This is a genomic window from Janthinobacterium sp. DSP2-3-3, assembly GCF_049897325.1.
Taxonomy (GTDB): domain Bacteria; phylum Pseudomonadota; class Gammaproteobacteria; order Burkholderiales; family Burkholderiaceae_D; genus Janthinobacterium.
Genome location: NZ_JAFCWA010000006.1, coordinates 1 through 221,806 on the forward strand (window position 1 = coordinate 1; position 221,806 = coordinate 221,806).

General features: G+C 62.0%; 208 protein-coding genes, 1 other RNA gene and 1 pseudogene (1 of these 210 cut by a window edge). 113 read left to right on the forward strand and 97 right to left on the reverse strand.

Annotated features, from left to right (window positions below; genetic code table 11):
- Positions 1-322: 322 nt before the first annotated feature.
- From ACP7DE_RS13395 to ACP7DE_RS13415, 5 genes are all read right to left on the reverse strand, one after another.
- The gene (locus tag ACP7DE_RS13395) at positions 323-955 is read right to left on the reverse strand and encodes a LysE family translocator (RefSeq protein ID WP_426072563.1); all 633 of its coding nucleotides are present in this window, start codon (positions 953-955) and stop codon (positions 323-325) included.
- Positions 956-1,128: 173 nt separating this feature from the next.
- Positions 1,129-1,551: a type II toxin-antitoxin system HicB family antitoxin gene (locus ACP7DE_RS13400; protein WP_426072564.1), complete on the reverse strand. Its 423-nt coding sequence runs from the start codon at positions 1,549-1,551 to the stop codon at positions 1,129-1,131.
- A 52-nt stretch (positions 1,552-1,603) separates the two neighbouring features.
- Entirely contained in the window at positions 1,604-1,786 is a 183-nt protein-coding gene (locus tag ACP7DE_RS13405; RefSeq protein WP_426072565.1) for a type II toxin-antitoxin system HicA family toxin, read from the reverse strand.
- 139 nt (positions 1,787-1,925) lie between these two features.
- Entirely contained in the window at positions 1,926-3,506 is a 1,581-nt protein-coding gene (locus tag ACP7DE_RS13410; protein WP_426072566.1) for an isocitrate lyase, read from the reverse strand.
- A 329-nt stretch (positions 3,507-3,835) separates the two neighbouring features.
- A complete protein-coding gene (locus ACP7DE_RS13415) occupies positions 3,836-5,140 on the reverse strand; it encodes an MFS transporter (protein WP_426072567.1) in 1,305 nt (434 codons plus the stop codon).
- A gap of 164 nt (positions 5,141-5,304) precedes the next feature.
- On the opposite strand from ACP7DE_RS13415, the gene ACP7DE_RS13420 reads away from it, so the two are divergent.
- Positions 5,305-6,021 (forward strand): SDR family oxidoreductase, encoded by a 717-nt coding sequence (locus ACP7DE_RS13420; protein WP_426072568.1) that lies wholly within the window; start codon positions 5,305-5,307, stop codon positions 6,019-6,021.
- Positions 6,022-6,035: 14 nt separating this feature from the next.
- Here ACP7DE_RS13420 and ACP7DE_RS13425 read toward each other — a convergent pair whose 3' ends face one another.
- From ACP7DE_RS13425 to ACP7DE_RS13435, 3 genes are all read right to left on the reverse strand, one after another.
- Complete coding sequence (locus ACP7DE_RS13425) at positions 6,036-6,182, reverse strand: hypothetical protein (RefSeq protein WP_426072569.1); 147 nt, start codon at positions 6,180-6,182, stop codon at positions 6,036-6,038.
- Positions 6,183-6,245: 63 nt separating this feature from the next.
- The gene (locus tag ACP7DE_RS13430) at positions 6,246-6,386 is read right to left on the reverse strand and encodes a hypothetical protein (RefSeq protein ID WP_426072570.1); all 141 of its coding nucleotides are present in this window, start codon (positions 6,384-6,386) and stop codon (positions 6,246-6,248) included.
- A gap of 23 nt (positions 6,387-6,409) precedes the next feature.
- On the reverse strand, positions 6,410-6,931 hold the full coding sequence (locus ACP7DE_RS13435) for a DUF1993 domain-containing protein (RefSeq protein WP_426072571.1): 522 nt from the start codon (positions 6,929-6,931) through the stop codon (positions 6,410-6,412).
- Between the two features lie 273 nt (positions 6,932-7,204).
- Between ACP7DE_RS13435 and ACP7DE_RS13440 the strand changes: the two genes are divergently transcribed.
- From ACP7DE_RS13440 to ACP7DE_RS13495, 12 genes are all read left to right on the forward strand, one after another.
- Positions 7,205-7,672, forward strand: coding sequence for a hypothetical protein (locus ACP7DE_RS13440; protein ID WP_426072572.1), 468 nt, complete (start codon positions 7,205-7,207; stop codon positions 7,670-7,672).
- 35 nt (positions 7,673-7,707) lie between these two features.
- Positions 7,708-8,664, forward strand: coding sequence for a bifunctional helix-turn-helix transcriptional regulator/GNAT family N-acetyltransferase (locus ACP7DE_RS13445; RefSeq protein WP_426072573.1), 957 nt, complete (start codon positions 7,708-7,710; stop codon positions 8,662-8,664).
- Positions 8,665-8,773: 109 nt separating this feature from the next.
- On the forward strand, positions 8,774-9,412 hold the full coding sequence (locus tag ACP7DE_RS13450) for a TetR/AcrR family transcriptional regulator (protein ID WP_426072574.1): 639 nt from the start codon (positions 8,774-8,776) through the stop codon (positions 9,410-9,412).
- A 126-nt stretch (positions 9,413-9,538) separates the two neighbouring features.
- Positions 9,539-10,348 carry an alpha/beta fold hydrolase gene (locus ACP7DE_RS13455; RefSeq protein ID WP_426072575.1) on the forward strand — a complete coding sequence of 270 codons (810 nt, stop codon included), beginning with the start codon at positions 9,539-9,541 and terminating at the stop codon, positions 10,346-10,348.
- A gap of 148 nt (positions 10,349-10,496) precedes the next feature.
- Positions 10,497-12,701 (forward strand): TonB-dependent receptor, encoded by a 2,205-nt coding sequence (locus tag ACP7DE_RS13460; protein ID WP_426072576.1) that lies wholly within the window; start codon positions 10,497-10,499, stop codon positions 12,699-12,701.
- Positions 12,702-12,785: 84 nt separating this feature from the next.
- Positions 12,786-13,781: an extracellular catalytic domain type 1 short-chain-length polyhydroxyalkanoate depolymerase gene (locus tag ACP7DE_RS13465; protein WP_426072577.1), complete on the forward strand. Its 996-nt coding sequence runs from the start codon at positions 12,786-12,788 to the stop codon at positions 13,779-13,781.
- Positions 13,782-13,995: 214 nt separating this feature from the next.
- The gene (locus ACP7DE_RS13470; protein WP_426072578.1) at positions 13,996-16,791 is read left to right on the forward strand and encodes a type VI secretion system Vgr family protein; all 2,796 of its coding nucleotides are present in this window, start codon (positions 13,996-13,998) and stop codon (positions 16,789-16,791) included.
- An 18-nt stretch (positions 16,792-16,809) separates the two neighbouring features.
- Positions 16,810-19,086, forward strand: a complete 2,277-nt coding sequence (locus tag ACP7DE_RS13475) for a T6SS effector phospholipase Tle3 domain-containing protein (RefSeq protein WP_426072579.1) — start codon at positions 16,810-16,812, stop codon at positions 19,084-19,086.
- 85 nt (positions 19,087-19,171) lie between these two features.
- Positions 19,172-20,803 (forward strand): type VI lipase adapter Tla3 domain-containing protein, encoded by a 1,632-nt coding sequence (locus ACP7DE_RS13480; RefSeq protein WP_426072580.1) that lies wholly within the window; start codon positions 19,172-19,174, stop codon positions 20,801-20,803.
- A gap of 13 nt (positions 20,804-20,816) precedes the next feature.
- Complete coding sequence (locus tag ACP7DE_RS13485; RefSeq protein ID WP_426072581.1) at positions 20,817-21,083, forward strand: PAAR domain-containing protein; 267 nt, start codon at positions 20,817-20,819, stop codon at positions 21,081-21,083.
- Between the two features lie 97 nt (positions 21,084-21,180).
- Positions 21,181-21,840 carry a hypothetical protein gene (locus ACP7DE_RS13490; RefSeq protein ID WP_426072582.1) on the forward strand — a complete coding sequence of 220 codons (660 nt, stop codon included), beginning with the start codon at positions 21,181-21,183 and terminating at the stop codon, positions 21,838-21,840.
- Between the two features lie 44 nt (positions 21,841-21,884).
- Positions 21,885-22,319 (forward strand): DUF695 domain-containing protein, encoded by a 435-nt coding sequence (locus tag ACP7DE_RS13495; RefSeq protein WP_426072583.1) that lies wholly within the window; start codon positions 21,885-21,887, stop codon positions 22,317-22,319.
- Here the strand turns inward: ACP7DE_RS13495 and bla are convergent, their stop codons facing one another.
- Entirely contained in the window at positions 22,320-23,213 is an 894-nt protein-coding gene (gene bla / locus ACP7DE_RS13500) for a class A beta-lactamase (protein ID WP_426072584.1), read from the reverse strand.
- Entirely contained in the window at positions 23,206-25,899 is a 2,694-nt protein-coding gene (locus ACP7DE_RS13505) for a hybrid sensor histidine kinase/response regulator (RefSeq protein ID WP_426072585.1), read from the reverse strand. The genes bla and ACP7DE_RS13505 overlap by 8 nt, the downstream gene beginning before the upstream one ends.
- A gap of 528 nt (positions 25,900-26,427) precedes the next feature.
- Between ACP7DE_RS13505 and ACP7DE_RS13510 the strand changes: the two genes are divergently transcribed.
- Positions 26,428-28,674, forward strand: coding sequence for a TonB-dependent receptor (locus ACP7DE_RS13510; RefSeq protein ID WP_426072586.1), 2,247 nt, complete (start codon positions 26,428-26,430; stop codon positions 28,672-28,674).
- Between the two features lie 76 nt (positions 28,675-28,750).
- Here the strand turns inward: ACP7DE_RS13510 and gluQRS are convergent, their stop codons facing one another.
- The 8 genes from gluQRS to ACP7DE_RS13550 form a co-directional block, all read right to left on the reverse strand.
- The gene (gluQRS, locus tag ACP7DE_RS13515) at positions 28,751-29,677 is read right to left on the reverse strand and encodes a tRNA glutamyl-Q(34) synthetase GluQRS (protein ID WP_426072587.1); all 927 of its coding nucleotides are present in this window, start codon (positions 29,675-29,677) and stop codon (positions 28,751-28,753) included.
- Positions 29,678-29,782: 105 nt separating this feature from the next.
- Positions 29,783-30,187 (reverse strand): hypothetical protein, encoded by a 405-nt coding sequence (locus ACP7DE_RS13520; protein WP_426072588.1) that lies wholly within the window; start codon positions 30,185-30,187, stop codon positions 29,783-29,785.
- A gap of 6 nt (positions 30,188-30,193) precedes the next feature.
- A complete protein-coding gene (locus ACP7DE_RS13525; protein ID WP_426072589.1) occupies positions 30,194-35,188 on the reverse strand; it encodes an RHS repeat-associated core domain-containing protein in 4,995 nt (1,664 codons plus the stop codon).
- Complete coding sequence (locus ACP7DE_RS13530) at positions 35,185-36,513, reverse strand: DUF2169 family type VI secretion system accessory protein (RefSeq protein ID WP_426072590.1); 1,329 nt, start codon at positions 36,511-36,513, stop codon at positions 35,185-35,187. Before ACP7DE_RS13530 ends, ACP7DE_RS13525 begins: the two co-directional genes overlap by 4 nt.
- A 2-nt stretch (positions 36,514-36,515) precedes the next feature.
- The gene (locus tag ACP7DE_RS13535; protein WP_426072591.1) at positions 36,516-38,672 is read right to left on the reverse strand and encodes a type VI secretion system Vgr family protein; all 2,157 of its coding nucleotides are present in this window, start codon (positions 38,670-38,672) and stop codon (positions 36,516-36,518) included.
- Positions 38,673-38,749: 77 nt separating this feature from the next.
- Positions 38,750-39,796, reverse strand: a complete 1,047-nt coding sequence (gene tssG / locus ACP7DE_RS13540; protein ID WP_426072592.1) for a type VI secretion system baseplate subunit TssG — start codon at positions 39,794-39,796, stop codon at positions 38,750-38,752.
- Entirely contained in the window at positions 39,760-41,655 is a 1,896-nt protein-coding gene (tssF, locus tag ACP7DE_RS13545) for a type VI secretion system baseplate subunit TssF (RefSeq protein ID WP_426072593.1), read from the reverse strand. The genes tssG and tssF overlap by 37 nt, the downstream gene beginning before the upstream one ends.
- Positions 41,656-41,733: 78 nt before the next feature.
- Positions 41,734-42,546, reverse strand: coding sequence for an outer envelope protein (locus ACP7DE_RS13550; protein WP_426072853.1), 813 nt, complete (start codon positions 42,544-42,546; stop codon positions 41,734-41,736).
- A gap of 454 nt (positions 42,547-43,000) precedes the next feature.
- On the opposite strand from ACP7DE_RS13550, the gene ACP7DE_RS13555 reads away from it, so the two are divergent.
- From ACP7DE_RS13555 to ACP7DE_RS13580, 6 genes are all read left to right on the forward strand, one after another.
- Positions 43,001-44,515: an ABC transporter ATP-binding protein gene (locus tag ACP7DE_RS13555; RefSeq protein WP_426072594.1), complete on the forward strand. Its 1,515-nt coding sequence runs from the start codon at positions 43,001-43,003 to the stop codon at positions 44,513-44,515.
- Complete coding sequence (locus ACP7DE_RS13560) at positions 44,508-45,590, forward strand: ABC transporter permease (RefSeq protein WP_426072595.1); 1,083 nt, start codon at positions 44,508-44,510, stop codon at positions 45,588-45,590. Before ACP7DE_RS13555 ends, ACP7DE_RS13560 begins: the two co-directional genes overlap by 8 nt.
- Positions 45,583-46,512, forward strand: a complete 930-nt coding sequence (locus ACP7DE_RS13565) for an ABC transporter permease (RefSeq protein ID WP_426072596.1) — start codon at positions 45,583-45,585, stop codon at positions 46,510-46,512. The genes ACP7DE_RS13560 and ACP7DE_RS13565 overlap by 8 nt, the downstream gene beginning before the upstream one ends.
- Before the next feature lie 21 nt (positions 46,513-46,533).
- On the forward strand, positions 46,534-47,619 hold the full coding sequence (locus ACP7DE_RS13570) for a BMP family ABC transporter substrate-binding protein (protein ID WP_426072597.1): 1,086 nt from the start codon (positions 46,534-46,536) through the stop codon (positions 47,617-47,619).
- A gap of 121 nt (positions 47,620-47,740) precedes the next feature.
- Positions 47,741-48,577, forward strand: a complete 837-nt coding sequence (locus tag ACP7DE_RS13575; protein WP_426072598.1) for an HDOD domain-containing protein — start codon at positions 47,741-47,743, stop codon at positions 48,575-48,577.
- 136 nt (positions 48,578-48,713) lie between these two features.
- Positions 48,714-50,366, forward strand: a complete 1,653-nt coding sequence (locus ACP7DE_RS13580; RefSeq protein ID WP_426072599.1) for a M28 family peptidase — start codon at positions 48,714-48,716, stop codon at positions 50,364-50,366.
- Positions 50,367-50,417: 51 nt separating this feature from the next.
- Here the strand turns inward: ACP7DE_RS13580 and ACP7DE_RS13585 are convergent, their stop codons facing one another.
- The 3 genes from ACP7DE_RS13585 to ACP7DE_RS13595 form a co-directional block, all read right to left on the reverse strand.
- Positions 50,418-51,632: an MFS transporter gene (locus tag ACP7DE_RS13585; protein ID WP_426072600.1), complete on the reverse strand. Its 1,215-nt coding sequence runs from the start codon at positions 51,630-51,632 to the stop codon at positions 50,418-50,420.
- Positions 51,633-51,818: 186 nt separating this feature from the next.
- Positions 51,819-52,817 (reverse strand): LLM class flavin-dependent oxidoreductase, encoded by a 999-nt coding sequence (locus ACP7DE_RS13590; RefSeq protein WP_426072601.1) that lies wholly within the window; start codon positions 52,815-52,817, stop codon positions 51,819-51,821.
- Positions 52,818-53,014: 197 nt separating this feature from the next.
- Positions 53,015-53,311, reverse strand: a complete 297-nt coding sequence (locus ACP7DE_RS13595; RefSeq protein WP_426072602.1) for a hypothetical protein — start codon at positions 53,309-53,311, stop codon at positions 53,015-53,017.
- A 343-nt stretch (positions 53,312-53,654) separates the two neighbouring features.
- Here ACP7DE_RS13595 and ACP7DE_RS13600 point away from each other — a divergent pair, with 343 nt between their 5' ends.
- The 3 genes from ACP7DE_RS13600 (at position 53,655) to ACP7DE_RS13610 (ending at position 55,584) form a co-directional block, all read left to right on the forward strand.
- On the forward strand, positions 53,655-53,804 hold the full coding sequence (locus tag ACP7DE_RS13600) for a hypothetical protein (protein ID WP_426072603.1): 150 nt from the start codon (positions 53,655-53,657) through the stop codon (positions 53,802-53,804).
- Between the two features lie 194 nt (positions 53,805-53,998).
- The gene (locus ACP7DE_RS13605) at positions 53,999-55,126 is read left to right on the forward strand and encodes a M24 family metallopeptidase (RefSeq protein ID WP_426072604.1); all 1,128 of its coding nucleotides are present in this window, start codon (positions 53,999-54,001) and stop codon (positions 55,124-55,126) included.
- A gap of 179 nt (positions 55,127-55,305) precedes the next feature.
- On the forward strand, positions 55,306-55,584 hold the full coding sequence (locus ACP7DE_RS13610) for a hypothetical protein (protein WP_426072605.1): 279 nt from the start codon (positions 55,306-55,308) through the stop codon (positions 55,582-55,584).
- Positions 55,585-55,602: 18 nt separating this feature from the next.
- On the opposite strand, the gene ACP7DE_RS13615 is transcribed toward ACP7DE_RS13610, so the two are convergent.
- The 5 genes from ACP7DE_RS13615 to ACP7DE_RS13635 form a co-directional block, all read right to left on the reverse strand.
- Positions 55,603-56,028 carry a VanZ family protein gene (locus ACP7DE_RS13615; protein WP_426072606.1) on the reverse strand — a complete coding sequence of 142 codons (426 nt, stop codon included), beginning with the start codon at positions 56,026-56,028 and terminating at the stop codon, positions 55,603-55,605.
- 548 nt (positions 56,029-56,576) lie between these two features.
- Positions 56,577-57,341 carry an SDR family NAD(P)-dependent oxidoreductase gene (locus tag ACP7DE_RS13620; protein ID WP_426072607.1) on the reverse strand — a complete coding sequence of 255 codons (765 nt, stop codon included), beginning with the start codon at positions 57,339-57,341 and terminating at the stop codon, positions 56,577-56,579.
- An 86-nt stretch (positions 57,342-57,427) separates the two neighbouring features.
- Positions 57,428-57,949, reverse strand: a complete 522-nt coding sequence (locus ACP7DE_RS13625; RefSeq protein WP_426072608.1) for a TPM domain-containing protein — start codon at positions 57,947-57,949, stop codon at positions 57,428-57,430.
- Entirely contained in the window at positions 57,949-58,767 is an 819-nt protein-coding gene (locus tag ACP7DE_RS13630) for a TPM domain-containing protein (protein ID WP_426072609.1), read from the reverse strand. The genes ACP7DE_RS13625 and ACP7DE_RS13630 overlap by 1 nt, the downstream gene beginning before the upstream one ends.
- 1 nt (position 58,768) lies before the next feature.
- The gene (locus ACP7DE_RS13635) at positions 58,769-59,383 is read right to left on the reverse strand and encodes a LemA family protein (protein ID WP_426072610.1); all 615 of its coding nucleotides are present in this window, start codon (positions 59,381-59,383) and stop codon (positions 58,769-58,771) included.
- A 167-nt stretch (positions 59,384-59,550) separates the two neighbouring features.
- Between ACP7DE_RS13635 and pyrF the strand changes: the two genes are divergently transcribed.
- A complete protein-coding gene (gene pyrF, locus ACP7DE_RS13640; RefSeq protein ID WP_426072611.1) occupies positions 59,551-60,384 on the forward strand; it encodes an orotidine-5'-phosphate decarboxylase in 834 nt (277 codons plus the stop codon).
- Between the two features lie 168 nt (positions 60,385-60,552).
- Here the strand turns inward: pyrF and sbcB are convergent, their stop codons facing one another.
- Positions 60,553-62,001 (reverse strand): exodeoxyribonuclease I, encoded by a 1,449-nt coding sequence (gene sbcB, locus ACP7DE_RS13645; RefSeq protein ID WP_426072612.1) that lies wholly within the window; start codon positions 61,999-62,001, stop codon positions 60,553-60,555.
- A 146-nt stretch (positions 62,002-62,147) separates the two neighbouring features.
- Between sbcB and ACP7DE_RS13650 the strand changes: the two genes are divergently transcribed.
- Positions 62,148-62,792: a DUF5610 domain-containing protein gene (locus ACP7DE_RS13650; RefSeq protein ID WP_426072613.1), complete on the forward strand. Its 645-nt coding sequence runs from the start codon at positions 62,148-62,150 to the stop codon at positions 62,790-62,792.
- Between the two features lies 1 nt (position 62,793).
- On the opposite strand, the gene ACP7DE_RS13655 is transcribed toward ACP7DE_RS13650, so the two are convergent.
- The 5 genes from ACP7DE_RS13655 to ACP7DE_RS13675 form a co-directional block, all read right to left on the reverse strand.
- The gene (locus tag ACP7DE_RS13655) at positions 62,794-63,759 is read right to left on the reverse strand and encodes a GGDEF domain-containing protein (protein ID WP_426072854.1); all 966 of its coding nucleotides are present in this window, start codon (positions 63,757-63,759) and stop codon (positions 62,794-62,796) included.
- A gap of 262 nt (positions 63,760-64,021) precedes the next feature.
- Positions 64,022-64,399 (reverse strand): HPF/RaiA family ribosome-associated protein, encoded by a 378-nt coding sequence (locus tag ACP7DE_RS13660; RefSeq protein WP_426072614.1) that lies wholly within the window; start codon positions 64,397-64,399, stop codon positions 64,022-64,024.
- A gap of 208 nt (positions 64,400-64,607) precedes the next feature.
- Positions 64,608-65,273, reverse strand: a complete 666-nt coding sequence (locus tag ACP7DE_RS13665; protein ID WP_426072615.1) for a DUF1345 domain-containing protein — start codon at positions 65,271-65,273, stop codon at positions 64,608-64,610.
- Between the two features lie 38 nt (positions 65,274-65,311).
- Positions 65,312-66,583, reverse strand: a complete 1,272-nt coding sequence (locus ACP7DE_RS13670; protein ID WP_426072616.1) for an MFS transporter — start codon at positions 66,581-66,583, stop codon at positions 65,312-65,314.
- Between the two features lie 76 nt (positions 66,584-66,659).
- Positions 66,660-67,685 (reverse strand): CDP-6-deoxy-delta-3,4-glucoseen reductase, encoded by a 1,026-nt coding sequence (locus ACP7DE_RS13675; protein ID WP_426072617.1) that lies wholly within the window; start codon positions 67,683-67,685, stop codon positions 66,660-66,662.
- A gap of 12 nt (positions 67,686-67,697) precedes the next feature.
- Between ACP7DE_RS13675 and ACP7DE_RS13680 the strand changes: the two genes are divergently transcribed.
- The 4 genes from ACP7DE_RS13680 (at position 67,698) to ACP7DE_RS13695 (ending at position 69,916) form a co-directional block, all read left to right on the forward strand.
- Complete coding sequence (locus ACP7DE_RS13680; RefSeq protein ID WP_426072618.1) at positions 67,698-68,615, forward strand: SDR family oxidoreductase; 918 nt, start codon at positions 67,698-67,700, stop codon at positions 68,613-68,615.
- A gap of 83 nt (positions 68,616-68,698) precedes the next feature.
- Positions 68,699-68,959: a hypothetical protein gene (locus ACP7DE_RS13685; protein WP_426072619.1), complete on the forward strand. Its 261-nt coding sequence runs from the start codon at positions 68,699-68,701 to the stop codon at positions 68,957-68,959.
- 206 nt (positions 68,960-69,165) lie between these two features.
- Entirely contained in the window at positions 69,166-69,435 is a 270-nt protein-coding gene (locus ACP7DE_RS13690) for a hypothetical protein (RefSeq protein WP_426072620.1), read from the forward strand.
- Between the two features lie 241 nt (positions 69,436-69,676).
- A complete protein-coding gene (locus tag ACP7DE_RS13695) occupies positions 69,677-69,916 on the forward strand; it encodes a hypothetical protein (protein WP_029496207.1) in 240 nt (79 codons plus the stop codon).
- Between the two features lie 87 nt (positions 69,917-70,003).
- Here the strand turns inward: ACP7DE_RS13695 and ACP7DE_RS13700 are convergent, their stop codons facing one another.
- From ACP7DE_RS13700 to ACP7DE_RS13710, 3 genes are all read right to left on the reverse strand, one after another.
- Complete coding sequence (locus ACP7DE_RS13700) at positions 70,004-70,747, reverse strand: glycine-rich domain-containing protein (protein ID WP_426072621.1); 744 nt, start codon at positions 70,745-70,747, stop codon at positions 70,004-70,006.
- A gap of 186 nt (positions 70,748-70,933) precedes the next feature.
- Positions 70,934-72,796: a CHASE domain-containing protein gene (locus ACP7DE_RS13705; RefSeq protein WP_426072622.1), complete on the reverse strand. Its 1,863-nt coding sequence runs from the start codon at positions 72,794-72,796 to the stop codon at positions 70,934-70,936.
- A gap of 218 nt (positions 72,797-73,014) precedes the next feature.
- Positions 73,015-74,781, reverse strand: a complete 1,767-nt coding sequence (locus ACP7DE_RS13710) for a glutamine--tRNA ligase/YqeY domain fusion protein (protein WP_426072623.1) — start codon at positions 74,779-74,781, stop codon at positions 73,015-73,017.
- 162 nt (positions 74,782-74,943) lie between these two features.
- Between ACP7DE_RS13710 and ACP7DE_RS13715 the strand changes: the two genes are divergently transcribed.
- From ACP7DE_RS13715 to ACP7DE_RS13730, 4 genes are all read left to right on the forward strand, one after another.
- Entirely contained in the window at positions 74,944-75,237 is a 294-nt protein-coding gene (locus ACP7DE_RS13715; RefSeq protein ID WP_010395442.1) for a DnaJ domain-containing protein, read from the forward strand.
- A 208-nt stretch (positions 75,238-75,445) separates the two neighbouring features.
- Complete coding sequence (locus tag ACP7DE_RS13720; RefSeq protein WP_426072624.1) at positions 75,446-75,958, forward strand: hypothetical protein; 513 nt, start codon at positions 75,446-75,448, stop codon at positions 75,956-75,958.
- Entirely contained in the window at positions 75,948-76,739 is a 792-nt protein-coding gene (locus ACP7DE_RS13725) for a hypothetical protein (RefSeq protein ID WP_101484148.1), read from the forward strand. The genes ACP7DE_RS13720 and ACP7DE_RS13725 overlap by 11 nt, the downstream gene beginning before the upstream one ends.
- Positions 76,740-76,758: 19 nt before the next feature.
- On the forward strand, positions 76,759-77,631 hold the full coding sequence (locus ACP7DE_RS13730) for a hypothetical protein (RefSeq protein WP_426072625.1): 873 nt from the start codon (positions 76,759-76,761) through the stop codon (positions 77,629-77,631).
- Between the two features lie 31 nt (positions 77,632-77,662).
- Here ACP7DE_RS13730 and ACP7DE_RS13735 read toward each other — a convergent pair whose 3' ends face one another.
- On the reverse strand, positions 77,663-78,565 hold the full coding sequence (locus ACP7DE_RS13735) for a LysR family transcriptional regulator (protein WP_426072626.1): 903 nt from the start codon (positions 78,563-78,565) through the stop codon (positions 77,663-77,665).
- A 104-nt stretch (positions 78,566-78,669) separates the two neighbouring features.
- Between ACP7DE_RS13735 and ACP7DE_RS13740 the strand changes: the two genes are divergently transcribed.
- Positions 78,670-79,950, forward strand: a complete 1,281-nt coding sequence (locus ACP7DE_RS13740) for an MFS transporter (RefSeq protein WP_426072627.1) — start codon at positions 78,670-78,672, stop codon at positions 79,948-79,950.
- Positions 79,951-79,954: 4 nt separating this feature from the next.
- On the opposite strand, the gene ACP7DE_RS13745 is transcribed toward ACP7DE_RS13740, so the two are convergent.
- Positions 79,955-80,602, reverse strand: coding sequence for a hypothetical protein (locus ACP7DE_RS13745; RefSeq protein ID WP_426072628.1), 648 nt, complete (start codon positions 80,600-80,602; stop codon positions 79,955-79,957).
- Positions 80,603-80,769: 167 nt separating this feature from the next.
- Here ACP7DE_RS13745 and ACP7DE_RS13750 point away from each other — a divergent pair, with 167 nt between their 5' ends.
- The gene (locus ACP7DE_RS13750) at positions 80,770-81,096 is read left to right on the forward strand and encodes a hypothetical protein (RefSeq protein WP_426072629.1); all 327 of its coding nucleotides are present in this window, start codon (positions 80,770-80,772) and stop codon (positions 81,094-81,096) included.
- 5 nt (positions 81,097-81,101) lie between these two features.
- Here ACP7DE_RS13750 and ACP7DE_RS13755 read toward each other — a convergent pair whose 3' ends face one another.
- Positions 81,102-81,992 (reverse strand): LytR/AlgR family response regulator transcription factor, encoded by an 891-nt coding sequence (locus ACP7DE_RS13755; protein ID WP_426072630.1) that lies wholly within the window; start codon positions 81,990-81,992, stop codon positions 81,102-81,104.
- A complete protein-coding gene (locus ACP7DE_RS13760; RefSeq protein ID WP_426072631.1) occupies positions 81,989-83,092 on the reverse strand; it encodes a sensor histidine kinase in 1,104 nt (367 codons plus the stop codon). Before ACP7DE_RS13760 ends, ACP7DE_RS13755 begins: the two co-directional genes overlap by 4 nt.
- Before the next feature lie 199 nt (positions 83,093-83,291).
- On the opposite strand from ACP7DE_RS13760, the gene ugpQ reads away from it, so the two are divergent.
- Positions 83,292-84,032, forward strand: coding sequence for a glycerophosphodiester phosphodiesterase (gene ugpQ, locus ACP7DE_RS13765; RefSeq protein WP_426072632.1), 741 nt, complete (start codon positions 83,292-83,294; stop codon positions 84,030-84,032).
- A 47-nt stretch (positions 84,033-84,079) separates the two neighbouring features.
- On the opposite strand, the gene ACP7DE_RS13770 is transcribed toward ugpQ, so the two are convergent.
- The gene (locus tag ACP7DE_RS13770) at positions 84,080-86,131 is read right to left on the reverse strand and encodes a TonB-dependent receptor domain-containing protein (RefSeq protein ID WP_426072633.1); all 2,052 of its coding nucleotides are present in this window, start codon (positions 86,129-86,131) and stop codon (positions 84,080-84,082) included.
- Between the two features lie 160 nt (positions 86,132-86,291).
- Here ACP7DE_RS13770 and ACP7DE_RS13775 point away from each other — a divergent pair, with 160 nt between their 5' ends.
- The 6 genes from ACP7DE_RS13775 (at position 86,292) to ACP7DE_RS13800 (ending at position 93,862) form a co-directional block, all read left to right on the forward strand.
- Complete coding sequence (locus ACP7DE_RS13775) at positions 86,292-86,753, forward strand: Fur family transcriptional regulator (protein ID WP_426072634.1); 462 nt, start codon at positions 86,292-86,294, stop codon at positions 86,751-86,753.
- A 119-nt stretch (positions 86,754-86,872) separates the two neighbouring features.
- Positions 86,873-89,491: an alanine--tRNA ligase gene (alaS, locus tag ACP7DE_RS13780; protein WP_426072635.1), complete on the forward strand. Its 2,619-nt coding sequence runs from the start codon at positions 86,873-86,875 to the stop codon at positions 89,489-89,491.
- A gap of 230 nt (positions 89,492-89,721) precedes the next feature.
- A complete protein-coding gene (locus ACP7DE_RS13785) occupies positions 89,722-89,949 on the forward strand; it encodes a sulfurtransferase TusA family protein (RefSeq protein ID WP_010395510.1) in 228 nt (75 codons plus the stop codon).
- 262 nt (positions 89,950-90,211) lie between these two features.
- Positions 90,212-90,961 (forward strand): electron transfer flavoprotein subunit beta/FixA family protein, encoded by a 750-nt coding sequence (locus ACP7DE_RS13790; RefSeq protein WP_426072636.1) that lies wholly within the window; start codon positions 90,212-90,214, stop codon positions 90,959-90,961.
- 85 nt (positions 90,962-91,046) lie between these two features.
- Positions 91,047-91,979 carry an electron transfer flavoprotein subunit alpha/FixB family protein gene (locus ACP7DE_RS13795; RefSeq protein ID WP_077400542.1) on the forward strand — a complete coding sequence of 311 codons (933 nt, stop codon included), beginning with the start codon at positions 91,047-91,049 and terminating at the stop codon, positions 91,977-91,979.
- 92 nt (positions 91,980-92,071) lie between these two features.
- On the forward strand, positions 92,072-93,862 hold the full coding sequence (locus ACP7DE_RS13800; RefSeq protein ID WP_426072637.1) for an acyl-CoA dehydrogenase: 1,791 nt from the start codon (positions 92,072-92,074) through the stop codon (positions 93,860-93,862).
- A 191-nt stretch (positions 93,863-94,053) separates the two neighbouring features.
- Here ACP7DE_RS13800 and ACP7DE_RS13805 read toward each other — a convergent pair whose 3' ends face one another.
- Together ACP7DE_RS13805 and ACP7DE_RS13810 are read right to left on the reverse strand one after the other, a co-directional pair.
- Positions 94,054-94,680 (reverse strand): glycine zipper 2TM domain-containing protein, encoded by a 627-nt coding sequence (locus ACP7DE_RS13805; RefSeq protein WP_426072638.1) that lies wholly within the window; start codon positions 94,678-94,680, stop codon positions 94,054-94,056.
- A gap of 136 nt (positions 94,681-94,816) precedes the next feature.
- Positions 94,817-95,251, reverse strand: a complete 435-nt coding sequence (locus tag ACP7DE_RS13810) for an NINE protein (RefSeq protein WP_426072639.1) — start codon at positions 95,249-95,251, stop codon at positions 94,817-94,819.
- Between the two features lie 277 nt (positions 95,252-95,528).
- Here ACP7DE_RS13810 and rpsP point away from each other — a divergent pair, with 277 nt between their 5' ends.
- The 9 genes from rpsP to ACP7DE_RS13855 all read left to right on the forward strand — a co-directional run bounded on the left by rpsP (position 95,529) and on the right by ACP7DE_RS13855 (position 102,495).
- The gene (gene rpsP, locus ACP7DE_RS13815) at positions 95,529-95,780 is read left to right on the forward strand and encodes a 30S ribosomal protein S16 (protein ID WP_010395524.1); all 252 of its coding nucleotides are present in this window, start codon (positions 95,529-95,531) and stop codon (positions 95,778-95,780) included.
- A gap of 13 nt (positions 95,781-95,793) precedes the next feature.
- Positions 95,794-96,351 (forward strand): ribosome maturation factor RimM, encoded by a 558-nt coding sequence (gene rimM / locus ACP7DE_RS13820; RefSeq protein ID WP_426072640.1) that lies wholly within the window; start codon positions 95,794-95,796, stop codon positions 96,349-96,351.
- Positions 96,352-96,401: 50 nt separating this feature from the next.
- Positions 96,402-97,148: a tRNA (guanosine(37)-N1)-methyltransferase TrmD gene (gene trmD / locus ACP7DE_RS13825; protein ID WP_426072641.1), complete on the forward strand. Its 747-nt coding sequence runs from the start codon at positions 96,402-96,404 to the stop codon at positions 97,146-97,148.
- Between the two features lie 131 nt (positions 97,149-97,279).
- On the forward strand, positions 97,280-97,663 hold the full coding sequence (gene rplS / locus ACP7DE_RS13830) for a 50S ribosomal protein L19 (protein WP_010395528.1): 384 nt from the start codon (positions 97,280-97,282) through the stop codon (positions 97,661-97,663).
- A gap of 79 nt (positions 97,664-97,742) precedes the next feature.
- Positions 97,743-98,402 carry a CoA pyrophosphatase gene (locus tag ACP7DE_RS13835; RefSeq protein WP_426072642.1) on the forward strand — a complete coding sequence of 220 codons (660 nt, stop codon included), beginning with the start codon at positions 97,743-97,745 and terminating at the stop codon, positions 98,400-98,402.
- Positions 98,403-98,499: 97 nt separating this feature from the next.
- On the forward strand, positions 98,500-99,459 hold the full coding sequence (locus ACP7DE_RS13840) for a CobD/CbiB family protein (RefSeq protein WP_426072643.1): 960 nt from the start codon (positions 98,500-98,502) through the stop codon (positions 99,457-99,459).
- A 225-nt stretch (positions 99,460-99,684) separates the two neighbouring features.
- Complete coding sequence (locus ACP7DE_RS13845) at positions 99,685-100,020, forward strand: DUF3579 domain-containing protein (RefSeq protein WP_029496213.1); 336 nt, start codon at positions 99,685-99,687, stop codon at positions 100,018-100,020.
- Positions 100,021-100,207: 187 nt separating this feature from the next.
- Positions 100,208-101,044: an AraC family transcriptional regulator gene (locus ACP7DE_RS13850; protein ID WP_426072644.1), complete on the forward strand. Its 837-nt coding sequence runs from the start codon at positions 100,208-100,210 to the stop codon at positions 101,042-101,044.
- A complete protein-coding gene (locus tag ACP7DE_RS13855) occupies positions 101,029-102,495 on the forward strand; it encodes a nitrilase-related carbon-nitrogen hydrolase (RefSeq protein ID WP_426072645.1) in 1,467 nt (488 codons plus the stop codon). Before ACP7DE_RS13850 ends, ACP7DE_RS13855 begins: the two co-directional genes overlap by 16 nt.
- A gap of 192 nt (positions 102,496-102,687) precedes the next feature.
- Here the strand turns inward: ACP7DE_RS13855 and ACP7DE_RS13860 are convergent, their stop codons facing one another.
- Complete coding sequence (locus tag ACP7DE_RS13860; RefSeq protein WP_426072646.1) at positions 102,688-103,428, reverse strand: GntR family transcriptional regulator; 741 nt, start codon at positions 103,426-103,428, stop codon at positions 102,688-102,690.
- A gap of 388 nt (positions 103,429-103,816) precedes the next feature.
- Here ACP7DE_RS13860 and ACP7DE_RS13865 point away from each other — a divergent pair, with 388 nt between their 5' ends.
- From ACP7DE_RS13865 to ACP7DE_RS13875, 3 genes are all read left to right on the forward strand, one after another.
- The gene (locus ACP7DE_RS13865) at positions 103,817-106,492 is read left to right on the forward strand and encodes a TonB-dependent receptor (protein WP_426072647.1); all 2,676 of its coding nucleotides are present in this window, start codon (positions 103,817-103,819) and stop codon (positions 106,490-106,492) included.
- Positions 106,493-106,614: 122 nt separating this feature from the next.
- A complete protein-coding gene (locus tag ACP7DE_RS13870) occupies positions 106,615-107,928 on the forward strand; it encodes a glycoside hydrolase family 18 protein (RefSeq protein WP_426072648.1) in 1,314 nt (437 codons plus the stop codon).
- Positions 107,925-109,037, forward strand: coding sequence for an acyltransferase family protein (locus ACP7DE_RS13875; RefSeq protein WP_426072649.1), 1,113 nt, complete (start codon positions 107,925-107,927; stop codon positions 109,035-109,037). The genes ACP7DE_RS13870 and ACP7DE_RS13875 overlap by 4 nt, the downstream gene beginning before the upstream one ends.
- A gap of 11 nt (positions 109,038-109,048) precedes the next feature.
- Here ACP7DE_RS13875 and ACP7DE_RS13880 read toward each other — a convergent pair whose 3' ends face one another.
- The 12 genes from ACP7DE_RS13880 to ACP7DE_RS13935 all read right to left on the reverse strand — a co-directional run bounded on the left by ACP7DE_RS13880 (position 109,049) and on the right by ACP7DE_RS13935 (position 122,220).
- The gene (locus ACP7DE_RS13880) at positions 109,049-110,242 is read right to left on the reverse strand and encodes a hypothetical protein (protein ID WP_426072650.1); all 1,194 of its coding nucleotides are present in this window, start codon (positions 110,240-110,242) and stop codon (positions 109,049-109,051) included.
- An 81-nt stretch (positions 110,243-110,323) separates the two neighbouring features.
- Entirely contained in the window at positions 110,324-111,631 is a 1,308-nt protein-coding gene (locus ACP7DE_RS13885) for a tetratricopeptide repeat protein (RefSeq protein ID WP_426072651.1), read from the reverse strand.
- A gap of 159 nt (positions 111,632-111,790) precedes the next feature.
- Complete coding sequence (locus ACP7DE_RS13890) at positions 111,791-112,924, reverse strand: ABC transporter ATP-binding protein (RefSeq protein WP_426072652.1); 1,134 nt, start codon at positions 112,922-112,924, stop codon at positions 111,791-111,793.
- 14 nt (positions 112,925-112,938) lie between these two features.
- Positions 112,939-114,273 (reverse strand): MFS transporter, encoded by a 1,335-nt coding sequence (locus ACP7DE_RS13895; protein ID WP_426072653.1) that lies wholly within the window; start codon positions 114,271-114,273, stop codon positions 112,939-112,941.
- A gap of 57 nt (positions 114,274-114,330) precedes the next feature.
- Positions 114,331-115,359, reverse strand: coding sequence for a glycoside hydrolase family 3 N-terminal domain-containing protein (locus ACP7DE_RS13900; protein WP_426072654.1), 1,029 nt, complete (start codon positions 115,357-115,359; stop codon positions 114,331-114,333).
- Positions 115,356-116,204: a carbohydrate ABC transporter permease gene (locus tag ACP7DE_RS13905; protein ID WP_426072655.1), complete on the reverse strand. Its 849-nt coding sequence runs from the start codon at positions 116,202-116,204 to the stop codon at positions 115,356-115,358. Before ACP7DE_RS13905 ends, ACP7DE_RS13900 begins: the two co-directional genes overlap by 4 nt.
- Positions 116,205-116,217: 13 nt before the next feature.
- Complete coding sequence (locus ACP7DE_RS13910; protein WP_426072656.1) at positions 116,218-117,087, reverse strand: carbohydrate ABC transporter permease; 870 nt, start codon at positions 117,085-117,087, stop codon at positions 116,218-116,220.
- A gap of 8 nt (positions 117,088-117,095) precedes the next feature.
- On the reverse strand, positions 117,096-118,355 hold the full coding sequence (locus ACP7DE_RS13915; RefSeq protein WP_426072657.1) for an ABC transporter substrate-binding protein: 1,260 nt from the start codon (positions 118,353-118,355) through the stop codon (positions 117,096-117,098).
- A gap of 143 nt (positions 118,356-118,498) precedes the next feature.
- The gene (locus tag ACP7DE_RS13920; protein WP_102296295.1) at positions 118,499-119,512 is read right to left on the reverse strand and encodes an SIS domain-containing protein; all 1,014 of its coding nucleotides are present in this window, start codon (positions 119,510-119,512) and stop codon (positions 118,499-118,501) included.
- Positions 119,502-120,614: an N-acetylglucosamine-6-phosphate deacetylase gene (gene nagA, locus ACP7DE_RS13925; RefSeq protein WP_426072658.1), complete on the reverse strand. Its 1,113-nt coding sequence runs from the start codon at positions 120,612-120,614 to the stop codon at positions 119,502-119,504. The genes ACP7DE_RS13920 and nagA overlap by 11 nt, the downstream gene beginning before the upstream one ends.
- Positions 120,611-121,345, reverse strand: coding sequence for a GntR family transcriptional regulator (locus ACP7DE_RS13930; protein ID WP_426072659.1), 735 nt, complete (start codon positions 121,343-121,345; stop codon positions 120,611-120,613). Before ACP7DE_RS13930 ends, nagA begins: the two co-directional genes overlap by 4 nt.
- A 2-nt stretch (positions 121,346-121,347) precedes the next feature.
- Positions 121,348-122,220: a BadF/BadG/BcrA/BcrD ATPase family protein gene (locus tag ACP7DE_RS13935; RefSeq protein ID WP_426072660.1), complete on the reverse strand. Its 873-nt coding sequence runs from the start codon at positions 122,218-122,220 to the stop codon at positions 121,348-121,350.
- 344 nt (positions 122,221-122,564) lie between these two features.
- Here ACP7DE_RS13935 and ACP7DE_RS13940 point away from each other — a divergent pair, with 344 nt between their 5' ends.
- Complete coding sequence (locus ACP7DE_RS13940; RefSeq protein WP_034759823.1) at positions 122,565-122,852, forward strand: hypothetical protein; 288 nt, start codon at positions 122,565-122,567, stop codon at positions 122,850-122,852.
- Between the two features lie 46 nt (positions 122,853-122,898).
- Here ACP7DE_RS13940 and ACP7DE_RS13945 read toward each other — a convergent pair whose 3' ends face one another.
- Complete coding sequence (locus ACP7DE_RS13945; protein WP_426072661.1) at positions 122,899-123,177, reverse strand: hypothetical protein; 279 nt, start codon at positions 123,175-123,177, stop codon at positions 122,899-122,901.
- Between the two features lie 414 nt (positions 123,178-123,591).
- Between ACP7DE_RS13945 and ACP7DE_RS13950 the strand changes: the two genes are divergently transcribed.
- The 8 genes from ACP7DE_RS13950 to ACP7DE_RS13985 all read left to right on the forward strand — a co-directional run bounded on the left by ACP7DE_RS13950 (position 123,592) and on the right by ACP7DE_RS13985 (position 131,254).
- A complete protein-coding gene (locus ACP7DE_RS13950) occupies positions 123,592-124,116 on the forward strand; it encodes a hypothetical protein (protein ID WP_426072662.1) in 525 nt (174 codons plus the stop codon).
- A gap of 51 nt (positions 124,117-124,167) precedes the next feature.
- On the forward strand, positions 124,168-125,820 hold the full coding sequence (locus ACP7DE_RS13955) for an AAA family ATPase (protein ID WP_426072663.1): 1,653 nt from the start codon (positions 124,168-124,170) through the stop codon (positions 125,818-125,820).
- A gap of 1 nt (position 125,821) precedes the next feature.
- Positions 125,822-126,520: a general secretion pathway protein GspB gene (locus ACP7DE_RS13960; RefSeq protein ID WP_426072664.1), complete on the forward strand. Its 699-nt coding sequence runs from the start codon at positions 125,822-125,824 to the stop codon at positions 126,518-126,520.
- A 100-nt stretch (positions 126,521-126,620) separates the two neighbouring features.
- Positions 126,621-128,096 (forward strand): alkaline phosphatase family protein, encoded by a 1,476-nt coding sequence (locus ACP7DE_RS13965; RefSeq protein WP_426072665.1) that lies wholly within the window; start codon positions 126,621-126,623, stop codon positions 128,094-128,096.
- 143 nt (positions 128,097-128,239) lie between these two features.
- Positions 128,240-128,764 carry a molybdopterin-guanine dinucleotide biosynthesis protein B gene (mobB, locus tag ACP7DE_RS13970; protein WP_426072666.1) on the forward strand — a complete coding sequence of 175 codons (525 nt, stop codon included), beginning with the start codon at positions 128,240-128,242 and terminating at the stop codon, positions 128,762-128,764.
- A gap of 57 nt (positions 128,765-128,821) precedes the next feature.
- Entirely contained in the window at positions 128,822-129,022 is a 201-nt protein-coding gene (locus tag ACP7DE_RS13975) for a putative motility protein (RefSeq protein ID WP_131690122.1), read from the forward strand.
- 256 nt (positions 129,023-129,278) lie between these two features.
- Positions 129,279-129,581 carry a BufA1 family periplasmic bufferin-type metallophore gene (locus tag ACP7DE_RS13980; protein ID WP_131690123.1) on the forward strand — a complete coding sequence of 101 codons (303 nt, stop codon included), beginning with the start codon at positions 129,279-129,281 and terminating at the stop codon, positions 129,579-129,581.
- A 17-nt stretch (positions 129,582-129,598) separates the two neighbouring features.
- Positions 129,599-131,254, forward strand: a complete 1,656-nt coding sequence (locus ACP7DE_RS13985) for a DUF692 family multinuclear iron-containing protein (RefSeq protein ID WP_426072667.1) — start codon at positions 129,599-129,601, stop codon at positions 131,252-131,254.
- Positions 131,255-131,258: 4 nt separating this feature from the next.
- On the opposite strand, the gene ACP7DE_RS13990 is transcribed toward ACP7DE_RS13985, so the two are convergent.
- The 3 genes from ACP7DE_RS13990 to fumC form a co-directional block, all read right to left on the reverse strand.
- Positions 131,259-131,543 (reverse strand): hypothetical protein, encoded by a 285-nt coding sequence (locus ACP7DE_RS13990; protein ID WP_426072668.1) that lies wholly within the window; start codon positions 131,541-131,543, stop codon positions 131,259-131,261.
- A gap of 125 nt (positions 131,544-131,668) precedes the next feature.
- Entirely contained in the window at positions 131,669-131,890 is a 222-nt protein-coding gene (locus ACP7DE_RS13995) for an RNA-binding S4 domain-containing protein (RefSeq protein ID WP_035825476.1), read from the reverse strand.
- A gap of 94 nt (positions 131,891-131,984) precedes the next feature.
- Complete coding sequence (gene fumC, locus ACP7DE_RS14000) at positions 131,985-133,379, reverse strand: class II fumarate hydratase (protein ID WP_426072669.1); 1,395 nt, start codon at positions 133,377-133,379, stop codon at positions 131,985-131,987.
- A 172-nt stretch (positions 133,380-133,551) separates the two neighbouring features.
- Here fumC and ACP7DE_RS14005 point away from each other — a divergent pair, with 172 nt between their 5' ends.
- Positions 133,552-134,706 (forward strand): type IV pilus assembly protein FimV, encoded by a 1,155-nt coding sequence (locus ACP7DE_RS14005; RefSeq protein ID WP_426072670.1) that lies wholly within the window; start codon positions 133,552-133,554, stop codon positions 134,704-134,706.
- A gap of 80 nt (positions 134,707-134,786) precedes the next feature.
- Here ACP7DE_RS14005 and ACP7DE_RS14010 read toward each other — a convergent pair whose 3' ends face one another.
- Together ACP7DE_RS14010 and ACP7DE_RS14015 are read right to left on the reverse strand one after the other, a co-directional pair.
- Complete coding sequence (locus ACP7DE_RS14010; protein WP_426072671.1) at positions 134,787-135,011, reverse strand: hypothetical protein; 225 nt, start codon at positions 135,009-135,011, stop codon at positions 134,787-134,789.
- 114 nt (positions 135,012-135,125) lie between these two features.
- The gene (locus ACP7DE_RS14015) at positions 135,126-135,377 is read right to left on the reverse strand and encodes a flagellar protein FliT (protein WP_426072672.1); all 252 of its coding nucleotides are present in this window, start codon (positions 135,375-135,377) and stop codon (positions 135,126-135,128) included.
- Between the two features lie 288 nt (positions 135,378-135,665).
- Between ACP7DE_RS14015 and ACP7DE_RS14020 the strand changes: the two genes are divergently transcribed.
- From ACP7DE_RS14020 to ACP7DE_RS14030, 3 genes are all read left to right on the forward strand, one after another.
- On the forward strand, positions 135,666-137,756 hold the full coding sequence (locus tag ACP7DE_RS14020; protein ID WP_426072673.1) for a M13 family metallopeptidase: 2,091 nt from the start codon (positions 135,666-135,668) through the stop codon (positions 137,754-137,756).
- Positions 137,757-137,825: 69 nt separating this feature from the next.
- The gene (locus ACP7DE_RS14025; RefSeq protein WP_426072674.1) at positions 137,826-138,470 is read left to right on the forward strand and encodes a class I SAM-dependent methyltransferase; all 645 of its coding nucleotides are present in this window, start codon (positions 137,826-137,828) and stop codon (positions 138,468-138,470) included.
- 182 nt (positions 138,471-138,652) lie between these two features.
- The gene (locus ACP7DE_RS14030; RefSeq protein ID WP_116743435.1) at positions 138,653-138,838 is read left to right on the forward strand and encodes a CsbD family protein; all 186 of its coding nucleotides are present in this window, start codon (positions 138,653-138,655) and stop codon (positions 138,836-138,838) included.
- A gap of 75 nt (positions 138,839-138,913) precedes the next feature.
- On the opposite strand, the gene ACP7DE_RS14035 is transcribed toward ACP7DE_RS14030, so the two are convergent.
- The 3 genes from ACP7DE_RS14035 to ACP7DE_RS14045 all read right to left on the reverse strand — a co-directional run bounded on the left by ACP7DE_RS14035 (position 138,914) and on the right by ACP7DE_RS14045 (position 143,578).
- Positions 138,914-141,121: a S9 family peptidase gene (locus ACP7DE_RS14035; RefSeq protein WP_426072675.1), complete on the reverse strand. Its 2,208-nt coding sequence runs from the start codon at positions 141,119-141,121 to the stop codon at positions 138,914-138,916.
- A gap of 192 nt (positions 141,122-141,313) precedes the next feature.
- A complete protein-coding gene (locus ACP7DE_RS14040) occupies positions 141,314-142,153 on the reverse strand; it encodes a PhzF family phenazine biosynthesis protein (RefSeq protein WP_426072676.1) in 840 nt (279 codons plus the stop codon).
- A gap of 33 nt (positions 142,154-142,186) precedes the next feature.
- Positions 142,187-143,578 (reverse strand): MATE family efflux transporter, encoded by a 1,392-nt coding sequence (locus tag ACP7DE_RS14045; protein ID WP_426072677.1) that lies wholly within the window; start codon positions 143,576-143,578, stop codon positions 142,187-142,189.
- A gap of 712 nt (positions 143,579-144,290) precedes the next feature.
- On the opposite strand from ACP7DE_RS14045, the gene ACP7DE_RS14050 reads away from it, so the two are divergent.
- The 4 genes from ACP7DE_RS14050 (at position 144,291) to ACP7DE_RS14065 (ending at position 147,496) form a co-directional block, all read left to right on the forward strand.
- Entirely contained in the window at positions 144,291-145,277 is a 987-nt protein-coding gene (locus ACP7DE_RS14050) for a beta/gamma crystallin-related protein (protein WP_426072678.1), read from the forward strand.
- Between the two features lie 160 nt (positions 145,278-145,437).
- Positions 145,438-146,130, forward strand: coding sequence for a beta/gamma crystallin-related protein (locus ACP7DE_RS14055; protein WP_426072679.1), 693 nt, complete (start codon positions 145,438-145,440; stop codon positions 146,128-146,130).
- 130 nt (positions 146,131-146,260) lie between these two features.
- Positions 146,261-147,181, forward strand: coding sequence for a DnaJ C-terminal domain-containing protein (locus tag ACP7DE_RS14060; protein WP_426072680.1), 921 nt, complete (start codon positions 146,261-146,263; stop codon positions 147,179-147,181).
- Positions 147,182-147,184: 3 nt separating this feature from the next.
- Positions 147,185-147,496, forward strand: coding sequence for a MerR family transcriptional regulator (locus ACP7DE_RS14065; protein WP_426072681.1), 312 nt, complete (start codon positions 147,185-147,187; stop codon positions 147,494-147,496).
- A gap of 11 nt (positions 147,497-147,507) precedes the next feature.
- Here the strand turns inward: ACP7DE_RS14065 and ACP7DE_RS14070 are convergent, their stop codons facing one another.
- The gene (locus ACP7DE_RS14070) at positions 147,508-147,735 is read right to left on the reverse strand and encodes a hypothetical protein (RefSeq protein ID WP_426072682.1); all 228 of its coding nucleotides are present in this window, start codon (positions 147,733-147,735) and stop codon (positions 147,508-147,510) included.
- Positions 147,736-147,785: 50 nt separating this feature from the next.
- The gene (locus ACP7DE_RS14075; RefSeq protein WP_426072683.1) at positions 147,786-148,700 is read right to left on the reverse strand and encodes a LysR family transcriptional regulator; all 915 of its coding nucleotides are present in this window, start codon (positions 148,698-148,700) and stop codon (positions 147,786-147,788) included.
- A 134-nt stretch (positions 148,701-148,834) separates the two neighbouring features.
- On the opposite strand from ACP7DE_RS14075, the gene ACP7DE_RS14080 reads away from it, so the two are divergent.
- Both ACP7DE_RS14080 and ACP7DE_RS14085 read left to right on the forward strand, forming a co-directional pair.
- On the forward strand, positions 148,835-149,440 hold the full coding sequence (locus ACP7DE_RS14080) for an FMN-dependent NADH-azoreductase (RefSeq protein ID WP_426072684.1): 606 nt from the start codon (positions 148,835-148,837) through the stop codon (positions 149,438-149,440).
- Between the two features lie 101 nt (positions 149,441-149,541).
- Entirely contained in the window at positions 149,542-150,087 is a 546-nt protein-coding gene (locus tag ACP7DE_RS14085; RefSeq protein ID WP_426072685.1) for a hypothetical protein, read from the forward strand.
- A 17-nt stretch (positions 150,088-150,104) separates the two neighbouring features.
- On the opposite strand, the gene ACP7DE_RS14090 is transcribed toward ACP7DE_RS14085, so the two are convergent.
- Positions 150,105-150,404 carry a hypothetical protein gene (locus tag ACP7DE_RS14090; protein ID WP_426072686.1) on the reverse strand — a complete coding sequence of 100 codons (300 nt, stop codon included), beginning with the start codon at positions 150,402-150,404 and terminating at the stop codon, positions 150,105-150,107.
- Positions 150,405-150,540: 136 nt separating this feature from the next.
- On the opposite strand from ACP7DE_RS14090, the gene ACP7DE_RS14095 reads away from it, so the two are divergent.
- Positions 150,541-150,795, forward strand: a complete 255-nt coding sequence (locus tag ACP7DE_RS14095; protein ID WP_426072687.1) for a hypothetical protein — start codon at positions 150,541-150,543, stop codon at positions 150,793-150,795.
- Here the strand turns inward: ACP7DE_RS14095 and ACP7DE_RS14100 are convergent.
- The gene (locus tag ACP7DE_RS14100) at positions 150,777-151,016 is read right to left on the reverse strand and encodes a TIGR02450 family Trp-rich protein (RefSeq protein WP_426072688.1); all 240 of its coding nucleotides are present in this window, start codon (positions 151,014-151,016) and stop codon (positions 150,777-150,779) included. The two genes, ACP7DE_RS14095 and ACP7DE_RS14100, sit on opposite strands and share 19 nt — an antisense overlap.
- Positions 151,017-151,087: 71 nt before the next feature.
- Here ACP7DE_RS14100 and ACP7DE_RS14105 point away from each other — a divergent pair, with 71 nt between their 5' ends.
- Positions 151,088-151,963, forward strand: a complete 876-nt coding sequence (locus ACP7DE_RS14105) for a cysteine hydrolase (protein WP_426072689.1) — start codon at positions 151,088-151,090, stop codon at positions 151,961-151,963.
- Positions 151,964-152,040: 77 nt separating this feature from the next.
- Complete coding sequence (pncB, locus tag ACP7DE_RS14110) at positions 152,041-153,231, forward strand: nicotinate phosphoribosyltransferase (RefSeq protein WP_426072690.1); 1,191 nt, start codon at positions 152,041-152,043, stop codon at positions 153,229-153,231.
- Between the two features lie 142 nt (positions 153,232-153,373).
- Here the strand turns inward: pncB and ACP7DE_RS14115 are convergent, their stop codons facing one another.
- Both ACP7DE_RS14115 and ACP7DE_RS14120 read right to left on the reverse strand, forming a co-directional pair.
- The gene (locus tag ACP7DE_RS14115) at positions 153,374-153,673 is read right to left on the reverse strand and encodes an antibiotic biosynthesis monooxygenase family protein (protein ID WP_426072691.1); all 300 of its coding nucleotides are present in this window, start codon (positions 153,671-153,673) and stop codon (positions 153,374-153,376) included.
- A gap of 110 nt (positions 153,674-153,783) precedes the next feature.
- A complete protein-coding gene (locus ACP7DE_RS14120; protein ID WP_426072692.1) occupies positions 153,784-154,098 on the reverse strand; it encodes a hypothetical protein in 315 nt (104 codons plus the stop codon).
- Positions 154,099-154,293: 195 nt separating this feature from the next.
- Here ACP7DE_RS14120 and ACP7DE_RS14125 point away from each other — a divergent pair, with 195 nt between their 5' ends.
- The 4 genes from ACP7DE_RS14125 to ACP7DE_RS14140 all read left to right on the forward strand — a co-directional run bounded on the left by ACP7DE_RS14125 (position 154,294) and on the right by ACP7DE_RS14140 (position 157,709).
- Positions 154,294-154,875 (forward strand): DJ-1/PfpI family protein, encoded by a 582-nt coding sequence (locus ACP7DE_RS14125; protein ID WP_426072693.1) that lies wholly within the window; start codon positions 154,294-154,296, stop codon positions 154,873-154,875.
- 64 nt (positions 154,876-154,939) lie between these two features.
- Positions 154,940-156,172 (forward strand): GAF domain-containing sensor histidine kinase, encoded by a 1,233-nt coding sequence (locus ACP7DE_RS14130; protein WP_426072694.1) that lies wholly within the window; start codon positions 154,940-154,942, stop codon positions 156,170-156,172.
- Positions 156,173-156,210: 38 nt separating this feature from the next.
- Positions 156,211-156,858: a response regulator gene (locus tag ACP7DE_RS14135; protein WP_426072695.1), complete on the forward strand. Its 648-nt coding sequence runs from the start codon at positions 156,211-156,213 to the stop codon at positions 156,856-156,858.
- Between the two features lie 155 nt (positions 156,859-157,013).
- On the forward strand, positions 157,014-157,709 hold the full coding sequence (locus ACP7DE_RS14140; RefSeq protein ID WP_426072696.1) for a Crp/Fnr family transcriptional regulator: 696 nt from the start codon (positions 157,014-157,016) through the stop codon (positions 157,707-157,709).
- 4 nt (positions 157,710-157,713) lie between these two features.
- Here the strand turns inward: ACP7DE_RS14140 and ACP7DE_RS14145 are convergent, their stop codons facing one another.
- Positions 157,714-158,886 carry an MFS transporter gene (locus ACP7DE_RS14145; protein ID WP_426072855.1) on the reverse strand — a complete coding sequence of 391 codons (1,173 nt, stop codon included), beginning with the start codon at positions 158,884-158,886 and terminating at the stop codon, positions 157,714-157,716.
- Positions 158,887-158,996: 110 nt separating this feature from the next.
- Between ACP7DE_RS14145 and ACP7DE_RS14150 the strand changes: the two genes are divergently transcribed.
- Together ACP7DE_RS14150 and ACP7DE_RS14155 are read left to right on the forward strand one after the other, a co-directional pair.
- On the forward strand, positions 158,997-159,464 hold the full coding sequence (locus ACP7DE_RS14150; protein WP_426072697.1) for a winged helix-turn-helix transcriptional regulator: 468 nt from the start codon (positions 158,997-158,999) through the stop codon (positions 159,462-159,464).
- Entirely contained in the window at positions 159,461-160,690 is a 1,230-nt protein-coding gene (locus tag ACP7DE_RS14155; RefSeq protein WP_426072698.1) for a D-amino acid dehydrogenase, read from the forward strand. Before ACP7DE_RS14150 ends, ACP7DE_RS14155 begins: the two co-directional genes overlap by 4 nt.
- Here ACP7DE_RS14155 and ACP7DE_RS14160 read toward each other — a convergent pair.
- The 3 genes from ACP7DE_RS14160 to ACP7DE_RS14170 form a co-directional block, all read right to left on the reverse strand.
- Positions 160,665-161,768: a hypothetical protein gene (locus ACP7DE_RS14160; protein ID WP_426072699.1), complete on the reverse strand. Its 1,104-nt coding sequence runs from the start codon at positions 161,766-161,768 to the stop codon at positions 160,665-160,667. The genes ACP7DE_RS14155 and ACP7DE_RS14160 overlap by 26 nt on opposite strands.
- Before the next feature lie 69 nt (positions 161,769-161,837).
- A complete protein-coding gene (locus ACP7DE_RS14165) occupies positions 161,838-162,869 on the reverse strand; it encodes a MerR family transcriptional regulator (RefSeq protein ID WP_426072700.1) in 1,032 nt (343 codons plus the stop codon).
- A 69-nt stretch (positions 162,870-162,938) separates the two neighbouring features.
- Positions 162,939-163,853: a LysR family transcriptional regulator gene (locus ACP7DE_RS14170; RefSeq protein WP_426072701.1), complete on the reverse strand. Its 915-nt coding sequence runs from the start codon at positions 163,851-163,853 to the stop codon at positions 162,939-162,941.
- Between the two features lie 97 nt (positions 163,854-163,950).
- Between ACP7DE_RS14170 and ACP7DE_RS14175 the strand changes: the two genes are divergently transcribed.
- Entirely contained in the window at positions 163,951-165,018 is a 1,068-nt protein-coding gene (locus tag ACP7DE_RS14175; RefSeq protein WP_426072702.1) for an SDR family oxidoreductase, read from the forward strand.
- On the opposite strand, the gene ACP7DE_RS14180 is transcribed toward ACP7DE_RS14175, so the two are convergent.
- Complete coding sequence (locus tag ACP7DE_RS14180; RefSeq protein WP_426072703.1) at positions 165,005-166,018, reverse strand: SMP-30/gluconolactonase/LRE family protein; 1,014 nt, start codon at positions 166,016-166,018, stop codon at positions 165,005-165,007. The two genes, ACP7DE_RS14175 and ACP7DE_RS14180, sit on opposite strands and share 14 nt — an antisense overlap.
- Before the next feature lie 76 nt (positions 166,019-166,094).
- A complete protein-coding gene (locus ACP7DE_RS14185; protein WP_426072704.1) occupies positions 166,095-166,868 on the reverse strand; it encodes an Imm32 family immunity protein in 774 nt (257 codons plus the stop codon).
- A gap of 238 nt (positions 166,869-167,106) precedes the next feature.
- Here ACP7DE_RS14185 and ACP7DE_RS14190 point away from each other — a divergent pair, with 238 nt between their 5' ends.
- The 5 genes from ACP7DE_RS14190 to ACP7DE_RS14210 all read left to right on the forward strand — a co-directional run bounded on the left by ACP7DE_RS14190 (position 167,107) and on the right by ACP7DE_RS14210 (position 171,159).
- Complete coding sequence (locus ACP7DE_RS14190) at positions 167,107-167,343, forward strand: hypothetical protein (RefSeq protein WP_101484231.1); 237 nt, start codon at positions 167,107-167,109, stop codon at positions 167,341-167,343.
- A 163-nt stretch (positions 167,344-167,506) separates the two neighbouring features.
- Positions 167,507-168,877 carry a hybrid sensor histidine kinase/response regulator gene (locus ACP7DE_RS14195; protein ID WP_426072705.1) on the forward strand — a complete coding sequence of 457 codons (1,371 nt, stop codon included), beginning with the start codon at positions 167,507-167,509 and terminating at the stop codon, positions 168,875-168,877.
- A gap of 72 nt (positions 168,878-168,949) precedes the next feature.
- On the forward strand, positions 168,950-169,366 hold the full coding sequence (locus ACP7DE_RS14200) for a hypothetical protein (protein ID WP_426072706.1): 417 nt from the start codon (positions 168,950-168,952) through the stop codon (positions 169,364-169,366).
- Positions 169,363-170,808, forward strand: a complete 1,446-nt coding sequence (locus ACP7DE_RS14205) for an RAD55 family ATPase (protein ID WP_426072707.1) — start codon at positions 169,363-169,365, stop codon at positions 170,806-170,808. The genes ACP7DE_RS14200 and ACP7DE_RS14205 overlap by 4 nt, the downstream gene beginning before the upstream one ends.
- A 105-nt stretch (positions 170,809-170,913) precedes the next feature.
- Positions 170,914-171,159: a hypothetical protein gene (locus tag ACP7DE_RS14210; protein WP_426072708.1), complete on the forward strand. Its 246-nt coding sequence runs from the start codon at positions 170,914-170,916 to the stop codon at positions 171,157-171,159.
- 60 nt (positions 171,160-171,219) lie between these two features.
- On the opposite strand, the gene ACP7DE_RS14215 is transcribed toward ACP7DE_RS14210, so the two are convergent.
- Entirely contained in the window at positions 171,220-172,374 is a 1,155-nt protein-coding gene (locus ACP7DE_RS14215; protein WP_426072709.1) for a sensor histidine kinase, read from the reverse strand.
- A gap of 319 nt (positions 172,375-172,693) precedes the next feature.
- Between ACP7DE_RS14215 and ACP7DE_RS14220 the strand changes: the two genes are divergently transcribed.
- A complete protein-coding gene (locus ACP7DE_RS14220) occupies positions 172,694-174,295 on the forward strand; it encodes a sensor domain-containing diguanylate cyclase (protein WP_426072710.1) in 1,602 nt (533 codons plus the stop codon).
- Positions 174,296-174,568: 273 nt separating this feature from the next.
- Here ACP7DE_RS14220 and ACP7DE_RS14225 read toward each other — a convergent pair.
- Positions 174,569-174,957, reverse strand: a pseudogene (locus ACP7DE_RS14225) (IS5/IS1182 family transposase); the annotation flags it as partial.
- Positions 174,958-175,294: 337 nt separating this feature from the next.
- Between ACP7DE_RS14225 and ACP7DE_RS14230 the strand changes: the two are divergent.
- Positions 175,295-175,879, forward strand: coding sequence for an RNA polymerase sigma factor (locus ACP7DE_RS14230; protein ID WP_426072711.1), 585 nt, complete (start codon positions 175,295-175,297; stop codon positions 175,877-175,879).
- 338 nt (positions 175,880-176,217) lie between these two features.
- On the opposite strand, the gene ssrA is transcribed toward ACP7DE_RS14230, so the two are convergent.
- The 4 genes from ssrA to ompA all read right to left on the reverse strand — a co-directional run bounded on the left by ssrA (position 176,218) and on the right by ompA (position 178,967).
- Positions 176,218-176,578: a transfer-messenger RNA gene (gene ssrA, locus ACP7DE_RS14235) on the reverse strand.
- 83 nt (positions 176,579-176,661) lie between these two features.
- The gene (locus ACP7DE_RS14240; RefSeq protein ID WP_426072712.1) at positions 176,662-177,366 is read right to left on the reverse strand and encodes an HAD family hydrolase; all 705 of its coding nucleotides are present in this window, start codon (positions 177,364-177,366) and stop codon (positions 176,662-176,664) included.
- A gap of 68 nt (positions 177,367-177,434) precedes the next feature.
- The gene (ubiG, locus tag ACP7DE_RS14245) at positions 177,435-178,130 is read right to left on the reverse strand and encodes a bifunctional 2-polyprenyl-6-hydroxyphenol methylase/3-demethylubiquinol 3-O-methyltransferase UbiG (RefSeq protein WP_102121618.1); all 696 of its coding nucleotides are present in this window, start codon (positions 178,128-178,130) and stop codon (positions 177,435-177,437) included.
- Positions 178,131-178,256: 126 nt separating this feature from the next.
- The gene (gene ompA, locus ACP7DE_RS14250; protein WP_102121617.1) at positions 178,257-178,967 is read right to left on the reverse strand and encodes an outer membrane protein OmpA; all 711 of its coding nucleotides are present in this window, start codon (positions 178,965-178,967) and stop codon (positions 178,257-178,259) included.
- Between the two features lie 656 nt (positions 178,968-179,623).
- On the opposite strand from ompA, the gene gyrA reads away from it, so the two are divergent.
- From gyrA to ACP7DE_RS14325, 15 genes are all read left to right on the forward strand, one after another.
- Positions 179,624-182,302 carry a DNA gyrase subunit A gene (gene gyrA / locus ACP7DE_RS14255; protein ID WP_426072713.1) on the forward strand — a complete coding sequence of 893 codons (2,679 nt, stop codon included), beginning with the start codon at positions 179,624-179,626 and terminating at the stop codon, positions 182,300-182,302.
- 108 nt (positions 182,303-182,410) lie between these two features.
- Entirely contained in the window at positions 182,411-182,995 is a 585-nt protein-coding gene (locus tag ACP7DE_RS14260) for a DUF2059 domain-containing protein (protein ID WP_426072714.1), read from the forward strand.
- Between the two features lie 24 nt (positions 182,996-183,019).
- A complete protein-coding gene (serC, locus tag ACP7DE_RS14265; RefSeq protein ID WP_426072715.1) occupies positions 183,020-184,126 on the forward strand; it encodes a 3-phosphoserine/phosphohydroxythreonine transaminase in 1,107 nt (368 codons plus the stop codon).
- 82 nt (positions 184,127-184,208) lie between these two features.
- Positions 184,209-185,279 carry a prephenate dehydratase gene (gene pheA / locus ACP7DE_RS14270; RefSeq protein WP_070257597.1) on the forward strand — a complete coding sequence of 357 codons (1,071 nt, stop codon included), beginning with the start codon at positions 184,209-184,211 and terminating at the stop codon, positions 185,277-185,279.
- Between the two features lie 44 nt (positions 185,280-185,323).
- Complete coding sequence (gene hisC / locus ACP7DE_RS14275) at positions 185,324-186,430, forward strand: histidinol-phosphate transaminase (RefSeq protein ID WP_426072716.1); 1,107 nt, start codon at positions 185,324-185,326, stop codon at positions 186,428-186,430.
- 4 nt (positions 186,431-186,434) lie between these two features.
- Entirely contained in the window at positions 186,435-187,343 is a 909-nt protein-coding gene (locus tag ACP7DE_RS14280) for a prephenate dehydrogenase (RefSeq protein WP_426072717.1), read from the forward strand.
- An 18-nt stretch (positions 187,344-187,361) separates the two neighbouring features.
- Complete coding sequence (gene aroA, locus ACP7DE_RS14285; protein WP_426072718.1) at positions 187,362-188,717, forward strand: 3-phosphoshikimate 1-carboxyvinyltransferase; 1,356 nt, start codon at positions 187,362-187,364, stop codon at positions 188,715-188,717.
- Between the two features lie 16 nt (positions 188,718-188,733).
- Positions 188,734-189,402 carry a (d)CMP kinase gene (cmk, locus tag ACP7DE_RS14290; RefSeq protein WP_426072719.1) on the forward strand — a complete coding sequence of 223 codons (669 nt, stop codon included), beginning with the start codon at positions 188,734-188,736 and terminating at the stop codon, positions 189,400-189,402.
- 131 nt (positions 189,403-189,533) lie between these two features.
- A complete protein-coding gene (rpsA, locus tag ACP7DE_RS14295; protein WP_071650172.1) occupies positions 189,534-191,246 on the forward strand; it encodes a 30S ribosomal protein S1 in 1,713 nt (570 codons plus the stop codon).
- Positions 191,247-191,263: 17 nt separating this feature from the next.
- Positions 191,264-191,569, forward strand: coding sequence for an integration host factor subunit beta (locus ACP7DE_RS14300; RefSeq protein ID WP_008446215.1), 306 nt, complete (start codon positions 191,264-191,266; stop codon positions 191,567-191,569).
- 235 nt (positions 191,570-191,804) lie between these two features.
- Positions 191,805-192,107 carry a LapA family protein gene (locus tag ACP7DE_RS14305; RefSeq protein ID WP_426072856.1) on the forward strand — a complete coding sequence of 101 codons (303 nt, stop codon included), beginning with the start codon at positions 191,805-191,807 and terminating at the stop codon, positions 192,105-192,107.
- 46 nt (positions 192,108-192,153) lie between these two features.
- On the forward strand, positions 192,154-193,329 hold the full coding sequence (gene lapB / locus ACP7DE_RS14310) for a lipopolysaccharide assembly protein LapB (protein WP_426072720.1): 1,176 nt from the start codon (positions 192,154-192,156) through the stop codon (positions 193,327-193,329).
- A 139-nt stretch (positions 193,330-193,468) separates the two neighbouring features.
- A complete protein-coding gene (locus ACP7DE_RS14315; protein WP_426072721.1) occupies positions 193,469-194,836 on the forward strand; it encodes a UDP-glucose dehydrogenase family protein in 1,368 nt (455 codons plus the stop codon).
- Positions 194,833-195,786, forward strand: a complete 954-nt coding sequence (gene rfaE1 / locus ACP7DE_RS14320; RefSeq protein ID WP_426072722.1) for a D-glycero-beta-D-manno-heptose-7-phosphate kinase — start codon at positions 194,833-194,835, stop codon at positions 195,784-195,786. The genes ACP7DE_RS14315 and rfaE1 overlap by 4 nt, the downstream gene beginning before the upstream one ends.
- 174 nt (positions 195,787-195,960) lie before the next feature.
- Positions 195,961-196,659 (forward strand): ComEA family DNA-binding protein, encoded by a 699-nt coding sequence (locus tag ACP7DE_RS14325; protein ID WP_426072723.1) that lies wholly within the window; start codon positions 195,961-195,963, stop codon positions 196,657-196,659.
- A gap of 117 nt (positions 196,660-196,776) precedes the next feature.
- Here the strand turns inward: ACP7DE_RS14325 and ACP7DE_RS14330 are convergent, their stop codons facing one another.
- Together ACP7DE_RS14330 and ACP7DE_RS14335 are read right to left on the reverse strand one after the other, a co-directional pair.
- A complete protein-coding gene (locus ACP7DE_RS14330; RefSeq protein ID WP_426072724.1) occupies positions 196,777-198,342 on the reverse strand; it encodes a phospholipase D family protein in 1,566 nt (521 codons plus the stop codon).
- 125 nt (positions 198,343-198,467) lie between these two features.
- Positions 198,468-200,237, reverse strand: a complete 1,770-nt coding sequence (locus tag ACP7DE_RS14335; RefSeq protein WP_426072725.1) for an FAD-dependent oxidoreductase — start codon at positions 200,235-200,237, stop codon at positions 198,468-198,470.
- A gap of 248 nt (positions 200,238-200,485) precedes the next feature.
- On the opposite strand from ACP7DE_RS14335, the gene cysM reads away from it, so the two are divergent.
- Positions 200,486-201,388: a cysteine synthase CysM gene (gene cysM, locus ACP7DE_RS14340; RefSeq protein WP_101484254.1), complete on the forward strand. Its 903-nt coding sequence runs from the start codon at positions 200,486-200,488 to the stop codon at positions 201,386-201,388.
- 122 nt (positions 201,389-201,510) lie between these two features.
- Here cysM and ACP7DE_RS14345 read toward each other — a convergent pair whose 3' ends face one another.
- From ACP7DE_RS14345 to ACP7DE_RS14365, 5 genes are all read right to left on the reverse strand, one after another.
- A complete protein-coding gene (locus ACP7DE_RS14345; protein ID WP_034751784.1) occupies positions 201,511-201,843 on the reverse strand; it encodes a hypothetical protein in 333 nt (110 codons plus the stop codon).
- Between the two features lie 438 nt (positions 201,844-202,281).
- Positions 202,282-203,442 carry a lytic murein transglycosylase B gene (gene mltB / locus ACP7DE_RS14350; protein WP_426072726.1) on the reverse strand — a complete coding sequence of 387 codons (1,161 nt, stop codon included), beginning with the start codon at positions 203,440-203,442 and terminating at the stop codon, positions 202,282-202,284.
- Between the two features lie 8 nt (positions 203,443-203,450).
- A complete protein-coding gene (locus ACP7DE_RS14355) occupies positions 203,451-205,478 on the reverse strand; it encodes a transglutaminase TgpA family protein (protein WP_426072727.1) in 2,028 nt (675 codons plus the stop codon).
- Entirely contained in the window at positions 205,475-206,482 is a 1,008-nt protein-coding gene (locus tag ACP7DE_RS14360; protein ID WP_426072728.1) for a DUF58 domain-containing protein, read from the reverse strand. Before ACP7DE_RS14360 ends, ACP7DE_RS14355 begins: the two co-directional genes overlap by 4 nt.
- A gap of 5 nt (positions 206,483-206,487) precedes the next feature.
- On the reverse strand, positions 206,488-207,396 hold the full coding sequence (locus tag ACP7DE_RS14365; protein WP_426072729.1) for an AAA family ATPase: 909 nt from the start codon (positions 207,394-207,396) through the stop codon (positions 206,488-206,490).
- 244 nt (positions 207,397-207,640) lie between these two features.
- Here ACP7DE_RS14365 and ACP7DE_RS14370 point away from each other — a divergent pair, with 244 nt between their 5' ends.
- Positions 207,641-208,567, forward strand: coding sequence for a histone deacetylase family protein (locus ACP7DE_RS14370; protein WP_426072730.1), 927 nt, complete (start codon positions 207,641-207,643; stop codon positions 208,565-208,567).
- Between the two features lie 14 nt (positions 208,568-208,581).
- Here ACP7DE_RS14370 and ACP7DE_RS14375 read toward each other — a convergent pair whose 3' ends face one another.
- Positions 208,582-208,905 carry a hypothetical protein gene (locus ACP7DE_RS14375; RefSeq protein WP_426072731.1) on the reverse strand — a complete coding sequence of 108 codons (324 nt, stop codon included), beginning with the start codon at positions 208,903-208,905 and terminating at the stop codon, positions 208,582-208,584.
- Between the two features lie 161 nt (positions 208,906-209,066).
- Positions 209,067-209,861 (reverse strand): hypothetical protein, encoded by a 795-nt coding sequence (locus tag ACP7DE_RS14380; RefSeq protein ID WP_426072732.1) that lies wholly within the window; start codon positions 209,859-209,861, stop codon positions 209,067-209,069.
- 200 nt (positions 209,862-210,061) lie between these two features.
- On the opposite strand from ACP7DE_RS14380, the gene ylqF reads away from it, so the two are divergent.
- The gene (ylqF, locus tag ACP7DE_RS14385) at positions 210,062-211,009 is read left to right on the forward strand and encodes a ribosome biogenesis GTPase YlqF (RefSeq protein ID WP_426072733.1); all 948 of its coding nucleotides are present in this window, start codon (positions 210,062-210,064) and stop codon (positions 211,007-211,009) included.
- A 54-nt stretch (positions 211,010-211,063) separates the two neighbouring features.
- Here the strand turns inward: ylqF and ACP7DE_RS14390 are convergent, their stop codons facing one another.
- On the reverse strand, positions 211,064-211,882 hold the full coding sequence (locus ACP7DE_RS14390; protein ID WP_426072734.1) for a DODA-type extradiol aromatic ring-opening family dioxygenase: 819 nt from the start codon (positions 211,880-211,882) through the stop codon (positions 211,064-211,066).
- Positions 211,883-211,993: 111 nt separating this feature from the next.
- On the opposite strand from ACP7DE_RS14390, the gene ACP7DE_RS14395 reads away from it, so the two are divergent.
- The gene (locus ACP7DE_RS14395; protein WP_426072735.1) at positions 211,994-212,884 is read left to right on the forward strand and encodes a LysR family transcriptional regulator; all 891 of its coding nucleotides are present in this window, start codon (positions 211,994-211,996) and stop codon (positions 212,882-212,884) included.
- Here ACP7DE_RS14395 and ACP7DE_RS14400 read toward each other — a convergent pair whose 3' ends face one another.
- Both ACP7DE_RS14400 and ACP7DE_RS14405 read right to left on the reverse strand, forming a co-directional pair.
- On the reverse strand, positions 212,885-213,769 hold the full coding sequence (locus ACP7DE_RS14400) for a hypothetical protein (protein ID WP_426072736.1): 885 nt from the start codon (positions 213,767-213,769) through the stop codon (positions 212,885-212,887).
- Positions 213,766-216,054 carry a M1 family metallopeptidase gene (locus tag ACP7DE_RS14405; protein ID WP_426072737.1) on the reverse strand — a complete coding sequence of 763 codons (2,289 nt, stop codon included), beginning with the start codon at positions 216,052-216,054 and terminating at the stop codon, positions 213,766-213,768. Before ACP7DE_RS14405 ends, ACP7DE_RS14400 begins: the two co-directional genes overlap by 4 nt.
- 234 nt (positions 216,055-216,288) lie before the next feature.
- Between ACP7DE_RS14405 and ACP7DE_RS14410 the strand changes: the two genes are divergently transcribed.
- The 4 genes from ACP7DE_RS14410 (at position 216,289) to ACP7DE_RS14425 (ending at position 219,852) form a co-directional block, all read left to right on the forward strand.
- Entirely contained in the window at positions 216,289-217,824 is a 1,536-nt protein-coding gene (locus ACP7DE_RS14410) for a TonB-dependent receptor domain-containing protein (RefSeq protein ID WP_426072738.1), read from the forward strand.
- A 147-nt stretch (positions 217,825-217,971) separates the two neighbouring features.
- Positions 217,972-218,643 carry a thiol:disulfide interchange protein DsbA/DsbL gene (locus ACP7DE_RS14415; RefSeq protein WP_426072739.1) on the forward strand — a complete coding sequence of 224 codons (672 nt, stop codon included), beginning with the start codon at positions 217,972-217,974 and terminating at the stop codon, positions 218,641-218,643.
- 12 nt (positions 218,644-218,655) lie between these two features.
- Positions 218,656-218,880 carry a hypothetical protein gene (locus tag ACP7DE_RS14420; RefSeq protein ID WP_426072740.1) on the forward strand — a complete coding sequence of 75 codons (225 nt, stop codon included), beginning with the start codon at positions 218,656-218,658 and terminating at the stop codon, positions 218,878-218,880.
- Between the two features lie 225 nt (positions 218,881-219,105).
- Entirely contained in the window at positions 219,106-219,852 is a 747-nt protein-coding gene (locus ACP7DE_RS14425; RefSeq protein ID WP_426072741.1) for an SDR family oxidoreductase, read from the forward strand.
- On the opposite strand, the gene ACP7DE_RS14430 is transcribed toward ACP7DE_RS14425, so the two are convergent.
- The 3 genes in view from ACP7DE_RS14430 to ACP7DE_RS14440 are tightly spaced (at most 48 nt apart) and all read right to left on the reverse strand, a layout consistent with a single transcriptional unit that may run on beyond the window.
- Positions 219,849-220,760: an efflux RND transporter periplasmic adaptor subunit gene (locus tag ACP7DE_RS14430; RefSeq protein ID WP_426072742.1), complete on the reverse strand. Its 912-nt coding sequence runs from the start codon at positions 220,758-220,760 to the stop codon at positions 219,849-219,851. The two genes, ACP7DE_RS14425 and ACP7DE_RS14430, sit on opposite strands and share 4 nt — an antisense overlap.
- A 48-nt stretch (positions 220,761-220,808) precedes the next feature.
- Entirely contained in the window at positions 220,809-221,009 is a 201-nt protein-coding gene (locus ACP7DE_RS14435; protein WP_101484274.1) for a DUF1656 domain-containing protein, read from the reverse strand.
- A protein-coding gene (locus ACP7DE_RS14440; RefSeq protein ID WP_426072743.1) for an FUSC family protein crosses the window boundary here: on the reverse strand, positions 220,999-221,806 show its 3' portion. 1,340 nt of this gene lie beyond the right edge of the window; the window shows 808 of its 2,148 coding nt (coding positions 1,341-2,148); its start codon lies off the right edge, out of view; the stop codon is at positions 220,999-221,001. Before ACP7DE_RS14440 ends, ACP7DE_RS14435 begins: the two co-directional genes overlap by 11 nt.

Here is a 221,806-nt window from a genome sequence, read left to right on the forward strand (position 1 = left end):
GAGCATCCGGTCAACCGGGTTGGCGACTTCCTGCCCTGGAACTGTGCCGCACAGCTCCCCTCAGCCTAAACAACACGCCGCTTCCCAGCGGTGTGATGCCATCATCTAGCAAATCAACATCCGGCTCAAGACGGCGTTGGCTTTACGCTTACCCAAAAATATAGTTGGTGGACTCGGAACGGGATGCCTGGCTAAGTGTTCCGTTTTTGATGTCAGTATGAAAAGCAAACGATTTTCCTATTATTAGCTACTAGAAAAGTATATATCTAGTACTAATTCGCTCTCGTCAAGTGTAGCCGCATCATAAAATCAACTCTTAAAACTACTTCCTCCCCTCAGTAGCCATCTTCACCGCCAACCCCGTCAACACCCCTCCCATCATCCACCGCTGCACCGCCACCCAACCCGGCCGGCTTGCCAGAAACCCCGCAATCGACCCCGCCATCACCGCAATCACCGAATTCACGGCGATGCTGACGATGATCTGCACGCAACCGAGCGCCACCGATTGCACCAAAATACTCCCATGCCCCGGCGTAATAAACTGCGGCAGCAGTGACAAATACATCACAGCAATCTTGGGATTGGCCAGATTGGTAATCAAGCCCATGAGAAACAGTTTGCGCGGTCCATCGACAGGCAGGTCGCGCACGGCGAACGCGGAGCGTCCACCCGGCTTGACGGCTTGCCAGGCCAGATACAACAGATAGGCGGCGCCGCCGAAGCGCAGCGCATCGTAGGCGTAGGGCACGGCAAAGACAAAGGCGGTAATGCCGAAGGCGGCGCACAGCATGTAGAACAGGAAACCCACGGCCACGCCGCCGAGCGAGATGAAGCCGGCGCGGCGGCCCTGGCTGATGGAGCGGGAAATCAGGTAGATCATGTTGGGGCCGGGCGTCAACGCCATGCCCAGGGCCACGAGTCCAAACATCAGCAAGGCTGTCAAATCGGGCATGGTGCCCCTTTCATGAAACTGATGTCATGGGCAGACGCCGCGCCGCGCAGCTGATGTTTTTCCAGTGCGTGCCTGCTAGAGGAATATCAAGATTATCACATCAAATACCGCTGACAGCAGGCCGCAAAGCCCGATGCGCCTGCCAGGCGGGGCCCCGAGTCCGGCACCTCACATCACCGCGCGCCACCGTCCTTGGCTTCGGCCTCGATCAAGCTGAGTGCCGCACGCGACAGTAAGCCGCTGCGCGTCTCGTGTCGCGCCGCCGCATAGCGGTCGATTTTGCTCAACACAAAGCGTGGCAGGCTGATGTTGATGCGTTCGGGCTTGCTATCGAGTTTTTCAAGGTCAAGGTGTACCAATGCCCAGATGCCGCCCACATGCTCAGGATTTGCCTGCAGGGCTTCGATCTTGCTTTGCGTGATATCCACGGGTTCGCCCAACTCCAGCAGTGTCTCGATGTGGCTGGTGATGGCTGCCCGGACGTTGTTGAGCGCGTCTTCCACGCTGTCGCCCCACGAGTGGACGCCTTTGATGTCGGGGACGTTCACACCGTACACACTACCGGCATCTTTAAAAATGACAACGGGGATATCCATTGCTAGTCCCTCACTCACTATTTGTCGAACTCTGCAACATGCTGTAGCTCTCTCACTTCAAGCCAGCAGACCTTAATATGCTGTTCCCTGTGCCGACAGGCAGGTCTTTTTTCGGATGTGGCACCGTCACCAAGCCAGGCTTTTCAGCATGTTTGAAGTGATGGTGGCTGCCTTTGACGCGTACTTCTTCCCATCCATCTTCTTTCAGCATCCAGATCAAATGACTTGAGTTCATGTGCCGCTCCCAAGTGCCGCTTTGTGTAATCATACACAGAATGTGTATAAGTGTGTATTCCGAGGCTGACGTCACGCAAGGTTCAGACGCAAAAAAACCCGCCGAAGCGGGTTTTTCACTCTACAGCCAAACCAAAAACTTAGAACTGGTTCATGGTGTTGTCTTTACCAGCCGCTTTTAACGCCGCTTCGCCGCTGAAGTAATCCTTGTGATCGTCGCCGATGTCCGAGCCGGACATGTTTTGATGTTTCACGCAGGCGATGCCCTGGCGGATTTCCTTGCGCTGCACGCCGGCCACGTAGCCCAGCATGCCTTGGTCGCCGAAGTATTCCTTGGCCAGGTTGTCGGTCGACAAGGCGGCCGTGTGGTAGGTAGGCAGGGTGATCAGGTGATGGAAGATGCCGGCTTCGCGGGCCGAGTCGGCCTGGAAAGTGCGGATTTTCTCGTCGGCCGTGATCGCCAATTCCGTCTGGTCGTATTCCACGCTCATCAGCTGGGTACGTTCGTAGGCGGACACGTCCTTGCCGTCGGCCTTCATGATGTCATACATCTGCTGGCGGAAGTTCAGGGTCCAGTTGAACGATGGGCTATTGTTGTACACCAGCTTGGCGTTCGGGATGACCTTGCGGATTTCGCTGACCATGCCGCCGATTTGCGCGATATGCGGTTTTTCCGTTTCGATCCACAGCAGGTCGGCGCCGTTTTGCAGCGAGGTGATGCAGTCCAGCACGCAACGCTCTTCGCCGGAACCGGCGCGGAACTGAAACAGGTTGCTCGGCAGGCGTTTCGGACGCAGCAGCTTGCCTTCGCGCTTGATGATGACGTCGCCATTGCCCAGCGCGTCGGCCGACACTTCTTCGCAGTCGAGGAAGGCATTGTATTGGTCGCCCAGGTCGCCTGGTTCATTGGTCACGGCGATCTGCTTGGTCAGGCCGGCGCCCAGCGAATCGGTGCGGGCGACGATGATGCCGTCGTCCACGCCCAGTTCCAGGAAAGCGTAGCGGATGGCGCGGATCTTGGCCAGGAAGTCTTCGTGCGGTACCGTGACTTTACCGTCCTGGTGGCCGCATTGTTTCTCGTCGGATACCTGGTTTTCGATCTGGATGCAGCAGGCGCCCGCTTCGATGAATTGTTTTGCCAGCAAATAGGTCGCTTCAGCATTGCCGAAACCGGCGTCGATGTCGGCGATGATGGGCACGACGTGGGTCACATGGCCGTCGATCTTGGCCTGGATCGCTTGTTTCTCAGCACCTTGGGCGGCGTCCAGCTGGCGGAACAGGCCGCCCAGTTCGCGGGCATCAGCCTGGCGCAGGAAAGTGTAGAGTTCCTTGATCAGTGCCGAGACGGCGGTTTTTTCATGCATCGACTGGTCTGGCAGCGGGCCAAACTCGGAGCGCAGGGCAGCGACCATCCAGCCGGACAGGTAGAGGTAGCGGCGGTCGGTGCTGTTGAAGTGCTTCTTGATCGAGATCATCTTCTGTTGACCGATGAAACCATGCCAGCAGCCGAGCGACTGTGTGTACTTGGAGGGGTCCGCATCGTAGGCAGCCATGTCGTTGCGCATGATCTTGGCCGTGTAGCGGGCAATGTCCAGGCCGGTCTTGAATTTGTTCTGGGCGCGCATGCGGGCGGCGGACTCGGGATTGATGGCATTCCATGCGCTACCTTGTTGCTCTTTCAAACCGGCAACAGCCTTGATGTCGTCTTGATATTGGGACATGTGTATCTCCTAAAGAAAAACTAAGTTTGAGAAAATCGTCGAGTGCGCCGCTTTGTCGATGCGAACTGCATGACTAAATAGTAGGCCGATTGGCGCCGATGTTCAAGTCTTATATAAGACATATAACTTAAATTTATTCCTTGTTTTTCAACGACTTAATTTGTATTTTTTGCGATGTGGAATGAATTTTCAAAAAGCGAGAGCATTAATGGCTGAGTTCGCTGTTTGAAATCCCGTAATGTGAAACGCCTTTTCAGATTTTGGTGCAGCGCGACAAATCGGGGTGTAAAAAAGCCACCCGAAGGTGGCTTGTGCCGCAGGCGGCTGATCTACCGTCCCACGGTCTGCCGTTGGTCCTTGATGAACAGCGCCGTCAACATGCCGATCACGCACACGCCGATCACGTAGTAGGCGGGGCCCAGCACGTTGTTCTTCAGCATCAGAGTCACGACCACCGGCGTCAGGCCGCCGAAAATCGCGTATGACAAGTTGTAGGAAAACGAGAGTCCAGAAAAGCGTACCTGAGCTGGAAACGCTTGCACCAGCACGTAAGGCACGGCGCCGACGACGCCGACGCACAGGCCCGTCATGGCGTACAGGGGCAGCAGCAGGTCGGGGCGGCTGCCGATGGTGGTGTAGAAAATATAGGTACTGATGGCCAGCAGCACGGAGCCGACGAAGATCACGCGCTTGCCGCCCAGGCGGTCGGCCAGCATGCCGGCGATGATGCAGCCGAAGGCCAGGCACAGCGTCGCCACGCTATTGGCCACCAGGGTGGTGCGCGGGGCGATGTGGTGGATCTTTTGCAGCAGGGCAGGCGTCATCAAAATGACGACGACGATGCCGGCCGACAACATCCATGTCAGCAGCATCGACACGGCGACAGCGCCGCGGTGGCTGCGCAATACGGCTTTCAATGGCATTTCCGTGGACAGGGCCTTGCGCTGCTGCATTTCCGCGAAGACGGGGGTTTCATGCAGCCAGCGGCGCAAATACATGGCGCCGAAGCCGAAGATGCCGCCCAGCAAGAACGGATAGCGCCAGGCGCCGCCCGTTACTTCTTCCGGTGTGTAGACGGTGTTCAAGCCCGTCGCCACGAGCGAACCGAGCAGGATGCCCACCGTCAGGCCGGCCGTCAGCGTGCCACAGGCAAAGCCCGTGAAACGGCTGGGCACGTGTTCCGAGACAAACACCCAGGCGCCCGGTACTTCGCCGCCCACGGCCGCGCCCTGGAAGATGCGCATCAGCAGCAACAGCAGCGGGGCGGCCAGGCCGATGGTGGCGTACGTCGGCAGCAGGCCGATCAGCAGTGTCGGCACGGCCATCATCAGGATGGACAGGGTGAACATGCGCTTGCGGCCCAGCAAGTCGCCGAAGTGGGCCATGACGATGCCGCCAAGCGGGCGCACCACGTAGCCGGCGGCGAAGATGCCGAAGGTTTGCAGCAAACGCAGCCATTCCGGCATTTCCGGCGGAAAGAACAGCTGGCCGATGGCATTGGCGAAGAAGACGAAGATGATGAAATCGTAGAATTCCAGCGCGCCACCCAGGGCGGCCAGCGACAGGGTTTTATAGTCTTGTTGGGTGAGGGGACGGCTTGCGGCGTCGATTGCGGCGGTGTTGGAAGTAGGCATGTGTCTCGTTCTTGTGTGTTATCGGAGATTGCCAGACCTAGCATACGCATTTCCGCCGCGTGAGTAAACGCGTGGGGATGGGCAGTCGCCTCAGCTGTGCTTAATACAAGTGCTTAATACAACGCCGCTATCATCAGCGTGGACTTCATTGGAAAGGACACAGTATGCATATCATGAACGTGGGCACCAGCCGGGGCCTGGGGCGCGCGCTGGTGGATGGCTTGCTCGCTGACGGGCACACCGTCATCGGCGTATCGCGCCAGCCAGCTGCCGACTTGCCCGCAGGGCAGGGCACGCAGCTGCAATGGATCGCGGCGGACCTGGCTGTGCCGACCGATGCCGTCGAACGCATTGCGCGCCAGGCACCTGCCGCGCTGGACGCGGTCATCTACAACCTGGGCGTATGGGAAGAAAAGGCCTTCAGCGACGACTACGCTTTTCTCGGCGATACGGACGACGCCATCGTCGACATGGTCAATACCAACATCACGGCGACCATTTTGCTGCTCAAGCGCCTGGTACCCCGCTTGCTGGCCAGCAGCAAGCCGCAGCTGATACTCACTGGGTCGACGTCCGGCCTGCGCCAGAGCGGCCGCCCAGAAGTGAGGTTCAGCGCCTCGAAATTCGCCCTGAACGGCATCGCCGACGCCTTGCGTGAAGGTTTCCGTGCGCAGGGACTGGCCGTGACGGCGCTGCAACTGGGTTACCTGAATACCTACGATGGCTTGTCGGTGCCGCTGGCGGACGCCGCCGCGCGGGGCGAGGGCGAGCTGATCCCCGTGCATGATGTCGTTGCCGTCGTGCGTATGCTGCTGAGCTTATCGAATGCCTCGTTCGTGCGCGAACTGGTGCTGCCGGCGCTGCGCGACGAGCGTTTCTAGCTTATTTCCAAGCTTTACGCGTCTTTGCCGTAGACCTCGGACCAGCCGAGACGCTCTTCCAGCCAGTCATCCACTTCGGAGGAGTCCATTTGCAGCAGCAGGGCGCCCAGCCGCAGCTTGCCATTGGCAAGGGCAAGCACGGCGAGCACGGCTTCCAGCATGACGGGGTCGAGTTGACCCTGCAGGTCGCGCGCGGCGATGGCGGGTAGTTGCGCCCAGGCTGCCTAGTGGTGCGGCTCTTCCCACAGCTCATGCCACACGTCTTCGCCCGCCTGCATGGCCTTGAGCGCCTCGGCCACGTCGTAAGGCATGCGGTAGCCGCCTTCCAGGGTGGGCCAGATGGGATCGTCGAGTGATAGCAGCATTGCTTTCCTTCCTTCATCTATACTTATGGTTGACGCGCATACGCAAACATATGCTGCACGTACTCGGCCTTGCCTAGCGGCACGCCGTTATGGCGCAGGATGTTGTAGGCCGTCACCAGGTGAAAATAGAATTGCGGCGTGGCCCAGTTGAGCGCGTATTCCTGGCCCGTCATGTCGAAGCTCAGGCCGTCGGCCAGGGTGATCGATACTTGCCGCTCTGCGCCAGCGTCGATCACTGCGCGGTCCGCCGAGGCGAGCATCGCCAGGGTGTCCTCGATCAACGCCTTGGCTTGCCGCATGTTGGCGGGCGTGGCGAGTTGGGGTAGCGCCTGCTGCGTCAGCCGGCACGCGGCTTCCTGCGCCTGGGTGCAGGTGAATTCCACCTGCCGCGCCAGGGTGTGCATGTCGGGCGCCAGCCGTGCGTCGAGCAGATTTTGTACCTCAAACTCTAGTGCCTGGGCGCGTTCCTCGCCTTTAGTCAACAGCGTTGTCAGGGAGCGCAGCATCTGTGCAAAGCAGGCGATGGTGATGGCGTAGACCGACATGGACTTCCTCATGTAGTTGGGGATGAGTTGGGAGCGGAAAGGCGTGCGGCTCTTGCGCAAACGGCGCGAAGCTTGGCATGCGGCCTTGCGCTCAGGCGCCCACATTGAATAGTTCGGCCTTCCAGAGTTCAAGGGCGGTCGGCATGCACACATAGAGGGGCAAGAGCGATGCCAGCATTATGCCCGGGCCAGCCATGTTTCAGCGTGCCGATTGAACATGCTACAGTCCGCCTTTGCCGCCAGCCTGGCGCAGCTTGCCTGGACCAATGACCGATGCCCACCTGGACTTCCCCGCCACAACTCGTCGCCCTTGCCGCCTTCTATGCGCAGGCGCAAGCCCAGCCGGATGCCTTCAGCGACGCGGCCTTCCTCGATGCCGTCAAGACTGCCCACTGGCCCACCAACTGCTGGAATTATGTGGATGCATCGTTCGCCATCATTGCGCCCGCCTGCCTGCTGCGTCCGCATTTGACCGCAGAGCTGATCGCCTTGCCCATCGCCGCCATGATCGCGGGCGGCCTGGAAGATGCGGGGCAAGTCATCGCGATTGGCCTGGACTGCGCCACGCGCAGCGCGCTGTACGTTGAGCCCAGCGAGGAGGGCAAGCGCTGGCTGACGCAGGTGTGGCCGACTCTGGGCACGATGGCCGAGGCGGTATTCCAGGCCGGGTGGCAAGCGGCGATGCTGGAGGATGAAGACGAACTAAGCCTGCGGTTGATCTGGAAGGCCAGTTTGAGTTAGGATATACGTAACTACTTACATATATCTCCCTAATCATGTCCTCCAACCTGCAAACCTACGGCTCACTGATGCTGGCCAGTCGCCTGCGCCGTCTTTCCGATCAACTGTATGCCGGCGTCGATACCAGTTATGTGGCGGCGGGCGTCGAGCTGACGTCGCGTTGTTTCCCCTTGTTATTGCTGCTGCGCGACAACGGCCCCACGGCGATCACGGCCCTGGCCGCGCAGATCGGGCAGACGCACCCGGTGGTGGTGCAACTGGGGCGCAAGCTGCTCGATGCTGGCGTGGTGGCGGAAATGCCGGACGCCAAGGATGAGCGGCGCCGCCTGCTGGCGCTGACCGACGCCGGGCAAGCCTTGCTGCGCAACATGGCGCCCCTGTGGGACGATGTGCGCGCGGCCGTCGACGCCGTGTTCGAGCAAGGCACACCGCAGCTGATGGCCAGCGTGGACCGGGCGGAAGCGCGCTTGCAGGCGCAAGGCTTTGGCGAGACGATCGCCGCCTGCCGGCGCCAGCGCGAACGGGCCGCCGTGGAAATCATCGACTACGACGCCCACTATGCGGCCGATTTCAAGCGCCTGAATATCGCCTGGCTGGAGCGCTATTTCTATGTCGAGGCGCTCGACGACATGGTGCTGTCCGATCCGCAACGCTCGATCCTCGACGCTGGCGGGCAGATTTTCCTCGCGCGCCTCGATGGAGAAATCGTTGGCACTTGCGCGCTGATCCGTGCCGGCAACGCCAGCATCGAGCTGTCGAAGATGGCTGTCACACCAGAATGCCAGGGTATGGGCATCGCGCGGCGGCTGATCGAACGGGCCTTCCATGCCTTCGAGGCCAGCGGCGCACAACTGCTGTTCCTGGAGTCGAACAGCAAGCTGGCGCCCGCCATCCGCCTGTACGAAAGCAGCGGTTTTACGCACGTGGCGCGTCCAGCCGGCGATGCCCATTACCAGCGTGCCGACGTCTACATGGAGTGGCAGGGCAGGTAGCGCACGTTGGGCTTGCCATGCGGCGCTCCCTATCGGCCGTCTCCCGCGTTACAATACGCGCACCCAATAACGGAACCTAGGTTCCACTATCGAGAGACGCCGACGCCGCATGCCTTCCTTCCCGATGCCCTTCCCGCAGATGATCGTTCCACCGGAGCCCACCCAGGCGCGCAGCAAACAAGCGTTCGAGCGCTTGCTGCTGGTGGGCGAACAGTTGCTGGCGGAAAACCGTTTTGATGAAATCGGCGTGGCCGACCTGGCCAGGCTGGCGGAAACATCGGTCGGCACCTTTTACCGCTTGCTGGGCGACAAGGACACGTTGAGCCGCTTGCTGCTGCAGCGCTTTTTTTCCGACATGGTGGAAAAGGTCGAGACCCTGACGGAACTGCGCCAGTGGGAAACGCGCAGCCTGGAAGACTTCATCCGCGCCATGGTGGCCATGTTCGTGGCCGTGAATGGCGGGCGCAGCGGCGTCTTGCGGGCCTTGATCACGCGCGCGTCGCAGGATGCGCAATTTCGTGACAGGGTGCACCAGATCAATCATTTGATCTCGCAACGCACGGTTGCCGTGCTGGCCAGCAAGTCGGCCAGCATCCGCCACCCGAACCCCACGCAGGCGATGATGGTGGTGCCGCCCGTGCTGCTGGGCATCTTGAACCAGCACACCCTGACGGGTTCGCTGTCCTTTTTATCGGGCGCGGCACTGGAAGATGAACTGGTGCGTGTTGCTTTAAATTACCTGACTTGAGATAACCTAAGATATTTAGCGATTTAACTTGAAATCGGAATTCGGATTCCGTATTATGTTTTCCAACAGCAGGAAAACAGATTCCTGCACCTGAACACAAAGCATGTTCAACAGCAAGGAGACAGAATGCGGCGTCACACGACATCCGATGTTCCATTGCATTACCTCGACCTCGGCAAGGCGCAGGGCGAGCCCGCGCAGTCAGAGCCCGTTTTCTTGTTGCATGGCCTCGGGTCCTGCGGCGAAGACTGGCGCCCGCAAATCGATGCCCTCGGCATTAGTTATCGCCTGATCGTGCCCGATATGCGCGGCCATGGCGCCAGTCCCGCGCCGGGTGGCGACTGGCAGATCGGCGACTTTGCCAACGACCTCTTCAACTTGATGGACCAGCTCGACGTGCCGCGCGCGCACATCGTCGGCTTTTCCCTGGGCGGCATGGTGGGCCTGGAAATGGCTAACCGCGCGCCCGGCCGCGTGGCCAGTTTGTGCCTGATCAATTCCCAGCCGTTTCAGGGCAGCAAGCCGGCATCTTTGCTGTTTGCCTACTGGCTGCGCCGTACGGTGATTGCCACCCTGGGCTTGAAGCCCATGGGCAAGATCATCGGCAAGAAACTGTTTCCCGATCCATCCCAGCAAGCGCTGGTCGAGCGCTTCGCCACGCAGATGGCAGGCATGGACAAGCGCGCTTACCTGGCCGCGCTGGACGCCATTTTTCACTGGGATATCGACATGCATTTCCAGGCTCTGGCCATGCCTGTCTTCATCATGGCGGCCGACCAGGATTACACGCCCGTCGCCAGCAAGCGGGCCTTTGCCGCACAGTTTCAGCAGTGCAAGATCGAGATTATTGCGAACTCGCGCCACGCCACGCCCCTGGACCAGGCGCAGCGTGTGAATACCTTGTTGCAGTCCTTCTTCGCCACACATTCAAAATAAACAGGCCACTTGCCGCACGGGCAGGGGGCCGGGAAACAGTCATCGCAGGGCAGGTGCTCGCTACACGCGCGCCGGTACCGCTACGTCTTGCGAGTCTGGAATCCGGCCGTCTTCCCTGGTGGCAAGCAAGCCTGACATTGGAGACGCTATGAAACTTGCTTTGAAATTAATGCCCGCCGCCCTCGCCGTTGCCGGTGCCTTTGCCACCCAGGCCCAGGCGCAGGAAGCCACTCCCGCTGCTGCCAGCACGGCCCAGGAAGCCAGCGATGCGAAAGAACGCATGGAAACCGTCACCGTTTCCGCCCGCCGCCGCGAAGAGCGGCTGCAGGACGTGCCGCTGGCCGTCACGGCGTTTTCCGCCAAGGCCCTGGAACGGGCGAATATCCAGAACCTGGCCGACTTGCAGGAGCGTGTGCCGAACCTGACCGTGTACGCTTCGCGCGGCACGAACACCACCCTGACGGCTTTCATCCGCGGCGTGGGCCAGGCCGACCCCGTCTGGGGCGTGGACCCGGGCGTGGGCATTTATTTTGACGACGTCTACATGGCTCGTCCGCAAGGCGCCCTGCTCGACGTGTTCGACGTGCAGCGCATCGAAGTGCTGCGCGGCCCGCAAGGCACCCTGTACGGCAAGAACACCATTGGCGGCGCCATCAAGTACATTTCGCGCCCATTGGCGAAGGAAAACGGCGCTTCGGCGGAAGTGGGTATCGGTAATTACAACCAGCGCAACTTCAAGGCCGCCTTCAATCTGGCCAACGAGAACGGCACCTGGCGCGCGCGCCTGGCGGCTGCCAAGCTGGACCGCGACGGCTTCGGCCGCAACACCTTCAATGGCGAACAGGTCAGCGACCAGGACAGCACGGCCGCGCGCCTTTCCATCGGTTACTTTCCGCAGGACATCCCTTTGACTGTCGTGCTGAGCCTGGACGCTACGGACGATAAATCGGGCGTGCGCGGCTTCCAGCGCATGGGCGTGAGCGCCTTCGACCCGCTCAAGCGGCCGGCCAGCAAGAATGCGTATGACATCCAGAGCGGCATGCCGGGCAACAACTTCACGCACAACCGTGGCGGCTCGCTGGTGGCCAACTACACGCTGTCGAATGAGTGGTCCGTTAAAGTGATCGGCGCCAAGCGGCGCAGCACGTCCGAGCAAACCATCGACTTCGACGGCTTGCCGCAGCCCATCGCCGACGTATTCGGCGACTCGCGCGACGAGCAGAAAAGCCTGGAATTGCAAGCGTCATACAGCGGCGACTACGGCGCCGGCGTGATCGGCCTGTACCGCTTCGAAGGCACGGCCGGCGGCGGCATCTACAACAACTTCCTGGGACGCCAGTTCACGGCCGCCGTCAGCACGGTAGAGACGGACAGCACGGCGCTGTACACGGACTGGACCTGGCCGCTGGGCAAGGTGTGGAGCATCAATGCGGGCTTGCGCCACACGCGCGAGGAAAAGCGCGCCATCGTGCTCAACCGCGCCTTTGCCGACGTGGGCTTTACGCGGCCCATCCAGACGGCGGCCGACTTCGACAAGTCCCTGTCGGTCAGCAATACCTCGCCGAAACTGTCCGTGCGCTATGAAGCGTCGAAGACGACGAATTTCTACAGCAACCTGTCGCGCGGTTTCAAATCGGGCGGTTACAACGTGCGCGCCAACAACCTGGTGGTGCCCGATTCCGCGCGGCCCTACAAGGATGAAAAACTCGACGCGCTGGAAGTGGGCATGAAGTACGCGGCGCCGGACGATACGTTCGATGCCAACGTGGCCCTGTTCTACAACCGCTACAAGGATATCCAGCTGTCCGTCTTCACCAGCTATGTGCAGCCGGGCGGCGTGCCGGGCTTTTATGGCGACTTCACGAATGCGGGCAAGGCGACCGTCAAAGGCGCCGAGTTCGAATTCTCGTGGCGGCCCAACCGCCAATGGGAAGTCAACGGTTTCCTCGCCTTGCTGAATGCCAGCTATGACGAGTTCATGAGCGGCGGCAAGAACATTGCGGATACGCAAAAGTTCAGCAACACGCCGCGTCGGCAAGTGGGCTTGAACCTGACGCGCACGGACCGCGATGTGTTCGGCGGGGCCTTGCGCAGCATGGTCGGCTATGGCTACCGCAGCAAGGTGTATCCGACCACGGACTTGAGCGAGACCCTGGCGCAAGGCGGCTACAGCATCTGGACGGCGGGTGTCGTCTGGGAAGCGCCAAAGAACTGGACCTTCAGTCTGCATGGCAGCAACCTGGGCAATAAACGCTACCGCACGGATGGCTACAACATTCCCGCCGTGTTCATCCTCGACGGTTTCTACGGTCCACCGCGCCAAATCATCGCCAAGGCAGGCTATAAATTTTAAGAGGTTGTAGAAGTGCCGGCTTGATGTGTATCAAGCCGGTTTGTTGTCGCTGTTTTCGTCGTTAATAATAATCAGGAGACTGGCATGGCACATCTGAATCAGCAACTGCGTCACTTGTTATCTGCAATCATCGCCGCCTGCGGCTTGCTGGCCGCGCTGCCGGCCTCTGCTGGGCAGTGGGACTTCGGCCTGTATGCGAGCCTGTGGGGGGCACGTGAATACCAGGTCTGGCTACCGAGCAATTACAATCCGAACACGCCGCTGCCCGTGGTGTTGATGCTGCACGGCTGTGGTTCCGAGCCCAACAGCATGGCCGCCGTCAGCCGCTACAACCAGCTGGCTGATAGCGAAAACTTTATCGTCGTCTATCCGCGCCAGAACGCCACGGCCAATCCCATGCGCTGCTGGAATTTCATGCTGCCGCTGAACCAGGAGCGTGGCACGGGCGAGCCGGCCGTGCTAATGGGCATCTTGAACAAGGTCAAGAACAAGTATGCGGTGCAAGACAGCCGCGTGTATGTCACGGGCATTTCGGCGGGCGGCGCCATGGCCTCCATCATGGCTGCCTGCTACTCCGATGTGTTCGCCGCCGTGATGGTGCACTCGGGCGGCATGTACAAGGGGGCCATCGGCATGCTCACGGCCGCCGACTCCCTCTTCAACGGCAGTTCCTTCGACCCGAAAATACGCGGCAAGGATGCCTGGCGCTGCTCCGGTTCGCCGCGCCGGCTAATGCCGACGATGGTGTTCCACGGCACCTCCGACATCGTCGTCAACCCCCTCAACGGCGAGCAAACCATCGAGCAATTCTTGCAGACCAGCGATGTCGGCGACGATGGCCTCGACAATGACAGCGTGCGCTACCGTGCCGACAGCATCGTGCGCCAGACGGTGCCGTACGGCCGCAGTTACTCCATCGATACGTATCTGCACAACGGCGCCGTCATCGCACAAAAGTACACGGTGGAAGGCATGAATCACGCGTGGAGCGGCGGTCCGCCAGGCTGGCCATTCAGCGATGAGCTGGGACCGGACGCCACTGTAATCAGCTGGAATTTCTTCAAGAATGTCCAGCGCTAATGCTGTGAGGAAATGTGCAGCTTGTACAATGGGGCGCAGCGATAGCGCCACGTCGTGCTGGTCAAGCCCCGCTCTGCTGGCCAAGCGGCAAAGGCTGACGGAAGTTATGGGAACCTTGGCGCGTTCTTACTAAATATCAAGTATTTCCCTGCCATCCCATGGCATTGTCGGTTCTCCAGCTTGATTCGATGCAGGCGCGAATGAGGAGAACGCCATGGACGGTGATGAGTTGATATCGGGTACCCAACGTCCCTTGCGCCTGCGCCTGGGTATCTCGCCCAAGGTGCCCACCGGTGTGCTGATACCGCAGCGCATCGTCGGCAGCGAGACCATCTGTGGCGGCATCGCCTACCGCGTGCTGTGCGTCTCGACGCATGCCGGTCTGCCGCTGAGCAGTTTGATTGCCTTGCCCGCCGCGCTCGATATCGTCACCGACCAGGGCCAGTTGCGCAGCATCTGCGGCCTAGTCACGCAAGCGAGTGCTGGCGACAGCGACGGCGCGCTGACCAGCTACCAACTGGTGCTGACGGACGCGTTCACCATCATGGAAAAACGCTGCAATACGCGCGTCTTCCGACGCCTGACGGATATCGAGATCGTCAAGACCCTGCTCGACGAATGGATACGCAGCAATACCGTGCTGGCGCATGCCTTCCAGTATGCGTTTGCCGATTTCTTCGAGGCGCAGACCTATCCGCAGCGCGAATTTGTCATGCAGCACAATGAATCCGATGCGGCCTTCGTGCGCCGCTTGCTCAAGCGCAACGGCGTCGCCTGGTTTTTTCGTGCTGAGGGCAATCCGGATGCACATGCCGAGCCGGCGCATACCCTGGTGTTATTCAACCACGCCGATGGCTTGCGAAAGAACATGGCGGACACCGTGCGCTATCACGCGGACCGGGCAACCGAAGAGCGCGACACCCTGACCTTGTGGAGCGAAGTGCGCAAGCTGCAGGCGGGCAAGGTAACGCGACATAGCTGGAATGAGGAACACCCGCGTGCGCGGCCACTCATGACAGCCGACGCCATGGGGCAGGGCCAGCAGGGCACGCATGGCAACGCGATTGCCGCCACCCTTGATGATTACCGCGTGCTGCCGCCGCGCGCGGGCGCGGATCATGAAGCGTTGTGCCAGCTGGGCATGCTGGCCATGCAACAGCACGATTACGAGAACCATTGCTTTCATGCCGAAGGCAGCGTACGCGACCTGTGCCCGGGTGAATACTTTACTCTGGCCGAGCATCCCGATATCGATGCCTTGCCAGCGGCCGAGCGAGATTTTGTCGTCACGTCGCTGCAGGTAGCGGCGCAAAATAATTTACCCAGGGAGCTTGCCGCTCGGGTGGCGCGCCTGTTTGCGCGCAATCGTTGGCTGGCCGATGACGCATCGCTGCCGCCGCGCGAGCTGGCGGCGGCGGTGGATGCCGGCGCCTTGCGCATGCGTATCGAACTGACTGCCGTGCGGCGCGGCGTGGCTATCGTGCCGGCCTACGACACGCGCATCGACCTGCCGCCGGTTACCATGCAAAGCGCCGTGGTGGTGGGGCCAGCCAATGAAGAAGTCCACTGCGATGCGATGGGCCGTGTCAAGGTGCGCTTTCCCGCCACGCGCACGCTGGACCACCAACATGCAGGCGGCACGGGTGCCTCCGACACCGATGCCGATTCGGCCTGGGTGCGCGTCGCGTCGAGCTGGGCTGGAAGCGGACCTGGCAGCATGCAGCAATGCGGCTACCTGGGCTTGCCCCGTGTAGGCAGCGAAGTCTTGCTGGCCTTTCTCGGTGGTGATCCGGACCGGCCCATTGTCGTCGGCCAGCTGTACAACCACAGCGCGTTGCCAATCGCCTTGAGCAAGGCCGGTGACCTGCCTGGCAACCGTTATTTGTCCGGCATCAAGAGCCGCGAAATCAAGGGCAAGCGCACCAATCAACTGCGCTTTGACGATGTGCATGGGCAAATCAATGCCCAGCTTTCCAGCGATCATGGTTCCAGCCAGCTCAACCTGGGCTGGCTGACGCAGGATCGGCGCAATGGTCAGGGCGACGCGCGCGGCGAGGGTGCCGAGCTGCGCACCGACGAGCAACTGGCGATGCGGGCGGGCAAGGGCATGCTGATCTCGGCCTGGAAGCGCCTGAATGGCGATGGCGGCCACATGGCGCGCACCGAATATCTAGGCCTGATGGAAAACTGTTTGGAATTGTTTCGCTCTCTTGGCAGCTATGCGGCCACGCATCAGGCGCTGGTGCAGGAGGATCAGGCGCAGCAGGAATTGCAGCACGGTTTGAAAGGCTGGGAAGGCGGCAGCAATACGCAGCCCCGTGCCGAACTGGGCGGTGCAGCGGCGATTGCCGTCACGGCACCGGCCGGCATCAGCTTTGCCAGTTCGAAGGCCATCATCAGCTATGCCGTCAGCAATATCGATACGGTGGCGCAGCAGCATCTGCAAGCGGTGGCGGGCCAGCGCTACAGCGTCAACGCAGGCAAGGGCATCTCGTTGTTTGCCCATGCGGATGGCATCCGCGCCATCGCGCACCATGGCAAGTTCTTGCTGCAAAGCCAGCATGACGACATGGAACTGAATGCCGGGAAAAACCTGAAGTTGACGGCCAGCGAGGGCAAGCTGACGGGGATGGCCGATGAAATCGTGTTGATTTCCAAGTATGGCGCTTTCATCCGCATCGCCGATGGCATCACCTTTGGCAGCAAGTCGCCACTGAACTTCAATGCGCCCAATTTTGTGTTTAATGATCCGCAAAGCATGGACGTGCAATTACCAAACTTTGCCGACGGCAAGGCCGATCAGCAATTCATCTTTCAGTACGAGGGCGACGACAGTCCCGTCGATGGCGTGCCGCCAGCACCGCAACTGGCGCCGCAAGCGCACTTTGCCGTGAAATTGGGCGATGGTTCGTTGGCAGATGGCCGCAGTGACGGGGGCGGCAAGACGGAGGTGCTGGAGCGCCCAGCGATGCACCTGGCCGCCATCGAAGTGTTCAACAACAAGGATTGATGACGCCAGGAGAGTGCGATGGGCAGCTATCCAAAAGTGCCGTACGTGGTGGGTGACGACGTGGCGATCCTGCATTGCGAACGCACCGTCTGCAAGAAGGTAAAAATACGCCGCAACCTGCCGGGCAATATCATCGTCATTCACGGCGTCAACGATGTGGGCGTCAGCTACAAGGCGATGGAGCATGGCTTGTGCGCTGGCTTGGAGGCCAGGCTGGGCCGCTCATTTACGCCGGCAACTTACCGCATGCCCGTGGCGGCCGACAAGGACAAGCTGGAAGACGATCCCGACGCCGTCTTCTTCAAGCGCACCATAGCCAAGGACACCAATAGCCCCGTGATTCCGTTTTATTGGGGCTACCGTGAAGTGGGAGTGAAATGCCGCACCGTCAACGGCCAGTTCGTCGATCGCTACGGTAACCGCCTCGACAAGGACCTATCCAAGGAAGGCGGGCCGTTCGGCAACGCCACCAGCAGCTTGCCCGACATCTGGCGTCCGGGCATGTATGCGCCTGCGGATCCCCTGGGCGATGCCTTGCGCCCGCTGAGGACGGCGCCTGGACGCATGTATATGGTGCTGGCAGCCCAGCGCCTGGCAGCACTGATTTCCATGATTCGCGATTACGATGCGGATGATACCGTCAGCATCGTTGCGCACAGCCAGGGCTGCCTGTTGTCGTTGCTGGCGCAAGCCATGCTGATGGAGAAAGGGTTGGCGCCGGCCGATAATTTGATACTCACGCATCCGCCGTACAGCCTGGTGGACAGCCTGCCTCTGTTGATGCGAGGTGCCGCCTGGTTCGATGGCGGCGAGGATGCGGCGATGAAGCCCTATTATCATTTGCTCAGTGGTGCGCAGACCATGGGTGCGCGCCTGAAGACTTTGGCGAATATCGTGGCCGGTGTGACAAAAGGCAGTGGTCAGGCCTGCCAGCCGTCGTTTGCCGACTTGAAAAAGGATGAGCATCGCGGCATGGTCGGTAGCCGCTGGCAGAGCGCCGAAGACCGCGACAACCGCCGCAAGGTTTATCTGTATTTTTGCCCTGAAGACATGACGGTGGCGCTGGATAATATTCAGGGCATAGGCTGGGATGGCGTGCCCGATCATGCATTGGGAAGTGAATTGGTGGAAGAAGAGGAGACCTCCAGTCTTGATGGGTACAGTATTTCCTCCGGACATACCAAGATGGTGGAACGCAAGCAGGTACGCGGCGCGTTGGCGGAACTGGGCGGCAGATTCTATCAACGGGTATTCAGCGACAAGACCCGCCTTGATCCGGCCACGGGCAAGACTACGGTGTCGTTGGTAGGCAAGCCGCCACCTTTTGACTTTCCGTTGCGCCTGCCGACGGAAACCGAGCAGTCGCATGTGGAGGTTTCTCTGCGAAAACACCGTGCACAACATCAAGCGGTGGCCTGGCCTGTCAATACCAGGTTGAGCAAGATAGCGCAGCGCAATGGCATACGCACCATCACGGGCGAAGTATTGAAACAGCCTGTAGCCGCCGACCTGAGCGGCATATCGCAAATCGATCCGGCGAATATCCCGGCAACGTCCATGATGAGAAATCGTCCTGTTGCCGATCAGGGACCTGCGGAAGAAGTCGATCCCTGCGATGCATCAGTGGCACTTACCAGCGGAAGCGGCCTGCATACAACCGCAGAGGATCGCCCGGATCCGGCCGGCTATCGCCGTTTCCCAGAGCGCGATGAAGCCATACGTGGGGCCGAATTGGCCTTGATGACGACTGCTTATAATAAGGAAAAGAAACTCGATGGCAAAGGGCCGCTCGATCAACGCAAGGTCATTGCCGCCACCCGCTACACGGAAGGAAATGTCTTGGCAACCATCCAGGAAAGCCCGAATGAGGCACGCTTGCGCTGGCAGCGGGAAGTCAGTGCCAAGTCCTTCCACAGTTCGATTATCGGAAGCGCCAAAAATCACAGCCAGGTAACTGCGTACGACGTGGCGATTGGCAGCGGCAAGGCCAGTTCTGATCCGCAGTTCTATGCGTATTTATGTGCGGTGGCAGATTGGCGGGTGAAGATATCGTACGAAAGCGGAAAACGACGACCAGGAATCCTTTTATGGTCGGAGGTCCTCGAGAATTTTCGTATGTATTTTGATACGGAAAATAGTTGGAGGAAAAATGTCATCAAAGGGAACATATCTTATTACAACTCAGGTGTCTTACCCGCTGATCTACCGTTGCTGACAGGAACTTTGTGGAAAATCGTCATATCAGAAACCAAAAGTGGCAAAAGGACTTCTGATGTCAAGAAGTCGAAGACTTGAATGACTTTAGATTTCTATAGTTTTCTGGTCGCTCTGCGATTAACTGAGGAGCGATACCTTTCAATAGTTAGAGCAGGAGGTCATCATGACCGTCGTTCGTTGGATTGGTATTCCATTGCTAATACTGTTTCTTGTCCTATTTTTTAGGTGGATCAGTGTATCGGCACAAGCAAGTGAAAGAGAGTCAGCATCGAAAAAGATATCTGCGCAGGTTCAGAAGGAGAGTGTAAATGGTATGACATCACGGGATGAATATGTCTTGGAAGTGATAGGCCTTGGTGTGACCTTTGATAGGTATCGGCAAGCTAGGCTATGGGATGTCTTACAAAAAGGAAGTGCTTTTACTTCTATTCGAGAACAGGACAAGAGCAAGTACGCGTGGAGCGCTTTGGATAAAAATGGGGTGAGCGGAGGGCGTGCATACGATGCGATGGAGAACGGAATCAACTTTACGCCGCTGTACTGGGGAGTGCCGTCATTTTATGCGGGGCCACCAATTCGTGATTCTAAGCAACAGCCTGAAACTGGAGTGCCGATGGCTGGATTGATTGCCGGCGCGGGAACTTCCGGGATGGCATGGCATTTGTTTTCGATAGCGCCTTGGAGTCTGGCTGAACATCCTGACAAATTGCTGCTCAACATCTTTGAGTTTTTTGATATTCATCCTGACGTGCCGTATGTGGTTCTGATGTCCGATGATAGTGCGGGGACGAGAGATGGTATTCGTGCGAAAGGGGATTCAAAGATGTTGCAGGATGGATATTACATCCCCGATATGCCCGATACCACCGTGGCATTTGTGTTGGCACGGCGCGAACGTGTTGATTTTTTGCGGCCAGCGATATGGGACGATCTCGGAAATAAGTTCGTGCAAGAGCAATTCAGAGCGATGTATTATCAATTGATGGAATCTCTGGCGAAACCAGACAAGGAGCTAGGAGCGGATTTTCCTCCCATACCTCGTCAACCCACCGTCGCCGAATGGCTCGCCGCCGCTGCCGCTTTCGCTCAGCGGTCCGATATCCGCGGCGTGGGCTTGCATACCTTCGACAAGCTCAATCCCTGGGAAAATCGTCCCCCGCGCGACTGGAAACCGACGCCGTGGTTTCCCATTCCGTGGAACCGGGAACAGATGGAAACCTTCGACCGCCTACCCTCGTTCGGTTTCGTGCACCGGCCCGTGTTCGTCAAGTTCGCGGATGAAGAGGGCAAGCCCGTCACGCGGCGCGACCAGCGCCAGAGGTTATTCAATGCAGGCTGGCAGCAGGCGCTGCAGACTTTGCCTGGTACGGAGCGTGGCAAGGGGCCAGCGCGCATCGTGGCCGGCACGGGAAATCAGCCGGAGCAGTTGCTGATGCTTGAAGGCATGCTGCACGACTACGCAGCGCAGGGCGGGCCGGAAATCGACAGCGGCAAGAGCGCGCAGTTCATTAATACCGATCATCGCCTGGGTAATACGGGTGCGGCGACCTGGTTCATGCAGATGGCCATCGGCGTGATGGGCAGCTATCGTGATGGCGGCGCCAGTGCGGCGATTAACTTGCGGGACGGTAATGAGGCCAGCATCATCTTCATTACGCCGCCATCGGACGCCAAACGCCAGCAGCAGGACGCCAGTGGCGATATTTTCCGCAGCCGCGTCACGCCGGCTGTCGATCCGGCCAACTACGCGGCGCCATCGGTGGAAGCCATCCTGGAAAGCTCGGCGGGCAAGTAGAACGGGAGGCAGCATGCGCAAAGTCATCCGTTTGGGCGACGCCACGTCGCACGGCGGCAAGGTGCTCAGTTGTGCTGCCACGCATTTTACGGTCAACGGCATTGCTGTCGCCTGCGTGGGGGACTTGTGCAGCTGCCCTATCAAGGGGCATCAGGGCTGCAAGATCGCCAGCGGCTCCTCCCGGCATACCCTCAACGGCATCGCCATCGCCTTCGAAGGCGACACCACCACCTGCGGCGCCAAGCTGCTGGCAGGTGGTGTCAACGTGCGCACGTCCTGACGCCCGCTGCTCCCTGTATTTCGTGGTAACTATATAATCTGCGCTTGGGCGATACCCGCCCCTGAACTCCGATTGAAGGAATGCCATGCCAGGATCCATGCCAAGATATATTGTGCGCCCCTTGGCGCTGTGTGTAGTGTCGGCCGTGTGCCTCTCTGCCAGTGCCGCCGAGGCGGTGGTGGATGCGCAGCAGCGCGCGTCCTTGCTGGAATTTTATGCGCAGCAGTATCCGGACGAGCCCGCTGCACGCACCGTGTTCGAGAGCGTGCCGGTGGTAGGTGGCCGCGGCAGCGAAGTGGTGGGCAGCGTGGAAACGCCGCCATATCGCGGCCATGGCGCGCTGTGCCGTACGCAGCGTACCAAGTTCGTGTTGCACGGCGAGGGCAAGCAGGCGCGCTGGCAGGAGGCGGGCATGGAGTATTTCGCCTGGCTCGACCTTGGCACCTGCCGCGCGGTGGCCGAACCCGTGCGCATGCTGCAGCGCATTCCCGATGTGGAACTGGAAGGCGTGTTGCTGTACCAGAAGCCGCTGCTGGAGCGGGCACGATTATTAATGGCCGGCAATACGGCCTGTGCCCCATTGCGGGCGCTGAAGTTTACGCTGGCGGCCGTCGACGTGGGCTCCGCTGCGCCGCGTGCCGAGGAGCGTTATGCGCTGGTGTTCAAGAGCGACCGCGACAGCTACGCCCGCGTCTGGCTGCGCAAGAGCGGTGCCCAGTATGAAGCCTGGAATGTGACTTGCCCGCCAGTGCTGTAGACTGCTCGCCCTTTGCTCGATTCTTCTTTTTGACTGTTGCAACCATGAACCAACATTCCACTTCCGCCCGCAGTTGGGGCACTATCGTCACGCACAGCGACGAGATGGCTATCATCTACCGCTATGTCGACGCCTTCCATGACGACTGGGACCTGTCGTCGCAGCCTGACCGCATCATCATTGCCTGGCTTTATGAGGACGAAACGGGCATGCCCGCGCCGAACGAGCGCGAGCATATGGAAGAGCTGGAAGCGGCGCTGGAACCGGTCGTGGAAGCGGATGGTTTCGCCACCCTGGCGCTGGTTTCGACGGGCGAAAACTTGCGCGAATGGATTTATTACACGCAGTCGGGCGAAGAGTTTTTCAATCGCCTCAACACGGCGTTGGCGTCGCGCCCGAAATTCCCGATCGATATCCGCAGCGCGGCCGACCCCGCCTGGTCCACGTATGCGGGCTTCATGGCTGCCCTGCCGAAGTAATTACGCCAGCGCGGCCGTCACGATGCGCGTGGCGGCCGTGATGATGTCCTGATTCGTGTCCGCTTTTTTCTGTTCGCGCGTGTAGTACACGGCGATCAGCAGCGGCGCGCCGCTGGCCGGGTAGGCAACGCCGATATCGTTGACGCTGCCGTAGGCGCCCGAGCCCGTCTTGTCGGCCACCTGCCAGCCGGCCGGCATGCCGGCGCGGATGCGTTTGTCGCCCGTGGTGTTGCCGCGCATCCAGGCGTCCAGTTGCTGGCGCTGCGGCGCTGGCATGCTATTTCCCAATAACAATTGTTGCAAACTGTGTGCCATCGATGCAGGGCTGGCTGTGTCGCGCACTTCGCCTGGGATGGCGCTATTGAGTTCCGTTTCCCAGCGTTCCAGTTGGAACACCGTGTTGCCGATGCTGCGTGCAAACGCCGTCACGGCTTGCGGCCCGCCTAATACTGTCATCAAAAAATTGGCCGCGCTATTGTCGCTGTACTGCAAGGTGGCGGCGCACAGGTCCGCCACGCTCATGCCGTCGGCCAGATGCTTTTCCGTTATTGGCGAATACGTGACCAGGTCTTTTTTCTCGTAACGCACGTGCTGATCCAGCAAGCCCTGCTGGCTGACGCTGCGCGCCAGCACGGCGGCCGCCAGCATGGCCTTGAAGGTGCTGCACAGGGGAAAGCGTTCGTCGGCGCGGTAGGCGACGCGCAGGTCGCTGCCCTGGCGCCAGGCGGCAACGCCGAGGCGTCCGCCTGCGGCCTGTTCCAGCGCGGCCAGTTGCGTCTGGGCGGCGGCGATGCGGGGGGCGGGCGCGGCAAACAGCAGCGGTGTCGGGCACAGCAGGGCGGCGGCGCCGGCCAGCAAGAGGTGGCGGCGGACGTGGTTTGTGGAGTCAGTCATGGTCTGCAGGTGTTTTTGGCGTGGAAAGGGTGGCCAGCAATTCGCCGATGGCGAGCAGGCTGGCCGGTTTGGTCAGATGGTGGTCGAAGCCGGCCGCGCTCGATTGGCTGCGGTCGTTTTCGGCACCCCAGCCCGTCAATGCGACGAGCACGACGTTGGCGCCGGCCGGTATCCGGCGCAGCGCGCGTGCCACGTCGTAGCCGCTCATGCCGGGCAAGCCGATGTCGAGGAAGATAACGTTTGGCAAAAATTGCGGCGCCACGGCCAGGGCTTGCTCGCCGTCGTGGGCCACTTGCGTGGCATGGCCCATCATGTCGAGCACTGCGGCGAGGGTATTGGCCGCATCGGCGTTGTCGTCGACCACCAGCACGCGGAAGCGTGGGCCGCTGGCGGCGCAGGCCGGCGAGGCCAGTGCGGCGGGAACGGCCACTACGGCAGGTACGGCTGGCTCCGCCGCCAGCAGGGGCAGGCGCACACTGAAGGTGCTGCCCAGGCCGGCACCGGGACTGGCCGCCGTGGCGCTGCCGCCATGCAACTCGGCCAGGCGCCGCACCAGCGACAGGCCGATGCCCAAGCCGCCCTGAGCCCTGCCCATGTTTTGCCCCACCTGCGTAAACATGTCAAACACGGTCGTGATCGATTCTGCGGGAATGCCCACGCCGCTGTCTTGCACTTCGATCACCACCTCGTTGCCGTCGTGCAAGGCGCGCAAGCTGATGTGCCCGCCCGCTGGCGTGTACTTGGCGGCATTGTTGAGCAAGTTGCCCAGCACTTGCGCCAGCCGCGTGGGGTCGGCCTCGAGCCGCAGCGGTTCTTCAGCGAGTTGCACCTGCAACTGGTGGCGGCCCGCTTCGATCAGCGGCATGCTCGTTTCCACGGCGCTGGCGATGATGGTTTTCAAGTCTGCCCGTTCCAGCTTGAGTTCGATCTGGCCTCGCGTGATGCGGGCCACGTCCAGCAAATCATTGACCAGATGCACCATCTGATTGACTTGCCGTTCCATCACGTCGCGCACGCGCGCCACTGTGGCGGGCTTGTCGGCGGCCAGGTGCATGATCTGCAAGCCGTTGCGGATGGGCGCCAGCGGGTTGCGCAGTTCGTGCGCCAGGGTGGCCAGAAATTCCGTCTTGCGCCGGTCCATCTCGGACAGGTTGTCTGCCAGTTGGCGCAATTGCTGCTCCGAGCGCTTGCGCTCGCTGATGTCGCTGAACAGCACCGTCAGCAGGCGGCTGCCGGGACCGCCCAGGCGCGCGGCGAAGACTTCGAACCAGCGCTCCATGGCCACGGCTTCGTTTTCGTAGTGCACGGGCTCGCCGGTTTTGACGACCTGGTCGTACAGGTCGAACCAGTGCTGGTCGTGCTCGGGCACGAAGCTGCGGATGGTCTTGCCGATGGCGTTGTCCAGCCCCGACTGCTTGACGAAGGCGGGGTTGCCTTCCAGGTAGCGGAAATCGATGGGGCGGCCCTGCTCGTCGTACAGCATTTCAATGACGCAAAAGGCCTGATCCATCAGGTCGATCAGGGTGCGGTAGCGTTCCTCGCTGCGGCGCAGCGCATCTTCCACTTGTTTCTGGCGCGTGATGTCGAGCAGCACGCCTGGAAACTGCAAGGGCGTGCCATCGGGGGCGTATTCCGCGCGGCCCCGCGCGATGACCGAGCGGTACTGACCATCGCCGGCACCGATGCGGTAGCTGGCCTCGAAGGGCGCGTGCTCGTGCAGCGCCTGGGTAATCTGCGCGCTGACTTGCTCGCGGTCATCGGGATGGATGATGTCCAGATAGCGCGCCAGCGGTGCTGCCGTGGCCGCACCAGCATTCACGGGGAACAAGCGCGCCATATTGCCGTCGGCCGTGACCCGGTCGGCCGCGATGTCCCAGTTCCAGGTGGCCACTTCGCCGGCCGCCAGGGTCAGGCGCAGGGTTTCCTCGTTCTGCTTGCTGGCCGTCAGGTCGAGCGAAATGCCGGACAGGGCAATCACATTGCCGGCACCATCGCTGGTGCAGGTGCCGCGCATATGCGCCCAGTGCAGCGCGCCATCGGGCCAGCGCACGCGGATGTCGATCTCGAAATCGCTGGCGCCGGCGATGGCCGCATGCACCACCGTCTGCCACTGCTGCAGGTCGCCCTCGAGCATGGCGCCCGTCAACTGTGCGTAATCGATGTGGCTGGCAAGCGGCAGGCCCAGATTGGTCTTGAACGCATCGGAGCAGGCCATGCTGCCGCTGCCCAGGTCGATCTCCCACGTGCCCATGCGACCGCCCTGCATGGCCAGGCGCAGCCGCTGTTCCGTCTGCCGTTGCTGCGTCACGTCGCAATGCGAGCCCAGCCATTCAACGATGCTGCCGTCCGGCCCGCACACGGGCAGCATGCGCACAATCATATTGCGGTAGGTGCCGCTGACGTGGCGCAGCCGGTATTCCGCTTCGAACACAGTCGTCAGATGCGACGGCATGACGTAAGGCAAGTTGCGGTCGTCCGGATGCAGGGCATTGAGCCAGCCGCGGCCCAGCAGTTCGGCTTCGGTCTGGCCCGTGAAGGCGCGCCAGGAAGGCTGGTCGGCATCGAACTGGCCGAAGCTTTTCGTGCTCCAGACGATGTCGCAATGGGCACCCAGCAGTAAATGTGCGGCCTGGGCGGCGGCGATGGAGGACGGTACGGCGTTGCTGGGCTGGCTCGGTTCGGACATGGAGGCGATCGACGATGGTGCAAGGGGATGCAGGGGCCGCCACCGCACTGAAATGGGGCAGCCGTGCAACTCAATTCTGGCGATATTACAACTATTTTTACCCTCAGGGCTGTCTTGCAGGATGCCAGTTCTGCTTTCGGCTGACCAGGAAAAAAAGGTGTGGCCTGCGGCAAATCAACTGGTGAAACTACAAGGCGAGGGCGCTATTGTGGCTGAATAACCACTAGTCTGCCCTTTATGTTGATGAATGAATATTTTACATAACAATATTCTTGCAGCGCATAAGGCGCTTGAATTAAATTGGCGCCTTACTCAAAAGTTGGTGTTCATCAGACATTCCAGAGATGCGGCCGGAACCGCTGTCAGCTTGGAGGACAGCCAGGGCAGAGCCAGTGACGCCAGGAGCGGAGAAACATCCGTTCGCGCTGCTGCACCATGACGGTGCGGAGAACGCCCGCGCCGTACATAAGCCGGAGACAGGTTGGAAGACAGATTTCGCAATTCTTTTTTAAACTTCTGGGAAACAACATGATCAAGATGTCCAAGATGCACAAGCGGTTGTGCGCCAAAAGCGCCGCCATGCTGGCACTGTCCGCCGCCCTGCCTATCGGTTCGGCGTATGCAGATGAAGTCGCTGCTGATACGGCGCCTGCCGCCAGCCAGCTGGAAACCGTGACCGTGACGGCGCAGCGCCGCAAGGAAAATATCCGCGACGTGCCCGTCTCCGTGTCGCTGTTGCGCGACGAGAAGCTCGACGTGCTGGTGTCCGGCGGTCAAGATATCCGCGTGCTGGCCGGCAAAGTGCCGAGCCTGAACGTGGAATCATCGAATGGCCGTACTTTCCCCCGCTTCTACATCCGCGGTTACGGCAATACCGACTTCAACATCTTTGCATCGCAACCTGTTTCCCTGATTTACGACGATGTCGTGCAAGAAAACCCCATCCTCAAGGGCTATCCGATTTTCGACGTGGCTGGCGTGGAAGTGCTGCGTGGCCCGCAAGGCACCTTGTTCGGCCGCAATACGCCTGCCGGCGTGGTCAAGTTCGAATCCGTCAAGCCGAACCTGGACAAGGTTGAAGGCTATTACAACGTTTCCACCGCCACGCACAACACCAGCAATTTCGATGGCGCCGTCAACGTGCCGCTGAGCAAAGAATGGGCGCTGCGCTTCTCGACCCTGCGCCAGCACCGCGACGACTACGTCGACAACACCTTTACGGGCCAGAAAAACGCGCTGGACGGCTACAACGAACACGCCGAACGCGTGCAACTGCTGTACGCACCGAATACGACGTTCAATGCCCTGTTCAATGTGCACCAGCGCAATACAACGGGCAGCGCGCGTATCTTCTACGCCAACCTGATCAAGCAAGGCACGAACGATATCGTCGACGGTTTCGACCCGAACAAGTCATTCACGAATGCACCGAATTTCCAACGCCTGCGCACCAACGGCGCCAGCGCGCGCCTGAGCTGGGACCTGGACGGCGTCAAGCTGTACTCGATCACCGGCTTTGAACAGGTCGGCAATTACGTGTCGCATGGCGACATCGACGGCGGCGCACCGAACGGACTTGGCCCGACCAGCCCCAACTTCATTCCTTTCCAGGTTGAAACGGCTGGCGGCATCACCAGCGTAAAACAATACTCGCAAGAGTTCCGCGCCGAATCGAAGAATGCCGGTCCGCTCAATTGGCAGGCTGGCGTGTACTACTTCAATGAAGATGCCAACGGCTTCACCGACAACTTCGATACCAACACGCATGTGCTGAGCACGCACCTGGCCAGCCGCCAGAAGAACTCGGCATGGGCAACGTTTGGTTCCGTCAACTACGCGGTCAACGATGATTTCATGCTGCGCGCCGGTTTGCGCTACACCAAGGACAAGAAGGATTTCAACACGGTGGAAGCGACCAACATCGTGCAGGTCAACCCGACCAGCGCCGATGTCAGCAAAGCCAAGGTCAACTGGGACCTGAGCGGTACCTACAAGTACAACAAGGATGTGAACTTCTACGGCCGTATCGCCACCGGTTTCCGCGCGCCAAGTATCGCGCCGGCCAGCACCAGCGTGCCTGTCACCGTGGCTGATGCGGAAACCATCACTTCGTTCGAAGCGGGCATCAAGGCTGACCTGTTCAACCGCCGCGCCCGCGTAGCATTCAGTGTGTATGACTACCAGGTGAAAAACCAGCAGTTGACGGTGGTGGGCGGTACGTCGAACATCACGCGCCTGATCAATGCAGCCAAGACGAATGGCCGTGGCGCGGAATTGGAACTGGAAGGTTTTGTCACGCCTAGCCTGAAGATGTCCCTGGGCGGCAGCTACAACTTCACGGAAATCAAGGATCCGAGCCTGTCGATCGCCACCTGCGCCCAAACGCGTTGCACCGTGACCGATCCGCTGACCACTGGCAACCGTGCCATCATCGACGGCAATCCATTGCCGCAAGCGCCGAAGTGGACGATCACCGCCACGGGCCGCTACTCGATCCCGATGGAAAACGGCGAATTCTTCGTCTTTACGGACTGGGCTTATCGCAGCAAGATCAATTTCTTCCTGTATGAGGCAATCGAGTTCACCGGCAAGCCGATGGTCGAAGGCGGCTTGCGCGTGGGTTATACCTGGGATGCCGGCAAGTATGAAGTGGCCGCTTTTGGCCGCAACATCACGGACACCCAACGCATCACGGGCGCCATCGACTTCAACAACCGCACGGGCTTCATCAATGAGCCACGTCAATTTGGTGTGCAATTTAAAGGCAACTTCTAATTGCCTGATACCAGGCGCCGGCCATGTGCTGGCGCCTGCATTGCTACCCGCCCGGCTCGCGCCGTGGCGGGTTTTTTTATGTGTGTTCGGGAAGTTGCGCCAGCCGCTGTCCCCAGGCGGGAATGGCTTGCCGCCAGAAATCTTCCAGGTTGTCGGCGCGTACGTCGAGACCGAGGAAGCGGGCAGCGGGCAGCAGTGCCGACGCCAGCAGTTCGGCGGCATGCGTGCCCGTATCAAAGGCGAGGGCACCCGTTTGCTTTGACAGTTTCTCGCCGCTGGCATTATTGACGACAGGTACGTGCAAAAAGCCGGGATGGGGCAAGCCCAGCACATTCTGCAGATACAGCTGGCGTGGCGTGGAGTCGAGCAAGTCCGCGCCGCGCACCACCTGCGTGATGCCCTGCGCGCCATCGTCTACCACTACGGCCAGCTGGTACGCCCAGTATCCATCGCCGCGTAGCACGATGAAGTCGCCCACTTCGGTGGCCAGATCCTGCCGCTGCGCACCATGCCAGCGGTCGGCAAAGCCATACACGGCTTGTGGCCCCTCTGGCACGCGTAGCCGCAAAGCCCGTGCCGCTTTGCCCGGCGCCAAGCCATGGCGGCAGGTACCCGGATACACGGCGGCTTTATTCTTGTGCGTATCCGCCTGTACCACCGAATCGTGGATTTCCTTGCGCGAACAGCCGCACGCATACACGAGGCCATCATCCTGCAATTGCTTGAGCGCCGCCTCGTACAGCGGCAGCCTGCGGCTCTGCCACGTTGCCTCGCCATCCCACGCCATACCGCAGCGCTGCAGAGTGGCCAGGATCGCCATATCGGCGTCTTCGACATTGCGGTCATAGTCCAGGTCCTCGATGCGCAGCAGCCACGTGCCCTGATGCACCTTCGCATCGAGATAACTGGCCATGGCGGCAACGAGCGAGCCCATGTGCAGGGGACCGGAGGGGGAGGGGGCGAAGCGGCCGATGTAGGGGGCGGTAGGGAAAGAAAGGTTCATTCGTGCTGGCGCAAGCGGCTACACAGGTAGACTGCGTTTGGGGAGTTGGTATGGTTAGAGCCAAGTATCGGGGAGCGAACGTGGTGTGTCAAATCGGGTGGTAGGTTAGTGGATTAGCAAATACTCTGTTTTGTTGAAAATCTCGGCTATCTCTTCTTTGCAATAGTGAGGGTCATTTAATTCGCGCCATTGGACTCCATTTAATTTCTTGTTTTCCTCATGGAATTTATCTCTAAAGCTAACTACAATGCTGCCATTGTTTGGCCAGTTATTGTTGCTTATGCTTTTTAGTACATTTCCGTTTTTAATTTCGCTTATTGCTGCGCTCATTATATTTTTTGGCATATTTTCTAGTTGCTTCACCCATTCACATTTTTTACCTTTTATTTTTTCAATATTTTCTTCATTCTCTTTAAGTATTTCTTCTTCGCTCCATGATATTGGGTATATAAAGTCGTATATAGGATTTTCTTTCGTTCCATTGTTCTTCCAGTATTTTTTGTTTTTCATCTGAACTTATATCTTTCTTCTTACGCCAGGCGTGAGACTGTTTATGTCTGATGGGGAAACGTAATATTGCGTTGCACCACCGCTACCAAATTGCGTATTTGCTTTTGCCATTCCTTTTGCTACGCAAATATCCTTGTTTACACGATAAACTTGTACTTCTTTTCTCATTGATCGTGGATTGTCCATGCTATCCTTCCCTGCGGTTACCTGGGTCAGTTCATGATACTTCTTCACGTCGCCAGCTGATTTCATTAGGGTATGATTTGTGACACCAAAGCCTGGAGCTGCTCCAGGTGATAGGGAGTATAAAATTGTTCCCTTTTTTAATACCATATTAGTATAAGTATCTACAAAAGCATAAGGATTGTTCGGATAGGTTGCTGTTCCTTGAGTTGCCCGTGCTTCAGATGCAGGATCCTTCCCAACGCAAGGGTTGCAAGGTGTATTTTTTGGACATCCAGCAGACAAACCCAATGGATCGATCCATTGGGTTGGCGACTGAACATAGGCATATCCATTCAGCCCGCCCAGTAATCCTATTGGGTCTTGCGTCAGGTACCTTGCAATACTGGCGTCATAGTACCTATAGCGATTGTAAAACAGCCCCGTTTCCCCATCCTCATACTGCCCCTGAAACCGCAACGGCTGTTCAATTTCTCCCTCTACATGCAGCAAACGCCCCCAGGCCTTGTAGCGGCCGCTCCAGACCAGGTTCCCTCGTATATCCGTCAACTCGCGTGGCGTGCCCAGGTGATCACAGTGGTAGTGGGTGATGCGGTCGTGTGCCGCCGCGTCATTGGCTACTGCTTGGGTACGTTGCCATGTTGATACATGATGCGCTTCGGTGTACGCTTGTTCTTGCGCAATCGCCGCTTGCAATTCGGCGTCGTGCCGGATGGCAGGTAAATCCCATTGCGCGATACGCGGCAAGTGGACCGTGCTTGCCCGGCGACAGGCTGGCGAACTGATCCTGGCCAGCGGCACGAAGCTGTCCGGCTCGTACAGATAGGTGACCGTCTCTTCTTGCCCAAGTTCCTGTGCCAGCGTGTCGCCATCCCAGACGAAGAAGGTGGTGCTGCTAGCGCAGTTGGCGGGCTGGTCCTTGGTGATGTCTTGCTGCTTGCTCCAGCGTGCTTCTTCTACCCGCTTGGCGATGCGGCGGCTGAAGGCGTCATAAAAGTAGTGGGCGCGGTGGCGTGACTGGCGTTCTGTCCTGGTGGCGTGGCTGAGGCGGTTTTCGGCGTCGTATTGCAGCGTCAAATCGCTCCAGGTCGATTCCCTGCCTGGTGGATGGAAGCGCTTGCCGGTGGCGTTGCCTTGCTCGTCGTAGTCGTATTCGGTATCGCCGTAGCGTTTCAGTACGTTGCCGGAGGCGGGGGCCGTATCGACCAGATTGCCTGCCGGGTCGAAGGTGTAGTGTTCGGCCAGGCCAGGTTGCACGGCGGCCAGCAGTTGGCCGACGGGGTCATAGGCGTAACTGAGTTTGCCGAGCGGGCCGGCAGCGGTGGCGCCCGTCTGTAAGATGGTGGTCAGGTTGCCTTGCGCATCGTATTCGAAGCGGCGTTCGCGCATGGGGACGGGCGCGTCGGCGCCGCGTGCCAGGGTCAGTTGCGTGAGCCGCGATTGCGGGTCGTACTGGCGCGTGGCGAGCAAGCCGCTGCTGCCCAGTTGCCGCTGCTTTTCGCGGTGCAGCTTGTCGCGTTCCACGTCGACCACGGTCTTGCCTTGCCATAGCACGCCATGCCAGTGGCCGGAGCCGTAGCGCAGGGTATCGATGCGGCGTCCATTCGGCAAGACCGTCTGGATGAGGTTGCCCAGTTCATCATACGCGTGCGTCATGACAAAGCTGGCGTCTGGCGCGCGCGGAGCATTTGGCAATCTTGCCGCTTCTGGCAGCGTTTGCAAAAAGCAGGCGCTGCGCTCTTCGATCAGCTGGCCCAGCGCATCGTGGACAAAGCGCTGTTCGGCTTGCGGTGCGGATACGGCCGTCAAGCGGCCCAGTGCATCGTAGGCGTAGCGCACCACGCCGTCCGCCGTGGTCTTGACGGATAACAAACCGAGCGTGTCGCGCAGCAGCTGCGTGCGCCGGCTGCCGCACTCGGTGGCGGTCAGGTTGCCGGCCTGGTCATAGCTGTATTGCGTACGCTTGCCGTCGAAGCCCGTTTCCGACGCCAGCCAGCCTTCCGCGTGATACGCGAGCTGGTAGCTTTCGCCCTTGGCATTGATCAATTCCGTCAGTTGCAGCGCGGCATCGTAGCGATACTGCAAGGCTTGGCCGATGGCGTCCGTGCGCTCCACGGGCAAGCCCTGGCCGTTATAGCGGTAGCGCGTCTGCTGGCCGGCAGCATCCACGTGCAAGACCAGATTGCCGTCTGCATCGTAGGCGTAGTGTTCCCGTGTTTTGTCTGGTGTGATGAGCCCGGTCAGGCGGCCGAGGCCATCGTACTCGTAGCTGCTGACGTGGCCCATGGCATCGCGCGCAGCCGTCAATCTTCCCTGCTTGTCGTAGCTGTATTCGCTGCTGTGGCCAGAACAATCCGTGTAGCTGGTAAGCATGCCCTGGCGGTTGTACTGGAAATGCTTGCTGCCGCCCCTGGCGTCGATCAGTTCCAGCAGTTGGCCGCGCTGGTCGTAGCGGTAGCGCGTGACATGGCCCAAAGCATCGGTGATGCTGACGGGGCGGCCTGCCGCATCGTATTCACGCAAGGTGGTGTTGCCCAGTGCATCGGTGAAGGCGACGGGCTGGTTCTGGTCATCGTATTCGATGGTGCTGCTGTGTCCCTTGGCATCGGTGCTGCGGGCCAGGTTGCCGGCTGCATCGTAGGCGTAGCGGGTGGCGGCGCCGTTGGCGTCGATATCGGCCAGCAGCATGCCATCGCGGTCCCACTCGCGCCGGCCCAGCGAGGCGGCCTTGCCATCGATGACGCGGCGCACCTCGGTGACCAGCCAGTTGGCGTCGAATGTGTATTCGAGAACGCCGCCGTTTTCGGTGATGCGGCTGGTGTCGTTGTCCACGTAATCGATGCGCGTGTACTCGCTGCCATCCCGGGCGCGCGTGGCGATGGCGCGCGCCTGGTAGCTGTTGGCCACGGTGACGGGATAGCGCAGCGCCAGTTCCTGCTCGCTTAACGGTGATCCGCTCCAGCGGGCACGTAGCGCATCCAGGCTGATCCATTCGAGTTCGTAGGTAAAACCCGTGTAGCTGCTGCACGACGTCAGCAGGTGGTGACGATAGGTGTAGCGGCGCGTGTCGCCGAGCGCATTCGACTGGCTGATCAGGTTGTGACGTGGCGCGAAGGGCGGCTGACCATCGTTCGTCTCGCTGGCATACGCGTAGCGGACGTGGCAGATGCGGCTGCCGTCAGGCAATACCTCATCGATCTTCCCGATGTGGATGGCCTTGTCCTCATCCCCGCGCATGGCTTCGAACACGCTGCCATCGTCGCTGCGCAGGCGCAGCATCACTTCGCCCGGCCTGGCATCCATGCAACGGTCGATGCTGATGCCGCGCCCATCGCGCCCTTCGCTACGCACGAGTGCAAAGCGCTGCGTGGCGACGGGAGCGGACGGAACCAGCATGGCGTTGACGCCGTCGTAGCCGTGCGGCAGCCAGGCGCCTTCAGCGCGCGCGTAGCGGTCGACGCTGCCGTCGCGCCACAACATGGCAAAGGTGTCGGCGCTGTCGCGCGTGAGCGTGAAACCTTCCTTGCGGCTGTCGTGCTGCTGGCCCGGTTCCAGGTAAGGCAGGCGCAGGGCGCGGCCGCTGTCGTCGTGAACCACGATGCCGGCGGCGCATAGCGACAGGCTGGCGGTGTAGGGCGTGGACCAGCGTGCGCCCAGCAAGCCCCAGTCTTCGCATTCGGCGCCGGAGCGGTAGCAGCGCGTCCAGGCGATGGGGATACTGCGCTCGAGCGCGAAATCCGTCTGGTACAGGATTTCCTGGCCCGTACCGAAATGCACGGGCTTGCGGCCCTTGACGGGTTTTTTTGCGGGGCCGCTATCCTTGGGGCAGCAGTCGGACGGCGGTTCCGATTTCGGCTCCTTCTTGCCACGGCTCTTGCCGTCGTCGCCGCCGTTTTTTGGTGGTGGTTTGTCGAGTTTTGGGGGCGGCTTGTCCGGTTTTTTGCCGACCAGCTTGTCCTTGACCTTATTGATGGTCGGCGCCGCTTTTTTGCCGAGAAACTTGCTCAGTATTTTCCCACCTGGGACCTTGCTGAACACCGCAGTTTGCAGTACTGTGCCTGCCGCATTCGTGACGATGTCTGAGGCGGTACTCAGTAAATCAGGTGTCTTGCCTGTCAATAGGTAGTCGGCCGCCTGGTCGAGCACTGTGGCCGATGCTTCCATGGCCGTGCCTGTCGCAACGGTAGCCGTGCCGGCCACAGCGCCCGCTGCCGCCCCGGCTTCCATCGCGGCGGCAACGGGGGCGCCGACTCCCGTTGCCGCGACACCCACTCCGGCGACTCCCAGCACGGCGCTGCCTGTCAGGACGACGCTGCCCGCGTCCACCATGTCTTCGGCGGCGCCATGCATTTTCTTCGATCCATGATCCTTGTAATCTTGAGCCGCTTCCCGTATCGCCGCCTTCACTTCCTTGAGCACGGGCTTGGCCGCCTCCGCGCCCCGCTCATAAATCTTGCCCACGGTATTGCGCGAATTCATCCATACTTCGCGCCCCATCTGCACCAGCTTGGCGCCGTTGGCGCGGTGAATGGGGCTGGCGACCTTGGTGTCGACTTGCTTGCCGACGGTGCCGCTCTTGACGCCGCCCGCCTTGCCGGCCGCGTCGCCCTTGACGGTGGGAATAATGCTGCGCTGATGCAGGATGACGGGCTCGCTGTGCGACTTGACGTTGGGCGAAGCGTTCTGTGCTTCCGAGAACTCGCCGATGATGCTGTAGGGAATAGGGGGCGTGCTGGAGCCGACGGGCGTCTTGCACATGTCGGGGCTGAGGCTGACGCAATAGAAGCGCCCCGACTTGGTGACGGTTTCATTCGTCATGGTTTTTTGCCCTGCTCGACGGCTACGCCTAGCACTTCCTGCGCCTGTTCCAGCAGTTCGATGCGCGCGATTTGCGCCGGCTCCATCAGGTGCAGCAGGCGCGACGCGACCTGGCCCGCATCGGCTGGTACGATGGCGCGCCAGACCAGTTCCACAGTGGCCGCCTCGGGATCGACCAGCACCGTATCGATGGCCAGGCGCCAGACGAGCAACTGGTCGTTTTTGTCCGCCAGCAACAGGCACAGTACTTGTTGGGGCAGGGCGAAGCGCAGCACCGTGTTGCCGCGCGGGTCAATGCGGGCCGAGGGATGGTCGTGGCGGCACAGATTGGTCAAGGTGAATTGTTCCCGTCCCGTCAGGTACGGGCATTGCTGGTCAGGCGGCGTGCTGTTCCAGTAGGCAAAGTCGAAGTCTTCCGGCAGGACGGGGATTTCGTCGGCATCCCATTTATCCTTGACCACGATGCTGCCGGCCAGCGTGCGGCGCGGCAGCCAGCCACGGCCGATAGCGGCCAGTCCCGCCGGCGCGGGCAACTCCTTGCCGCCCGCGCCTTGCCAGAACTGGGCGGCTGTGCATGGCTGCGAAGGATGTGTGATCGATGGATACGTGATCGATGGATACGTGATGCGAGGCGCGGGCACCTCATCGATGTGTTTCGCATCCAGGTACCAGTGCCGTGCAAAGCCCCGTCCCAGCGGGTTGGCCTGGCAGGAATCGTGCGCCGCCGCGTTGTAATCATCGGCCTCAATGCGGCATTGCCCGCCATACGCGTAGGCATAATGCAGCGGTAATTGCAGGAACGCTTCTGGTGCGGATAGCTGCCATGGATTGGGCCGCAGCAAGCCTACCGTGGCAATGCGGGCGCAGCCTTGCGCCAGGCGCGTGAGGACGGTTTTCTTGCGGAAGGCACGCTCGCCGCACACTTGCAAGGTCTTGTCGATCAGGGTCTTCTTTTCTGACCGCACCTTCAGGTTGACGAGAAATTGCGGCATCGCCTGCCCGCGCGGCGCATGCGCCACGCCATTGATGATCACGTCGCAGCGCGGCTTGTACGGCGCGAAGTCGCTCTCCTGCACGGTGCCCGCCTGCGTGTCGTCGCCCAGATGCCGGTCTTCCGTGGCCAGCGGCGATGGTTGTGCCATGGGCAGCAGGCTGGCCAGGCCATCGGCGCCGCACGGCCCCAGGGTGTAGCCCATGCGCGCCACCACCACGTGGAAGGCCTCGCCGAATTGATCGACCATGTCGAACTGGCTTGCCGCGTGCGGCGTGCGGTTGTCGAACAGCAGGTTGGGGATGTTGAAATTGGCGGTACCGGCATCGTTCATCGTCAGCCCGGATTGTTGTCGATGTCGTCGCCATGGATCTGTACCTTGGACCTGCCGCGGATGATGATTTCATCGGCAACCAGTTCGATGCGTCCCGGCGTGATGGTGATGCTGGAAGTGCCCACCTTCATCGTGTGCGAATCGGTGGCCGTGAGCGTACTGTCGGCGCCGACGGTGACGCTTTTCGTCAGGCCGATCTGCTCCGCCTGCGCCAGCACCACCGTGGTATTCATGGCGCCGATGACCGTGGTCTGGTAGGCGGCGCCGATGGTCAACACCTTGGCCAGGCCGATGCTTTCTTCCTTGGCCAGGGTTACCCGTTCCGAGCGGTGGCCGTCGATCTGCACCTGCTCGTTGCCGCCCACATGTTCGCGGCGGTTGTCGCCAATGTCGATGTGTTCGTCATGGTCGACGCGCTCACGACGGTTGTTGTGCACGGTGATGTCTTCATCGTGGCCCACCGTCTCCGTGCGGTCGCGCTTGACGTGCACGGTTTCATCACGGTCGACAGTTTTCCTGCGGTCGTTGCCGACCCAGTGCGACTCGTCATGCTCGACTTCGATGCGCTGGTCTTTTTCCGCGTGCAGCCACAGTTCTTCCGCATCCTTGCGGTCCTCGAAACGCAGGGCGTTGGCGTGCGCACTGGAACCTTTCTTTGAGGAACGGCTCAGCATGCCGCTTTGCGTTTTGTTCGCTGGCAAGTCCCATGGCGGCATGTTGCGCGCGTTGTAGACGCAGCCGATGATGAGGGGCATGGACACGTTGCCGTCGAGGAATTGCACGGCTACCTCCATGCCCACCCTGGGCAGGCTGATGTGGCCGAAGTTCGGACCGGCCCAGTTCGATATCACGCGTATCCACGGCGAACTTTTATCGTCGAAGCTGCCCAGGCGGTCCCAATGGAATTGCACTTTGACTCTTCCGTAACCGTCCGTATGGATTTCTTCGCCGGGCGGCCCGACGACGGTGGCCGTCTGCACGCCGTAGATCTTCGGTTCGCGGCTATGGAAGTTTCGGCCGGGGCGCCAGGGGATGGCGCGGTGGATGCAGGTAAATGTGTTGCTGTAGTGCGAGATGGCGCCATGCCCTTGCTGGTAGTTGTTGCTGGCGTAGTGCTGCACGGACAGGATCATGTATTCGCCAGCGTCCTTGCCCGACGCTGCGCTGTCGAAATGCCCAGCCAGGCTGAACCAGCGCCCCGGCTGCGCCGTGCGGTCATTGCCTTGCGCCTCGAAGAGCTGGCCCTGCGCGTCGCGTTCTTCCATGCGGCGCTGGGCCAGCCGTTCGCCATCGTCGATGTTTTTAAAACCGTAGTTGCCCGTGTTTTCATACACTTCCAGGGACGGCACGGCGCCTTGCCGGTTCAGCGAGTCGCGGCTGGCGCGGGCGCTGCGCGGATTCTTGAAATTGAAGCTGGCCATCGTCATCTGCGCCGGGGCCATGCGCCGCACCGTGCTCCATTGATGCACGCCATCGTCCTCCAGGGAGCCGGCCTGGTGCTGGAAGGGCATGGCGCTCGATACGCCATCGATGGGCTTGCCAATGGTGCTGTCGTCTCCCAGCCACAAGGTGTGGCCATCAAGGCGGTGTTCGTAGCGGTAGTGCCAGCCCAGCTGCTCCCAGTGGCGGTGCAGCAGGTTGTGGTCGCTTTCGTTATGTTGGCAGGTATAGGTGATGGCGGGATCCAGGCCGCCGGCGGCCAGCTTGTAGTCGCGCATCAGGTAGTCATCGAAGACCTTGTCCGTCAGCGCCGCCACCGTCAAGCCGTGGAAGGCGACATTGTTTTGCCGCAAGTGCAGATGCGCCAGCCACGGTTCCAGCACCATTTCATAAAACGCGAAGCCGCCATCCGTGCGCAGGAAGCGGAACTCGAACACATAGCCATTGAAGTAGCGCAAGCTGCCGTCTTCGCGCACCAGTTCGACGGTCACCATCTTGCCCATCACTTTGTCGAGCGCGATGCTGGCATCATCGGACAGCACTTCCACCACATAGGAAAAGTCGCGCGACAGGCTTTCGCTGGCGGCCAGGCTGTTGGCCAGGAACTGGATGTGGGCGGGGCCGTCGCCATGCGGAAAGTGCAGGCGCAGCAGGCGCTGGCCCTGCATGTCGCCCACTAATACCATCCATGCTGCCGTCGTATCCGGGAACTGGCTCATCGCGCATCGCTTCACGGTTGGGATCGTTGGCCGACTGTAGCAATAGCGAACACAAGCGTTTTGCGCGGCCGCAAGGTTCAATTGTTGAGTGAGGGCATCAATTGCATTTCGTAATGCATGTCATCGCGGTGGCGCGGTGTTGCCGCATCGCCCAGGAAACTATCGCAGCCGAGGCTACCTTGCTCGGTGGCCGTCAACGCCGTCCCCCGCACATCGCTGGCGCGCAGCACCAGCACGATCTCGTAGCGCACCAGTGGCTGGCCGAACAGCATCAGCATGTGCCGCAGTGCCTCGCTGGCAGGGGCGCGCGGCAAAAAGCTGGCGTGCTGCTGCGCCGTGAGCGGACCGAGGTGCAGGCGCACGGCCAGGTCGGGGCGGCGGCAGCGCTCGCCGACGGTGGCGCGCTGGCCCAGTTGGGCATTGGCCATGCCCAGCGCCGTTTGTTCGTGCTGCGCCAGCACGTCCATAGCGCCTGTCGCTTCGTCGATGTGGCAGGGCACGCCGAAGTGGTCGCTGAGGATGCGCGCCATGACGATGGATGAGATGTTGCGCTGCTGGAGCAAGCCGCTGTACAGGCCGATCGCCGCCTGGTCCTGGCCCTGGCCCGGCTGGCACGCGGCCAGCGCCAGCAGGCGCGACAGGAAGTCCCCGCCGTGGCCTGCTTGCTCGATGCGGTATTTTTGCCAGGCCTGGTAAAACAGGGCGACGGCGCGGCTGGAAAACAGGTCGAGAAAGGCGCGCGGGCTGGTGTCGCGCTCGCTGTACTGGTGCGCGGCAATGCGCTCCGAATAGTGGCTGGGCAAGCTGCCCTGGCAGCCCAGCAGGCCCATGAACGCAGGCGTGAGGTGGATAGGCTGGCTGTGACCGGACAGCAGCGCTTGCAGCAGGGCATCGGCATCGGCGATGCCGTTTGTCGCCAGCGCCTCGACCTGACTGGCAGGAAAGCGCGGCGAGACGCTATTGTCGAAGCGTATGAGTTTTGCCAGCGCCGTGTGTTCATCGATACCGTGTTCGGCCAGCCACGCCAGCAGCAGGCGCAGCGCCTGGAAGCACTCGAAGCGCTGCGGCGCGTCGAGCAATTGCTGGATTACGCTGGCGTGGCGTCGGCGCTGCGTTCTGGGCATCGTAGGAGTTCCTCGCCGCTGCGCTGGGATAGCAGCGTCAGTTGGCTAAAGCAGTTGAGCTGGCTGTTCAGGGCGAAGTAGCGCTGCAGCACTTGGGCAAAAATATAGATGCTGCTGCCGACGAAGGCTTGCTCGTCGATGCCCAGGCGAATGGCGATGCCGGGCATCAGGGTGGGAAACGGCACGGTCGGCATCCACGCGCGCGTGCTGCCGTGTTCGAGCGTGACGATGCCCTGGATCAGGCGCTGCGTGGTGGGCGAGCGGGGCAGGTCGTACAGGCTGAGCATTTTCTGGAATTCGCTCAGGCCGGCCTGTGTCAGGCTGGCGTAATTGAGCGACAGGTGCGCAATCAGCCGCCAGTGCGCGCCATTGTCTGCCAGGAAACGCATGCTGGGCGTGGGCTTGCGCAGGAAGCGCGCGGGGATGCCGTCGGGCACGTCTTCGGCCAGCAGGTCGCCGCCGGGCAAGCCGTAATGCAATTGCGTGGGCAAGTCGCGGTTGCTGCACAGCAGTTGCGTCGAGACGGTGGCGCAGGCCGCGCTACCCGGTGAAAACTGCGGGTCGATCAGGCTGAGCCGCATTTCATGGCCGGGGCTGATGGCCGCCACAGTTTCGTCGCGGCGCGCCAGCCAATATTGGCCCTGCTCTTGGCCCTGCTCTTGGCCCAGCTCTTGGCCATACTCCTGGCCCTGCTCGGCCTGGTCGCCTTGCAGCGAGGCATACAGCGGCAAGAAGGTGCTCAGGCGCTCGCCGGCCTCGTCCTTGCGCACCAGGGTAACGGCTTCGATACTGTGGATGTCGTAGGCAAACGCATGCGTGGCATCGGCCACCAGGGCGTAGTCGGGCTCGGTATGCGTGAGGCGGATCGGCACGCCGGACTTGGCGAACAGGTTGACGACGGGCGTGCAGCCGAGCAGCAGGTTGCCGGGGCCGGCGCCGGACAAGAGCCGCGCCTCGTGGCTGTCGCTGCGCACACCCTTGAGCGGCAGGTGCAAGGTGAACTGGCGGCACTGTTTGGGCAGCAGGGTCGCCAGCCTGGACCAGGCGATATCGATGAAATGAAACTTTTCCGGAAAGGCGAAATATTCGGTCAGCAGGCGCAGCGCCGGGTGGGAACGGGCGGAAATGGGGATCAGCGCGTCGTCTTCCGTATAGCCGGCTGGCGTCAACAGCGTGCCATCGACTGCCTGCCATGGGCTGTGTTCGTCCAGCGCCACATACGCGCCCGCGCCGCGCAGGAACAGGGCGTCGAGCAGGGCCGCGCGCACGGATGGTTCGCCATCGGCAAACAGGCGCAGGCTGGCAAAACCCGTTTGATCCAGATGGTACTGAGCGCTGCTGCTGGTGAATTGAATGCTGAGCAAGGCGCTGGAGCCAGCGGGCAGGCGCAGGCCGGGCGGCGCGTCGATGAGAGGTGAAAAATGCAGGCGAGAAATGGCCAGCGGCGCCAGGATCACATCATATGCGCTGGTAAATTTGCAGGCCACGCCTTGCACCGGTTGCGAACGCAGCACCGTGCCGCGCGCAACATGCGCCAGCTGGGCCAGCTGGCCGCCACCGGGCGCTTCGTCGGCGGCGATACGCACGATGGAGCATGAGGGAAAGGGCCGCAGATAGTGCGGGTACAGGGTGTCGAGCAGGGAATGGGTGAATTGCGGATAGGCGTCGTCGAGGCGCTTGGCGACGCGTGCCGTGAGCAGGGCGACGGACTGGATCAGGCGCTCGACATGCGGGTCTTCGCACGTTTCGCCGGCGATCAGCAGGCGCCCGGCCGCTTTCGGATAGCGGCTGGAAAACTCGCGCGTGTACTGGCGGAACAAGCCCAGTTCACGCTCGTAATACGGCAATAGTTGTTCCACGGTCGCGCTCTCCGCCAGCAGGAAAGCTTCATGCTGGCATCAGGCGCGAGCGTGGGTGTTGATGCATAACAATGAATTTTAGAAATGGTACTCCGCGCGTATCATCGGCGTCTTCGCCGTCTGGCCCACATTGCCCGTGGTCGCGGGCGAGTTGCCGAACTTGTTCTTCCAGTACTGGTACTCCAGGCCCACGCGGAAGGTGTTCTTGGCGCTGCCCAGGGCCGCGCCCACGTCGACCATCACTTGCATGTCGATATTCGTTTCGACCGCCGTGTCGCGCCCCACTTCATCCTTGCCTTTGGAATCGATGAGGTTAAAGAAGCCTTCGAACGAGAACAGCGGCGACAGGGGGATGGCCCAGGCGCCCGTCAGCATGGCGTGCGTTTTATACGTGTAGCGGCCCGTCACTTGCGAGATGGGCGGGAAGGCACCGCTGGGGGCGTTGCTTTCACGTAGCAACAGCAGGCTGGTGTTGAAGAAGCCGGGCACGTCCCACATCAGGGTGGGGCCGGCCACCAGCATGCGCTTGCGCGAGTTGTAGCCGACGTCATTTTTCGTGTTGACATCGAAACCCAGGGTGACGCCGACGCCGCGCACGGGGCCGAACTTGATGTCGCTGCCGCGCACCTTGCCGATGTCGATGGTGTTGCGGTACACCAGATACGCCTCTTGTGCGCCGGAAGTCTTGCCCAGCGCGCCAGGGTCCTTGCTGTCGGACAGGAGGAAATCGAGGTTGACGAAGTTGCTGCCGTATTTGTAGCCGCTGGCGTGCGTGATGGCAACGATGTTTTTCTTGATGTCGTCCGGATTGAACGGCTCGCGGTAATCATTGCCGGCGCGCCAGCTCAGCGCGGTATCGCTCCATTCGGCAGCCTGGGCGGTTGCGCCCACGCCGAGGGTGGTAGTGAGGCAGAGCAACAGACACGGTATGGTTTTTGGCACTTTCGGCTCCTGATGGCGGTGTTGGAAAACGGGAACTGGAGATGGCAGGGCGCAGGGGGTAGCCTACTAGCGCGCATGAAGCGCTGCGATGGAGCATATTGCGCGCCGTTCAATCCATGATGCGAGCATCGCTGCATCGGACGATATGTATTTTCTGCATACTTACTATCATTTCTTACATATAATCATCGCACCTTCTCGCCCTTGCGGGGCAAGGCGGCTGCTGTAAAGCTGATAATTTTTTTCAAAATTGTATACAGGTGTTGTTTTTTTGCGGAAATAAAAATGCGCGCCGCCACGCCCGCCCCCAAGCGCCGCGGATGCCGATACGATAGAGATATCAATTTGATTTTTCCCACCGGCGTCGATGCCGGCGACCCTGCAGCGAGGCACGAAAAAAACAATGACGGCACGCCTGGAATTACACGACATCAGCAAGCGCTATCCGTCCGTGGTGGCCAATGACGGCCTCCACCTCAGCGTGGCGCCCGGACAGATCCACGCCGTGCTCGGTGAAAACGGTGCCGGCAAATCGACCTTGATGAAAATCATCTATGGCGCCGTGCAACCCGATGGCGGCCGCATCCTGTGGAATGGCCGCGAAGTCGAGATCGCCAACCCGTCGGCCGCGCGCGCGCTGGGCATCGCCATGGTGTTCCAGCACTTTTCCCTGTTCGATACCCTCACCGTGACGGAAAATATCGCCCTCGGTTTGCCCGCCGGCACCAACATGACGGAACTGGCGCAGCGCATCGAGGCGACGGCGCGCCAGTACGGCCTGGACCTGGAGCCGCAGCGCCACGTGCACACCTTGTCGGTGGGCGAATGTCAGCGCGTGGAAATCGTGCGCGCCTTGCTGGCCAAGCCGCAACTATTGATCCTCGATGAACCGACGTCCGTGCTAACGCCGGGTGCCGTGGAAAAACTGTTTGCCACCTTGCGCCAACTGGCGGCCGAAGGCTGCAGCATCCTGTACATCAGCCATAAGCTCGACGAAATCCGCGCCCTGTGCCATACGTGCACGGTGGTGCGCGCCGGCAAGAATGCGGGCGTGTGCGATCCGAGCGAGGAATCGGCGGCCAGCCTGTCGCGCATGATGATAGGCGCCGAGCCGCCCGCCGTCACGCGTGTGGCGCACACGCCCGGTGCGACCATGTTGAGCGTCAAGAATTTGCAGCTGCCGAAGAGCCATCCGTTCGCCACGCAATTGACGGACATCAATTTCGACGTGCGCGCGGGCGAGATCGTCGGCATCGCGGGCGTGTCCGGCAATGGCCAGCAGGAATTGCTGGCGGCCCTGTCTGGCGAGGACATGCGCGCTGCCCCCGCCAGCATCGTCCTGAACGGCACCCAGGCGGGACGCTTGCCACCGGGGCGCCGGCGCGCCCTGGGCTTCGGCTTCGTGCCGGAGGAAAGGCTGGGGCGGGGCGCCGTGCCCGACATGGCGCTGGCCGACAACGTTTTGCTGAGCTTGCAAACACCAGCCACCATCCGCCACGGCTTCGTGCGCCATCACGTCATCGCGCAGCGGGCGGCCGCCATCATCGCGCGCTTCCAGGTGAAGGCGGGCGGACCGCAGGCGCTGGCGCGCAGCCTGTCGGGCGGCAACTTGCAGAAATACATAGTCGGACGCGAAGTCATGCGCGAGCCCACCGTGCTGGTGGTGGCGCAGCCGACCTGGGGCGTGGACGTGGGCGCGGCTGCGCAAATCCGCGCCGAATTACTGGCGCTGCGCGACGCCGGCTGCGCGCTGCTGGTCGTATCGGAGGAACTCGATGAATTGTTCGACATCAGCGACCGCTTGCTGGTGATGGCGAAGGGCAAAATTTCGCCGTCCCTGGACATGGGCGAGGCCAGCGTGGCACTCGTGGGGCAATGGATGAGCGGGCTGTGGCCGCAGGAGGCTGTCCATGGCTAAGTTTGCCTTGCGCCTGGAAGCCCGTGCTTCTCCGTCGCGCCTGATGTCGTGGCTGTCGCCCGTGCTGGCCGTGCTGCTGACCGTGTTGTGCGGCGCGCTGTTGTTTCTTGCGTTGGGACACGATCCGCTGGCGGGACTGGCCGTTTTCTTTGTGGAACCCTTGCGCGATGCGCACGGCTGGTCCGAGCTGGGCATCAAGGTGGCGCCTTTGCTGTTGATCGCCGTGGGCCTGGCCATTTGCTTTCGCGCGAATATTTACAACATCGGCGCGGAAGGGCAACTGACCCTGGGCGCTATCTGCGGCGGCGCGGCCGCCCTGTATCTGGACACGGGCGATGGCGCGGGCGGCACGGCCATCATCGGCGTTTCCCTGCTGGCCGGCATGGCGGGCGGCATGGCCTGGGCGGGATTGGTGGCCTGGCTGCGCGACCGCTACAACGCCAGCGAAATCCTCGTCTCGCTGATGCTGGTGTATATCGCCCAATTGCTGCTCAGCTATCTCGTCTACGGCGTGCTGCGCGACCCGGAAGGCTTCAACTTCCCTCAATCGAAACTGCTGTCCGACGGCTTGCTGTTGCCGATGATTGTGACGGGCACGCGCTTGCATGTGGGCATCATCTTCGCCTTGCTGGCCTCGCTGGGCGGCTGGCTGTACTTATCCAGAAGCATTGCCGGCTTCCGCCTGCGCGTGGGTGGCATGGCGCCGGCCGCCGCCCGTTATGCGGGCTTTTCCTCGCGCAAGACCTTGTGGTCATCGTTGCTGATTTGCGGCGCCCTGTCCGGGCTGGCGGGCGCGTGCGAAGTGCTGGGGCCGATGGGGCAGCTCACGCCCACGGTCTCGCCCGGTTACGGCTTTGCCGCCATCATCGTCGCCTTCGTGGGGCGCTTGCATCCGCTGGGCGTGATTTTTTCCAGTTTCGTCATGGCCCTGTTTTATATTGGCGGCGAACTGGCGCAGTCGCGCCTGGGCTTGCCCAGCGCGATCACGGGGGTGTTCCAGGGCATCTTGCTGTTCGCCTTGCTCGCCTGCGACGTGCTGATCCAATACAAACTGCGCTGGAGGAAACATGGATAACCTGGCCCTGACGATAGCGCCATTGATTGCCGCCAGCATCAACGCGGGCACGCCGCTGATGCTGGCCGCGCTGGGGTTGCTGGTCAATGAAAAGGCGGGCGTGGTCAACCTGGGCGCGGAAGGCATGATGCTGGTGTCGGCCATCACGGGCTTTGCCGTGGCCGTCAACACTGGCAGCCCCACCCTGGGTTTTCTGGCGGGGGCAGGGGCCAGCATGGTCTTGTCCGGCTTCTTTGCCTGGCTGACCGTGTGGCTGGGCACGAACCAGTACGCCACGGGCCTGGCCTTGTCGCTGTTCGGCGCGGGCGCATCCACGTATATCGGCCTGAAGTATGTGGGCAACAGCTTGCACAACGGCAGGTTTGGTATCCCTTTCCTGGAAGACATTCCCGTGCTGGGACCGGCCCTGTTCCGGCAGCATGCTATGGTGTATCTGTCGCTATTGCTGTGCGTGGCCATCGCCTGGTTTTTGTACCGCACGCGGGCGGGACTGGTGCTGCGCGCCGTGGGCGAGTCGCCAGCGTCCGCGCATGCGCTCGGTTACCCTGTGCGCCGCATCCGCCTGGCGGCCGTGCTGTTCGGCGGCGCCTGCTGCGGCCTGGCTGGCGCGTTTCTATCGCTGGTCTACACGCCGTTGTGGGTCGAAGGCATGGTGGCGGGCCGTGGCTGGATCGCGCTGGCGCTGACCACGTTTGCCACCTGGCGCCCCGCGCGCGTGGTGGGCGGCGCCTACCTGTTTGGCGGCATCACGATTCTGACCTTCCACGCGCAGGCGCTGGGCGTGCCCATCGCCTCGCAACTGCTGTCGATGCTGCCGTACGTGGCGGCCATCGTCGTGCTGGTGCTCATTTCCAGCAATGCCAATTACATCAAGCTCAACATGCCCGCTTCGCTGGGGAAAAATTTCAATCCCGGAAATTAATCACTCACCACAAGGAAAACCATGTCCAAGAAATTATTCTGCGCCGCTGTTTGCAATGCCGCGCTGATGCCCGCCATGCCCGTCATGGCCGCCGCCCCCGCCGTTGCCCCATTGAATGTTGGTTTTGTTTACATCAGCCCCATCGGCGACGCGGGCTGGACCACACAGCACGACCAGGCGCGCAAGGAAATGGAAAAGGCGCTGGGCAACAAGATCACCACCAAATATGTGGAAAACGTGCCGGAAAGCGCCGATGCGGAGCGCGTGATCCGCGACCTGGCGCAAACGGGCAGCAAGCTGGTCATCACAACCTCGTTCGGCTACATGAATCCCACCTTGAAAGTGGCGAAGCAATTTCCTAATGTGAAGTTCATCCATTTGACGGGCTACAAGACGGCCGTCAACGTGGCCAATACCAACGCGCGTTTCTACGAAGGCCGCTACCTGGCGGGCGTATTGGCCGGCAAGATGAGCAAGACCCATGTGGCCGGTTATGTGGCGGCCTTCCCCATCCCTGAAGTGTTGCAGGGAGTTAACGCCTTCACGCGCGGCATGCGCAGTGTCGATCCCAAGGCGGAAGTGAAAGTGGTGTGGGTGAATAGCTGGTTCGATCCGGGCAAGGAACGCGACGCGGCCATCACCCTGATCGGCCAGGGTGCCGACGTGGTCACCCACCATACGGATTCGACCGCCGTGGTGCAGGCGGCGGAAGAGAAGGGCAAGTATGCGATCGCCTATCACTCGGACATGAAAAAGTACGGGCCGAAGGCGCAGCTGGCCGCCGTCACCCACCATTGGGGCGAGTACTACACGAAGCAGGCGCAAGCCGTGCTGGACGGTACGTGGAAGTCCAGCAGCACCTGGGGCGGCATCAAGGATGGGATGGTCAAGCTGGAAGGCATCAACGCCGCCGTGCCCGCCGATGTGAAACAGTTTGTATTGGCGCGCGAGAAAGACTTGGTTGCTGGCAAGCTCAATCCTTTCAGCGCACCGATCAAGGATAACGATGGCAAGGTGCGCCTGGAGAAAGGCGTGCTGGACGATGCGGCGCTGACGAAGATGGATTATTTTGTCGAAGGCGTGGCAGGGAAAGTTTCCGGAAAGTAATAGGAGTGGCTGTAAACATGCTGTAATATTGCCGGAAACGGGAGCCGGGCCGGGACGCAGTGCGCATTCCCGGCCCACCCGCACAGCAGAGCCTGAATAAGCCCGTACCGGAGATCGACCCATGGACAGACTGGAAGTATTCAAGATTATCGCGCTGCAAGCGAGCAAGGGCGAGTTGACGTTCCCCGCCAACGTCAAGGCCACCCTGAAGCTGCAGGAAGCGCTGGACGACCCCGATTGCCATATCGAAGCGGCCGCGCGCATGGTCATGGCCGAGCCGCTGCTGTCGGCGCGAGTGGTGGCGCTGGCCAATTCGGCCGCCTACAACCGTTCCGGCAATGAAATCGCCAATGTGCGCGCGGCCGTCTCGCGCCTGGGCTTTGCCACCTTGAAATCGATGGTGGCGTCCGTCATCGTGCGCCAGCTGGGCAGCCAGATCACTGACCCGCAATTGCGCGCCAAGTCCGCCAAGCTGTGGGAGCACACGGCCCACGTGGCTGCGCTGAGCCAGCTCATCGCCAAGAAAGTCACGCATGTGGATGTGGAAACGGCCATGTTTGCCGCCATCGTGCACGAAGTGGGCGGCTTTTATCTGCTGTCGCGCGCCGAGGAATATCCAGGTTTGCTCGACGACAATACGGAAGACTGGATCGAATACGGCGAAAAACTGATCGGCCGCGGTGTGCTGCGCCAACTGCAAGTGCCCGACATGGTCTTGCAAGCCGTGGAAGGCATGTGGCATGGCGGCAGCCCGTTCCCGCCCCGTACCCTGGGCGCGACCCTGGTGCTGGCCAACGATCTGTCCCCCGTCGGCTCGCCCCTGCATCCGCCGGAAAGCGCCGCGCGGCGCCAGGCGGCGGCGAAGATCGACTTCGGCATCGGCGGCAGCACCTTGCACACCATCCTCGAGGAATCGGCCGAAGAGATCGAATCCCTGGCGGCGGCTTTGCTGGTGTAAATTTCTCGGCCATGACATCCCCGCCCTTGTTGCGGGGATTTTTTTCGTCCGCATTTTGATGTGCCTGCCCCATGGCATACAATCGCCGGCCCGGCTATCCGCCGGACCGTTTTCCTCCTCTTACCCAAAGGATCTTATGCAGAAGCTGTTTTCTTCCCTGGCCGCCACTGCCTTCGCTTCCAGCCTGGCGCTGGCGCTTTCCGCGCACGCCGCCGCCCCTGCCGCGCACGGCTTGCCCATCGTGCAGGAAGCCCCGCTGCGCGCCCACCTAGCTTTCCTGTCGAACGATTTGCTGGAAGGCCGGGGCACGGGCCAGCGCGGCGCCGACCTGACGGTGGCCTACCTGGAAACCCAGGCACAGATGGCCGGTTTGCGCCCCGTGCGCGGCAACAGCTACCGCCAGAGCGTGCAAATCGCCGGCGTGAAGTCGCTGCCTGCCGAAAGCAGCCTGCAAGCCGTGGCGGGCGGCAAGGCCGTGCCGCTGGCGTTCGGCCCGGACTGGGTGTGGGCGACGGGCGACTCCGTTGCCGCGCATACCTTTGATGCGCCGCTGGTGTTCGTCGGCTACGGCATCACCGCGCAGGAAGAGGGTTGGAACGATTTCAAGGGCGCTGATGTCAAAGACAAGATCGTCGTCATGATGGTCAACGACCCGCAACCCACTAGTGCCGAGCCGAACCGCTTCGCAGGGAAGGCGCTGACGTATTACGGCCGCTGGACCTACAAATTCGAGGAAGCCAAGCGCCAGGGCGCCGCTGGCGTATTGCTGATCCACACGAAACCGTCGGCATCGTACGACTGGAGCGTGGTGCAGAACAGCTGGAGCGGCAGCGAACGCTTCCAATTGGCGGACCGCACTGCCGGCACGCCGCTGCAGGGCTGGATCGCGGAAGATGCGGCGCGCCGCTTATTTGCGGCCGGCGGCCAGGACCTGGATGCCTTGCGCGCGCAAGCGGAAAGCAAGGGCTTCAAAGCCGTTGCGCTGGACGCCAGGTTGAGCGGTGAAATGAAGTCCGCCGTACGCAAGGTGGAGCAGTTCAATATCGCCGGCATGGTGCCGGGCACCGATCCGGTATTAAAAGATGAAGCCGTCATCTACAGCGGCCACTGGGACCATCTGGGCCAGCAAGGCGAGGGTGACGAAAAAGCGGCAGATACGATTTACAACGGCGCCGTCGACAACGCCTCGGGCACGGCCGGCTTGCTGGCCATGGCGCAGGAAGCCGTCAAGAAACCGGCCAGGCGCACGCAGATATTCCTGTGGGTAGCGGCCGAGGAACAAGGCTTGCTGGGCAGCGCCGCCTACGCGGCCGACCCGCTGTGGCCCCTGGACAAGACGGCGGCCGCGCTGAACCTGGATAGCCTGAACTTTGTCGGCGCCACGCATGACATCGGTGCGCAAGGCAGCGAGCGCACGGAACTGGGCGCCATGGCGGCCACGGTGGCGAAAGCCATGGGCATGCACATTGCGCAAGCGCGTCCCGACCTGGCCGGCGGTTATTTCCGCAGCGACCATTTCAGCTTTGCCAAGGCGGGCGTGCCCGCGTTTTCCATCAATGGCGGACGCGAGTACATCAAGGATGTGGCAGCGTCGAAAGCCAAGGCGGCCGCCTACGGCCCCCGCTACCATCAAGTCACTGATGAGTACGACGCCAGCTGGGATTTGTCCGGCATGACGCAGCAGGCGCAATTCACCCTGAACCTGGGACTAGCCGTGGCGAATGCAGCCAGGATGCCGGCCTGGAAGGCGGGCGATGCGTTTGGCAAGGCGCGTGGGCAGGCAAAGTAAATTATCTCGGCATAAAAAAACCGCTCGATCTTGAGCGGTTTTTTTTGCGTCTCAGCTCGCCCGTTCCAGTCTGCGCTGCGTGTGGCGGTACTTGCTCCACACCAGCAACAGCAACAGCGGCATGGCGCCACCCACCATGCACAGGGCCGGCCAGCCGCCGGCGGCAAAGCTGGCGCTGGCCAGCGCCGAGCCTGCCGAGGCGCCGATGAAGCCGCCCGCGATGAACACGGTGGTCACGCGCGCCCGCGCATGCGGCGCCAGCTTGTAGATGATGGACTGGTGCGTCACTTGCAAGCCCATCACGCCCATGTCCAGCAGCACGATGCCGATCAGCAATAGTACCAGCGAATGGGCGCCAAAGCCGATCAAGGCCCAGCCCGCGATCGAGGCGACGGCCAGCAGCCACGTGGCCTGGCGCGCGTAGCCGCGGTCGGCCATGCGACCCGCCGTGTTGGCGGCAAAGGCGCCGGTGGCGCCCGCCAAGCCAAACAAGCCGATCTGCATTTCCGAATAGTGGTAGGGCGCGCCGCTGAGCAAAAAGGTCAGGCCCGTCCAGAACACGCTGAAGGTGCCCAGGCCCAGGCCCGAGAACAGGGCGCGCTGGCGCAGCAAGGGTTCCTGGCGGATGATGTCGGCCAGCGACGCCATCAGCTTGCCGTACTGTAGTTGGCCACGCGGCGCCTCATTCGGCAGGATGCGGCGCAGCATGACGAGCAGGGCGGCTACGACGATGGCCGCCAGCACGTAGACGGTGCGCCAGCCGCCACTGATTTGCGATACCGTGCCGGACACGGTACGCGCCAGCAGAATGCCCAACAACAAGCCGGTCATGACGGTGCCCACCATGCGGCCCCGGCTGTGATCCGGCGCATACGAAGCCACCATGGCCGTAACCACCATCAATGCGCTGGCCGTGATCCCCATCAAGACGCTGGCGATGGCGAAGACGATAATATTCTGGCTGGTGGCGGCCAGCAGCAGGGCGCCTATCTTGGCGATCAGCATCCACGTCAGCAACTGGCGGCGGTTCAGCACGTCGCTGAGGGGTACTAAAAACACGATGCCCAGCACATAGCCGATCTGTGTGGCCGTGACCAGGTAACCCGCTTGCGGCACGCTCACGCCAAACGAGGCGGCCAGCATGGACGTGAGCGGCTGCACGTAATACAGGCTGGCGACGAGCACGCCGGCCGACAGGGCAAATAGCAGGATGCGGGTGGCGCTCAGCAGGGTGCTGGCATCGACGGAAGATGGTGCAGATTTCATGCGGTACGACTTTCTTGGAATGACGCTTTTGGATCAGCATGATAGCGGGGCTGCGCATTTCTTGCCGGGCGCGGCCGATTTTGCGGCCGTAGCCAGGCAACAACGCCAGGCAAAAAAATCCCGGCGATCGGTGCCGACGGCCGGGAAAAGGGTATATGCGGATATACCGAGGGAGGAAACGTTCAGTTACTCTTGCTGCGCCAGCTCCGCATGCACTTGCGCCGTGATTTCATACGAGCGCAGCCGGTGCTGGTGCTCGAAGATCTGCGAGGTGATCATCAGTTCGTCGGCACCTGTTTCGGCAATAAAGGCGGCCATCTTCGCCTTCACCGTGTCCGGCGCGCCGATGGCCGTGCAGGACAGGACGGCATCGAGCATGGCGCGTTCCTGCGGGCCCAGCTGTTCCAGATAGCCGGGCACGGGCGGCTGCAAGCGCGACGGGTGGCCCGTGCGCAGGTTGACGAAGGCTTGCTGCATCGAGGTGGCGCGCAGGTGCGCCTCTGCATCCGTATCGGCGGCAAACACGTTAAAGCCCAGCATCACATACGGTTTCGCCAATTGCTTCGATGGCTTGAAATGTTCGCGGTAGTAGGCCACGGCTTGCAGCATCATTTGCGGCGCGAAGTGCGAGGCGAAGGCGTACGGCAAGCCCAGGTGAGCGGCCAGCTGGGCGCCGAACAGGCTCGAACCGAGTATCCATACGGGCACTTTCGCGCCCTTGCCGGGCACGGCCAGCACGCGCTGGCGCGGCTCGTCGGACATGTAGTCGATCAGTTCCAGCACGTCCTGCGGGAATTGCTCGGCGTCGGACTGCAAGTCGCGGCGCAGCGCACGCGCCGTCGTCTGGTCGGAGCCGGGCGCGCGGCCCAGGCCCAGGTCGATGCGGCCCGGGTGCAGCGCTTCCAGTGTGCCGAACTGTTCCGCGATGACCAGCGGCGAGTGGTTCGGCAGCATGACGCCGCCCGCGCCCACGCGGATGGTCTTCGTGCCGGCCGCCACATGGGCGATGACGACGGCCGTGGCGGCGCTGGCGATGCCGGGCATGCCGTGGTGTTCGGCCAGCCAGTAGCGGTGGTAGCCCCAGCGTTCGCCGTGCTGAGCCAGGTCGAGCGTATTCTTGAACGACTGGCTGGCGTTGCTGCCCTCGGCGATGGGCGCGAGGTCGAGTATGGAAAATGGAATCATGGTAGCGATATCGGGACGTGGTGGAAAATCACAATGGACGATTTGTCTATCCCCTGACGCTGGCAGGGTCACCCAAGACAGCGTGGCGGAGAAGACAGGCTGCGCACATGATAATGCGAATCGGGAATTTGCGTACTGATCGGTAAAAAACGCCTGTTGATTGGAAATCGCTGCGGGTGATGCTAGAGCGGACCTCTCTACTTTATGCGCCTCGCCGTGTTCAAGACACCCCTCCGGCTGACCCTGATCGGCCCGCTGCTTCCCGTTTTTCCGTTCATGCCGCGCCCGTCAGCCTGCAGGCGCAGGACACGGCTCGCTACGCGCTGGCCACCTATGCCGAACCGCTGATCGCCAGCCAGGCAAAGATGGTCAGTTTCAACACGGTGGCCGACCCGGCCGTGCTGTTTACCGACAATCCCCAGCACACGGGTTTCAAGCGCTACCTGGCGCAAGAGGCGCAGCGCCTGGGTTTCGATTTCCACGATCATGGCCATGTGCCGATCATCGGCATGGGGAAAGGCCGCGAACGCGTGGGCGTGATCACGCACGGCGCCGTGCAGCCCGTGAACCCCGCCAAATGGGGTCGTTCGCCGTTCGAGCTGGACCGCAGCAGTGAGCCTGGAAAACTGCTGGGATGGGGCACGGAAGACGACAAGGGGCCCATCGCCACGGCCCTGTATGCGATGAAAGCCACCAGGTGCCGGCAGCGCTGCAGGTGCAGATCGGCGAGCCGTGGTTGCAGACGGACGCGCCGCAGATTCCCACTTTATTGTTCGTCTTCGAGCACTACACGGGCATGGCGAATCCGCAACCGGTGGCCACCGGCGCGGCGCCAATTTGCGCCTGTTGCCGAATGCCGTCAGCTTCGGCCCGGCCATGCCGCACACGGTGTACACGGGACATGCCGAACACGAGTTCATGACGGAAAAACAGTTGCTGCTGGATCTGCAAATGTCCACGGCTGTCTGGATAGAGCTGGCGAAATAGCCGCTTGCAAAAATAGAAGGAAGTCATAGACTGCAAGCCTGAGACGAATCCGGGCGCTGAACTTTGTATGCGCATGCGGGTCTGACGTTTCCATGTAGGAAGGGAGCAGCTATGCATGAGCAACAGGAGGTCCGGCTGGCGCCAGCCAGGGCAGGCGGGGTGGTACCGCGCTTAAATCCGGACGAGGATTGGCCATGAACTGGCCGCTGGAACGGGAAGTGGCGCACAAGTTGGCGCAGATGCGGGGCTGGCTGGAGCAGGAACGTGCCGGTGCCGTGCGCCTGCGCGGGGTGGACTGGTTTGCGTGGGCCACGGCAGGCGCGTCGAATAGCCATAGCCATACGGCCGAGTGCGGGTGCGCGGAAGTGCTGGTGACGCGTGACGCTGCCTACATCCTGACGGACGAAGCCGAAGCCATGCGCATGCGCGAGGAAGAAGTGCGCGGGCCATGGACGTGGCAAGTGTCGCCCTGGATGCAGCCGCAGCTGTATGAGTTGCGCGAGCATTTCGTGCAGCATGCGGCCGGTGGCGCGCCTGTCTTGTGCGATCGGCCAGGCTTGCACGAACGCAGCCTGCCCGTGGCTCTGCGCGAAGAGCGGCTGGTGCTGCTGGAATCGGAGCAGCAGCGCTATCGCCAGGTAGGGCAGCTGGCTGCCGGCGCGGCCGCGGATGCGCTGCGCCAGGCCCGTCCCGACTGGAGCGAGCAGGAACTGGCTGCTGCGTGCGTGCGCGCGCTGTGGCTGCGGGGCTTGCAGGCCGTGCATGTGCTGGTCAGCGGAGAGGAGCGCCAACAACGGTATCGGCGCGCGCCGCCGGCCCAGGTGGTGCTGGGCACGCAAGCCGTATTGGCCTTGTGCGCGCGGCGTTTCGGCCTGTGCGCCAGCCTGAGCCGTCAACGGCGCTTCAGCCCGGCGCAGCGTCGCGCCGATGGCGCGGCGGTGGCCATGGACGATGCCGATGCCGCCATGCTGGCGCTGGAAGCGGTGGCGCTCGACGCTTGCGAAACGGGCCATGCGCTGAGCATGGTGTATCACGCGCTCGACAGCGCCTACGCGTATGCCGGCCAGCCCGACACGGTGCGCACCAGCCGGCAGGGCGGCATTCATGGCTACCTGGCGCCCGAAGTGGCCGCCGGCGCGCACACGGAAATCATCCTCAAGCGTGGCATGGCGCTGGCCTTCCATCCCAGCCTGCCCGGCAGCACGGTGGAAGACACCTTTCTGCTCGACGGCAGCCAATTGCACAACCTGACGCACGACCCGGCCTGGCCCTCGGCCGTGGTGCAGGGGCGCAGCCGGCCGCTGACCCTGGCGCTGGATTGAGCCTAGCCGTCTGCTAGCGCGAGCCGTCGTACCGCCTGCGGCTTTGTCGGTATGTTCGGCAGCCGTCATTGCTGATTGCGCTAGATCAAGCGGCTAATTACCGTGCTTGGTATAAACGATGCTGGCAATCAGCATTTTGTGCACCCGCACGTTTCCTCACTGTTGAATAGGGAGAAAAAATGTCATCTGGTCCTACCGCAAAACTGATCGATGAGTTGGTGCTGGCCGTAGTCGGCACTGCGCGCGATGCCCGTACGCGCCATGTACTGACCCAGGCCTTGCTTGGCCTGGTGCGGCTGGCGCGCTCGGAACAGTTGCTGGACATGCAGCGCGATGCGGCACGCGCCGTGGGCGCCGGCGGCCGGCGCGAGACGCGTGCCCTGATGCGGCGCCTGGGTGCGCGCAGCCAGGGGCAGTTGCGGCTGGCATTGCAGGATAGCCAAGCGGACCGCGCCTGACTGGTGGTCGGGCCCCGTTCAGGTTTTGGGCAGCGGCGCGTCCTTGCCAAGGGCAGCGGCGACCATTTTCGGCCAGAGGAAATACAGCGGCAGGCAGACCGCCGCTGCGGCCGTGATATCGACCACCCAGTCGCTGACGGCGCCATGGCGGTAAGGCAGGAAACTCTGGATGAATTCGTCCAGCGCGCCCATGGCCGCCACCATCAGCACCGACAGCAGCGCCCGGCGCGCCATGCCGCCGCCCGTGCCGCTGAACAGGATCAGGGCCAGCACGCCATAGCCGAAGGAATGCAGCACGCCACCCGAGGCATATTGGCCCACATCCGCACGCACGCCGGGTATGTCGCCGACCAAGATCACCAGGACATACAACAGCAGTGCGGTACGGTAGCGCAGGCGTTCGTAGCGGTCGGCAAAACACAGTTCGAGCAAGGGTGCAGGCATGATGCGTCAGGAAAGAGGGAAAGGCCGTCACAATATCATGCGCATGGCGGAGCGCCGTGTTTTTGCGCAAGAGCCTGCCGTACAGGCAAAAAAAGGCCCGCGGGGACGCGGGCCAAAAACCCAAATGAAATGGGTCAAGAGTTGAGAGTTGCTCGGTACTTGCCATGTCGCCCGACTTGCCGGCGCGCGCCATGGTCATGAAAGGGGAGTGGTGTGCCATCGCAGCACACCTGTCTGTAGTCAGGCATATCGGTTGCCTGTACAGCAGATGAAGCAAGTATAGGGGGCGAACATGACGGGCTGATGACACGCCGCAACATTTTTTTTGCGGCAGACAAAATGACTGGGAAGATTGTGCATCATGGCAAGAATGGCCATGTTTCAGCAGTGACAGCAAAAAAAAAGCCCGCTGGTAAAAGCGGGCTTAAAACTATTTTCTTGGAGGAGAATAGTGGAGACAGGTGCATTATGCTGCGTCGCACGATATGTGTCTAATGATCTTTTTAAATATGCATTATTCTTTTTTTATATAACTCTCCTGTTTACTCTCATTCCTTCACGGCCACCGTGTAGTTGAGCGCCATGCGTCCGCCATCGACATAGATGGTCTGGCCCGTCATGTAGGTGGCGTCGTCGCTGGCCAGGAAGGCTGCGATACCGGCCACTTCCTCCGGCTCGCCGCAGCGGCCCAGCGGCGTGCGCGACAGGATCGTGTGGCGCGCCTGCGGGCTGGACAATACCGCTTGCTTGGCCAGTTCCGTCAGGATGGTGCCAGGCCCGATGCCGTTCACGCGCACACCATGCGGTGCCAGGTTCAAGGCCATGACCTTGGTCAACTGATTGATGGCGCCTTTCGACACCACATACGGCACCTGGTTCGGAATCGCCAGTTCCGCATTCACGCTGGACATATTGATGATGCAGCCGCTATTGCGCTTGACCATTTCGCGCGCCACGGCTTGGCCGCACAGGAACATCGATTTCAGGTTGATGCGCATGACGCGGTCGAAATCGTCTTCGCAGACATCGAGGAAATCGGCCGCGTGCGTGACGCCCGCATTGTTGACGAGGATATCGATGTGGCCGAACAACGCCAGCGTTTCCTTCAGCATGGCGTCCACGTCCGCCTTCTGGCTGACGTCGGCGCAAAAGAAGCGCGCTTGCGGGCCGAGGGCAGCAGCCGCCTGCGCGCCTTCTTCCTTGATGTCGACCAGCATCACCTGCGCCCCTTCGGCGATCAGGCGGGTGGCACAGGCCAGGCCGATGCCTTGCGTGGCGCCCGTGACGATGGCGGTTTTATTGATCAGCTTCATGTGTTCTCCTCGGCGGTAATGGGGGCCGCGCTGCCCAGGCCACCGGCTTGCGCGGCAATGGGCAGATTTTAATCCCTGGGCAGGAATCAGAGGAGGATGGGTTCGTTCGGCAACTGGTTGCCGCGCGTACCGTCGGCGGGGAAGTGGCTTTGCAACAAGGTATTGAGCTGCTGCAAGGCGTCGAGCGTGCTGTCGTGATAATTGCCATCCTTGAAACCCCTGGTCATGGTGCGACACACGCCTTGCCACTGTTCCGGCGTGACGCGCCGGCCCACGTTGCGGTCGGCGACGATATCGACCTGGTGCTCTGCCAAGTTGATATAGATCAGTACGCCAACGTTATCTTCGGTATCCCATACACCATACTGGGCAAACAGTTCGCGCGCCCGCTCGCGGTTGCTCAAGCCCTGGTAAGCCATGCCGGGTGTCAGGGCCGCCTCGACGATCAGGCGCACTTCCGCCTGGTGCATCGCCTCGCCATCGGCAATGGTCGTCTCGATGGCTTTCAGGGTGCGTTCGGGAAATGCCTGGCGCGCCGTCGCGGGCGTGCCGCGCAAATGCTTCAAGGCGCGTCCGCAGCGTTGCCCAAATGTCAGCTGTTTCGTCATTACCAATCTCCCGAGGCGCCGCCGCCGTCAAAACCACCGCCGCCGCCACCGAAACCACCGCCGCCACCGCCACCGCCAAAACCACCGCCGCCGCCGCGGTTGTTCAGCGCCTGGCTCAAAATGCTGCCCAGCACGACACCCGTGGCGCCGCTGGACCAGTTGCTGCCGCGCTGCAGCCGGGTAGGTCCGCCGCGCGAGCGGAACACGGTCAGCAGGACCAGGAAGCCGAAGAACAGCAGCGGCAGCCAAAAGGTCAGGCCGCCCGCGTCCACCGTGGCCGGCGCCTTTTGCTGGGCGGGAGCGGGGAATTGCTCCTGGTTCAGCAGGGTGGCAATCGCGCCCACGCCAGCGACCAGACCGCCATAGAAATCGTTCTGCTTGAAATGCGGTGCGATCACATCTTGCAGGATGCGTTTCGATTGCGCATCCGTCAGCACGCCCTGCACGCCGCGACCTGCTTCGATGCGCAGGCGGCGCAAGGATGACGGATTGTCTTTCGCCACCATCAGCAGCACGCCGTCATCGACGCCCTTGCGGCCCAGCTTCCAGGCATCCGTCACGCGGATGCTGTACTGCTCGATGGCTTCCGGTTCCGTGCTCTTGACCAGCAGCACGGCGATCTGGCTGCCCGTCTTGGCTTCGTAATCGGCCAGCACGCCTTCCAGCGCCGCTTTTTGCTTGGCGTCGAGCATGCCGGCGTTGTCCGTCACGCGCGCTGCCAGCGGCGGCACGGCTTGCAAACCCTGTGCGCTGGCGGGCAGGCTGGTGCACAGCAGCAGCGCCGTCGCCAGCGCCGCCAGATAAGACCAGGCTTTCATCTTATTTGCCGAAGTTGACAGTTGGCGCGGTCGAGATGGCTTTTTCATTTTCCACCGTGAACGATGGCTTGACCTTGTAGCCGAAGACCATGGCCGTCAGGTTGTTCGGGAAGCTGCGCGCATGCACGTTGTAATCTTGCACTGCAGTAATGTAACGCTGGCGCGCCACGGTGATGCGGTTTTCCGTGCCTTCCAGCTGCGACTGCAAGTCGCGGAAGCTGGTGTCGGCTTTCAGGTCCGGGTATTTCTCGGACACTACCATCAAACGCGACAGGGCGGACGACAGCTGCCCCTGCACTTGCTGGAATTTCTCGAAGGCGGCCGGGTCGTTCAGCACTTCGGGCGTAATCTGGAAACTGGTGGCGGCGGCGCGCGCCTTGGTCACCGCTTCCAGCGTTTCGCGCTCATGCGTGGCATAACCCTTGACGGTGTTGACCAGGTTGGGGATCAGGTCGGCGCGGCGCTGGTACTGGTTGACCACTTCGCCCCAGGCGGCCTTGGTGGCTTCGTCCTTGCTCTGGAAGTCGTTGTAGCCGCAGCCCGTCAGGATGCCGGCCAGGACGGTGACGCTCAGCGCCAGGCGCAGCCATTTGGTGAATTGATTGGTGATTTGCATGATGGGTTCCGTGCAGAATAAGGGAGGTGAAGCAAATATACCTGAAACGGCCCGGGATGTCGGTTTAATAAGCGCTGGCAGCCGTCCCTGGCGACCTTGCCGCGCCGTGGCAACCCTGCGCCGCGTTACAATACGGGGTTTGCAACTGAATATAGAGAAGGTGTGCCGTGAATTTCATCAATAAATTATCCGCCGCATGGACGGCCAATAATTCCCTGCTGTGCGTGGGACTGGACCCCGACCTGGCGAAACTGCCGGCCGAATTGCGCGACTTGCCCGATGGAATCACCACCTTTTGCACGCGCATCATCGATGCCACGGCCGACCTGGCCTGCGCCTTCAAGCCGCAGATCGCGTATTTCGGCGCGCTGGGCGCGGAAAAGCAGCTGGAAGACATCTGCCGCTACGTGCGCGCACACTATCCGCACATCCCCCTGATCCTCGACGCGAAACGGGGCGACATCGGCGCCACGGCCACGCAATATGCGCGCGAAGCGTTCGAGCGCTACGGCGCCGACGCCGTCACCGTGAACCCGTACATGGGCGAGGATTCGCTCGATCCTTACCTGGCGTGGCAAGACCGCGGCGTGATCATCCTGTGCCGCACCTCGAATCCGGGCGGCTCCGACCTGCAATTTCTCGACACGGATGGCGTGCCCCTGTACCAGCGCGTGGCGCGCCTGGTGGCCGAGAAATGGAACAAGAACGGCCAGTGCGCGCTTGTCGTCGGCGCCACTTTCCCTGAAGAACTGGCGCAAGTGCGCGCCATCGTCGGCGACATGCCGCTGCTGGTGCCCGGCATCGGCGCCCAGGGCGGCGACATCGCCGCCACCGTCGGCGCGGGCCAGACAGCCAACGGCATGGGCATGATGATCAGCTCTTCGCGCGCCATCATCTACGCCACGCCGCAAGCGGGCGAAGATTTCGCCGATGCGGCGCGTCGCGTGGCGATCGAGACGCGCGATGCCATCAATCAACACCGCGCGTCTGATGGTGTCTGACATAAGCTACTGCGCGTCGCGATTTGCGGCCGGCGATGCTCACTGTGCTATAGCACAGTTGCGCTTCTCGGCCGCAACTCTCATCCGCTCGCTACGCTTCTGTCAGGCACCGTGATGACTGTTGTTTGTCATCCATGCAAAATGCCGGGCTAGCCCGGCATTTTGCATTTAGTCTCTCTGTGGTGCGACGATCTCCGCGTAATCGTAGAGTTCGCCCAATATCTCTTCCCCCCGCTCATCGACTGATTCCGACAGCACGTCGATTTCCGTAAACAGCATTTCGATGGTGCGGGCGCCGCCGTCGCCGTCGAACAGGCGGGCCGCGCGGTGCTGTTCCCAGCGCAGGTTTTCCGCTTCGCTCAGGGTTTGCGGGAAATTGCGGGCACGGTAGCGGAACAGCAATTCTTGCAAGCGTTCGTCGGCAAACGAGGGGCGCGCCGTGGCCAGCTTGACCGGTGTATCGCGGCGCAAGGATTCGAGCAGGCGGCGGTCGTCGTTGCTGACGAAACCGTTGTACAAATCCTCATCCACATCCAACGCGACATGCGCGCCCGGGCGCTGGAACACTTCGGCCCAGATCGTATCCATGTTCGGCACCGTGGCAGCCAGCTGGGCGTTGAGCTTCGCGGCGTCCAGATCGATGCCCCATTGCGCGGCCATGGCGGGCGACAGGGTTTTCAGATTGCCGACCAGCATGGGCGACTTGTTCAGGTGCACGCTTTTCACGGGCAGGCGGGTCATGCCTTCCGGCATGGCATCCTTGCGCGTGAACAAACGCGTGCGGATGGTGTCGGCGTCCAGCGCGAACAGTTCACGCGGGTCGTACTGGCAATCCCAGACGAGGATTTCATTTTTGTTGCTCGGGTGCGTGGCCAGTGGCCAGACGATGCCCAGGCAGCCCCGTTCGGCAGGGAACATGCCGGACACGTGCAGGAAGGGCTGGCGCTCGCTGGCGGCCAAGTGCATGCCCATTTCGCTGGCGACCCTGTCCTTCTTGTGCAGCGCCAGGCAAAACTCGAACAGTTTCGGCTGCTTTTCCTTGATCAGGCGGGCCAGGGCGATGGTGGCGCGCACGTCAGACAGTGCATCGTGCGCCGCTTCGTGGACCAGGCCATTGGCCTTGCTCAGGTGTTCCAGTTTGAAGCTGGTCTGGCCATCGTCGCGCTTCGGCCATTGAATGCCTTCCGGGCGCAGCGCGTGCATCATGCGCACCACGTCGAGGATATCCCAGCGGCCGCAATGGTTTTTCCATTCGCGCGCATACGGGTCGATCAGGTTGCGCCAGAACAGGAAACGCGTGACTTCATCGTCGAAACGGATGGTGTTGTAGCCCACGCCGATGGTGCCCGGTTCCGAAAAGGCCGCTTCGATGGTGGCAGCGAACTGGTGTTCTGGCACGCCCAGCTGCAGACACTGCTGCGGGGTGATGCCCGTGATCAGGCACGATTGCGGGTCGGGCAGGAAATCATTGGCCGGCTGGCAATACAGCATGATCGGCTCGCCGATCTCGTTGAGTTCGGCATCCGTGCGGATGGCGGCGAACTGGGCCGGGCGGTCGCGGCGCGGCTGGGCGCCAAAGGTTTCGTAGTCGTGCCAAAGGAAAGTCTGGGTAGTCATTGATGGTCGTTGCTTAATTGGTTGTCTGGGCCGCTCAAAGAGTCGCTGCTACAGTTTTCTGAAAACCTGCCGATACTACACGAGAGGATGGTCATCATTGCGTTTCCCGCATGGTGGCATATATTGCCCGTTCAAGGAGGTCTATCGTGTCAATTCCCATCGCCGCAAGCGGCAATTCCACCCCTTCCGTGACTTCCGTCAGTACGGGCGTTGCCGGCAAGGACGATAAAGTCCAGCAAAAGGACGGCGTCAACACTGAAATGAGCGTGAACGACCGCAGCAAGCTGCAATTGAACGCCTCCATCATGCAGGCGTCGCTGAACGTGTCGATCGGATCGGAAAACGAGCCGCTGGCGCTGCTGTACAAGACGGCCATCACGAATATCAATGAAGCGCTGAAGGGCCAGTACGGCGAGGACGCGATCCAGAACGCCGCGTCGCAGGATAATAGTGCCGAAGCGACGGCGAGCCGCATTGTATCGCTGTCGACGGGTTTTTTTGACGCCTACAAGAAACAGAATCCCGGCATGGACGACGATACGGCGCTGACCAAGTTCATGGACACCATCAGCGGCGGCATGGAAAAAGGCTTCAAGGAAGCGCGCGATATCCTGGAAGGCTTGAAAGTGTTGCAAGGCGATATCGCCGGCAATATCGACAAGACCTATACATTGGTGCAGAAGGGCTATGCGGATTTCATCGCCGCGCACAGCAGCAAGAAGGATGAGGCCGCCAAGCCGGATGCCGGCAAGCCGGCCGACAGCAAGCCGGCCGACAGCAAGGCTGCCTGAGTTACAGCGCGACTCTGTTGCGGCCCGATGCTTTTGCCCGGTAAAGGGCCGCATCGGCCGCCGCGATCAGCGCTTCGTCGTCCTGTTCGGCCGCCAGGCTGGCCACGCCGAAGGAACCCGTGATGTGCGGCAGCGCGCTGCGCATGTCGGCGAAAATGACGGCTTGCTGCATGCGCTCGCACAAGCGCTCGGCGACCCGCAGAGCCACGTTTTCGCTGGTGTCGGGCAAGATCACCATCATTTCCTCGCCACCATAGCGCACGGCAAAATCCGTGGGCCGCAGGGCCGCGCCCAGCACTTGCGCGGCGATGCGCAGTGCCTGGTCGCCCGCCTGGTGGCCGTGGGTGTCGTTGAAACGCTTGAAATGGTCGAGGTCTATCATCACCAGCGATAGCGGTGAGTTGCTGGCGTGGGCGGTGACGATCATGTTCGGCAGTAAATCGGTCAGCCAGGCGCGGTTATACAAGCCCGTCAGGCTGTCGACCATCGATAGCTGGCGGTAGAACTCGCCCAGTTTCTGGCGCCGGCGCAGCAGGGCATTGGCGGCGCGGATGCGGAAGGACAGCAAGCGCAGCAGGTTGCGTGCCAGGCCGTTCGATTGCTCGATCAATTCCCAGACGACGGCCGCGTCGATCACCAGCAAGTCAGTTTCTTCCAGGGCGGAAATGGCGGCCAGGTTGCTCGCTTCATCGAGCACCGATTGTTCGCCCACGCTCTCGCCGGGCAAGACCTTGCTGACAGTGCCGTCATCCATGCCCGTGTGGGTGTCGGCCGCCACGGCCAGCGAGCCGCGCAGGACGATGTACAGGCTGGTGCCCTGACTGTCGGCAATGGCTTCGCCTGCTTCGAGGCGCATCACGGGACAGGGCGCCAGCATGGCGGCCGTCTGGCTGTCCGCAGCATCGCTAAATAGCTGTAAATCGCCGATGTTGCAGCCTGAAGCACCGAAGTTGCCGATCTGTTCCACAATCATACTTTCATAAAGCCGGCGCGCGCGAGCAGAGGGCCGGTAGCTTCATGATAGCGTAATGCAGCCTTGGCTGTAACGGCAAAAGCTTGCTTGATGTCACTTACTGTGGGAAATACGACAATTATTTCATTCTCGCGTACATGCGCTGGAATGCTGATGCTTTTGGCATTGTGGTTGCCGCGCGCGAAAGGCGGGCCGGATGTGCAAAGGCAGCCTTGAACGGCTGCCTTGGTCTCTGAAGAATGCTGCGGTAGGGGAGTTACTCGGCGGTTTCTTCCGCTTCGGCCGTATCGATCACGGCATTCTTACCGGTGGCGTGGCGCTTGCTGTCTTGCAGACGGCCCAGGGCACTATCGATGGCGCGTTTCAGTTTGTCGGTAGCGCCGGCAACGGATTGATGCACGGTAGCGTTCTGTTCGGTTACGGCAATTGCTTGATAGCCAGCAACGCGTGCTTCCATGACGCAGCGAATATCGTCGGCGCCGCCTTTCGGGCCATTCGTGTCGCTGATGTGGACTTCGATGCGGGTCAGGTTGTCGCGGAAGCGGTTCAGTGCGCTTTCAAGTACGGATTGCACATGTTCGTTCAGTCCAGCGGTGTTGTCGATGGTGCTGTCGGTATGAATATTGATTTGCATATGCTTACTCCTGTCAATTCAAAAAAAACCCATCTCAGGCGTGTTGCGGCCTGGTTGCTGCCTCATGCAAATGACCTCTGTGCATGGAACTTATCTTACTCCTCTTTCCAGTATTTCAAGAGGGTGCGCACAATTAAGATGAGCTTAACCTTTTAGCTAGGTCAAGTTTCCCTGCGGAATTCTTTTGCCCCCGCTGCTCACCCATTGATCACCCATTGATCAGGCCGGCGGCGATATTGATCGACAGGCCTAGCACGACCAGGTTGAAGAAAAAGCTCAGCACCGATTGCCCCAGCACGATCTGCCGCATCAGCCGCGTCTGCACGCACACGTCCGACGTTTGCACGGCCACGGCGATGGTGAAGGCGAAATACAAAAAATCCCAGTAATCGGGGTTTTGCTCGTCGTCGGGAAATTTCAAGGGGCGCAGTGCGGGGTCGGCCTGGTAATACAGGTGGGCATAGTGGAAGCAGAACAGGGTGCCGACGAGGAACCAGGAACCGACCAGGGTGAGGATCGTCAGGCCGTAATGCAGCGCGCGCTCGTCCGGCGCCATGTCTTTCATCGAGGACAGTTGCGAGACGATGGCCACCAGGCTCATCACGGATGCGACGGACAGGGCCGACAGGACCGTGGTAGCCCGTTCATCCTGGCGCTGCGCCATCGCCTTTACCTTGTGATGGTTGGCGCGCATCATCATCCAAGCCATCGTCGCCAGGTAGAACCAGACGGCCACATTCCACGCCGTCAGCAAACGCGTCATCGGTTGCCAGGATGCGGGCAGCAGCAGGCCGGCCACCACGCCGATGGCCGTGGCCATGCTCAGGTGGGGGCGGCTGCGGATGAAGCTGTGCAAGGGAAACGTGATTTTCATGGTGCGAAGTGGGCTATGGCAATAGCGCATCTTAGCCCTTAGTTTGCGCTCGCGGTGGCCGTCCTGGCGGCCGCTTCCTTCTCGTGGTGGGGGAAGCGGTCCATGCGCGACAGCACGGGGAACAGCACGGCCCAGATGCCCGTCACGGCCAGGGTGGCGGCGCCGCCGAAGAGCACGGCGCGCACCAGGCCGAACCAGCCGGCCGTCAAGCCCGATTCGAATTCGCCCAGCTCGTTCGAGGCGCCGATGAAGACGGCGTTCACGGCGCTGACCCGGCCGCGGATCTCGTCGGGCGTCTCGAACTGCACCAGCAGGTGGCGGATGTAGACGCTGACCATGTCGCCGGCACCCATCAGTAACAGCGCCGCCAGCGCCAGCGGGAAATAGCTGGTGCTGCCCAGCACCAGGGTACCCAGGCCGAAGACGGCGACGCCGCCGAACATCCAGGCGCCCACCCGGCGCGTGATGGGAAAGATGGCTAGCGCGATCGAGCACAGGGCGGCGCCGGCGCCGGGTGCCGTGCGCAGCAGGCCCAGGCCGCTGGGGCCGATATGCAGCACGTCATGCGCTAGCGCCGGCAACAGGGCCGTCGCGCCGCCGAACAGCACGGCAAACAGGTCGAGCGAAATGGCGCCCAGCACGATAGGTTTCGACCAGACGAAGCGCAAGCCTTCGAGCAGGGTGTGCCAGCTGACGGGTTCGCGTTTCACCACGTGCGGCGCCGGCGTGGTGGCGCGCATCAGCAAGACGGACAGCAGCAGCAGCGCGGACGAGATCAAATACACCACCTTGGGGCCGAAGTAATACAGCAAGCCGCCCAGGGTAGGGCCCAGGATGATGGCCACATGCGAGCTCGATGCACTGAGCGCGACGGCGCGGCTGAAGTGTTGCGTGGGCACCATGTTCACCAGCACCGCTTGCGTGGCCGGCATCATGAAGGCGCGCGCGCTGCCGAACAGCACCAGCACGGCAAACACGGGCCAGACGATGGAGAGTCCGCTCAGGGTAAACGCCAGCAGGGCCAGCGCGCAAGCCAGCTGCGCCGCCAGGCACCAGGCGATGATGTTGCGGCGGTTGTAGCGGTCGGCCACATGGCCCGCCGGCAAGATCAGCACGAGGAAGGGCGCGAACTGCGCCAGGCCGATCAAGCCCAGGTCGAACAGGCTGCCCGTGATCTGGTACACCTGCCAGCCGATGGCCACGCTTTGCATTTGCACGGCCACCGTGCCCAGCACACGGGCGGACAGGTAAAAGGCAAAGTTGCGGTGACGTAGGATACTGAAGTCGTTGCCGGCGGACGCGAGGGCCATGAGATTTCCAGAGAGCAGCGGGGAGGAGCGGGGGCGGCAGCGGATGCCGCCTCAGCAGTCCCCGCTGTCTGGATGCTTACTTGGCCAGGTCGGCTTCGGTGGTGAAGGCGTCCGCGTAGAACTCATCGGCTGGAAGTTGACACAATTGTACGAAATCGCGGTTGGCCGATTCGACGACGATGGGCGCGCCGCAGGCATACACTTGATAAGCGGACATATCCGGCAAGTCGGCCATGACGGCCTGGTGCACGAAGCCCGTGCGGCCGCTCCAGGCGTCTTCCGGCAAGGCTTCCGACACGACAGGCACATACGTAAATTGCGGCAGGTCGGCGGCCCACTGGCGGCACAGCGCATCCATGTACAGGTCGTGCGGACGGCGTGCGCCCCAGTACAGGCTGATCGGGCGCTGTGATTTTTCGTTGATCATGTGCTCGACGATGGCTTTCAGGGGCGCAAAACCCGTGCCCGAGGCCAGCAGCACGACGGGCTTGTCGGAATCCTCGCGCAGGAAGAAGGTGCCCATCGGGCCTTCGAAGCGCAGGATGTCGCGCTCCTTCATGCTGCCAAACACCTGGTCGGTGAACAGGCCGCCCGGCATGTGGCGGATGTGCAGGCTCACGGGGCCACCCTCGACGGGGGCGCTGGCCATGCTGTAGCTGCGGCGTTTGTTGTCGCGCAGCATGATTTCGATATACTGTCCGGCGCGGTAGTGCAGGCGCTCGCTGGCCGGCAATTGCAGGGTCAGCACGACGACGTCGGGGGCGACTTTGTCGATGCTGGTCACGCGCGACGGCATTTTCTTGATCGGGTAGTCGCTGCTGCCCGCCACTTCGCGCGCCTGCACCACCAGGTCGCCCTGGGGCACGGCGCAGCACAGCAGCGAGTAGCCGGCGGCCGCTTCATCTTCCGTCAGGGAGCGGGCCTGGTATGGCTTATGCTGTACGCTGCCGGACACGATCTTGCCCTTGCACGAGCTGCAGGCGCCGCTCTTGCAGCTATACGGCAAGCCCACGCCGGCGCGGATCGCCGCCGACAGGACGGTTTCGTCCGCTTCGCAGCTGAATTGGTGGCCGCTGGGCTGAACAGTAATTTGAAAAGTCATACAATCCTTGAGATGAAAAATATGTTAATGCACTCTTTGCGCAAACCGGTGGGCTTGCCGCGCCTGCTGATCCTGGGCTGCGGCGACGTTGGCATGCGCCTGCTGCCGCTGCTGCGCGCGCGCTTTCGCGTCTTTGCCGTCACCAGCCAGCCGGCGCGTTGCGCGCAGCTGCGGGCCGCCGGCGCCGTGCCCATCGTGGCCAACCTCGACGACCGCGCCAGCCTGAAACGGCTGGCGGGACTGGCGCCGCTGATCGTGCACTTGGCGCCGCCCATGTCGTCGGGCTTGCTGGACCTGCGCACGCGCAATCTGGTCGCCATTTTACCCGAGCATGCACGCATGGTGTATGTGAGTACCAGCGGCGTGTATGGCGATTGCGCCGGCGCCTGGGTCGATGAGACGCGACCGCCCGCGCCGGCGAATGCGCGGGCGAAGCGGCGCGTGGATGCCGAACAGGTTTTGCGGGGCTGGGGCGCGCGCCGCGGCGCCAGCGTGGCCATCCTGCGCGTGCCCGGCATTTATGCGCACGACCGCCTGCCCCTGAAGCGCCTGCGCGACGGCACGCCGGCCCTGGTCGCGAGCGACGATGTGTACACCAACCATATTCATGCCGATGACCTGGCGCGCATCATCGAACGGGCCTTGTGGCGTGGCAAGCCTGGACGCGTGTATCACGCCAGCGATGACAGCGAACTCAAAATGGCCGAATATTTCGATGCCGTGGCCGACACCTTCGGTCTGCCGCGTCCGCCGCGCCTGCCGCGTGCCGAACTGCAGCAAGTGGTCACGCCGATGCTGCTGTCATTCATGTCCGAATCGCGCCGCCTGCACAATGTGCGCCTCAAGCGCGAGCTGGGCGTGCGCCTGCGCCACGCGCGCGTGGCCGATGCCTTGCAGTCGCTGTCCGCCGATGTGGCCAGCATCGGGTAAAATGGTCGGTTATCTGCGCACTTTGCTGGGCCGGCGCGTAGCGCGCCGTTGCGGCGGTGCGCCATTCACTTAAGGACTACAGCATGACCACCCTCACTTACGAAGCATACCTGGACGAGGTCACCACCGTCCTGACGGAACTGTATGACCTCGACGACGACGCTGCCATCAAGCTGGTCGTGGCGGCGCAGGATGCCGAATTTTTTGTCCCGCACGATGCGCATGAGGAAATGCGTACCGCCGAGCAAGCCAAGAAAGATGCGGTCACCCTGTTCGAGCGCAAGCAGAATCGCCAGCAAACGCAGGAAAAACAGCAACAGCGCGTGCGCCAGCAAAAGAAATAAAGACGCGGTGCTGGGCCACCGGCCGCCAGGCCGTGGGGCAGTGCGGGCTTCGGCGCAACACCGGGGTCTTGCCATTTGATGCAACGCAAAAGCGTCATGGCGCGCTGGCGATATGGTGAGCAATGTCGTCACGCGTGCTGGCTATTTATGGCGGGCTCTACATCTACAATTAGCGCGACGCTGTTTCCCGTCAGCAGGAGCGAGTCATGCGAGCTACGAGTTACCCCAGCAAGGAACAGGTGCGCGCTTATATGCGCCGCCGTGAACATGCGCTGCAGCCGCCGCCACCACCCGATGAAATTCGCCGACAACTGGCCTGGTGCCGCGTGGACGCCTTCTCCGGCACCTGCCTGACGGCCACTCCGGCCGGCGTGGCCGCGCAAGGCTGGCATTTATCAGCGGACATGGCTCGCCTGAGCACGCTCATGGCGATTGCCTGGCTGATGCACAGCGGTGTTTCTCATTGTAAAAATTGATGACTTGCAGCAAATTTTTCCAATTTGAGTTATCCTCTAGCACATTCCAAGTGCGTTAATTCTCTTCAATTATCACAATTTTGCTTTAAGTTACGCAAAAATCAACAATAGCGTGTATTATATTGTTTGTGGTGTAAAAGCCGCATAAGTGATGGCGCTTTTTAGTGTGTTTACCCTGAATTATTGCAGAAGAGACATTCGGTTTCTTTGTGCTCTAATACAACAAGTACGGATTTTGATCATGTCTCTCAAACAAATTACCTCTTTGCCTACCTACAACCCGAATCGCGTCCTCGATGCGATCATCGACAAGCTGCAACTGAAAAACGATGCCGCCTTGTCGCGCGCGCTGGAAGTGGCGCCACCTGTTATCAGCAAGATTCGTCACAACACCTTGCCGATCGGCGCCACGATCCTCATCCGCATGCATGAAATCAGCGATTTCAGCATTCGTGAACTGCGCGAGTTGATGGCTGCCTAAGAGCGCCTGACAGACGGCAAACTGAGAGGTGCCGTCTGGGTACGTCAGGCTTGCCGCGTGCGGCAGCCACATCTGTTTTTCGCTTTTCTATTGCGGGTCGCGGTTCAGCACCGGACGATCGATGTAGAAACGCCCCATTTCCAGGCCGGTCGTGGACGACTTGACCACCGCGGCGGCCAGTGTGGCGGGCGCGCTGGAAAATGCGGTATTGGCAGCCCCGGTCGCGCGGCCCGAATACGCTGTCGCCTGCACCGCTGCGCTGGAAAACGCCGTTTGTACGGCCCGGCCCGAGTATGCCGTCGCCTGTACCGCCGCACTGGAAAACGCCGTTTGTACAGCCCGGCCTGAGTACGCTGTCGCCTGTACTGCGGCACTGGAAAACGCTGTTTGTACCGTCCGTCCTGAATACGCAGCCTGCACGGCGCGTCCCGAATACGCCGTTTCTGCGCGGATATAATCTTCCCCGAACGTTTGCTCATACAGCTGCTTCATGCGCTCGCCCACGCGCAGGTGTGCCGCTTCGTCGTCTTCGCCGCGTAGGCCGATGTAGGGGAAGTGATGCAGGAAGTAGCCGAAGACCTGTTCGCAGTCCGCCGCATATTTCAGAGTGTCGAGAATGTGGTAATGCCAGAATGTATCGACGTCCATCAGTGGCGCTGTTTCTTCTTCCGGAAACTGTTTCATCAGGATCAGAAAGCGCCGGTACTCGAACTCCACCGCATTGGCCTTCTCCAGACTCCATCCTTCGCCTGACTCCTGGTGCATCAGCTTGACTTTGATCGCGTCCAAATTCAAATCGGCAATTGCCTTGAAACTGTCGTTCGTATCCATGAATGTCCTTTGATAAAGAGCGTTGTGGGAAATACAGTGCAACAAGGGAGAGTGGTGGCGGTGTACTCCTGGCAAGTAGTCGAGGAATGCCTGGTCCATGGCGGGCAGGCGCTGAGTTGTCCTACATCAATATTGCATCTAATAACAAAATATGCAAGCTGAGCTTGCTTCAATGCGGCCGACCTATCAGGTGTTGCTCCGGCTGTCTTCCTGGTAGGGGAACGCGGTGGCGTCCGCACCCAGCGGTACGCTGACATGCACGCTCATGCCCGCGCCGGGGCTGCTTTCGATGTAGAAAGTGCCACCCAGTAACTTAATGCGTTCCTCGATCCCTACCAGGCCAAATGAGCCCAGCTTGTTGCGTCCGTCGATGGCCGCACCCACGCCGTTGTCGCTGACGCTCATCGACACGGTGTCGTGGCACTTTTCCAGCTTGACTTGCACGCTGCTGGCATTGGCATGCTGGGAAATGTTGCTGAGCGACTCTTGCAGGATGCGGAACAGGGCCGTGGCACACTGGTCGCTCAGACAGATGTCGTCATGGCTTTCGCTCACTTCGCAGGCGATGCCCGTGCGCAGGCGAAATTGCGCTACCTGCCATTCGACGGCCGCATTCACACCCAGGTCCAGCACGGTAGGGCGCAAGTCGTTGATGATTTGCCGCACGCTCTTGATGGTGGCGTCGATCTGCTCCAGGGTCGAGCGGGCGCGGGCGTTCAGGCGCGGGTGGCGGCGCTGCGTGCGCGAGGCCAGCATGTCGGCATCGATGCGCAAGACCAGCAGGTTCTGTCCCAGATCGTCGTGGATTTCGCGCGCGATGCGCTTGCGCTCTTCTTCCTTGATCCGGTCGGCGTGGGCTGCCAGGCGGCGCAGTTTCTGGTGCGACAGCTGCAGGCGGATCTGGCTGGCGCGCAATTCCGCCGTCATACCCGTCGCCATCTGGATGGCGCGCCGGCGCGACGACGCCAGGGCATGAAACAGCATGTACAGCAGCATGGTGCTGGCAAAACCGGTCAGCAGGGCCAGCCACGGCAGGAAGACGTCGAAGCGCGTATACAGGTCGCTCTTGCGCACGCTGAACAGCGCTTGCCACGCGCGGCCATTGTGCTCGATGAGCATTGTGCTGCTCAGATACCGCCCCGAGTTGCCGGGCAGCCACCATGGCGCATGCATGCCCGCCGTCGTGCTGTCAAAGATGGGGCGCATGTCGTGCGGCAAGTTCAGCGGCAAGTCCGGCTGTTCAAGCGGCACCTGCGGGCCGATATCGAACAGGGTCAGGCGGACATTGCGTACCGGCATGTCGGCCAGCGCGCTGCGCATCATCGTCACCAGGTCGTAGCCGATGCCGATGGAACCCTGGTAGGCTGCGCGCCTTTGCTCCACCGTGCCGGTCGGCATGCCGAAGCGGTACATGGGCAGGCGCATGGCCATGCCCGTCAGCTGTGGCCGACCTTCCATCGGCACGGGGACGCCGGAATTGCTGATCTGGCCCGAATCGCGCGACTGCGCCAGCGCTTCGGCGATCAGGGGGCGCGAAGCGATGTCATAGCCATATTTTTCCGGCGCGCTGGCAATCGGCTCGATGTACACCAGCACGGAATAATGGGGGCGCGGGCCGGCCGGATGGATGGCAAACGCCGGATAACCGTCGCGTCCGGGCGGATAGTCGCGCTGCATGGCCGCTTCGAAGGCGGCGCGCTGCGACTCGTCGATTTCCTGGCTGTAATTGAGATTCATCACGCCCGGATAGTTCTGTTGCAAGCCGATATTGGCCACGTAGCGGTGGAATTGCTCGCGGCTCACGTGTTCGTTGGCGTGGAACAGGCTGGCCGTGCCGCGCAGCAGGTTGGCATACGACTTGAGGCGCGATGTGATGTTTTTCTGGTTATTGCGCGCCAGATTGTTGAACAGCTCGCTGGCATCGTTTTCGATCGACAGCGAAGCGGCCATGTAGAACAGCAGGCTCACCATCAGCGACGTCACGAAACCGAGCTGCCAAAGGGGTTTTTTTTCAGCAGATAAGGGGTGTTTGCCGGCAGTAGAAGACATCGCCATCCGCATCAGGAAGAGGAATCGGGTGCCGCCTGTGTGCTGGAGGCTGTACTGAATTGCACAAGCACTATCGGCATTGCAAATTGCTCAATAGCTGCCTAATATACAAAATTATCGTGAATATAGTCAACAGGCAATATTCCTCTGTTGACGTATATTGCTAAAACGAAAAAAAACCGCCGCAGCGGTTTTTTTTTCTTGGAGCGTGCGGCGCCTTACTTGGCGGGCTGCCAGCTATCTTTCAGGGTGACAATGCGGTTGAAGACGGGCTTGCCGGGCTGGCTGTCGACCCGGTCGGCCGCGAAGTAGCCGTGGCGCTCGAACTGGAAGCGCTGTTCCGCTTGGGCCAGTTCCGCGCCCGGTTCCAGCCACGCTTGCACCACATCCTTGGCCAACGGGTTCAGGGCCAGCTTGAAGTCCTTGCCGCCCGCGTCCGGCTGCGGGTCGGTAAACAGGCGGTCGTACAGGCGCACTTCGGCGGGAATGGCCGTCGGCGCGCTGACCCAGTGCATATTCCCCTTGACCTTGTAGGTGGCGCTGCCTTCCGTGCCCGACTTGCTGTCCGGGAAATAGGTGCAATGCACGGCGATGACCTTGCCGTCCGCATCCGTGTCAAAGCCAGTGCATTCGATCACGTAGCCGTAGCGCAGGCGAACCTTGCTGCCCGGCTTGTCGTCGATCGGCGGATACAAACGGAAATAGCCCTTGTTCGGCACTTCCATGAAGTCGTCTTCCTCGATCCACAGCTCGCGCGAGATGGGGAAGGTGCGCAAGCCACGCTCCGGGAAGTGCGGATGCACGGGCGCCGTGCATGCCACGCTTTCGCCTTCGGGGAAATTGTCGATGATCAATTTCAACGGACGCAGCACGGCCACCGTGCGCGGCGCCTTCGGGTCCAGGTCTTCGCGCAGGCAGCCTTCGAGCACGCTGTAGTCGATCCAGCCGTCGGATTTGGTCACGCCCGTGCGTTCGCACATCAGTTGAATCGCTTCCGGCGTGTAGCCGCGGCGGCGCATGCCCACCAGGGTCGGCATGCGGGGGTCGTCCCAGCCGTCGACGATTTTTTCTTCCACCAGTTGGCGCAGCTTGCGCTTGCTGGTGACGATGTAGGTCAGGTTCAGGCGCGAGAATTCGAACTGGCGCGGCACGGGCTGCTGGAAGAAGCCGCCGGCCGAAAGGGTTTCCAGCAGCCAGTCGTAGAAGGGGCGGTGGTCCTGGAATTCCAGCGTGCAGATCGAATGCGTGATGTTTTCCAGCGCGTCCGAGATCGGATGCGTGTAGTCGTACATCGGATAGATGCACCAAGCATCGCCCGTGCGGTGATGGTGCGCATGGCGGATGCGGTAGATGGCCGGATCGCGCAAGTTCATGTTCGGCGAACGCATGGCATCTTCGCTCATCTTCGCGCGCAGGATGTGCGCGCCATCTTTGTATTCGCCCGCCTTCATGGCGCGGAACAGGGTCAGCGATTCGTCGCGCGGACGGTCGCGGAATGGCGAATTCTTGCCGGCCTGGCCGAAATTGCCCCGGTTGGCGGCCATGTCTTCGGCGCTCTGGCTATCCACATAGGCAAAGCCGGCCGTGATCAGGTACTCGGCCATCGCGTACAGCTGGTCGAAATAGTCGCTCGCGTAGTGCAGGTGGCTCTGGCCATCGCCATTCTTCGGTTCCCAGTCAAAACCCAGCCATTTCACGCTGTCCATGATGGTGTCGACGTATTCCTGTTCTTCCTTCGCCGGATTGGTGTCGTCGAAGCGCAGGTTGCACTGGCCGGCGTAATCGCGCGCCAGGCCGAAGTTGACGCAGATCGACTTGGCGTGGCCCACGTGCAGGTAGCCGTTCGGCTCCGGCGGGAAACGCGTGATCACCTGGGGCAGGCCGGGACGCACGTGGGCGCCGGCAGCCAGGTCGGCTTCGATGATGTTACGCAAGAAATTGGGCGCCAGCGCTGGCGCGGCGGTATTCGGTTTATCGTTGCTCATTGATCAATGCGGAAGAGTGACAGTAAAAAGCATTTTACCGTACCGCAAGCGCTTTATAAGCACGTATTTGCCCCCATATCCCAGCATGCAAGCGACGCGGGCGCCGTTCTATAGGATAATCTGCCTTTAATTAGCAAACAAATCGTGACCCCGGAGCCATTTATGGAAAATTTATATAACGTCCTCGGTGTCGCGCCCAATGCCAGCGACGATGAAATCAAGAAGGTTTACCGTTCGCTGGCCATGCGCTTCCACCCCGACCGCAACCAGGCCCCCGGCGCCGAGGCGCGCTTCAAGAGCGTCACCAAGGCGTATGAAATCCTGGCCGACCCGGCCAAGCGCGCCGAATACGACCAGAGCGTGAACCACCGCATCATCATCGATCCGGAAGCGGAAGCCTATGCCCTGTGGTGCGGCGTGTTCCGCCTCCACGGCACGGTATTACCAGCCGATTGAGGGCGTCTCACATAAGCTACTGCGCGTCGTGACTTGCGGCCTGCGATGCTCACCGTACTAAAGTACGGTTGCGCTTCTTAGCCACAATTCACTGCCGCTCGCTACGGTTCTGTGAGACGCGGTATAGCCCGAATGATTTGAAAAACAACAAACAATGGTGCTTTTGCTTTTAAGTAAAAGTGCCGCGCATCACATTGGAAAGCACAGCATGAGAAGAGTACACCCTGAATTCGCGTACCAGTCGCGCGAGCTGGAAGGCCAGATCGATGGCATCCTCGGCGACCCGCCGAACCGCAAAAACTATAAAAGCATGGTCGACACGCTGGTGAGCGAGTACGCCAGCGGCGGCGGCATCGAAGACGTGAACATGCTGGCTTTTGCGCTGGTCGACCACATCACGTTCAGCGACCCGAAGGGCTTGCTGGCCGAAAGCGAAGACTATGAGTTCGGCGACCCGGCCCGCGTGTTTTCCATGGCCACATGCGCCGCGCCGGAAGCGGCCAAGATGTACGCCGCCATCGAAGAGAGCTTCCCCGACCTGGCGCGCCAGGCCATCATCACGGCCTTTTTGCACAAGAATCCGCGCCTTTGGGACGACGACGACCAGTCGCTCGACCAGTTGGCCGCCAATGACGACGGCGACGACGAGCATGACGAAGACGACGCCACCGACGATTTCGCCCAGATGTTTGACCAGGATGGAGATGACCATGGCCGATAATAAGGATGAACAAAAGAGTAATCTTCCCGCGCTGACGAAACAGGTCACGGAATTGGTGCTGTCCGGTTCGCTGGGCCACGCCGAGCAGGCGTTCGCCGACGCGGCTGACCAGTACGGCGATCTGGCCGTGGTGGAAGTGCTGAGCGCCATTCCGCCGCAAGTGACGGCCCTGCACCTGGCCGGCTTTGACGGCGGCAAGATGTCGCTGGCAACCTTGCTGGTGCCGCCGAAGGCCTGGGCCGACAGCCTTGCCTTCATCGCCGCCACCTGGAGCGACGACCAGATCGAGGATGATCCGGAGCGCATCGCCGAGTCGCTGTTCGCGCACATCCACGGCGTGGTGTTTTCCACCGACGATGCCGAACGCCGCCGCGAGCTACTGCTGGAAGCGTCCGCCACCGACTGGGGCGCCACGGCGTTCGCCATTTTGTTCTCGATGGCGCCAAAGGAAATCCTCGAAGTGGCGGGCGAAATTGTCATCAAGGGACCGTACGTGACGGGCGTGACTTCGTCCGACAACGACGTTGTGCCGCTGGCCATTGAGCTGGCGCAAGCCAATGAAGACGGCTGGGACCGTTCGCTGTTCGAATTGTTCCCCGATTTCCGCCATAGCGCCGACCTGGCCGATGCCGAATACTCGGACGACCCGGACGAAGAGCCGACCATGTTGCAGCGCAGTACCAAGGAATTGCTGTACCGCCTGCGCAAGCAAGTGCCGAGCACGCGCAGCGCACCGCGCTCCAGCACGCGCCGCAGCCTGGGCACCGGTATTTTCTCGTGATGAAAGCAGGGAACGTCTAATGCTGCCAGCAATTGTTGTAGAGAATCTTCCGCGCTTGGTGCGTGCCATCAAGCTGTTGCCGAACGATTCGCGCGAAGACGCGGCGCTGGACCTGGCCGACGAATTGACGGGCATCACGGCCATGGTGGCCGAGAAGTTCACGAATGAACGTACGGCCGACGGCATCCAGAAAGCGCTGTTCCTGACGGTGGGCGGCGTGTCGCTGGGCCTGGAGCAGGCCCTCGCGCATGAAGGCGACCAGGCCGCGCTCGATTTCCTCGTCGAGCACGGCGCCGAGCACGCATTCCAGGTGGGCTTTCGCCTGATCAAGGAATTGTCGCAGCTGCCGGAAGACGCCCTCGTCGGTGAATACGACCAGGACCCCGTTTACCTGCAGCGCCGCTTGCGCGAGCTGTTCATCGATATTTGCCAGGCCGACCCGAACCAGAACTGGGCCGGCTATGAAAAGTATGCGGTGCAGTTGCAACAGCGCAAGGAAGTGCAAGCCGTGGTGCGCCTGGCCGGCTGGCTGCGGCGCCACCATGATAACGGCCCCGTCAGCGACAGCGACTTGAATGCCGAAGGTGTGATTGCCGTGGCCATCATCTTCGCCATCGAGGGCGGCGGACGCATCATGGCGCGCACGGGTCAAAAGGAGTTTGAACGATTTGTGCGTTCCGTGCGCAAGAACAAGCCCGACTTTGAAGAAGGCTGGGCCGCCCTGGTGGCAAAGGTGCCCGTGCAGCATCACCCGGTGTTGCTTGAGCGTATCGAATCCTACCGCCGTAGCTGCACCGTCGTGCATAAAATCCTCACGCGGGCCAGCATGAAGAGCCTGTTCGAGGACCTGGAGAACTACGCGGGTTCCGAGCTGGACGCGGATTACTCCTGACGTACGTCAACGTAGGCCGGCACTTGCCGGCCTATTCTTTTTCTTCCAGCGCCGCTTCCTCGGCCAGTTTCACGAACGCCGCCACCAGCGGCGACGTCTCTTCTTCCCTTTGTGCCAATAACAGGCTGGTGGTCGCCTGCGGGTCGGCGATGGGGCGGTAGCACACGCCATCCATGCGGATGCGGTCGAACGAGGCGGGCAGCACGGAAATGCCGCAGCCGGCCGCCACCAGGCCGATGATGGTCGATGCTTCGCCCGCTTCCTGCGCCACCTGAGGCACGAAGCCGGCCGCCTTGCACAGGCGGAAAATCTGCGGATAAATCCCCGTGCCCGCATCCTTGGGGTACATCACAAAGCCTTCGCCCGCCATGTCGGCAATGGCAATGGCCTCCTTGGCCGCCAGCGCATGGGCGACGGGCAAGACGAGGAACAGCGGGTCTTGCCGCAGTTGCGTCAGCTTGATATCCGATGGGTACGTCGTTTCCGGCGGGCGCACGAAACCCAGGTCCATCGTCCTGCCCGAGATCGCTTCCAGCTGATGCAATGTCGCCATCTCGTGCAAGGTCAAGGTGACGTGCGGAAATTGCTGGCGGTAGCGATTGATGACGGTGGCGAAATACGGCGTAAACGGCGTGGAAAACGTAAAGCCGATGCGCAATTCGCCCGCTTCGCCCCGCTGGGCCCGGCGCGCCGTGACGGCTGCCTGTTCCGACAGGGCCAGGATGCGCCGCGCATCGTCGAGGAACAAACGGCCTGCTTCCGTCAGGCGCACGGAGCGCTTGTTGCGCTCGAACAACTGCGCGCCCAGTTCCGCTTCCAGCGCCTGGATTTGCTGGCTCAGCGGCGGCTGGCCGATGTGCAGGCGCTCGGCCGCGCGCGTGAAGTGTAGTTCTTCGGCGACGGCGACGAAGTAACGCAGGTGGCGCAATTCCATAGTCAGTAATATATATAAAGTATGAGTTGGGCCTTAAATATATATTGGACGATATGAGTTGGCAATCCTAACATGGAGACTCGCTTCCTTTCTGAAACACGGCCATGTCTGATTCATCGCTCGCTTTTGCCCCCGCTGCACCTTCCGCCATCCCGGTTTCCCCTGCCGCTCCCGCTCCCCGTTCAGCCATCGCCAAGGGAACGGCTGAATTCAAGCGTAGCAACCGTGCCCTGTTCTTCGGCGGTTTTTCCACCTTCAGCTTGCTGTACTGTATCCAGCCCCTGTTTCCCCTGCTGTCGCAGCAGTTTCACCTGACGCCGGCGCAAAGCAGCTGGTCCTTGTCCGTGTCGAGCGGCTTGCTGGCCATCTCGCTGGTGCTGCTGAGTGCCGTCTCGGACCGTATCGGCCGCAAGCCGCTGATGGTGGCGGCTATGTTTTCGGCCGCGATGTTGACCATTTTGTCCGCCTTCGCCCAGGATTATGCGCAACTGCTGACGATTCGCGCGGCGCTGGGCGTGGCCCTGGGCGGCATGCCGGCCGTGGCCATGGCTTACCTGGGCGAGGAAATCGAGGGGCCGTCGCTGGGCCTGTCGATGGGCTTGTACATCGCCGGCAGCGCGTTCGGCGGCATGTCGGGGCGGTTGGTGGCCTCCATGCTCAGCGATTTCCTCTCGTGGCGCTGGGCCCTGGGCGTGTTGGGCGTGGCCGGCGTGCTGGCGGCAGCCGAATTCTGGCGCAGCCTGCCCGCCTCGAAAAACTTCGTGCCCAGTACCCGTGGCTGGAATGCGTTGCCGCATGCCATCCGCCAGCATTTTTCCGACCAGGGCTTGCCGTGGTTGTTCTGCCTGGCGTTCGTGCTGATGGGCTGTTTTGTCAGCCTGTACAACTACATCGGCTACCGCCTGCTGGCTGCGCCATTTGGCTTGCGCCAAAGCACGGTCGGCTTGCTGGCTTTTTTGTACCTGATCGGCATCTTCAGCTCCGTCTGGGCGGGCCGCCTGGTGGACCGTCTGGGACGCCGGGGCGTGTTGTGGATCATGCTGTCGGTGATGTTGTCAGGCATTTTACTGACCCTGTTCGATTCCTTGCCGCTGATTGTCATCGGCATGGCGCTGGCCACCTTCGGCTTCTTTGCCTCGCATTCGATCGCCAGCAGCTGGGTCAGCCGCCGCGCCCGCGCGCCGCAGGCGCTGGCCTCGGCCTTCTACCTGCTGTTCTATTACCTGGGATCGAGCCTGATCGGTTCCGCCTCGGGCATGATGTGGGGCTTCGACGGCTGGACGGGCGTCATCATCATGCTGGGCCTGTGCCTGGGTGGTGGCGTGCTGATCGCCCTGCGCCTGCGTCATCAGCAGCCGCTGGGCGCACGCGAAGCGGTGGGCTGAGCGGCTATTTGGGGCAGTTGCCGATCATCGTTTCCCCATTCTTGCCCGCGCCTGTGGTCACGCACAAGGTGCCCAGCGCGTTGGTGATCTTGTAGGTGCGGCTGCCCTTGGCCGCATTCGCGCCCACTTCCTCGATTTTTGACGCTTCATACCATTTCGGCGGCACGGCCGCGTAGGCCTCGGCAAAGCCTTGCTGCATGCGCTTGAACGCGGTGTCATCGAGTTTTTGTTCTCCGCGCTGCGGAAATTCCTTGCGTAAATCCCTGTCGATCTTGCCCACGTCGCGTTTGGCTTGTGCCAGGATCTCGGCCGCGCTGGGCGTTGACGGCGCTGTGATTGCATCTGGCGGTGCCGGCGCTAGCGCTTGTTCGACGGCGGGAGGGGCCAGGGGGCGGCTGATGGACGCCGGGAGCGGTAGGCGCGGCAGGCGCGCGGCTGCTGCTTGTGCGCTGGGCAACGCGACTGGCTTGGACGGCGCCGGGAGCGTGTGGCGCAGCCAGGTGATGGCCGGACCCTGCGGCAGGTTCTCGTCAGTGGCAAGGCGGGGTCGTGACTGCAGGATGACATATGCCAGCCCCGCGTGCAGCAAGACAATCAGCAGCAGACCGGGAGCGCGGCGGAGCGGGATAGGCAACGAGGTCATGGATGGCATGGTGGTTCAGGTACGCCAATGTATCTGAGGTAGTTGATTATTATCTAAAATGTCACAAGCGCTTACAAAAAAGTGCCACATGGAAATTTCGACGCCATAGCCGCTGGCGGGGAACCCTGTGCCAGTCCGATGATCCAACCCGGATACCACGCGAACAGGAGATCATCATGATGCAGGTAAAGGAAGTGGCAAGGCGCTTTGGCGCCATCGAACACGCGATCGGCCAGGCGGCCCAGCTGTGCGGCAAGCAGCAGGGCATGCCCATGGACTTGAAGGATTGCATCAACCAGCTGGACCAGCAAAAGAGCGCCGTGCGGCAAGCCATCGACACGCACGACGATGCGCGCATCCGGCAAGCCGTCGACCAGATGGAGTCCTTGGGTGACCGCGCCAAGCGGGCCTGCGGCACGGCGTCCAGCGTGACGCCGGAAATGAAGAGCGCCGTGCTCAAGGTCCACGATGAATTATCGGACCTGAAGCACCAGCTGCATTGACCGTGTTACATCTGGCGGAACAGATGGGCATATAAAGGACTGACGCGCAGCTGCGCCCGATGCTGGCGCAGGGTCAGTGACAGCTTGCCCGCGTCGTCGCGCACGGCCGTGGCGATGGCGCTGGCATTGACGATGGTGCCCCGGTGGATTTGCCAGAACTGTTGCGGGTCCAACTGGGGCAAGAGTTCCTTCAGGCTCGTGCGTATCAGCGCTTCGCTGTCTTGGCAGACAACGTTGATGTATTTGTCCAGCGCTTCGAAATACACGACGTCGGCCAGGGCGATCATGCGCACGCTGTTGCCGACGGCCGCCCGTATCATGTGCAGGCGCGGGGCGAGGGGCAGCATGGCTTGCAGCTGGCTCAGCAAGCGGGCCAGGTTGTCGTCGCTGGCGGACGCTGTTTCCATCGCCGCCAGCGGTGCCAGCGTGGCAGCCGTCGCTGGCGTTGCCGTTACTGTACCGCTTGTACCGCTTGTACCGTTGCCGCCCGCGCTGTCCTGCAAACGCTGCTGCAGGCGCTCCACCGTCTTGCCCAGGCGGGCATCGTTGACGGGTTTCAAAACGTAGTCGGCGGCCGCATGTTCGAAGGCGGCCAGCGCGTATTCGTCATAGGCCGTGACAAACACGATGTGGGGGAAGGGCACGCCGTCGGGCCACTGTTCTGCCAGCTCCTCGGCCGCTTCCATGCCCGTCTTGCCTGGCATCTTGATGTCGAGAAATAGTATGTCGGGCTGCAGTGACAGGCCTTGCTGCAAGGCTTCCACACCGTTGGGACAGGTGGCGACGATATCGAGTTCCGGCCACAGCCGCTGCAAGGCGTGTGCGAGGGCGGCGGCGAGGATGGGTTCGTCTTCGGCGATCAGGGCGCGTGGCGCGCGCAGGGTGTGTTGGCTCATGCGAGGGGACTCGTGATGGTGGGTGGAAGGGGGAGTGTCAGGCGGGCGGTCGCGCCTGCCGGATGGTTGGCGACCAGCGACAGGCTGGCGGCATCGGCATGCATACCGTGCAGGCGTTCGCGGATATTTGCCACGCCCAGGTGCGTGCCCTTGCTCTGACCCGGATGCCCGAGGCCCAGGCCATCGTCGCTGACGCTGAGGATGAGGACGCCAGCGTTCGTGGACGCTTGCACGTGGATATGGCCGCCTTCGATCTTCGGTTCCAGGCCGTGCTGGATGGCGTTTTCCACCAGCGGCTGCAGCAGCATGGGCGGCACCTTGATCTGGCGCAAGGCCTCAGGCAAGTCCAGCGTAAAGCTCAGGCGCGCGCCCATGCGGATGGACATCAGGCCCAGGTAGGCTTGCATCAGGGAAAACTCCTGCTCCAGGGTGGTGGATTCGGCGCGCGAAGAGGAAAGGGTAGCGCGCAAATACTGGATCAATTGATCGAGCAGCAACTGGGCACGGTCGGGATCGAAGCTGATCAGGCCCTGCAGGTTGGCCAGGGTATTGAACAGCATGTGCGGTTCGATCTGCGCCTGCAGCAGTTGTAGTTGCGCTTGCATAGCCTGGCGCGCTACGGATTCGGCGCGGGCCTTTTCCTGGGCTGCTTCCATTTGCAGGCGTGCAATCTTTTCGCGGCTGCTAAAGAACAGGATGGCCGCACTCGCCACCGCCAGTGTGAACACTGTCATGCTGACATTACGGGGCGACATGGCAATGGGCGCGGGAACGTCGATATTGGCCAGCCAGCCGAATAGCATGGTGCCGCCTACTTGCGCCACGGCGGCACTGACGATGATGAGGACAATGAAAGGCAGCTTTTGGGGGCGGCGTCCTTCTCCCCACCATGCCAGGCGGATGCCGTCGATCAGCAGGAAGGCGATGCTGCCTATGCACATGGACGCAAGCAGGTTGAGCCAGAAGCTTTGTCCGCCGCTCAGCACGAAGGTGATGAAGAGGGCGCACAAGACGTTGAGCAGCAGCGCATAGCGGGCATCGCCCAGCAGGCGCCGGTAGGGAAAGCCCGTCTTGCGTGGGGCTGCGTCGGTAGTGTGCATGCGCGACTGCTTTCAGGTGGGCACTCGGGTTGGTAATGCGTCAATTATGGGCGGCTCTGCATGCGGGCGCAACGCCGCTGCGACGAAACAGGGCAGGCGTGGTGCCAATCGCCTGATCGAGTCCTTTACACGGTGGCGCTTGCACGCGATGATGGCAAGACGATCTTGATCGACAACCTCATCACGATAAAGGAACACCATGTGGCCCTATCCACGCACCCTGGCGCACCGCGGCGGCGGCACCCTGGCGCCTGAAAATACCTTGGCCGCCCTGCGCTGCGGCCTGTCCTACGGCTACCGCGCCGTGGAATTCGACGTCATGCTGGCGGCCGACGGCGTGCCCGTCGTCGTGCACGACCCCGAGCTGGGGCGCACGGTGGCTGGCAGCGGCCATATCAATGAGTACACGGCCGCGCAGCTGGGGGCCATGGAGGCGGGCGCCTGGTTCGGCCCCGCGTTTGCGGGCGAAGGCGTGCCCACCTTTGACGCCGTGGTGGCGTATTGCAAGGCGCAGCGCATCTGGATGAATATCGAAATCAAACCAGCACCCGGTTTTGACGCGGCCACGGGCGAGGCGGTGGCGCGCGCCACGCGTGCGCACTTTTCACAGGAAATTGCTGCAGGAAAATTATTGCCGCTGCTATCGTCGTTCAGCATCGCCGCACTGGAAGCGGCGCGCCAGGCGGCGCCGGAACTGGCGCGCGCTTGGCTGGTCGAAGCAATACCGGCTGACTGGGCGCTGCAGGCGCGCGAGCTGGGCGTGGTGGCGATCCATTGCGACCACCAGCAGCTGACGCGCGCGCTGGCGCTGGCAGTCAAAGGGGAGGGATTTGGACTGTTTTGCTACACCGTCAACACCCCGGAACGGGCCAGCGAGTTGCTGGCCTGGGGCGTGGACGGCTTTTGCACGGACCGGATAGATTTAATCAAGGCAAGCTGACAACATCCAGCTTAACAGCACCTGGCAGTAGCTTATGTCAGGTGCTACTAAAACGTCACGCGCATGCCTACGGTCACATTACGCCCCATCAACGGTGCCGCATTCTTGATGAATGAAGTATGGCTGTAGGCCAGTTCATTCGTCAGGTTGTTCGCCTTGATGTAGAACTGGGCCGGCGTCGTGCCGAGGCGCGTGTCGTAGTTGGCGCTAAGGTTCAGCATGTTGTAGCCCGGGGTTGCCGTCTCGAAAGCGGCGACCTTGTCCTGCTTGCCAACGCGGTAGAACTCGGCCACGCCGCTCCACGCCTGCCAGTTGGCATCAAACTTCACGCCGACGCGCTGGGCCGGGATGCGCGGCAGATTGCCGCCGCCGTCGGCCAGCTTGGCCCGCACATAGTCGCCGAACACGCTGGCGCCGAACATGGGATTCAGCTGCTGGCGGATTTGCCCTTCCACGCCCGTAAACGTGGCGTCGCGCTGGGCGTACTGGATCAGCTGGAAGCCTTCGTGGCTGTCCAGCGTGCTGCCGAAGATGTAGTTGTCCACTTTGTTGCGGTAGGCGCTGGCCGAGAAGGTCGTGGCGCCCGCATATTTGCGCAAGGTCAAGTCGATATTATTCGACGTTTCCTTGCCCAGGTTTTCATTGCCCAGCTCATACGTGGCCGTGGCCATGTGCACGCCGTGCGCATACAGTTCCTCGGCGCTGGGCAAACGGTGCGTGCGCGAGATGGTCGCGCCCAGCGAATACTGGGGCGCGAATTTCCACACGGTGCCCAGCGAGATCGAGGTGCCCTTGGCGCTGCGGTCTTGCAAGGTGGCGCTGTCGACCGTGATGTCTTGCCATTCGTGGCGCAAGCCCGCCTCGAAGCGCCATTGGTCCAGCTTGTATTCCTCGACCAGGAAAGCCGCGTGTTTCTTCGTTAGCGTGGGCGCCACGTACGCTTCCTCGCCCAGCGCCGAGAAATCGCGCTTCGACGTTTGCAGGCCGACCACGCCGCGCCAGCCGAAGACGGGATGATGCTCCATTTCCAGGCGCGCATCGTGGCCCTTGTTCTTGAACGTGGTGGCGATTTCCGTACCTTCGATTTCATCGTGCTTGTAATCGGTGAACGCGGCGCGCAGACGCAGCTTGGCGAAGCCTGGCACGGGATCGCGTAATTCACCGCGCACGTCCCAGCGCTCACTCTTCAGTTTCACGTAAGGCACGCTTTCATGCTCGTGCTCATGTTCTTCTTCATCCCCATGGTCGTGGCCTTCGTGGCCGCCGCAATGCAAGTGCGTGCCGTGTGGGTGGCAGCTCTCGAATTCGTGGTTGTGGCCAGGCAAGCCATATTCCGCGTGCTGGCTGGTGAAGGCCAGGCCCAGGAAGCCGCGTGATCCCACCCACGACACGCCCACGCTGCCCGTGTCCGTCTTGTTGTAGCTGCCGGCCACTTTGGAACCGCCTTCCCAGCCGCTGCCGACCTTGTATTCCTTGGCGTCGCGCTTGACGCCTTCCGCGTGGAAGGCGATGTTGCCGGAGCCACCAGTCACTTCAAAGGCGCCCGCCTTTTCGCGCGCGGCCGAGTTGGCGCGTACTTCCGCGCTGCCTTCAAAACCTTTCGCCGGCACGTGCGTGGGGATTTTCTTGTCGATCACATTGACGACGCCGCCGACGGCGCCGCCGCCGTAGGCCAGCGCAGACGGGCCGCGCAGCACTTCAATCTGTTCCGACAGCATCGGTTCGGCCGCGACGGCATGGTCGGGGCTGATGGTCGAGGCGTCTTGCACTTCGGCGCCGTCGGACAGCACCTTGACGCGCGGGCCATCCATGCCGCGAATGATGGGACGGCTGGCGCCGGCGCCGAAATGGCTGGAGGTGATGCCTGGCTGGCCAGCCAGGGTTTCACCGAGGGTTGCTGCCCTTGCCAGCACCAGTGCCTCGCCTTCCAGTACGGTGACGGGCGTGCTCATGTCGTCGCTGCCCAGGGCCAGGGCGCTGGCCGAGACGGTGACGGCAGGCAAGGTGGCTGCCTGCTGTGCCAGTGCGCTGGCCGGGGCGGCAAAGGCCAGCATGATGGCCAGCGCGAGGGGAGTGGGTTGTTGAGGACGGACGGACATGGGCAAGAGTTCCTTTATCGGCTAGCGGTGTTGGCGGGGTTTGGGCAGGCTGTTGCCGGATGGGGTGACTGCCAAAAAGATGATAATGATAACCCATTATCATTACTGCGTGACAGTTTTTCGGGCGGTGGAACTAGGCGGATGGTGTATTCTGTCGGCTATGGAACGCACAACACGACAAAAAACCGCTATTCAAGCCGCCATCGAGTCGGCCCAGCGCCCCTTGTCGGCGCAGGAAATCCTCGAACAGGCCAGCTTGCAGGTGACGCAGTTGGGCATAGCCACCGTTTACCGCAATCTGAAATCGCTGGTGCTGGAAGAAAAAGTGCACGTGGTGACCTTGCCGGGTGAAAACCCGCGCTATGAATCGAACACGGCCGCCAATCACCACCACCACCATTTCCAGTGCACCACGTGCCAGCGCGTGTTCGACGTGCATGATTGCCCGGGCGACTTGAAGCGCATGGCGCCGCAAGGCTTTGTCGTCGAGCGCCACGAGCTGACCCTGTACGGCCGCTGCGCCGACTGCAATGTCGGCGCCGGCCCTGCCGTTGCGGCGGGCGCCATTGTGGCAGTTGCCACCACTGTGCACGCCTGCGCCAGCGGCCACGACCCGGCCTGAGCGGTCCAGCCCTCCGTGTTGGCACGGGCGCAACAATGCCCATGCCCACCGCAATTGCTACACCCCATATCACGTATAATCTTTCCTTTAAAGCTGCCGCCACTCTTTGCCAAAAAAACATGAAATCATCTGAAATCCGCGACAAGTTCCTCAAATTTTTCGAGTCCAAGGGCCATTCCATCGTCCGTTCCAGCTCCCTGGTGCCGGGCAACGATCCGACCTTGCTGTTGACGAACAGCGGCATGGTGCAATTCAAGGATGTGTTTACGGGCACGGACAGCCGTCCGTACACGCGTGCCACCTCGGTGCAGCGCTGCGTGCGCGCCGGCGGCAAGCACAACGACCTGGAAAACGTCGGCTACACGGCGCGCCACCATACTTTCTTTGAAATGCTGGGCAACTTCAGCTTCGGCGACTATTTCAAACGCGACGCGATCCAGTACGCGTGGGAACTGCTGACCAAGGTGTATGGCTTGCCGGCCGACAAGCTGACCGTCACCGTGTATATCGAAGATGACGAAGCGTATGACATCTGGGCGAAAGAAATCGGCGTGCCAACCGAGCGCATCATCCGCATCGGCGACAACAAGGGCGCACGCTACGCGTCCGACAATTTCTGGCAGATGGCTGACACGGGCCCATGCGGTCCGTGCACGGAAATCTTCTACGACCACGGCGCCGACATTCCTGGCGGCCCGCCGGGCTCGCCGGACGAAGATGGCGACCGTTTCATTGAAATCTGGAACCTGGTGTTCATGCAGTTCAACCGCGACGAAGCGGGCGTCATGCACAAGCTGCCGAAGCCGTGCGTGGATACGGGCATGGGCATGGAGCGCCTGGCCGCCGTGTTGCAGCACGTGCATTCAAACTATGAAATCGACCTGTTCCAGCATTTGATCAAGGCTGCCGCGCGCGAAACGGGCGCCACGGACCTGGAAAACAAGTCGCTGCGCGTGATCGCCGACCATATCCGCGCCGCCGCCTTCATGATCGTCGACGGCATCATTCCAGGCAGCGAAGGCCGCGCGTATGTCTTGCGCCGCATCATCCGCCGCGCCTTGCGCCATGGTCACAAGCTGGGCCAGACAAAGCCGTTCTTCTACAAGCTGGTGGCCGACCTGGCCGTGGAGATGGGCGGCGCCTATCCGGAGCTGGAAGAGGCCAAGGACAACGTGGCCAACATGCTGAAAGCCGAGGAAGAGCGTTTCGGCGAAACCCTGGAAACGGGCATGAAAGTGCTGGAAGCGCAGCTGGCCAAGGATGCCACGGGCATCGACGGCGCCACCGCCTTCACCCTGTACGAAACCTACGGCTTCCCGCCGGACCTGACGGCCGACATTTGCCGCGAACGCAATATCACGTTCGACCAGGTGGGCTACGACGCGGCCCTGAAGGAAAGCCAGGAACTGTCGCGCAAGGGTGGCAAGACGCACAAGGACAGCAAGGTCGAGTACACGGGCGAGAAAAATAAATTTGTCGGCTACGATCAATTGACGTTCAGCAGCAAGGTCGTGGCGCTGTACGCGGCCGGCACGCCGGTAACGGAACTGAAGGCGGGCCAGGATGGCATCGTGGTGCTCGACACCACGCCGTTCTACGCCGAATCGGGCGGCCAGGTGGGCGACCAGGGCGTGATCGCTTCGGGCACAGGCAGCTTTGCCGTCAGCGACACGCTGAAAATCCAGGCTGACGTGTTTGGCCACCACGGCGTGCTCGCATCGGGCGTGTTGAAGGTGGGCGACGCCGTCTCGGCCGAAGTCGATACGGCCAAGCGCGCGCGCACCATCCGCAACCACTCGGCCACGCACTTGATGCACAAGGCTTTGCGCGAAGTGCTGGGCAGCCACGTGGCGCAAAAGGGTTCGCTGGTCGACCCCGATAAAACCCGTTTCGACTTCAGTCACAATGCGCCGATGACGGCGGAGCAAATTGCCGCCGTGGAAACCATCGTCAACCAAGAGATCCTGGAAAACCGCGCCACGCAAGCCCACCTGATGTCGTTTGACGATGCCGTCAAGCATGGCGCGATGGCCCTGTTTGGCGAGAAATACGGCGACGAAGTGCGCGTGCTCGACATCGGCAGCTCGAAAGAACTGTGCGGCGGCGTGCACGTGCAGCGCACGGGCGATATCGGCTTGTTCAAGATCATCGGCGAAAGCGGTGTTGCCGCCGGTATCCGCCGCGTGGAAGCGGTCACGGGCGAGGGCGCGCTGGCGCTGGTGCAAACCATCAACCGCCGCCTGGTCGAAGCGTCCAACGCCTTGAAGGCGCAGCCGGAAGAACTGACGGCCCGCATCGTCCAGGTGCAAGATCATGTGAAGGCCTTGGAGAAGGAACTGGCCGCGCTGAAATCGAAACTGGCGTCCGGCCAGGGCGATGAGCTGGTCACGCAAGCCGTCGATGTCAACGGCATCAAGGTGCTGGCCGCCGTGCTGGAGGGCGCCGATGTGGCCCGTTTGCGCGAAACCATGGACAAGCTGAAGGACAAGCTGAAGACGGCCGCCATCGTGCTGGCCAGCGTGACTGACGGCAAGGTCAGCCTGATCGCCGGCGTGACGGCAGACGCGACTTCCAAGGTCAAAGCGGGCGAGCTGGTGAACTTCGTTGCACAGCAAGTGGGCGGAAAAGGCGGCGGACGCCCCGATATGGCGCAAGCAGGCGGCACCGATGCTAGCGGCCTGGCGAATGCCCTGGCCGGCGTGCCGGCCTGGGTCGGCGAACGCGCAGCACAGGCGTAAGCTAGAGGATATGCGGGGTTTTCGCCCCAGAGCCCCTTGAAAACGGCCCGCTGACACTGTTTGCGGGCCGTTTTGCCGTGTGGAATCTCGTTGTGACCCCACAACAGCCGATGAACTATTTTGGTGCAGCGCGTCAATGCCCCTGATTTAGAGTAGTATGTCGAAAATCAGTACAACAAAACAATGGTGGGATATTGATGATGAGCGACACACTACTTGATACCGAGATTATGGAATTTCACAAAGAACTCGACGCGCGCGGCTTGAATTGCCCGTTGCCGATTCTGAAGGCGAAAAAGGCTTTGTCAGAGCTGCAGAGCGGGGAAGTGCTGCGCATCATGGCAACCGATCCTGGTTCCGTGCGCGACTTCCAGGCTTTCGCCAAGCAAACGGGCAATGCCCTGCTGTCGCATGTGCAGACGGGCACCGAATTCGTCTTCCTGATGCAACGCAAATAATTCTGCCAGCCGGGCGGCCGTGGCGCTGCCTGCTTGAGCGCTTGCCGTGCCGTTTTGGCGTCACTATCACGCCCTTTTGCTGCCCTGCAGCGTAGCGGTAGACTCCCTTGAAATCCTCGAAGCTGGACAGTTTAGATGAATTGTTCTAACAAAAAATCGCACGATCGTGCTTAAATTCGGTTCAGGATTCAAATTTCTCTTATAATCGAACGCACAATCAGTACTTGATCCGTCATTTTTATAATTTCCCAAAGGCATAGCTATGAAAGTCTTGGTACCCGTCAAACGCGTGGTCGACTATAACGTCAAAGTCCGCGTCAAGAGTGACGGCACTGGCGTCGATACCGCCAACGTCAAAATGTCGATGAACCCTTTCGATGAGATCGCGCTGGAAGAAGCGATGCGCCTGAAAGAAGCCGGCAAGGTCACTGAAGTGGTCGCCATCTCCTGCGGCGTGACGCAGTGCCAGGAAACCTTGCGCACCGCCATGGCCATCGGCGCCGACCGCGGCATCCTGGTGGAAACGACGACCGAACTGGAACCGCTGGCCGTGGCCAAGCTGGTGAAAGCCCTGGCCGAGAAAGAGCAGCCGCAACTGATCATCCTGGGCAAGCAAGCGATCGATGACGACAGCAACCAGACGGGCCAGATGCTGGCAGCCCTGCTGGGTTGGCCACAAGCCACGTTCGCCTCGAAAGTCGTGCTGGAAGACGGCAAAGTTATCGTCACGCGCGAAGTCGACGGCGGCCTGGAAACCCTGGCATTGACCTTGCCCGCGATCATCACCACCGACCTGCGTTTGAACGAGCCACGCTATGTGACCTTGCCGAACATCATGAAGGCTAAGAAAAAGCCGCTCGAGACCGTCAAGCCGGAAGATCTGGGCGTCGACGTTGCGCCACGTCTGAAGACCCTGAAGGTCGTCGAGCCAGCCAAGCGCTCGGCCGGCATCAAGGTGCCGGACGTCGCTACTCTGGTCGCCAAGCTGCGTACCGAAGCCAAAGTCATCTAAGCGCGGCCCCGCCGTTCAAATCTATACCCGGGGTCAGTTCCTTTAGGCCTGACCCCGGCACTTGCATATACTGTTAGGAATAATCATGGTCGCATTAGTTATTGCTGAACACGACAACGCTACCTTAAAGGGTAGCACCCACCACACCGTGACCGCGGCTGCCCAGTGCGGCGGCGACGTGCACGTGCTCGTCGCTGGCTCGAACGCATCGGCCGCTGCCGCTGCCGCCGCGCAAATCGCCGGCGTGACGAAAGTCATCGTGGCCGACGCGCCATACTTTGCCGACGGCCTGGCCGAAAACGTGGCCGAGCAAGTGCTGGCCATCGCCGGCAACTACAGCCACATCCTGGCTCCCGCTACCGCCTACGGCAAGAACATCCTGCCGCGCGTGGCCGCCAAGCTGGACGTGGCGCAAATCTCGGAAATCACCAAGGTCGACTCGCCTGACACTTTCGAGCGCCCGATCTACGCCGGTAACGCGATTGCCACCGTGCAATCTGGCGACAAGGTCAAGGTCATCACCGTGCGCACAACCGGTTTCGATGCGGCTGCCGCCACCGGCGGTTCGGCTGCCACCGAAACCGTCGCCGCCGTTGCCGACGCCGGCAAATCGGCCTTCGTGGGCCGCGAACTGGCCAAGTCCGACCGTCCTGAACTGACCGCCGCGAAAATCATCGTGTCGGGTGGCCGTGGCATGGGTTCGGCCGAGAACTTCCACATCCTGGAGCCGCTGGCCGACAAGCTGGGCGCCGCCATGGGTGCCTCGCGCGCCGCCGTCGACGCCGGCTTCGTGCCGAACGACTGGCAAGTGGGCCAGACGGGCAAGATCGTCGCGCCATCGCTGTATATCGCCGTCGGTATCTCGGGCGCGATCCAGCATCTGGCCGGCATGAAAGACTCGAAAACCATCGTTGCCATCAACAAGGATCCGGAAGCGCCGATCTTTGCCGTGGCCGACTACGGCATCGTGGGCGATCTGTTCGAGATCGTGCCGCAACTGGTCAAGGAACTGGGTTAATTTCAACCCGTCCCGGTTTTGTTACTGACAAAGCCACGCCGGCCCGCCCCACACGGCGAGCCGCGCGTGGCTTTTTTCTTGGAGAAAAGAAGATGAGCTATCAAGCCCCGCTGAAAGACATGTTGTTCGTCATGAACGAACTGGCCGGCCTGGCCGAAATCCACACTTTACCGGGCTGCGAAGACGCCACGCCCGACACGGCCGAGGCCGTGCTGGAAGAGAACGCCAAATTCTGCGGTGGCGTGGTGGCCCCCCTGAACTGGCCCAGCGACAAGGAGCCCAGCTTTTGGCACGACGGCCAGGTCACTACCTCGAAAGGCTTCAAGGAAGCCTTCAAGGCGTATGGCGAAGCGGGCTGGCAGGGCGTGCAGCATCCGACGGAGTTCGGCGGCCAGGGCTTGCCCAAGCTCTTGGCCACGCCGTGCATCGAAATGCTCAATTCGGCCAGCATCTCGTTCGCCCTGGTGGCCCTGCTGTCGGACGGCGCCATCGAAGCGCTGTTGACTGCCGGCAGCGATGAACAAAAGGCGGTTTACCTGGAAAACCTGGTGTCGGGCAAGTGGACGGGCACCATGAATTTGACGGAGCCGCAAGCGGGGTCGGACCTGGCCGCCGTGCGCACGCGCGCCGTGCCGCAGGGCGATGGCACCTATACAGTCTTCGGCACGAAGATTTTCATCACGTATGGCGAGCACGACATGGCGGAAAACATTGTCCACCTGGTGCTGGCCCGCACGCCGGACGCGCCTGCTGGCGTGAAAGGCATCTCGCTGTTCATCGTGCCGAAATTCCTCGTCAATGCGGACGGCAGCCTGGGCGCGCGCAATGACGCGCACTGCGTTTCCATCGAGCACAAGCTGGGCATCAAGGCGAGCCCGACGGCCGTGCTGCAATTCGGCGACCACGGCGGCGCCATCGGCACCCTGGTGGGCGAGGAAAACCGCGGTCTCGAATACATGTTCATCATGATGAACGCGGCCCGTTTCGGCGTCGGCTTGCAAGGCATCGGCCTGGCCGAGCGCGCCTACCAGCAGGCCGTGGCGTTCGCCAAGGACCGCGTACAGTCGCGCGACCTGGCGGGGTCCAGCGGCCCGGTCTCCATCATTCACCACCCGGACGTGCGCCGCATGCTGATGTCGATGCGCTCGCAAACGGAGGCGGCGCGCGCGCTGGCCTATGTGGGCGCGGCTATCAGCGACGTGGCGCACCACCATCCGGAGGCGGACGTGCGCGCGGAAAGCCTGGCGACGTATGAATACCTGGTGCCGGTCATCAAGGGTTGGGCCACGGAAATGTCTCAGGACGTCACGCGCGACGGCGTGCAAGTGCATGGCGGCATGGGTTTCATTGAAGAGACGGGCGCCGCCCAGCATTACCGCGACGCCAAGATTCTTACCATCTACGAAGGCACGACCGCCATCCAGGCCAACGATCTGGTAGGGCGCAAGACGGTGCGCGACGGTGGCGCCGTGGCGAAAGCCATCATCGCCCAGGTGCGCGCCACGGAAGCTCAGTTGGGCGAGCTCTCCGGTGCCGACTTCCAGGCCATGCAGCGCCACTTGGCCGAAGGCAGCGCCGCGCTGGAAGCGGTGGTGGAATACGTAGTGGCAAACATGAAGACGGACATCAAGGCCGTGTTTGCGGGCAGCGTGCCGTACCTGAAACTGGCCGGCATCGTGCTGGGCGGCTGGCAAATGGCGCGCGCGGCCGTGGTGGCGCAGCAAAAGCTGGGAGAGGGCAGCGGCGACGCTTCGTTCTACAAGGCAAAAATCGCCACGGCGCGCTTCTTTGCCGACCACATACTGTCGCAAGCGCCAGGCTTGCGCGCCACCATCATTGATGGCAGCGCCGGCGTGATGGCTTTGTCGGAAGAGCAGTTTTAAGTTGAAATTTTGCCGGTGCATGCCGGCAAAATGCAAAAAAGCGCTGGAGAGTGATCTCCAGCGCTTTTTTTATTTCTATCAAGAATGCTTGGGAAAGCGTTCAGGGCAAGGCGCGTTGTCGCAGTCCGCTGCCAGTACGACAACCTCAGCAAAATGCGGGCAACGCCGCCATGGACGCTTTGCCTGCGTTCTTATCGGCGGGCGATGCCGTTGCCCGAATTGCGTACCAGATCGCCAGCGGCCAATCCAGGATCCTGGTCAAACGCGAAGTCAGCCTTGGTGCCCGTCTCGTATTGCACGGTGACGGTCCACACCTTGCTGTTTTTCATGTGGCCTTCGACTTGCTTGCCCGCAAAAGCGCCGCCAGCGGCGCCGGCCAGGGTGGCCAGGTCCTTGCCGCGTCCGCCGCCGACCTGGCGACCCAGCAGGGCGCCGGCCACGCCGCCGCCGATCATGCCCAGCGCGCCGCCTTCACCCGCTTTTTCGGCGACGTTGACTGCCAGCACCTTGCCGCAATCGGCGCAGATTTGCTGCTGGGTTGGCTTGCTATTCTGGCCTGCATACGAGTTGCCAGCCTTTTGCGCGGCCTTGGCGTTGATGATGGCCTGGTTATATTCGCTCTTGGCGTCGCGCTGGCATTGCATGCGGGCTTTCGAGCTGGTTTCTTCTGCGCACAATTTCTTGTCGTCCGCATAGCGCGTGCTGGCTTGCTTTGTGTCGTAGGCGTATTGCGCCTTCGGCGAGAGGTTTTGCGCGAAGGCAGATGTGCTGAACAGGGCCGTGATGGCGACTGCGAGGATGAAAGGGCGACGAATCATGATCTTCTCCAGTTGGGTGTTGAATGTGCCAGTAATGTCGACATTGTGAATGCAGTATAGAGCAAAATCATGATTGCTTACCAACACTTACATGTGCGTGCGGCGTGCGCTATTTGATGTCATGCCCGCAGGGAAACTAACCGTAGGCGCCGCCGGTGTAAAGCAAGTCGAACAGGCGGGCCATGGTGGCGATCAGCACGCCTGCTCCTAGCATCAAGGTGGCGACCAGCACCGCGGCCAGGGGCCAGCCCGTGTCTGACCGGTGGCCGGAGGCGGCGTTGTAGCACGCATCCCACTTGTCGTCCGGCATCAAGCCCAGCACTAGCGCTTCCAGGAAGCCGCCCAGGGCGGACAAGGTCAGTGGCAGTATCTGGTAAAACCAGTCGGCCTCGGGAAACAGCTGGTGCAGCAGAAAAGTGGCGGGCAGGGCGGCCAGGTGCACCCAGCCCCAGCGGTCCTTGGCGCCGTGCAGATAGAAGCGGTGCGCGCCCAGCATGCCCAGCAGGAAGGCCAGTAGTGTCGTGAAGGCCTTGTTCTTGTGCGACTGTTGCAAAATGGTAGCGGTGATCATGGGACTCCAGAGTTGCTCATCGGTAAAGATTGCCAGTATCGGTCATCGTCTCGCACAACGATAGCACTTTCCTGTGGCGTTTATGTAATGATTTCGCCTCATTCCAAGCCATTGCCGGCACGATAGACGCACACGCCTATTGCGTCTTCGGCCATGACTAGTCATAATGTTTGATTAGCCCAAATTACACGCCCGTCATCATAACGCTTGCTGCCTGGCGGTAAAGCGCGCTATAATTTGCGGCTTTTTCCGCCTCAGCACACTTTTTGGAAATATTATGGTCGTTATTCGTTTAGCTCGTGGAGGCGCCAAGAAGCGCCCGTTCTTCAACATCGTCGCTACTGATTCGCGCAATCGCCGCGATGGTCGCTTCATTGAGCGTATCGGTTTTTACAACCCGATGGCGCAAGGTGGCGAAGTTCCACTGCGTATCACCGCAGACCGTCTGGCCTACTGGCAAGGCGTTGGCGCACAATTGTCGCCAACCGTTGCTCGCCTGGTAGCCAGCAACAACAAAGCAGCAGCTTAATTAGATCACTGGTTTGACGGTCAAGACTGCATCCGGGGTGAAAGTCCCCGATGACCTGGTACAGGTAGGCTATGTCTCCGGTGCTTATGGCATTGCTGGCGGAATCAGGATCACTCCTTTCTCCGACGACGCGGATGCATTATTAAGCGTCAAAACCTGGTGGTTTGATAAACCGACCTTGCATGATGTTCAAGTCAGGCAAGCAAAGTTACACGGCGGCGACGTCGTGGCCCAGCTGGTGGGTGTGGTCGGGCGGGATGCCGCAGAAGCGCTGAAAGGCGTTTCTGTGCAAATTCCGCGTAGCCATTTCCCGACGCTGACGGCCGATGAATTTTATTGGTCCGATCTGATCGGACTGACAGTTGAGAATTTGCAAGGCGAGTGCCTCGGCACAGTGCACGACATGATGAGCAATGGTCCGCAATCGATCTTGCGCGTTACGCCCGTCGCCACTGCCGATGAGACCGTTGAAAAGGCGCCTGAGCGCCTGATCCCATTTGTTGGCCAGTTTGTCATTAATGTTGACAAGACCGCCAACAAGATCACGGTCGACTGGGGCCTCGATTATTAAACCGCCTGCGCTTAACTTTGCGCCAGGCAAACTTTGCAGGATGGTGAGCGATGCAATTTGATGTCGTGACCCTGTTTCCTGAAATGTTTGCTGCGCTGACGCAGTCGGGTGTGACCCGGCGCGCCTTCGAGCAGGGGAAATGTGGCTTGTCGCTGTGGAATCCCCGTGATTTCACGACCGACAATCACCGTACTGTGGATGACCGCCCGTATGGCGGCGGTCCCGGCATGGTGATGATGGCCCGTCCCCTCGAAGCGACAATAAATGCCGCGAAGCAACGCCAGACCGAACTGGGACTGGCGGCGCCCCGCGTGGTGTTCATGTCGCCGCAAGGCCGTCCGCTGACGCACGAGCGCGTCACGCAGCTGAAAGCCGAACCTGGTTTGGTGATCCTGTGTGGCCGCTATGAAGCCGTGGACCAGCGTTTGCTGGACCGTTGCGTCGACGAGGAAATCAGCGTGGGCGACTTTGTCCTGTCGGGCGGGGAATTGCCTGCCATGGCGTTGATGGATGCGATGATCCGCCTGTTGCCGGGTGTCTTGAACACGGAGGCATCGGCCATCGAGGATAGCTTCGTCAATGGTTTGCTCGATTCGCCGCACTACACGCGGCCGGAAACATATGAAGGCATGGTCGTGCCGCCCGTCTTGATGGGTGGCAATCATGCCGAGATCGTCAAGTGGCGCCGCCAGCGCATGCTGGAAGCGACCGCGACAAAGCGGCCTGACCTGCTGGTCAGTGCACGTGCCGCCGGCTTGCTCAGCAAGACCGACGAAAAATTCCTGGCCAGCCTGTAAAACGTTTTCGGACGGTAAACAGGGTGGCCTGTAGTACCGGGCATGTTGCCCATATTGTGTTACCCATCCTCTACCGGGCGGATACTTGCTATCCACAGTGCGCCGGCATGATGGTTTTCGGAGTTATAAAAATGGACTTGATTCAACAATTAGAGCAGGAAGAAATTGCTCGTCTGGGTAAAACCATTCCTGAATTCGCACCAGGCGATACCGTTATCGTCAGCGTCAACGTAGTCGAAGGCACGCGCAAGCGCGCCCAGGCTTACGAAGGCGTCGTTATCTCGCGTCGTAACCGTGGCCTGAACTCGAACTTCATCGTTCGTAAGATCTCGTCCGGCGAAGGCGTTGAGCGTACGTTCCAACTGTACTCGCCGCTGATCGCTTCGATCGAAGTGAAACGCCGTGGTGATGTTCGCCGCGCCAAGCTGTACTATCTGCGTGAGCGTTCGGGTAAATCGGCGCGTATCAAAGAAAAATTGCCAAATCGCCGCGTTGTGGCGAAAGCAAGCGCGTAATATCAGCGTCTGCGTTGGGAAAAGGGGTGCCGTATTGGTGCCCCTTTTTTTATTCTGAATTGCCAATGGGACAAGCTGCATGGCCACCATCGCATTTGATCCACAACAACTTGCCATCGATTCTATCGCCGGCGAGGCGGCGCTGGACGCCGTGCGTTTGACGCCCGACTGGCTGCGCCAGCGCCTGGCCGAACAGCCTGACTGGCAGCCCGAGATTACCCAGGATTTCCTTTCCGCCCGCGCCGTGCCCGTGCGCGCCGCCGTGCTCATTCCGCTGGTGCAGCGTCCGCAAGGCTTGACCATCTTGCTGACGATGCGTACGGACCATTTGAGCAGCCATGCGGGCCAGGTCAGCTTTCCCGGCGGGCGTAGCGAACCGTTCGATGGCTCACCCGTGGCCACGGCCCTGCGCGAAACGCAAGAAGAGGTAGGCCTGGCGCCCGAGCACATTGAAGTGCTGGGCTGCCTGCCCGACTACCTGACGGGCACCGGCTATCAGGTCACGCCCGTGGTGGGCCTGGTGACGCCACCGTTCGAACTGCGCGCCGACCCCTCCGAAGTGGCGGAAATCTTCGAAGTGCCGCTGGCTTTCCTGATGGATGGTCTCAACCATCAGCGCCTGTCTGTGGAATTGCCCGGCGGGCGGCGCTCGTTCTATGCCATGCCCTACGAGCGCTTCTACATTTGGGGCGCCACTGCCGGCATGCTGCGCAATCTGTTTCACCTCTTGCGCGCGTAAAATGGTGGCCCGCACGTAATAAGTTTGATTCCAGCACTGCACTGCGCTATCGTAGCGGGCATTGCGGTATTGCTGAAAAAGACAAAAAGGACGTTTGATGACATTTCTCTCCATACTTTGCGCATTGCTGATCGAGCAGCTCAAACCTTTGCGCGCGGACAATCCGATCTACGCCGAAATCAAGAGCCTGGCAATGCGCATGGAGACCTGGTTCAATGCCGGCCACGCCAACCACGGCCGCATGGGTTGGTTCCTCATGATCGGCGTGCTGATGGTGCCGACGGCAGGTGTGTACTGGCTCTTGCAGCATTATCAGCTGACCTTGCTGGCCTTTGCCTGGAACGTGCTTATCGTCTACCTGACCCTGGGCTTCCGCCATTACAGCCACTACTTCACCTCCATCCAGCTGGCCTTGAGCGCTGGCGACGACGCGACCGCGCGTACCTTGCTGGCCGACTGGACCAAGCTCGACACCGTGGGTATGGAAGCGAGTGAAATCGCCCGCATCGCCGTGGAAAAAGCCCTCATCACCACGCATCGCAATGTCTTTGGCGTCTTCTTCTGGTTCCTCATGCCGCTGGGCCCTGCCTGCGCCGTGATGTACCGCGTGGCCGAATACCTGGCGCGCGCCTGGAATGAGCCCGAGCACATGCGCAATGAAGCCTTCGGCCAGTTCGCCGCGCGCGCCTTTTACTGGATCGACTGGATCCCCGTGCGCCTGACGGCCGTGGCGTTTGCCGTGGTCGGCAATTTCGAGGATGCCATCTACGCCTGGCGCAATTTTGCCCAGCGCTGGCAGGATGAGGCCATCGGCATCATCCTGACGGCAGGCGGCGGCGCCATGGGCGTACGCCTGGGTACGCCAGCGGAAACGGCGGCACGCGTGTTGACGACGCCCGATCTGGCCGTCGATGACAGCGACAGCGAAAGCGATATCCTGCCCGGCGAAGAGCCGGGTTCGCGCGCCTTGCAGAGCACGGTGGGCCTGGTGTGGCGCGCCTTGCTGCTGTGGATGCTGTTGCTGCTGTTGATGTCGGGCGCCGTTTTTCTCGGCTGACGCGGGCGCACACGCGCTGTCCATGCGCCTTGCGCGTGGAACAAGGTTAAAATAGGGGCTGGCGCACAAGGCGTGCCGGCCCCTGTTTGCATCGGCAGGGCAGATCGAGGTAGAACCCAAGTCTTCTATAAGATATAATACTGGCTTACCGCAGCAAACGTAGTTGAATTACCAGCCCGGCTTACCCGCCGGGGCCATTCACGCAATCCAGTCCCGACAAGCCACATGGCCGAGTTATCTCAAAAAACAGGGGAACTCTCAGACGAGTTCTTCATCCTTGGTCTCACCAGCAATGGCAAGCAATTCCGACCCAGCGATTGGGCCGAGCGCCTTTGCGGAGTGATGTCCTGTTTCAATCCCGAAGGTGGCGGGCGCAATGCGCACCTCCAGTATTCGCCCTACGTGCGCCCAACCGTCGTCAATGGTGTCAAGTCGGTGGTGGTCAACACCAAGCTGCGCGAGATCGAGCCCATGGCGTTTCACTTCGTGCGCGAGTTCGCCAAGGATAACGACCTGCAGATCGTCGAAGCCTGCTTCCTGCCGCCCCCCGAAGAAAAGTAAGACCCGTTTCATTTGATCTGGCGCAAAGCCCGCTACGGCGTAGCGGCGCTGCTGATTGGCTCGGGTCAATAGCGGCCAGCTGGTGTGCGAAAAGCGCACGCGCAAATAAACCCGCATTGCGCAATTTCAGTCAAATCCTCGTCACCCGAAAATGCTACAGTCGCTGCTCGTTCAACGGGAAGCGTTCATGAGCTATCTGGCCAAGGCACTCTGGTATATCGAATCGCATTACGCCGACAATCTCTCGCTCGGCGATATCGCCTACGTGGGCGGCGCCTCGCCCTGCCACCTGACGCGCGCGTTTGGCCTGGCCACGGGCCACTCCGTGATGCGCTATGTGCGGGCGCGCCGGCTCAGCGAGGCCGCCCTGATGCTGGCCCAGGGCGCGCAAGACATCCTCGCCGTCGCCCTGGAAGCCGGTTACAGTTCCCATGAAGCATTTACACGGGCTTTCCGCGACCAGTTTCAGATCACGCCGGAAAGAGTGCTGGCCCAGCGCCACGTCGGCAACCTCGCGCTGGTAGGGGCCATCAAAATGGATGTGGCGCCGGGCGTGGCCTTGGAAGCGCCGCGTTTCGAGCAAGGTCCCGCCTTGCTGCTGGCGGGCCTGGTCGAACGTTATCGTGCAGAAACTTCTGCCGCCATCCCCGCCCTGTGGCAGCGCTTCCTGCCCCATGTGGCACCCGGCCAGCTGGTGTATGGCGTGTGCTGTAACAATGATGATGCAGGCAATTTCGATTACCTGTGTGCCATGCCGGTGAGCGACTTTTCCCAGGCTCCCGACGGCTGGACGCGGCTGCGCATCGCCCCGCAGCGCTATGCCGTGTTTCACCACCGCGGGCATATTTCCACCATCCGCGCCACCTGGCATATGCTGTGGAACGAGTGGCTGCCCCAGTCCGGGCTGGAAGTGGCCGACGCGCCCGATTTTGAACGCTACGACCAGCAGTTCGATCCCGCCAACGGCATCGGCGGCGTGGAAATCTGGCTCCCCTTGAAAGCCTGGGCATGTTCCCAACCCTGACTACGCCGGCTGCCGGCGGCACCGCACTGCGCCAGCGCCTGCTGCAAATCGCCGCCGCGCTGGCGGCGGGCGTTCCCCTGTACTGGGTGCTGGGGCCGCAGCCGCAGGGCTGGCTGGCCTGGTGCGCGCCGCTGCCCGTGCTGTGGCTGGCCCTGCGCTCGTCGCGCCGCGATGCTGCCTGGATGACGTTCCTGGCCGCCGTGCTGGGCCTGTCATCCAACGTTGCTTATTTCCGCTTGCTCATGCCCTTGCCCGCCGTGCTGGCCGTGATCGTCGTCAAGGCACTGCTGTGGCTGCTGGTGGTGCTGGCCACGCGGCGCCTCGTGCTGCGCTACCGCTCCGGCTGGACGGTGCTGGCGTATCCCGTGCTGTGGGTCGCCACCGATACGCTGATGGCGGCCTTGCTGCCGGATGGTAACTGGGGCAGCCTCGCGTATTCGCAAGCGGACAATGTTGCCGTGCTGCAGGTGGCGGCCATGGCGGGCGTGCCTGGCTTGCTGTTTTTGCTATGCCTGGCGCCATCCGCGCTGGCCTTGCTGCTGGCGGGCGGCCGCGCGTATGCGCCAGCGGCGGGCGCGACCGTGCTATTGCTGCTGGCCGTGTGGGCAGGGGGCGCCTGGCGCGTGCAGGGTGCGTTGGCCTCAAGCGGGCAGGCGCCAGGCGGGCCGCTGGCGGGGCTGGTGGGCATCGATGACTTTATCGGCCCGGCCACGCCGCCGGCGCGCGCGCAAGCCATCTGGGACCAGTACGCGCGCCACGTCGAAGAGCTGGCCGGGCAGGGTGCCAGGCTGGTGCTGTTGCCGGAAAAGATCGCCGTGCTGGCGCCAGCGCAGGCGGATGCCGTGCAGCAGCGTTTTCAGGCGCTGGCGCGCAGCACGGATGTGTGGATTACCGTGGGCATCGGCGTGCAAGACGTTGCCGGTCGGCGCAACCTGGCCTGGCTGTTCGCGCCCGATGGCGCCGCGCCCATCAGCTATCAGAAACATTATCTGGCGCCGCCCGAGCGCGATTTTCTCGCTGGCAGCGTATATGCCGTGCAGCCGGTGGCGGGTCTGGCCATGGGTCTGGCCATCTGCAAGGACATGCATTTCGCCACCCTGGGGCAAGCGTATGGTGTGGCCGGGGTGCAGGCGATGCTGGTGCCGGCCTGGGATTTCCAGCTGGACGCCTGGATGGGCGCGCGCATGACCGTGCTGCGCGGTGTGGAAAACGGCTATGCGGTGCTGCGCGCGGCGCGCGAGGGCGTGCTGACGGTCAGCGATGCGTATGGACGGGTGCTGGCGGAACGTGCCAGCAGTGCCATGCCGGGCAGCACCTTGCTGGCGCCGTTGCCGGCGCACCCGGCCGTCGCCACCTGGGCCGGATGGCTGGGGCCACTGTTCGGCTGGCTGTGCGTGGCGCTGGGCCTGGTCTTGCTGTGCCTGGGGCGCCGCGCCGCGCCCGCTCCCTGACAGGTAACGCCATGTTTTGTTGCAATGCGCAAAACCGCATTGTGCAGCCTTTTTTATATTCTCCGCAGGCTGACCATATAATCGCCGCCGATTATTTCACCATTGCGGTGCCTATATCGGCGCCACGCCGACATATATATTGCACTGCAATAAGTGGTGTTATCTGGTATTAAAAAATTGGAACGGCTGGTATTAATTGGTACTTAATTCGGCCACGAAGTCATACATATCGCCGCGGAAGTAGGAACGGCAAAATTCCACGGCGCGGCCATCGCGCAAAAAGCCCAGTCTTTCCACCGACAAGCCCGCGTCGCCTTCCTGCGCCTGCAGCAGGCTGGCCTGCTCCCCCGTCAGTAAAAGCGCGCTGAGGCGCTGCAAGGCGCGCACGGGCCGGTTGCCCGCCTGTTCCAGCGCGTCATACATGGAGATATCGACAGCGTCGAGGTCTGGCAGGCAACTGGCGACGATGGTGGCGTACTCCAGGCACATCGGCACCTCGTCCGCATAGCGGATGCGGTGGAAGCGGTACACGGGTGCGCCCGGCGACAGCCGCAGGCGCAAGGCCTCTTCCGGCGTGACGGTTCCCTCTGCGCGCTTGAGCCAGACACTGCGGGGCGTGCGTCCGCGCGCCCGCATATCCTCGGAAAACGAGGTCAGCTTGGCGAAATTCTTTTCGATGCGCGTATTGATGAAATTGCCCGAGCCGGGGCGCCGCACCAGCAAGCCCTCGTTGACCAGGCCATCGATGGCCTTGCGCACGGTGATGCGCGAGACGCACAGGTCGCTGGCCAGCTGGCGCTCGGCCGGCAATGCTTCCTCGGGGCCGAGGATGCGCTTGTCAATCGCTTCGCGCAGCGCGCGCTGCAGTTGCTGGTACAGGGGCAGGCTACTCGTCTGCCCCAGGCCTTGCATGATGTGAGCCAGGGTTGTCATACGCTGAGGGTCTCCGTTACGGCGCGTTGCAGACGCGCTCTGTATCTGTTTTGTGTCGCTGGATAATACCAAAAAAGACCGTTATAAAACCAATTTGAATTATCAGGCCGGCAATTTATGCCCGGCCTCGCTGGTATTTACCCCGCTCATACGGGCTACAGATTGATTCAGCTGAAGTGGTCTGTGTGATTCAAACAACGTTATAAAAAAAAAGTTGCAACTGGTAGTGTTCTGGTATTGGATAGTAGTATATTGGCGTTGAATTGGTTTTGTAAGTGGTTGTGCCGAAGGGTCTGCAGCATGCCGGCGAAAGTGGGCGGGCTGGAAAGAAGACCTACGTTAAAAATGAAAAGGCTCCAATCCTGGAGCCTAAATCAAGGGGGAGTACATGAAACGCAATTTGACAGCTAGCGGTGTAACGCGCCTGACGCCTATCGCGGCAGCCGTGGGGTTGATGGTACTGGGTGCGAGTTTTGCCGCCCAGGCGCAGGAAGCAGTGCAGCCGGATTCAAGTGTTGTGGTGGTAACCGGCGTGCGCGCCGCAATGGCCCAGTCGCTCAATCAAAAGCGTAATTCCGACTCCCTGGTCGAAGTCGTCACGGCTGAAGACGTGGGCAAGATGCCGGACAAGAGCGTTGCCGATTCGCTGCAGCGTATCCCTGGCGTGTCCGTCGCCACGGCGGGCGGCACCGAAGGTGGCTTTGGCGACAATGACCGCGTCAGCCTGAAAGGCACGCCATCGAACCTGACCTTGACCACCCTCAACGGCCACACCGTGTCGAGCGGCGACTGGTATATCTCGAATATCACGGGCGGTGGCCGCAGCGTCAGCTACTCCATGTTCCCGTCCGAGCTGATCGGCCGCGTGACTGTCCACAAGAGCTCGCAAGCCGACCTGATTGAAGGCGGCGCAGCCGGCAATGTCAATATCGAAACCCGCAAGCCCTTGAGTTTCAAGAAGAATCTGACACTGATGGGTTCGATTGAAGGCGCTTACACGGAATCGGCCAAGAAAACCGATGTGCAAGTCAGCGGCTTGATCAACTGGAAAAATGAAGCCAACGACCTGGGCATCTTGCTGCAGGTGTTTGATGAGAAACGCACCTTGCGCCGCCAGGGCCAGGAATTCCTGTGGTGGGAAAAGCTTGACAACTCGAATGCAAAAGCCTGGATTGCCGCCAATCCTGGCATCGAGGGCAAGTATCTGTCCTTCCTCACGGGTTCCTCGCTGTTTGAGCAGAAGCGCCAGCGCAAGGGCGGCTCGCTGGATATCGAATACAAGGTGTCGAACGACCTGAGCTTCAACGTCAACGGCTTCTACACCCGCCTTGATGCGGACAACGTCAATACCAACTTCATGCATGCGCCGTACCAAGTCCTGTCGAATAACTGGACCAACGTGGGCGGTGCCATCCCGTCGTCGTACACGCTCAAGGGCAACACGATTACCTCGATCGCCTTCCCGTCGAAGTGCCCGGTCGCCGATTGCTCGGCCATGGGTGCATCGGTACAAGATATCATTGCTCGTCCAGGTTCCTACAGCGATTCGAAATTTGTCGACTTTAACTTCAAGTACCGCGCCAATGCTAACCTGAAGTTTACTGGTCAGGTCGGTACCACGCGCGGCACGGGCCATGCCCGCGACTACGCGTATGAAGGCTGGTTGGCATATTCGGGCAGCAGTCTAACCATGCATGGTATCGATGCGCCAGCCAATGTCGTCATCGACAATGCCGCGACGTTAAATCCGCGCACCGGTGCCCCGTTCTTCTCCGGTTGGGCAACGGACGTCACCACGCGTGACAAGGAAAACTATGGCCAGGTCGATGGCACCTACAGCACCGTATGGGATGCCGTGCCGAGCATCCGTTTTGGCCTGCGCACCGCCAAGCACGACCGTTCCCTGACCTGGCTCGAAGGCAGCTATCCAGCCGCCGCCGGCCTGCTGGAGAATGCGCCGAAAGGGTTGACGCGTTATCCAACCAGTCCCTTGTCCAACGTGCTGCAGAATCCCTGGACCTTCAGCGGTTCCTCGATGAAGGAGTGGGGCGAAAAGTACGCGACGTACAACAAGCATGCTTACCAAAGCGAATTCCAGATGACGGAAAAGGCAAATGCCGCCTACGTCATGGGTGACCTGAACTTTGCCAACGTGCAAGGTAACTTCGGTGTGCGTTATGTCAAGACCCAGATCGACGTGGCCAATGCATCGCCGAACGACGTGTGGAAACCGACCCTCAGCTCGAATACCTACAATAACTTCCTGCCGAGCGTGAATTTGCGCACGGACCTGGCGAAGGATGTCGTGTTGCGCGGCGCGGCCAGCCGCACCATGGCGCGTCCTGACTTTGGCGCCCTGGGTGCCTTGAGCCTGAACGACTTGACGATGTCCGGTTCCGGCGGTAATCCGAACCTGAAGCCGATCATGTCGAACAACGTCGATGCGGGCGTGGAATGGTATTTCATGCCGAAGTCGCTGATCGCGGTGAACCTGTATCAGATGAAACTGGCTTCGTATGTCACCTACGGTTCGTCGGTGGCGCAGTTCTACAACGCGACTCTCGGCCGCGTAACGGACTACAACATGAGCGCCGCCATCAATACCAAGGCGCGTGTGCGTGGCGTGGAACTGCAGTACACCCAGGACTTGAGCAATGGTTTCGGCTTCAGCGCCAACTACACCTATGCTGACGGCAAAGAAACGCAAGCGGCGCCAAAATCGGCTTGCGCCGATGAAGGCAACTGCGATATGGTCGGCACGTCGAAGAACTCGTACAACCTGTCGGGCTTCTTTGAAAATGCAAAATGGAGCGCGCGTCTGAATTACAGCTTCCGTTCCGCCTTCCTGAACGGCCTGGATCGCAAGAGCGCCATTTACCAGGATGACGTCGCCACCGTTTCGGCTTCCGTCAACTACAACATCAACGAGTTCCTGACCCTGTCGCTGGAAGGCAAGGACTTGAACAATCCGCTGTTGAAGTCGTATGCGTCGACCAAAGACCAGCCGCGCGCGTTCTACAAGAATGGTCGCCAGGTATTCTTTGGCCTGCGTGGCAAGATGTAAGACGTTTTACTTGGTTGATACCTCCCGGCGGACACCCGGGGTGGCATGACAATGGCGGAGCGCAGCTGGCTCCGCCATTTTTTTATTGCAAGATGGATTTTTTATATGGTGAGATACCTCCGATGACATTACACGCAATGCTGGCTTGCTTCGCCTGCGCGCTGCCACTGGCCGCCTCCGCCGCTCCCGCCACGCAGGTTTTCGCGCCGGAAGTGGTGGCTTATTATCCCGGCTGGAAATCGGCTGATTTTCCCGTTAACGGGCACAATATTCGCGCCGGCAATGTCAGCCTGATCCAGTACGCGTTCGCCGACATTTGCTGGGATGGCGAACATGGCAATCCCGCTCCCGATGGCGGCGGCGTGAGCGCCTGCCTGGATGCGCAAGGCCAGCCGTTCCGGCCGGCCAATGGCAGCATCGTGCTGCCGGCGCCGCAAGCCGATGCCGACAACTTGCGCAAGCTCAATGCGCTCAAGCAAAGTAATCCGCGGCTGCGCGTCCTGCTGTCGGTGGGGGGCTGGATCTGGTCGAACCGCTTTTCGGACATGGCCGCCACGCCGGCTGCGCGCCAGGCGTTCATCGCTTCCGCACTGGAGCTGGTGCGCCGGCATGGCCTCGACGGTATTGATATCGACTGGGAACATCCGGCCACGGGGGGAATTCCCTGTATCGAAGGCAAGGTCTGCCACCGCAGCGACGACAAGGAAAGTTATGTGCACCTGGCTAGCGAGCTGCGCAGCGCCTTCGACCAGGCTGGCAAGCAGGCGGCCGGCCGCCATTACCTGATCACCATTGCCGCCGGTGCGCATGCCAGCCTGAGCGACGACAGCGACGCCGCTCCCGGCTGGATGGCCCGCCTGACGGCGCAGCTGGACTGGATCAACCTGATGACGTATGACTACCGTGGCGTGTGGGATGCCGAGAGTGGCCAGCTGGCACCCCTGTATGCCGATCCCGCCGACCCGCAGCGCGAAAAGCAGTTGCATGCGGACGCCACCGTGATGCGCTTTCTGCGCGCCGGCGTACCTGCCGCCAAGCTGGTGCTGGGCGTGCCCTTTTATGGTTATGGCTGGAAGCAGTGCGCAGCCGGTCCCCGCGGCGACGGCCTGTACCAGCCTTGCCAGGGCGCGGCCAGCGGCAATGACGGTACGCCGACCTTCACTTACCGGCATCTGATCGAGCAGGGCTACCTGGTTGATGGCAAGGGCGCACGCGGCTTCCAGCGCTATTGGAATGCCGCCTCCCAAGTGCCGTATCTGTATCACCGCGACAGTGGCGTCTTCATCAGCTATGAAGATGCGCAGTCGGTGGTCCAGAAAGTGCGCTATATCCGCGACAAGGGCTTGCGCGGTGGCATGTTCTGGGAATTGAGCGGCGATGCGCAGCAAGTGCTAGGCACGGCCCTTGCGCCTATCCTGACGGGGGTGCAGCCATGAACCAGCGCTACCTCGCCCTCGACGTCCTGCGCGGCCTGACCGTGGCCCTGATGATCGTCGTCAATACTCCCGGTGACTGGGGCAGCGTGTATGCGCCGTTCCTGCATGCCGAATGGCATGGTTTTACTATGACGGACCTGGTGTTTCCCAGCTTTTTGTTTGTCGTCGGCAATGCACTGGCCTTTGCGCTGGGGAAATATGAAAACCTGGGTCATGGCGCCGTGCTGGCCAAGCTGTGCAAGCGCAGCGCGCTGATCTTTTTACTGGGTTTCCTGCTGTACTGGTTCCCCTTTTTCAAGCTCGACGACGCGGGTCAGTTCGCCTGGTCGCCCCTGTCGCACACGCGCATCCCCGGCGTACTGCAGCGCATCGCCGTGTGCTACCTGGCCGCCGCCCTGATCCTGCACTACTGGAAGACACGGGGCGCGCTGGTCTTCAGCGCCTGCGCCTTGCTCGGCTATTGGGCCATCCTGGCGACCTGGGGCGACTACAGCTTGCACGGCAATGCGCCGGCCAAGCTGGATCTGATCCTGCTGGGTGACAGCCACCTGTACCACGGCGAAGGCATCGCCTTCGATCCGGAAGGTATCCTCGGCACCTTGCCGGCTATCGTCAATGTCATCGCCGGCTACCTGGCTGGCAGTTTCCTGCGCCAGACGGCGCCGGCGCAGCTGCGCTCCAGCTTGGCTCAGTTGGCCGTGGCTGGCGTCCTCTGCGTGGCGGTGGCCCTGTGCTGGAATGAAGTGTTTCCGATCAACAAGAAACTGTGGACCAGTTCTTACGTGATGCTGGGCATCGGCCTGGACTTGCTGCTGCTGGCGTTGCTGATGTTCGTCATCGACGTACGCAAGATCACGGGCTGGACGTATTTTTTTGAAGTCTTCGGCAAGAACACCCTGTTCATTTACCTGGTGTCGGAAGTACTGGTGATCATCGCGTTTACCGTGCGCATCGGCGGCGGCAACCTATACCAGTGGTTGTACCAGCATGGCTTTACAGGCTGGGCGCCGGCGCGGGTGGGTTCGCTGCTGTTTGCTGTCAGCTTCATGCTGCTGTGCTGGCTGATCGCCTACGGCATGGACAAGCGCAAGTTGTATATCAAGGTCTAAAATATCAAGGTCTAAAACTTCAACTTCAGGCCGTAACGTGTGGCCAGCGCGGTGAAGAGCAGCATCAGGGCGGTGACGGCGGCGGCGTTCCACAGGCCGGCCGCGCCGCCCGTCTCCAAGTAGGGCCACCAGAAGCGCGGCAGGTGCAGTACTGCCGCCAGTTGCTGCCACAGGTCGGGCACGATGTAGGCGAACAGGGCATTGGTGCCGGCGGGTAACAGTACCACTGCCCAGGCGCGCCAGCGCCACACGTCGATGACGACATAAAACACCAGGAACAGGGCCAGGATGATGGCGCTGCAGACCAGGGTGTACGATTCCGTCGCGGCGATCTTGTTGATGTGGTGATACGGCCGCAGCAGCAGGCCGGCCGCCAGCAGGCCCAGCGCGAACCACGCCATGAAACGTATCCTCTGGGTATGGTTCAGGGCAGCGCCGCGCAGGAACAGCTGTCCCACCAGAGTGCCGGCCAACACATTGGCCGCCGTCGAGCCGAGCACCTGCGGCACGTTGACAATCCCGTTGATACCAGCCGGCAGGAAATCCAGGCTGCCCGCCGTGCCGCCCATGTACAGCGCGATCAGCAGGGAAAACACGCCCATCAGCGCCGTGCCGCTACCCTGGCACGCCAGGTACAGCAGGCTGCACAGCAGGTAGGACCAGCCGATCATGCCGAGGATGCCCCACCACGACGGTTGTAGCCAGGTGCTGGAAAATTCCGCATTCAATTCACCGCGGAAGGTCGCCAGCAGGAACAGCATCAGGGCGCCGCCTGCAGCCAGCTCAAGCTTGCCCGCGCCCTGGCGCCACAGCAGGATCATGGCCAAATAAAACAGAAGGAAGAACATGGCCTGCGGCAGCAGCGCCGCCTGCGCATCATAGCGGTAGGCATTCGCCAGCACCACGCCGGCCAGCATCAGGCTGGCGGAGCGCCACAGCAGGCGCCCCAGCAAGGCTGGTGTGACGTGGCCGCAATGGCGCTGCAAGGCCAGTGGAATGGCCATGCCGACCATGAACAGAAAGCCGGGAAAGACCAGGTCGGGCACGGTGATGCCGTCGGCGCGCGCTCCCGCATGTTCGAGCCAATAGGCAATGCCGGGCATGCCGGCCAGGTAGTTGACCCAGATCATGGTGACGATCACGCAGCCGCGAAAGGCGTCCAGGCTGGTCAATCGTTCGGCGGCGGGGGAGGTGGCTGGCGGCATGGGAGGATGAGGGAAGGTCGAAAAAAAAGCAGCCCCGGCCTGAGCCGGGAACTGCCTTGCGTCTGCTTGAGGGAGCAGGACTTACTGTGCCGCTGCTGCCGGCGCCGTCGCTGCCGTGGCAGGACGGTTCAGCCACAGGATCCAGTAGCGGGCCAGGTCGCCCACGCCGTCGCCGCCCTTGACCGTTTCCAGTACCTTGATGGCGTCGTCTTTCTTGCCCGCCATGGCGTAGGAATAGCCGAGGCGCAGCTTGGCGTCTTCAGCACGCTTCAAGCCGCCCTTGGCGATGCCTTTCTGAATCAGGTCGATACCTTTGTCGAACTGGTCCATCGTCACGAAGGCGTAGCCCAGGTTGATCAAGCCCGTGCCATCCTTGCTCTTCATGGCCGAGGCTTCGCCGCTGGCGATGCTTTTCGCATCGTCGGCCGCCGCCTTGTTGGCTTGGTCGCGCAGTTTCTTGTGCTTGGCGGCATTTGCGCCCGTGCCCAGCACGCCTTTGGCAAAGCCCGCGTCGAGGACTTTTTTCGCTTCCGTCGGGAAGGCGTTCTGCAAGGCGATTTCAGCCATATCGCTGTAATCTTGCGGCGACATCGTGCCGACGGCCTGGAATTGCAGGCGCAGCACGTCCAGCGCGAAGCGGTCGGAATAACCGGCCTTGCCTTGCAAACGGCCCAGCAGGTCGCTCCAGTAGTCGTCCGACGGGTAGTAGCGCACCAGGTTTTCCATGGCGACCAGGTAGGTGGCCGGATCCTTGCTCTTCGAGCCCGTGTTGGCCAGCAATTGCAGTTCTTCGATGCTCGGCGTCTTGCCCGCTTGCTGCTTGGCCGTCAGGTCGGCCATCAGTTCCTGCTTGGCGCGCGCGAAATCGTTGCTGAAGTAATAGGCGCGGATGATGTAGGGACGCACGGTGGCGACGTCGCCTGTTTCCGTCTGGTAACGGGTGAACCACTTGATGGCGTTCGGGTAATCCTTGGCGTTGTAGTGGTAGTTCGCCAGTGCCTGGATGAAGTCGCCCTGGGCTTTCTTGTCCAGCTTGCCCGATTCGATCACCGCTTCCAGTGCCGTCATGGCCATCGGCGCATTGTTGGTGGTCGAGGCCAGCGCTACGCGCAGGCGGTTCAGCACGAATAATTCATACGGCGTCAGGGCTGGAATGGCGGCAGCCTGGTCGATGCGGCTTTGCACGTCGGCGTAGTTTTTGGCATCCATCGATGCCTTCACGGCGGTCGGATCGAGCAGCTTGAACACTTCAGGGCGCACCGAATCGGCCGGAGCGGCAGCGGCAGCGGCGGCTGGCTTGGCATCCTGCGCGTGAGATAGGGATGGCAGGACATTCAGGCCGATGGCGGCCAGGAGCAGGCTAAGACGGGCAAGACGGAATTGGGACATGGGTTATCCTTCAATCAATAACAAAAATACGCTCCGGTACTGGTTGCCGCAACAGCGTGTGGCGGCATTTTCCGGGGGCAGGGAATCTTAAAAAACACGTATTCTGCCATCCTGATCGCACAAGTCAAAGGGCGGCAGCATGGTAAACAACGGCTATTGTCACATAAACGGCTGGGCCGGAGCGCCAAACGTGCGCGCCAGGGCTTGCCCTTTGGCATCGAACAGCAGGCAGCGCTGCGGCGGCAGATGCAGGCGCATGGCGTCGCCCGCCTGGCGCAAGCCATCCTCGGCCGGCAGCTTGACGGCCAGCATCTCGGTCACGCCCGGCATGCTGGCGTAAACGATGGCCACGTCGCCCAGATATTCGACATGGCTGACACTGGCCCCGATCACGTTGTTGTTCGCCGTCTCCCCGTGCTGCAGGACCACATGTTCGGCGCGCACGCCCAGGGTCAGCTGGTCGCCCGGCGCCACGGTCTCGCCCTGCGCTTCGACGTCGATGACAGCGCCGCCGGGCAGGCGCACGGCCACGGAGCCGGGACCGCAGGCAACGGCCTCGCAAGCGACGAAGTTCATCTTCGGCGCGCCCAGGAAACCGGCCACGAACAGGTTGCCGGGATGGTTGTATAACTCATGCGGACTGCCCACCTGCTCGATGCGCCCGCCGTTGAACACCACGATGCGCTCGCCCAGGGTCATCGCCTCGACCTGGTCATGCGTGACGTAGATCATGGTGGTTTTCAGTTCCTGGTGCAGGCGCGAAATTTCCACCCGCATCTGCACGCGCAGCGAGGCGTCGAGGTTCGACAGCGGTTCGTCGAACAGGAACACCTTGGGCTTGCGCACGATGGCGCGGCCGATGGCCACGCGCTGGCGCTGGCCGCCCGACAGGTCCTTCGGTTTGCGCTTGAGCAAAGGCGTGATCTGCAGGATCTCGGCCGCGCGCTCGACGGCGGCGCGCACGTCCGCCTTCTTGTGTCCAGCCAGGCTTAGGGCGAAGGCCATGTTCTCGTACACCGTCATGTGCGGATACAGGGCATAGCTCTGGAAGACCATGGCCAGGCCCCGCTCGGCCGGCGCGATATCGTTGGCCAGCTTGCCGCCGATATGCAGCTCGCCGCCCGTGATGTCTTCCAGCCCGGCGATCATGCGCAGCAGGGTCGATTTGCCGCAGCCGGACGGCCCTACGAAGACGATGAATTCGCCGTCGCGGATATCGAGGTCGATGCCGTGGATGACCGGGTGCTTGTCGTCATACAGCTTGACGATGTTCTTTAAAGCGATATGTGCCATGGGCTGTGCGATTCCTAGCTTGCGCTGGCCGGCGTGGACGTGGCGCCGGCGTCAGATTGGTCGGAAACGTCCTTCGGGCCGATGCGCATGAAGCGCGACAGGATCAGTACGGGCACGGCCGACACCAGCACCCACAGGAAAAAGGTCTTGTAGCCGAGTGCCGTCTGGATGTCGCCGCTGATCATCTTGAACAGCACGAAACCCAGCTGCATCACGCCGGTGGCGAAGGCATAGTGGGCCGTCTGGTACTTGCCGACTGAAACAACCTGCATCATGAACAGGATCAGGCCGACGAAACCGAAGCCATAGCCGAACATTTCCACGCTGAGCGCGGCCGTGATCAGGGTCAGATCGGTGGGCATGCTGTGGCTCAGGTAATAGAACACCAGGTTCGGCAAGTTCATGGCCAGGATCAGGAAGAACATGGCGCGTTTCAGACCCAGCCAGGATGTGAAATAGCCGCCGCCTATGCTGCCCAGCAGGAAAGCGACGGTACCGGCCGTGCCGTACACGGCGCCCACTTCCGTTGTCGACAGGCCCAGGCCGCCCAGCTCGCGCGCTTCGCGCAGGAACAGCGGGCCGATGGTCTGCACTTGCGCCTCGCCGGCGCGGAACAGGATGATGAAGGCGATCATGCCCCAGATGCCGGGCTTTTTCAGGAAGTCCACCAGCACGTCCCACAGGGTGCGGCTGATGCCAGCCACGCTCTTGTCGGCCACGGCCGCGTTGCGCACCTGCGGCAGCGCCCACAGGTGATACGCGGCCAGCGACAGCATCATGGCGCCGATAATCAGAAAGATCACCGACCATGCGGGCTTGATGCCGATTTTTTTCTCCAGGTAGCCGGCCAGGATCACCAGGCCGCCCAGCGAGATGAATTTGCCCGCATTGAAGAAGGCGCCTTGCCAGCCAGCGTAGGCCGCCTGCTGCTTGTCCGACAGGCTGGCGATATACAGGCCGTCGCAGACGATGTCGTGCGTGGACGAAGCCAGTGCGGCGACGAACAGCACGGCGATGCAGGCGGCGAACCACAGCGGCGTTTGCAGCGCCAGCGCGATCAGGCCCAGGCTCAGGCCACCGGCGAATTGGAACAGCACCACCATGGTCTTCTTGCTCGACGCCAGCTCCAGGAATGGGCTCCACAGCGACTTGAAAACCCAGGCAAAGCCGATCAGGCCCGTCCAGCGGGCGATCTGGTCGTTCGGCACGCCCATGCTCTTGAACATCAGGCCGGCTACCAGGGCGACCGCGTAAAACGGTAGGCCCTGGGCGAAGTACAAGGTGGGCACCCACGAAATCGGGCTGCGGACGCCGCCCTTGCTACGGTTGCTGCTGGTCTTGTCGTTCATGGATGCTTCCTCGGGTCGTCTTGAAAGTGCGGTTTGATTCGGTGGCAAGGGCGGCGCTCACTGGCAGCGCCGCCTGGCCTCGGCCATGATGATGCGGTCGGCCGCCTCCTGCGCGTACACGCCGCTGGCGGCCTGGTAGCGTGCGGCCATCGTCGCCAGACGCTGCAGCCTGCTACCCACCGCCTGCAGCGGCAGGGCGCCAGAGGCCAGCGCGGCGCTGACGTCGTCCAGCGCGGCCGGCAACTGCGCGGCATCGGCCAGCAGGGCCATGTCGGCACCGGCGGCCAGGGCGCGTGCGCCGACATGCCCGCCGTGCGCGTCGATGCCGGGCGTGAGCAGCACGCCGCCATAGCCCCACTGCTGGCGCAGCAAGCCATGCATCACCGCGTGCGACAGACTGGCGGGCTGGCTTGCGTCGAGGGCTGGATAGGCTACGTGTGCGCTCAGCATCGATGCCGTCTGCGTGGCGGCCTGGCGAAACGGCACGAAATCGTGTTCTTCCAGCTGCGAGCGGGTCTTGTCGACGCTGCGGAGCTGGCCACCGGCAGCGTGCTGCGGCAGGTACAGCCTGGCGCAGCACGCCACGCCCTCGGCCTGACAGCCCGCCGTCCAGGCTTGCGCCATGGCGGCCGCTTGTGCCGGATCGCCGCCAAACGCCTGCGCCGCGCCAGGCGCCTGTGCGGCGCCGGTGTCGAGATTGATCAGGGGCGCCAGCAGCCAGTTGATGCCCAGTGCGCGCAAGCCGCGCGCTGTCGCCGCGCCCGTGCCGTTGGCCAGCTCCGCATCGCCAAGGGCGCACAGGTCCATGGCGCCCGGCGGCTGGGGCAGCCAGTCCGGGCAAGCCGGGGGCATGCCGGCCGGGTCGATGGCGATCAGCGCTTGCGGACCCAGGGCGCGCCGCAAGTCCGCGCTCAGGCGAGTCAGCTGCGCGGCATCGCGCAGATTGGCCGCGTGCAGGCACACGGCGCGCACGCCGCTGGCCTGCAGCCATTGCGCCGTGGCCGCATCGAGTTCGGTGCCGGGGATGCCCGTCATCAGCAGCTGCCCGGCAAGCCGGCGCAGGTCGGTGGCGATGGCGGCGCTCATTTGACGGCGCCGTCCATGCCGCGCATGAAGAAGCGCTGGGTAAACAGGAACGCCAGCAGGGTCGGCACGATGGTGATCAGGGTGCCGGCGGCGATCACGCGCGTGCTGCTGCCAAACGTGCCGCGCAAATACAGCACGCCGACCGACAGCGGGAATTCATCGGGTTTGCTCATGACGATGGAGGGCCAGATGTATTCATTCCACGATTCGACGGCCGTCAGGATGCCGACGGTGGCCAGCCATGGCGTAATCAGGGGCAGCATGATGCGGCTGAAGATCACCCATTCGCTGGCGCCGTCGACGCGCGCCGCGTCGATCAGGTCTTGCGGCACTTCCTCGAACGCCTGCTTGAGCAGCAAGATGGCCACGGCCGTCACCACGTTGGGCAGGATCACGCCTGTATAGGTGTCGACCAGGCTCATTTGCGTGATGGTGATGAAGTTGACGAGAAAGTTCACTTCCGACGGCAGCACCAGGGTGGCCAGGATCAGGCCGAACACCAGCTTGCGGCCGCGAAATTTCAGGCGCGCCAGCGGATACGCGGCCAAAGAGCACAGCAGCAGTTTCCAGAAGACGGTAAACACGGCGATCAGCACCGAGTTTTTGAAGAACGACCAGATGGGGATGGCGTTGAACACTTCGATGAAGTTCTCAAAGGACGGGGCCTTGGGCCAGAAGGTGGGTGGGAAGGCGAAGATGTTGCCTTCCGTGGAAATGGCCGTCACCAGGGTCCACCAGAAAGGGAAGACGCAGACGACGGCGATCGCGCACAGCACGGCATAGTGGCCGGCATATTGGCCTATGCTTTGCAAACGCGTTTTCAGTGGGCGGGAGCGGGTTGTCATGGTCATTCCCCTGTCAGCGGTGCTTGGGTTTGAGGTAGCGCAGGCACAGCAGGGCGATGGCTATGCAAAACAGGGACACGACGAAACTGGCGGCCAGCGCGCGCGGCAGTTTCAAGTGTTTGAGGCCCTGATCGTAGGCGTAGTACAGCGCCGTGAAGGTCGAGTTCATCGGGCCGCCCTGGGTCAGCACGTCGACTTCCTGGTACGCCTTCAGAGCTGCCAGCACGGACAGGATGGAACACAGCATGATGGTCGGGCGCAGCATCGGCACGGTGATCTTCCAGAAGCGCTGCCAGCGGTTGGCGCCATCGAGCATGGCCGCTTCCTGCATGTCCGACGGTATCGACTGCAGCGCCGCCAGGTACATCACCATGTACCAGCCCAGGCCGCGCCACAGCGTGACGAACATGACGGCAAACAGGGCCAGGCTGTCGTTCGTCAGCCAGCCCACGGGCGCGTTCACCAGTTTCAGGGTCAGCATCACGTAATTGAGCGCGCCCTGTTCATGGAACATGAAGCCCCACATGATGCCGACCACGGACACGGTGGTCACCACGGGTACGTAGAAGGCGGCGCGGAACAAACGGATGCCGGGCAGGCGGTTGTTCACCAGCACGGCCAGCACGATGGCGCCCACTTGCACGAAGGGCACCATCAGCAAAAACATCAGTGAATTCTTCAGGCCCGAGACGAACATCTCGTTGTTGAAGATGTAGCGGAAGTTATCCAGGCCGACGAAGCGCGTCTCGCGTATCAGGCTGTAGTCGGTGAACGCCAGCACGGAGCCGTAGCCGACGGGCCAGAAGGAAAAGGCGGCCAGCAGCAGCAGGGCGGGGGCGAGAAACAGCCAGGCTTGCAGGGTGTGGCGGTGGGCGAGTTTCATGGATGTCCTCAGTGGCGCGGCAGGGTGGCCAGCTTGCGGTTCCAGATGGCGACGGCCTGGTCCAGCGCCTGTTTCACATCCTGCTTGCCCGTCACGCCCGCCTCGACGGCTTTGACCAGCGAGCGGCGCAATTCGTCGTAGTCGTCGATGCCGGCCACGTACAGGGTGCGCGAGTGGCCCATCGACAGGGCGCCGGCAGCTACCGCCTTTTCGGCCGCGCCCGCGTTTTGCGGCGTGGCGAGGAAAAACGGGTCGGCGGCCGCCTTGACGGTGGTGGGGAAGACGCTGGCCTGTTTGGCGAAGGCCAGCTGGTTGGCGTCGTTCGTCAGGAAGCGCGCGAACTTGCCCACGGACGGCAGCAGGCGCGCCGGCACGCCTTTCGGAATGGCGAAGTGCACCAGCCAGCCGCCGTCGGCGATGCCTGTGGGGCCCAGCGGCGCGGGCGCCACGTCGGTGATGGCGTAGATGTCTTTCGCATCGCTGCGGATGCGCTGCATGGCCGTGGGCGGCGCCAGCAGCATGCCCAGGCGGCCGCCCTTGTAGGCGTCGATCACGGCCGGGAAATTGTCTTCGGCGAACAGGCTTTCTTTCAACAGGCCGCCCACCTTGTAGGTGTCGGCCAGCTTTTGCACCAGCGCCACGTGCTGCGATGAATTGAAGACGGCGCGGTTGTAGGTAATCACAGACAGGCCCTGCTGCATGAACAGGCCGTCGATTTTCGACAGGGCCGGGGCGATGCCTGCCTTGCCCGTGCGTTGCGCGATCTGGCGTGCGAACGCCAGCTGTTCATCGAGGCTGGCGGGGCCGCGCGTGAGGCCCGCCTGCTTGAAAATGGCGGTATTGAAGGCGATCACCGCGACATTGCTGTACATGGGGAAACCGTAGGTGCGGCCCTTGAAACGCAAGTCGTCCAGGGCGCTGGGAATGTAGCTGGCGCGCGCCTCCGCAATCAAGCCATCGACGGGCGTGAGCAAGCCGTCGCGGGCAAATTCGTCGGCCCAGGGCACGTTCAGGCTGACCAGTGCGGGCGGCGTGCCGGCCACGATGCGCGTGACCAGCTTGGTCTGGATGACGTCCCAGGGAAAGTCTATCCATTCGATCTTGACGTCGGGATTCTGCGCCTCATAGCGCGCCACCACCGCATTGAAATACGGCGTGAACTTGGGCTTCATGCTGAAGGTCCAGAATTCGATTTTCTCGGCAGCCCATGCCTGTGGCGCGAGCAGGCTCGCGCAGGCAACAACCGCCAATAGTCTCTTGTTCGTCATGTTTATCCTGGAGCGCAAAGCTCCAATGTCTATGAGTCTGCGGCGCGGGTACATGCCCTTGCCGTCGCTTATATTCGGGTGCTTCTGCCGGCAGCTGCGCCCCGTGCCGGGGGCGCAGCTGCCGAATATTGCTTGAATACTGCTTAATTTGTCTTCGTGACCTTGCTCAAATGGCGCGGCGCATCCGGATCCATGCCGCGCGCGGCCGACAGTTTGGCCGCCATCACATAGAAAGACTGGATGGCAACGATCGGGTCGAGGTCCGGCGTGGCCGCCACGGGCAGGGTCAGGTCGCGCTCGGCCACGTCGGCGGGGGCCGCCAGCAAGACCTTGGCGCCGCGGCCGCGCATTTCCGTCGCCAACTGCAGCAGGCCGGCCTGGGTCGGGCCGCGCGTGGCAAAAATGAGCAGCGGGTAGCCGTCTTCGATCAGGGCCATCGGACCATGCTTGATTTCGGCGCCGCTGAAGGCTTCCGCCTGCAGGGCCGAGGTTTCCTTGAATTTCAAGGCCGATTCCAGCGCCACGGGGAAGCTGATGCCGCGGCCCACGACCATAATGTTGCGCGCCGGCGCCAGCACGTCGATCGCCGGCGACCAGTCGACGCGGGTCGCTTCGAGCAGCGCCTCAGGCAGCGCTTCCAGGCCCGCCTGCAGCTCGGGATCGTTCTGCCACTGGGCTACCATGCGTGCGCCGGCGACCAGGCTGGTAATGAAGCTCTTGGTGGCGGCGACGCTTTGTTCCTTGCCGGCGCGCAGGGGCATGGCCCACTCGGCGGCGTGCGCCAGCGGCGAATCGATGTCGTTGACCAGGGCCACGGTGGTGGCGCCGCCGTCGCGGAAGTAGCGGATCGGCTCGACCACGTCCGGGCTCTGGCCCGATTGCGAAATCGAGATGGCCAGCGTATCGCGCGTCACCAGCGGCGATTTGTTCAGGGTCACCAGCGACATCGGCAGGGACGCGACGACACGGCCCAGGCGCGCCATGATCAGGTAAGCGACGTAGTTGCAGGCGTGATCCGAGCTGCCGCGCGCGATGGTCAGCGCGGTCGAGAACGAGGTGCTCCTCAATTTGCGGCCCAGTTCCGCGTACCGTTCCGTATCGCTGGCCAGTTGCAGGGCGACGCATTCGGCGGCGGAAATGGCTTCTTTAAGCATCATTGAGGTCACAGATTTCTCCTTCTATATACACAGCTTTGAGTTTGAGATCGCGATCGAGTACCACCAGATCGGCGTAAGTGCCGGGGGCCAGCCGGCCACGTTCTTCCAGGCCCAGGTAATCGGCGGCGTTGGTCGACACGCGCTTGGACGCGTCGGCCAGGTCCAGTCCCAGTCCTACCAGGTTGCGCAGCGCTTGGTCCAGGGTCAGGGTGCTGCCCGCCAGGGTGCCGTCGGGCAGGCGCACGCCGCCCATGCATTTCTGCACGGCGTGGCGGCCCAGCATGTATTCGCCGTCCGGCATGCCGGTGGCGGCGGTCGAATCGGTGACGCAGTACAGGCGCGGGATGGCGCGCAGGGCCACCTTGATGGCGCCCGGATGCACGTGCAGCAGGTCGGGTATCAGTTCGGCGTATTCGGCGTGCGCCAGGGCGGCGCCGACCATGCCCGGCTCGCGGTGATGCAGGCCGCTCATGGCGTTGAACAGGTGCGTAAAGCCCATGGCGCCATGCTCCAGCGCGGCCACGCCGTCTTCATAGGAACCGAGCGTGTGGCCGATCTGCACGCGCACGCCGGCATCGGCCAGCGTGCGCACCAGTTCCAGGTGGCCGGCGATTTCCGGCGCCACGGTGATGACGCGCAGCTTGGCCAGGGTTTGCAGGCGTTCGATTTCGGCCAGCGTGGCGGCGCGCGCGTAGTTGGGCTGCGCCCCGAGCTTGCCGGAATTGATGTACGGGCCTTCCAGGTGGGCGCCCAGCACGCGCGCCGTGTTCGGACGGCGGTGGTTGGCGGCAATGCCGATGGCCGTCAGGGCCATGTCGATATCTTCCGGCGGCGCCGTCATGGTGGTGGCCAGCAGGCTGGTGGTGCCGTGGCGCGCATGTATGGCCGCGATGGTGTAGACGGCGTCGCCGCCTTCCATGATGTCCTTGCCGGCGCCGCCATGCACGTGCAGGTCGATAAAACCGGGCAAAATATAATCGTCGCCATTGGTCGACGGGTGGAGGGAATTGCCCGTGATGCTGTCGACCCGCTCGCCGAAGGCGATGGCGCCGTGGATCCAGCCGCCGGGGGTAAGGATATTGCCTTTGATAGTGCTGCTCATCTGCGCGACTCCGCTACGAATTCATAATAATCACTGCGGCAATACGAGTGGGTCAGTTCCACCGCTGCGCCGTTGTCGAGATAACTGACACGGGTGATGTGCAGCATGGCTTCACCCGTCTTGATATTGGCCAGCTTGGCCTGTTCCGCCGTGGCGTTGACGGCGCGGATATGCTGCAGCGCGCGCATCGGGATGGTGCCGCGCGACTCCAGATAGCCGTACAGCGAATCGGTCACCTGCTGCGGGTCCGGCATATACAGCGCGGGGATGGTGGTGGTCTCAATCGCCATCACCACGTCGTCGGCCGTGCGCAAACGGCGCAGGCGCGCCACCGGCATGTGCGGCGACAGGCCCAGCGACAGCAGTTCCAGCGGCGCGGCCGCGCCGATATCGCGCTGCAGCCAGCGCGAGCCGGCCGTGAAGCCCCGCTGGCGCAATTCTTCCGAAAAGCTCGTCAGGCGCGACAGCGGCTGCTCCAGCTTGGGCGTGATGTAGGTACCCGAGCCGCGCCTGCGCGTCAGCATGCCCCGGTCGCACAGCATGTCGATGGCTTTGCGCGCCGTGACGCGCGAGATTTCCAGGATATCTGACAGCACGCGCTCGGAAGGCAAGGCCTGGTTGGCGCGCCAGTCGCCGCTGGCGATGCCGTCCGACAGCATGTTCGCCAGTTGCATGTAGAGCGGCGTGTCGCTGGCCGGATTGGGTTTGAAGGCAGACAGTTTGGCCAGCATGGTCATTGCTCCTGCAAGTGCTTGCGTATCAGGCGCAGGCCGCCTGCGGCCGAGTCGCCCTGTGCCGGCACGACCAGTTGCAACAGTGTCGCCGGCAGGTAGGCCGACAACGGCGCCGCCAGGCCGCCGCACAGGGCCACGGGCAAGGTGCCGGCCGGGTCGAGGGCCTTGGCGATGAGGGCGATCTGCTGGCCCGCATCGACCAGGATGGTGCGCGCCACTACATTGGTGGCCGCGTGTTCGAGCACCAGCCGCGCCAGTTGCGCGAAAGTGGTCTGGCTGGCGGCCGCCAGCCATACTTGCATGGCGTTGCGCTGGCCGCCGCAGGCGTCGATGACGGCCGTGGCGAAGGCACTGCCGGGCACGCGCCCGTCGACCACCTGCTGCGCGTGGTTGATGGCGCGCATGCCGATCCAGGCGCCGCCCGCTTCGTCGCCGGAAGGGAAGCCCCAGCCGCCCACTTCGTGACGGCTGCCGTCCGCGTGCAGCACTTCGCCCACGCTGCCGGTACCGATGGCGACGATGACGCCCGGCTGGCCGGCATGCGCGCCCAGCAGGGTGGTCAGGGCATCCGATTCGAGTGCGACGGCAGCATAGCCGGGATTGTGTTCGACGAAGCTGGCGGCCCACTGCTTGTTGTGCACGCCGGCCAGGCCCAGGCCGATGGCCATGCGCTGCAGCGATGGCTGTTCCAGGCCGGCGGCGCGAAAGGCCAGGGTGACGGCATGGGCCACGGAGGTCCAGGCCCGTTCGATGCCCAGTCCCAGGCCGGAAGGGCCGCTTTGTCCCTGCGCCAGTTCTTGGCCATCGAGGCGCGCCAGGCGCACGCGGGTGCCGCTTCCCCCGCCGTCGACGCCGATTATGTATTCGATCATGTTGTGCAGTCCCGCATATGGTTGATTGCGCCTGTCTCGTATTTTTTGTCGGGCGACGAAAAAGCTGAAGGCACTATATTGTCGCCTCGATGGCTTGTCAACAGGTATTTAAGTGGTATTATAAATTGCCTTGCGCGATGCAGCGTCATGCCCGAAGGAGTGACTGCAAGTATTTGTTAATAAAGGTTTTTTTCTGTATGCTGAATGGTATTGAAATTGGCCTTATTTAATGCCAATTTTTCACGAGTGGTCTGTGCCGCGCACTGTTGTATTGCTTGTATGCATGCTTGGCAAGGGACGCCATGAAGAGTAAAGTCCGCCTTTTACACCTGAGTTGGAAGAGCATGATGAACGACAAGGCAGCAAAGAGCGAGTACTGGGACGACTGGCAGCAAGAGGCGCTGGCCGCTGGCGTGTCGGCACCGCTGGCCGCGCTGGGCATGGAAATGATGCGCACGCACCGCAAGAACCGCTGGCCGAAGGATTTCCTGGGCCGCGAAAGCGATGGCCCGGTCATGATTGAAATGTGCCTGGAAGATGAAGCGGAAACGGAATTGTTCTTTATCGAGAACCTGTATCCCTACGATGCAGCGCTGATCGAAAAGACGCGCCGCCGCCTGTGCCTGCACTAGGCAGACACGCGCGCGTGAGGGGAACGGCCGCCTTGTGCGGCCGTTTTTACGTCATTGGCTGGAATTTTTCGTTGCGCGCGCGTGCGTGCATGCGCAGGCTCAGCAGACCGACGGCGATCAGCAGCAGCGAATGCGTGCTTGGTTCATATGGCGTGGGTATGCGCAGGGCCGCCTGCGGAGGCGGGAAAATGGCCAGGCGTACGGCCAGTGTGGCCGGTATCGCCTGGTACGCGGCGTAGCGGCCAGGCGGCGTGTCTGCCGCCTGCGTGTTGCCGGCGGCCCATAGCGACAGGGCCGCGCCCAGCAAGATCATCTTTTTCATCATGTTGTGAATTTCTGCCGAGGGCTGAGCGTTGATACCCATGGGCGCGCAGCGTGCCGGCCCATGTCCTGTCCCCAGTGTGTATGCTTGCCTCCAGTGCTGGTGATACCGCACTGAATGATATATTTTTATAAATTAAGTGTATTAAAGCATAATAAAATCAAAATGCCTACGTCTTTTTGCAAATAAGCGCATGCGCTGCGTGCGCTAGGCGGCCGGACACTATTGCAGGTGGGAAATGACGTGGCATTTTCATGGGGGAGTGTCATAATAGCCCAGGCATTTTCGCCCAGGTATGGAGTAAATGATGAGCAAGGCACAGGACAGCAAGAAGGAAGCCAAGAAGGAACCGGCCAAGAGCATGAAGGAAAAGAAGGAAGCCAAGAAGGTCAAGAAAGAAGAACGCAAGCGCTAATCATGCGCTTGCGCCGTTCATTGACGCGCCCGTGGCGTGCGCCGGCCCTGCTGGCGGCGTTCGCCCTGTTGGCCTTTGGTGTACCCGTGTCCGGCGTGCTGGCGCAGCAAAAGGCAGCGCCGTCCACGTTCGGGCAAGTGGTGGGCAATGCCGTGCTGTGCATCGACCAGATCGACAACAAGGCCTTCTATGCCTATTTGCTGACGGCCTTCGGCCCCGCCTACAAGCATGAAGGGGGCGCCTACTGGTTCCGCGCAGACGCTAGCCTGTGGGGCGCGCCGATTACCGACGTGATCGTCAGCGACGATACCAGTCCCCTCGTCTTCATGGGCGTGGTGGCGGACGCGACCCCGGAAAAGCTGGAGCCGGCCATCCGCAGCGCCTCGGGCCTGCGTTTCAATAAGCTCGACAATTCCGCCTTTCCTGTCCGTGGTTCCGTGCCTGGCAGTAAAATCGTCTACTTCCGTAGCAAGGCGAAAGTGTATTGCGCCAAATACAAGCCGTTGCCGCCCGCCCGCACCCGATGAGGGTACCGGCTTGCCGCCGCGCATTTTGATCGTTTTATCCGCAGGGTCTCCATGTACACGCATTATTTCCAGCTCAAGCAATCGCCGTTCTCGATCGCCCCCGATCCGCGCTACCTGTTCATGAGCGAACGCCACCGCGAAGCGCTGGCGCACTTGCTGTATGGCGTGGGCAGCGGCGGCGGCTTCGTGCTGTTGACGGGAGAAATCGGCGCCGGCAAGACCACCGTGTGCCGCTGCTTCATGGAGCAGATTCCGGAAAACTGCCAACTGGCGTATATCTTCAATCCGAAACTGTCCGTCGAAGAATTGCTGCTGTCCATTTGCGAGGAATTCCGCATCGCCTTGGCGCCCGGCGTGGCCAGCGTGAAAGGCTATGTCGACGCCATCAATGCACATCTGCTGGCCAGCCATGCACAGGGCAAGAACAATGTGCTGATCATTGATGAAGCGCAAAACCTGTCCGCCGCCGTGCTGGAACAGCTGCGCTTGCTGACCAACCTGGAGACGAGCGAGCGCAAGCTGCTGCAGATCATCCTGATCGGCCAGCCGGAATTGCGCGCCATGCTGGCCCGGCCCGAGCTGGAGCAACTGGCGCAGCGCGTGATTGCTCGCTATCACCTGGGCTCGCTGACGGCCGAGGAAACCGCCAGCTATATCCGCCACCGCCTGGCCGTGGCAGGCAGCACGGCGCAGACGCCGTTCGCGCCCCGGCTGATGGCGCAGATCCATGCCTTGAGCCACGGCGTGCCGCGCCGCATCAACCTGCTATGCGACCGCGCGCTGCTGGGCGCCTATGTGGAAAACCAGCCGCAGGTGACGCGCCAGATACTGCGCCGTGCCGCCGAGGAAGTGTTTGCGGAAGAGGGGAAGCCGATTGCCGGACGGGGCCTGCGCTGGCCGCACGTCGCGGCCGGCGTGCTGGCCGGCGCCGTGGTCACGGCCGCGCTGGCCTGGCATTTCTTACCGCACGCCAGCGTGCTTGTACCGGCGCTCACTGCACCGGCACCGGCCTTGGCCGCGTTACCGGCGGCGTCTGCAGCGGTGGCCTCGTCCGCGTCCGCGTCCGCGCCCGCGCTCGCCAGCGTGCCGGACCGCAACGCCGTGCTGCACCAGCTGGCTGCCCTGTGGGGCGAACAGTTGCCGCCCGGCGATGCTTGCCAGGCGGGTGCGCGCGCCGGCCTGCGCTGCCTGCACAGCCGGGGTGGCATTGCCGAACTGCGCGTGCTGGACCGTCCCGCCATGCTGGCCTTGCGCGATGTGCAAGGGGCGGAACAGCAGGCGCTGCTGACGCGGCTGCAGGGCGAGACTGCCACGCTGATACTGGACGGTAAGCCTCAAAGCCTGCCGCTGGCCCAGCTGGCGCAGCGCAGCGATGGCAGTTTTACTACCTTTTGGCGCGCCCAGCGCGCTTGGCGCGACGAGGTGCCGCTGGGTGCCCGCGGCGCCGACGTGGACTGGCTGGCGCAGCGCCTGGCGCAACAGCGGGGCATGCCGGCCCCGGCCGCTAATTTGCCGCTCGATGCCGAGATGCAAGCCCAGCTGCGCGCTTTCCAGCAGAGCCAGAACTTGCGCGCCGATGGCCTGGCGGGACCAAAAACCTACATACGCCTGATGCAACTGGGTGACAACGCGGAGCCGCGCCTGAGCAGTGCAGCTCCTGCCGTGGCAGCGCCCGCTGCGACGGCGATGGTGGCGGGGAAATAAGATGTCCTACATACTTGAAGCACTGAAAAAATCGCAGGCCGAGCGCCAACTGGGCGAGTTGCCTTCGATCCACGCACCGCAAGTGCAACTGCACGATGGCGCAGCGTCCTCTGCTGCACGGCGCGCGCCCGTCTGGCTGGCGCTGGGCGGCGTGAGCGTGGCCGTGGTTGTTGCGCTGCTGCTGTGGCAGCCTTGGCAGGCGACCGCTCCTGCTGCCGCTCCTGTCGTCCCTGTTGTACTGGCCCAGGCCGTGCCCGCACCGTTGCCCGTGGCTGCCCCGCCAGCAGTACCCGCGCCGGCGCCTGTGCCGCTGGCTGCCCCGTCCGTGCCGCCAGCGGCCACCGCCGCGCCCGCGCACCATGCCAGGCCCGTGGCGGAACCGAAGCAGGAGACGCCCGGCCAGGCTGCGCCGCCACCCGTTGTGGCCCCGATGCCTGCAGCACCGCCCGCGCCCACGCCTGGCGCCGAGGAAAGCGTGCCCGGCATGCGCGACTTGCCCGAGCCGATACAGCGGCAAATCCCGCCGGTCGCCATCGGCGGCTATATTTATTCGAAGAATCCGGCCGAGCGCCTGTTGCTGATCGACAAGGTCTTGCGCCATGAAGGCGAGGAGCTGGCGCCCGGCCTGGTGCTGGAAAAGTTGCAGCCGAAGGCGGCCATCTTCAGCTTCAAGGGCTACCGCTACCGCGTGCCGTATTGAGTTGTTGCGCATCAAGGCCGGGCCGCCATCGCTGAACCATACTGGCCTGGCCTGGTCGAACCAGGGTCGCTGCGCCCGTGTGCGCGGCCGGGGAGTTCCCATGATTGCTGCCGCAACTGCTGGTGAGGGTGCGCTTGATACGGATGCGCCGGAAAATCTGGCGCGCATCGACCATATCGTCGTGCTGATGATGGAAAACCGCTCGTTCGACCACATGCTCGGCTACCTGAGCCTGGAAGGCGGGCGCGCCGACATCGACGGCTTGCAGGCCAGCCATGCCAACGTGCACGCGGGCGTGGCCTACCCCGTGCACCATTTGCGGCGCACGGTCTTCGGCCCGCAGCAAGACCCGTCGCATACGGGCCTGTCGGTGGCGCAGCAATTGCAAAACAATAACGGCGGCTTCATCGACGACTATGCGCAAACGCATCCGGGCGACCCCGACATCGATCTGGTGATGGGTTACTACAACGGCGCCGACTTGCCCATGTATGATTTCCTGGCGCAGCAGTTTTGCGTCTGCGACCGCTGCTACAGCTCCGTGCCTGGCGCCACCTGGCCCAACCGCCTGTATGCGATCAGCGGCAAGGCGGCCGGCAGCAAGGACAGCAAGCGCGTGCCCCAGTATGCAAACAAGTCCTTCGTGCGCCACCTCGAGCATGCCATGGTCAGCTGGAAATTTTATTCCGCCTGGAAACCCTGGAGCTTGGCGCTGACGGACGACCATTACCGCTCGTCCGAGTTTTACGAGCCTTTCGGCTCCAGCGCACGCCGCTATGGCTTCATCGGCGATGCGCTGGCGGGCACCTTGCCCTCGGTCAGCTGGATCGATCCGCATTTCTTTGACAACGACGACCATCCGCCGGCTGATATCCGCGCCGGCCAGGCACTGGTGGCGCAGGTCTACCAGGCGCTGTCGCGCGGACCGGCCTGGGCGCGCACCTTGTTGATCCTCAGTTATGACGAACACGGCGGCTTTTTCGACCATGTGCCGCCGCCCGCCGCTGTGGATGACGAGCCCGCGTTTCGCCAGTACGGCGTGCGCGTGCCCATGTTGCTGGTGTCGCCGCTGATCGCGCCGGGCAGCGTCAGCCACCAAGTGCTCGACCACACGTCCATCATCAAGACCATCTTGCAGCGTTTTTGCCGCGCCGCCGATGGCGCCTTGCCCCAGATGGGCGCGCGCGTGGCAGCCGCCAGCGGCCTGGGCACCGTGCTGACGCTGGCGCAGCCCCGCGCGGCGCCCGCCGTGCCCGCCGTGGTCCTGGCGCAGCGCGCCGCATGGGAAGCGGATGTGCGGGTGCAAGACTTCGCCCCGTTGGCGTCTGCCTGCCAGCCTGATGGCGCGCTGGCCGCCGCTGCCGCCGTACCCTTCCAGTCCGATGCAGAGGCGGGCGCGATCGCCGCCCATCGGCAATTGGCGCGCACGGCCAGGAATGCGCAGGCGGTAAATAGTCGAACGGCGAGTAAAACGGCGGGCACGACAGCGCCGAAGCCGGCGGGCCGTCGCCGACGGCAGGGTGGCAAGCCGGCGCCCTTTGGCAACCGGACTGGCGGAAAATCCGCAGGCGCTTGATCTGGGCGATGAGGTGGACAATGAGGTGGGCCATGAGATGGGCAATGAGGTGGACAATGAGGTGGGCAGTGCGCGTCGCCGGCGCCAGGCGCTGGTGCCGGTGGGGCTGCGTATAATCACTCCTTCTCAATCAAGGAGTGACCATGCACGATGCGATGCCCGCCCACCCGGTACTGGGTGTGATCGGCCGTTCCGGTAGCGGCAAGACGACCCTGCTGGAATTTGTGGTGAAGGAATTGGCGGCGCGCGGCTTGCGCGTCAACTTGGTCAAGCACAGCCACCATGACCTGGCGCTGGAGCCGCCGCAAAAGGACAGCGCCCGCCTGCGTCTGGCGGGGGCGGCGGAAGTGTTGGTGGCGTCGCCGTATCGCTTTGCCATCGTGCATGAGCTGCGCGGCGCGCCCGAGCCGAGCCTGGCGCAGCAATTGTCCCGTATGGGGCCGGCAGACCTGACCTTGGTGGAGGGCTTCAAGACGGACCCCATCCCCAAGCTGGAAGTGTTCCGCCCGGAAGTGGGGCAGGCGCCCCTATATCCGCATGACCCGCAGGTGATCGCCGTCGCCTCGGACAGCCCGGCGCCGGACGATTTGCGCGAGGGCGTGCAATGGCTGGACTTGAATGCGCGCGAGCAAGTGCTGGCCTGGCTGCTGCACAGACTGGAAAAATAAGCTAAAGGTTTGCCGCGGCCATCCGTTAATACTGGTAGAACCTCATTGGAGAAACGTATGGACGTCGGAAGCATTGCTCAACTGTCAACTACGATGGCGGAGACAGGCACGCGGCAAGCCGTCGGTTTGGCTGTCCTTAAAAAAGCCCAGGATATTCAGAGTTCGACTGCCACTGCCTTGCTGGCAGCCCTGCCGCCAGTACAGTCGGCGCCGAGTCTGCCGGCTCACCTCGGTAATCGCATCAACACGACTGCCTGAGCGCAGTCCCGCGGCGCCAGTCTGGCGCTCGCCATCGCCATACCCACACCACCGTCATCGACGGTGGAGAGTGGGTGTTTTGTCTGTTTTCCTGCCTTCCTTTCCTTCCCCTGATAAGTTGATTAACTGACCATGGTTCGCCATGGCACGGCCGATTCAGTAAAATGACGTCCATCACCTCGCGTTGCCCATGGCGCAGCCCGGGGCGTGCCGTCAGGACTTACCGATTACTTTGACCCATGCAAGAGGATTCCCCATGAACAAACGTCAAGCGCTCATCGCCGCCGCCCTCGCGGGCATCTGTGCCGGCACCACTGTCAACGCGGCCGCGCACGATGGTCCCGCCCCCGGCGACAAGGAAAAATGCTACGGCGTCGCCAAGGCCGGGCAGAACGATTGCGCTTCGTCCGATGGCGCGCATTCCTGCGCGGGCCAGGCCGAGGCGGACAATCTGCCCACGGAATGGACCTATGTTGCCAAGGGCACGTGCGAACAGGCAGGCGGCTCCGTCAAGCCCATCAAGGCCGGCAAGGCCGCCAAACCGGCCACGCAGCCGTAAGCGTCCGCAGCCTGTTCATGCCGCCGCCAGTCCCAGTGCTTGCCGGTGCCGGCGTCGGCTTGCGCGCCGCGCACTACCGCGACTTCCTGGCGCGCCGGCCCAAGGTGGGCTGGCTGGAAGTGCATACCGAAAATTATCTGCAGCCGTCGGGCTGGGATAGTCATGTGTTGCAGACCTTGCGCCAGGATTACCCGCTCAGCTTGCATGGCGTAGGCCTGGGCCTGGGTTCTGCGCGCGGCTTTTCCGAGGCCCATTTGCAGCGCGTGCGCGCCGTGGTCGAGCGCACCGAGCCGGCCCTCGTGTCGGAACACCTGTGCTGGGGCGCCGTGGCGCAACGGCAACTCAATGATCTGTTGCCGCTGGCCTTGAATGGCGCCGCCCTGGATGTGCTGTGCGCCAGAGTGGGGCGGGTGCAGGAGGTGCTGAAAAGGCCGATCTTGCTGGAGAATGTCTCCACTTACCTGCGCTTTGCCGACGATGCCATGAGCGAGGCGCAATTCCTGGCGGAGCTGGCGCGCCGCAGCGGCTGCGGGCTGCTGCTCGATATCAATAACCTGTATGTGAACCAGTGCAACCACGATGAAGATGCTCTGCTTGCCCTGCACAGTATCGCGCCGGGCAGCGTGGGCGAGTTGCACCTGGGCGGCCATTTGCGGACGCCGCACGCCGTGATCGACCACCATGGCGCCGCCGTCGCTGATCCTGTCTGGGACTTGTATGCGGCCGCCTTGCTGCGCTTCGGCGCCATTCCCACCCTGGTCGAATGGGATACGGATATACCGCCGCTGAATATCCTGTTGGGCGAGGCGGACAAGGCGCAGGCCATGCTGGCGCGCCATGCGCCGCAGGTACCATGGCAGGGAGCGCTACTGGCGCCGCCGCCGGCTGCTCCTGCCGCTTCTGCCGCTTCCGCCGATACGCTGGCGGCCGGACAGCAAGCGTTTGCCACGGCCTTGTTTGATACTGTAGCAGCCCTGCCATCGTTTGCAGGAGAGGCGGTGCCGCAGCGTTTTTCACTGTACCGCGGCAACTTGAGCGCCACCTGGTGCCGCGTCTTGGGCCAGGCCTATCCCGTCGTGCTGGCGCTGGTGGGCGAGGATTTCTTTGGCGGCCTGGCGCGTGCGTACGGCCGCCGGCATCCGTCAGATAGCGCCGATTTGAACCAGTTTGGCGCCCGTTTCGCCGATTTTCTCGCTGCGTTCCCGCCCGTGAACGAGTTACCCTACCTGCCGGACATGGCGCGCCTGGAATGGGACGTGCACCTGGCCCATTACGCGGCCGATGCGCGGGGCCTGGCGCCCGAGTCGCTGGCAGCCTTGCATCCCGATCAACTGGAAGTGCGCCGTCTTGCCTTGCATCCCGCTTGCGCCTTGCTGGCATCGAACTGGCAAGTGGCGGCCTTGTGGCAGGCGCATCAAGAGGGGGATGGGCAGAGTGAAGGGCAGGCGATGTTTCCGCACGATATGCAGGTGGCGAGCTGGGCGCTTGTATGCCGGCCGTGCTGGAAGGCGCAGGTGCTGCTAGTGGATGCGGCGGCGCATGCGGCCTTGCTGGTCTTGCAGCAGGGCCAGACGTTTGGCGCCGCGCTCGATGCGGCGTTCGAGCTGGACCCGGCATTCGACCTGGCCGCACACTTGCGCCAGTGGCTGGCGCATGCGGTGCTGGCGGCGTGACGCTTTATTCGAAGGCCCGCAGCAGGCGCGCTTCGCCCGTCTGATCGCGGTACAGGGCATTCGCGGCCAGGGTGGCGTCCATCATGCGCGTGACTTGCTCCTCTTCGAAGCGGGCGAGTTCGACAGTGGCCGCGACCAGGGCCAGTTCCAGCCTGGCGCGCGCGCTCTGGTACAGGCTGCTGGTGTATTTGTCTGTGTTACGCAGCAATTCTTCCGCGTTTTCTATCACCTGGCGCAAGTCGCCGATCAGGCGTTCCTGGCTGCGCGTACCTTGTTCGGGATGGTCCATGGCGCTTCCCTTCTGCAATCGATATTTATCTGACAATAACGACGTGTTTGCAGCTTGATCCAGGCAGCCGGATGGCAGGAGTGCTGGCTGGGCGCATGGGGCTGCTTTCGCGCCCCATGCAGGGGTCAGACCGGGGCGACGACCGTGATACGGATATCGCCCACGCTGACGACCTGGCCGGCGCGGATCTTGGCGGTCTTGCGCAATTCCTTCTTGCCATCGACCTTCACCACGCCGCTATCGACCATGACCTTGCCTGCGCCACCGCTGTCGCACAGGCCGACCAGCTTCAATAGCTGGTTCAGCTCGACGAACTCGGATGTTAAATCAAAGCTTACTTTTTGCATTGTATCCCTTATTGCAACGATGTGTTTTAAACACTTAATGACGACCTCAACTAATCATAGTTTACCTGAAGCCGCCAGCGATGCAGGGTGGAAGTCAGCTTTTGTTGGGCCGCGTCATCTCCAATGGCACGATCCATGCACTGAATTGCTCTTCCGTCACAAAGCCCAAGGTCAGCGCCGCTTCCTTCAAGGTCGTGCCTTCGTGCTGCGCCTGCTTGGCGATTTGCGCCGCCTTGTCATAGCCGATATGCGGCGCCAGCGCCGTGACCAGCATCAGCGAGCGTTCCATCAGTTCGGCGATGCGACCACGGTTCGGCGCGATGCCGTGCGCGCAATGCGCGTCGAAGCTGCGCATGCCGTCGCCCAGCAGGCGCGCGCTTTGCAGGAAGTTGTGCGCGATCAGGGGCTTGAAGACGTTCAGCTCGAAATTGCCCGAAGCGCCACCCACCGTGATGGCGACGTCGTTGCCGAACACCTGACAGCACAGCATGGTCAGCGCTTCGCACTGGGTCGGATTGACCTTGCCCGGCATGATGGAGCTGCCCGGCTCGTTTTCGGGGATAGTGATTTCACCGAGGCCGGAACGGGGGCCGGACGCCATCCAGCGCACGTCGTTGGCGATCTTCATCAGGGCCGTGGCCAGGGTTTTCAGCGCGCCATGGGCGGCCACCAGCGCATCGTGGGCGGCCAGGGCGGCAAACTTGTTGCTGGCCGTCTCGAATGGTTGGCCCGTCAGGCGCGCCAGTTCAAAGGCGATGCGGCCGGCAAATTCCACGTGGGCATTCAAGCCTGTGCCCACGGCCGTGCCACCGGCGGCCAGTTGCAGCAGCGGCGGCAACGATGCCGTGATGATGTGCTCGGCAAAGTCCAGCTGCGCCACATAGCCGGAAAATTCCTGCCCCAGGGTCAAGGGCGTGGCGTCCTGCAAATGCGTGCGACCGATCTTGACGATGTCGGCAAATTCCGTGGCCTTGGCGTCGAGCGTGGCGCGCAGCTGGCGCAGCGGCGGCAAGACTGTATTGGCGACGGCCAGGGCGGCCGCCACATGGATGGCGGTAGGAAAGATGTCGTTCGAGGACTGGCCCAGGTTGACGTCGTCGTTCGGGTGCAGCAGGCGCTCGGCGCCGCGCAAGCCGCCGATCAGCTCGGAACCACGGTTGGCCAGCACTTCATTCATGTTCATATTGCTTTGCGTGCCAGAGCCCGTCTGCCAGACGGCCAGCGGGAATTCTGCGTCATGCTTGCCGGCCAACACTTCGTCGGCCGCTTGCGTGATGGCGATGGCTTTCTTGCCATCTAATAGACCCAGGTCCAGGTTGACGTGGGCGGCCGCGCGCTTGACAGTGGCCAGGGCGGCGATCAGTTCGGGCGGCATCTTTTCCGTGGAGATATGGAAGTGCTCAAGCGAGCGCTGCGTTTGCGCTCCCCACAGCCGGTCGGCGGGTACGTCGATCGGGCCGAAACTGTCGCGTTCGATTCTGCTACTCATGGCATCCCTTTCATCGATGGAGGTGTAACGAGTGTACTCCAGGCGTTAAAAAGGCACAGGATGATGCTGTATTGCATCATTTTTGCCATGGCCCATCTATATTTTTGCGATTTCCTGCCGTTAAAGACAGGCGAGTTCCCCTTATTTATATTGTTATCAAAGCGATTAGTCCATGCAAAGCAGCATTGTTCCCCGTTGGTCCCTGAGCGCGTGCGCCGTCGCCAGTCTGGCCTTGTCGCCCGTCATGGCGGCAGAACTGGGCGAGATGGCGGTGCTGTCGCACGTGGGCCAGCCCTTGCTGGCCGAGATCGAACTGACGGCCCTGGCGCCCGAGGAAGCCAGCGGCGTGGCCGTGCGCCTGGCCTCGCCCGACGTGTACCGCGGCGGCGGCATCGGCATGGATCCGGCCCTGCAAACCTTGACGATCACCCCGCTGGAACGGGGTGGGCGGCACTATGTGCGCGTGACCACCCGGCAAGCGATCCAGGCAGGTCATGTGCATTTGTATTTGTTGTTGGGCAATGGCAGTGGCGGCATCGTGCGCCTCGGTACGCTGTGGCTGACGCCGGCACCGCCCGTCTCCGTCGCCGCCGTCGCCGCCGCCAGTGCGCCAGTCAGGCCAGCTATACCGGCGACTGTGCCTGTGCCGCTGGTGCAGCCACTGCCGCAGCCGCGCGCTGCGCCCGGCGCAACGCCGCCCGATGCCGCCGCGCTGGCGGCCCGCGCGCGCGCCGAGGGCCTGGTGCGTCCGGCGCGCGTGTTTGTGCCGCCGCCCGCCGCGCCCATGCCGGCTGCTCTTGTGTTGCGTCCGCCGCCGTTGCGCCGCGCCATGGCGCCCGTGGCCGCTTGCGCGCCGCAAGCGGATGCTGGGCAGGCGGAAGCGTGCGTGGCGCTGGACCAAAAAAACGCGGCCCTGAATGAAAAACTCGGTGAATTGGAGGGCAAGATCGGCGTCTTGCAAAAGGCGCTGGCGCTGCCCGCCGCTGCGACCGCTGCCGTTCCCCTTGCCGCAGCGTCTGCCGTGGCGGAGGCGCCCCATGCCAAGCCCAAGCCCCTGCATGGGGTGCCAGCGGCTGACAAGGAAAAGAAAGCGGGCGGCAACGGCTTGCTGTGGCTGGGTGTTGCCACCTTGGCCTTCCTGTTGCTGACGGCGCTTATCGTGTATATCGTGCGCAAGCGCAAGCAAGCTGCGGGGTCGGGCGCGCCGTCGAAATACTGGGTCTTGCTGCGCAAGCCGTTCGGCCGCAAGAAGAAGGATGTGCCGGTGCTGACGGAAGCGCTGGAGGAGGAAGCGGCCGAGCCGGAATCGGAGCCGTTCTCGCGTTAGCGCTGCGGCAAGGCCGCGCTCAAATTTGATATAAAAAAAGATATTCAAAAAATACAGAAGGTGATTGTCTAGCGTATTGCCTATTTTTCAAAGATGGTGATATGATTACTCAGTGGACTTGCTCTACGACAAAACAGTCCCAGCCTGTCGCAGTCACCAACGATAGTGTGGCGCGGCAAACAGGTGTAGCGTTGCATAAACGCCTGGGCCTGGAAGCGGTTTGCGATGCCGACGATGTGCTCGTGAACGCCGGATGCAACCGGCAGCGAGGCGGCGCCAGGAGATACCTGGGGTTCGCCTTCCAAATTCCCCCTCCTTGCTTCTTGAGCGCCGCAGATGCCGCGCTCCCTGACACGGCGGCAGATGTAAAAAAAGCACCCTCGGGTGCTGTTTCTGGCGCTGCAAGCTTGCTTATTGAGTTACATGCGGGCGCGTGCGCCTGGCATGGCATTCGACAGCTGCGTCATCCACGGTTCTGTAATCGCGCGGATTTCGCGGTCATTGGCCAGGATTTGCTTGAGCAAATCGATCTTGCGCAGGCGCGAGGCGCCGGCCAGGGCAGGTACGCTGCCCGTCATGGTCGTGCTGGCGACGCTGGCGCACTGGTTTTCCAGAGTATCCAAGCCATCCCAGTCGCTCGAACGTGCGGCCACAACCATTTTATTGGTCATTCCTGCAATATTTTCATACATCGAGAGAACGTCGTTGGAGGTCATGAGCACACCCGTAACTAGTGAATGGATTACTGCTTGTCTAGATTAACGGCGTGCTGATCGGGAACTTGAGGGCGTTTTTGAAAAAAAGTGAAAATAATTTAGATGATTGCTTGTATGCCGCCAGAATCGCCTGCCAAGCCGCATGCCCGCTGGCGTCGCGGTGACAGGGGAGCGTGTTGCGGCGCCTCAAAACGCGTTATGATTTTGCACACTACTGTCGTCACTTTGCCTGAAAGGATCACCATGCGCGTTGTCACTGCTGCCGCTTCCTCTTTCCCTGCTCCCTGGCGCAAGCGCGCCATGGCGCTGGCCCTGTCCGGCATCGCGCTGGCCAGCGGCGCCGTCCACGCGCATGACCAGGAGGCGGTCGCCAGTCCTGCTGCCGTGATGGCGGCGCCCACGGCTGCCTCTGCCTTACCCGGCGACGACTTCTATGACTACGTGAATGGCGACTGGCTGCGCAGCACGGACATCCCCGCCGACCGCAGCAGCTGGGGCTCGTTCGCCATGCTTGCCAACGCGACCAACGAGCGCATCATCAGCCTCGTCGAAGGCTTGGCGGTGGCGCCACAGGCGGATGCATCGGCACGCCAGGTCAGCGATTTTTACCGATCCTGGATGGATGAAGCGGCTATCGAAGCGAAAGGCTGGGCGCCGCTCAAGCCCTTGTTGAGCAAGATCAATGGCATCCGCGACCAGGCGGGATTGGCCCGCGCGCTGGGCGAGAGCTTGCGCGCCGATGTCGACCCGCTCAATGCCACCAATTTTTATACGGAAAACCTGTTCGGCCTGTGGGTGGCGCAAGACTTGAACGACACCACGCGCAATGTGGCTTATCTGCTGCAGGGCGGCCTGGGCTTGCCCGACCGCGCCTTTTACCAGGGAGACAGCGCGCGCATGCAGGGCTTGCGCACGGGCTACCAGACGCATATCGCCGCCATGCTCAAGCAGGCCGGCTACAGCGATGCGCCGGCCCGCGCCGCGCGCGTATTTGCGCTGGAGCAGCAGATTGCCGCCAGTCACGCCAGCCGCGAGGATTCGGCCGATGTCGCCAAGGGCAACAACGCGTGGCGCGCCGCCGACTTTGCCAGCAAGGCGCCAGGCCTGGAGTGGAAAGCCTTCTTCCAGGCGGCAGGGCTGGGCCAGCAGACGGATTTCATCGTCTGGCATCCGACGGCCATGACGGGTAGCGCCGCGCTGGTGGCGAGCGTGCCGCTGGCGACGTGGAAAGATTTCCTGGCCTTCCACGCGATCAACCATTTCAGCACCACCTTGCCGAAGGCGGCCGCCGACCAGCGCTTTGCCTTCTATGGCAGCGCCCTGAGCGGCACGCCGCAGCAGTCGCTGCGCAGCAAGCGCGCGCTGGCTGCGACGAATGCGGCCCTCAGCGACGCCGTCGGCAAGCTGTACGTGGAGCGCTATTTCCCGCCGGAATCGAAAGCCCGCGTGCAGGACATGGTAACGAATATCGTTGCCGCCTTCTCGCGCCGCATCGACAAGCTGGACTGGATGGCGCCGGCCACCAAGGCGCAGGCTCAGGAAAAACTCAAGACCTTGTACGTGGGCGTGGGCTATCCGGAACGCTGGGCCAGCTATGCGGGCTTGCGCGTGGTGCGCGGCGACGCGCTGGGCAATGTGCAGCGGGCGGAGCAGTTTCATTACCGGCAGGAACTGGCCAAGCTGAGCCAATCCCCTGACCGCAAGGCCTGGGCCATGCCGGCGCAGCTGGTCAACGCCGTCAACCTGCCGCTGCAAAATGCGCTGAACTTCCCCGCCGCCATCTTGCAGCCGCCGTTTTTCGATCCGCAAGTATCCGATGCGGCCAATTATGGCGGCATCGGCGCCACCATCGGCCATGAGATCAGCCATAGCTTCGATGACCAGGGCGCGCAGTTCGATGCCCAGGGCAAGCTGCGCGACTGGTGGACGCCGGCCGACCTGGCGCACTTTCAGACGGCATCAAAACAATTGGTGGCGCAGTTCGCGGCTTATAAACCGTTCCCCGACCTGGCCGTGAATGGCCAGCTGACCCTCAGCGAAAACCTGGCCGACCTGGCCGGCGTGGCGGCCGCGCATGACGCATTCACCCTGTCGCAGCAGGGCAAGCCGGCGCAGCCAGTCGCGGACCGCGATTTCTTCAGGGGCTACGGCGTCAGCTGGCGCAGCACGGCGCGCGAAGCGGCGGCGCGCCAGCAAATCCTCACGGATGGCCATGCGCCGGCGCAATACCGTGCCGCCACCGTGCGCAACCTCGACGCCTGGTACCCGGCCTTCGACGTCCAGCCGGGGCAGCAGCTGTACCTGGCGCCGGAACAGCGCGTACGCGTCTGGTAAGCGTGCTGACGTTGCCGGCCGGGGAGCCGGTCGGCAGCGTAAAATGCGCCCATCGATGACAGGAGCGCCATGAAGCCGACCCCACCGCAAGATCCGCAAGACCCCATCCACGCGATCACCGGGCGCACCCTGGCCCATTACGACGCCAGCGCCGAGCAATTTTTCGAGGGCACGCGCGATCACGACGTCAGCCAGAATATCGCCGCGCTGCTGCAGGCCATCGGCAAGCCGGCGCCGTTGGCGATCCTCGACCTGGGTTGCGGCCCGGGCCGCGATCTGAAAGCGTTCACGGCCATGGGGCACCACGCCACGGGCGTCGATGGCTGCCCCCGTTTCGTCGAGATGGCGCGCGCCTACAGCGGTTGCACCGTGTGGCAGCAGGATTTTGTCGACCTCGATCTTCCCACCGCGCATTTCGATGGCGTGTTCGCCAATGCCGTGCTGTTCCATGTGCCCAGCGCCGTCTTGCCCGGCGTGTTGCGTGCATTGCACGCGTGCCTGAAGGAGGGCGGCGTGCTGTTCAGCTCGAACCCGCGCGGCCATAACCAGGAGGGCTGGAATGGCGCGCGCTACGGCAGCTACCACGACGAAGCGACGTGGGCAGCGTATGTGCAGGCGGCCGGTTTTACCCTGGTCGAGCAGTACTACCGTCCGCCTGGTTTGCCGCGCGAACAGCAGCCGTGGCTGGCGACCGTCTGGCGTAAAGCTGCATGACCATGGAGTTGACGGACATTGGGTATGTGTTAGCAAGCGTACAGAGTTTTTGTTAGCTCAAGCGTAGTATGAACCTATCGACACGCAGCAAGCACAGCAAGAAGCTTGTGGCAGTGTGTGAGCCGCAGTACCGGCCTTTCATGGCCGGACTACAGAGGTACCAACTACGTGAGGATATCATCATGAACAAAGATCAAGTCGAAGGTAAACTGAAGGAAGTCGGCGGTAAAATCCAGGAAGCCGCTGGCAAAGTCGTCGGCAGCGAAGAACAGCAAGCCAAGGGCCTGGCAAACCAGGTCGAAGGCAAAGTGCAAAAGAAAGTTGGCGATGTGAAAGATGCAGTCGAGACCATCACGCGCAAGCCATAATTTTTGCTGCAGCATAAAAAAACCGCCGCCTGTCGCAAGACAGGCGGCGGTTTTTTATTGTGGGCACGCTTTACTTTACTTCGCTACGCCCAGGTTTTGCTTGAAGAACATTTCAATTTTCTTATATACGTGGCGCTGGCCCGCGCGCGACGAGATGCCGTGCTTGGCGCCCGGATACGTCATCAGGTCGAATTGCACGCCGCGGTTCACCAGCGCGTCGATCAAGCGCGTGCTGTTGCTGAACAAGACGTTGTCGTCGGCCATGCCGTGCACCAGCAGCAGCGGCGACTTCAAACCGTCGAGGTGGGCGAACACGGTGCTGGCCTTATAGCCATCCACGTTTTCCTTCGGCATGCCGAGGAATTGCTCCGTGTAATGGGTGTCGTACAGCGACCAGTCGGTGACGGGTGCCACCGAGATGCCCATGGCGATCTTGTCGGAGGCAGCCGACAGCAAACGCAGGGTCATGAAGCCGCCATAGCTCCAGCCGAACACGCCGATGCGCTTCGCGTCGACGAAGCTTTGCTTGCCCAGCCAGTCGATGCCGACCAGTTGATCGGCCACTTCGGCTGCGCCCAGCTTGTGATAGATGGCGTCCGTGAAGGCGCGCTCGCGGCGCGACGAGCCGCGGTTATCCAGGCGGAAGACGACAAAGCCTTGCTGCGCCATGTACTGATCGAAGTTGTTGCCCCAGCGGCGAGCCACGTGCTGCGAGTGCGGGCCGCCATACGTCGACAGGTAGACGGGATAGCGTTTGCTCGCGTCGAAGTTCGACGGTTTGACGATGGAATAATGCAGCGTCTGGCCATCGTCGGCTTTCAGGGTGCCGTATTGCGTCGGCAGGTGATCGGCCTTGTATTTCGCGTACGGGTGGCTGGCGTTCAGTGCGTTTTCTTCCAGCCAGCCCACCATCGAACCGTCCGGACGGCGGATGCTGACTTGCGGCGGCGTGGCCGGGTCGGAGTAGGTGTCGACAAACACTTCGCCATTGCGCGAGAACGTCGTGTCGTGCCAGCCATCGGCCTTGGTGACGCGCTGCGGCTTATCGGCCGTGCTGCCATCGAGCGCCAGTGCATAGGTCTGCTTGTCGATGACCGCGTCGCGGTTCGACGAGACGAAGACCTTGCCGGTTTTCTGGTTCACGGCCAGCACGCTGTCGATGCCCCATTCACCGGCAGTGACGGGGTGTAGCAGCTTGCCGCTCATGTTGTACAGGTACAAATGATTGCGCCCCGTGCGCTCGGACGACCAGAGGAAGGTGCCGTTCGACAGGAAGCGCAGGTCGTCATGGATGCTGACCCAGCTTGTCGACGTTTCCGTCAGCAGGGTGCGTTGCGCCAGGGTGGCTGCATCGACGGCGACCAGGTCGAGGGTCTTCTGGTCGCGCGACTGGCGCTGGTACACCAGCGACTTGCCATCAAAGCTCCAGTCGGCGCGCACCAGATAGATGTCCGGGTTCGTGCCCAGGTCCACCTGGCGCTGTGCGCCCGTTTCCGGCGAGACGATCAGCAGCTGCACCAGCACGTTCGGGTCGCCGGCGGCCGGGTAACGCTGTTCCACAACGTCGGTGCGGTCGGCGAAGATTTCGAAGCGTCGCACCACGGGTACGGGCGCTTCGTCGTAGCGTTTATACGCGATGGCGCTGTCGTCGGGTGCCCAGTAGTAGCCGGTGCGCTGGCCCATTTCTTCCTGCGCCACGAATTCGGCTTCGCCGTTGCGGATGGTGCCCTTGCCGTCGGTGGTCAACTGGCGTTCCTTGTTCGTCTTGAGGTCGATCACATAGATGTTTTGATCGCGCACAAACGACACGTAGCGGCCTTTCGGCGAGATTTTCGGGTCCAGCACATTGCCCTTGGCGACCAGGCGCGCCTGGTCCGGGTGGGCTGCGTCGACCAGGTACAGATTGCCGGCCAGCGGTACCAGTAGCTGCTTGCCATCGGGCGACCAGCTGTAGCTGAGAATGCCGTTCAAGCTGGCCGTGCGCTCGCGTTCGCGGCGCGCCTGCTCTTCGGGCGAGATGGTTTCATTCGGCACCAGCGCCTTCGAGTCGACCAGACGGTGCGTGCTCTTGTCCTTCAGCTTGAATTCCCACAGGTCGAGCTGGAACTGGTTGTCGGCGCGGCCGCGCAGGAACGTGACGCGCTCGCCGTCGGGCGAAACCTTCAGGTTGCGCACGCCGGGGCCGGCCAGTGCCGGATCGGCGTGGATGCGTTCCAGGGTCAGCTTGTCAGCCGATGCGGGAACGCTGGCCATCGCGGCCAGAAAACAAAGTATAAAACGCATGGATGTCTCGGTAGTTGGAAGAATGAATGGCACTGCATGCAAAAGGCGAACTTGAGCGTTGCCTAAGCGTAAGACGATACCAGAGCGTGCCTCTTTATGCGATAGCCCCAGCCACGGAAAATGGACGTGCTGGCCGTATTTCCTTCGTTGGAAATGTCCGATAGCCACCTATTTAATGGCGTTTTTCCGGATTCAGGCCAATATCGTACCTGCGATCACGGTCAGGCAGGCGCCGCCTATCCAGGCTTGGCCATCGCGGAAATTGACGGACACGCGGCCGTCGCGTTGCAGACAGGTGCCTTGGCGGACAGTGTAGTCGCCGCCCGCCTGCAGCTGTGCGATGCAGGCGTTGGCGCTGCCCGTGACGGGGTCTTCCACCAGCGCGCCATGTTCGCTGAGCAGCGCGCGCACTTCGTAATCGGCTGGCCCGTCCGCGCCGTGCTGGCCATACAGTGCCAGGCCGTCGGCCCGACACGCGGCCAGCAATGCTGTCAGCGCCGCGATGTCGGCATGCACGGCCAAGCAGGCGGCGGCGCTCGCCAGCGGCACGCACAGCCAGCGGATGCCCATCTCGACGACGTTGCCAGCAGCGGCCGGCGTACCGCCCAGCGCTGCTTGTAGCTGCGGCAGCAGGGCTGGATCGAGCGGGCGCGCGGTGCAGGGCGGCGCCTGGAACGCCAGCACGCCGCCGGCGCGCCGTTCAATCTGCACCAGGCCGACGCCGCATTCCTGGACGATGCGCGCGCCTTTCGGCTGCATGCCCGCGTCGAGCAGGGCGTGCGCCGTGCCCAGGGTCGGGTGGCCGGCGAACGGGAATTCCGTCTCGGGCGAAAAAATCCGCACGCGGTAGTCGGCGGCGGGATCGCGCGGCGCCAACACGAAGGTGGTTTCCGACAGGCCCGTCCAGCGCGCGATGGCTTGCATCTGCGCGTCATCGAGGCCATTGGCGTCGAGTACCACCGCCAGCGGATTGCCGAGGAAGGGCACGCTGCTGAAGACATCGACCTGCTTGAAGGGGCGCGGCTGTGGCATGGCGGGTTCCTGGTCGGATTCCTTGTGGAAGTGTCAGGCGTCGCGCAGGCGCTGCAGCGACAGGCGGTTCAGATACCAGGTCAGCAGCACGGCGGCTACTGTCAAGCCCGTGACCAGGCCGATCCAGAAACCGGCGGCGGCCATCGGCTCGGCCGGCGACCAGATGAAGCCTTGCGGCGCGAGGCCCAGCACGTAGCCGATGGGCAGCGAGAAGCCCCAGAAGGCCAGCAGCTGGATCAGCATCGGCTGGCGCGTCACCTTGTAGCCGCGGATCGCGCAGGAGGTGGCCACCTGCGTGGCGTCGGACAGCTGGAACAGGGCGGCAAACAGCAGCAGCTGTGCGCACAGCGCCTGCACCTGCGGATCGGACGTGTAGGCTTGCGCGATCTGGTGGCGGAAGACGGTGATGACGGTGGCCGAGACGATGGCCGCCGTCAGCGACATGGCCACGCCCACCCACGAAATGAAGCGTGCGCGGCGCAGATTGGCTTCGCCCACGGCATGGCCCACGCGCGTGACCAGCGCGATGCCGAAGGTGAGCGGCACCATGAAGACGACGGACGAGAAATTCAGGGCAATCTGGTGCGCCGATACCTGGATCACGCCGAAGCGCGCCACCAGCAGGCTGATGACGCCAAAGGCGCTTACTTCGGCAAAGTAGGTCACGCCGATGGGCAGGCCCAGGCGCAACATGGGGCCGATGGACGACGGCTGCGGCCATTCCCAGTGCGTGAACGGGTACGTGGCGCGGTAGGCGGGCGCGATCCTGATCCAGGCCAGCATGGCCAGCAGCATCATCCACACGCAGCAGGTAGTGGCCACGGCGCAGCCTACGCCGCCCATCTTCGGCATGCCCCAGTGGCCGTAGATCAGCAGGTAGTTGACGAGGATATTCAGGCCCAGCGCGGCCAGCGCGATGACCATCACGGGCTTGGTCTGGTTGATGCTGGTGCTGTAGCCGTACAGCGCGCGGTAGGCGGCGAACGGCGGCAGCGCGCAGCTGATGATGTGCACGAACAGCTTGGCCTTGGCTGCCACGGCAGGTTCCAGCATCAGGTGGTCGAACACCAGCGCCGCCATGTTCGTCAGCAGGCAAGCCACCAGGCCGACCAGCAGCGCCTTCCACAGCGATTGGCGCACGATGTGCGGCACCCGGTCGTGGCGCGCGGCGCCGATTTCATGCGCCACCAGCGTATTGATCGCCATCATGATGCCGCTCACGGTGACCAGCACGATGGACCAGATAGCCGCGCCCAGTGATACGGCCGCCAGTTCCTCGGGATTCGTATGCCCTGTCATCGCCACGTCGGCCGCGCCCATGCCGACGGTGGCCAACTGGCCGATCAGGATGGGCCAGGCCAGCTTCCACAGCGAAGAAATTTCAGTACGGACGGCGGGCAGGGTGAACGAGGTAGTGTGTGGCATGGGCGGCAAGCTTAACTAAACACAAGATTCTACCGGCATTCGCCATGCTTGTCCGCCGTGGCGCCCGGGTGCGGTAATCATTTGTTACAGCTAAGTGGGCCAGTCGCGGATAGACTGCGGGCTCTCTGGCAAGATGAGCAAATAGTCACACCGCATTATCCTGACTATGGAGTAAGACCATATTGAAGCTGGGCGTCGCCATGATGGCCGAACTGGCCGGCGCCGGCGAACTGACTTTGCACGCGCGCGATCACTTTGTCGCCGCAGTTTGAGCGTGCGCAATGGCGCCGCTGATTTGCGTGAACGTGACTTCAACGGCACGGTGCAGAGAGCGTGCGCATGTGCGTGTGCGCGGGAAGGGGGAAGGGGGAAGGGGGACGTTCGCGCGCCTGGAGCGCCTGAGCAACCGCATCTCGTCGGTGCGCGCAGTGCGCTGATGCGGGGCAGGTAGTACGCCAAATGGCAATAACCGGCTCGCGCAGGGCCTGTTATTGCTTTTGGTAACAATTTGTTGACCTTTTTTCATACTTTGTTACACCGTTTTTTCTACGGATGGCTACACTGACATCAGTTGTCTTGTCGATCATGCATTTGTCTTAATTGACCTTGGAAAGCGCCGGCGACCTTCCGCGCGGGCGAGCACTTGTTACACTAGCATCCTGGCGCAACAGCCAGCTAAATCATCACCAAAGAATGAAGAATGGAGTTAATCATGACGGGCCCTTTCAAACACGCGCTGGCATGCGCGGCGACCTTGCTGCTTTCGCTGGGAGCCCATGCGGCCGCCCACGCGGGCGATATCACCTTGTTCGAAGACGTTGATTTCCGGGGCCGCGCCGTGAACCTGCGCGAGACGACAGACGAGCTGTCGCGCTTTGGCTTCAATGACAAGGTGTCGAGCATTCTGGTGCGTTCAGGCACCTGGGATGTGTGTACCGACGCCGGCTTCCGTGGCAGATGCAAGACCTTGGGGCCGGGCGAATACCGCTCGATGCCGGGCATGAACGACGCCATCAGTTCAGTGCGTGAAACGGGGCGCGGCGATGGCTACAATCCGGGACGCCCCGGACGCGACCCAGACCGTGGCCATGGCGGCTATGGCCGTGGCGGCAGCCTGGAGGTGTATTCGGGCGCGGGACAGAATGGCGGCTCGGCGCGGCTGAACCGCGATACGGACGATTTCGTCAGCATCGGTTTCAACGACCGCACCACCAGCATCGTCATCCATAACGGCTACTGGCAGCTGTGCAGCGACGCGAACTATAACGGCGTGTGCCGCATCTTCGGGCCAGGCCGTCATGACGACCTGGGGCGCGGCCTCGATGGGCGCGTCTCGTCGGCGCGCATGGTCGACGAGCGCGAAGCGCGGCGCCAGCAGCAGTACGAACAGCCTTACCAGCAGCCGCAATACCCGCAATATCCGCAGTACCAGCAGCCACAGTACCAGGAACGCGGCGCTGTCTTGCTGTTCCCCGAAGCGGGCATGCGCGGCGAGCCGCTGGCGCTGGACCGCAATGCGGAAGACTTGGTGCGCTACAACTTCAATGACCGCGCCTCGTCCATCGTCGTCAACGAGGGCCAGTGGGAAGTGTGCAGCGATTCGAACTTCCGTGGCCGCTGCGAAGTGATCGGACCGGGCGAATACGGTCGCCTGAACGGCATGGAAAACCAGATTTCCTCGCTGCGCCGCGTGCGCTGATTTTCTCCAGCACACATGCTGACAGGCCGCCTGCCGGGTTGATCCCGCCAGGCGGTTTTTACATTCCCAGCCGTGTGCTGACATTTGCTTGCCCTTTGTTACACTCGCCGCCTGCCGCCTGGACTACACTGGCGAAAATGTAATCAGTATTGGAGTTGTCATGGTTCGATCTTTCCGGCCCGCGCTGCTGTGCGCCGCCACCTTCCTCGCTCCCCTTGCCGCATCCGCGGGCGAAATCACCCTGTTCCAGGACGCCGGTTTTCGCGGCCGCCCGGTCACCCTGCGTTCCGACACGGGCGACCTGTCGCGCATGGGCTTTAACGACAAGACCTCCAGCATCATCGTGCGCTCGGGCACCTGGGAAGTATGCAAGGACGCCAATTACCGGAGCAACTGCCGCGTGCTGCAGCCTGGCCGCTACGACAGCATGCCGGGCATGAACGACGCCGTTTCCTCGGTGCGCGAAGTGGGCCGCCCGGGCCATGGCGGCGGCGACCACCGTCCCGATCACCGTCCCTACCCGCCGCGCCCTCCGCGTCCGGAGCCGGAGCGTCCTCATCCCGGTTATCCAGGCCATGGCGGCGGACACCGTCCCGACATGAATGGCGCCGTGCTGATGTTCCCCGATGCCGGCATGCGCGGCCGGCCCGTGCGCCTGGACCGCGAAGTGCATGATTTGAGCCGCTATGGCTTCAACGACCGCGCCGAATCGGTCGTCGTTAATTACGGCCGCTGGGAGTTCTGCGTCGATGCCAACTTCCGTGGCCGCTGCGTGGTGATGGGACCAGGCAGCTATGGCCGCCTGCACGGTGGCCTCGATCGCCGCATTTCCTCGCTGCGCCGCGTGCGCTAAGCGTTTCGGCCTTGCCTTCCAGCGCCCGCGTGACCCATGTTCGCGGGCGCTGTTGTATTGTGCGCACGCTATGTCACAGCCAATTCGTGTACTCTTCCCATGGACAGTTCAACCATGGGGAGCAGGCACGGTGGAATACAAGGACTACTACAAGGAGCTTGGCGTCGAGAAGACGGCAACCGAGGCCGAGATCAAGAAGGCGTACCGCAAGCTGGTACGCAAATACCACCCCGACGTGAGCAAGGAACCGGACGCCGACAAGCGCACCAAGGCCCTGAATGAGGCCTACGGCGTGCTGGGCGACGCAGAAAAGCGCGCCGCCTACGATGAACTGGGGCGTAACCAAGGCGCCCAAGGCCAGCCATTCCGGCCCCCGCCGGACTGGGGTTCGGGCTACGAATCGTCGGGCGCCGACGACAGCGACTTCTTTGCCGACCTGTTTGCCCACGTGGGCGGGCGCCGCCGCGCCGGCGGCAGTTTCAAGATGCAGGGCGAGGACAGCCACGCCGCCATCACCATCGATGTGCACGACAGCTATCAGGGCGCCAAACGCCACATCGTCATGCGCGTGCCCGAAGCGGACGCGCAAGGCCATGTGGTGACGCGCGAGCGCACCCTGGAAGTGACGATACCGAAAGGCGTCACGGAGGGCCAGCAGCTGCGCATGAAGGGCCAGGGCCATCCTGGCAGCGGCGGCGCGCCAGCCGGCGACCTGTATCTGGAAATCCGCTTCCAGCCCGATGCACGCTACAAGGTGGAAGGGCGCGACGTGTTCGAGACGGTGCCCGTCACGCCATGGGAGGCGGCGCTGGGCGGCGAAATCGATGTGCCCACGCCATCGGGCACGGTGGCAGTCACCGTCCCGCCCAATTCGCAGACGGGGCGCAAGCTGCGCCTGAAGGGGCGCGGCATTCCCGCCGCCCAGCCGGGCGACCTGTATTTGCTGCTGGAAGTGGTGCTGCCGCCGGCAAACGACGACAAGGCGCGCGAACTGTATGCAACCATGGCGCGCGAGATGGCTTTCAATCCGCGCCAGAAGCTGGGAGGGTAAATCATGACAAACAAGGTAATTGGCGAATTGCTCGAAGACCGTGCCCTGAGCCTGGAAGAACTGGCGCGCGCCTGCGCCGTGGAGCCGGACTGGGTGGTGCAGCACGTGCGGACGGGCGTGCTGCTGCAAAATGGCCCGCCAGCGGGGCAATTGACGGCCTGGCGCTTCACCAGCCTGGACCTGGTGCGCGCGCGCCGCCTGCACGAAATTGAATCCGTGTTCGACGCGAATGCCGAACTGGCCGCGCTGGTGGTCGATTTGTCGGAAGAAGTGGCGCGCCTGCGCCGCCGCCTGCACGTGCTGGGCGTCGATTAGACCATTCGCCCTTAGGCCGGCTCGCCGTGCCGCTGCACGGTGATCCGGCCAATGTAGAATTGCCCATCGACGACGACCCGGTGCGGGATGCCGGCCACGTCGAAGCCGGGGCCGCCGTCTTCCATCCATTCCTGCGCCACGGAGTCGAACTGCTGCGGCGTCATGCGCAGCATCTGCGCCGTGATGACGAAGCGCGCGCCAGGTTTTTGTTTGTTGACGAAGTCGTCGATGCCGGCCATGGTGGTTCCTTATCAATGTATGCGCGCATGATACCTGCCTGCGCGCGCTTCTAGAAGACTTGCTCCAGTAATGGCAACTGCTCCGCAAAACGCTCGGTGAGCCACTTGCCCGCCTGGCCGGGCGGCGTGTCGGCGCGCTGGATCAGGTAAATCGGATAATTCTCGCCCTTGTCGACGGCCAGCGGCAGGTGCACCAGCCGTCCTGCCGCCAGATCCTCGCGCACCATCGCTTCGGGCATGTTGCCCCAGCCCAGGCCCGCGCGCAGCAAGGCGTGCTTGGAGCCGAGGTCGCCCAGGCGCCAGTTGCGCAATCCCAGCACGCCGAAATCCTGGCCCTGCGTCAGGTCGCTGCGGTCGCTGAGCACCAACTGCACGTGTTCGCGCGCCACGTTGGAGGCAATCGGTCCTGCCTGCAGCGCCAGCGCGTGGCTGGGCGCGGCCACGGGAATCAGGCGCACGTGGCCCACGGCCAGGCGCTCGAAGACGCTGGCCGTGGCCGTCATCCAGCCACCGAGGCCGATGTGACAGCTGCCATCCATCACCAGCTGCGCCACGGCGCCCATGGCTTCGATGCGCAGGCGCAGGGCGACGGTGGGGAACTGCGCCTGGAACGCTTCCAGAACGCGTACCAGCACGCAGGTGGGAAACATCACGTCGACCACCACCGATACCTCCGCTTCTAGCCCGCCGGCCAGCGCCTTGGCGCGCGCGCGCATGCCATCGACCTTCAGGGCCACGGCGCGCGCATCGGCCAGCAGGGCCTTGCCCGCGTCCGTCAGGGTGGGCTTGCGCTTGCTGCGGTCGAGCAATACCACATTCAGTTGTTCTTCCAGGTTGGCGATGGTGTAGCTGATCACCGACTGCGTGCGGTGCAGCTGGCGCGCCGCGTGGGCGAAGCCGCCCGCGTCGATGACGGCGACGAACACGCGCAACTGGTCGAGCGAAGGCTGGCCCGGTTCTCTCATGGCAACTCCATATCTAGAATTTCGATGCTAAACATTTATATTTATACGGTTTCATCGATGGTAGACCCGAACTATGCTGTGTGCAAGGGCTGCGACATGGTCCATCCCGTCACCCATTTCCACAGGAGCAATTCATGAGCAAGGTCTTACACATCAATAGCAGCGTGCGTAACAGCGGTTCCCTGTCGCGCCAATTGTCCGGCGAATTCGTCGCGAAACTGGCTGCGCAAGGGGCCAGCGTTGTCGAACGCGACCTGGCCTTGCAGCCCGTGCCGCACCTGACGGAAGAGGTGATGAGCGCCTTCTTCACGCCGGCCGAACAGCGCAGCGCGCAGGCGGCTGCGGCCGTGCAATTGTCCGATACCCTGGTCGATGAATTGCTGGCCGCCGACGTGCTGGTGCTGGCCGCGCCCATGTACAACTTTTCCGTGCCCTCGACCCTGAAGGCGTGGATTGACCACGTGGCGCGCGCCGGCCGCACTTTCCAGTACACGGCCACCGGCCCCGTCGGCCTGGCCACGGGGAAGAAAGCGCTTATTTTCACGGCCAGCGGCGGCGTCTACAGCGCAGGACCGGGAGCCGCGTATGACTACCTGAGCACCTATCTACGTACGGCGCTGGGCTTCATCGGCATCACCGATATCGAGTTCGTGCAAGCCGAAGGCGTGGCCATGGGCGAGGACGCCGTCGCCAGTGCGATCGCCAAGGGCCGCGCTTCGATCGAGGCCCTGGCTGCCTGAGCCAGGTCTCCAGGGGATTGCCAATCTGCCATGGTTGACATAAGCTTGCCGGCGGCACGCCCCGTGTCAGCCCGGCGAGCGGTTCGCCATGAAAGTCTCCCATGCACAAGTTGGCAAGCGCAGTACTGTTCGGATGTTCCCTGCTGGCGGCAGGGACTGTGCAGGCGCAAACTGCGCCAGTGGCGCCGCCCCACGTCGGCCGCGTCACTTCCACGCCCGAGGATATCCGCGCCATCGAAAAGGTTGTCGCCGACTTCCAGGCGGCCTTGATCGCCAAGGATGTCAAGCTGCTGTCGTCGCTGATGCTGCACACAAACATCCTGTTCGCCGCGCCGGCCGACGACGGTTTCATCAAGAAAATGCGCGATACGACGGACGTTCACTTCGACGGCATCGGAGCGGCCGGCTATGTCGGTTTCGCCAACTTCATCAAGCGCGAACCCTTGCGCACGGAAGAAAAATTCTACAACGTCAAGATCACCCAGGACCGCCATGTGGCGTGGGTCAATTTCGACTATGAATTCCTGGTCGGCGAAAAATTGTCGAACTATGGCGTGGAAGCGTGGCAAATGGTCAAGCGCGACGGCGAATGGAAAATCCTCAGCGTCGTCTGGTCCATGCATGCCGCTGCCGAGGCAGGAAAATAGGCGCCAGCCATGCTGTGTCAATCGCGCGGCAGCTCGCGGATTTCCACCGTGCCACCTGCGTTCAGTACAGGGTTGCCCAGCAATAATTTTTTCGCATCGTCTATACTTTCAGCTTGCACATGTAGATAGCCTGACAAGTGTGGCGTGACTGGCCTGGCCTGACCTGACCGGTGCACGCAGATGCCGGGCCCGATGGAGCTGCCACCGCAGAAGCGGCCACTGGCCCTGAGCATGGCGAAGTAGTCTTGCCAGGCGGAAGTGGCGCTGTCCATTGGTGTTGCCGTGTCGTCATGCATGAAGATGATGTAGTCATTCATCTTTTTCTCCTGTGCCGCGTGATAAAAAGAGAGCTGAATTAAGTATCCTGAGCAATCGCGAGCGCATGGTTTTACCCTCACCGCGTCAGTCCGTAGAGACAAGCTGTCCGGCCATGTCATTTTTGGAGCGCACATCGTGCCGATAAAGTATGTTGATTTTTATGAAGTGAATTACACGGCAGAGCGCTTGCGCGGCTGCAAGCTATGGGGCGCCTACGTCGCCATCTACGCCCCCTCGCCCAACCCCATGCACCGGGTGAATCTGCTGCGCAAGCGCCGGGTGTTGGCTGACCACCAGTTTACAACGGAGGCGGACGCCATGGCGGAAGCGGGAGAGGTGGCCGTCAAGCTGGTCGAGCGGCGCCGGCGCCGTTATGTCTTCCATCCCTGATGCCACTGCGCCGCATCCTGCAGTGCGCGCCATGGCAGGATCTGCACGCGGCCGGAATGCACGGCTTCCAGCTCCACGTGCGTGACGGGTTCATCCTGCGTGGCTGTTGCACATAGCTTGATGACGAGGAAGTGTTTTTCCTTGTTGGCAGGCGTGACGGCTGTCCATTTGCTGTTCAGTAATTTATTCGGACGCAAGTTATTGTGATTGGCAAGCTTCATGGTGGCCCCTGGATTGGCGTGATGGCGATGTTGCCATTATCATGCAATACCCGCCACGCACGAGGACCGCCATGAAACGCCAGCTGCACCTGCTCGTTATCGACCCGCAAAACGATTTTTGCGACTTGCCCGCCGAATGGCTGCCTGCCGGCGCCGCACCGGCGCTGGCCGTGCCCGGCGCCCACGCCGATATGCTGCGCGTGGCGCAGCTGATCCGTGAAGGGGGCAGCGGTTTGACGCAGATCAGCGTGACGCTCGATGCCCATCACCGCTACGACATCGCCCACCCCGCCTTCTGGCGCACGGGCGATGGCGCTCCCGTCACGCCGTTTACCCAGATCAGCGCGCAGCAGGTGCGCGACCGCCTGTTTTTGCCCGCCGCCAGCGGCGCTTTGCCGCGCGCGCTGGCCTACCTCGATGCCTTGCAGCAAGCGGGCCGCTATCAGCTGATGGTGTGGCCCGTGCACTGCGAGATCGGCAGTTGGGGCCAGAATGTCCATGCGGCCGTGCGCGCCGCCTATAACGGCTGGGAAGTGGATCAACTGCAAGTAGTGGCCAAGCTGAGCAAGGGTTCCAACCCGTGGACCGAGCATTACTCGGCAGTCATGGCGGAAGTGCCCGACGCGCAGGATGCGGCCACCCAGCTGAACCTGGATTTCCTCGCCACCTTGCTGCCGGCGCAGCAGATTTATGTTGCCGGCGAAGCGGGTAGCCACTGCGTGAAAGCCAGCACGGAGCATATCGCCGACTACCTGCAGGCGCAGCAAGGCAAGCCGGCCCTGGCGCGGCTGGTGCTGCTGACCGACTGCATGAGCCCCGTCACGGGTTTTGCAGCGCAGCAGCGCGACTTCCTGGCCGCCATGCAAGAGCGCGGCGCGCGGCTGGCCACTTCCGCCGATGTCTTGCCCGAATTGCTGGCCAACGCGCGGCACAACGCGGCTGCCTGAGCCACTGTCGAACGTGCCCAGCTGAAATGCTTGCGGTGGCGTACTATTCTGGCTTCAGGAAGTTGGAGAAAACACACATGACCCCGATAGTGCGCAGTTTGCTGGAAACCGATCTGTATAAATTTACAATGTGGCAAGCCTTGCTGCACGGTCATCCGAATACCCATACCGAATACGAATTTGTCTGCCGTAACGCCACCGCCTTTCCCCTGGCTGAACTGAAGGGCGAACTGGAAGAACAGCTCGACCACCTGTGCTCGATGTCGTTTGCCGACGACGAGCTGGCCTATTTGCGCACCCTGCGCTTCATGAAGAGCGATTTCGTCGACTTTTTGACGGTCTTCCGCTTCCAGCGCAAGTTCATCGAGGTCAGCACGGATGGCGACACCCTGCTGGTCCACGCGGCCGGGCCGCAAGTACACGTGATGGGTTTCGAGATTTTCGTGCTGTACATCATCAACGAACTGTATTTCCGCCGTTTCGACCTGGACGCGGCCATGCGAGAAGGGCGTCACCGCCTGGGCTTGAAAGTGGCGGCCGTCAAGGAATTCGGCAAGCTGCCGCGGCGCAAGCATCCATTTGAATTTTCCGATTTCGGCGTGCGCCGGCGTTTTTCCGGCGCGTGGCACGACGAGGTGGTGCAGCGCCTGGCGCAGGAAGTGCCGGAATATTTTAAAGGCACGTCGAATGTGTACCTGGCAAAAAAACTGGGCATCGTGCCGATCGGCACCATGGCGCATGAATACATGCAGTCATTTCAGTCGTTCGGCGTGCGCCTGCGCGACTTTCAAAAGGCGGCACTGGAAGACTGGGTGCAGGAATACCGTGGCGACCTGGGCATCGCCCTGACCGACGTGGTCGGCATGGATGCCTTCCTGGCCGACTTCGACCTGTATTTCGCCAAGCTGTTCGACGGCTTGCGCCACGATTCGGGCGACCCCGTCGAGTGGGGCGAAAAGGCGCTGGCCCACTACGCGGCCCTGCGCATCGACGCCAATACCAAGCGCCTCGTGTTTTCCGACGGCCTGGACCTGGACAAGGCCTTTGCCCTGTACCAGCACTTCGCCGACCGCATCATGACGGGCTTTGGCATCGGCACCAATCTGACCAACGATGTGGCTTTGACGCCGCTCAACATTGTCATGAAACTGGTGCGCTGCAATGGCCAGTCGGTGGCGAAATTGTCGGATTCGCCGGGCAAGACCCTGTGCAAGGATGAAACCTTTCTTGCCTACTTACGGCAGGTGTTTCACCATCCCGCCGTGTAAGCGCTGACATAAGCTACTGCGCGTCGCAATTTGCGGCCTCCGATGCTCACTGCCTCGGCGGCCCCGTGCCCAGCACAGTTCCGCTTCTCGGCCACAACTTGCTGCCGCTCGCTACGCTTCTGTCGGGCGCTTGATTGTCGGTCTAGAAGCCTGCGACCACCGTGTTCATGTGCTCGACCTGGGGCGGGGCGGCGAAAAATTCGCCGACCAGACCGCGCCATGCCTGGAAGTCGTCGCTGCCGCGGAAATGCACGGTATGGTCTTCGAGCGTCGTCCAGCCGACCACTAGGCGGTAGGCGTCGCCATTTTCGATCGAGCGCTCCAGGCGCATGGACTCGCAGCCGCGCGCGCGCTGGAACAGGGGCACGGCCTTGGCGACGGCCGCCTCGAAGGCAGCATGCGTGGCCGATTTGATCTGGATATGGGCAATTTCAAAAATCATGGCAAGTTCCACTGTGGAATGAAGGAAGCTTGATCTTGCCATAATTTGGCCGCGCGAGGGAGGACCGCGCTCAGTGCGCGGCCGCTTGTTCGCTGCCATCCGCCTCGCCATCACCCTTGCCATCGTTTGCGGCCAGCATGGCTGGCCGTGCGCTGTTCGATGTCGCTGCCGCCATGCGCCTGCACGATGGCGGCGGCCCGTTCGCTGTCCCCGGCCTGGTGCACGGCGACGACAAGGCGGAACATGCCGCGCCACGCCGCCTTGCCCTGCACGGGGACGGCCTCGTCGTCGACTGTGTCGAGTTCGACTGCGTGCGCGGGGAAACCTTGCTCCAGCAGCGCGTTGCGGGCCTGCTGCGCATCGGCAAGCTGGTCGAAGATGCGGATCAGGGCAGGCGAAACAAGGGGGCGGGTGGAGGTGCTCATGGCCAGGCTTTCCAGTAGGGATATTTGAGTTTGACCTGCAAGCCTGTAAAAAATTCTGCCTCAGCCTGTAAAATCATCGATCAAGGCGCAAAAGTTTGATAAATATCCAGTATGGCTGCCAAGTCGCGCTAAGATACGCCTTGCGGTGCGTCCTGCAGGCGGGAATGCGGGGTCAATCTTTCATAGGAGAACTAAATGGCAGCGAAGAAAATTCTGTTTTTGACCGGCGATTTTGCAGAAGATTATGAAACGATGGTGCCATTCCAGGCCCTGCTGATGCTGGGCCATACCGTGCATGCCGTCTGTCCCGGCAAGAAAAGCGGCGCGACGATCAAGACGGCCATCCACGATTTCGAGGGCGACCAGACCTACACGGAAAAGCCGGGTCATTTGTTCACCCTGAACGCCAGCTTCGACGAAATCGATCCGGCCGACTATGACGCCGTGATGATCGCCGGCGGCCGCGCGCCCGAATACCTGCGCCTGAACGAGAAAGTCATCGCCGCCGTGCGCCATTTCGCCGAGGCGGGCAAGCCTGTCGCCGCCGTCTGCCACGGCGCGCAATTGCTGGCCGCCGCCGACGTCATCCGCGGCAAGCGCATTTCCGCCTATCCAGCCTGTGCGCCGGAAGTGAAATTGGCGGGCGGCACGTATGCCGACATCGCCGTCACGGACGCCGTCACGGATGGCCAGTTTGTCACGGCGCCCGCCTGGCCCGCGCATCCGGCCTGGCTGGCGCAGTTCGTCAAGCTGCTGGGCACCGAGATCCATTTGTAACCTTCACCAGCCCGGCAGGCCGCAGCGCTTGCCGGGCGCACCACTTTTCAGATTCGAGTTCTTCATGCATGCGCCGCGCAGTCAACCTTCCCGCAAACAAATTCCAGCGTCGCGCTGGCGCCAGCGCCGCCTGGCGCAAGCCGAATCGGGCCTGAGCGCCGCGCAGGAACGCCAGCTGGCCACCCTGCATGACATTTCCACCTTGCTGGCAGGCCAGCACGCCATCGATGCGCTGTGCCGTGGCTTCTTGCGCCACGTGATGCAGTTCGCGCAGGCCGAGGGCGGCACCGTGCGCATCCTTGATCCGCAACAAGACACCGTGCACATCATCGTGCATGAAGGTATTTCCGATGCCATGGTGGAAGAGGAACACTGCATCCGCAACAACGATTGCCTGTGCGGCGCTGCCGTGGCGCAGGGCGTGATCCAGATCCGCGATTTCCGCCAGGTCGATGCGCTGCAGCGCTACCGTTGCCAGGACGAAGGATTTATTGCCATCGCCGTCTTTCCCATCCTCGCGCGCGAGCAGGTGGTGGGCAGTTTTTCGCTGCACTTTGCGCGCCCGCAAGCCGTGCATGCGCAGCAGCAAGGCTGGCTGGAAACGTTGGGCCAGAGCCTGGGCATTGCCATCGAGAACCAGCGCCTGATCGCGCGCGAGAAGGAATTCGCCGTCGCGCGCGAACGCAGCCTGCTGGCCGAAGGCTTGCATGACAGCATCGCGCAAAGCTTGAACTTCATCAGCTTGCAAGTACAGATGCTCGACGATTCCGTACGCCGCGGCCAGCTCGACGAAGCGGCCGAAGTGCTGCCGCTGATGCGCATGGGCGTCGAACAGAGTTACCAGGACGTGCGCGAATTGCTGGTCAATTTCCGCACGCGCTGGCATGGCAGCGACCTGGAAAGCAAGCTCAGCGAAGTGCTGGCCAAGTTTGAGCTGCAGACGGGCGTCGTCGGCACCCTGGACATGAGCGGCAATGGCGCGCCGTTGGCGCCGGAGCAGCAACTGCAGATCCTCTTCATCGTGCAGGAAGCGCTGTCGAATATCCGCAAGCACGCGCAAGCGAGCAACGTGGCCCTGCGCGTGGAAAACGGACGCGATTTTGCGCTGCAGGTGCGCGACGATGGCGAAGGCTTCGCCGCCAACCTGCGCGACAAGAAAACGGAATTGCAGATCGGCTTGCGTATCATGCAGGAAAGAGCCGAGCGGCTGGGTGCGCAATTTGCCATCGACAGCACGCCCGGCGGCGGCACGACGATCTCGCTGGCCTTGCCGGCAGCCCGGCGCCAGGCGGCGTAACAGACGATTCATTCCTACCAGTTAGAAGATACAAATACGTGAACGCTCCAATCAAAATCCTGCTGGTCGACGACCACACCTTGCTGCGCAGCGGCGTCAAGCTGCTGCTGCAGCGCAATCCTTTATTCCAGGTGGTGGGCGAGGCATCGAATGGGCTCGACGGCGTGCGCCTGACGGCCGAGCTGCGGCCCGACGTGGTGCTGATGGACTTGAACATGCCCGGCGTAACCGGCGTGGAAGCGCTGCAGCTGATCTTGCAAGACATGCCGCAGATGGTGGTGCTGATGTTGACCGTATCGGAAAACGCGGCCGACCTGGGCGCGGCCCTGCGCGCGGGCGCGCGCGGCTACCTGCTGAAAAACATCGAAGCCGAGCAGCTGGGCCAGGCCATTAGCCGCGCCGCCGCCGGCGAATCGGTGATCGCCGACGCCATGACGGCCAAGCTGGTGTCGCAGTTCCGCGCGGGACAGAATGCGCCTCAGGCCGACTACGACAAATTGACGCCGCGTGAACGCGAAGCCATGGCGTGCCTGGCGCGCGGCCAGAGCAACAAGGAAATCGCGCGCCAGCTGGACGTGGCCGAAAGCACGGTGAAAATCCACGTGCAAAATATCCTCAAAAAGCTTAAGCTCAGCAGCCGTGTGCAGATCGCCGTGTATGCGGTGGAGCGCGAACTCGGCAAATAAAGATCAAACAAAGCGCAAATAGTGCGCAAGGAATGCGCGATTGTTTGATCTGCATGGCGTTCCGGCCTAGACAACCCTAGTTCCTTTGACGTATGGCCTTGACGCTGCCTGCGCATTACACTCTTAGTCATTCGCTAATCTAATAAGAGAGTGTCATGCATAAGGTCAACGTCGATGGCTTGCTATCGAGCCAGGCTCTGTTCCGCCATATTTCCCCTTCGCAATTAGAACAATTGCGCCAGGATGTCGTGCGTGTCGAAGTGGAAAAAGGCAAAGTGCTGTTCCGCAAGGGCGAAGCGGCGGAAGGCGCCTATGTCGTGGTCTTCGGTCTCGTCAAGCTGAGCGTGTTTTCCATGGAAGGTACCGACAAGGTACTGGAACTGATCCGCCCGGGCCAGAGCTTTGGCGAAGCCATGATTTTCCTCGACGAACCGTACCCGTTCTGCGCCGAGGCGCTCGAGCACTGCCTGCTGCTGCGCATCCCGCCACACGCGCTGCTGCGCCTGCTGGACCAGTCGCCGCGTATCGCGCGCCAGATGATGAACAGCCTGTCGCACCACCTGATGGGTTTTATTCGCAACGTGGAACGCTGCTCCGTGCAGAACGCCACCCAGCGCGTGGTCGAGTACCTGTTGCAGGCATCGGACCAGCAGCGTTCCAACGAGGTCAAGCTGGACTTGAAGAAAAGCCTGCTGGCATCGTTTTTGAACCTGGCGCCCGCCACCCTGTCGCGCGTGCTGCACCAGCTGACGGACTTGCATTTGATTAAAGTCAGCGGTTCGCTGATCCAGATCCAGCCCGATGCGCTGAAAACCTACCGCCATGGTTCCGCCACGGCGATGCTGAATTAAGCATCTAAGCTTTTTCAGTAGACAAGGTCAGCCGCCAGAACAGCAGGGCGAGCAAGCTGACCGCCGCGCCCAGCGCGCATACCCCATGCCAGCCCGCCAGCGCATACACGCTGGTGGCGGCAATCGCACCGAGTCCGCTTCCCACCGCATAAAACAGCATATAGCACGCCACCAGGCGGCTGTGCGCGTCGCTGTCCTGCTTGAAAATAAGGCTCTGGTTCGTCACGTGGATGGCCTGGCCCGCCAAGTCGAGCGCGATGATGCCGACCACCAGGGGCCACAGGGCCGTGCCCGCAAAGCCGAGCGGCAGCCACGCGGCCAGCAGCAACAACAGCGCCGCGCCCGTCGTCCATTGGGCACGGCCCTGGTCGGCCAGCGCTCCGGCCCGCGCCGCGCCCAGCGCCCCGATCACCCCCACGAGGCCAAACGCGCCGATGGCCGCGTGCGTATAGCCTTGCTCAGTCAAGGGCAGCACCAGGGCGCTCCAGAAAATATTGAAGACGGCAAACATTAGCAAGGCCAGCATACCGCGCACGCGCAGCACCTTGTTGTGCAGCAGCATGTCCAGCATCGAGGCAATCAGCGCGCCGTAGGCCAGCCGTTGACTGGACGGCTGCGCCGGCGGCAGCTTGCGCCACAGCAGCAACAGCAGGGCGCAAGCGATGGCCGCAGAGACAAAATACACGGCGCGCCAGTCGGCGAGATCGGCCACCACGCCGGACAAGGTGCGCGCCAGCAGTAAGCCGATCACCACGCCGCCCTGCGCCATGCCCACCACCCGGCCCCGCTCGTGGCTGGCCGCTGCACTGGCCGCGTAGGCGATCAAGCCCTGTGTCATGGCCGTGCCCAGCAAGCCCACCAGCAGCATGCCGCCCAGCAGCGCGGCCGTGGAACGGGCGCAGCCCAGCGCCGCCAGGGATATGGCAAGCAAGCCCAGCTGGAACAGGGTCAAACGGCGCCGGTTCAGCATGTCGCCCAAGGGAACCAGCAGCAGCAGGGCCAGCGCGCAGCCGAGCTGCGTGGCCGTGATGACCATGCCGCTGGCGGCGTCCGTCAAGCCGAATTCGTGCGCCAGGGTGGCGAGCAAGGGTTGGGCGTAATACACATTGGCCACGCTGAGGCCGGCTGCGCAGGCGAACAGCCAGACGAGGGAAGGGGCAAGAGTAGTCAGGGGGATGTCGGGAGTCGAGTCGCGCATGGGGTGTCCATATGTGGTTGCAAAATAAAACTAGTTGGAGTCTAGGTTAAGAAGTTTTAAAATGCAACCACTCAATCAAGGAGATAGCCGTGGCCAAGCGCAAAAGCCTGAAAACCGACCCCTGTCCCGTGGCGCGCGCACTCGACGTGATCGGCGAACGCTGGTCGCTGCTGATCGTGCGCGACGCCTTCGACGGCATGCGCCGCTTTGGCGAATTCCAGAAAAGCCTGGGCGTGGCGAAAAATATCCTGGCCGACCGCCTGCACACCCTGGTGGAAGCGGGCATTTTTACGGTCGCGCCCGCCTCGGACGGCACGGCTTATCAGGAATACGTGCTGACGGCCAAGGGGCTGGGCCTGTTTCCCGTCGTGGTGGGCTTGCGCCAGTGGAGCGAGGAGCAGTTGTTCGCATCGGGCGAGGCGCATTCCACCTTGCTGCAGCGCGCTTCAGGCTTGCCCGTGCGCAGGATGAACGTGGAGGCCGAAGATGGCCGCGTCTTGCAGGCGGGCGATACCGTCGTACAGAAGGTGGCCACTGAGGTGGAGACGAAAGCATGAAGCGCGTGGCCGTCATCGGCGGCGGCATCACGGGCGTCACCACCGCTTACGCGCTGGCGAAACGGGGCGTCAATGTCACCCTGATCGAGCGGCACCGCTATGCGGCCATGGAAACGTCGTATGCAAATGGCGGGCAATTGTCAGCCTCGCACGCGGAAGTGTGGAACCACAAGGCAACGATATTGAACGCCGTGAAATGGATGGCGCGGCGCGATGCACCGCTGCTGCTCCATCCCTGGCCCAGCTGGCACAAGCTGAGCTGGTTTGCACAATTTCTCGCCGCCATGCCGGACTATGAGCGCAACACCATCGCCACGGCGCGCATGGCAATCGCCGCGCGCGAGCACCTGTTTGCGTGGGCGCAAGAAGAAGATATCGACTTCGATCACCGCCGCGCCGGCATCCTGCATGTCTACCGTGACCAGCGCGGCTTCGAGCGGGCGGCCGGCGTGTCGCGCCTGTTGGCCCGGGGCGGCTTGCAGCGTCGCGCCGTTACGCTTGCCGACATGCGCGCCATCGAACCGGCCCTCACCGGCGACTTTTACGGCGGTTACTACACGGACAGCGATTCCACGGGCGACATCCACAAATTCACCAGCGGCCTGGCCGATGCCTGCGCCCGCCTGGGCGTGACATGCCGCTATGGCACACACGTGACGGCGCTGGCGCGCGAGTGCGGCAAGGTGCGCGTCAGCCTGGACGAGGAGAGCAGCTTGTTCGACGCCGCCGTCATCTGCGCGGGCACGGCCAGCCGCGCCATGGCGGCATCCTTGGGCGACCATGTGAATGTGTATCCCGTGAAAGGCTATTCGATCACCGTGCAGCTCGATGATGCAGCCAGCCGGGCGGCGGCGCCCAAGGTCAGCCTGCTCGACGATGCCACCAAGCTGGTCAGCAGCCGCCTGGGCGAAGACAGGCTGCGCGTGGCGGGCACGGCGGAATTCAATGGCGTCAACCACGACATTCGCGCCGACCGCATCCGCCCTCTGCTGGCATGGGTCGAGCAATGTTTTCCTGGCGTGAATACACGCAAGGTGATCCCGTGGGCGGGCTTGCGCCCCATGCTGCCGGCCATGCTGCCGAAAGTGGGGCCGGGCAAGGCGCCCGGCGTGTACTACAACACGGGCCACGGCCATCTGGGCTGGACCTTGGCGGCCGCGACGGCCGAGCTGGTAGCCGCGATGGTGAACACTGCGGTGGCTAGTTCTTCGGCAGCAAGTCGCTGAGCGCGGCGCGGCCCTTGACAGTGAGGAAGGGGCCGACCTTGCTGTAAGGCAGCAGGAAGTCGTTTTCGCAGCCGCTGCCGTTGGAATCTTCCCAGAACGATACGCCTTCGCCTTTCAAGGACAGGTGGAAGCGGCCACGGCCGTCGTAATCCGTGCCCTTGCATTCGGCGTCGATTTTCACATTCTTGAAGAGGGCTTGCCGCAGGCGGTCGGGCAATTCGGCCTTGTCGTCGCCATCGCTGGCGCTGGCGCCAAACCAGTTCCACACGTCCGTTTCCTGGCCCGTCTTCACGTCCCAGGTGCGGAACTTGATGGAGATGCCATTGGCGCCATAGCCGGCCGGCCAGCGGTAAAACTTGATCGTTACCCAGCGCGGCGACCAGTAGGTCGGCTCCGCATACACTTCGTCCTCCGTCGTAAAACCGTTGCGGCCCAGGTATTCGCGGCGCGTGGCATAGAAGTCGGCCAGGTCTTGCTTGTTCTTGGCCAGCACGGCGCGCAGCTGCGCATTGATTTTCGCCACGCCATCGCCGGGGCCAATCAATTCCACGGTGATGGTGTCGCCGATTTGCAAGTTGCGATATTGCTTGCCTTCGAAGGCGATCGGTTTACTCACCCTGGTGCTGGGAAACACCTCCAGCGCCAGGTTGTAGGCATCGCTGGCGCAGGATGGGTGCTCGCGGTCGCCCGCCGCTTCCAGGAGGGTCAAGGCCAGCGGCAGGGTCTTGCCGCTTTTCGGGTCCGTCCAGCTGCCGATGAGCTTGTCACTTAGCTTGCCGTCTTGCGGCGCATGCAATGACCAGGTGCCCGTCGTGTCGCCCTTGGCGTCGAGTTCCTGCCACAGCACCTTGCCGTTGGGCTTGGCCAGCATGATCGGCGTCTTGTAGCGTGTGTAGTAATAGTTGCCGCTGCGGTCAGCCCCTTGCGTGGGGCTGGGCTGGTTGAAGCAAGCCACCACATTCGCCTTGCCCAAGGTGCCCTGCCACACCCCTTGCACGGGCGGCTCGGCCGCCATGGCGGCATTCAGGGCGGGCAGGGACAGACATACAAGCAATGAACGTAACAAAAAACAGCGCATCGGGTTTTCCTGTGGTGGGCGATGGCCGATTCTACCTGGCCACCGCCTGGAAATGCCGCACGCCAACTTTTACGCTTGCTTTTCCTGCGCCACCACGGCCATCGCCGCGCCCAGGTATTGCAGCATGGCGCCATCGACAAAGCTGCCTTCCATCAGACGCGGTTCCTGCTGGTGCGCCTGGCGAAATTTCAGCTGCGTGGCCGGGTTCGTTCCCGCATACGAATGGAACAGCTCCAGCCACTGCCGCGCCAGTTGCAGCACGGCCGGGTCGGTGGGCGGCGTATGCGCATCGATGGCGGCGCGCACGGCGGCGATCAGGGCCGGCCACTCGCCCGAGCGCTTGCCGTAGTTGGCGGCCAGGTGCGCATATTCCTGCGCATTGAGGAAAGGGCGATACAGCGCAATGCGCGAGGCATTGAAGGCGGCGATGATGAATTGCATCAAGTCCGCATCGATGCTGGTCGTGGCTTGCATGATTGGCTCCTGCGCGTGCATGCTGTTCAGGCGCGCGAACAGGCCAGGGTGGGCGCCCGTGTCGCGCACCAGCTTGACCATCCATTGCGTGGCTAGGGCTTGCGCTTGGGCATCATCGGCGCCGGCGCCCGCGTCCTTGACGGCGCGCACGCTTGCCACCAGGGCCTTCCATTCCTGTTCCACGGCCGCATCGGACAGCAGCGGCATCTGTTGCAGTTCTTCGTTGTTAAAGTATTTGTCGTACATGGTCATTAACTCCATCGTAGTGAGCCACTCGGCCAGTTCCGGGGCCTGCCCCTGCACCAGTTGCGCCTGCAGGGTGCACAGGCGTACACGCAGGGTGGACGCCTGTGCGATCTGGCGCTCCAGCATGGCGATCTGCTGCGCCACGATGGCGCTCAACGGCAGGTCCGGCCCGGCGAGGGCGTTGGCGATATCGGCCAGCGACAAGCCGAACTTGCGCAGCGCCATGATCCGGTGCAGCCGGTCCATGTCGCCGTGCTGGTACAGGCGGTAGCCAGCGGGCGTGCGCGCCGAAGGCGAGAGCAGGCCGATGCTGTCGTAGTGGTGCAGGGTGCGGATAGTCAGGCCCGTGAGCCGGGCCAGTTCACCGATTTTCAACAGCATCGCTTGCTCCTTTCCTGGTGCGTACAAACAGCATCGAGCCTAACGTTACGTTAAGGTCAAGCAGTATGTTTAGTTGATTGTCAGACGCTGCCGCAGTTCCTGCAGCAAGGTGCCGGTCTTGGGTGTCAACTGGCGCGCCAGCGGCCAGGCCAGGTACAGGGGCAAGCCTTGTGTGGCCAGTGCCGGCAGCACTGCCACGATGGCGCCCGTGGCCAGGTATTCTTGCACCAGCCAGGTGGCCAGCTGCGCCACGCCCAGGCCCGCCAGCACGGCGGCCGTGCGCGCTTCCGCGTCGCCCACCGTCATGCGGGGAGACGCCAGGCGGTGTTCCACCTGCCCGCCGTGCTCAGCGTCCAGGAACAGCCACGGCATGGGCGAGCCGTCGCCGCGCCCATAGGCGATGCAGTCGTGGCCATCCAGATCCGCGATGGACGCGGGCGTGCCGCGCCGCGCCAGGTAGGCGGGCGCCGCGCACAGGATCAGCTGTTCGTCGCCCAGGTGCATCTGCCCCAGCGCGGCCGGCCAGTGCCCGGGTGTGCCGATGCGCACGGCGATATCGATGCGCTCCTCGAATAGGTCGACGAAGCGGTCGCTGAAGGCGATCGACGGCTGCAAGCGCGGATACTGCGCGCATAGTTCCAGCAGGGCCGGCATCACGCGCAGCCGGCCATATGAGGCGGGCACGCCGATGCGCACCTGGCCCGCCAGTTCCGTCGCGTGCTCGCCCAGCACGTCTTCCGCATCCGCCAGTTCCTGCAGCACGCGCTTGCAGGTGGCGTAGTAGGCGCGGCCCGCGTCGCTCAGTTTCAAACGGCGTGTGCTGCGCTCGAACAGCAGCACGCCCAGCCGTTCTTCGAGGCGCGCGACGCTCTTGCTGACAGCCGAGCTGCTCAGGTGCAGGCGTTCGGCCGCCCTGGTAAAACTGCCCGCGTCAGCCGTGGCGAGGAAGGGCGTGAGGCCTTTCAAATGTTCCGATGAAAACATGATTCAGGAATTTTTTTCATGAATAGGTTGAAATAATATCGCGGATGAGAATTGGTGTCGCGGATATGATGGTTTTTTCTTTCGGAGGCACTCTCTCATGCAAAAACACGCCCTCATCATCGGCGCCAGCGGCGTCATCGGCAGCAATCTGGCCACGCATCTGTTGGCGCAAGGCTGGCAGGTGACGGGCGTCTCGCGCGGCCGCACGCCAGTCCCCGCCGGCTGCGTAGCGCTGCAGCTCGATGCGACGGATGGCGCCGCCGTGGCATCGGCGCTGGCGGGCTTTGAGGCCAGCCATGTCTTCTTCACGGCCTGGGCGCGCCAGGCCGACGAGCAGGAAAACATCCGCGTCAACGGTGCCATGCTGGCCAATGTGCTGGCCGCGCTGGGGCCAAGCGGTCACCTGCGCCACGCGGCGCTGGTGACGGGTCTCAAGCACTATCTGGGGCCGTTCGAGGCGTATGGACAAGGCGCCGTGCCCGTCACACCGTTCCGCGAAGAGCAGGGCCGTCAGCCTGTCGAGAATTTTTACTATGCACAGGAAGACCGCTTGTTCGAAGCGGCTGCCCAGTACGGTTTTACGTGGAGCGTGCACCGCCCGCACACCATCATCGGTTACGCACTGGGCAATGCCATGAACATGGGCCTGACCCTGGCCGTGTATGCGAATTTGTGCAAGGCCAGCGGCCAGCCTTTCGTCTTTCCCGGTTCCAGCGCGCAGTGGCATGGCTTGTCCGATATGACGGACGCGGGCCAGATTGCGCGCCACCTGGCGTGGGCGGCCGACAGCCCCGCCGCGCGCAACGAGGATTTTAATATCGTCAATGGGGACGTGTTCCGCTGGAAGTGGATGTGGCCGCGCCTGGCCGCGTATTTCGGCGTGGCAGCGGCGGACTTGCCCGAGACGATGGCGCCGCTGGCCGGCCGCATGCAGGATGCGCCCGCGCAATGGCGTGCCATTGCGCAGCAGCATGATCTGGTGGAAACGGACATCGGCCGCCTCGCTTCCTGGTGGCATACGGATGCCGACCTGGGACGGCCGATGGAAGTGATGACGGACATGGGCAAGAGCCGCAAGGCGGGCTTTCTTGATTACCAAGATACGCAGGATGCCTTCATCGCCCTGTTCGCGCGCCTGAAGGCGGAGCGCGTCATTCCGCGCTGACCTGCTCCACTGCGGCCGGTGGCGGGGCTGCCGCTGCTGCCGCATTACTCTTGTGTTGCTGCGCGCGCTGCCACTCCAGCCCCGGGCGGTCGACGCGGAATTGCAGCAGCCGCCCTTGCACCACTTCCGTCACGTACGCCGTGCGGCCGTCGGGGCCGCCGAAGGTGATGTTGCTGGGCTTGGCGCCGGGCACGCTGATCTCGCGCAGGATGCGGCCCTGCGGCGACAGTTTGACCACGCTGCCCTTGCCATAGCGCGTCACGTACAGGTTGCCATCGACATCGACTCGCATGCCGTCCATGCCGGAATCGTCGAACTTGATCAGCAATCGCTTGCCGCTCAGGCTGCCGTCCGCGGCGATGTCATACATCCAGATATTGCGCTGCACGCTTTCATTCACATACAAAATCTTGCCATCGGGACTGACCTCGATGCCGTTGGCCGTGCCCATGGTGTCGAGCGCCAGGGTGACCTTGCCATCCTGTGCGATGCGCCACACGCGGCCCGTGTTTTCCTTCCAGTTCGGATCGCTCGCATACAGCACGTCATCGGCCGTGATGGCGATGTCGTTCGGCTGCGTCATGCGCGGCTCGCGCGCGTGGATGGACAGCGCACGCGTGGCCGGATCGACCAGGTAGATCGTGTGTTCCATGTAATCGGCCAGATACATCTGACCCCGGCTGCCGAAACGGATGCCGTTGGCGATGCTGGTCCCGGGCAGGCTCAGCCACACTTCGCCACTGCCATCGGGACGCACCTTGCCGATGGTTTGCTGGCGCGCAAAGTTGACGGCATAGATATTGCCATCCGCATCGACGGCCGGGCCTTCGATGCCCTTGGTGAAGGAATGCGCGGGCGTGAGGGTGGTGGCGAGGAACAAGGTCTCGTGCGCGGGCGGGCTGGCGCAGGCGGACAGGTTGGCCAGCGCGGTGGCCAGCACGGCGGCGCGCAGCCAGGGCAGGGCGGTTCGGGAATGCGGCACGAAGGAGGATTGATGCATGGAGCGATCTCTGTATAGCAAAGGTGGCGTATGTTACCCGAGGCGCGCCAGCCGGGGCGCCAGTCTATGTCTCATCTCAGGCCGCCACCACGATCAGGTCGGGGAAGTCGTCTTGCCAGCCGTCCCATTCGTCTTGTAGATGGGCGTGCATGCCAGCGCGTGCTTGCGCCACATCAAACGCATCGGCGCTGGCCAGCAGAAAATGGGCAATGGCGCGCAGGGTGGCGGGGTCGGCATGGATGGTCACGTCGGAGCACGGCAGGGGGCGTTCGGACGGCGCGTCGTGCAGATAGCAGTGCAGGGAAAGGTGTGTGTTCATGGAGTTCGATGATCGATATGGGAGCCCGGCATGGCGTGCGCCAGCAGGTCGGCGCGGGCGGCGGCCTGTTCTTCGCCGCTTAAAAGCCAGTGTGTCTTGCCGTCGTGCGCAGCCGCAGCCATAGCCCAGGGTTTCGCTGTAGCCTTGCACGTCATCGCAATAATCGAGCAAGCCGGGTATGCTTGCCGCGCCGTCGAACAGCCGTTGCAGCGGCAGCTTGCTGGCGCGCATCGCCAGCAGCAGCGAATCAGTCGAATGATACCAGGCCAGCGCGTCGCAGTTCATGAACTCGTCGGCTTCGTCGGCGGCACGATCCGCGCTGAACAATGCGATGCTGTCGGCATCGGGCGCAAACAGCATCTTCTCGTAGTTTTTCTGCGAGAACTTGACGACCTTGCCGCGCTTACTGCCGTAGCGCTCGACGGGTTCCCCTATCTGCGCGAACCAGGCAAACAGCTGCGCGCTGGCCACGGCGGGAAGGAAGAGGCTATTCTTGCTGAATTCGCCGATGAGGAAATGGTATTGGTCCATAAAGCAAGACGGGGGAGGATTGCGATAGGCGTATTTTTGTACGGAATGCAACATATTGCCAATGCACGCGCGCGACCATTCCGTCAGGCGGCCTGATGCGTAAGTATTTGATTTAAATGAAATTCGCGCCGTATTGCGCTTACTTCCAGCCGCATTGCGGTTACACTAAGTCTGACTATACTGCAATGACGAGCGAGGTGCTGGTTCACTACGTCGCTGGCAATCCTACGGAGGCCTCATGTCTTATGCGAATCCCACCACCCATAATGGGTTCCTGATCTCGGCCTACGCCTGCGAACTGCCCGAGGGGTGCTGGCAGGGACAGTTGGTGCTGAGCAAGTGCGGCTTTGAAGATGTCCGGCAAGCCAATCTGGAAAATCGCAGCACGCGGCACGAAGCGGAGCAATCGGCCCTGGCCATGGGGTGGCAGCTCGCCAATTACGTGCTACCCCTGCGCACTGTTGACGATAAGTAAAGTAATGCCTTCATTTCGTAAGGGAAATAGAGTATCGTGTTTGGCTAGAGAGAAATACACCGTATGCAGCAATCGAGCTGGCGTGCGCGGCGATGCCTGAGTGAACGCCGCGGAACGAAGAGTTGTCCTTGAGGCCGGCCCCCACAGGCCGCACACCGTCACCATGCACTACACAGCACTCTCGCCGGATCCTGAGGATGCGCCCGCCCAGCAGTTGCCCTCCGAGCAAAATCTGCATGCCTTGCATAACCGCGAAGTCAAGCTGCTGCGCGAGACGATCAATCAATTGTTGATCATGGCCAAGATGCAGTTGCAGGAAAAGGATAAATCCGACGCCTTTGGCCTGTTGATCATGCAGTTGCGCGAAGCCAATCAAAATCTCGTGCTGGCGACATTTGGCGCGCAGGATATGCAAGCGTCCGCCGAAGCGACAACCTTGCGCCAGACGGAATTCCTGGCCATGCTTGCGCATGAGTTGCGCAACCCCTTGCAGCCGCTGGCGATGGCCAATGACTTGCTGGCCAAGAAGGTCGCCCTCGATCCGCAATTGGTGGATGTGCATGGCGTGATCGGCCGCCAGGTGGCGCATATGGCGCGCCTGATCGACGACTTGCTTGACGCTTCGCGCGTCAGCAGCGGAAAGATCACCTTGCAGCTGGCGCCCATCCTGCTGAGCGACATCCTCGCCAGTGCCGTGGAAGTTGGCCAGGCCAGCATCAGCCAACGCCAGCAAGTGCTGAGCGTGAGCCTGCCGAACGAACCCTTGGTCATCGAAGGGGACCTGGTGCGCCTGACGCAAGTGTTTGCCAACTTGCTCATCAATGCCAGCAAATTTACGCACGAGCTTGGCCACATCGACATCGTCGTCAGGCGTCACGATGATTTGGTGGAAATTGCGGTCAGCGACGATGGCGCCGGCATTGCCCTCGATATCCAGCCCTTCATCTTCGACCTGTTTACCCAGGGCTTCCGTTCGCTGGAACGGGCGCAGGGCGGCCTGGGCATCGGCCTGTCACTGGTGCGCATCATTACCCAGTTGCATGGCGGCACCGTGGATGTGTTCAGCGCAGGGGTCGGCTTTGGCAGCCAGTTTGTGTTGCAGCTGCCCTTGTCGTCGCTGGCGCCGCCATCGCAGGGCATGCAGGAGGTACCTGCGGCGTGCGCACTGCCACGCCGCATATTGCTGATCGAGGATAATGCCGATGCGGCGGAAATGCTGGCGCTGCTGCTGACGCAGGACGGCCACCATGTCGACGTGCGCAATGACGGCCCCAGCGGCTTGCGCGCCGCGCTCGATGCGCCTTACGATGTCATCGTATGCGATATCGGCTTGCCGGGCATGGATGGCTACCAGGTCATCAGTTCGGCCCGTGCGGCGCTGGTGGCACCGCTGCCGTGCTTTGTTGCCGCGTCAGGGTACAGTCAGCTTGGCGAGTTTGACCGCGCTGGCCAGGCAGGGTTTGACCACTACCTGGTAAAGCCCATCAATATCGACGCTTTGTCGAAAATAATCACGGCAACGGTTCCGCGCTGATGGGCGAAGAAACCCTGATGCTTTTGTTTAACATGGTCCTTGCACCGAAAACCGCAGAGAAAAGATCCGATTATGGCCACAGTCCATGAACAGCGGCAGCGCAGGATAGAGCACGCGCTGTTACGCGAACCAGGTGCGGTGGTAGACGTCAGTATTCGCTTTTGGGAGCGACTGGCCACTGAATTGAATCAGATCATTGGTGAGCGGGGCGTGGAGTCGATGTATGCACGCAGCCTGCACCAGAGTCAGAAGCAGTTCAGCTGCTTGTCGCCCCATCCACCGCAAGCGCTGGCAGCTGCCATGACCGCCTTGCGCGCCAGCTTGCAGGGACAGGCGGACGCAGTCGCCTGTGCGGCAAGCACGGCGATGTTGATGCACTTCATCAATACCCTTATATTATTAATTGGCGAACTCTTAACGAATAGCATCCTCCTCAGAGCCTGGGGGGATGACGTTGTGAATAATGCTGGAACGGAGCCGAACGAATGAACAAAGTCACCATCCACCGCCTGGCAACTGGCGTGCCGGGGTTGGACGAATTGCTGGGCGGTGGAATACCCGAGTTTTCCTTCAACCTGGTAGCGGGCACGCCCGGCAGCGGCAAGACGACGCTGGCGCACCAGATCATGTTTTCCCTCGCCACGCCTGAGCGCAAGGCGCTGTTTTTCACAGTGCTGGGCGAGCCACCCCTGAAGATGCTGCGCTATCAGCAGCAGTTTCCCTTCTTCGATGTGGAAAAGATCAACCAGTCGATCAAGTTCGTCAATCTGTCGTCTGACTTGCTGGAAGGCGATTTCGACCGCGTGCTGGCGCGCATCGCCGAAGAGGTGCAGGCGTTCTCGCCCAGCCTGGTCTTCGTCGATTCCTTCCGCTCCGTGGTGCAGTCGGCCACGGCCATGGAAACGGGCGCTGCCGGCCTGCAGAATTTTGTGCAGCAGCTGGGCGCGCAAATGACCAGCTGGCTGGCAACGACCTTCCTGATCGGCGAATACCTGGCGCCCGAGGCCGAGTCGAGCGCCGTGTTCACGGTGGCCGACGGCATCCTGTGGCTGTCTCAGCTCGTGCATCGCGATGCCATGGTGCGCAAGATCCAGGTGGTCAAGATGCGCGGCCAGTCACAAAGGCTGGGCGTCCACACCTTCCGCATCAATGATAATGGGGTGGAAATATTTTCCCGCGCCGTGTTGAAGACCAGCGGTATGCAAGAGGTCAGTATTTCCGGCAATGAGCGCTTGTCGCTGGGCGTGCCGGAGCTCGACGCCATGATGGGCGGCGGCTTGCCGGCAGGTTACTCACTGCTGCTGGTGGGACCATCCGGTTCCGGCAAGACCGTGCTGGCCACGCAATTCCTGACGGAAGGCGTGCGCTGCGGCGAGCCCGGCGTGATCGCCGCCTTCGAGAAAAGCCCGAACCAGTTGCTCAGCCATCATTTGAGTGCACTCGTCAGTTCCGGCCAGATCGGCGTGATCAACACGCGCACCCTGGATTTGTCGCTCGATGAAATCCTGCATGACCTGGTGGGTATGATCACGCGCATGAAGGCCAAGCGCGTGGTCATCGATTCGCTGTCCGGCTTTGAAATGGCGCTGGCCTCCATGTTCCGCGAGGATTTCCGCGAATCGCTGTACCGTCTGGTGGCGGCCTTGACGGAAATGGGCGTGTCGGTGCTGATGACGGCCGAGCTGGAAGATCAGTACACCATGCTGCGCTTCAGTTCCTACGGCAACGCTTTCCTGGCCGACGCCATCGTCATGCAGCGCTACATCGAGCTCGAAGGCCAGTTCAAGCGCGTGGTATCGGTGGTGAAGGTGCGTGGCAGCGGCCATAGCAAGGATATCCGCTTCTACGATATCGACGCCGGCGGCGTGAAGATCGGTGCCGCCCTCAGCCAGTACCAGGGCATACTGTCGGGCGACCCTTACCGGGTCTAGGCGTTGAGGCGTATGATGGAAGTGCGGCCATGCAGACGGTGATGGCTGTACGCACAGGAGACGGATGATGGGTCTTCTGTGTTTCCCTGCTGATCAAGAGGAGATATGATGGACAAACCCGAATTCATCCTGGCCGCGAAAGCCATGGAAACGCTGGAAATGTATCAGACCTTCTATGGACATTCGCAGGAATACCAGGCGCATCAGCAGGAAGTCTTGAAACTGCTGCGCCACAAGGGGGCCTCGCTGCTGGTGTCGGAACATGGCCCGGCGAAGTTCTTGCTGGCCTTTGCCGATGCGCTGGAAGCGGCCGGCTTGCCCGGCGAGTATGTGCCGCTCAGCCGCAGGTAGGGCGAGCCTGTCCCGGCAGGGGTGTCGGCAGAAGGTGCCGTCTTTTGCCGGGATCCGCCCCTAACCGCCGTTCGCATTCTCGTTCAGCGACACCCTGGGCAGGCGCACGGTAAATATCGTGCCGCATTCCAGGCTCGACTCGGCGCAGATCGTGCCGCCGTGCGCGCAGGCGATTTCACGCGCGATAAACAGACCCAAGCCGATACTGGTGGCATTGGGCGCCTTGTACTCGTCAGAAACTGCCAGCTGTACCAATGGATCGAATATGGTCTTCAGCGCGGCATGCGGGATCTGGCGGCCAAAATTCTTGACCTGCACCACGGCCGTATTGGCATCGCCGTAGGCCGTGATGGTCACCGGCTGGTCGTCGGTGCGATATTGCGCAGCATTGTTGAGCAAATTGGAAAACAGCTGGGCCAGGCGGGGCGCATCGAAGTCGCCGATCATCTCGCCCGAGGTGCTCAGTTCAAACTTGCATTTCGGGTGAGCGGCCGAGGCATCCTCGACGGCCGTCTTGCAGATTTCCCCGATATCGCCCAAGGAAGGGGAGAAGGGCATATGTCCGCCCAGCTGCGTCCTGGCAAATTCCAGCAGATCGTTCACCATGGTTGTCATGGCGGCCGCGCTGCGCGCAACCCGTGCGCCGATCTCTACCGTGGAAGAGGGGTTCGCGCTCGGCCTGCTCAGCAGCGCGCCTGCCATCGTCATGGTGGTCAGCGGACTGCGCAGATCGTGGCTGAGAATGGCGAGAAAGGTATTGCGGGTGCGGTCGCTCTGCTGCGAATAGCGTATGGCCGATTCCTGCAACGCCTTGTCTATCGCTTCATTGAAGCGCAGGATGTCTTCTATCGCCAATTTTGACGTCACTGTCACCTGTGCCATCCACAGTCGCAGAACGCTGGCCCGCATCGCGCGAAATTCCGCCGTCAGCTGCGGCAGTGTGAAGCCAATTTGCTGGCGCAGCGAACCATGCGTTGCGGCTGCCGTTTCCTTGCCCGCTATTTCCGACACGCCTGTGGTTGATTTCTTTTTTCGCTGCGCCGCGTTCTCGATGACGTCCATGTCGCGCACGATGGTTTCCAGCATCTGCTTGGCATGATCGCGTAATTCTGCTTTCGAGATGGCGGCTCCAGGAATGGCAAGCGAGCTGGCAAAGAGTTCCCACTCCTCCAGGATCTGCTCCAGATGATCTGTAATAAAAAGCGATAGTTTCACGATGGACCAATGCGTTGATGGAAGAGAAGCCAGTGTACGCCGTTGATGCGATGGATGGCGCATTGTGCATGTGCAGGACGTTGCGAGGGTTCTTGCTGGAATGGATGGGGAGCTGAATTGTTCCCCATTCCGTTGCATCTGGAATGGCGGTATGGCAAACAATCGCAAGCTGAAGCCGGCATTCTTCGCTGTCATGACGGCGAAGGCATGTTGCGCAGCAAGTGTGGTGAATTTTTTATATCTTGTTTGTGACAATAGGTGAATATGTTGCCATCTATTTGGTGCACACTTTGCCAGCTATCAATCCGTGAGGGTATCTATGATCAGGTCACGCAGCCTGCCGCCGCGACTGCTGGGAGCGGATTTCCGGGGTTTTTCCTTGCTGCCGCTGGCCATTTCATTTGTTGTACTGGTGTGCCTGTCCCTCCTGGCAATCCAGTTATGGATGACCTTGCGCGCGCGGGAAGTGCAATTGCACGAAGCCGCGCGTGAAAGCTCCAATCTGGCACAGTCTGTTGCCCAGCATGCATATGACACGATTAAAGAGGCTGATACGGTGTTGGTCGGACTGCTGGAGCGGGTGGAGACAGATGGTGTTTCCGATCTTGATTTGGCCCGTATTCACAAATTGCTGGTTACCCGTGTCGCCGAGCTGCCCCAGTTACACGGTATCTTCATCTACGCCAAAGATGGCAGCTGGTTGGTGAATTCTCAGAAAACGTTGTTGAATAATCTGAACAATTCTGATCGAGATTATTTCAAATATCATCGAACGCATGATGAGCGAGGGCCTTATGTCGGTCCTCCCGTGCGCAGCAAATCAACGGGGGACTGGATTGTTACCGTGTCGCGGCGGATCAATATGCCTGACGGAAGTTTCGGCGGTGTGGTGCTGGCGACCATCAATATGAATTATTTTAGGCTGTTTTATGAACGTTTTTCGATAGGGGAAAAGGGCGCTATTTTCATTGCGAATGGAGCCGGCATACTCTTATTGAGGCGGCCATTCGATGAAAGTTTGCTGGGACGCGATATTTCACAATTCCCCGTGTTTCGTGATTATTTGCCCAAAAGCCCGGTCGGAACGGCCGTGATCAAGTCGCGCGTCGATGGCGTGACGCGTATCAATAGCTACCGAAGAATCGAGGAATACCCGCTGGTGGTCTCTGCCGCATTGTCACAGGATGAAGTGCTGGCCGAGTGGCGCCTAGACGCGGTCTTGCAAAATGCAGTGGGTGGGGTATTGGTGCTGCTGATTGCATTCATCGGATACCGCGTGGTGCGGCAAATCGATTTGCGGGTCAAGAGCGAGGCGGGATTGCTGGAGGCGCGTAATGAGCTGGAGTTGATCAATGAAACCTTGGCCCGCCTTGCCAATCAAGACGGCTTGACTGGTCTGGCGAACCGGCGCCATTTCGATCAGTCGCTAAGCGCCGAGTTCAGCCGTGCGCAGCGCGAAGAAAGCGCTCTGGGACTGGTCTTGATCGATGTCGATTTCTTTAAGCAATACAACGATATCTATGGCCATGTGGCCGGTGATGAGTGCCTGAGAAAAATTGGCAAGGTGATGGCCTATAGCATGCGCCGGCCAGGCGACCTTGCGGCGCGTTACGGTGGTGAAGAAATGGTGGTTTTATTGCCGGGCACGGATCTGGCCGGCGCATTGGCGGTGGCGGAAGGTTTGCGCAATGCCGTGCAATCCATGGGCATTGCTCATACCGGCAATTCTCTTGGCGTCGTGACAGTGAGTATCGGCGTGGCGGCTTTTGTGCCGGTGCATCTGAAAAATCAGGCAGTGGAACTGGTTGAGCTCGCTGATAAGGCCTTGTACAAGGCCAAGGCATCCGGGAGAAATCAGGTCTGTTATGAATCTGCTCACGAAAGCGCCGAGCAGCTTGCGACTGTTTTTGCGTTTCGATAGCCATATTTGAATGGTGAGGGCCGGCGTCAGCTGTGCCCTGCATCCTGCACTGCGCGTGCGCCAGCCTTGTCCCTGTGAAATCGGCAACATACGGATCGACGTGTCCGCCCCTTCATTGCGCAGTAAGCACTAGCGTGACACAACCATTGCAAACCTGGTTACTGGCCTGGCGGGAAGCCTTGACCTGCATCGGCCTGGGAGTGCGCGATGCGCGCCATGCGGGGCTGTGGTGGCGCTCCGGGCTGTGGTGCATGGCGGTCGTGGCGCTGTGGCGTGCCAGTCATTGCCCTTTTTCGACTGGTGCATCTCTGGATCACGCTTGCCGTCCTTGTTCTTTGTCGACGGCGGCGCGGCGATCAGCGTGGTGTCGACTCGCGGCCCAGATCAATGCAGACAAAGGCGCGAATGGATTCGCTGTCGTAGATCGCGTCTTCGGTGCCTTCGTCCGACAAGCCGAAGCACTGCAGGGCCACGTCTATGCGCAGCATGCGCGCCAGCCCGGTTGGGAGACGACTAGCGCCTTCGACCTTCGGATAGAACGGCTCGATCAGTTTGTGCAGCTTGTCCCACGAGGTCACGCTATCGATTTCGGCCAGGAAGCGATCGCGTCGCGTCAGTTTCTTTTTTGCGGCGTATTCAAGGTCGGAAAAACTCTTTAGCATGGTCGAAAGCGGACGGTGGCGATACCGATATTGTCTCAGGTTGTACCGCCTCAGGGAGCGGTGCCAGATGAATAAATCAGCGCTTCCCTAATAAGAAAGATTTCGTTTTAGTAAATCTTATTCGAAATATTATGTACGCAAGCGTACATAATATTTTTAGTATTAATTTCAAGTTGTTACAAACTGTGAACATTTGTCCAGGACGAACCAGTATGCTTTACCTTGACGGAAGGAAATAATTTTTCATTGTAATTGGATTGCGATATTTATTTTATTTTTTATAAATTGATAAATATTCTTGTTGCATAAAATAATTTCAATTCTTTGCGAGGTTCATGTGGAATTTGACTCTATTCCTGCAGGGGAAAATAAGAATTCCGACCTTGCTTATTGGATTGAAAAAAATGATATGCAGTCTTTCCGGATGCTTCACGATGCTTCAAGTAAGCATTTATTATTTTATGCGTATAAAATTGTTAGAAATCAACACCTTGCTGAAGAGGTGCTGCAGGAAACATTTACGAGTATTTGGCTACAAGCTAACTCTTATAATGCCGATAGAGGTAGTCCTGTGACATGGATGCGAACAATCGTTAAGAATAAAGCTTTGGATGCTTTAAGGAATTCAAAGTTTTATTCAAATGCTGAAGTATTGCAAGATAGTAATAAAGAGGAAGAGCCAAGTAATTCCCTTGAGCCCGACGCGGTATTAACGGAGAAGCAGTCTTCAATGCTTATAATGAAATATTTGCGAAAGCTTAATGGTTCTCAAATGGAAGCGATTTACCTTTCTTATTACACCGGCTTGAGTCACTCAGAAGTTGCAATGATGGTGGCTGAACCTTTAGGCACTGTAAAAAATCGTATAAGACTTGGAATTTTGAGTTTGAGAAGAAGGCGAAGTGGTTTGCGGGCGGCGTAGCTGTCAAGACCAGCTTGGCTACTCGCTCCACAAAAGCAAGATAGCCTGCATGGATGCAAACTTGGGGGCGAGGGTCAGGTCCGCCATTCGTACACGGCCTGAGCAGTTGATGTTGTAGTTTGGAAAAATCGCATGCGGCGCAAAACCTAGCCAGAAGAATCGGAGAGGGTTGCGCTTGCAAGCGCAACCCGGTTTTGCGGCGCCGAGCTGCGCTCGCCGAAGTCCCGCAAAACCCCCGCGCCCGTACCGGACGCGGATTTGATGCCCGCGCTCTGCATGCATGGAATAAATAAAAAGGGCCTCCCCGCCAAAACGGGGAAGCCCTTTTATTTATTCAGTGGTGGAGACGGCGGGAATCGAACCCGCGTCCGCAAGCACTCTACAGACAGTTCTACATACTTAGCACTATCATTTAATTTAACTCAGCCAGCACGGATGTGCACGTTATGGGCAAGCGAGTTACCTATTATTTAGTCGGACGCTAAGTAACCCAGCATACGACGAGTCCCTGTAAATGACTCTAGAGCTTTTAACGGCCCACCCCAGGGACGAGGTGTTCTAGAGCTAACAGCAATTAAGCTGCCAGTGCGTACGAGTTATCGTTTGCAGTTAAGTTTTTTCAGGTTGTATTTACGAGGTAGCCCGCCCTCGGTATGCCCTGCGCTGCTTTGCAACCCACGTCGAAACCAGGTCGTCCCCACAGAACCTTCATTGTAGCGCAATCTGCACACTCTTGCATGATGCATTCGTTTGTTGGCGCGTCAGATCAAGCGGGCACCGATTTACGCCGCCAACTGCCGCGCCTGCGCCGCCTTCACCACCGCGCTGACCAGCTCCAGCAGGGTCAGTGGCGTGTCCAGCAAATGGTCGGCATTCCAGTGTTGTGGTTCGACGGCGCCGCAGTAGCCCCAGGCACAGGCGACCGTGCGCATGCCGGCGGCGCGGCCGGCCTGGATGTCGCGCAGGTCGTCGCCCACGTACCAGCAATCTTCCGGCGCAAGGTCCAGGCGGCGCGCCGCTTCCAGCAAGGGGGCGGGGTGCGGTTTCGGGTGCGCCATGGTGTCGCCCGAGATCACGCAGCCGGCGGCGCCCAGGCCGATCTGGCCCACCAACGGGTCGGTGAAACGGGCCGCCTTGTTGGTGACCACGCCCCAGGCCAGGCCCAGCGCTTGCAAGCCGTCGAGCATGGCGGGGATGCCGTCAAATAGACGGCTTTCCACGGCCAGTGCTGCTTCGTAATTGTTCAGGAAGCCATCTTTCAGGGCTTCATAGCCGCTTTCGCCTGGACCAATGCCATACGACGCGCCTATCATGCCGCGCGCGCCGGCCGAGGCCGTGGGGCGCAGGATCTCATACGGGGTCGGCGCCAGGCCGGCGCGCGCGCGCAGCAGGTTGACGGCCGCTGCCAGGTCGGGCGCGGTGTCGGCCAAGGTGCCGTCGAGGTCGAACAGGATGGCGCGCGGGGCTGGCAGATGGTCTGTGATCATGGCGGGAAAAAGTGTGTCAAGTAGGAATGAAAAATGGCGGCCGCAGCCGCCTTTATTGTGCGCGATGGTTACAGCGGCCGGGTGCAGGCCACCAGATAATTGACGCTGGTATCGCTATTAAGTGAGTAAATCTTGGTCAGCGGATTGTAGCCCATGCCGCGCATGCTGTTGATGTCCAGGCCGGCGCTGCGCGCATATTGCGACAGTTCGGCCGGGGTGATGAATTTGTCATAGTCGTGCGTGCCTTTCGGCAGCAGGCGCAGCAGGTATTCGGCGCCCAGGATGGCGAACAGATACGCTTTCGGGTTGCGGTTCAGGGTCGACAGGAAGATGTGGCCGCCCGGCTTGACCAGGGTGGCGCAGGCCTTGACGATGGCGGCGGGGTCCGGCACGTGCTCGAGCATTTCCATGCAGGTCACGACGTCGTACTGGCCCGGCTCTTCCTCGGCCATGGCTTCGGCGGCGATCAGCTTGTAGCGTACCTTGGCGCCCGATTCCAGGCTGTGCAGGTCGGCCACTTTCAGGGCCTTGTCGGACAGATCGATGCCCGTCACGTCGGCACCCTTGCGGGCCATTGATTCGGCCAGGATGCCGCCGCCGCAGCCGATGTCGATCACGCGCTTGCCGGCCAGCGGCACTTTCGCGTTGATCCATTCCAGACGCAGGGGGTTAATTTCGTGCAGGGGACGAAACTCGGAAGTGGGGTCCCACCAGCGGTGGGCCAGCTCACTGAATTTTTGGATTTCAAGAGGGTCGGCGTTCATAGGTCGAATAATAGCGGCAATTTTACAATTGGGCAGCCACGGACGAAAAAAAACCCCGCCTGGGCGGGGTTTTTCATGCTGTCCTTGACTTGCGCGATGACTTGCGGCAAGTCAGGGGCTCAGCTATTACTTGTTGCGGGTACCAACAACTTCGATTTCCACGCGACGGTTTTTCGCACGGCCTTCGGCAGTTTTGTTATCAGCAACAGGTTGTTTCTCGCCTTTGCCTTCGGTGTACACGCGGTTGCTTTCAACGCCTTTGGTGACCAGGTAGGCTTTGACAGCATCAGCACGACGTACCGACAGTTTTTGGTTGTAAGCATCGGTGCCGACGGAGTCGGTGTGACCCACAGCGATGATGACTTCCAGATTGATGCCGCCCAGTTGTGCGGTCAGCTCGTCCAGCTTGGCTTTGCCTTCTGGCTTCAGCGTAGCTTTGTCGAAATCGAAGAATGCATCAGCAGCGAAGCTGACTTTTTCCGAGGTAGGAGCAACGACGACTGGCACTGGTACGACAACTGCTGGTGCCGGTGCTGGTACGACTGGCGCTGGTGGAGCCACGCATTTGCCGTCTTGCAGGGTTTCTGGCTCTACGCACAGTGGCACGTCGCAACCTGGCACCGCGTCAGCAGGTGTCCAGTAGCCGGTGCGCCAGCACAGACCGAATGGATCGCGCACGATCACGCCGCGGGCATCTTGCACGTAAGCACTTTTTGGGCTTGGTGCTTTGATGTCAGTGGTAACTGGCGCGAATGGTGGGGAGGTTGGGGTTTGGGCCGAAGCCGAGCCAGCAATCACTGCGGATGCAGCGAAAAACAGCGTTACAAATTTATTCATTCTTTTTTCCTTTCGGGGGGTGATATCCGCAGAACAACACTGCGCTACTGGTGCTACGTGCCAAGATTTTATCATGTAGACCATATGCGCTCGTCTCAGATTGCGAAACTAGCAATTAACTTCCCAGTCATTTTGCCACACGCATCAGGGGCGCACGACCGTGGTTAAATCAAAGCTTGCCCGATTTTAGACCGCACGTTGTTTTTGCGCAACGAAAATGCTCATTTGTAACGCGTCTGTAACAATTGATCGCTTTTTTTGCCACTTTTAAGGGCAGGTGTCTTGAACTGATATTGCCATTGTGCATTATCGACAGGCCAGCGTGCACGGCACCGGTGCAAACTGTCAATATTGTCGGCATGGCCAATTTGTACAAGTAGCTGGGCGCGCATGCTAAAATCGTGCGCTTGACTGTTAAGAGTGTCGAGCAAATGCCCCCGGCGGCACTGCATGGCCAGGACGTACCCCTGCGGTACGCGTACTGGTCGTGCCGCCAGTCCGCCGATTTGCTTGGGCACTCTGCGACATGGAAGCCGGGCCGCGCCAGCAGCGCGCGGTGCGATGTCCACGACGACAGCCGCCTAGGATATGCAGTATTGCGTCATACATTGCGTAACAGATAAGTTAACCACAGCCTGAGATCAGTCGAACCGCCAATGGATCAATTCGCAAAAGAAACAATTCCTATTTCCCTCGAAGAAGAGATGCGCAAGAGCTACCTCGATTACGCCATGAGCGTGATCGTCGGTCGCGCCTTGCCCGATGCGCGTGATGGCTTGAAGCCAGTGCACCGCCGCGTCTTGTTCGCGATGCATGAAATGAATAACGTGTGGAACCGCCCTTACGTCAAGTGCGCCCGCGTGGTCGGCGAAACCATGGGTAAATACCATCCCCACGGCGATGCCTCGATCTACGACACACTGGTGCGCATGGCGCAAGATTTTTCGCTGCGCTACATGCTCGTCGATGGCCAGGGCAACTTCGGTTCCGTCGACGGCGACGGCGCCGCGGCGATGCGTTACACCGAGTGCCGCCTGGACAAGATCGCCGGCGAGCTGCTGGCCGATATCGACAAGGACACCGTCGACTTCCAGCCCAACTACGATGGCAAGGAAAAGGAACCGACGGTCTTGCCGACGCGTATCCCGAACCTGCTGATCAATGGCTCGTCCGGTATCGCCGTCGGCATGGCGACGAACATTCCACCACACAACATCACCGAAGTCATCGACGGCGCGCTGCACGTGCTGCGCAACCCCGATTGCACGATCGATGAATTGATCGAGATCATTCCCGCCCCCGATTTCCCGACCGCCGGCATCATCTATGGCGTGTCCGGCGTGCGCGACGGCTACCGCACCGGCCGTGGCCGCGTGGTGATGCGCGCCAAGACCCACTTCGAAGAATACGGCAAGGATGGCGGCCGCATCGCCATCATCGTCGACGAGCTGCCATTCCAGGTCAACAAGAAATCCTTGCTGGAACGCATCGCCGAGAACGTGCGCGACAAGAAGCTGGACGGCATTTCCGACATCCGCGACGAATCCGACAAGTCGGGCATGCGCGTGGTGATCGAGCTGAAGCGGGGCGAAGTGCCGGAAGTGGTGCTGAACAATCTGTACAAGCAGACCCAGTTGCAAGATACCTTCGGCATGAACATGGTGGCCCTGGTCGATGGCCAGCCGAAGCTGCTGAACCTCAAGCAGATGCTGCAATGCTTCCTGTCGCACCGCCGCGAAGTGGTGACGCGCCGTACCGTGTTCGAATTGCGCAAGGCGCGCGAACGGGGCCACGTGCTCGAAGGTCTGGCTGTCGCGCTGGCCAACATTGATGACTTCATCGCCATCATCAAGGCCGCGCCGACGCCGCCGATCGCCAAGGTCGAGCTGATGGCCAAGGCCTGGGATTCCTCCGTCGTGCGCGAAATGCTGGCCCGCACGGGCGACGGCACGACGCCGGGCGGCATCGATGCCTACCGTCCGGAAAACCTGCCGAAGCACTACGGCATGCAAACGGATGGCCTGTACAAGCTGTCGGACGATCAGGCGCAGGAAATTTTGCAGATGCGCCTGCAGCGCTTGACCGGCCTGGAGCAGGACAAGATCGTCAACGAATACAAGGACGTGATGGAACATATCGCCGACTTGCTCGACATCCTGGCCAAGCCGGAACGCGTCACCGTCATCATCACCGATGAAATGACGGCGGCGAAAAACGAATACGGCGCCGGCAACAAGGACGTGCGCCGCTCGCAGATCGAGCTCAATGCGACCGACCTGGAAACGGAAGACCTGATCACGCCGCAAGACATGGTCGTGACCCTGTCGCACACCGGTTACATGAAGGCGCAACCGATTTCCGAATACCGCGCGCAGAAGCGCGGTGGGCGCGGCAAGCAGGCCATGGCGACCAAAGAGGAAGACTGGATCGACCAGCTGTTCATCGCCAATACGCACGACTACATCCTGTGCTTCTCGGATCGTGGCCGCATGTACTGGCTGAAGGTGTGGGAAGTGCCGCAAGGCTCGCGCAATTCGCGCGGCAAGCCGATCGTCAACATGTTCCCGCTGCAGGACAACGAAAAGATCACCGTGATCCTGCCGCTGTCGGGCGAGAACCGCACGTTCCCGGAAGACCATTACGTCTTCATGTCAACCAGCCTGGGCACCGTCAAGAAGACGCCGCTGAAGGACTTCAGCAATCCACGCAAGGCCGGCATCATCGCGGTCGACCTGGACGACGGCGACTTCCTGATCGGCGCGGCGCTGACCGACGGCCAGCACGACGTGATGCTGTTCTCCGATTCGGGCAAGGCAGTGCGCTTCGACGAAAACGATGTGCGTCCGATGGGCCGTACGGCGCGCGGCGTGCGCGGCATGAATCTGGAAGAAGGCCAGCACGTGATCGCCCTGCTGGTGGCCGAGAACGAGCAGCAGTCGGTGCTGACGGCCACGGAAAACGGTTACGGCAAGCGTACGCCGATCACCGAGTACACGCGCCATGGCCGTGGCACGAAAGGCATGATCGCCATCCAGACCAGCGAGCGCAACGGTAGAGTGGTTGCCGCGACCCTGGTCGATACCAGCGATGAAATCATGCTGATCACCACCGGTGGCGTGCTGATACGTACCCGCGTATCGGAAATCCGCGAGATGGGCCGCGCGACGCAGGGCGTGACCCTGATCGCCGTGGAAGACGGCACCAAGCTGTCCGGCCTGCAGCGCGTGGTGGAAACGGATATCGACGAAGTCGAGCTGACGACGGAGGCGGGCACTGATGCCGCGTCGGCGGCGGCTGAACCAGCCGATCCTGTCGATCCGGCCCAGCCGGAGTAAGATGATTGGGGCTCTTTCGGGAGCCCCAATTGCTATTGGCGCGCCAGTTGCGGCGCCAGCCTGCGCGTCCCAGGTTATTCCCCCCGCTTTTATAAAGTTCCGCATGCCATGAGAAAAATCGTCGCCACCTTCTTCGCCGCGTTTTCGCTGGCCTTCCTTGCGACCCTGCCGGCTCTGGCCCAGAATGCGCAAGCCACGCCTGCCCGCCAGGCGGCGCCCAGCCCCGCCATGAAAGTGGCCGTGCGGCGCATGCTCGATGCGATGCAGTTCCCGCAGCTCACGCGCAGCATCTTCGACCAGATGCTGCAATCGGTGCCGGCCATGATCCGCCAGTCGGCGCAGCAGCAAATCAGCAGCAACCCGAAACTGGACGAGCAGCGCAAGGCGCGCGCGCTGGCCAGCGCCGAGGAGGAAATCCCCCTCGCCATCGCCACCCTGACGCAGGTACTGGCCGACCCGACCCTGATCGATGAGTTGAGCGCTGAAATGGTGCCCTTGTATGCGCGCTTTTACACGGTGCCGGAAGTCGAGCAATTGACGGCTTTTTACAAAACGCCGCTGGGACGCAAGATGCTGGCCACCATGCCGCAACTGTCGGCCGAATCGATGGCCATCAGCCAGCGCGTGCTGATCCCGCGCGTGAATGCCGTGCTTGAGCAAGTCATGCGGGCGGCCACGCAGTCGCCCCAATAACTCCATTTTTTCAAGGACAGTATCGTGACCCATCAAGCCTTAAGCCCTATCTACAACTTCTCCGCCGGCCCCGCCGTCCTGCCCAAGGAAGTGCTGGCGCATGCGGCCGCGGAAATGCAAGACTGGCATGGCAGTGGCATGTCGGTGATGGAAATGAGCCACCGTGGTCCCGAATTCATTTCCATCTATCAGCAGGCAGTGGCCGACCTGCGCGAACTGCTGGCCGTGCCCGATAACTACAAGATCCTGTTCCTGCAGGGCGGTGGCCTGGGCGAGAACGCCATCATCCCGATGAATCTGGTGGGCTTGGCCGCGCGGCAGCCGGCCACCGTCGACTTCGTGCACACGGGCTCGTGGTCGGGCAAGTCGATCCAGGAAGCGGCCAAGTATGCCAACGTCAACGTGGCCGCGTCGTCCAAGGCCGCCCGTTTCACGGGAGTGCCGCCGGTGAGTGAATGGAAGCTGACGCCGGGCGCAGCCTACCTGCACATCTGCACCAATGAAACCATCGACGGCGTGGAATTCCAGCAGGCGCCGAACGTGCCGGCAGGCACCACCATCGTGGCCGACATGTCCTCGCACATTTTGTCGCGCGTGATTGACGTATCGCAATACGGCGTGATCTTCGGCGGCGCGCAAAAGAATATCGGCCCGGCCGGCCTGACGCTTGTCATCGTGCGCGAAGACTTGCTGGGCAAGGCCTTGCCGATCTGCCCGTCCGCGTTTGACTGGAGCATCGTTGCCGAACATGAATCGATGTACAACACGCCGCCCACCTACGGCATCTATATCGCCGGCCTGGTTTTCCAGTGGCTCAAACGCCAAGGTGGCGTGGCAGCCATGGAACAGCGTAATATTGAGAAAGCGGCGCTGCTGTACGCGGCGCTCGATGCGGACGACTTCTACCAGAACCGGGTCGACCCGGCGTACCGCTCGCGCATGACCATCCCGTTCTATCTGCGCGACGAAAGCTTGAACGACGCATTCCTGGCCGGCGCCAAGCAGCGCGGCCTGCTGCAATTGAAGGGCCACAAGTCCGTCGGCGGCATGCGTGCATCGATCTATAACGCGATGCCGATCGAGGGCGTGCAAGCCCTGGTCAACTATTTGAACGAGTTTGCCGGACGCTGAGTCGCATAGACGACCGCGCCGGCCCGCCGCCGGCGCAGGCCGCGCGGCCATGATTGAAGTACCGCTGACGAAACAAACAACCATGACCGATAAATTGAAACCGCTGCGCGAACAGATCGATGCGATCGACGCGCAAATCCTCGAGCTGCTGAACCGCCGCGCGCAAATCGCCCAGCAAGTGGGCCACGTGAAGGCCGAAACGCAGGCGCCCGTGTTCCGCCCCGAGCGCGAAGCCCAGGTGCTGCGCGGCGTAGCCGAGCGCAATCCCGGCCCCATGGGCGACCGAGAAGTGCAGACCATCTTCCGCGAAATCATGTCGTCGTGCCGCTCGCTGGAAAAGCGCGTCACCGTGGCGTATCTTGGCCCGGCCGGCACCTTCAGCGAACAGGCCGTGTACCAACAGTTCGGCAGCGCCGTCGAAGGCTTGCCGTGCGCGTCCATCGATGAAGTGTTCCGCTCGGCCGAGGCGGGGACGGCGGATTTCGGTGTGGTGCCGATCGAGAATTCCTCGGAAGGCGCCGTCAACCGCACGCTCGACATGATGCTGCAAACTAGCCTCATCATCAGCGGCGAGGTGGCGATTGCCGTGCACCACAGCCTGATGACGAAGAGCGGCAATATGGACGGCGTCACCTCCATCTGCGCCCATTCGCAGGCGCTGGCGCAGTGCCAGGTGTGGCTGAACCAGAATTACCCGCACGTCGCGCGCCACGCCGTGGCCTCGAACGCCGAAGCGGCCCGCATGGCCGGCGAAGATGGCACGGTGGCGGCCATCGCCAGCGAACTGGCCGGCGCGCAGTACAAGCTGGGCGTGGTCAAGGGCCATATCCAGGACGACCCGCACAACCGCACGCGCTTCGCCGTCGTGGGCACCTTGCAGACGGCGCCGTCGGGCAAGGACCAGACCTCGCTGGTGCTGGCCGTGCCGAACAAGGCGGGCGCCGTGTACCAGCTGCTCGCACCCCTGGCGAAGCACGGCGTGTCGATGACGCGCTTCGAGTCCCGCCCGGCGCGCATGGGCAGCTGGGAGTATTATTTCTATGTCGACGTGGAGGGCCATGTGCACGACGCGGCCGTCGCCCAAGCGCTGGCCGAGCTGCAAAGCAATGCGGCGTTTTTCAAGGTGCTGGGGTCGTATCCGGTCAGCCTGTGAAGTTGTAGCTATTCTAACAATTACCCACTTTTTTAAAGAGCACCATGTCTAAAAATATCGGTCCAGAATACGTCCGCGCCATCGCCCCTTACCAGAGCGGCAAACCGATCGCCGAAGTCGCGCGCGAATTCGGCCTCGACGAGGCAGCCATCGTCAAGCTGGCGTCGAATGAAAACCCGTACGGCATGCCGGCATCGGCCAAGCAGGCGATGATCGCCGCCATCGATGACCTGGGCCGCTATCCGGACGCCAACGGCTTTGACTTGAAAGCCGTGCTGTCCAAGCGTTATGACGTGCCGGCCGACTGGATCACCCTGGGCAACGGCAGCAACGACATCCTGGAAATCGCCGCGCACGCGTTTGTGCAGCATGGGCAATCCGTCGTCTACTCGCAGTATTCGTTTGCCGTGTACGCGCTGGCCACGCAAGGCCTGGGCGCGCGCCACATCGTCGTGCCGGCGCAAGCCTATGGCCATGACCTGGATGCGATGGCGGCGGCGATTGCCGACGACACGCGCTTGATCTTCATCGCCAACCCGAACAACCCGACCGGCACTTTCCTTTCGGCCGCGCAGCTCGAAGCGTTCCTGCAAAAAGTGCCGCAGCACGTGGTGGTGGTGTTGGACGAAGCCTACAACGAATTCCTCTCGGCCGACGACCAGTACGAGTCGACGGCGTGGGTGCGCCAGTATCCAAACCTGGTGGTCTCGCGCACCCTGTCGAAGGCGTATGGCCTGGCTGGCCTGCGCATCGGCTTCGCCATCGCCCAGCCGGTGTTGACGGACTTGATGAACCGCATCCGCCAGCCGTTCAATGTCAATTCGCTGGCGCAGGCGGCGGCGATTGCCGCCCTGAACGACAAGGCATTCCTTGAGCAAAGCGCGCGCAACAACGCGGCCGGCTACCAGCAGTTTACGGAAGCGTTCACGCAGCTGGGCCTGGAATTCGTGCCGTCGCACGGCAATTTCGTGCTGGTGAAGGTGGGCGACGATGACGGTGCCGGCGCTAGAGTCAACCTGGCGCTGCTGAAGCAGGGCGTGATCGTGCGCCCCGTGGGCAGCTACGGCTTGCCGCAATGGCTGCGCATTTCCATCGGCCTGCCGCAGGAAAACGCCATCTTCATCGCCGCGCTGACGAAAGCGCTGGCTTGACGATATGACGACGCCGGCACTGAACAAGGTAGTTATCTTTGGCGTAGGCCTGATCGGCGGCTCGTTCGCGCGCGCCTTGAAACACGCGGGTGCGGTCGGCACGGTGGTTGGCATGGGCCGCTCGCCGGCATCGATGGCGCGCGCGCTCGAACTGGGCATCATCGACGAGATCGGCGGCGACATGGCCAGTGCCATGGCCGGTGCCGACCTGGTGTTGCTGGCCGCGCCCGTGGCGCAAACGGGCGCTATCCTGGCGTCCATCGCGCCGCATTTGCAACCGGGCACCATCGTCACCGATGCGGGCAGCACGAAAAGCGACGTGGTGGCGGCCGCGCGCGCGGCGCTCGGTGGCAAGGTGGGGCAATTCGTGCCCGGCCACCCGATCGCTGGACGTGAGACGAATGGTCCCGATGCGGCCATCATCGATCTGTATCAAGGCAAGAAAGTGGTGCTCACGCCGCTGACGGAAAACGCCGCGGCTGATGTGGAACTGGTGGCTGGCGCGTGGCGCGCCTGCGGCGCCATCCTGCACACCTTGAGCCCCGAAGACCATGACAAGGTGTTTGCCGCCGTCAGCCATCTGCCGCATTTGCTGGCCTTTGCGCTGGTCGACGACATCGCCAATAAGCCACACGCGGGCCTGCTGTTTCAATACGCGGCCAGCGGCTTTCGCGACTTTACGCGCATCGCTGGCTCATCGCCGGAAATGTGGCGCGACATCAGCCTGGCCAACCAGCCGGCGCTGCTGCACGAACTGGACGCCTACCTGGCGCAGTTGACGATCTTGCGCGCCCACCTGGCAGCGAACGACGGCGCCGCCATCGAAGGCGTGTATGCGAACGCCCAGCACGCGCGGCAGCAATGGATCGAGGCGATTGAAACGGCGGAAATTCCGGCCGCGCCCACACGATAAATACTCAAGGATTCCAGCATGACCCAGACCAAGCACTACCCCCACCATATCGATTTGAAGCCGGTGATGCATGCCGAAGGCACGGTGCGTTTGCCCGGTTCGAAAAGCATTTCCAATCGCGTGCTACTGCTGGCCGCGCTGGCCAAGGGCACGACAAAGATCATCGACTTGCTCGCCTCCGACGACACCTTCGTCATGCTCACGGCATTGACCTCGCTGGGCGTCAAATGGACGCAGGATGAATTGACGGGCGACCCGGCCTCTGCCCACCAGGTGCATCACGTGGAAGGCTGCGGCGGCGTCTTCCCGCACCACGAGGCCGACCTGTTCATGGGCAACGCAGGCACGGCGATCCGCCCGCTGACGGCGGCCTTGGCCGTCATCGGCGGCGATTACACCTTGCACGGCGTGTCGCGCATGCACGAGCGCCCGATCGGCGACCTGGTCGACGCGCTGAATGCCGTCGGCACGCAGATCGAATACACGGGCGAGCAGGGCTTCCCGCCGCTGCGCATCCGCCGCGGCCACATCCACGCGCAGCGCATCGCCGTGCGCGGCAACGTGTCGAGCCAGTTTTTGACGGCCCTGCTGATGGCGGCGCCGCTGATGGCGCGCGACCATGCGGTGACCATCGATGTCACGGGCGAGCTGATCTCGAAGCCCTACATCGAGATCACGCTGAACCTGATGCGCCGCTTCGGCGTGACGATCGAGCATGACGGCTGGCAGTCGTTCACCGTGCAGCCGGGCCAGCAATATCAAAGCCCGGGCACTATCCACGTCGAAGGCGACGCTTCGTCGGCCTCGTATTTCCTGGCGGCCGGCGCCATCGGCGGTGGTCCCGTACGCGTGGAAGGCGTGGGACGCGACAGCATCCAGGGCGACGTGCGTTTCGTGGAAGCCTTGCAGCAGATGGGCGCGACCATCACCATGGGCGAGAACTGGATCGAGGCCCGCTCGAAGGGCGTGCTGAAAGCCGTCGACATGGATTTCAATCATATTCCCGATGCGGCCATGACGATCGCCGTGGCCGCCCTGTACGCGGACGGCACTTCGACCTTGCGCAATATCGCCAGCTGGCGGGTGAAGGAAACGGACCGCCTGGCTGCCATGGCGACGGAATTGCGCAAGCTGGGTGCCGAAGTGGAAGAGGGCGCGGACTACCTGCGCGTGACGCCGCCGGCGCAAATCGCCGCTGCCACCATCGATACGTATGACGACCATCGCATGGCCATGTGCTTCTCGCTCGCTTCGCTCGATGGCGCCGCGCGCCGTGGCAATGAGATGCGCATCAATGACCCGAAATGCGTAGCCAAGACCTTCCCCGAGTATTTCGCCGCGTTTGCGGGGATTGCCAAAGACACCTTGATTTAATTGATTGTTTAATACTATGTCGACCTCCAACATTCCAGTCATCGCCATCGACGGCCCCACCGCTTCCGGCAAGGGCACGGTGGCGCACCGCGTGGCCGACAAGCTGGGCTTTCATTACCTTGACTCGGGCGCGCTGTACCGGCTGACGGCGCTGACGGCGCTGCGCCGTGGCACGGACTTGCGCGACGAGCATGCGCTGGCCAAGCTGGCCGAGCACTTGCCTTGCCATTTTGCAGGCGGCGAGATCTTGCTGGCGCAGGAAAACGTCACCGAGCAGATCCGTGCCGAAGAAGTGGGCAATACGGCGTCAAAGATTGCCGTATTGCCAACGGTGCGCCAGGCCCTGGTCAGCTTGCAGCTGGGTTTTCGCAAGACGCCGGGCCTGGTGGCCGACGGACGCGACATGGGCACGGTGATCTTTCCGCATGCCCCATTGAAGGTGTTCCTCACCGCCAGCGTCGAGGCGCGCGCGCAACGGCGCTACAAGCAATTGATAGACAAGGGTTTTTCTGCTAATATGGAAGACCTTCTGATGGATTTGCAGGCGCGGGACGAACGTGATACTCACCGTGCGATTGCGCCGCTGGTCCCCGCGGAAGGGGCGCATGTCCTCGATACATCGGCCATGACGGCAGATGTTGCCGTTGAAACCGTGTTGAAATGGTATGCGTTGGTTGCAAAATGAGTTGCAAAATGGTGTGATTTTTATGCTATGTGGTGCCCGTTGACGGCTCCTGGCCTGTCCGGGTGTGTCAAAAACCTAACCCAGTTTAAGTCGCGTCGTGCGATCTCTGCTGGATAACCTGTGTGAACCCTATGTCTACTGTTACAACTAACGAATCTACCGGTATGGAAAGTTTTGCTGCGCTCTTCGAGGAATCGTTGTCGCGTCAAGATATGCGCTCCGGCGAAGTTATTTCCGCTGAAGTCGTGCGCCTCGACCACAATTTCGTGATCGTCAACGCCGGCCTCAAATCCGAAGCATTCATCCCTGTCGAAGAATTCAAGAACGACCACGGCGAACTGGAAGTCAAAGTTGGCGACTTCGTTTCCGTGGCGATCGAATCGCTGGAAAATGGTTTCGGCGATACCATCCTGTCGCGCGATAAAGCCAAACGTCTGGCTTCGTGGCTGGCTCTGGAAAAAGCGATGGAATCGGGCGAAATCGTCGTCGGTACCGTCAATGGTAAAGTCAAAGGCGGTCTGACCGTGTTGACCAACGGCATCCGCGCATTCCTGCCGGGCTCGCTGGTTGATACCCGTCCTGTCAAAGACACCACCCCATTCGAAGGCAAAACCCTCGAATTCAAGGTCATCAAACTGGACCGCAAGCGTAACAACGTGGTTCTGTCCCGCCGCGCCGTCATCGAAGCTTCGATGGGCGAAGAGCGTCAGAAACTGATGGAAACGCTGAAAGAAGGCACGGTCGTGACCGGCGTCGTCAAAAATATCACCGACTACGGCGCGTTCGTGGATCTGGGCGGTATCGATGGCTTGCTGCACATCACCGACCTGGCATGGCGCCGTGTACGTCACCCGTCGGAAGTACTGACGGTTGGCCAGGAAATCACCGCCAAAGTCTTGAAATACGATCAAGAGAAAAACCGTGTTTCGCTGGGCGTGAAACAACTGGGCGACGATCCTTGGACCGGTCTGTCCCGTCGTTACCCACAAAGCACCCGTCTGTTCGGTAAAGTAACGAACCTGACCGACTACGGCGCATTCGTGGAAGTGGAACAGGGTATCGAAGGTCTGGTACACGTTTCCGAAATGGACTGGACGAACAAAAACGTTGCTCCTAACAAAGTTGTCCAACTGGGCGACGAAGTAGAAGTCATGGTTCTGGAAATCGACGAAGAGCGTCGTCGTATTTCGCTGGGTATGAAACAGTGCAAAGCCAACCCTTGGGATGACTTTGGCGTTACCCACAAGAAGGGCGATAAAGTCCGCGGCGCGATCAAATCGATCACCGACTTCGGCGTGTTCATCGGCCTGGCCGGCAACATCGACGGTCTGGTGCACCTGTCCGACCTGTCCTGGACCGAAACCGGCGAAGAAGCCGTGCGTCGCTTCAAGAAAGGTGACGAACTGGAAGCCATCGTTCTGGCCATCGACGTTGAGCGCGAGCGCGTTTCCCTGGGCGTCAAGCAACTGGAAGGTGACCCATTCAATAACTTCGCAGCCATGAACGACAAAGGCTCGCTGGTAACCGGTACCGTTAAATCGGTTGAGCCTAAAGGCGCCGTGATCCAACTGTCCGAAGAAGTTGAAGGCTACCTGCGCGCTTCCGAAATCTCGCGCGACCGCGTTGAAGATGCTGGTACGCACCTGAAAGTCGGCGATACCGTCGAAGCGATGGTGTTGAACATCGACCGCAAAGCCCGTGGTATCCAACTGTCGATCAAAGCGAAAGACAACGTTGAAACCCAGGAAGCCATGCAGAAGATGGCAGCTACCGACAACAACGCAGCTTCGGGCACCACCAGCCTGGGCGCCTTGTTGAAAGCTAAGTTCGATAACAAGAACTAAGACTGCGGATACGGCAGATGACAAAGTCCGAGCTGATCAACCGCCTTGCTGAGCGTTATTCTCAGCTGGTGGCGAAAGATGCGGAGTATGCCGTCAAAACCATTCTCGATGCGATGACCAACGCCCTGGCGACCGGTCAGCGTATCGAGATCCGCGGTTTTGGCAGTTTTGCCCTGAACAGCAGGCCCCCGCGCATCGGTCGCAACCCGAAATCCGGCGACAAAGTGATGGTGCCTGAAAAACGGGTACCCCACTTCAAACCGGGCAAACAGTTGCGCGAGCGGGTGGACGCGATGGTCGGGCAACCGATAATCGAGGATTAATCGTCTGCTGGAAGGCGACATAGAAAGCGGCGTCCTTGGATGCCGCTTTTTTTTGTTAATATGCTGAGAATACCTGACATAAGCTACTGCGCGTCGCGCTTTGCGGCCTGCGATGCTCACCGTACTTCAGTACGGTTGCGCTTCTTGGCCACAAATCACTGACGCTCGCTACGCTTCTGCCAGGCATTCCAAGGTTGTGCCATACGGGCATTTTTTGTACTTTCTGGGCGTATCGATGAAAATCATCTCCACCATCGTTGGCTGTGTTCTTTTCGTCCTGTTCTTCAGTTTTGCGCTGAAGAATGCGCAGGTTGTCGACCTGCATGTTTTCCTTAATTATGAAATTCGCGGCCCCCTGGTCTTGATGCTGCTGGGCTTTTTTGTCGCCGGCGCCAGCCTGGGCGTACTAGCTCTGACGCCGACCGTGTTCCGTCACCGCCGCGAAGCGACCAAGCAAAAAACCACCATTGCCGCGCTGCAGACCGTTGGCGTGCCCAGCAATGTCCAGCCGCAACCGGACAGCGTGAGCGCGCAGTAATCGGCGCCGTCGCTCCTATCTCTCTTACTCGAATAAAAACAATCGCATGGATTTTGAACTCTGGTGGCTCTTGGGTATCCCGGTGTTTTTCGCGCTGGGCTGGATTGCCGCGCGTGTTGACATTCATCAACTGGTGTCCGAATCGCGCAGCCTGCCGCGCAATTACTTCAAGGGCTTGAATTTCCTGCTCAATGAGCAGCATGACAAGGCCATCGATGCCTTCATCGAAGTCGTCAAGCTGGACCCGGAATCGGCCGATATGCACTTTGCGCTGGGCAACCTGTTCCGCCGCCGCGGCGAGACGGAGCGCGCCATCCGCGTGCACCAGAACTTGCTGGCGCGCCCGGACCTGCCGCTGGAACAGCAAGGCCATGCCGCCTATGAGCTGGGCATGGATTACCTGAAGGCGGGCTTGCTGGACCGCGCCGAAGAAACCTTCAACAGCCTGGTTGACACGCAATATGCGGCCCAGGCGCGCCGCGCCCTGCTGGAAATCTACCAGCGCGAAAAGGAATGGCCACGCGCCATCGAAGCGGCCGTGGGTTTGCAGGAATCGGGCGCCGGCGCGCGCCAGAAGGAAATCGCCCAGTTCTATTGCGAGCTGGCGCATGACGCTTTGGTACACATGAGGCCGGACGACGCCATGCCGCTGCTGGAAAAAGCCCTGCAGACGGACCGCAAGAGCGTGCGCGCCACCATCCTGACGGGTGACGTGCTGCTGGCGCGCGGCGACGTGGAAGGCGCGCTGATTACCTGGCGCCGCGTGGAGCAGCAAAGCGTGCCGCACGTGGCACTGGTGGCGCAGCGCCTGATGGATGGCTACACCAAGGTGGGCCGTGCTCAAGAGGGTGTGAACCTGTTGCGCTCCTACCTGGAAGAGGCGTCGTCGATTGACTTGATCGAAGTCGTCTTCAAGGCCGTCATCGAACTCGACGGCGTGGAAGCGGCGAAGCAGCTGGTCAGCGCCGAGCTGCGCCGTACGCCGACCCTGCTGGGCCTGGATAAACTGCTGGAAGCGCGCATGATGGATGCGCCGGCCGCGATCTGGTCCGAGCTGTCGATGGTGAAAAACCTCGTGCACGGCTACACGCAGAAGCTGGCCCGCTACCAGTGCAGCCACTGCGGCTTCAAGGCGCGCCAGTTTTACTGGCACTGCCCGGGCTGCAACCGCTGGGAAACCTATCCTCCACGCCGCACGGAAGAACTCAACGTCATGAATTAGTCGTGCCCACCACAGGGCCCATTGCTGCGTTGCAGCGCCTCGCCGTACTATTCGTACTGTCTTCGGCGCCGCGCCTTGCCCTGAACCCTGTGCTGCGCACTTGTAGGTCAGAGATATATATTACAAATACGGCACAACCATGAAAATCACCATTATCGGCACGGGCTATGTGGGCCTCGTGACGGGCGCCTGCCTGGCGGAACTGGGCAACGACGTCTTTTGCCTCGACCTGGACGCACAAAAGGTCGCCTTGCTCAACAGCGGCGGCATCCCCATCCATGAACCGGGCCTGGAAGAAGTCGTGGCGCGCAACCGCGCCGCCGGGCGCATGACCTTTTCCACCGACGTCGAGGCCGCTGCCGCGCACGGCGTGATGCAATTCATTGCCGTCGGCACGCCGCCCGATGAAGACGGCTCGGCCGACCTGCAATACGTGCTGGCGGCCGCGCGCGGCATCGGCAAGTACATGACGGATTTCAAGGTCATCGTCGACAAGTCCACCGTGCCCGTCGGCACGGCTGAAAAAGTGCGCTCCGCCATCCAGGGCGAACTGGACACGCGCGGTGTGGCCGCCACGTTCTCGGTCGCGTCGAACCCGGAATTTCTCAAGGAAGGTGCGGCCGTCGAAGATTTCATGCGCCCGGACCGCATCGTCATCGGCGTCGATGCGACGCCGGACGGCGAGCGCGCGCGCGAATTGCTGAAAAGCCTGTACGCGCCGTTCAACCGCAACCACGAACGCACTTACTGGATGGACGTGCGTTCGGCCGAATTCACGAAGTATGCGGCGAATGCCATGCTGGCCACGCGTATTTCCTTCATGAATGAACTGGCCAACCTGGCCGACAAGGTGGGCGTCGACATCGAGGCCGTGCGCCACGGCATCGGTTCCGACCCACGTATCGGCCACAGCTTCCTGTACGCCGGTTGCGGCTATGGCGGTTCCTGCTTCCCGAAAGACGTGCAGGCGCTCGAGCGCACGGCGCGCGGCCACGGTCAGGAATTGCTCATCCTGCGTGCCGTCGAAGCCGTCAACGACCAGCAGAAGCAGGTGCTGGGCCGGAAAGTGGTCACACGCTTCGGTGCAGATCTGACGGGCCGGCATTTTGCCGTATGGGGGCTGGCCTTCAAGCCGAACACGGACGATATGCGCGAAGCGTCGGCCCGTGTCCTGCTGGTCGACTTGCTGGGGCGCGGCGCCACGGTAGCCGTCTACGATCCTGTCGCCATGACCGAGGCAAAGCGGGTGCTGCAACTGGACTTGACGCCCGAGCAATTGGCGAAGGTGCGCTTTGCCGACAGCCCGCTCGACGCCTTGACGGATGCCGATGCGCTGGCCATCGTGACCGAATGGAAAGCCTTCCGCAGCCCGGATTTCGAGCAGATCAAGGTGCGCCTGAAGCAGGCCGTTATCTTTGACGGGCGCAACCTGTTCGAGCCGGCCGTCATGGCCGAGGCGGGCATCGAATACCACGGGATCGGTCGTTCGATCCTGACACGCGCATGAGTGCCCATGAGGTGGCAACCTTGACGGCGCCGGCGGCGTTGGCCCAGGTACGTCTGCTGGTGGTGGGCGATGTGATGCTGGACCGCTACTGGTTCGGCGACGTCAGCCGTATTTCGCCGGAAGCGCCCGTGCCCATCGTGCGCATCGAGAAGCGCGAAGAGCGCCTGGGGGGCGCGGCCAACGTGGCGCGCAACGCGGCCGCGCTGGGAGCGAAGACGAGCTTGCTAGGCGTGGTCGGCGACGACGAGGCTGGCAGCCAGGTCGAGCGCCTGCTCGAAGGCGGCGGCATCCACAGCTATCTGCAGCGCGATGCGGCCATTTCCACCATCATCAAGCTGCGCGTGATTGGCCGCCAGCAGCAAATGCTGCGCATCGACTTCGAGGATGCGCCCAGCGATACGGTGCTGCGCGACAAGCTCAAGCAATTCAATGCCCTCTTGCCGCACTACGACGTGGTGATCTTGTCGGACTACGCCAAGGGCAGCCTGGTGAACGTGGCCGAGATGATCAAGGCCGCCAGGGCTGCCGGCAAGATCGTCATGGTCGACCCGAAAGGCGATGATTTCAAACGCTATGCGGGAGCGTCAGTGCTTACTCCGAATAAGTCCGAACTGCGCCGCGTGATCGGCAACTGGAGCACGGAAGAGCAATTGACGGAACGCGCGCAGCAGATGCGCGCGCAGCTGGGCCTGGAAGCCTTGCTGCTGACCCGCTCGGAAGAGGGCATGAGCTTGTACACGGCCGATGAGGTGCTGCACATGCCTACCGATGCGCGCGAAGTGTTTGACGTCTCGGGCGCCGGCGACACGGTGATCGCCACCATGGCGGCCATGCTGGGCGCCGGCATGGGCCTGGGCGACGCCGTGCGCACGGCCAACCGGGCTGGCGGCATCGTCGTCGGCAAGCTGGGCACGGCCACGGTTACCCGCGAAGAGCTGTTCCCGCAATAGTCCGCTGTATTACACCTTCTACCTGCGCTGCATCGTTTGATCTGGCGCAGGTTTTCCCCTGCTTCCGTTGTCCCGTCTTGTCAACCGTATCACGCCACAGCCGTTAAAGCCCTTAAGGCGCTGCTCCTCCCTTGCGTTCGAGTCATCTTGAAACCACATCACGGAGAGATACCCATGTTCAAAAAAATACTGCTGGCCATCGCCACCCTGATCGCGACGATGGGCTTTGCCTTTGCCCAGGTCGATGTCAACAAGGCGGACCAGGCGGCACTCGACAGCGTCAAGGGCATCGGCCCCGTCACGTCGAAAGCCATCGTCGATGAACGCGCCAAGGGCGGCGCCTTCAAGGATTGGGCCGATTTCGAAAGCCGCGTGAAGGGCATCGGCCCGAAAAGCGCCGAGAAACTGTCGGAAGCGGGCTTGCAGGTGAATGGCCAGGCCAAGTCCGGCGCGCCAGCGGCCCCGGTGGCGAAAGCTGCCCCGGCAAAAGCTGCTGTGAAGGAAGTTGCAGCGAAAGACGCCGCACCGAAGCCAGCTGCTGCGACCGATACCGCTGCGGCACCAGCCAAGACAGCCGCTGAAACGAAGAAAGAAGCGGCTGCCGCGAAGAAAGAAGCCAAGGCCGCCGCTGCCGCCGCGAAGAAAGAAGCAGCCGCTGCCAAGGTGGTGCCTGCTGCAGCGCCTGCCCCTGCTGCCGCAGCGGCCGATGCCACGCTCGTGAAAACGGCTGCCGAAACGAAAAAGGAAGCCGCTGCTGCGAAGAAGGCGGCAACGGCCGCCAAGAAAGAAGCCAAGGCTGCGGAAACGGCTGCGAAGAAGGAAGCAAAATTGGCTGCAGCCGATGCGAAGAAGGTTGAAGCCGAGAAAAAGTAAGCGTGTTGCTGTAAAGCGTGTTGCGTGGTGGTGCCGCGCAGCACGAGAAAAAACCCTGCGTGGTACCGGCTGCGCGGGGTTTTTTTATGCGCCCGCCACTTTGCCTGGCCTGCGTGCCTACAGTTGCGACTCGATCGGTAGCCAGCGCATCACGGACACCAGCATGCGGCGCCAGAAGCCCGCTTCGGGATCGTGCGTCCACACCTTGGCGGGCTGCTCGGTGGCATCGGACCAGCGCAGGGCGCCGTTGTCGAGGAATACGCGGTAGCTGGTATCGCTAGCCGTCGAGTGCAGGAACAGTGCGCGCATGTCGGCCGCCAGCGCGGCATCGTCGAACAGCACGCCCATTTCCGTGTTGAGCTGGGCCGAGCGGGGATCGAGGTTGAAGGAGCCGACGAAGCCCCGTTGGCCATCGACCACCACGGCCTTCGTATGCAGGCTGGCGCGGCTTGAACCCAGCAGGCTGATGCGCTTGCGGTGCAGGGTCTTCAATTCATACAGCCCGATGCCGCCGCTCAGCAGCGCCTGGCGGTAGCGCGCATAGCCTGCGTGCACGAGGGCCACGTCGGTGGCGGCCAGCGAGTTGGTCAGCACCTGGACCCTGACGCCGGCGGCAACCTTGTCGGTCAAGCTCTGCGTGAGCGTCTGGCCGGGCACGAAGTATGGCGAGGTCATCAGCGCTTCTTCGCGCGCCTGCGTCAGCAGGGGCAGCAAGCTGTGCATGAGCCAGTGCTCGCTGCGCTGCAAACTGGCCACGGGAGCGGCTTTTTCCGGCGGGTCCGACAGCACTTGCACTTGCGCGCTCCAGTGCAGCCGCAGCCGGCCATCCAGGTGGGCTTGCAGTTGGCCCGCATCGGTCAGCTGCCGCAGATAGGGCGAGGCGCCCAGTTCGCCCGTGAGCGCATCGAGGCGGGCGCGCACAGCCTGCAGCTCCGGCGCGCCTGGATTCTTGCCGGCATGCAAGGCGCCGATGGGGATGACGGCGCGGCTGTTCCAGAAGCGGTCGAAGATGTCGCTCGTCTGCCGTACGGCGGGACCCACCAGCAGCAAGTCGGCATCCTGGAAATTGATTTGTTCGGCGGCATCGAAGTATTCATCGCCGATATTGCGCCCGCCGACGAGGGCAACCCTGCCGTCGACGATCCAGGCCTTGTTGTGCATGCGCCGGTTCAGGCTGACGGCGCGCAAGGCCATTTCCATGGCGCGGCGCCAGATGCCGTCGCGGTTGCGGCCAGGATTGAAGATGCGCACGTCGATCAGCGGATGGCTGTCGAGCGCGAGGATGGCGGCGTCCTGGCCGCGCGCGTTGATATCGTCAAGCAACACGCGCACGCGCACGCCGCGGTCGGCCGCGCGCAGCAGTTCGCGCACCAGCAGCCGTCCCGTGACGTCGTTATGCCAGATGTAGTACTGCAGGTCGATGCTGCGGCCCGCTTCGCGCGCGCTCAGGGCGCGCAGGGCGAACGCCTCCAGATTGTCGTCGATCAGCGCCGTGCCGCTCTGCTCCGGACGTTGCGCCAGCTGCGGCGCCAGCACGCGGTCGAGCAGGGTAGCGTCGGCTGCCACGGGCAAGGCCGTACCCGGTGCCCCCAGCGAACGTTCGGCGAAGCGCCCGTAGCTGTACAGGGCGGCTATGCTGAGCACGGCAAACAGCGTGGCCAGCAGTAGCAGTTTGACGAACATGCGGCGCACCGTCAGCGGACTGCGGGCATGCTGCGGCGCGAGGAAAGCTTGGCGGTGTGGGGCATGCGGTCTCTTTCAGCTGGATGGCAACAGCCGATTGTAGCAGTTTCTATCATGCACGATTTTCAGGCCGTGCCCGCCGGCAGCCGTGCCAGGAAGCCATGAATCTGTGACACCACGGCTGCCCCCTCACCGACGGCGGCGGCCACGCGCTTGGTCGAGCCGGCCCGCACGTCGCCGATGGCGAAGACGCCTGGCACGCTGGTTTCCAGTGTCGCCCGGTCGGGCTGGTCGGGTGGCGGGTAGGGCAAATGCGTGGCGTGGCCGTGGGCGCGGCATTCGGCGCGCGTAACGTCGAAGCCCGTGCGAATGAAGCCCTGTTCGTCGACGGCCACGGCGCAGTCGTGCAGCCAGTCCGTGTTCGGATCGGCGCCGACGAAGAGGAACACGCGGCGCACGGCGCAATCGCACTCTTCGCCGGTCTGCTTGTTGCGCCAGCGGGCGCCCGTCAAGCCCTCCTCGTCGCCTTCGAGGGCGATGATTTCCGTATGCGTGTGCAAGGTGATGTTGGGCGTGGCGGCGATGCGCTCGATCAGATAGCTCGACATGCTGGCCGCCAGTCCCTCGCCGCGGATGACCATGTGGACTTTGGCGGCATGGCCGGAGAGAAACACGGCTGCCTGGCCGGCCGAATTGCCGCCGCCCACCAGAATGATTTCTTCCTGCTTGCACAGCTTGGCTTCGATGGGCGAGGCCCAGTAATACACCCCCCGTCCCTCATACGTTTTCAGGTTCGCCAGCGAGGGCCTGCGGTAGCGCGCGCCGCAGGACAGCACCACAGTGCGGGCGCGCACCTGCGTGCCGTCGCACAGCTTGACGCGCAGGGGCCAGCTGTCGCACAGCAAGTTGGCGGCGCTGGCCGGGGTGGCGATTTCGACGCCGAACTTTTGCGCCTGCACATAGGCGCGTCCCGCCAGCGCGCGGCCGGAGATACCGGTGGGAAATCCCAGGTAATTTTCGATGCGCGCGCTGGCACCCGCCTGGCCGCCATACGCGCGCTGTTCCAGCGCCAGTACAGTCAAGCCTTCGGAGGCTGCATACACGGCCGTGGCCAGGCCGGCGGGCCCGGCGCCCACCACCAGTACGTCGAAGATCTTGTCGCCGGACAAATCGGGCAGCATGCCCAGGCAGCGTCCCAGTTCCGCATTGCCGGGGTTTTTCATGACCTTGCCATCGGGACAGACGACCAGTGGCCATTCCTGCGGCGTGGGCTGGTAGCGCTCGGCCAGCGCAGCGGCGGCCGCATCGCTGGCCGGGTCGAGCACCGTGTGCGGGTGGCCATTGCTCGACAGAAAACTTTGCAGGTGGAACAGATTGCCATTGCCGCGGGGGCCCACCAGCACGGGGCCGCCCGAATTGACTTCGATCAACGCCACGCGGCGCAAGATCAGGGCGCGCACGATGCGCTCACCCATTTCCGCTTCCGCCACGATCAGTGCGCGCAGGGATTCCGAGCTGACGACGAGCACCTCCACGTCGCCCACGGCATGGCCATTGACGAGGGCGGGGCGGCCCGACAGCTGCGCCACTTCGGCGATGAAATGGCCGGGGCCGATTTCGCGCATCAACGAGGTGCGGCCCAAGCCTTCGTGGCGCGTGACGGCGACGTGGCCCGCCAGGATGACCAGCATGCCGAAGCTGCTGCTGCCTGCCTCGAACAGGGTGGCGCCGTCCGCATGCTGGCAAACCTGGCCATAGCGTTGCAATCGGCGCAGTTCCGCTTCGGTGAAGACGGGGGAAATCTGGTGCATGCGGCCCTGGATATCGAGGGTGCTGGCCTGGACGGGATCGTCCTGCGTGGTTTCTGGGATGAATTCGGGTGTGGTGCTGGCCATGACTGATCCATTGATTGAATAAGCAAATTACTAAAATAACTAACCGTCACGAGTCTAGCGCATGCGTGCGCGGCGCGCTGGCGCATCGCGCGTGGCGACCCTGGCATGCTGCAAAGCCAGGCACCATGCGGCCTGGCGTGCGGGCGGCCGCGACGCGGGCTGCCTGGCGGAACACCGGCTTTTAGCCATGCGCCGTCCAGCATCTCATATTAGAATGGGTCTTTGTTGAAATTACTTAAACAGACACGATGGCTTACAAGACACTTGAAGATACGATAGGCAATACTCCGCTGGTGCAACTGACGCGCTTGCCGGGCGCCGATGCGATAGCGCGCAACAACGTCATCCTCGGCAAGCTGGAAGGCAACAACCCGGCCGGCTCCGTGAAGGACCGCGCCGCCATGTCGATGCTCAAGCGCGCTGAAGAGCGCGGCGTCATCAAGCCAGGCGATACCCTGATCGAGGCCACCAGCGGCAATACGGGCATCGCGCTGGCGATGGCCGCCGCCTTGCGCGGCTACAAGATGTTGCTCTTGATGCCAGACAATCTCAGCGTGGAGCGCCGCCAGAGCATGGCCGCCTATGGCGCCGACATCCTGCTCACGCCGAAGACGGGCGGCATGGAATATGCGCGCGACCTGGCCGAGCAGATGCAGAAGGATGGCCGCGGCGTGATCCTCGACCAGTTCGCCAACGAAGACAATTCACGCGCCCACTATGAAAGCACGGGACCGGAAATCTGGCGCGATACCAATGGCCAGGTCACGCACTTCGTCAGCGCCATGGGCACGACGGGCACCATCATGGGCGTGTCGCGCTATTTGAAGGAACAGAATCCCGCCATCCAGATCATCGGCGCACAGCCCGAGGACGGTTCGCAGATTCCCGGCATCCGCAAATGGCCGGAAGCGTACTTGCCGAAAATTTACGACAAGTCGCGCGTGGACCAGGTGGAATACGTGAGCCAGGGTGTGGCTGAGCGCATGGCGCGCAGTCTGGCGGCGGAAGAGGGCTTGTTCTGCGGCATCTCGGCAGCCGGCGCCTGCGAAATCGCGCTGCGCATCTCGCAAACGGTGGAAAACGCGACCATCGTGTTCGTCGTCTGCGACCGCGGCGACCGTTACTTGTCCACTGGCGTGTTTCCTGCTTGATGGCGTCGATACAGTTTGGGGAACAAGGTAAGGCTGGAAATATATCGGCCAGAACGGCCTGAGAACTGCTGGAAATACCCCCTCCCCATGGCGGGGAGGGAAAACCTGCGAAATTGGCAGGATCAGCCTTGTGGCGTTTCGCCTTCTTTTGGCTTGAATTGCTTGTCGCTGATGCGGAATTTATTACGACGGTCACCCATCAGGTAGCGCAAGTCGCGGATGCTCAGGTCGCTCACTTCGTGCATGCGGATCAGCAGCGATGCGCCTACCGGCAGGCGGTGGTGACGGATTTTGCTGATCACTGGTGGCGCGACTTCGAGCGCGCGCGACAGCGCTGCGTCGTTTTTCAGGCGCAGATTTTCGATCAGGGTATCGAGCAATCTGTTTGGGTTGTACTGGAGCAGATCGTCGGAGTCCGAATCGCTGTTCATATCAATGCCGACTTGGTTTGTCATGATGTTAATGTTCCTTCTGTAGTTGCACTGCAAAGTAAAAAACACTCGGAGCTCGCTCTTGCTGCGTTCATGTTCATTCTTTACTAAAAGGAACAAATTCACACACGGTACGATCCGGGATACAGTTTTTCATGATATATACACAATTGTACAACAGGATTCAATTTCAGACCGGAAAGCCTGGCAATCTTGCTTTATATAAAATAAGTGTTGTCTTATTGCAACAGCTATTTCTTCTTTATTATGCTCTATGATAGAGCAAAAATTGTACTTTGACAAAAGTTAAGTATAAAACCATTTCCGTATTCCGTGCCGCACAAAGGCTGGCGAGCGAGGCTGGCACATGTTATCGGCCCTACCATAGACCTGTTTGCCGGTCGCTTCAACATCGCTTACGCTTTCTTACAAGTAATATTATAACTTTACACTGACTTTCGGTTAGCGTGCGCGCACTTGGCTGATGGCCTTGCCCAGGTCAATCACTGACATAGCATAAAAATAACTTCTGTTGTATTGAGTTATAGCAAAGAAGTTATTGCTTGCCAAGTGATACTCAGTTGCTTCGGAACCATTTTGCAGATCGATCAGGCCGAACAACATGTTCCGGGGCGTGGACGAGACGGTACGCACACCGGCTTCCTGCAATTCTTCCAGGCTGTACTTGGCTTGCAAACCTTGGCCGATGAACTTTTCCCAGGCGTGGTTGGCCGAGACGCTGACGTGATAGGTGCTGATGGCCGGGTCATCGCGGCGCCAGCCGTGTTCGACGAGGAAATGCGCCACGCTGCCGATGGCGTCGGCCCTGGAATTGCGCAAGTCGATGTGGCTATCGCCATCGAAGTCCACCGCATATTTCATGATGCTGCTGGGCATGAACTGCGGCAGGCCGATGGCACCCGCATACGAGCCGAGCAGGGTCAAGGGATCGATGCCGTCCTTGCGCGCGTACAGCAGTGCGTTTTCCAGTTCCCCCTTGAAAAAATCCATGCGCGCGGCCCGCGTCGGGCTTTCCGGATAGGAAAATGCCAAGGTGGTCAGCGCGTCGAGCACGCGGAAACTGCCCGTGTTGCGTCCGTACACGGTTTCCACGCCGATGATGCCGACGATGATCTCGGCCGGCACGCCATATTCGCGCTCGGCGCGCGTCAGCGCTTCGGCGTTCTCTTCCCAGAATTTCACGCCCGCATTGATGCGCACCGGCTCGATGAAGCGGGCGCTGTAGGCTTGCCAGTTCTTCGGCTTGCCCGGCGGCGCCGGCTTCATCAACTGCACGGTCGACTCGACATAGCGCACCTTGCCGATCAGGGTATCGAGCTCGGCGCGGTCAAAGCCATGCTTGGCGGACATCTCGTCGAGGAAGGTGCGGACTTCCTTCCAGTTGGCATAGTCGACAAATTCGCCTTCGAAGTCGAATTTCGCCGGAGCTTTCTTCACCGCCGGCTTGCCGGCCACCTTCTTGACGGGCTGAGCCTTGGCCGCGCGTACGGCACGGGCGCGGTCGGCGGCGGAAATATTGCTGTTTTCGCCTGCGTGCGCGGTCGCCAGGCACAGGGGAAGGGAGAGGAGCAGGGACAGGGCGGAGGTTTTGATCGGTAACAAGGAGCGTCTCATCGGCATTGGGTTAGCAGGCGGCGCAAGCTGCGCCGCGCGCGGAGTTGTTCGTCTGGGTTGGCATTACCATACTTCATCGCGGCATAGATTGCCAGAAACTGTGCGATGGCGGCGTGCGCCTCGGGCGTGGCCTTGCCGGCGGCCAGACGCGCAGCATAACCGTGCGGGCCTTCATGCGGCGCACGGCTGTAGCCGCGCTGCGCCTGCTGGCGGCAAAACTGTGCGTACAGGGCGTCGAGCGGGTCGCCTTGCCCCGCTTGCCGCCAGCAGACCAGTGCGCCTGCTACGGCCGACAGCAGGGCCAGCACGGCGCAGGCGAGTGCCAGGGTCGTCGCAGGCAGGTTTTTCAAGCTATCGAGCATGGCGCGCTGGCGTTGCGGCGTGGTATCGAGGGCCCAGCTGTTCCAGGCGTGCTCGGCCTGCTGCCATTGCTGGCGCCACGCGGCAAGCGCGCCGTGCGCGCCGCCATCGAGGCCGGCCAGGGCGCGCCACGCCGACAGCGGCGACGGGGCCGGTGGCAGGGCGGCATTGAGGTTGCGCTCGGTGCGCAGCGGTGCGACGGCGCCGGTGGGGTCGACGCGCACCCAGCCCCTGCCAGCCAGCCACACTTCGCTCCAGGCATGGGCATCGGACTGGCGCACAGTCAGGCTGGGGCTGCCGTCGGCACCGGCGCGTGTGCCGCCCTGGTAGCCCGTGACGACGCGCGCGGGGATGCCCATGGCGCGCATCAGCACGACGAAGCTGCCCGCGTAATGCTCGCAAAAGCCCGCCTGCGTGACAAACAGGAAGTCATCGACGCCATGCTTGCCCAGCAGCGGCGGCTGCAGGGTGTAGCGGAAGGGTGCGTGGTGGAAGTGGTCGAGCACGGCGGCGATGGCGTCGGTGGGCGCCAGCATCTGCGTGCCGCTGCCGCGCAAGGCGCGGGCCCAGGCCACGCTGCGCGGGTTGCTGCCAGCGGGCAAGGCCAGCCATGGCTGCTGCTGTTCAGGCGACAGGCTTGTTTGCAACCGGTAGCGGGGCTGGGAACTGACGCGGTAACGCACGGTCGAAGTAATAGGCTGTATGGTCAGCACTTCCAGCGCGGACGAGACGACATACGGGTTGCCGGGCAAGCGTTCGATGCTGCGCGGCAGGTCGAGCGCGAAGATGCGCCGCTGGCCGCTCGCTTGCAAGGTCACTTCGTATTGGCTGGGCTGGCCTTCCAGGGTGATGTCTATCCGGCTGTCGCTGGCAGGCGCGTGCCGGCCAGCGCCCCTGCGGCTCCAGGTGGCGCCGTCGTAGTCGCCCAGCACCACGCCGCGCCAGTACAGCTGGTCTTGCGGCGGGATAGGCGTGGAAAAGCGGGCCGTGAAGACGGGCTCGCCGGACAGGGCCAGTGAGGCGATGGCGCCCGCTTGCATGCTGTCCGACAAGCCCGTGCGCGCTTGCGCGCCCTCGTGCGGCGCACCCCACAGGGGGCTGTCGGGACGCGGTACGGCAAGAAACATGACGGCCGACAGGGGAATGGCCAGCGCCAGCATGCGCCCCAGCAAGCCTAGCCTTTGCGCCAGGCGGGGCTGCAGCGTGCCGTACTGGGCCGACAGCAGGGCGGCCAGCAGGACGATGACAGTAGCCAGCATCCAGGCGGCGCTGAGGATGCCTTGCGCATGAAAAAAATTGGCCAATAGCAAAAAGAAACTGAGGAAGACGAAGACAAAAATGTCGCGCCGGCCATGCATTTCCAGCGATTTCAAGGCCAGTAGCAGGACCAGCATGGCCACGCCCGCATCGCGCCCCAGCACGCTGCCATAGCTGGCGTACACGCCGGCGATGCCCAGCAGGGCCAGCGGCACGAGCACAGCTAGCTGTGGCTGGCGCCGGCCCCGTACTGTCATGTTGGCGCGCCACAGCAGGGGCGCGGCAGCGGCGGCCGACAACCAAGGGGGCAGGTGCAGCGCGTGCGGCGCCAGCACCATGGCGGCGGCCAGCAACAGCAGCAGGATGTCGGCCTTCTCGCGCGGCAAGCCGCTCAGCCAGGCTTTCATGGCATCGCCTGCGCTGGCGGCAAATCGTGCGGCGAACCATGCAGGGCCAGCGCGCGCAGGCAGGCGTCGCGCTGGCTGGCTCCGAGGGCCGGTGCCAGAGTCAGCACACCCAGGCGCAAGCCATACGGCAGGCCCGTGCGTTCCGCCTGCAGCACCCAGGCGGCCAGGCGCGACAGGCGCGCTTCCGGCGCCAGCGCGTGCAAGTCCGCGTGGTCGAGCATAAGGTTGCCATGCGTGCCGTGCGGTGCGCCAGCTGGTGCGTCGGCGCCAGGCTGGAATTGCTTGCTAAATAAATGCTCGCCATCATGGCGGGCGATCTGGCGCCATGCCAGGCGCTGCAAAGGGTCGCCTGGCTGGTAGGCGCGCACACCGGCCAGTTCCAGTGCGCCATCGGGCGAGCTGGGTGAGCCTGGCTGCCGTGCTTGCTGCACTGTGCCGCCCGGCCAAGGCAGCGGCGGCGCATCTTGCTCGGGCTGCGGATACACGAGCACGCGCGCCTCGGGCTGCCAATCGCACCAGGCAACAAACAGGCCCAGCGGAAAGTTGCCGGACAGGCGCACGGCAGGCGCATCAAACCAACCCCGTTGCTGCGCCTGCATGCCGATGCTGACGGCCGTTTCGCCGTGAGCGGCGATATCGGCCAGGCTGGGCACTGCCGACGCGCCGCTCGCCGCCAGGCCGATCGCATGACGCGGGCGTGTGCTGCGGTTGATCAGGCGCAAGGTGAACAAGGCGTGGCTGCCCGCAAACACGGGGTTGCCGGGCGTGGCTGCCAGCGACAGCCCCGCCAGGTTGCGGCTGGTAAACAGCATGTCGGCGATGGCGCAGGCGGCCGCGAAATACGTCAGCGCATAGCCCAGGCCCAGGCGGTAATTGACGGCGGCGATCCACAGCACCAGCAGCAGCGCGGCAAATGCCAGGCCCGCACGCGAGGGGCGGATGTGCACGCGTTGCGCGCCCAGCCAGGGGCGTGCCGGCAGCCATGGAAGAGTGCGCCAGCGCATGCCGCTCAGACGGGGATGCTCAAGAGCAGATGCTGCAGCAGCACGCGACTGTCCGTGCTCTCTTGCGCGGCATGCAGGCGGTGGGCGCAGACGGGTAACAGCACGGCTTGCACATCGTCGGGCGTAACGTGGTCGCGTCCGGCCAGGGCGGCCCAGGCGCGCGCCGCTTGCAGCAGGGCCAGCGCGGCGCGCGGGCTGAGACCATCGGCAAACACGCCGGGTGCGCGGGTGGCATGCACGAGGGCCAGCACGTAGTCGACCACGGCGGGCGAGGCGTGGATGGCGCGCAAGCCCGCTTGCGCCTGCAGCAATTCTTCCGCGTTCATCACGGCCGGCAAGGTGTGCAGCATGGCGCGGCGGTCGGCGCCCAGCAGCAGCGACCGTTCGGCGGCCGCATCGGGGTAGCCGAGCGTGACGCACATGAGAAAACGGTCGAGTTGCGATTCGGGTAGGGGAAAGGTACCCAGCTGGTGCGCGCAGTTTTGCGTGGCAATGACGAAGAACGGCTGCGGTAGCGCGTGCGTGACGCCATCGAGCGTCACTTGTCGCTCTTCCATCGCTTCGAGCAAGCCCGATTGCGTCTTCGGCGTGGCGCGGTTGATCTCGTCGGCCAGCAGTACTTGCGTGAACAGGGGGCCGCGGTGGAAAATGAAACTGGCGCTGGCGCGGTCATACACGCTCATGCCGGCCACGTCGGCGGGCAGCAGGTCGCTGGTAAACTGCTGGCGCTTCCATTGCAGGCCCAGCGAGATGGCCAGTGCATGCGCCAGCGTGGTCTTGCCCACGCCGGGCACGTCTTCGATCAGCAGGTGGCCGCCCGCCAGCACACAGGTGAGGGTCTGGCGGATCTGCAAGTGTTTGCCGACGAGAACTTCGCCGATCTGCTGTGCGGCCTGGTGTATTTTCGAAAACATGTTATTTCTATCACAGTACGATGGATTATTTAATTTACAATCGCTTTGGCTAGGTCAAACGGTACCGCCCGCCAGGTGCGCGCTCGTGGTAGATTAGAGTGACAGCAAAGGCGGCAAGGGCGGCACAGACCAGCCAGTGATTTTATGCGAGAACGCGCCAGGTAGGCAGGAATGCGCTGCAGTGACTGCGGCGCGCGTTCCCGGTATGGATAGAAAGCAGAGACAGAGGTAACCAGTACAGCGCATGAGCACAGCCATTTATACCCATCCCGATTGCCAGCGCCATGAAATGGGCGACTGGCACCCTGAATCGCCGGCCCGCTTGCAGGCCATCAATGATCAATTGATACTCGCGCATATCAGCGACCTGGTCGAGCACCGCGATGGCGTGCGCGCGCAATTGTCGGATATCGAGCGCAACCACAGCGCCACGGCCATCGGTCTGGTGCGCGACAATGTGCCGGCCCAGGGCGACTACTATCCGCTCGACGGCGATACCCTGCTCAACGCGCACAGCTACGACGCGGCGCTGGCCGCTGCTGGCTCGGCCGTGACTGCCACCGACGCCGTCATCGATGGCGAGATCAGCAACGCCTTTTGCGCGATCCGCCCGCCCGGTCACCATGCGCGGCCCAGCGAGCCCATGGGTTTCTGCATGTTCAACAATGTTGCCATCGCCGCCAAGCATGCACTTGACGTGCGGGGCCTCGAACGGGTCGCCATCGTCGACTTTGACGTGCACCATGGCAATGGCACGGCCGAATCCGTGGCAAATGATCCACGCATCTTGATGGTGAGTTTTTTTCAGCACCCGTTTTATCCATACAGCGATGTCGAATCCTACACCGATACGCGCGTCAACGTGCCCGTGCCGGCCCGCTCGAAGGGCGATGCCGTGCGCCAGCTGGTGCTCGACCACTGGCTGCCGGCGCTGCACCGACAGCAGCCGCAGATGATTTTCATTTCCGCCGGTTTCGATGCCCACCGCGAAGACGACGTGGGTGGCATGGGCCTGGTGGAGGCCGACTACACGTGGCTAACGCAGCAGATGATGGCCGTGGCCAATCAGTATGGCAAGGGCCGCATCGTCAGTTGCCTCGAAGGGGGCTACAACCTGTCGTCCCTGGGCCGCAGCGTGGCGGCGCATGTGAAGGCGCTGGCGGAGCTGTAATGGTTGAGCTCTAACTACAGCAAGCTGGGGCGGCTGCGGGAATTGGTATGGCGATGGGTCTGGTAATCGACTGCGTCGCCGGCCATGAAGCGGCGCCAGGCTTGCGTGTAGACGAGCGATGATTTATCCGCGTCGAAGCTGTCGAGCTGCAACATGTCGCGGTGGTGCTTGATTTCATTGACCAAGTGGTCATACAGCATTTGCAAGCCATAGCTGTCGGCGCTCTGGCGTTTCAGGCGCTCTTCCAATTGTGCCACTTGCCCCTGCAATTGCCGACATTCCTTCTTCCAGTCATTGCGCGGCACGCGCTTGGGCGCCTTGCCAGTGTGTTCCATCATCATATTATCGAACTATTCCCATCGCATATCTCCCTGGCGAGAGGCAGCCTGGAAATAATTGCTTTTCATTTAAGAGGCGATATTAGAGCATACTTTTTTGTTTCTTACAGTAAATATAAAAATCCACGTGGAAATATTTGACCTGGCTTTCCTGACGCGTGTCACTGGTGCTGCGTTTCCTTCAACGGCGCTTCAGGGGCCGCTCCGGCCATTTTTCCGTCATCGGCGTAGGTCAGGGTCAGCAGGGTATTGTCATCCCAGTTCAGGTCATGCAATGGCGGCACGTAGCGCTGGCGGTCTTGCGTGACGCGGATGTCCAGCGTACGCTCGCCCGAGCGCGCCTGTACGGCCAGCAGCTTGCGGAACGCGGGAAACGGCACGTGGATCAGCGACGAGTGGCACGGCCCGCCCGCCAGGCGGAACAGGTTGCGCCGGACAAAGGGCAGGTCATCCTGCTCGACGGCCCAGCGAATTTCGCATTCCAGGCGCAAGTCGCCCAGGCGGCGCACGTTCTGGGGCAGGCCCGGCGTGTGGATGTCGGCGCGCCAGCGCAGGGTGTCGCGCTTCTTGTTGCTGACCAGGTCGGCATTCGCGTCGTAGGCGGTCTTGTCGCGCGTCAAGGTGAAGCCGCCGTCCGCCGCCAGGGGGACAGGGATCGACAGCTTGTCGGCCGACAGGTGCAGGGTCACGCCATCGAGCCTGGCCTGGGATGTGGCGGGGATCAGCATGAAGCGCAACGGCGCGCCCGGCGCCAGGCGCTGGTGGTCGGCATACGCGTCGAGTCCCTTGAGCATGGTGCGGTAGGGGCGCAAGTCGGGATCGCGCGTGCCTTGCACGTCGACAACCTGCTGCATTGCCTGGCTGGCCGTGTCGCCGGGCGCCGCTGGTTCCTGGGCCATGGCGGGCAGCAGGCAGGCGCAAAGGGGGGCAAGGAGAATAAAACGGGGAAGATGCATGGAATGCGTGCCAGGTTGAGCTTGCAATGGGGAAACCGGCCAGGCTGGACGGACTGCGGATCTTATCATTCAAGTAACTGCTAAATTATCACCAATTGTCTCGTCCGCGTCGCACGGCTGGCGCTGGCGGTGGAAAATGCGACGTCGTGGCGGCAACCACGTAAAATAGCGGATTGACTGAACGAACTGAAGGCAAGAGCATGGCGATACAATGGTACCCAGGACACATGAACGCGGCCCGCAAGAAAGCGGCCGAGACCATGGAAAATACCGACCTGGTGATTGAAGTGGTGGACGCGCGCCTGCCGGCAGCCAGTTGCAATCCCATGGTGGACGAGCTGCGCCTGTTCCGCCAGCGCCCTTGCCTGAAGATCCTCAACAAGACCGACCTGGCCGATCCGGCCGCCACTGCCGCCTGGGTGGCCTATTTCAATGCCCAGGAAGGCGTGACCGCGTATGCGATGACGACCAAGAAGCCGGGCGACGTGGCGCGTATTCCGGACCTGGCCAAATCGCTGGCGCCGCACCGTGGCGTGCCGACGAAGCCGCTGCGCATCATGATCATGGGCATCCCCAATGTGGGCAAGTCGACCCTGATGAACGCGCTGCTGAAAAAGCGCGTGGCGAAGGTGGGCGACGAGCCGGCTGTCACCAAAATGCAGCAAAAGCTGTATCTGGACAAGAACACCATCCTGGTCGACACGCCAGGCATGCTGTGGCCGAAGATCGCCATCCCCAGCGACGGCCTGATGCTGGCGGCCAGCCACGCCATCGGCTCGAACGCGCTGATCGAAGAGGAAGTGGCCGTATTCCTGGCCGAGGAATTGCTCAAGCGCTATCCGGACTTGCTTGCGGCCCGCTACGGCACCAAGGTCGGCGAAGTCGATGCCATCGGCGTGGTCGAGGGCATCGCCGCCAAGCGCGGCTTCCGCATCAAGGGCGGCGACTACGATTTCGAGAAAGCCTCGCATACCTTGCTGCTCGATTACCGCAGCGGCATCCTGGGACGTATCTCGCTGGAAACGCCGGATACGCGCGCGGCCCTGATGGCCCAGCACGCGGCCGAGATGGCGGAAAAAGCGGCGAAAGCGGCAGAGATTGCCGCCGAAAAGGCCAGGAATTCTGCGCGCGGCAAGCGCGGCACGTAAATCACTGCATCGCCATGCAAAAAGCGCCGCGACATCACTGTCGCGGCGCTTTTTTTATGCGGCGGCGCCTTCTCCAAACCTGAAACTTGTCACTGCCAGGGCGCCAAAGAAATCGTCCTCGTGATACACCACGTGCGCCGCTTCCTGCTCGGCCGCGCCCAGCGCCACCATCAGCGGCAGCAGATGATCTTCCTGCGGATGGGCCTGGCGTGCGCCCGGTGCCTGGTCCCAGGCCAGCAATTGCGCCAGCCTGTGTGCCGGCGGCAAGGCCATCGCCTGGCGCAGCCAGGCATCGAACTGCTGCGAAGAAACGGCGCCCGCCTGGCCGAACTGGCGCAGGTTATGGTAACTGAGGCCACTACCCAGTATCAGCACGCCTTGCCGGCGCAAGCTGGCCAGCGCGCGGCCCACTTCGACGTGCGTGAGCGGATCGTAGCCGTGTTTCAGCGACAATTGCACCAGCGGCACGTCCGCCTGCGGGTAGATGGGGAACAAGGCGCTGAAGGTGCCGTGGTCGAAGCCCCGCTCGTGGTCGAGGCGCGCCGGATGGCCGGCTGCATCGAGCAATTGTTTTACTTGCGCCGCCAGTGCCGGTGCGCCGGGCGCCGGGTACTGGATCTGGTAGGTGTGCGGCGGAAAGCCCGAATAATCGTAGATCATGCCCGGCTGCGGGCTGGCCGAGACGAGAAATTGCGGCCCTTCCCAGTGTGCCGTGATCACCAGCACTGCTGTCGGCCGCGCACCGACCTGGTGCGGGATATCCTGCAACGACGCTTCGAGCGCGTCGTAGCGGTCGCCGAACTGGTCCTTCATGAACGGCCACGGGCCGCCGCCGTGCGACAGGAAATAGGTGGGGAAGGTGTGCTCTTGCATGGCGGCTCCTGAGGGAATGGCTGATGCTATCGATGATAGTCATGTGCGGTCAGTTGATCAAGATCGTAATTATTGATATATCATTTCTATTTTGTTGATGATGGGGTGGTCATGGATACCTTGCGCAGCATGCGCGTGTTTCGCGCCGTGGTGGAACTGGACAGTTTTGTGCGCGCCAGCGAGCGCCTGGATCTGTCGCCCGCCATGGTCAGCAAGCATGTGATGCACCTGGAGCGCCACTTGGGCGCGCGGCTGCTGAACCGCAGCAGCCGTCACCTGAGCCTGACGGAAATCGGCAAGGTATATTTTGAACAGTGCCGCGACATGCTCGACAATCTCGACGAGGTGGAAGCGACCGTGGGCCGCACGACGGTGGTGCCGCGCGGCATGCTGCGCCTGAGCGCCCCCGTCTGGTTCGCCAACGCCATCTTTACGCGCACCCTGGCCGCTTACCGCGAACGCTTTCCGGAAGTCACGTTCGACATCGACTTGAGCGGGCGCGTGGTTAACCTGGTGGAAGAGGGTTTTGACCTGGCCTTGCGCGTGAGCCAGGCGCCATCGCCGACCCTGATCGCGCGGCCCATCGGCAGCATCGCCTTTCACTTGGTGGCCGCGCCCGCCTACCTGGCGCGCGCGGGCCAGCCGCACCTGCCGCAAGACCTGGCGCTGCACGCCATGATCAGCTATTCCTTGTTATCGAACGGCAATGAACTGGCCTTCGACGGCCCGCAGGGACGCGAGACGGTGAAGTTTACACCCGTGCTGCAATGTAATAACGAAAGCCTGCTGCACGCGGCCGCGCTTGATGGCATGGGCATCGCCCTGTTGCCATCGTGGCAAACGGATGCGGACCTGGCGGCGGGGCGGCTGGTGCGTCTCTTCGACGGCTACCAGCTGGCGGGCGGCAAGGTGTACGCCGTCTACACCAGCCGCCGCTACCTGTCGTCGAAAGTGCGCACCTTTATCGACTTCCTGGCCGATGAAGGGCGCCTGGGGACGTAACTACGCCAGCGAGCGCTTGACGTCGATCAGCGCGAACAGGCGCGCGCTGCGCATCCACGCCAGCACCAGCGCCGCCAGCTGCGTCACCAGCAAGCCGCCCACGATGGCCAGTGGACCGGGCGCGGCCAGATTCAGGCGCGCCACGCCCAGCAGCGCATACAACGCCAGTCCCAGCACAGTGATGACGAGGTAGATGGCCAGGCAGGCCAGCGGCCGCCGGCGCAGCATGCCGAGGCCCCGCCACCAGGCCTTGACGGCCGAGGTGCGGCGCCGGTCGACGGCCAGCGCTGCGCGGCCCGCGTCGAGCGTTGCGCAGGCCAGCAGGAACAGCAAGCCCGTCGCCAGCAAGGCCAGTTGACGGGCCAGGTCGGCCTCGGCTTCCAGGATGGCCTTGGCCGCGTGCTTCTCGGCCAGTGTCAGCGCGCCGGCGCCGATGGCCAGCGCCATGCCCAGTGGCACGATGCTCCACAGCAACATGCGCAGCATGCGGCCATATTCGCTGAAGGCGCCCGTCAGCAGGGGACCGAAGCCCAGTGGCGCAGGAGCGCGCGCGGCCGTCACCACCAGGCCGCTTAGCAGTGGTGAAAGCAGCAGAGTCAGGACGATGCCGGCGATGGCGGCTTGGCTGATGGCGGCGCCGTTGCGCCCCGTATTGGCCATCAGGTCGGCCAGGGTCATCAGGTCGAGCTTGTGCGCCAGGGCCGCCGCATGCACGGCCTGATCCAGGCTGGCGCTCAAGGTGCGCCAGAGGGGAATGGCGGCGACGATGGCGGGGATCAGCAGCAGGCCCGCCCACAGCAGCAGCAAGCGCCATTGCAGGGCGGCGCGGCTGGCGCGCGTGGTCAGGGTCAGGCCGCTGGCCCGTGTCGTGGAAGTGGCGCTCATACGATGGCAATCAGAGAAAGGAGGTATTGGAAGGCGGCGGCGAGGTCGAGGCTCCAGCGCCGTGCAGCGGACGTGTCGGCCTTCAGCGTGCGGCTGTCATCGAGCTTGTTGACGTCGAGGTAATGCACGCGGTCGGGGTCCAGCTCGGCCGAGACGGCCTTCACGGGCTTGCTCCAAGTGTAGCGCTGCCACAGCTGGTCGTTATCCCACACCACGCGCTCGGACGTGCCATCGGCAAATTTCACCAGCAGCACCTGCGGCACGGGCGCGCCGCGGCGACGCAGCACCACGCTGGTCAGATACGGATACGGTCCCGTGCCGGGTTTGGCGTCCGGGTGCGCCTTGTCCCACGCCTTGCGCACTTTTTTCTCCTCTTTTTCCAGCGTGTCGGCCGTGTGTTCCACGCGCTTGCCATCAATCAGCGCCATGCCGGCCAGCGGCGTCTGCTCTTCGCTGCTGAAGCTGCCGATGCGGTCGTCGATGTTCGCGCTGGCATAGACTTGCTGCGCGAAGACTTGCTCCACGATGCGCCGCTGGCCCGTCGCCTCGGCCAGCGCTTCGCGCAGGTCGGCTACGCTGGGGTGGCGGAATTTCCACTGTTCGTAATACGCCTTGAAGCCCCGTTCCATGGCCTCGCTGCCGATGCGCGCTTCCAAGTCGCGCAGGGTGACGGCCGTGCGGCTGTAGACAGGCCCCACGCCCGGCAGGCGGTTCCAGGCATTCTGTCCCAGCGGGTCGGCCGCATCCTGGCGCGGTGCGGCCATGCGCTCGAATTCAAAGACCTTGAAGACGGGATCAAAGCCCAGGCGCTTGAGCAGCGGCGTGGTGGCGTGGATATCCTGGCCGCGCGCGCGCAGCATGCGCTGGTCCCAGTACTCGTTCAAGCCTTCGTCGAGGACGGGTTCCTCGAACTCGTTCGAGGCCAGGATGCCGTAGAAATAGCCATGCCCGAATTCATGGATGGTGACGAAATCGAGGCCGAATTCGGGAATGGTCTTCGGCTGCAGCTTGGCGTAGCCCGAGGCGGTGATGAAGGTCGGGTATTCCATGCCGCCCGCTTCGGCCGCATTAAACGGCGGAATCACCACCGTCAGCGTCTTGTACGGATACGGGCCCAGGGTGCGCGAGAAATAGGTGAGCGAGTCCTTGGCTGCCTGCAGCGCCGGCGCCGCGTTCGATGCGTATTCGGGCGGGTACAGCACCTTGATGGCCACGGGCGGGCTGCCAGGGCCGCTCCAGCTGCCCGTCAGTGGCGGCGCGCTGCGCTTGTCGGCCGTCCAGGCGAAATCGTGCACGTCGCCCTGCACGTAGTGATGCGTGAGCATGCCGTTCTTTTCCTGCGGCGCGCCCTGCAGCTCGCCCGTGGCGCCCACCGTGTATTCCTTGGGCACGGTCAGCTTCACGTCGTAGTTGCCGAAATCGGCGTAGAACTCCGAATTGAGGTGGAATTCATGCGCATTCCAGCGCGGCGCGGTGGCACCCCGTTCGCCGGGCAGTTCCAGCACGGCGATCTTCGGAAACCACTGGCCCACCAGGTGGAAGCTGCCGAAATAGCCGGTGCGCGCGATGACGCGCGGCAGCTGGTCGAAGAAGCGGATGTCGAGCGTCGTCTCGGCGCCCGGTGCGACGGCCTGCGGCAAGTCGACGCGCACGACCGTGCGGTCGGTGGACGGACCGTTGTCGGGCTGGACGAAATGCCAGGGCGCCTTGGCGCCGTTCTGCGTCATGCTGCGCAGTTCGATGTAGCCCCACTCGCCGTCGCGCGTGTCGACGCCCGAGCGGAAGCCCGTATCGAGCTTGCGCTTTTCGGTGAAGAAGGTCGAATGTTCGCCTTCAAACGCATTCAGGTACAGGTGCAGGTAGACGCTGCTGATGGCTTGCGCGCTGCGGTTGCGCCAGCGTAGTTTCTGCTGGCCAGCTATGGTGTGCTTGACGGGATCGAGCGTCGCTTCGATCCGGTAGTCGACGACGCGGTCCGACAGGGTCGCTTGCGCGCCCGTGCGCGCACCGCCCCAGGCGTTGCTGGCGCTGGGCGTGCTGACGGCGGACGCGTGCGGCGAAGCCAGGGCGATGCCGTCAGCGGATGGCGCCAGCGGCATGGGCGCGCTGGCCGGCTTGCCTTGGCCCGGCTGGGCGAACAGGTCGGCCTGCAGGGCAAGGCCGGCCAGCAGCAGGGCGGTGATGGAAAGGGCCTTGAGCTTGCCCGAGATGGGGAAAAAACCAATGCTGCGGCGCGTGCCGCGGGGACTTGGTGGCCCCTGGCGCGGTGTGCTACGACTTTCCATGCGTGACTCCCACAGTGACTTCTTATTGTTGATTTTTAAATGCAGTCGGCTGCGCCCAGGATCGCCGGGCGCTCGTTAATATACCCGTAAAAATTACAAATAAGCAATGAATTGTGTAAGCAGCCCCGCCGGCTGTTGCGGTGCCGCGCGCCGTGCGTATAATGATTCGCTTTTGCCATCGCTCCGTTCCACCAGCGCGCGTTCGCGCCGCGGTGACGCCTCCAGCCTGCCGCCATGATGCCTGCCCCTCCCGCCCTGACCATCGCCACGCGCGCCTTGCTGCTGTGCGCTTTGGCCATGCCGGCGTGCGCGCAGGACAGCGTGGATGGCGGCGCGGCCGGCGTCACGCATGGCGACTTGTCCACCGAGCTGGCGCAGGGCGGCCAGCACAGCGCGCGTGGCGCCTTGTCGCGCGAGCAGGGCGGCATGACGCTCGATATGGCCATCGACGGGCTACGCAATGGCAATTACCGCGATGGCAGCGTGTTTCACCAGCGCGGCTTCAACGGCGGCGCGGAATGGAAGGTGCGCCAGGGCCGCTTCGGCTTCAGCGCCGACCAGTTGAGGCAGGACACCCGCTATCGCGCACCCGAGGCGCCGTTCCTGGCCCTGCTGGCGGTCCGCCCGGAAGACCTGTACCGCTATGAAGTGCGGCGCGCCAGCGCCTTTGTGCAGCGCTATGTGGGCAAGTTCGAGCTGGGTGTGGAGCTGTCGCAGCGGGAAAAGCATGCCACGGCTTACTATGCGGGCGAGGAGGGCAGCAGCGAATCGCGGTACAGCAGCCGCCGCCGGCAACTGGCGCCCCGCGTGCGCCATTACGGCAAGGTGGGCGGCGTGGGCACGGATACGGAAGTGGGCCTGGACCTGATGCAGTGGCAGCGGCGCTCGGGCCGCGATGGCGATGGGCAGCGCCGCCAGTATTCGCGCGCGCTGTTGCTGCGCGAGGAGCTGGCTTTCGGCGGCGCGTATGCGCCGCGCCTGCTGCTGGGGCTGCGGCATGAACAGTTCCAGCTCGATCCTGCCGACATGCCCGCCGGCGGCAGCGACTGGGAAAACCAGAATGCCTGGGATCTGCAGGGCAGCCTGCAATTGCGCCCGCAGCTGAGCGTGTACGCCAAGGCCGCGCGCAGCTACCGCATCGATGATGATGGCTATACCCGCGCCGGCTACCGGCCCCTGGCGGGACAGCTGCGGCGAGAAACGGAAGTGGGCGCCACCTTCGGCGATGCGGCGCGCAGCGCTTCCGTGCGCGTCTTCAGCGAGCGCCTGAGCAACCAGATTGTCTTCGACCAAAGCCTGGGCCAGCTGGGCTTTGCGGGCAACCTCGACCCTTCGCGCCGCGACGGCATCGCCATCGAGGCCAGCATGGCACTGGCGCGTGACTGGCGCCTCGACGCTCAGCTGCGGCAAGTGCATGCGCGCTACGATGATTATGCCTACGATGGCCCGGATATCGCTCTCGTGCCCAAGACCCTGGCCAGCCTGCACCTGTACTGGACGGGGCAGGCCGGCGCCAGTGCCGACGTGGGGGTGCAATGGCTGCGCGCGCTGCGCTATGGCCGGGATTTCGACAACTGCTGCCTGGCGCAAGTGCCCGCGTTTGCGACCCTGGACGGACGCTACGTGCGCAAGCTGGGTGCGTGGGAGCTGGAACTGGCCGGCAGCAACCTGGCCAACCGCCGCCATTACGGCGATGCGCCGGGCTGCCGCTCGAGCATTTACCTCAAGGATGCGCGCCAGCTGCGCGTGTCGGCGCGCTACCATTTTTGAGGTGCGAGCGCAGCGGGGCTTAAATGCGGCTTAAGCGGGCGCAAAGCGGGGCGATAAACACGGCTTTTTTCCGCCCGGGCTTCATCGTCCGGCACAAAAAGTGGTAATCTCGCCCCGTTCACGACCACTTTATGATGAAGGATTAATATGCGTTTTCTGCGTTTCTTGCGTCCCCTGCTCGCCGCCGTCACCTTGGTGGCAGCCACCGGCGGCGCCATGGCGGCCGATACCGGCTTTACCACGCTCTCCACGCCAGTGCGCACGGACACGGGCAAGAAGGTGGAAGTGGTGGAGTACTTCATGTATTCCTGCCCGCATTGCTATGCGCTCGATCCGCTGATGCACGACTGGGTCAAGAAGCAGGGCGACAAGATCGCCTTCCGCCGCATCCACCTGGCCTTCTCCGGTCCGAAAGACCCGCAGGCGCACGCCTATGCCACATTGGAAGCGATGGGCCAGCTGGAGCAGTTCCACGACAAGATCTTCCGCGCCATTCACGTCGAACGTAACCGCCTGAACCGCGATGACGCCATCCTCGACCTGTTGGTGAAGAACGGCATCGACAAGGCCAAATACCTGGACATGTTCAATTCCTTCGGCGTACAGACCAAGCTGAAGCGCAACGAGCAGCTGATCACTGCCAGCAAGATCGACAGTGCGCCGACCATCGTCATCGACGGTCGCTTCGTGACCTCGCCGGCGCAGTTGTCGCGTCCGGGGCAGTCCGAGCCGCAAACTCAGGCAGCGACCCTGCGCGTGATGGATGAACTGGTGGCGCGCACCCTGAAAGAGCGCGCTCCCGCGCCAGCGAAGAAGTAAGCGCAGAGCGCCATGAAACAGTTGCCCTGGACCTTGTGCGCGCTGGCCCTCGCCCTCGTGGCCTGGCTGGCGATTGCCGTCGTCAATGTGGAAAACCAGCGCAATGCGCTGGTCACCAAGGCTTGCGTGGACCCTGCGTTCAAGAACGAGGTCGACGCGAAATGCCTGGCGTCCGTGCAGTCGCGCGCGCACTGGTGGCAGCATCTTGGCTATGCCATGACGCACTTCAGGCCATAGAACGCCGGATAAAATCTACTGCGCGTCGCGCTTTGCGGCCGGCGATGCTCACCGTACTAAAATACGGTTGCGCTTCTCGGCCACAAATCACTGCCGCTCGCTACGATTTTCTCCAGCGTTGTGACGATGAGGGATGGCTCGGTAAAACTGCCCGCTTTGTTGTGCGGGCTTTTTTACGTCTACAGGTTGCGGGTATGATGGGCTCACAACCATCGAGGAGGGACGATGAAGGAAGTGATACTGATTACCGGCAGCAGCCGCGGCATCGGTGCGGCGACTGCCTTGCTGGCGGCGCGCCAGGGCTATGCCGTCTGCGTCAACTATGTGCGCGATGCGCAGGCGGCCGACGAACTGTGCGCGCGTATCGTGGCTGGCGGCGGCGAAGCCATCGCCGTGCAGGCTGACGTGGCCGATGAAGCCGACGTGGCGCGTCTGTTTGACGAAGTCGACGCGCGCCTGGGAACGCTCACGGCGCTGGTCAACAACGTGGGCGTGCTGGAACAGAAATGCCGGCTGGCCGACATTTCCGTGCAGCGCCTGGAACGCGTGCTGCGTACCAACGTGATCAGTTATTTTCTGTGCTGCCAGCAAGCGGTGCGGCGCATGTCGACGCTAAACGGCGGGCAGGGCGGGCGCATCGTGAATGTCTCGTCGGTGGCCGCGCGCATCGGCTCTCCGGGCGAATACATCGACTACGCAGCCTCGAAAGGCGCTGTCGATACGCTTACCCTCGGGCTGGCAAAAGAAGTGGCGGCCGAAGGCATCCGCGTCAACGGCGTGCGGCCCGGCATCATCTACACGGACATCCACGCTTCGGGTGGCGAGCCAGGACGGGTGGCGCGCCTGGCGCCCGGCGTGCCCATGCAGCGCGGCGGCCAGCCGGACGAAATCGCCGCCGCCATCCTGTACCTGCTGGGGCCAGGAGCGAGCTATGTGACGGGCAGCATCCTCGACGTGGCCGGCGGCCGTTAGACCTTGTGCGGTGCGGCTGGCGCGGCCCTGGTCGGCGCTGAATGGGGCGTGATCTTGGGCGTGATCACCACGGTGCAGGTGGTGCCGGCCACCAGCAATTGTCCCTTCGGCTGCTTGTCGATGTGGATGCGCACGGGCACGCGCTGCGCCAGGCGCACCCAGTTGAAGGTGGGATTGACGTCGGCCAGCAATTCGCGGCCCGTGGCGGCGTCGCGGTCGGTGATGCCGCGTGCGATGCTTTCGATATGGCCATGCAGGGTGCCGCCGCTCATCAGATTCATTTCCGCCTTGTCGTCCTGCGCCAGCATGCCCAGCTTGGTTTCTTCGAAATAGCCGACGACATAATACGAGGCGCTGTCGATGACGGCCAGCTTGGCCGCACCGACGGCGGCGAAATCGCCCTTGTGCACGTTCAGGTTCGTCACGTAGCCGCTGACGGGGGCACGCACGGTGGTGCGTTCCAGGTTCAATTGGGCCAGCGCGCGGGCGGCCAGCGCCGCCTGCACTTGCGACGAGGCCGAGCTGGCGGCAAACGCCGCGCTTTCGCGGCTTTCCGTGGAGATGATGCTGGCGTCGAGATTGGCGCGGCGCTGCGCTTCCTTGCCGCGGCGTCCCTGCTCCGTCCTTTGCGCGGCCAGCACGGCGTCGGCCTGCGCCAGCGCGCTGGCATAGCGTTCCTTGTCGACGATGAACAGGATATCGCCCTTTTTCACCACCTGATTGTCGCGCACCAGCACGTCCGTGACGGTGCCGGCCACGTCGGCGCTGATATTGACGATATCGGCCTTGATGCGCCCGTCGCGCGTCCACGGCGACTCCATGTAACGGTCCCAGACGGTCTTGCCTATCCAGAGGGCCGCGGCCAGGAGCAGCACGGTGATGGCATAGCGGGTCAGTTTGCTTACCATGTCGGTAGCCTTTCCTTGATCAGATTGAACATTTTTTTTATTTGAGCGTTATTGGTACAGCGATAAAGCCAGAGCGCCAAAGATGGCGATGAAGATGCACAGCCGCGCCAGCGACGGGTGCCACACCATGCGGTACACGCCCAGCCAGCCCAGCACGCGGTCGAGCAGGGTTTGCAGGCCGATGCTGAGGATGAACAGGGGCAGCAGGGTGGGAATCAGAATTCCGAACAGGGCGAATTCACGCGGCATGATGGTCTCCGGCGTCAGGCGCCATGTTGTCGAGTAATGAGGTGTAGATCGAATGCAGGTCGACCAGCGCCGTCTGCAGACGCACGTCCCGTTCAGGCGCCGTGTCGCTGGCGGCTTGGGCCGAGCGCACCACGGCGCCCGCCTGCAGGGTGGCCGCCAGCGCCGCCTGCAGTGCCGTGTCGCTGCGCGTGCGCAGCCAGGCGGCGATGCTGTCCACGCAGCGCTGCAAGGCGTCGCGCGCGGGGCTGTTGCCGGAGGAACTGGTGATCAGTTCGCGCAATTCGATCACGGAGTGGCCGATTTCCAGCAGGGTCAGGGCCTGGCGCACGACGGCGCGCGTGGCGACACCCGGCGCCGGGCCGGCCGCCGCGTTGAGCTGGCTGAGCAGGTCGCGCACGCGGTTGTCGAAACGGTGTTTTACGCACCGTGCCGGCGCCGTGCACGCATGCAGCGCTTCGCGCCACAGGGCCGGGCCGATATGGTCCTTGTGCCCCATGGTGTGCTCGGGCAGCAGCACGGCAAACACGAGGGCGGCCAGCATCAGTCCCACGATCAGCGCCATGCCCGTGTTGAGAAAAGCGGCGCCGTCGACATGCATCAGATTCGTCGGCGCCATCTGTGTGATGAAGGTCGACACGCCCAGGCCCACGCCCAGCTTGGCGGGATTCGTCATCAGGTACAGGCCCACGGCCAGGAACGGCGCAAAACTGAGTACCAGCATGGGGAAGCCGTCGCCGTGCACCAGCACGAAATACACGCACACCAGCGACAGCGGCATGGCGATCAAAAAACCCGCC

What these genes read in the sequence shown, in the direction of transcription:
- ACP7DE_RS13395 (WP_426072563.1), bottom strand. Translation starts at nt 955, where the DNA reads ATGCCCGATTTGACAGCCTTGCTGATGTTTGGACTCGTGGCCCTGGGC.
- ACP7DE_RS13400 (WP_426072564.1), bottom strand. Translation starts at nt 1,551, where the DNA reads ATGGATATCCCCGTTGTCATTTTTAAAGATGCCGGTAGTGTGTACGGT.
- ACP7DE_RS13405 (WP_426072565.1), bottom strand. Translation starts at nt 1,786, where the DNA reads ATGAACTCAAGTCATTTGATCTGGATGCTGAAAGAAGATGGATGGGAA.
- ACP7DE_RS13410 (WP_426072566.1), bottom strand. Translation starts at nt 3,506, where the DNA reads ATGTCCCAATATCAAGACGACATCAAGGCTGTTGCCGGTTTGAAAGAG.
- ACP7DE_RS13415 (WP_426072567.1), bottom strand. Translation starts at nt 5,140, where the DNA reads ATGCCTACTTCCAACACCGCCGCAATCGACGCCGCAAGCCGTCCCCTC.
- ACP7DE_RS13420 (WP_426072568.1), top strand. Translation starts at nt 5,305, where the DNA reads ATGCATATCATGAACGTGGGCACCAGCCGGGGCCTGGGGCGCGCGCTG.
- ACP7DE_RS13425 (WP_426072569.1), bottom strand. Translation starts at nt 6,182, where the DNA reads ATGCTGGAAGCCGTGCTCGCCGTGCTTGCCCTTGCCAATGGCAAGCTG.
- ACP7DE_RS13430 (WP_426072570.1), bottom strand. Translation starts at nt 6,386, where the DNA reads ATGCTGCTATCACTCGACGATCCCATCTGGCCCACCCTGGAAGGCGGC.
- ACP7DE_RS13435 (WP_426072571.1), bottom strand. Translation starts at nt 6,931, where the DNA reads ATGTCGGTCTACGCCATCACCATCGCCTGCTTTGCACAGATGCTGCGC.
- ACP7DE_RS13440 (WP_426072572.1), top strand. Translation starts at nt 7,205, where the DNA reads ATGCCCACCTGGACTTCCCCGCCACAACTCGTCGCCCTTGCCGCCTTC.
- ACP7DE_RS13445 (WP_426072573.1), top strand. Translation starts at nt 7,708, where the DNA reads ATGTCCTCCAACCTGCAAACCTACGGCTCACTGATGCTGGCCAGTCGC.
- ACP7DE_RS13450 (WP_426072574.1), top strand. Translation starts at nt 8,774, where the DNA reads ATGCCTTCCTTCCCGATGCCCTTCCCGCAGATGATCGTTCCACCGGAG.
- ACP7DE_RS13455 (WP_426072575.1), top strand. Translation starts at nt 9,539, where the DNA reads ATGCGGCGTCACACGACATCCGATGTTCCATTGCATTACCTCGACCTC.
- ACP7DE_RS13460 (WP_426072576.1), top strand. Translation starts at nt 10,497, where the DNA reads ATGAAACTTGCTTTGAAATTAATGCCCGCCGCCCTCGCCGTTGCCGGT.
- ACP7DE_RS13465 (WP_426072577.1), top strand. Translation starts at nt 12,786, where the DNA reads ATGGCACATCTGAATCAGCAACTGCGTCACTTGTTATCTGCAATCATC.
- ACP7DE_RS13470 (WP_426072578.1), top strand. Translation starts at nt 13,996, where the DNA reads ATGGACGGTGATGAGTTGATATCGGGTACCCAACGTCCCTTGCGCCTG.
- ACP7DE_RS13475 (WP_426072579.1), top strand. Translation starts at nt 16,810, where the DNA reads ATGGGCAGCTATCCAAAAGTGCCGTACGTGGTGGGTGACGACGTGGCG.
- ACP7DE_RS13480 (WP_426072580.1), top strand. Translation starts at nt 19,172, where the DNA reads ATGACCGTCGTTCGTTGGATTGGTATTCCATTGCTAATACTGTTTCTT.
- ACP7DE_RS13485 (WP_426072581.1), top strand. Translation starts at nt 20,817, where the DNA reads ATGCGCAAAGTCATCCGTTTGGGCGACGCCACGTCGCACGGCGGCAAG.
- ACP7DE_RS13490 (WP_426072582.1), top strand. Translation starts at nt 21,181, where the DNA reads ATGCCAAGATATATTGTGCGCCCCTTGGCGCTGTGTGTAGTGTCGGCC.
- ACP7DE_RS13495 (WP_426072583.1), top strand. Translation starts at nt 21,885, where the DNA reads ATGAACCAACATTCCACTTCCGCCCGCAGTTGGGGCACTATCGTCACG.
- bla (WP_426072584.1), bottom strand. Translation starts at nt 23,213, where the DNA reads ATGACTGACTCCACAAACCACGTCCGCCGCCACCTCTTGCTGGCCGGC.
- ACP7DE_RS13505 (WP_426072585.1), bottom strand. Translation starts at nt 25,899, where the DNA reads ATGTCCGAACCGAGCCAGCCCAGCAACGCCGTACCGTCCTCCATCGCC.
- ACP7DE_RS13510 (WP_426072586.1), top strand. Translation starts at nt 26,428, where the DNA reads ATGATCAAGATGTCCAAGATGCACAAGCGGTTGTGCGCCAAAAGCGCC.
- gluQRS (WP_426072587.1), bottom strand. Translation starts at nt 29,677, where the DNA reads ATGAACCTTTCTTTCCCTACCGCCCCCTACATCGGCCGCTTCGCCCCC.
- ACP7DE_RS13520 (WP_426072588.1), bottom strand. Translation starts at nt 30,187, where the DNA reads ATGAAAAACAAAAAATACTGGAAGAACAATGGAACGAAAGAAAATCCT.
- ACP7DE_RS13525 (WP_426072589.1), bottom strand. Translation starts at nt 35,188, where the DNA reads ATGACGAATGAAACCGTCACCAAGTCGGGGCGCTTCTATTGCGTCAGC.
- ACP7DE_RS13530 (WP_426072590.1), bottom strand. Translation starts at nt 36,513, where the DNA reads ATGAACGATGCCGGTACCGCCAATTTCAACATCCCCAACCTGCTGTTC.
- ACP7DE_RS13535 (WP_426072591.1), bottom strand. Translation starts at nt 38,672, where the DNA reads ATGAGCCAGTTCCCGGATACGACGGCAGCATGGATGGTATTAGTGGGC.
- tssG (WP_426072592.1), bottom strand. Translation starts at nt 39,796, where the DNA reads ATGCCCAGAACGCAGCGCCGACGCCACGCCAGCGTAATCCAGCAATTG.
- ACP7DE_RS13555 (WP_426072594.1), top strand. Translation starts at nt 43,001, where the DNA reads ATGACGGCACGCCTGGAATTACACGACATCAGCAAGCGCTATCCGTCC.
- ACP7DE_RS13560 (WP_426072595.1), top strand. Translation starts at nt 44,508, where the DNA reads ATGGCTAAGTTTGCCTTGCGCCTGGAAGCCCGTGCTTCTCCGTCGCGC.
- ACP7DE_RS13565 (WP_426072596.1), top strand. Translation starts at nt 45,583, where the DNA reads ATGGATAACCTGGCCCTGACGATAGCGCCATTGATTGCCGCCAGCATC.
- ACP7DE_RS13570 (WP_426072597.1), top strand. Translation starts at nt 46,534, where the DNA reads ATGTCCAAGAAATTATTCTGCGCCGCTGTTTGCAATGCCGCGCTGATG.
- ACP7DE_RS13575 (WP_426072598.1), top strand. Translation starts at nt 47,741, where the DNA reads ATGGACAGACTGGAAGTATTCAAGATTATCGCGCTGCAAGCGAGCAAG.
- ACP7DE_RS13580 (WP_426072599.1), top strand. Translation starts at nt 48,714, where the DNA reads ATGCAGAAGCTGTTTTCTTCCCTGGCCGCCACTGCCTTCGCTTCCAGC.
- ACP7DE_RS13585 (WP_426072600.1), bottom strand. Translation starts at nt 51,632, where the DNA reads ATGAAATCTGCACCATCTTCCGTCGATGCCAGCACCCTGCTGAGCGCC.
- ACP7DE_RS13590 (WP_426072601.1), bottom strand. Translation starts at nt 52,817, where the DNA reads ATGATTCCATTTTCCATACTCGACCTCGCGCCCATCGCCGAGGGCAGC.
- ACP7DE_RS13595 (WP_426072602.1), bottom strand. Translation starts at nt 53,311, where the DNA reads ATGGCCATGATCGTGGAAATCGAAACCCAGGCGCTGCGCCTCTTGCGC.
- ACP7DE_RS13605 (WP_426072604.1), top strand. Translation starts at nt 53,999, where the DNA reads ATGAACTGGCCGCTGGAACGGGAAGTGGCGCACAAGTTGGCGCAGATG.
- ACP7DE_RS13610 (WP_426072605.1), top strand. Translation starts at nt 55,306, where the DNA reads ATGTCATCTGGTCCTACCGCAAAACTGATCGATGAGTTGGTGCTGGCC.
- ACP7DE_RS13615 (WP_426072606.1), bottom strand. Translation starts at nt 56,028, where the DNA reads ATGCCTGCACCCTTGCTCGAACTGTGTTTTGCCGACCGCTACGAACGC.
- ACP7DE_RS13620 (WP_426072607.1), bottom strand. Translation starts at nt 57,341, where the DNA reads ATGAAGCTGATCAATAAAACCGCCATCGTCACGGGCGCCACGCAAGGC.
- ACP7DE_RS13625 (WP_426072608.1), bottom strand. Translation starts at nt 57,949, where the DNA reads ATGACGAAACAGCTGACATTTGGGCAACGCTGCGGACGCGCCTTGAAG.
- ACP7DE_RS13630 (WP_426072609.1), bottom strand. Translation starts at nt 58,767, where the DNA reads ATGAAAGCCTGGTCTTATCTGGCGGCGCTGGCGACGGCGCTGCTGCTG.
- ACP7DE_RS13635 (WP_426072610.1), bottom strand. Translation starts at nt 59,383, where the DNA reads ATGCAAATCACCAATCAATTCACCAAATGGCTGCGCCTGGCGCTGAGC.
- sbcB (WP_426072612.1), bottom strand. Translation starts at nt 62,001, where the DNA reads ATGACTACCCAGACTTTCCTTTGGCACGACTACGAAACCTTTGGCGCC.
- ACP7DE_RS13660 (WP_426072614.1), bottom strand. Translation starts at nt 64,399, where the DNA reads ATGCAAATCAATATTCATACCGACAGCACCATCGACAACACCGCTGGA.
- ACP7DE_RS13665 (WP_426072615.1), bottom strand. Translation starts at nt 65,273, where the DNA reads ATGAAAATCACGTTTCCCTTGCACAGCTTCATCCGCAGCCGCCCCCAC.
- ACP7DE_RS13670 (WP_426072616.1), bottom strand. Translation starts at nt 66,583, where the DNA reads ATGGCCCTCGCGTCCGCCGGCAACGACTTCAGTATCCTACGTCACCGC.
- ACP7DE_RS13675 (WP_426072617.1), bottom strand. Translation starts at nt 67,685, where the DNA reads ATGACTTTTCAAATTACTGTTCAGCCCAGCGGCCACCAATTCAGCTGC.
- ACP7DE_RS13680 (WP_426072618.1), top strand. Translation starts at nt 67,698, where the DNA reads ATGAAAAATATGTTAATGCACTCTTTGCGCAAACCGGTGGGCTTGCCG.
- ACP7DE_RS13685 (WP_426072619.1), top strand. Translation starts at nt 68,699, where the DNA reads ATGACCACCCTCACTTACGAAGCATACCTGGACGAGGTCACCACCGTC.
- ACP7DE_RS13690 (WP_426072620.1), top strand. Translation starts at nt 69,166, where the DNA reads ATGCGAGCTACGAGTTACCCCAGCAAGGAACAGGTGCGCGCTTATATG.
- ACP7DE_RS13695 (WP_029496207.1), top strand. Translation starts at nt 69,677, where the DNA reads ATGTCTCTCAAACAAATTACCTCTTTGCCTACCTACAACCCGAATCGC.
- ACP7DE_RS13700 (WP_426072621.1), bottom strand. Translation starts at nt 70,747, where the DNA reads ATGGATACGAACGACAGTTTCAAGGCAATTGCCGATTTGAATTTGGAC.
- ACP7DE_RS13705 (WP_426072622.1), bottom strand. Translation starts at nt 72,796, where the DNA reads ATGTCTTCTACTGCCGGCAAACACCCCTTATCTGCTGAAAAAAAACCC.
- ACP7DE_RS13710 (WP_426072623.1), bottom strand. Translation starts at nt 74,781, where the DNA reads ATGAGCAACGATAAACCGAATACCGCCGCGCCAGCGCTGGCGCCCAAT.
- ACP7DE_RS13715 (WP_010395442.1), top strand. Translation starts at nt 74,944, where the DNA reads ATGGAAAATTTATATAACGTCCTCGGTGTCGCGCCCAATGCCAGCGAC.
- ACP7DE_RS13720 (WP_426072624.1), top strand. Translation starts at nt 75,446, where the DNA reads ATGAGAAGAGTACACCCTGAATTCGCGTACCAGTCGCGCGAGCTGGAA.
- ACP7DE_RS13725 (WP_101484148.1), top strand. Translation starts at nt 75,948, where the DNA reads ATGGCCGATAATAAGGATGAACAAAAGAGTAATCTTCCCGCGCTGACG.
- ACP7DE_RS13730 (WP_426072625.1), top strand. Translation starts at nt 76,759, where the DNA reads ATGCTGCCAGCAATTGTTGTAGAGAATCTTCCGCGCTTGGTGCGTGCC.
- ACP7DE_RS13735 (WP_426072626.1), bottom strand. Translation starts at nt 78,565, where the DNA reads ATGGAATTGCGCCACCTGCGTTACTTCGTCGCCGTCGCCGAAGAACTA.
- ACP7DE_RS13740 (WP_426072627.1), top strand. Translation starts at nt 78,670, where the DNA reads ATGTCTGATTCATCGCTCGCTTTTGCCCCCGCTGCACCTTCCGCCATC.
- ACP7DE_RS13745 (WP_426072628.1), bottom strand. Translation starts at nt 80,602, where the DNA reads ATGCCATCCATGACCTCGTTGCCTATCCCGCTCCGCCGCGCTCCCGGT.
- ACP7DE_RS13750 (WP_426072629.1), top strand. Translation starts at nt 80,770, where the DNA reads ATGATGCAGGTAAAGGAAGTGGCAAGGCGCTTTGGCGCCATCGAACAC.
- ACP7DE_RS13755 (WP_426072630.1), bottom strand. Translation starts at nt 81,992, where the DNA reads ATGAGCCAACACACCCTGCGCGCGCCACGCGCCCTGATCGCCGAAGAC.
- ACP7DE_RS13760 (WP_426072631.1), bottom strand. Translation starts at nt 83,092, where the DNA reads ATGCACACTACCGACGCAGCCCCACGCAAGACGGGCTTTCCCTACCGG.
- ugpQ (WP_426072632.1), top strand. Translation starts at nt 83,292, where the DNA reads ATGTGGCCCTATCCACGCACCCTGGCGCACCGCGGCGGCGGCACCCTG.
- ACP7DE_RS13770 (WP_426072633.1), bottom strand. Translation starts at nt 86,131, where the DNA reads ATGTCCGTCCGTCCTCAACAACCCACTCCCCTCGCGCTGGCCATCATG.
- ACP7DE_RS13775 (WP_426072634.1), top strand. Translation starts at nt 86,292, where the DNA reads ATGGAACGCACAACACGACAAAAAACCGCTATTCAAGCCGCCATCGAG.
- alaS (WP_426072635.1), top strand. Translation starts at nt 86,873, where the DNA reads ATGAAATCATCTGAAATCCGCGACAAGTTCCTCAAATTTTTCGAGTCC.
- ACP7DE_RS13785 (WP_010395510.1), top strand. Translation starts at nt 89,722, where the DNA reads ATGGAATTTCACAAAGAACTCGACGCGCGCGGCTTGAATTGCCCGTTG.
- ACP7DE_RS13790 (WP_426072636.1), top strand. Translation starts at nt 90,212, where the DNA reads ATGAAAGTCTTGGTACCCGTCAAACGCGTGGTCGACTATAACGTCAAA.
- ACP7DE_RS13795 (WP_077400542.1), top strand. Translation starts at nt 91,047, where the DNA reads ATGGTCGCATTAGTTATTGCTGAACACGACAACGCTACCTTAAAGGGT.
- ACP7DE_RS13800 (WP_426072637.1), top strand. Translation starts at nt 92,072, where the DNA reads ATGAGCTATCAAGCCCCGCTGAAAGACATGTTGTTCGTCATGAACGAA.
- ACP7DE_RS13805 (WP_426072638.1), bottom strand. Translation starts at nt 94,680, where the DNA reads ATGATTCGTCGCCCTTTCATCCTCGCAGTCGCCATCACGGCCCTGTTC.
- ACP7DE_RS13810 (WP_426072639.1), bottom strand. Translation starts at nt 95,251, where the DNA reads ATGATCACCGCTACCATTTTGCAACAGTCGCACAAGAACAAGGCCTTC.
- rpsP (WP_010395524.1), top strand. Translation starts at nt 95,529, where the DNA reads ATGGTCGTTATTCGTTTAGCTCGTGGAGGCGCCAAGAAGCGCCCGTTC.
- trmD (WP_426072641.1), top strand. Translation starts at nt 96,402, where the DNA reads ATGCAATTTGATGTCGTGACCCTGTTTCCTGAAATGTTTGCTGCGCTG.
- rplS (WP_010395528.1), top strand. Translation starts at nt 97,280, where the DNA reads ATGGACTTGATTCAACAATTAGAGCAGGAAGAAATTGCTCGTCTGGGT.
- ACP7DE_RS13835 (WP_426072642.1), top strand. Translation starts at nt 97,743, where the DNA reads ATGGCCACCATCGCATTTGATCCACAACAACTTGCCATCGATTCTATC.
- ACP7DE_RS13840 (WP_426072643.1), top strand. Translation starts at nt 98,500, where the DNA reads ATGACATTTCTCTCCATACTTTGCGCATTGCTGATCGAGCAGCTCAAA.
- ACP7DE_RS13845 (WP_029496213.1), top strand. Translation starts at nt 99,685, where the DNA reads ATGGCCGAGTTATCTCAAAAAACAGGGGAACTCTCAGACGAGTTCTTC.
- ACP7DE_RS13850 (WP_426072644.1), top strand. Translation starts at nt 100,208, where the DNA reads ATGAGCTATCTGGCCAAGGCACTCTGGTATATCGAATCGCATTACGCC.
- ACP7DE_RS13855 (WP_426072645.1), top strand. Translation starts at nt 101,029, where the DNA reads ATGTTCCCAACCCTGACTACGCCGGCTGCCGGCGGCACCGCACTGCGC.
- ACP7DE_RS13860 (WP_426072646.1), bottom strand. Translation starts at nt 103,428, where the DNA reads ATGACAACCCTGGCTCACATCATGCAAGGCCTGGGGCAGACGAGTAGC.
- ACP7DE_RS13865 (WP_426072647.1), top strand. Translation starts at nt 103,817, where the DNA reads ATGAAACGCAATTTGACAGCTAGCGGTGTAACGCGCCTGACGCCTATC.
- ACP7DE_RS13870 (WP_426072648.1), top strand. Translation starts at nt 106,615, where the DNA reads ATGACATTACACGCAATGCTGGCTTGCTTCGCCTGCGCGCTGCCACTG.
- ACP7DE_RS13875 (WP_426072649.1), top strand. Translation starts at nt 107,925, where the DNA reads ATGAACCAGCGCTACCTCGCCCTCGACGTCCTGCGCGGCCTGACCGTG.
- ACP7DE_RS13880 (WP_426072650.1), bottom strand. Translation starts at nt 110,242, where the DNA reads ATGCCGCCAGCCACCTCCCCCGCCGCCGAACGATTGACCAGCCTGGAC.
- ACP7DE_RS13885 (WP_426072651.1), bottom strand. Translation starts at nt 111,631, where the DNA reads ATGTCCCAATTCCGTCTTGCCCGTCTTAGCCTGCTCCTGGCCGCCATC.
- ACP7DE_RS13890 (WP_426072652.1), bottom strand. Translation starts at nt 112,924, where the DNA reads ATGGCACATATCGCTTTAAAGAACATCGTCAAGCTGTATGACGACAAG.
- ACP7DE_RS13895 (WP_426072653.1), bottom strand. Translation starts at nt 114,273, where the DNA reads ATGAACGACAAGACCAGCAGCAACCGTAGCAAGGGCGGCGTCCGCAGC.
- ACP7DE_RS13900 (WP_426072654.1), bottom strand. Translation starts at nt 115,359, where the DNA reads ATGAGCGCCGCCATCGCCACCGACCTGCGCCGGCTTGCCGGGCAGCTG.
- ACP7DE_RS13905 (WP_426072655.1), bottom strand. Translation starts at nt 116,204, where the DNA reads ATGACAACCCGCTCCCGCCCACTGAAAACGCGTTTGCAAAGCATAGGC.
- ACP7DE_RS13910 (WP_426072656.1), bottom strand. Translation starts at nt 117,087, where the DNA reads ATGAAACTCGCCCACCGCCACACCCTGCAAGCCTGGCTGTTTCTCGCC.
- ACP7DE_RS13915 (WP_426072657.1), bottom strand. Translation starts at nt 118,355, where the DNA reads ATGACGAACAAGAGACTATTGGCGGTTGTTGCCTGCGCGAGCCTGCTC.
- ACP7DE_RS13920 (WP_102296295.1), bottom strand. Translation starts at nt 119,512, where the DNA reads ATGATGCTTAAAGAAGCCATTTCCGCCGCCGAATGCGTCGCCCTGCAA.
- nagA (WP_426072658.1), bottom strand. Translation starts at nt 120,614, where the DNA reads ATGAGCAGCACTATCAAAGGCAATATCCTTACCCCCGGCGGCTGGATC.
- ACP7DE_RS13930 (WP_426072659.1), bottom strand. Translation starts at nt 121,345, where the DNA reads ATGCTGGCCAAACTGTCTGCCTTCAAACCCAATCCGGCCAGCGACACG.
- ACP7DE_RS13935 (WP_426072660.1), bottom strand. Translation starts at nt 122,220, where the DNA reads ATGATCGAATACATAATCGGCGTCGACGGCGGGGGAAGCGGCACCCGC.
- ACP7DE_RS13940 (WP_034759823.1), top strand. Translation starts at nt 122,565, where the DNA reads ATGATGAACGACAAGGCAGCAAAGAGCGAGTACTGGGACGACTGGCAG.
- ACP7DE_RS13945 (WP_426072661.1), bottom strand. Translation starts at nt 123,177, where the DNA reads ATGATGAAAAAGATGATCTTGCTGGGCGCGGCCCTGTCGCTATGGGCC.
- ACP7DE_RS13950 (WP_426072662.1), top strand. Translation starts at nt 123,592, where the DNA reads ATGCGCTTGCGCCGTTCATTGACGCGCCCGTGGCGTGCGCCGGCCCTG.
- ACP7DE_RS13955 (WP_426072663.1), top strand. Translation starts at nt 124,168, where the DNA reads ATGTACACGCATTATTTCCAGCTCAAGCAATCGCCGTTCTCGATCGCC.
- ACP7DE_RS13960 (WP_426072664.1), top strand. Translation starts at nt 125,822, where the DNA reads ATGTCCTACATACTTGAAGCACTGAAAAAATCGCAGGCCGAGCGCCAA.
- ACP7DE_RS13965 (WP_426072665.1), top strand. Translation starts at nt 126,621, where the DNA reads ATGATTGCTGCCGCAACTGCTGGTGAGGGTGCGCTTGATACGGATGCG.
- mobB (WP_426072666.1), top strand. Translation starts at nt 128,240, where the DNA reads ATGCACGATGCGATGCCCGCCCACCCGGTACTGGGTGTGATCGGCCGT.
- ACP7DE_RS13975 (WP_131690122.1), top strand. Translation starts at nt 128,822, where the DNA reads ATGGACGTCGGAAGCATTGCTCAACTGTCAACTACGATGGCGGAGACA.
- ACP7DE_RS13980 (WP_131690123.1), top strand. Translation starts at nt 129,279, where the DNA reads ATGAACAAACGTCAAGCGCTCATCGCCGCCGCCCTCGCGGGCATCTGT.
- ACP7DE_RS13985 (WP_426072667.1), top strand. Translation starts at nt 129,599, where the DNA reads ATGCCGCCGCCAGTCCCAGTGCTTGCCGGTGCCGGCGTCGGCTTGCGC.
- ACP7DE_RS13990 (WP_426072668.1), bottom strand. Translation starts at nt 131,543, where the DNA reads ATGGACCATCCCGAACAAGGTACGCGCAGCCAGGAACGCCTGATCGGC.
- ACP7DE_RS13995 (WP_035825476.1), bottom strand. Translation starts at nt 131,890, where the DNA reads ATGCAAAAAGTAAGCTTTGATTTAACATCCGAGTTCGTCGAGCTGAAC.
- fumC (WP_426072669.1), bottom strand. Translation starts at nt 133,379, where the DNA reads ATGAGTAGCAGAATCGAACGCGACAGTTTCGGCCCGATCGACGTACCC.
- ACP7DE_RS14005 (WP_426072670.1), top strand. Translation starts at nt 133,552, where the DNA reads ATGCAAAGCAGCATTGTTCCCCGTTGGTCCCTGAGCGCGTGCGCCGTC.
- ACP7DE_RS14015 (WP_426072672.1), bottom strand. Translation starts at nt 135,377, where the DNA reads ATGACCAATAAAATGGTTGTGGCCGCACGTTCGAGCGACTGGGATGGC.
- ACP7DE_RS14020 (WP_426072673.1), top strand. Translation starts at nt 135,666, where the DNA reads ATGCGCGTTGTCACTGCTGCCGCTTCCTCTTTCCCTGCTCCCTGGCGC.
- ACP7DE_RS14025 (WP_426072674.1), top strand. Translation starts at nt 137,826, where the DNA reads ATGAAGCCGACCCCACCGCAAGATCCGCAAGACCCCATCCACGCGATC.
- ACP7DE_RS14030 (WP_116743435.1), top strand. Translation starts at nt 138,653, where the DNA reads ATGAACAAAGATCAAGTCGAAGGTAAACTGAAGGAAGTCGGCGGTAAA.
- ACP7DE_RS14035 (WP_426072675.1), bottom strand. Translation starts at nt 141,121, where the DNA reads ATGCGTTTTATACTTTGTTTTCTGGCCGCGATGGCCAGCGTTCCCGCA.
- ACP7DE_RS14040 (WP_426072676.1), bottom strand. Translation starts at nt 142,153, where the DNA reads ATGCCACAGCCGCGCCCCTTCAAGCAGGTCGATGTCTTCAGCAGCGTG.
- ACP7DE_RS14045 (WP_426072677.1), bottom strand. Translation starts at nt 143,578, where the DNA reads ATGCCACACACTACCTCGTTCACCCTGCCCGCCGTCCGTACTGAAATT.
- ACP7DE_RS14050 (WP_426072678.1), top strand. Translation starts at nt 144,291, where the DNA reads ATGACGGGCCCTTTCAAACACGCGCTGGCATGCGCGGCGACCTTGCTG.
- ACP7DE_RS14055 (WP_426072679.1), top strand. Translation starts at nt 145,438, where the DNA reads ATGGTTCGATCTTTCCGGCCCGCGCTGCTGTGCGCCGCCACCTTCCTC.
- ACP7DE_RS14065 (WP_426072681.1), top strand. Translation starts at nt 147,185, where the DNA reads ATGACAAACAAGGTAATTGGCGAATTGCTCGAAGACCGTGCCCTGAGC.
- ACP7DE_RS14070 (WP_426072682.1), bottom strand. Translation starts at nt 147,735, where the DNA reads ATGGCCGGCATCGACGACTTCGTCAACAAACAAAAACCTGGCGCGCGC.
- ACP7DE_RS14075 (WP_426072683.1), bottom strand. Translation starts at nt 148,700, where the DNA reads ATGAGAGAACCGGGCCAGCCTTCGCTCGACCAGTTGCGCGTGTTCGTC.
- ACP7DE_RS14080 (WP_426072684.1), top strand. Translation starts at nt 148,835, where the DNA reads ATGAGCAAGGTCTTACACATCAATAGCAGCGTGCGTAACAGCGGTTCC.
- ACP7DE_RS14085 (WP_426072685.1), top strand. Translation starts at nt 149,542, where the DNA reads ATGCACAAGTTGGCAAGCGCAGTACTGTTCGGATGTTCCCTGCTGGCG.
- ACP7DE_RS14090 (WP_426072686.1), bottom strand. Translation starts at nt 150,404, where the DNA reads ATGAATGACTACATCATCTTCATGCATGACGACACGGCAACACCAATG.
- ACP7DE_RS14100 (WP_426072688.1), bottom strand. Translation starts at nt 151,016, where the DNA reads ATGAAGCTTGCCAATCACAATAACTTGCGTCCGAATAAATTACTGAAC.
- ACP7DE_RS14105 (WP_426072689.1), top strand. Translation starts at nt 151,088, where the DNA reads ATGAAACGCCAGCTGCACCTGCTCGTTATCGACCCGCAAAACGATTTT.
- pncB (WP_426072690.1), top strand. Translation starts at nt 152,041, where the DNA reads ATGACCCCGATAGTGCGCAGTTTGCTGGAAACCGATCTGTATAAATTT.
- ACP7DE_RS14115 (WP_426072691.1), bottom strand. Translation starts at nt 153,673, where the DNA reads ATGATTTTTGAAATTGCCCATATCCAGATCAAATCGGCCACGCATGCT.
- ACP7DE_RS14120 (WP_426072692.1), bottom strand. Translation starts at nt 154,098, where the DNA reads ATGAGCACCTCCACCCGCCCCCTTGTTTCGCCTGCCCTGATCCGCATC.
- ACP7DE_RS14125 (WP_426072693.1), top strand. Translation starts at nt 154,294, where the DNA reads ATGGCAGCGAAGAAAATTCTGTTTTTGACCGGCGATTTTGCAGAAGAT.
- ACP7DE_RS14130 (WP_426072694.1), top strand. Translation starts at nt 154,940, where the DNA reads ATGCATGCGCCGCGCAGTCAACCTTCCCGCAAACAAATTCCAGCGTCG.
- ACP7DE_RS14140 (WP_426072696.1), top strand. Translation starts at nt 157,014, where the DNA reads ATGCATAAGGTCAACGTCGATGGCTTGCTATCGAGCCAGGCTCTGTTC.
- ACP7DE_RS14155 (WP_426072698.1), top strand. Translation starts at nt 159,461, where the DNA reads ATGAAGCGCGTGGCCGTCATCGGCGGCGGCATCACGGGCGTCACCACC.
- ACP7DE_RS14160 (WP_426072699.1), bottom strand. Translation starts at nt 161,768, where the DNA reads ATGCGCTGTTTTTTGTTACGTTCATTGCTTGTATGTCTGTCCCTGCCC.
- ACP7DE_RS14165 (WP_426072700.1), bottom strand. Translation starts at nt 162,869, where the DNA reads ATGCTGTTGAAAATCGGTGAACTGGCCCGGCTCACGGGCCTGACTATC.
- ACP7DE_RS14170 (WP_426072701.1), bottom strand. Translation starts at nt 163,853, where the DNA reads ATGTTTTCATCGGAACATTTGAAAGGCCTCACGCCCTTCCTCGCCACG.
- ACP7DE_RS14175 (WP_426072702.1), top strand. Translation starts at nt 163,951, where the DNA reads ATGCAAAAACACGCCCTCATCATCGGCGCCAGCGGCGTCATCGGCAGC.
- ACP7DE_RS14180 (WP_426072703.1), bottom strand. Translation starts at nt 166,018, where the DNA reads ATGCATCAATCCTCCTTCGTGCCGCATTCCCGAACCGCCCTGCCCTGG.
- ACP7DE_RS14185 (WP_426072704.1), bottom strand. Translation starts at nt 166,868, where the DNA reads ATGGACCAATACCATTTCCTCATCGGCGAATTCAGCAAGAATAGCCTC.
- ACP7DE_RS14190 (WP_101484231.1), top strand. Translation starts at nt 167,107, where the DNA reads ATGTCTTATGCGAATCCCACCACCCATAATGGGTTCCTGATCTCGGCC.
- ACP7DE_RS14195 (WP_426072705.1), top strand. Translation starts at nt 167,507, where the DNA reads ATGCACTACACAGCACTCTCGCCGGATCCTGAGGATGCGCCCGCCCAG.
- ACP7DE_RS14200 (WP_426072706.1), top strand. Translation starts at nt 168,950, where the DNA reads ATGGCCACAGTCCATGAACAGCGGCAGCGCAGGATAGAGCACGCGCTG.
- ACP7DE_RS14205 (WP_426072707.1), top strand. Translation starts at nt 169,363, where the DNA reads ATGAACAAAGTCACCATCCACCGCCTGGCAACTGGCGTGCCGGGGTTG.
- ACP7DE_RS14210 (WP_426072708.1), top strand. Translation starts at nt 170,914, where the DNA reads ATGATGGACAAACCCGAATTCATCCTGGCCGCGAAAGCCATGGAAACG.
- ACP7DE_RS14220 (WP_426072710.1), top strand. Translation starts at nt 172,694, where the DNA reads ATGATCAGGTCACGCAGCCTGCCGCCGCGACTGCTGGGAGCGGATTTC.
- ACP7DE_RS14240 (WP_426072712.1), bottom strand. Translation starts at nt 177,366, where the DNA reads ATGATCACAGACCATCTGCCAGCCCCGCGCGCCATCCTGTTCGACCTC.
- ubiG (WP_102121618.1), bottom strand. Translation starts at nt 178,130, where the DNA reads ATGAACGCCGACCCTCTTGAAATCCAAAAATTCAGTGAGCTGGCCCAC.
- ompA (WP_102121617.1), bottom strand. Translation starts at nt 178,967, where the DNA reads ATGAATAAATTTGTAACGCTGTTTTTCGCTGCATCCGCAGTGATTGCT.
- gyrA (WP_426072713.1), top strand. Translation starts at nt 179,624, where the DNA reads ATGGATCAATTCGCAAAAGAAACAATTCCTATTTCCCTCGAAGAAGAG.
- ACP7DE_RS14260 (WP_426072714.1), top strand. Translation starts at nt 182,411, where the DNA reads ATGAGAAAAATCGTCGCCACCTTCTTCGCCGCGTTTTCGCTGGCCTTC.
- pheA (WP_070257597.1), top strand. Translation starts at nt 184,209, where the DNA reads ATGACCGATAAATTGAAACCGCTGCGCGAACAGATCGATGCGATCGAC.
- hisC (WP_426072716.1), top strand. Translation starts at nt 185,324, where the DNA reads ATGTCTAAAAATATCGGTCCAGAATACGTCCGCGCCATCGCCCCTTAC.
- ACP7DE_RS14280 (WP_426072717.1), top strand. Translation starts at nt 186,435, where the DNA reads ATGACGACGCCGGCACTGAACAAGGTAGTTATCTTTGGCGTAGGCCTG.
- aroA (WP_426072718.1), top strand. Translation starts at nt 187,362, where the DNA reads ATGACCCAGACCAAGCACTACCCCCACCATATCGATTTGAAGCCGGTG.
- cmk (WP_426072719.1), top strand. Translation starts at nt 188,734, where the DNA reads ATGTCGACCTCCAACATTCCAGTCATCGCCATCGACGGCCCCACCGCT.
- rpsA (WP_071650172.1), top strand. Translation starts at nt 189,534, where the DNA reads ATGTCTACTGTTACAACTAACGAATCTACCGGTATGGAAAGTTTTGCT.
- ACP7DE_RS14300 (WP_008446215.1), top strand. Translation starts at nt 191,264, where the DNA reads ATGACAAAGTCCGAGCTGATCAACCGCCTTGCTGAGCGTTATTCTCAG.
- ACP7DE_RS14305 (WP_426072856.1), top strand. Translation starts at nt 191,805, where the DNA reads ATGAAAATCATCTCCACCATCGTTGGCTGTGTTCTTTTCGTCCTGTTC.
- lapB (WP_426072720.1), top strand. Translation starts at nt 192,154, where the DNA reads ATGGATTTTGAACTCTGGTGGCTCTTGGGTATCCCGGTGTTTTTCGCG.
- ACP7DE_RS14315 (WP_426072721.1), top strand. Translation starts at nt 193,469, where the DNA reads ATGAAAATCACCATTATCGGCACGGGCTATGTGGGCCTCGTGACGGGC.
- rfaE1 (WP_426072722.1), top strand. Translation starts at nt 194,833, where the DNA reads ATGAGTGCCCATGAGGTGGCAACCTTGACGGCGCCGGCGGCGTTGGCC.
- ACP7DE_RS14325 (WP_426072723.1), top strand. Translation starts at nt 195,961, where the DNA reads ATGTTCAAAAAAATACTGCTGGCCATCGCCACCCTGATCGCGACGATG.
- ACP7DE_RS14330 (WP_426072724.1), bottom strand. Translation starts at nt 198,342, where the DNA reads ATGTTCGTCAAACTGCTACTGCTGGCCACGCTGTTTGCCGTGCTCAGC.
- ACP7DE_RS14335 (WP_426072725.1), bottom strand. Translation starts at nt 200,237, where the DNA reads ATGGCCAGCACCACACCCGAATTCATCCCAGAAACCACGCAGGACGAT.
- cysM (WP_101484254.1), top strand. Translation starts at nt 200,486, where the DNA reads ATGGCTTACAAGACACTTGAAGATACGATAGGCAATACTCCGCTGGTG.
- ACP7DE_RS14345 (WP_034751784.1), bottom strand. Translation starts at nt 201,843, where the DNA reads ATGACAAACCAAGTCGGCATTGATATGAACAGCGATTCGGACTCCGAC.
- ACP7DE_RS14355 (WP_426072727.1), bottom strand. Translation starts at nt 205,478, where the DNA reads ATGAAAGCCTGGCTGAGCGGCTTGCCGCGCGAGAAGGCCGACATCCTG.
- ACP7DE_RS14360 (WP_426072728.1), bottom strand. Translation starts at nt 206,482, where the DNA reads ATGCGCTGGCGCACTCTTCCATGGCTGCCGGCACGCCCCTGGCTGGGC.
- ACP7DE_RS14365 (WP_426072729.1), bottom strand. Translation starts at nt 207,396, where the DNA reads ATGTTTTCGAAAATACACCAGGCCGCACAGCAGATCGGCGAAGTTCTC.
- ACP7DE_RS14370 (WP_426072730.1), top strand. Translation starts at nt 207,641, where the DNA reads ATGAGCACAGCCATTTATACCCATCCCGATTGCCAGCGCCATGAAATG.
- ACP7DE_RS14375 (WP_426072731.1), bottom strand. Translation starts at nt 208,905, where the DNA reads ATGATGGAACACACTGGCAAGGCGCCCAAGCGCGTGCCGCGCAATGAC.
- ACP7DE_RS14380 (WP_426072732.1), bottom strand. Translation starts at nt 209,861, where the DNA reads ATGCATCTTCCCCGTTTTATTCTCCTTGCCCCCCTTTGCGCCTGCCTG.
- ylqF (WP_426072733.1), top strand. Translation starts at nt 210,062, where the DNA reads ATGGCGATACAATGGTACCCAGGACACATGAACGCGGCCCGCAAGAAA.
- ACP7DE_RS14390 (WP_426072734.1), bottom strand. Translation starts at nt 211,882, where the DNA reads ATGCAAGAGCACACCTTCCCCACCTATTTCCTGTCGCACGGCGGCGGC.
- ACP7DE_RS14395 (WP_426072735.1), top strand. Translation starts at nt 211,994, where the DNA reads ATGGATACCTTGCGCAGCATGCGCGTGTTTCGCGCCGTGGTGGAACTG.
- ACP7DE_RS14400 (WP_426072736.1), bottom strand. Translation starts at nt 213,769, where the DNA reads ATGAGCGCCACTTCCACGACACGGGCCAGCGGCCTGACCCTGACCACG.
- ACP7DE_RS14405 (WP_426072737.1), bottom strand. Translation starts at nt 216,054, where the DNA reads ATGGAAAGTCGTAGCACACCGCGCCAGGGGCCACCAAGTCCCCGCGGC.
- ACP7DE_RS14410 (WP_426072738.1), top strand. Translation starts at nt 216,289, where the DNA reads ATGATGCCTGCCCCTCCCGCCCTGACCATCGCCACGCGCGCCTTGCTG.
- ACP7DE_RS14415 (WP_426072739.1), top strand. Translation starts at nt 217,972, where the DNA reads ATGCGTTTTCTGCGTTTCTTGCGTCCCCTGCTCGCCGCCGTCACCTTG.
- ACP7DE_RS14420 (WP_426072740.1), top strand. Translation starts at nt 218,656, where the DNA reads ATGAAACAGTTGCCCTGGACCTTGTGCGCGCTGGCCCTCGCCCTCGTG.
- ACP7DE_RS14425 (WP_426072741.1), top strand. Translation starts at nt 219,106, where the DNA reads ATGAAGGAAGTGATACTGATTACCGGCAGCAGCCGCGGCATCGGTGCG.
- ACP7DE_RS14430 (WP_426072742.1), bottom strand. Translation starts at nt 220,760, where the DNA reads ATGGTAAGCAAACTGACCCGCTATGCCATCACCGTGCTGCTCCTGGCC.
- ACP7DE_RS14435 (WP_101484274.1), bottom strand. Translation starts at nt 221,009, where the DNA reads ATGCCGCGTGAATTCGCCCTGTTCGGAATTCTGATTCCCACCCTGCTG.